Raw genomic sequence first — 230,686 nt, forward strand, 5'->3', positions numbered from 1 at the left:
TATCATCATAAAATATAAATAAATCTTTTTTCTTGCTGCTGTCTAAATCCTCAAGACAAGAAACAGCAAGTAAAGATAAAATAAAAATGATTAATACAATAAATAATTTCTTCATTAAAATAAGTCCTTAAATATTCAAAAAATTAATAGTAAGTAAGCTCCATTTATCATTTAAATAAATAGCCACAAACTCAATGGAGTTTTCAGATATTTTATTAAAAGAAGGATATTCAATCTGAGCCAATATAACATCTTTATATTTTTTATATGTAATGCTGACATCATAATATCCTCCGTCTTTAGGAAGATAATTACATAAAGCATCATCATTATTTGAAAATATCCTCTGATACAAAGCCCCTCTATTTTTTATAGATTCTATAATATTAACAGGAGTAAGTTCATATATTAAAGACATTTCTTTAAGAATATTAGCTATATTATCATCTAAATTAAGGACAAAATTAGAGGTAAACTCAAGCGTATCCTTATTTGATATTAATTTAGATATATACGTTTCATACTCATAAACACTGTACTCACTGTCTGCCTTATATTCTTTTTGGCATGAAACTAAAAATAAAATCATTACTAGAATAAATATAATATTTTTCATCTAATTTTTAACCTCATATATTGTATTAAAAACTCAGCAATATCATAAAGTGATAATACCAAATGAACAGCCTTATTTTCTATAACGCTTCTAGGCATTCCGTAAACTGTGGAACTAGCCCTATCCTGAGCAATAGTAAGATTATTATGATTATGAAGTTTAATCATACCTTCCGTACCGTCATTACCCATACCAGTCATCACTATAGCTATAGCCTTGTCAGTTAAAACATCATCAATAGTATTAAACAAATAATCCACACAAGGAGTATAAATAAACTTTTTTTCAGTATCCGGATAAAATTTAATTTTAAGCCTGCCTGCAGAATCCATATATATACCCATATTTTTATCACCCGGTGAAATATAAACAACAGAAGGCATTAACTCTTCATCAAGACTAGCCTCTTTTATTTTTATAGAGCATATATCTTGCAAACTTGAAATAAGCGAAGAAGAAAAATCTTTAGGTATATGCTGCGATATGAGTATAGGAAGAGGAAAATCAGCAGGTATACTAGGAAGCATTATTCTCAAAGCTCTAGGTCCTCCCGTAGATATACCTATAGCAACTAATTTTGGAGTATTAAATTTAAACTTCAAAACCTTAGTTATAGCAGCTGCAACCTGTTTTTGATTAAATGGTATTATTCTTACATTGTCATCAAATTTATCTATTTCTGTTTTTTCGCTTTCATCAATAACTTTTTTCTTATTAGAAGAATTATTTAAAAGATTGAAGTTATAATCTATATTAGCCTCCGGAACAAACTCTAAACTATTTACTCTATTATTTTTTGATATTTCAATTATTTTATTTAATACATTCTCTTTTAAAAAATCAGCAGATACATTACGCGGCTTATAAATAATATCTAAAGCCCCAAGCTCCAAAGCCCTAGATGATAAATCTTTATTTTTAGTTAAAGATGTCATTACTAATATATTAACTTGTATATTTTCTTTTTTTAGAAGTTTTAAAAGTTCTATTCCTCCCATTAAAGGCAAATCTATTTCTGTAATAACAAAATCCGGCTTTATGGATATTATTGATTTGTATGCATCTATACCATTATTTACCAAACTTACGACATTAATTCTATAATGATTTGCCAGAATATTATTTAACATTCCAGAAATAATCTTAGAATCTTCTGCTATAAGTACTCTAATGGCTCCCAACATATATATCCTTTAATGCTGCTTATTGTCTTTTTTCAGATCATTATTTTTTTTTATCTTTTTATCTTTGTTAAAAGTTTCTTCATTTTCTTCTATAATTGTAGTTAAAGCAGAAGAAATATCAGAGGTAAATTTATTATCATCAAATATGCTGTAATCTTTTGAATCTTCTATTATACTAGTCATTTCCTTTGTATAATCTGTATATTTATCAGAAAACAAATCTATTTTAGTATTATTTTCAGTGTTTATATTAGAGTTTTTTATATTATTATTTTTGGAGTTTTTATTTATTATTTGAGTATTTGTTTTTATTTCTGAAGTTTTTTCTTTTTTCTTAATTACAGCTTCCTCTATATCGTCCAAGCTAGGCAGGTCATCACTTGCTTCATTATTAATATACTCATCTACTTTTTTAGCCGAAGGAATCACAGCAAATACAGCCTCATTTTCTGCCGACTGCTTTAGAAAGAAGCGTTTTTTGATGATTTCTTTTAATTCAATTAAACTTTTAGCAGTAGCAAAAAACAAAAGAACTAAAATACCAATAAAACAAAGAAATACGAACCACTCTCCGAATCTTGTATATATAGTTATATCACTATTTAATGCCGCATTAGCAACCATATAATCGGGTTTCCAAAAAGGAAGGGTTGATATAATTTTACCAGTGCTTGATATATGACCAGTAACCCCGGAATTACCATTATGAACTATATCTCTTCTATTTTCTACCGCCCTAAAAACAGACATATAAAAATGCTGGAGAAGAGATTCATCACTATAAGACCAAGCATCTTCAGTAAGTACAGCCAAAGTCTGAGCCCCATTATATACAAACTTTCTAACAAAATCTCCGAAAGCACTTTCAAAACAGATAATACCAGAAAAAGTATATCCGTTAGGGTGATTGAATACTGTAATACTTCTTCCTCTATCCCATCTATTGGCACCAGCTTTATCAAACTGGGCATACATAAAGTTTATAATATTTTTGAAAGGAAAAGTATTTAAAAGAAACTCATTATCCTGAAAAGGATATGATTCTCCGCCTGGTACAAGTTTTATTTTAGAATACTCTCCTATAACATTACCTCTGTCATTAATAAACTCAATCCCATTATAATATTTATATGGATTATATGCATTTTCATTGGTATCTTCTTTTATTATAGTAGTACCTAAAAGATGATATGTTTGAGTATACCTAATCATATCATAAAGTATATATGTATTATAAATACCCGGATAAATAGAATTGGAAACAAGCCCGTAATCAAAAATTTCTTTGTATTCATTTATATAGTACCCGTATGAATCAAGAGTAACAGATTCCGGATACACTATTAATGAAGGTTTTGAAAGTGCTGCATCTCTAGCTAAGTTTGCCACTCTTCTCACTGAGACTGTACCATTTTGAGTTACTCCGTCAGGTTTTTCTTCATTTTGAAATTTTTCAGGTTTTAGAAGGAATTTTTCTGCAAAGCCCTGTATTCCTTTAGAGTTTCTACGGTAAGGCTCACCTGTATATATATTATTCCAATATATATTTGGGTCAAAAGATTTCTGTATAAGAGCAATTCTAGTTTTAGGCTGAAGCGTTCTTTTTGATTCTTCTATATTAATTTTCACTGCACCATAAATAATAATAACTAAAAATGATAATATAAATACAATAGCTGGTATATATGGTTTTTTGTATTGATACTTTTTTGAAATATTTCTTTCTGAAAAGAAAAGCAAATAATGAGCTATAACAGAGTTGCAGAAATACACAAAAAAGCTAATACCAAGCACTCCAAATATATCAGCAGACTGCAAAAATAAAGAGAAATTCCACTGCGAATATCCTATAATACCCCACGGAAAACCAAGATATCCGACATTTCTCATATATTCCATAAATGTAAATACAAGCGGTACAGTAATAAACCTAAATGCAGGAAGTTTTTTTGATAAGAAACCGCTTAAAAGCATTGCTGGAAAATAAAATAAGAATATTATTAAAAATAATATAGTAAATAATGTCAGAAAAGAAACTATAGCCTCAGTTTCTTTCAGCATAAAAGCAGTTACCCACATAAGCAGATAACCAAAAAACACAAGTACGAATATAGATGCTGATATTACATAGTATCTAAGTTTATCGGATTTATATATTATAATGTCAAGAGGCACAAGTGCAATAAACGAAATAGGAAAAAAATTTAATGGCGGAAAAGCCAAAGACAAAAGTATAGCACTAATAATACTTAATATAATTACACCAACCGTGTATGAATTACCTTTCGACACTTATAAATTTTCCTATTTTTACACAACTCGCTCTATAAAAAAACAATAACATATAAACTTAGAACATTTATCATATATAACAGCGTACTTAAATATTAATTATGACCTTCTTTTTTCTTTAAGGCTTCCTTAATTTCGTTAACAAATTTTTTATCCTGAAAGCCTATATGCTCTAAAAGCCAATCTTTTAGGAATTTGATAAATTTGTTAGCAACAAAAGGCTGACCTTCTTCATATTTTCTAATTTGGTCAACTATTTCCAAATAGAAACTCTTATGCATAGCTTTATGATTTTCTGCATCCGAGTAATTAATAAGATCCATTATTTTTTCTTCTGTTTTGAAATGGTACTGAGTATAGTCAATACATTTCTTTATGGCTTTGATAAAAGCTTCATTAGTGTTTGCACTATTATCAACTGTTGCCAAATAAAGCTCATTAACTATATTTACCAATTCTTTGTGCTGGCTATCTATTAGTTTATGTCTTGTTTCATACAAAGGCACCCATTTAATAAATACCGTAGTTTCTTGTTGTTCATTGTTATCCATCATAAACTCCAATTAATTTTTCTTATACATTATCTATTTTATAAAAAAAAACCAAAAAATCCATACTATACAACAAAATACTGTTACAATATATATCTGCTTATGTCCCTGTTGTCCTCAATGTCTTTCATAGCATCTTTTATATTATCGGCATTAATTTTTATAAATTCACCTTTATGTTCATCTGCACTGAAAGAAATTTCTTCAAAAACCTTTTCCATAATGGTATAAAGTCTTCTAGCTCCTATATTTTCCACATTAGTATTAATATTATAGGCCATATCTGCTATAGCTTCCAAGGCCTCTTCCTCAAACTCTATAGTAACACCTTCTGTTTTTAAAAGTTCCTGATACTGTTTAGTGATAGCATTTTTAGGATTAACCAATATATCTTTAAAATCATCTTTAGATAAAGCCTTTAATTCCACTCTTATAGGAAATCTACCCTGAAGTTCTGGAATTAAATCCGAAGGTTTATTAATATGAAAAGCACCTGCTGCTATAAATAATATATGATCTGTTTTTATGGGACCATATCTTGTATTAACAGTAGTACCCTCTACTATAGGAAGTAAATCTCTTTGCACACCATGACGGGCAACATCGGCACTGTCTGTTTTATTTCCGCTTGCTATTTTATCTATTTCATCTAAAAATATTATACCCATATTTTCAGTAAGACTCAAAGCATCTGAAGTTATTTTTTCCATATCTATAAGAGATTCTGAAGCCTCATTTATAAGATGTTTTTTAGCCTCTTTTACTCTCAAACGTTTATGCTTTTTGCTCTGAGGCATAATACTTCCAACCATAGACTGAATCATATCATTTTCTTCAAACCCCATACCCGGAATTATGCCGAACATTCTATTCTGACTGCCTGTTATCTTTAATTCCACATAACTTTCATCAAAATCACCATTAGCTATACGTTTTTTTATCTGTTCTTTGGCATTTTTCTTTTTTTCCATCTCTTCTTCAGATACATTTTCATTTTCTTCTTTTTTTACAGAAGGAAGAAGAAGTTTTGCCAATTTATCCAAAGCTATATCAGTAGCCTCTTTTTCAACCTCTTTCATCATAGCAGTTTTAAGCTCAAATATGGCAACATTAACTAAATCTCTAACCATACTCTCAACATCACGTCCAACATATCCTACTTCTGTATATTTAGTGGCCTCTACTTTGATAAAAGGAGCATTGACAAGTTTTGCAAGCCTTCTCGCTATTTCTGTCTTTCCCACCCCAGTAGGTCCTATAAGTATAATATTTTTTGGTGCCACTTCATCTTTTAAATCTTCTGGAAGATGACGTCTTCTGTATCTATTTCTCAAAGCTATAGCAACCGAACGCTTAGCCTCTGTTTGTCCTATTATATATTGATCTAGTGCTTCAACTATCTTTCTAGGTGTAAGCTCGCTTTCTAATTTCGCATCAAATGACATAATTTACTCTATAACCTCCAAAGAAATATTGCTGTTAGTGTATATACATATCTGAGAAGCTATTTCAAGTGCCTTTTTAGCTATTTCTTTAGCTGAAAGGTCTGTATTTTCGCATAGAGCCATAGCAGCAGCCTTAGCATACTGTCCGCCGCTTCCAATGGCTAGTATATTATTCTCACTTTCTATAACATCTCCATTACCAGAAAGTAAAAGCATTTTATCTTTGCTGGCTACTATAATAAGTGCCTGCAAATTTCTAAGCATTTTATCGGTTCTCCATTCGCGTGCAAGCTCAACAGCTGCTCTTGTAAGATCACCCGAAAACTCCTGAAGTCTTTTTTCAAATTTTTCAAATAATGTAAATGCATCGGCAGTAGAACCTGCAAAACCAGATATAACTTTACCGCCGTATAATTTTCTTAGTTTAACAGCATTAGGCTTCATTACTGTTTCTCCTAATGTAACCTGTCCGTCGCCTGCTATTGCTGTAATTCCATTTCTGCATACTGCACATATGGTAGTGCCTTTAAACATATTTTTCATTCCTCTCAATTAATATATTGTATCTTATATTGTATTATATATTTGTTTCTATTGCAAATTTATTATATATATTTTTATTACTTATAATATGAATTCAATTATAAAAATCTGCAAAAAAGGAGGCTTATGCCCCCTTATAGTTATTCATATAAAAAATAATTACTAAGCTTTATTAAATACACCTTTATATGTGTTACTTTTTTTATCTGCTTCTACTGTATAACTTACATTTGCTGATGTTGTAGTAGTTGAATCTGAAGTTTCTTCAAAAGTAATAATAACTGTATATTTTCCCAATATTACAGTATCATCATTAGGATCTGTCTCATTATATATAGCAGTATATGTACTTCCTGTTTTTATTATCCAAGTAGATTTATAATTAATTGTCTTATCAAGCTCTCTATCATAAAAATCCATAGAACCATCATCTTTAACAGTGAAATAAGATCCATTTAATTCTGCTGCACTGCTATTTCTATCGGCATTCCAAGTGCCTGCATATGTGCTATCTATTCCTGTTATACCGCCTGTAACATTGCCTGCTGCCTCTTTTAATTTTTCACAGCCTACTGCCAAAAATGATACGAACAATGTTAATATTAATAATTTTTTTAACATTTGCTTCCTCCAAATTAGATTATTAAATTCATATTAATAAGAAAATGATTTTTTGTCAATACTACATTTAAAACTATTTATCAGCATACCTGAAAGTATTAACAGCTAAAAGCAAAGCAATTATCAAACATATAATTAAAACAGATATACCTATAAAATATGCATGAAAATCAAAATAAAAAGCTCCCCTAAATGCATTCAAAAAATACTGAAAAATATTTAATTTGCTTAAAAACTTTACTATATTAGGGGCATTATATAATGAATAATATCCGTCGCTTAAAAACATAGAGGCCATTAAAATAATATTATACAATATACTAGCTGTTTCATTATTTTTTACAAGACTGGAAACAAAAAAACTTATAAATATATAAAGTAAAGAAGCTATTATTATTACAGGCAGAAATAAAAAAACAGATAAAAAATCAAACTCTATCTTAAAAAATAAGACACAGACAAAAAATACAAATAAACTGCTTATAATAGATATTATCACCCAAGCACATGATAAACTTATAATATATTTGTATAAAGGAAGCGGTGTTACTTTAAGCAAGTTATAAACCCCTCTCCTTCTCTGACTTAATACATTAAAACTCGTAGTCATAAAAGAATAGGCAAGTACACTTACACATGTCATAGCTGTGAGTATATGAATAGTGTAGCTTTCCATATTAAAAAAAAGCCCTAGTGATATAACTATTACCAAAGGAAAAAATATTGACCAGAATATAAGAAAAGGATCTCTTATAGCTTTTTTCATTGTAAGTTTAAATATTGTTTTCATAGTTATTCTTTATTTATTATTATTTATTATAAAATTTTTAGTATATACTGAAAATTTTTAAGTTTGTCAACCGCGAGCTCTCCCTCATCTTCGTTCGGTACGCTTCGCGGGCACCTTCCCGCACGGTATTGTTTATTCTTTATCAAATGTCAACTATACGTGCGGCTGATTACCTATTATTATACAAAACAAGTAATTTATCCTACATATAAAACATAATTAGCACTATTTAGCATTATTTTAGACTTGCACTTTTTGCAACTTTTGGCGAAGCCCGCAGAGCGAAGGCGGGAAAAAGTTGAATAAAAAAATTTACAAACTTGAAAATTTTCAGTATATAACCCAAAATTATAATTTAATAATTAGTAATATGCAGATAAAGTTTCTCTAAATTGTCAAAATTATATTTACTTAAAAGTTCATCTTTACTTCCGCTTTCTAATATCTCTCCTTTATATAAAAATACTATTCTATCAGCAATATCTTCCACCTCCTCTAAATCATGAGAAGTAAAAAGAATTGTTTTATTATTGTAAGCAAGCTCTTTTATCATATTTTTTACATTATATCTTTCTCTTGGATCCAAACTTGCTGTAGGCTCATCAAATATGAGTAAATCTGGGTTTTGCATAGTAGCTATCATTATGGCAAGTTTTTTCTGCTCGCCTCCAGAAAGTTTAATAGCTAAAGTCTTGGCATTAAGAGAATATTTATTAAGCATATTATTTATCTCTTCATCTGTAATTTTTATATCATAAAGAGCTGAAAACATTAATATATTATCTCTTACAGTATATCCTTCAAAAAAAGGTGTAGACTGAAGCTGTACTCCTATATGCTTTTTATAATTATCTATATTTATTTTTAATTTGCCCTTGTCTGCTTTTAATATACCTAATAATATATTAATAAGTGTAGTTTTTCCAGAACCATTAGGACCTACAAGTGCTGTAACTTCGCCTTTATTTATATCAAAATCTATTTTTTTTAATATTGTATTTTTATTAAATTTTTTTTCTATATTTCTAGCACTAATCAAACTTTCCATAATTAAGCAGTTACCAAATTTTATCAATTATTATAAAACCCGCTGCATTAATAATAAAACTATCAATACAGCAGGCATTAAAATTTATTATAACAATTATTATAATAAATTAATTGTTTGTTGTAGTTGTTACATTAACACAACAAGAACAACAACAAGAGCAGCAACATCCTCCAGGAGTCAATACAACAGATTGGCTTTTTAGAGAACATGTTGTGCGTACTTTTGAAGAATATTTAATCATATCAACAACTCCTTTTGATGTTTTTTATATTAAACTCTTTATATAAAAATATTCATATAAAGAAATTAATACCAGTAATTTAAGAGTACCTGCGTATATTTTCAAACTGCCCAAAATAATACATTGTAAAAGCTATATTAGCAAATATTGGCGGCATCAAACTTCCGCTGTACTCAAATGCAAGTCCATTAACAAAAGTAACCACCAAGCAGGCTATAGTAAATATAAATGCCTGTTTAATACTTGTTACTCTGAAAATTTCTTCTAAAGAGAATAACATACCTGATATGAAAATAGTAAAAAATAAATTTGATAATTTACTCTTTACAGCCAAATATATTACTCCGTTAAAAAATAAGCATTTTATTATACTTGATAATATTATCAATATCCATTTAGGATTTATTCTCGAAGAGTAAAGCAAATCAACTGAAGGCACTGATAATATATTATTAAATATAACGTTAGCCCTTATATCTTTATTAATCAAACTCAATACTGACATAATTACTTCAAAAGCAGAAATAACAGCAAAAATATTAATAAAAATATAAATTATATATCTTCTTTCTATATATAAATATAACAAAATATTTTGTTTTTTCAAAATGCTTATAAGCAAAGCAAAAACAAACATAAAAATCCAATATATATAAGTACTTACATAAACATGCATCTCGTCATATTCTAATTTATTATGATTCATCAAATTAAAGCATATATTATTTATTATATTGTTATGCTCTAAAAATTTTATTAAAATACCTAGTATAAAAGATACTAATATATACGGAACAATTTCTAAAAATATCAATTTACCCTCTCTTTAATTATATATATTATATTTCTTTAATTTTCTTAATGATAATATATACAAAATAGTGTTTTGAAAAAAGTGGCATAAAGCAGGCAGCGTTATATTAAAAGAAGAGTAAACAAATAATAAAGAATATATAAGTCCCGCAATAAACTTCTGAAACACAGCATTAGCACCAAAATATATATGATTAAGAGCATATATAAAAGATGAAAGTATAATAATAGTAAAAATATTAACAGAAAATATATTATAAGAAATATTAAAAAATACCTGTCTGAAAATAATCTCTTCGCATAAAGCACCTATAAATATAATTATAATATCAATAAATATATTCTTTTTTTCTACTATCTCATGAACTTCTATATTTTTTATCCAAACTCCATACTTAATAAAATGAATAATAATACCTTCAAATAATTCTAACGCTATACATACAAAAGAAAATATAAAAGCTGTAACAATAAAATATATATTAGCATTATAATTAATACTTCCAATATATCCAGTAAAAAATACCATTATCACAAATAATAAATAACTCAAAGCATTAGGAAGCATTCTGCTTATCTTATAAAAATTTAACTTTATAAATATTCCAATCAAAGAAGTAGGGAAAGAAATAGCTACAAGAACAAGCAATGCACTAAGGTAATGGATGCGGGAATTCATTATTTGATATTCCTCCGTTTTGAATTATCCTAGGGTGATTACTATAAGGAAAAGCAGGCATAGACATCTGCACAAGCTCTGGTATATAAACTCTCATAACACAAAAATCTTTATTTTCTATTTCAGAAGGTGTAATATCCAAATAAACAGCATATTTTGAAATATTATAAAGACCTTTTAATAAATATTCCAGATCTTTTTGAGTATTAACTTCAAGATTTTTATATTTCTTTAATTCAATTTTTTCTGAAATTTTACTATTAATAAAGTTAAGTTTTTTATCTTTATTTTCTAAATTAGCCCAATAATTAACATTGCTGTCAAGATTAAGATAATTTTTTTCTGATACAGTTTCCAAATAATCACTAGGCATAGATAATGCTCCGTTAATATTTAATGTAAGTATAGCCAAAGCCTCCATAAAAGCCCTATATATTACCTTTCTAGGATTAAGCCCAGAAGAAGCCCCTACAGCAATATAAGGAGCTTTTTCACTCTTGTTTATAAGCATAACAGTAAAAACATAGCCTAAATTATTATCAGATGTATAATCAAATACCCTTATTTTATAATCAATATCTTTAAGAATCATGTTAATAGCTTCATTAAGTATATCATCATCAATAATGACTTCTTTAACTTTGCTTTTTGTATACCATTTTATCATACAAGAATCACATTCTATTATCTCATTAACAGCAGATTTTAAAGCAAGACAAATATTTTTATGACTGGCACTTCCCTTTGAAAATCCGCCTATAAATACTTTCTCTTTTTTATCTCTTCTTATTATGTGTGATAAAAAGAAATTCTGTGCCGGTACATAATATTCTTTTTTACTATCAAATAAAGACGGAAGTAAAACCCAAGAAAGTACATCATCTTCTGTAATGTTTTCTAAAATGCCTATATTATTTAATTTGTTTATATCATCATCTGTATATATTTTAACATATTCAAAAGGTATAACATTGTCTGGATATTTTTCTTTTAATTGATTATAAGAAGAATATTTAAGTTTATCTTCAAAATATAAATTTGAAGTAAATAAAGCATACCTCTCAATACCCTCACCTAATAATCTTATAATAGCTTCATCTCTATAGATACCATATCCTGAAAGATGATAATTTACCAAAGCATTATCTCCTAACAATATCTTATGATAATTAGGAAGCATTGCAGTACAGGTATTAATATTTTCAGCAATCACAGAATTAGCCTGCATTATAATAAGAGAATCCATTATACCTGTCTGATGTCCGCAAATAGAATTATATTTATTTAAAATATTTTTATGACTTGGGTAATAATTAAGCATATACTTTATCCGTTTTTGTTTAACAATTTATTTTTTTGGCATTTATCTTTTATCATTTCACTATAACCTTGCCTGCAAACTTTTCTATAACCTCTTTTGATGAAGTATACATCTCATTATATTTTGCCTTACTTATATGACCGCAAGCTGGACAGAAAGGCACTCTAAGCAAATCCTGAACTTGAATTTCTATAGAAGGTATATAAACATTAATAACACGTCCTGCTAGTTTGCATTTACCTATTGCCGCAAATAAAAATGCCTCGTATAAAGCAATAGATGTAAAACTTTGCAAAATAGGCGTTATATAAGTTCTTTTATTTTTTATTTTAAACTTCATAGTCTGCTTAACAAATTTATTATAAACTGATAAGCTTTCATTTCTTGCTATTACTCTGTTTTCAAAGCATTCATAACAAGCTGTTTCTTTTCCTTTTATAGTTGTAATATTTAAAAATGGTCCGTCTAATATTGATATAATTATCGGTATTGATTTATCAAGAAGAAGTCTATTAATATTTCTAAGCAAATTAAGTCTTGGTTTCTCTATACTTATAACTACACATGATATATTACAAAATAGCTTTAATAATTCTTTTTTTATTTCTATATTTTCTATAGCATCAGTTGTATCAGTAAGATTAGATTTTTCTATTTTTTTTATATCATCAGCACTCATCATATCAACATTTATATATATATCTTTAGATACTAATAAAGCATAATCTTTTAATCTATCATTATCAGTTATAAACATTATTTTATTTTTCTCTATTTTGCTTTCATCGGCAATATCATAAAAATATTCGCCTATAAGTTCATAAAGAGTATTTTGCATATTATTTTTTTTATCATCATACTCTAAAAATCTGTTTCCAATCAAAGAAGATATAATATCATTTAATAAATTGCTGTCATTTTCATCTAATGAGAATTTTTTTACTATATCATCAAAAGATATAAGTTTATCATCAAAAAGTTCATTTGCAATAAATGTTATAACTTCTTTCATATTATCATTTAAATCATCTAAAGTTAAAGAAGCCTCTTCAAAGTTCCATATGCCCTTCCTAAATCTTATCTCATCATCAGAACTGAAAAAAATGCTTACATTATCATAAAGTTTAATATTCTTTTTAGCCATACCAAATCAACCTGTTATTTATTTTTTTATTTTTTATATAATTTACATAAAATCATTTTGAAAGCAAAGTAAGATGCACAACATGATTAGTTTGTCCGTCAATATTCAAAAACTCTTCAGATAAAGTCTTATTAAATCCTCCAATATCGCATGCTAAAATACCGCTTGCTGCTGCTGTAAGCTGTATATTTTGAGCAATTTCTCCAGTTTCTATCAATGCAAACTGAAGTGCCATATCTCCATACTTCCTAGAGTTTTCATATAAACTATAAACATAATAAATAGATAAAGCCGTTTTTCTTAAATCTATGCCGCCTCCGAAAACATTGCTGTTATAATAATTCTCTAAATCTTTATCACTAAATAATTTAATTTTTTCAAGAGAATGAGTAAAAGGCATGTATTTGTATATTCCTTTATCCAGATTATTTATATTAAGAGCCGCTATATAAAGATATATAGGATAAAGCCCGCCTCCAGACGGAGCTGTACGGAGCTTTGATATATATTTATCACCAAAAGTTATAGTGCTATACTCATCTTTATTTAGTTTAAAATCAAAATCACCAGAAATACCGTCTCCATAGTATAGAAGTGTAGATAAATCACTTAAAGTAAGAGGTTTACCCTTAAAGTCTCTCCTGCTTCTTCTCGATCTTATAACAGATCCTATAGGAGCATTAATATTTTTATAAGGAGGAAGTTTTACAGCATTTCCTTTTTTATGAGCTTCTTCTTCAAGCAGCACTCTATTACTTAAAGAAGCCTCTATAGGAAATGAAGAGTAGCCTGAAACATTATACAAAACCGATAAATCTATTGATGATTTTTTTGAGTTGAGTAGATACTCTTCGCTTATATTTCTATTTGCCTCAGAATGCATAGCCCCCCTGTATGAGGATTCAGCGGTTTTTATTCCTATAGTATCTGCATACATAGAAATTGGAATATTTGAAGAAAAATTTACAACACTAAAAAGTAATGGTATCTCTCTTGCCTCAAGTTCTTCTTTGCTTATTTCTATTTTTTTTATTTTATTATTCTTCTCTTTTTTATCTGTCTTCTTAATAATGCCCATAAAATTTTTTCCGCATATATAAAACTTAATTAAATATAATAACCAAATATAATAAATTTCATAAAAATATCCAGCAATTATTTTTTATTGTATTGAAAACAAAAATAAATTGTATATAATTTTAATAATATCATAAAATTTTTTTCTTTTGAAGGAGAGCAATATGAGAAAACAATTTATATTTGCATTCATATTGATTACAGTTATTTTATTTTCATTTTCTTGTTCATCTTCCAAAAAAACTGGAAATACTGGAACTCTTACTATAATACACATGAATGATACACATGGTAAAGATGAAGAAGAAAGAGTTGTAAACAAAGAAGTAAACCCGCCTGAAACTAATTATATGTACGGAGCTGCAAGAAGAGCTTCTTACATAAAACAAGTAAAATCTACCAATAATAATGTATTAGTTCTTCATGCTGGAGATACTATCACTGGAAGCGTTTATTCTACAGTATTTCAGGGAAGAGATGAAGCAGATATAATGAATATGATTGGTGTAGATGCTGTAACTGTGGGAAATCACTTTATAGATTACGGACTCGATAATTTTACAGAAATAATGAAAGAAAGAAAATTTCCAACACTTTCTATCAACATAAAAAATAAAACTGATAATAGTTATTATGCTAAGCCTTATATAGTTACAAATGTTAATGGTCTTAATGTTGCTGTAATAGGGGTAACAACTACAGAGCCTGTTTATAGTTCTTCAAGTGTAAAAGATTTAGTATTTGAAGAAGAAATACAGGCATTAAAAAACTTTATAAAATCAACCCCTCTTAATACCACTAATGATGTTACAATATTATTAAGTCATATAGGCTATGAAATGGATAAAAAAGTGGCAGAGGCCATGCCTAATACATTTGATATAATAATAGGCGGACACAGTCATACAGAACTTGAGGAAGCTGATATTGTAAATGGTACACCTATAGTGCAGACCGGCTGTTATGGAAAGTATTTAGGAGATATTAATTTAAGCGTTAGTAATGGAACTGTAAATAGTTTTGATTATAAATTGGTATTGATGGATCAGAATATAGAACAGGATAAAGATATGCTTGCATTTATTGATGAGATGAAAGGTACTGTTGATAAAGAGTTTAATGTAAGAATAGGTACTTTGCCTGTTGAACTTCCTCAAGACGGAATAAGAACTAATTCTATGGCTATAGGAAATTTTGCCTGCGATTTGGTGCTTGATTCTTATGATAATATAGATATAGCCATAGTAAACTCAGGGGCATTAAGAACATCTCTTCCTTCAGGAGATATCACATTAGGAAAAATACAAAATGAATTCTTCCCTTTTAATAATCAGGCTGTAACTCTTTCATTAAACGGTAAAGATTTGCTTGATATGATAAAAATATCTGCTAAAAAGATAGGAAGCGGAGGTTTTCTTCAGTATTCAAGGGGTGTTGAAATAGTATATAACGCTCGGGGAGAATTAATATCTGCCAAACTAAACGGAGAGGATATAACAGAAAATAAAGATTATAATATAGTAATGTCTGATTATATTTTAGACGGCGGAGACGGATATATTGACAGCGAAAATAATCCTATAGGAAGAAAAGGAAAAAATATTATCATAACTGGAAATGATATAAGAGATGCTCTAATATCACAGATAAAAAAACTTGATAATATACCAGCAGATTATATAGATGAAAAACCTAGAGTAATATTTGAATAAAAACTTAAATAAAAATAAGAGCCTAATTTTATAATTAGGCTCTTTTTATTAAAAAAAATAAAATTATTTTTTAAATAAATGCATATAAGGAGCATTCATTATCTCGGCAAGCATCATAGCAGAAAAATTAGCCTCTTCTCTGTTATAATCAGCCCCATTATCCAAAAGTATTTTAATAACTTCTTCCGGCTGGTTTTTAATAATTGCCAAATGAAGCGGGCTTACTCCTCTTTCGTTAATAGCATTAACATCGGCTCCTTTAGCAATCAATGCAGATACAACATCAGGACTAGCTATTTGAACCGCCAAATGAAGACAGCTTATTTTATTGTCAGCATAATTAACCTCTTCCTCTGTACTTTTATCTATAATCTCCAATACCTTTTCAACATTTTCCTTCATGTTAAAATTTTCATCGTCTTTCTTCTTTAATATTTTTGAAAGTAAATCATATAGCTTAGATCTTTTGTACAAATTAGCATTAATAGCCATTAAACAAACCCCATCATTTAGTGTTTTATTATTATAATATAAACTTAAAATTCTTGCAATAATAATACAAATAAAGCAAAATAAGAATTTTGCTATTTTAATTTATATATTCTGTAAATATATTATTTTTCTCTCTCTTGTTTTTTATATTCATTCCAAAGATTATCCATCTCATCTAATGACATATCTTCAAGTTTTTTATTCATATCATATGCTTTTCTTTCAACATAATTAAATCTTCTTCTAAATTTTTCATTAACTTTTATTAAAGAGTTCACCGGATTGATTTTATTCATACGAGCAAAATCAAGAACTGTCATAATTAAATCTCCTATTTCCTCTTCCAGATGCTCTTTATCTTTTTCATTATAAGCCTCTTTAACTTCCGAAAGTTCTTCATCTATCTTTGCAAGCGAATCATCAATATTTTTATATTCAAATCCTACACCAGCAGCCTTTTTCATCATCTTATAAGATTTTTCCATTATGGGAAGTGATTTAGGAATACCATCAAGAACGCTTTTAAAACCTGAATTATTTTTCTCTGTTTGTTTTATTTTATCCCATTGTTTAAGTATCCCCTCAACATCTTTAACATCACTGTCCCCAAATACATGAGGGTGTCTTCTTATAAGTTTTTCATTAATATTTTTGCAAACATCATCTATATTAAATTGATTTTCATCTCTTGCAAGCTCAGAAAAAAATACTACATGCAAAAGCACATCTCCAAGCTCTTCTTTTATATTCTCATAATCCTTGTTGTTTATAGCCTCTACAAGCTCATAAGATTCTTCCAAAAAACATGGGATTAAACTTTCAAAAGTCTGTTCTCTATCCCAAGCACAGCCGTTTTCTCCTCGTAATCTTTTTATTATAGATACCAATTCTTCAAATGAATTCATAATTTTAACCCTATATATTTAATTGATTTTCGATCTTTTCATATAATTAATTCTCTTTGGTTCTAATATAGCGTTATATATTACAGCATTCTTTATGTCTAATGAAGAGAGCATATGATTAACATGAGTTTTATTTTCTGATACTTTAAAATCATTATTACTTACATCTTCTTTTATATTATTAATTTTAGATATTTTAGAATTATATTTTTGCTGAAGTTCTAATATTTCTCTGTCATTATTTGAAATTTCATAATTAGTTGTATATACATTTTGATGTTCAGTATTTTTTCTCAAACTATCTTCACTGTAATTTTTTAAAGATTCCATATTTTTTTTAAGTTCTTTGAATATTTCCTCTTCATTATTATTAATTTTTTTATGAGTATAAGTTTTTTTATTATTATTTTTCACTGTATTTTTTGATTTAGGTTTTGTATTTTCTTTATTCTTTTTATTGGCTTTTTGTACAAGAGATACTATAGCCCATATTATACCTATTATTATATATATAACTAATTCTGACATAAAAATCCTTATTATCAAATATCTTTTTCATCATTATTATTTGTATTTTCTTTTTTATCTTTTTCTGCTCTGTTATTAACTATTCTAGTTGTAATAGAATATACAGCAAGAAGCACAAAGCCAATAATTAATAATATATTTATATGCGACATATTAACACTCACTTAATAATATTATTTATAATGCTTTATAGTTTAATATATAATTGCATTAATTTCAAGTTATAAAAAACAAAAAGGCGAAGTACATAATAAATACTCCGCCTTTAATATTCTCATTTGTTATTTAATTATTACCAAGTGTCTAATGGATCATCTTCTTCTCTATAAGTTTCTAAGTACATATCTGTTTTAGCCATTAATTGATCAAAATAGATATAGTATTTACCATAAGAATCTCTAGGATCAACTTTAACATGTATACCCATAAAGCTGATACCTTGTTCTACCTGACCTCTAAAATCTTCTTGTTTTATATTAGCAGGAACTTGAACAGTAATATTTTTCCAACCCATAAAGTTAAGAGCTTCATTACCAACAGCCTGAGGTTTTCCATTTATATCATAAACATAGAAACTCATTTTATTATTGTGGTTACGTCCTGCTACCCAAACGCTAATTTCTTTAGTATAACCCGGAATTTTAACTGGTCTAGGAGGAGTTACAGAGAACCAAGGATAACCAGTTCTGAAGTACTCTACTTTAGCACCCAAAATATATTTATTATTTTCAGCACCTTCAGCTACTACATCAGCAGGACCGCCTTCACGACGAATGATGCTAACTACACCGTAATCTCTAGGCATAGAAGCCTGCCAAGTATTAGCAAATTCAAAATCATCTATTAAGTAATTAGTAATAGCTTCAGTTACAAAATTGTTGCCATCTTCACCTTGCTGATTTTGAGTAGTTTGCTCACCTGTTTGAGCCGCATCTTGGGCAAACAACAAGAATGCAACAGTTAGAATTAACATTGTTATCAAGATACTTAATCTTTTCATATTATTCTTCTCCTTACTTATACCTTATTGTTGCGCTTCTTGTGGCTGTTCTGCAGTAGTATCTGCTTGAGCTGTACCGCCTTCTTCACCTACTACTTGAGCTCCACCTTCTGTATATTGTTCAGAAGATCTTCCGCCAACTTCCTGACCTAATGTAGTTTCAATATCTGAACCGTCATAAGCTTCTCTAAATGTATCTGTTACTGTTTGGAAGTAGTCCAATAAAACTACAAAGTTATCAGCTCTTTCCTCTGGTGATGACCAGAAACGGAAATTCATAAATCTTAAACCTTTTGCTCTAGGAACATAAGGTTCTTCTTGAGGAATGAAAGATGGTACTGCTGTACTCATATTTCTCCAACCGATAAATCTGATTGAGCCTAAAGGTAATGTATAAGTATAACCGCGATAGTCTTCAAATAACATTTCCATAGTATAGTCATAGTTACCACCCCATACCCAAACATCAAAAGTCTGAGCTTTTCCCGGTATGATTTTTTGTACTGTTGGAACTAAGTCAAAGAAGTTATAAGATTTTCTGAAAAAAGAAACACTTACTGATAATGAATTAGTTGAATTATAACTTTGGTTACCCATACCATATGGTTTTGTAGCGAACAATCTCATATTAGGATACTTCATTACAACACCATTTTCATTTGTTCTATCACCTCTAAACATAAAACGGCTAGCATTTGATATAGGCTGCCATTCATCTAATGTTTCAAAGTTGTAAAGTAGTCTAGTCTCCATGTAAACACTAGAAGTTTGTCCATAAACAGCAAATGAACTTATGCTTATGAATAGACAAATGATTATGAGGTAGCGAGAAAAATCTCTCGTACTTCTATAGAATTTCATAGCGCACTCTCCTTAATATTTATAGCTAAGCAATTATATCCAATAACTTAGCACCATTATATTATAATCAACAAAAATTGTCAACTATAAAATATAAAATTCTCATACTATTATATCGATATAATGCCTATATTATTTTAGGAAATAATTATTTAAATTTGATTAAAATTCATATTATGGTAATATTATTTTATAATTTTTTTAAATAATAAAATAAAATAATAAAAAATGAGATTAAACAAATATATAGCATCATTAAATATTGCAAGCAGAAGAGAAGCTGACAAACTTATTCAAAACGGAAACGTTAAAATAAATGGAATAGTAAATACAAATCCCGCATATCAGGTTTCTAATGATGATAAAGTAGAATGCGATATAAATGAATACAAAAAAGATAAAATATATATAAAATTAAATAAGCCTAGAGGATATGTTGTGTCTTCAAATAAAAAAGAAGGAAAACCTATATACAGCCTCATAAAAAATGATTTTAATAATATATATCCTGTAGGAAGACTTGATAAAGACAGCAGCGGACTTATAATACTAACTAATGACGGAGTTTTCAGCAGAAAAATTATAGGTGAAAATACAAACTGTAAAAAAGAATATTTTGTAAAAGTTAATGATAATATTCCGGATGGGGCTCTAAAAAAACTTGAATACGGAATATCTTTAGACGGACAAAAATTAAAACCTGCTGAAGTAAAAAGAATAAATAAAAACTCATTTCATATCATTCTTACAGAAGGAAAAAACAGACAAATCAGAAGAATGTGTCAAAAAATAGGTTTTGAAGTAATAATACTAAAAAGATTAAGAATAGCTGATATATTATTAGATGATTTAAAAGAGGGAACATTCAAGCATCTTACAAAAAATGAAATAAACTCTGTATTAGACAATTAGTATGATTATATATTATATAATAAATTGACAATTTTGTACGCTATATGTATAATTAATTAACATATATAAGTATTTAAATTATTTTTTTAAATATTTTTTTATAAAAATCAAATATATTTTACTATATTCTTATTTTATTAAATATAATTGACACAAAAAATTTTTTTTATATACTTTCTACTTGGAGAATTTATTTTTAAGGCTATTTTTATGAAAAACAACAGAATACTATTATTAAAATTGATTATCCCTTTTGCTGTCTTCTTAATTGCAGCATATATTGTTATGTTTTTTGCTTATAAAACTGTATATACCAATGAATTTATAAAAAATACATTGGTAGAGATGGATAATACTGAATTAGTAATATCAACAGAAATGGAAAAAGTATATGATGTAATGTACACATTAAGAGGATATTTTGGAGCAAACGAAAACTCATTTACAAGTATAAGAAGAACTTTAGAAAGCATATTAAAATCAAATAAAAATATATATGATATACTATACGGAAATGAAATACCATACAGAGATGGAGGACTTTTTGTTAATGGAATAAGTCCTTATCCTGATACTTATGATCAAACTTCAAGACTATGGTATAAAGGGGCTCTTACTAAAAATGGTATATTTATTACAGAGCCGTATGTTGATGCAAATACTGGGGGAATATGTATAACATTGGCATTAGCTGTATACACTAATAATTCACTAAAAGGAGTTATAGGTATAGACTTCTTAGAAATGAATAATATATCAAAAAAAGTTATTAGCGAAAATCAGGTTAATATAATGACTTCAGCAGGACTTTATATGTCGCATCAGAATAAAGACTATATATTTAATGACAATCATAATATATATCAGGAGCCTTTATTTAAAGATGCAAAATCATTAGAAGACCCTAATAAAGCCATAATGCAGATAGTAGGAAATGAATGCTACACCATAAAACCATTAAGAGACACCCCTTATAAAATTGTAATACGAGGAAATATGGATGCTATAAATAATAGAATAAGAAATATCATGCTTGCATATCTTTTAGTTATTATTATTTTAATAGCAATACAAACAGCTTTAGCATTCTTTGTAGTTATACCTATATCTCAAATGCTTGATAAAGCTATGAACAGCATAGAACAAATGTCTAAAGGAAACTTTATTATAGACAGCCGAAATAATGAAAATAAAAATGATAAATCAGTCTCTTTAGTTTCTTATGTCAATAATATGAAAAATGCTATAGGAAATGTTGTATATAAACTTCAGTCAAATCTTAATACAATAAATACTGAAATAGAAAGCATATCATCAAGCAGTGAATACTTATCTGACAGAACTAATACTCAGGCAGCTGCTATAGAAGAGCTTACTGGTTCAATGCAGTCTTTATCAAGTTCTATAAAAGAAATAAGCTCTAATTCATTAAATGCAAAAGATAAAAGCTCTAAAATAATGGAAACTACAACTAATGGTGTAGAAGCTGTTAATGAAATATCTGCTCATATGCATGAGATATCTGAATCCAGTAAAAAAATATCTGAAATAACTAAACTTATACAATCTATTGCATTTCAAACCAACATACTTGCTCTAAATGCTGCTGTTGAGGCGGCAAGAGCTGGAGAACAGGGAAGAGGTTTTGCTATAGTTGCAAGTGAGGTAAGATCTTTAGCTCAGACTGTTAATGAAGCTGCGAATAATATCACTTCTATTGTAGATGAAACTGTTAAAAGAGTAGAAATCGGAAATGAATCGGCAAATAAATCATCTTCTATACTAAATACTATTAATGATTTGGTAAAAGAAATGGAAAATGAACTTCAGGATATATCTCAGTCTATAATGCAGGAAGAGGATGGAATAATACAAATGAATGCTGCTATAAAAGAATTAAATAATATCACTCAGGAAAACTCAAGTTTAGCTGCTCAAAACTCATCTTCAAGTTTGGAGATATCAAATATGAGTAAAGGTATTATTAATGAAATAGAATATTTTAAAGTAAAATAAAAAATGATTATTTTTTATTATTGCTAATAAAAATTATTATTTCTATTTATTATTAAGAAATGGAGATTTGATTTATGTTTGAAATAGCAATCATTATGGCAGCATTGACCATACTAATAGTACTATTATTTATATTTGCATCTAAACAAAATAAAAAACATAATAACATAGAAGAAAAGCATAATAAGATAGAAATAGATGAAACAGAAGATGATGATAATATATTTACAATAAATGAAATCACGCAGCAAAGACTAAAATATATGGAAAGCGGAGAGATAAAAACAAAAAAAATTATGAATATAGAAGAAACTAAAATTTTTTACTCTATGGTTAAAATATTAAATGATTATAGTGTAAATCCTCAAGTGTCTTTTAGAGCTTTTCTGAAAGGAGAAGAAGATACCGATACTTGGAAAACTTTTAGAGATTTTTACTGTGATTTTCTAATAACACATAAAAAAGGAAATAAAATCAATGAACCTATTGCTGTTATAGAATATCATGGCGGCGGACACTTTGGAGATAGCGAAGAAAAAAAATATAAAGTAGAAAATAATGATTATGTTAGAGAAAAACTTTTTAGTAAAATAGGGCTTAAGTATTTTATAATAAAAGATTATTATATAAAAATGAACTCAGGATTGATAGATGAAGAAAAATTAAACGGATATTTAAATGATATAAATAAAGCTTTATCTAATTAAAAATATATAAATAAAAAGAGGAAATTAATGGCTATAATAGGTGCTGTTTTATTTTTGATTATAATACTGTTTGCTATCTCTAAAATGGACAATCGAACAAAAAGCTGCGGATATAAAAAAAATTACTACAGAAGATACAGAAAATATAATAAATATATAAAAAAAGATATAACAGAACTGAGATTAGAAAATATGGATACAGGAAATATAAGCACAAAAAAAATTATGAATATAGAAGAAACTAAAATATTTTTTTCAATGCTTAAAGTATTCAGAGATTATAATATATACAAACAGGTATCATTTAAAGCATTTTTAGATGCTGAAGAAAACACGGACGTTTGGAAAACTTTTAGAGATTTTTACTGTGATTTTCTAATAACACATAAAAAAGGAAATAAAATCAATGAACCTATTGCTGTTATAGAATATGACGGTGCTGGTCATTTTGGGAATAATGAAGATATAAAAGAAAAAATTAAGAATAATGATTTGATAAAAGAAAAGTTAATTCAAAAAGCAGGAATGAAGTATTTTATAATAAAAGAAAAAGATATAAAAATAAATGATAAATTTATAGATGATAAAAAATTAGAAAATTTCTTAAACAGCATAATAATTTCATTAAAAAGCAATAACTAATATAAAATTAATCATTGCTTTTATTATTTATTATAATTTTTCATATCACAAAGAGAAAAATATCTTTCCGTTTTCTACATTAGATTTTGCAGCAAGCACTTTTACTCTATCACCCAATTCATAAGCCTTTATCTTATCTATATAAACGCTCTGCATATCCTGATAAAATCTATAATTAGAGCCTATATAAATAGATTCTATAAAGCCTTCTATATCCAAACCTTCTATCTCTACATAAATACCTTTTGGAGATATAGAACTTATAACTCCGTAATATTCATCGCCTAGTCTGTCTTTCATATATCTGGCTGCCTTTATCTGTCTTGTATATCTCTCTGCTTTCTTTGAAGTCTTATCAAGAAGAGATAAACTATCAATAGAATCTTTGCATACATTTTTTAAGCTCTCTTCTATAACCTCATTACCAGACAAAATAGTATCTTTTACTATTCTATGTATAAGCAAATCAGCATACCTTCTAATAGGAGAAGTAAAATAGGTATAATAATCAAGCCCCAAACCAAAATGACTCTTATTAACTATACTATAAGATGAAGGCGTCATAGAACGAAGCAAAACCGGTATAAGCAAATTCTCTTCCTGTTTACCTTTAACCCTATCAACAAACTCCTTTATATCATAACTTTTATCTGGAAGTTCTTTTAAATCATAGCCTTTATTATGAGCCAGTATTTTAAAATTATTAAATCTGTATTCATCTGGAACACCATGGTAACGATATATCACACCATCATATTTAGAAAGCTTTTTCGCTATTTCGCTGTTTGCTAAAAGCATTAATTCTTCTACTATTGACATAGATTGTTTTTTTTCTTCCGCATAAAACTCTATAGGTATGCCGTCATCATCTAAAACAATTTGTACATTCTGATTATCAAATTCAACGCCCCTGCCCTCTTTTCTTCTATTATATAAAAGATTTTTGATAATTAAAGCATTATCAATTAAAACAATAAGCCAATCTTCTGCTTGGCATTTTTTATCTATAATATCCTCTGCATAATCATAAGATAACTTTTTATCAGAATTAATAACACTTTTAAAAACTTCTGAAGATAATACTTCTCCTTTATTGTTAATATGAACTAATAAAGTCATAGCAAATCTGTCGGCATTTTCATTTAGAGAAATTACATTATTAGATAAAATTTCCGGAAACATATTATACACTTCATCAATCAAATACGTAGAGTTTCCTCTGCTTCTGGCTTCAATATCCAAAGGAGAATTAAGTTCGATAAAATGACTTACATCAGAAATATGAATATAAACTTTATAATGATCATCATCTTCTTTTTCTATACTTAAAGCATCATCTAAATCCTTTGAGCTTTCACTATCTATAGTTATGGTTTTTAAATTTCTTAAATCTATCCTGCCTTCTTCTATATTATTAAAATCAGAAGTATCATTTATTTTTTCAGCATACTTAATTAATTCTTCGCTAAAATCCTGCTTTATATTATAAGCCTTAGCTATAATTTTAGAATCTTCTTTAGCATTTTTTACATCAATATTTACTCTTACCGATTTTACTGTTTTTGGGACATCTTCTTTACCTTCTAATTTATTGATATACTGCTTTCCTTCTTTTGTAACTTTTAGCAAATTTCCATCTGTTTTTTGTATATAACCATCACTTATAGATTTTCTTATCAAATTTGTAAGCGATGTTTTTTCAATTGCTGTTTTTGAATTAAATTTTATAAATATATTATAATCCATTTGATTTTTCATAAGCTTCTTTATTAATTCTTCTGCTGTTTTCATTAATTCACCTTCCAAATTAAATTTCAAATAATATATACTTTTTTCAAAGTTATTTCAATTAAATAGAAAAAAAATTAATATTATATATAAAACCATATAATTTTTTGACTATTCTTCACATCTTACATTTAATGGATATAAAAAAATTTTCAGTATAAACAAAACTTTTAATTATTAATATGATATGGAAAGTTTATAAAAAATAATATATACTAATATAAAATTATAATAAAAAAAATTAATTTCAGGGATGTATTTATGGGAAGCGTATTTGGTAATAATATCAAATTAAGTTTATTTGGAGAATCACATGGCGAAGCTATAGGCTGTGTTATAGACGGTTTTCCTTACGGTATTAATATAGACTATGACTTTGTAGATAGTGAAATGGACAGAAGAAGGGCAAAAAATGCAAAACTTGCAACAGCCAGAACAGAATCTGACAAACCAGAAATATTATCAGGTATTCTTGAAAATAAAAGCACCGGAATGCCTATTGCAGCAATAATTAAAAACGAAAATAAAAGAAGCGGTGATTATTCTAATTTAAAAATAATGCCGAGACCTTCCCATAGTGATTATACTGCTATGCTTAGATATGACGGCTTTAATGATATAAGAGGAGGCGGACATTTTTCTGGAAGATTAACTGCTCCTTTAGTATTTGCCGGAGCTTTAGCAAAATTGGCGTTAAAAGAAAAATTTGATATAGAAATAGCTGCACATATTAAACAAATATACAATATAAAAGATAAATACCCTAATAATACTTTTCCAACTTATGAAGAGTTCATAGCCAATTACAATAAAGAATTAAGCGTTTTTGATGATGAAGCTATGAATAAAATGATAAATATAATAGAAGAAGCTAAAATGAATATGGATTCAGTTGGAGGAATTATAACTGCTGCTGCCTTTAATGTACCTGCTGGTTTCGGAGAGCCTTTTTACGCATCTATAGAAAGCAGAATAGCACAGTCAATGTTTGCTGTTCCTGCTGTAAAAGGAATTGATTTCGGACTCGGATTTGATTTTGTAAACTATAAAGCAAGTGAATGTAATGATCTATACACTATAAAAAGCTATGATAATATAAAGAAAGTAGAAACAAAAACTAACAATAACGGAGGAATACTAGGAGGAATATCCAACGGCATGCCTATAATAGTTAATGCTGTAATAAAGCCTACTCCATCAATATCTAAAGAACAATTAACTCTTAACATAGAAACAAAAGAAGAAGATACTTTGATAATTAAGGGACGTCATGACCCATGCATAGCTGTAAGGGCAGTACCTGTGATAGAGGCGGCACTTGCCATTGCAATACTTGATTTATGCATAGATATGAAAGGGAAATTAATATAATTAAGAAAAGATATTTACCGCACGTTAAACCAAATTCTTAAATATAATGAAATTTGAAATTCTAAATAAAACCTATAATTATTAACTTTATTATACGTGCGGTAATAAACGTTATAAATTTAAAAAAATCTTGGGTGGGCAGCTAAAAATAGCAGATTAAAACTATAAAGAAAAAAATAATACAGAAATTACAAAATAAGATTAAAAAATTTAGAGGGCGGGCAGATATAATGAAATTTTTAAACTTTTATTGATACTCCGCTATTTATTATTTATATTTATTACTTAAATTAGAAATAAAGAGTTAATCAGGTTTAGAATTTATTTAATGAAATATTAGTAAAATTTTAATTATAGATAAACTTATATTTGTTCTGTGTGTGTAAAGAAGGCTATAAATTAAAAAATCATTAGTTGGGTAATCGGTTTAAAATTAAAATCCCAATCACTATTTACTGGAATTGTATGTCCATCACCGTTTTTAAAATAAAATGTTATACAGTTTTCACAATATATGCTTATAGATGTTAAACTTATTGATTTTATGAATTCTTCTTTTTCTGTATTATGAGGCTTAAATATACTCTCTGCTGCACACTCTTTTAATTTCCTATCAATATCTTTTTTATTAGCGAATATTTTTTTGATTATATCAACGCTTCTTTTATTAAACTCTTCATCAATATTGTCAAAGAAGATTAAAATATTACTGCAAGTCCAAGGCATCTCTTTCTTAAAACTGTTTATATCCTTATTAAGTTCAAAATCTCCTAACTCTTCATCTTTATAATAAATAACCTCTGAATATTTTTCTAATATGATATTTAAATCATCATCTTTATAATTATTATCAACTATATCTTCAAGTAAAAAATTAATATAGAAGTCGTCAGGATCTTTTTCTTTTCTCACCTTTAATCTTACTATGCTTTCATCTTTAAGTATTTTTAAATATTCTTGAGCTTTTTCAACTTTTTTATGAATGATAATATGAGTATTTTCTATAATTTCATTAGTAGAAATATTTTTTAAAGCTATAGCATAAACAAATAAAGTATCATATTTTTCACAAGGTATTTTATTATATCTGCAGCATGATCTTTTAAGTATGAATGCTATGTCAAAAATTTCATCATTAAAATTTTTATTAAAGTCTTTAATTTCTTTATCCATTTTTACACCCTATTAATATAGTAATATACTAAATAAAATATCAATAATAAATTTTCAAAGTTTTATTAATACACCGCCATTTATTATATATAAATTTAGTAGTACATTTAATTTTTAAATATGTGCTTTGGAAAAGTTGACATAAAAATAAAATAGAACTTAGATAGCACAATACTTTATTTATATATATTATCACAATATAAAATATAATCATATTAAAAATTTATTTAACGCACGGTAAGTAAAATTTACTATATAATATAATTTGAATTATAAATAAATTAATGTTTTACATTCTATTTATCGTGCGTAGAAGTAATTAAAAATTAATTATCCTTCTATATGAGCATCTGTAAAATTAAAATCACAGTCGCTTTCTACTACTATAGAGTGTCCCCAGAAAATATCGCCGTCATCAAACCAAAATGTTATAATATCTTCACTTATAGTTATAGATGTTAAGGCTATTAATTTTGAGAAATCTTCTTTGCTTATATGAGGCTTTTCTGCATCATCGTTCCATATGTTGGCATCTTCAAGCATATTTTCTGATATATACTCTTTTAGTTTTTTGTCAATATCTTTTTTATTATTAAATATTCTCTTTATTATATCAACACTTTTTTTATTTAGTTCTTCATCAATATCTTCAAATAAGACTGAAATATTATTATCATTCCATAGTATATCTTTACTAAACATGTCTATACTTTTATCAAGCTCAAAATCACCTAACTCCTCATCTTTATAATAAACAGGCTTAGAATATTTTTCTAATATAATATTTAAATCATCATCTTTATAGTCATTATCAACTATATCTTCAAGCAAAAATCTCATATATAAATCATAAGTATTTTTTTCTTTTCTCACCTTTAATCTTGCTATGCTTTTACTTTTAAGTGTTTGAAAATACTCTTTTGTTTCTTTAACTTTTTTCTGAATAAGAATATTATCGTTTTCTATAATTTCATTAGAGGAAATATTTTTTAAAGCTATCGCATGAATGTATAAAGTATAATATTTATCTTTATTAGCTTTACCAGCTCCTAAGCATGATTCTTTAAGCACGAACGCCATGTCTAAAATTTCTTCATAAAAATTGCTATTAAAGTTTTCAATTTCCCTGCTCATTTTATATCCTTTATATTTGTTATTATATTTATTTTATCAACTTTTTCCAACCGCTATGCTCTATGAACTTAATCAAAGTTTTTATCCTTCGGATACACTTCGCGAAAGTGAAAGTATAAAATTAGTACTAAATAATAATAATTTTATAATAAATAATTAAATGCCCCTATTAAGTACTATATAAAATACACAATAGGTGCGTGAATAATTTTTTATTTTATAAAATAAGATTTTACTGTTCCATATATTGATGAAGTAAATCTCTTATTAATCTCTAAAGGATTTATATATTCTTCTTCATTGCAGTTTCCGTTTTCATCTAGTCTATGAAAAGCAATATTTTTAAATGTTACTTTTTCTCCCGCCTCTATTCCAAACCACATATATTCAAAATCTATACGGCATGCAATATTTAATATAGAGTCTTTTAATTCATAATAAGTATAGCTTCCGCCGTCTTCAATATCTCTGCTTCTTTCAAATGACATTTTATTTGCCATTGACATAATCTCGCCTGCTGTTATTTCTCTATCTTCAAAAGAAATTATTTTGTTGTTTTTTATATGCTCTTCTTTCACTTCTTCAAATAATAAATCAAGCTGATTAATAGGCTGTGATATTTCATAGTCGCTTAACTGAGTTTTCCATTTTGATAATTTTTCATCGTCTAATTCTATAGGGTGAACTAAAGTAATATTCTTTTTGTTTTTAAGACTGTCTTCAAATATATATTCTTCTTCATCGAAGGTATTGAAAGAACCGTCTTCCATATATCTGAAACTTTCTATTAAATTATTTTTTTCATCATAAACGCCCCATATAAGTTTTAAAGCAAATATGTTCATTATAGGGTTTTCTACAAAAAGTTCATTAAAAGTTTTATAAGACCATTTACGCCCATTTAATAAAACTTTATTTAATCTTGTTATTTGATTAGAAGTTATCATTTTGATATTTTTCTTTATCAAAGTTAATTCTTTTTTAGCTGCATCCGCTTTTTCTTTATCATCTTTACTGTTTGGTGCAGGAAGTGATTTTAAAACTTTATTGTTTGAATCTGTTACTTCTATAGTGAAATCATTTTTTATTTGAAGTTTAAATACTCTGTCGGCTTCTCCTCCGTAATGAAGTTCTCTCATTCCTTTTTTATCAAAATCCAAATCTGGTATTATTTTATCTATAAGCTCATCTTCTGAAATCTCTAATGCTTTGGCAGTCTTTTTTAATGCATCTTTAGCAGCATTTTTAACCTGATTATTTTTAACTTTTACAGACATAGTGTCAACTAAAACCAATGCAAATTTGCTTGCTTTTAATGCTATAGCATATACTGCATGTGCTGCTAATGCTCCTCTTGAGTTTAATGCCCATTCTTCAATCTGAGCCTTTAACTTTAAGAGTTTATCTTCAGTTTGAAAAAGACAATATGGAATAAGTATATTTTTTAATTTTGTATCTGCTTTATTATCAAGCCAATTTGAATATATATTATCAAGTGCATTTCTAAGTGAATCAATATCAAAAAACTCTGCTATCTTGTTGCAGTCTTTTAATATTGAAGGCTCTTTTAAAGCAATATATTCCATAAACATATACTTAACTATATTTAAAGGAGCTTTAGTTTTTTTATCTTTTAACAAAATATTAGAGAGTATATTTTCGTCTATATCTTTTATTAGAGTTTCATGTCCTTCATTATAGTATTTATTTAAATATTCGTTTATTTCGTCAACACTTTTAAATTTAAAATCATCATCAAACTTTTGTAAATCCCAATATTTAATTATCTCTTTATAAACTGTTCTTGAAGCCTCTTTTCCTTCATTTGCCAATTTTTCTACTTCGCTTCTAACAACGCTTTCATTATTATTTATTACCGATACACAATGCTTTTTTATTTCCTTTGATTTTGCTGTGTCGAGAACTTTGAAAACAAAATCAAATTTATTATCAATAAGTTCGTTTAATTCATCACTGAAAATATAATTAATGAATGATATAGTACCATTAATATTAACTGTTATAGAAGTGATAAATGATTTTTCTTCCATAATAGATTTTGTTTCTTCTACATTATTTTTTATAAGAGTAATAATATCATTTTTTGAGTTTAATAATGATAAATAAATATCTTTTAACGGCACTTTTTTATCATTAACTAATTTTTCTTTAGCTTCTAAAATACCTCTATTATAGAATATTTCCTGAATAGAAACATAAATAGAAATTTTACCATATATTCCGTAATACTTTAATAATTTAGTAGTAATTTCTGATGCTTCATCATTTATACCATCAAGCGACATTATAGCTGATAAATAATGACTATGATTGCTATAAGGGTTTTCTTTTACATATTTAAAGCTTTTAGAAGTTATTTCATCGAAATTTTTAATAGCTCCCATTATTTTTAATAACTCTACGCACATTGTTTTGAGAGTTTCTACAATAGCATTAGTATCAATATTATATTTATTATCACCGCTTGCAAGCATAATTGATGAAAGCATAGCATAATCAAGATATAATTGTTCTAATTTTGATTTTGCTATTATCTCATAAAGCTTATAAAAAGTTTCTTTGTCTTCATCATATAATTTTTTTGCTTCTACTGTTAAATATGAAATAAAAAGAGTGTTATTATTAACTATTGTGTTTAATAAAATACATTCTTTAGGGAAACTGCATAGTTCTAAATATTCAGGTATAAGTTTTTGAGTGTAATAATAATAGCCTTTATCCTCTGAATATCCTTTAAATAATCTTTTATATAATTTTATAGTTCTTGTCATATCTTTGTATATATTCACAAGAAAATAAATCATATTATTATCTTTATTTAAAATATTCATTAATCTTTTATAAACTTCTTCATCTTTATCAGCTATACTAAAAATTAATGATATAGTTTCTTCATCATTAATTTTTAGAGAGTCTATATAATTTAATAATTGTTTGATGAGGATTTTATCATCATCTCTATTTATGAGATATGCCAAAATAGTTAATAATAAATGAGGCTCTTTATTCAATAATGCTTTATTGTCATTTTTTACTTTTTCTAAGTATTTATTAAACTCTTTAGACACATAGGCTTCTAATTCTGAAAACTTATAAAAATTATTAACTTGTATTTTTATATATTTAGATGCTTTATTATTAGCCAAAGTTGCTTTAGAATATTTTGTATCATATATAGTTCTTTCAGTTGTATTATTATAACTTTCTATTAATGCTTTTTCTAAATCTTCACCAGTGGATAATCTTAAAATTATATCAACATTTTCACCCTTGTATATATCTTTAATCACAGCTTCAGCGTATTTTGATATAGCTTTTTTATCTTCTTCTTTAGTATTTTCATCAAAATAAAACTTAAAAATATCTTCAGCATCAACTCCGTAATAATTTTTTAAAGTAGGACAGCTATTTGTTCTTCCGTAAAAATAATCAAGAAATGCATTCTTATTGTTTTCATATTGGAATATTCTTTCAAACTTATTTCTTATTTGTTCTTCATTACTGATATTATTCTCCATAGTTAGCACCTCATCTTTCAATAGTATTTTTATATAGTATAATTAATTTTTTTCATTATGTCAAATTTATTAGTAAGCAATGAAGTTAAAAAACAATTTTTGCTAAAATGCATACATTTTACTATGTACTAAAAATTTTTAAGTTTGTCAAAATTTGCTTTTTAATTTTATTGTTTGTGGAGGCTTTGCCCCCACACCCCCAGTTCTTTTTGTGACCAAAAGAACCAAAAAGACTGCATTTATATGTCCAAATTTTGAAGTTCGTATTTAATAATACAGGTTGTAAAAATATAAAATTTTTATTTTTCCATAAAATGCTCGAATCCTAAATCTTTTGACTTTTGAAGATACTCATCACTTTTATTTTTACATTCTTCTTTTGAATATCCGCTTATTTTTTTACCAAGTTTAGCATATTCATCGTATACAAGATGTAAATAGTAGTAGGTTTCTCCTATTTCATATTTCTGTTTATTATTTTCTACCGATTTATTTAGATATTCCAATGATTCTTTTAAATAGTTTTTATCATTATTTTCTTTATATTGTAAATATGAAAGAATACCTTTATTATTTAAAAGTGCTATATTATTAGGTGATATTTCTAAACCTTTATTTATGTATATTTCTGCCTGTTTTAAACTTTCTTTATTATCATTTATTTCATAATGATTTAAATATAAAAATGATATATTTGCATATAGAGAATAGTAATTTTTATTAATACTTAGCTCTTTATTATAATCTTTCAATGCCTTATTAAAATATTCTTCATCTTTAGTTTCTCTGTATTTATTTGAATATAAAGTTCCTCTATTATTTAAAGTATTTAAAGCTTTAATATAATTTTTATCAATACTTAAAGCATTATTATAATCTTCTAATGATTTCTTGAAATATATTTCTTCTTTAGTTTCTTTATATTTATCAAAATATATATTACCTCTATTATTTAAAGCCATTATATTTTTTGGTTTTATTTTTAATGCTTCAGTATAAAGTTTTATGGCTTCATCATAATTTTTATTCATTTGTTCATTTAATGCACTACTAAGTAATTCGCTTACTTTAGCCATATCAGCATTTGTTTTTGATTGTTTGGTTTGTTCTTCTATTTTATTTAATGTTAATTCTATTTCTTGGGCTTTTTTATTTAATTCTTCTAAGGTTTTATTTGATTCTAATTCTGTTTCTTTTATAATAAGTTCCGACTGCTTTTGATTGCTTTCCATTATTTTATTATTGGCGTATATTCCTAAAATTGTGAATATTATCATTATTAAAGATAAAAATGCGAGCCAGAAAGTCACTGTATTTATTGAAAAGTCTTTACTGTCTTTTAGTGTTTCTCTAAGTAAATCGATATTAGGTTTGAATGCTTCTTCTAATGTATTTTTTATAAACTCTTTATTTTCAAAACTTTCATTTGTAACCGTTTCTTTAAGGAACTCATAATAATTGCTTAATTGTATTTGTGAATTTGTTTCAAACTTTCCAATACTATAATCCATAGACTTTTTTATTGAATAAGAAAATAAAAAATATATTACAATCAATGCTATTAAAAATATTAAACATACAACAATATATAATATAAATGTAGTATTATCTTTATTATTAAAATTATTTGTATTATTAGACATATTTTTACCCTATCATATTTTAAATATATTATATAGCTAAATGCAAAAATATAAACAATATTTAATTAACGATTTAATTTAATAAATTTTATTCTCACTCCCCGCCCTCTAAATTTAATTGTATTATTATGTTACTGATATGCTATTTTTTGTTTTTTGGTTTGATACTGTTATTTTAGCTGCCCACCCAAGAGTTTTTTAAATTTGCTGCGTACTTACCGCACGAATTACGTAATTATAAATAACAGATTTATTTGTAATAACAATATTTATTATATAATGAGATTTATTTACCGTGCGTTAAAACATGTGTAGTATGAAATAAAATATTTTATCAAAACTGGAGATAATGGGGCTCGAACCCACGACCCTCACAATGCCATTGTGATGCTCTCCCAAACTGAGCTATATCCCCTTGAAATGTGTAAATATTCTAAATGATTTTTAATTAAAAGTCAATTATATGAGTATTAAGTATTAGTGTAAATTTAGAATATTATTTATATCTATTATAAGTTTAAGATATTCATTAAATATATTTGATTTATATTTATCCTAAAATATATTAATGTAAAATCTATTATAAGTATCAGTATATCAAAAAAAACATTAAACAATTTTTAATTATACCGAAAATATTTTATAAGAAATACTAAAATTTTTGGAGGAATACGCCTTATGATGCGTTCATTATTTGCCGGCGTGTCTGGTTTACAAAATCATCAAACTCGAATGGATGTAGTAGGAAATAACATAGCAAATGTTAATACATACGGATTTAAAAGAGGAAGAGTTACTTTTAAGGATATGATAAGCCAATCTTTAAGCGGGGCAGCAAAGCCTCAGGAAGATAGAGGCGGTATCAATCCTCAGCAAGTAGGCTTAGGTATGATGGTTGCAACTATAGACACTATACATACACAAGGTGCTTTACAGGTTACAGGAGTAAACACTGATTTAGCTATTCAGGGAGAAGGTTTCTTTATTGAAAAAAGAGGAAACAATTCTTACTATACAAGAAACGGAGCTTTCTCTTTAGACAGAGACGGTTATTTAGTTAATCCTTCTATAGGTTATAAGGTACAAGGCTGGAATGCCGTACTTAACCCAGAAACAGGAGAAATGGAATTAAATACTGCAGCAGGTGTTGAAGATTTAATTATACCAGTAGGTTCAAAAGACCCAGCAAGAGCTACAGCAAATACAAAATATTTCTGTAACTTACAAAAAAGCGGAGAAACACATCAATCAGATTTAACTATATATGACTCTACTGGAATACCTCGCCAGTTAAGAGCAACTTTCACTAGAACAGATGTTAACAGATGGGATATGACAATAGATATACCAGATGCGACAGAAGGAAGTGTAAGCGTATCAGCAGGCGACCCAGTAGAAGGCGGCGGAAACAATACTTTCCAATTAGTATTTAATGATGCTGGTTCATTAATATCAGTAAGCGATGGTACTAATACTCAGACAGAAGGAGTATTAATGCCTAATGTATCTTTCACTTATCAGGGAACAGAAGGCGAAGTAAATCAGACTATTAACCTTACTATGGGAGAAGTTGGTTTATTTAACGGTATTACACAATTTGAATCTCCATCAACTACTAAAGCTATAGAACAAGACGGATATACTATGGGTATGTTAGAAGGTTTCAGCTTTGATGACAGCGGTCAAATAACAGGTGTATTCACTAATGGAAATAGAAAAACTTTAGGACAGGTTGCATTAGCTAAATTTAATAATGCAGGCGGTTTAGAAAAAGCAGGAGACACTTTATTTGTAGCAAGCAATAACTCAGGAGCTGCTAATATTGGTACTGCTGCTGCTGAAGGCAGAGGTTCTTTAAAGGCAGGAGCTTTGGAAATGTCTAACGTAGATTTGAGCGAACAATTTACCGATATGATAGTAACTCAAAGAGGTTTCCAATCTAATGCCAGAACTATCACTACAGCAGATCAAATGCTTCAGGAAGTTATAGCACTTAAGAGATAATTATAATAGTAGTATACTTTTTATAATTTTATAGTATAATATAAATTAGGAGTTTCTGATAGTATGATACATATAACAAGATTTGACGGAAGTATATTGTATGTTAATCCGCATCAAATAGAATTTATGGAGGAGACTCCTGATTTAGTAATAACAATGTTATCTGGAAGGAAGGTAGTAACTAAAGACAGCTTTGAAACTGTACTTAAGAGAATAGTAGAGTATAGAAGCCGAATAGTTTGTGAAAATAGTGTAAAAAAACCGTCATTCTATGGTAATGAGGAATAAAAAAATAATAAAAATAAATTTTAGTTAGAGAGTAAAATATGGATATAATTGTACCTATATGTCTTATAATGCCATTAGCAATTAACTTATTCGGTATTATCGGGGGAGGCGGTTCATTAGGTAACTTCCTTGATATAGCATCAATAATAGTAACAGCAGGAGGCGGTGCTAACTCGCTTATAATGGCAAATGATATCGGAACTGTAATAGGCGTACCTAAAGCTATTAAAGTACTTTTGCAAAAGCCGGCATATTCAGAAGACCAAATAATAATAACATTAATAAGTTTTTCTGAAAAAGCCAGAAGAGAAGGTTTGCTTGTATTAGAAGATGATATACAGGAAGTTTCAGACCCGTTTCTAAAAAAAGGTATGCAGCTTGTAGTAGACGGAACAGACCCGGAACTTGTAAAAAACATTCTTAATACAGAAATAGACAACATAGAAGCAAGACACGACTCAGTAAGAAAAGTATTTGACGATGCTGCTTCGCTTTTCCCTGCTTGGGGTATGATTGGTACATTAATCGGACTTGTAATCATGCTTAGAAGTTTGGGCGGCGGCGGCGGTCTTGAAACAATAGGTTCTGGTATGGCGGTAGCACTTATTACTACATACTATGGTTCCGTTATAGCTAACGGTTTTGCTTTGCCTATATCAGGAAGACTTGCAGCAAGACACTCATCTGAAGCAATGGTAAAAAGCATTATGCTTGAAGGTATTTTATCTATACAGGCAGGTGATAACCCTAGAATAGTAAAAGATAAACTTGTATCATTCTTGCCTCCAGCTCAGCGTCAGAAAGTTAATGAACAAGTTGGAGATAGATAATAATTAGAGGTAAAAAATGGCAAAAATTAAGTTTGGTAAAAAAGCTAAAAAAGTAGGCGATAAGGCAGATACTCCTGGTCCTTCAGCCCCATTATGGCTGCAAACTTACGGAGACTTCGTAACTTTAGTATTAACATTTTTCGTAATGCTTCTTGCTACAATGTCTACTTCTGTTAACGATTCTGCTATACAGCTTATTGCAACAGCATTCCAAGGCTCATTTGGTGTTATGCCGGGAGGTGCCACTCTGTCGCAAAGCAAACTTGTTTACGGAGGAGCTAATGCTGATACACTGCCTTCTACAGACAGGGGATATTCTATGGGAAGAAGTATTGATAAGGCAGTAGCTGTGTTGGAAGCTGAAATAAAAAGCAAAAAAGTTAGAGTAGAAGAAGATGAAAGGGGCTTTGTTATAAGTCTTGGTGCTGACCAATATTTTGAATCGGCTTCTACTAATATAATAGACAGTCAAAATAATGTAGAAACATTTATCAAGTTGGCTTCATTGCTTAGCGGTATTCCAAATGAAATAAGAATAGAAGGTCATACAGACTCAGGTTCTATTATACCCGGAAGTATTACCGAGCAGAAATTTGGTAATAACTGGGGACTTTCTTCAGCAAGAGCTATGGTTATTTTAGAAAAACTTTTTGAAAATGATCAAACAGCTAAATTGGATAGAAATAAATACTCTATTGCCGGATATGCTGATACCAGACCTGTGGCTTCTAATGATTTGCCGGACGGCAGAGCTTTGAATAGAAGAGTGGATATTGTTATAGTAAGAAACGATGTTACTTACTATAATCAAAGATAAAAATATAATTAAGACTAACTAAAAATTATGCTTTTGGCTGATAAATGGCAAGACTATAAAATTATAGACTGCGGAGATGGCGAAAAACTTGAGAATATAGGAGGATTTATAGTATCGCGTCCTGATTCTCAAGTTATTTGGTCTAAACGGTTAAATAAATGGACTAACATGGATGCAATATATCATCGCTCAGATAAAGGCGGAGGTTATTGGCAGTATATTAATAAACCTAAAGATAATTTTATCATCAAATATGAGGATCTATTATTCAAAATAGAGTTTACTAATTTCAAGCATATAGGGCTTTTTCCAGAACAGGCTGTTAATTGGCAGTTTATCATAGATAAAATCAAAGAAAAAAAATCTTCTTCTCATGAAAATAAAGAAATTAAAGCTCTTAATTTGTTTGCATATACTGGAGGAGCAACGGTAGCTTGTGCTTATGCGGGATGTGATGAAGTTGTACATGTTGATGCTTCAAAAAAAATAGTATCACATGCCAAAACAAATATAAAAATTAATAATCTTCATCAAAAAAAAGTAAGATTTATTATAGAAGATGTTATTAAATTTGTACTTAGAGAAGTAAGACGAAAAAGAAAATACGATGTTATAATAATGGATCCTCCGGTATACGGAAGAGGACCTAACGGAGAGCTTTGGCAGATAGAAACAAGTTTAACAAGGTTGGTAGAAGAATGTGTTAAACTTTTATCTGACTGCCCTATTCTATTTTTAATCAACTGCTACACAGCAAGTTTTTCTAATATATCATTAAAAAATATCTTATCCTCATCTATAAAAAATAAAGGCAATTTTGAAAGCGGAGAGATAGGACTTCCAATAGAAAACTCAGATATGATTCTTCCTTGCGGTATATATTCAAGATTTTATACATAAAAAAAGGAGCTTTTCTTATAAAAAAAGCCCCTTTAATCATCTTTCAAACTAATATTAATAGCTTATTGTCTCGCCTTTCTCATGTATTTCTAAAAATCTTAATAATTCTGCCTTTACCTCATCAGCAGTATCCAAAGTAAGAACTCTTTTAGCAAGCATCTGACATTCAGTCTTATCTAAAGATATAATCATTTTCTTAACTTCAGGTATTGATATAGCCGACATAGAAAATACATCTAAACCTAATCCAAACAACAAAGGTACAGCAAGTAAATCCCCTGCTAATTCCCCACACATAGAAATAATAATACCATTAGCATGAGCCCCATCTATAGCCATTTTTATAGCTATAAGTACTGAAGGATTATAAGGATCGCATATACTAGCTATTTTTTCATTTCCTCTGTCTGCTGCCAAAGTATATTGAGTTAAATCATTAGTACCTATGGAGAAGAAATCTGCCTCTCTTGCAAAAGCCTCTGCTCTGAATACAACAGAAGGCGTTTCTATCATCATGCCAAGTTCCAATGCCTCATTAAAAGCAATATTTTCTTTAACCAGCTCAAGTTTGCATTCATTAAATATAGACTTAGCTTTTCTGAGTTCTTCCAAAGAAACTATCATAGGAAGCATTACTTTTATTTTACCAAAAGCAGAAGCTCTAAGCAAAGCTCTGAATTGAGTTCTTATAATAGAAGTTTTATCTAAGCATATTCTTAAAGCTCGCCAGCCTAATGCCGGATTCTCTTCTTTAGGCATTTCTAAATAAGGCAGATACTTATCGCCTCCAATATCCATAGTACGTATAGTAACAGTATGTCCGCTCATAGCAACGGCTACTTCTTTATAAGCCTTAAACTGCTCCTCTTCTGTAGGAAAATCAGTATTTTCCATAAAAAGAAACTCAGTTCTGTAAAGACCTATGCCATCAGCACCATTTTTTAAAACTCCGCCTAAATCTGCAGGTGAACCTATATTAGCATATACTCTTATTTTTGTTCCGTCTTTAGATACAGCATCTTTATGAGCATATTCTTTCAATAAAGCTCTTTTTTTATCAAATTCATCTTTTAATTTTAAACATTCATCTATAGATTCTTTGGAAGGATCTATAATAACAGCTCCTGTATTTCCATTAATGATAATAGTTTGATTGTTTTCTAAATCTTTTAGAATTTCTCCAATACCAACTACAGCAGGAATCTCTAAAGATCTAGCCATTATAGAAGTATGCGAAGTACGTCCGCCTATTTCGGTAATAAAACCTAAAGTATTATCCAAATCCAAATTTGCAGTATCTGAAGGGGTTAAATCTCTGGCAACAACTACCGAGTCCTTTGGAAGATTAGAAACATCAGTAATTTCTTCCCCCTGAATATTTCTTATCCATCTGTCAGAAATATCGGCAAGATCTCCGGCACGCTCTCTTAAATATTCATCTTCAACTTCACTTAAAATTTTAGTGTAAACTTCTATACCTTGAGATAAAGCATACTCAGCACAAACCTTATCATCAGCAATAATATTATTAACTTCTTCAAGTAAATCTTCATCTTCAAGCAAAGTTATATGAGCATCAAAAATTGCTGCCTTTTCCTCTGAAACTTTTTTTGCTGTTGTTTCTCTAATTTTTAGAAGCTGTTCTTTTGTTTTATTTCTAGCTTCTAATAATTTCTTTTGCTCCTCAGCTACATTTGCACAAGGACATTTAGATACTACAATATCCTTCTTAAGAAGCAGATATACTTTTCCTATAGCTATACCGGGGGAAACCCCAATTCCACTAATTCTTTTTTCCATATTATAAGTCCAAAAAAAATTAATCTTTTAAATTAGCAAGAAACTCTTCTATTTTTTTTAGATTTTCTTGTTCATTTTCACCATCGCAATAAATAGTAAGTACTGAATCTTTTTTTACCCCTAAAGACAAAACTTTTAAAAGAGATGAAGCATTTACTCTTTTTCCTGCTTCATTTTCTATTTCTATTTTACAATTTTGTAATGTTTTTATAAATGTAACAAATTCATTACCAGGTCTAGCATGAAGTCCTGTATCATTTTGTATAGTAACTTTACCTGTAGTCATCGGCAAAACTCCTCCGTTCTTTTCTTATATATATTTTAAAGTATATCAGTTTTTTCTCATTTGTCAAATTATATATGTACTAAAAAGTATGTTTTATATACTAAATACATACTTTTTATTTAATTTATATCATGAATATAAAATTTATTACATACTATAATTAATACCATAACCAAAATATAGTATCATATTTTTGAAAACCATTTTAATAATTATTTAAACTATTTTATTTTTTAATATTTTTATACTGTAGAAAGATGAAATAGCATTAGTGCGGTAAGACAACATGCAAATAAAACATTAGACTTGTTTCAAAACTCAATTTATTAATACTCATAGTTTTTTAATTTAATATTTTTTTTAATTATAGTTTGGGCTTCACAGTTGTGCCAACCTCCACACTTCTTTTTGCCTTCCATACAAATTCCGTATCGCTATGAGTGCCATAGGAAGCGTGCAGCATGATTTTTTGATATTACCATACATTTAATACATATAATTAAAATATAAAGTTCTATCAATTCATCTTTATTAAATTTTTTATGCGGCAAAAAACTTAATAATTCTATATAAAGTGCATCAGTTGACAAAATGAAATAGTCCAGTATATACTAAAAATAGATTATTATAAAAAATATTAAAAACATAATCTGTATAATTAATAAATTAGAAAAATTTAATATATAATATTGTAAAGTAATTTTTATACAAAAATATTCAAATAGACTATTTGTTGTATATCATATTAAAATAAATTCCCTGAAGTACTAAAAAAGGATAAACTTTGCATTTTAAAAGTTTTAAATTTGATATACCGCCTGTAAGAAATATTTTTGATTTTATATTGTATTTAGATTTTATATATTTTTTTGCTTCTAATACAGCATAATTAACAGTTCCTATAGTATTATATATAGCTCCGGACATAATAGCATCTTTTACATTATTGTTTATCGGATTTGGTATTGACGATATAGGTCCTATTTCATAATAAGGAAGAGAAGTAATATTTGAAAGTGCCTGATAACTGGTTTTTGTTCCTGCTATTATCATACCGCCTAAGAATGTAAAATCTGAAAGCATAACACTTACTGTTGTTGCTGTACCCATATCTATAACTATAGAAGCATATTTATTATTATCATCATACCCATCAAGACATATAGAAGCATAAGTTGATAAGATTCTATCTATACCTACAGAATCTTTAGGTTCATATAAATTATCTTTAAGTTTTATATCATTGTGAGTAACTCTATAAGGATTAATATCAAAACAATCCTCTACACTGTCCTCAAACAGGTCATTTACTTTTAGCGATACACTGCTGTAAAATACATTTTTTATATTGCTGTAATTATTTTTTATTTCATCTAGTGCATTTACCAAATCCAAAGCATTACTATGCTCTATGGCTTTATAATATATTGGAGCATTATTATTATTTTCAAATATTGCTAACTTAACTCTTGTATTTCCAATATCAGCAAGCAAGTACATTTTCTTCTCAAGCCTCGTCCTTTATATTATTGCTTTCTAAAAAATTTCTAGTTTTTTCAAGTAAAAATTCTCTGTTATTTAATTCAGGCTCATCTAATATTAAATCAAGCAAATAATTTAATATCTTACCTATCAAAGGGCTGGGCTTTAGATGAAATTCATTAATCAAATCATTACCGTCTATTTTTAAATCTTTTACTGTTATAGCATTTTCTTCTTCAATTATCTTATCAATTCTAGCCAAAAGTTTAGGTATAGCCTTACTTTCTTTATCTTTTCTATGTCCGCTTCCAAGTCTGTCAGCTTCTCTCAATCTTAAAAGCGGCTTAATATTTTCAACACCAATAGCCCGCATAAATCTTCTAACTGCTCCGTCTGTCCACTCGTCCTGATAATAAAACATATGCTGCCTAACTAAAAGCGTTACAAAATCTATCTCAGAATTAGAATATTTTAATCTCTTCATTACATTTTTAGCTACTTTTGCACCAACAACCTCATGATTATAATAAACAGGATCATCTTGTTTTGATACTTTTTTCTGAACCATAGGTTTGGCTATATCATGAAAAAGTGCAGCAAGCCTTACTAATAAAGTTAATTCTTCAGTTTCTAAAGGCTCTACAGACTGTATGGTATGAAGTATATGATAATAAACATCGTATTTATGAAATTTATTCTGAGCAACTCCGTATCCTTGCATAAGCTCTGGAAGTATTAATGATAAAACCCCTGTTTTTCTTAAAAGCTCTAAGCCTCTGAAAGGATTTGAAGATAATAATATCCCATTAAACTCTTCACGTATACGTTCAGCTGCAATAGATGCAAGCATACCTGTAGAATGTGTTATAGCCTCAAATGTTTCTTTTTCTATTTCAAAATTTAATTTAGCGGCAAACCTTATAGCACGCATTATCCTAAGACCATCTTCTCTGAATCTCTCATAAGGATCGCCTACAGATTTTACTATTTTACGCTTAATGTCTTTCATACCGTCAAACATATCTATGAGAGTGCCGTCCAAAACATTATATGCCATCGCATTTATAGTTAAATCTCTTCTTGGTAAATCATCTTCTATACTTGAAGCATATTCTACATTGTCTGGGTGCCTTCCATCGCTATAATTACCATCGCTTCTAAAAGTGGTTATTTCAACATGCATATCCTCTATAATAACAAGTATAGTACCATGTTTTATACCAGTAGGAACTGTATATTTAAATATTCTTTGCACATCTTCAGGCTTGGCATCTGTAGTGATATCGTATTCATGCGGAGTAATACCCATTACAGCATCTCTTACAGCACCTCCAACCAAAAAACATTGAAAGCCCTCTATATGCAGTATCCTTGCTATTTCTTTTATCGGATGCGGTATATCTGTAAATATTTTCTTCACTTAATATCCTATTTATTTTATACTCTATATAGTATATACAATTTTTCATTAATTACAAATTATATTTTATATAAAATAAACAATATAATTAGGCTTAATAAAAAAATTATCTACAAACAGTTGTATAAATTTATTAACTATATAAAATTATATAATATTTAAGTTAATACATTATAAAATGATGTATATGTACTATATACTTAAACAACTATAGTTTGTCAAAATTAGTTTTTATATTTTTATTATTTTCGGGAACTAGCCCTGCGTGCCTTCGGCAACCCACACTTCTTTTGTGACGCTGTCCGCCTCGCTCTGCGTGCCGTAGGCAGGTGTGCCACAAAGAAGTAAAAAGGCTACATTTCAGGCTAAATTTAGTAATTTATTCTACATGTAAAACATAAATTAGTACTATTTAGTATTATTTTTAGACTTGCACTTTTTGGTTCTTTTTGCGGCGGGAAAAAGAACAATAAAAAAATTGATAAACTTAAAAATTTTTAGTATATACCTAAACAATTACAATTTGTCAAAATTAATTTTTTAAATTTAAAATATTTGCAGGGCTTTGCCCCGCACCCCAGTTCTTTTATTGGTATAAAAGAACCAAAAGAACTGCATTTTTAGCCTAAATTTATGGATATACACTACATTTAATACGTATATATAAAATATAAAGTTCTAGTAATTGCGTTTTTTGAGAATCGTACCGACGAAGTCCACCTGTGGTGTTGGCAACAACTTTTTACAAAGCCAGACACGCTGTGTGCCGCAGTCAAGCGAAGGCGGGAAAAAGAACAATAAAAAATTGACAAACTTAAGAATTTTCAGTATAAATATAAAAGGCTTTACCTGAAAATACAAGCAAAGCCTTTAACTAAAAATATGATTGATTATTGTTGTTTTTTATTGCAAACTATATCTTTATTTAAGAATTCTGCAGGAGCTCCTGGATTTTCTGTAAATCTAACTGTTACAGAATTATCAGAAAATTTTAAAGTACCTTTAATTGCATTTGGTTGACCATTATATGAACTAGAAATATTATAATCAGTACCATAACCAGTTATACCGCTCATATAATTTCCACTAAAATTTGGAGCTGTTGTATTGTTGTCGTTTGGAAACACTGCAATCATGTCGTTATTCACTGATACCCATACATATGCATTTTTATATTTTTCACCAAAAATCTCAATATTAGATAGGTCAAAAGTTTGTGTAGATACATAAGTATTACCGCTATACTGTTCTATGCCTTGTGAAGTTTTAGTATATGTAATCTCTTGTCCATCAATATTTACAGTTGCATTCTTTGCATCTGATGAAAATGTTATTGTAAACTCTCTACCATAAATTTTTACTTTATAACTAGGATCATTAGCCTCTAATACTTCACCTTTATTTCCACGAGTGCTATTGTATTCATATATATTACCGTTTATATCTATTTCTACAGCATCAGGGTTATTTGATGACGACCATATACCAGAATATTTTGGATCTATAGTTTTTGGTGTACTTGTATCTGGTGCTGTTTTGTCCTTATTAGAACAGCTTACTGATAACACTCCTACTAAAAATAGGGTTAGAAAGATTGTTGAAATTTTTTTACTCATAGTAAAACTCCTTTTAATTAGTTTTTTATATATAAATATCATTAAAGACATTTATTTCTATTTTAATTTAAATATTTTTAAATGTATTATTAAATTTAAATACGAATTTAAATTTATATATAAATTTATTACACTATATATTATTTTAAACAAATAGCAAGTATAATATTCGATTTTTTTACAATTTTATGCTATATTCTCGCGTATAAAAGTTTATCGAGTATAGAAGATTTAATACTAATTTATATAAATACTTACTCCTCAAATACAAGGAATTGAAGCGTTTTGATTATTAGTATTGTTTCATACTATTTTAGAAAAATTATTTCCCTCTAATGATAAGGATTTGAAGCGTTTGAAAATATATAAATAAAATTCTAAATATAATTAATGTTTATATAAGTTTTATATTTTGTAGTTAGAGAGTAAAATATTAAAATTATTAATTACTAATAAATTAAATTGCATGAAGTAAGAATAAGCTACTAAACTTTTATTAATTCTAAACCTTCAAGACCCTAGTCTTTTTTACCGCACACGCTCTGCGGACTTCGTTAAATGCAGTTCTTTCACCACAGGCGGACAGATTTCATAAAAGAACAGGAGTGCTGCGTAGTACACAGAGTATTCACTCTGTGTACTTCGTAAGGGAAAACCATGCAAATATTTTAAATTTAAAAAATTAATTTTAATAAACTGTATTTATTTAGGTATATACTAAAAATTTTTAAATTTATAAAACAGAAAAAAAATTTATTACTAATTTTATTTATTAATTAGATTAAACTCTATTAATTAAAAAATAGGCTTTACTATTATTTTTTTAATAACAGCAAAGCCTTTAAAATTATAAATCACTTACCAGTTGCATTTATAGTATCATAATTTGAAAAATCATCTCTGCTTTCCAAATCTTTCTGCTCATAGTCTTTAAGAGGTATTTTATTTCTTATAGCAGCATAAACTGTAGGCACTATAACAAGGGTAAATGCTGTTGATAATAAAAGCCCTCCAAGTATAGCCAAAGATAAAGGCTGATACATTTCGTTTCCGCTTCCGCCTGATAATGCCATAGGTAAAAGTCCTAATATAGTAGTGAGCGTTGTCATAAGTACTGGTCTTAAACGCCTAGGTCCAGACTCCAATGCAGCTTCATCTCCGCTTATATTTTTTTCATGCATAAGCTGATTCATATAGTCTATAAGCACAATACCATTATTTACTACAATACCTATTAGTACAATAAATCCTATGCCGCTGTATACACTTAAAGTTTGACGTCCTATAAAAAGTGCTATTAAAGAACCTGCAAAGCCAAAAGGAATTGCAAGTGCTATAACAAAAGGTGCTATGAAAGATTCAAACTGACTAGCCATTATAGCATAAACTAATACAAGTGCCAATATCAAAGCCTGAAGAAGCTGTAAGAAAGCATCATTCATATCTTCAAAATCGCCTGTATAATTAATATTAAATCCTGAAGGAATAAATACTTCCTGTTTTATTTTTTCCTGCACATCTGTCATTATTTCACTTAAAGCTCTGTTATATCCAGAGGCTTTTATGGTAGTTATTCTAGTGCTGTCTTTTCTCTCTATTTCTGTAGGTCCGTAACTTTTTTCAACAGTAGCTATAGAAGATATAGGAACTATACCGCTTGTAGTAGGTATCATAAGTCTTGATATATCGTCTATATTTAATCTGTCTGGCTCGCCCAACTGAACATTAACATCTATATCTGTAACATCAGAATTGGCTGGAGTCATAGTTGTAGCAGTAGTACCTGCAAAACTTGTTTTAACAATATTTGCTATAGTGTTTACATTGATACCCATTTTGGCAGCTATTTCTCTATTAACATATATTTTAAGTTCCGGATTGGAATCATCTCTGGTAAGTCTTGGTTCTCTTATACCTTCTATATCCGATATTGCAGCTATTATATTATTGGCTATTTCTGTAGCTTTATCCAAATCATCGCCTACAAGTTCTATCTCTATTTCATTTCCGCCTGTTCCTCCGTCTCTTCCTCCGCTATTTATTGCTGAACTTGTTATAGCTGCTATATTAATCTGTGCAGGATAAGAAACCAAAGCATTTCTTGTAAACTCTATATATTCATCAACCGATTTTTTTCTTCCCTCGCTTTTATCTCTTAACTGTACTCTTATTTCTGCTTTATTTTCATCAGAACCTGATTGTACTCTTGACTGCATTCTGTCAAAATCTTCTCCTATGAGATTTTGTATATCGCTTTCCATTCTAGTAACAAATGATTGTGTCTGCTCTGATTTTGTACCAACCGGCATTTCTACATCTATCTTAAACTGACCTTCATCTGAAGTAGGAAATCCCTCCTTACCTATAAAAGTTAAACCTAATGCTATTATTACAAATACAACAGACAATGAAGAAATTAATACTTTCTTTTTATTTTTTATAGAATAATGAAGCACGCTGGAATATAAATTATTAACTCTATTATGAAAGTTTTTATTAACAAAATTTTCTATAGGTATTAAGAACTTAGTTTTTTTATTCGTTACAAGTCTAGCTCCAAGCATAGGAACTATTGTAAGAGCTACAAATAATGAACCTATCATAGAAACTGTAACTGTAATACATAAATCTCTAAATAATTGTCCAGTCTGTCCTTCAACAAAAAGAAAAGGCAAAAATACCGCTATAGTTGTAAGAGTGGAAGCTGATATTGCAAGTGCCACAGAAGAAGTACCGTTTATAGCTGAAGAATATTTTCCATATCCATTATTTCTATAATAAAATATATTTTCTAAAACTACTATTGAGTTATCAACCATCATACCTATACCCAAAACAAGTCCTGATAATGAAATAATATTTAAAGTAATACCCATAAAATACATTAATGTAAATGTGATTATTATTGATATAGGTATAGAAATCGCTATTATAGAAACTGTTTTTATATTCCATAGATAAAGCATTAATATAATAACGGCAAATAATCCGCCCTGCCAAGCAGTATCAAGAACTCCGTTTATAGATTCATTTACATTGTCTGCATTATTAAAAAGTATCTCATATTCTACGCCCTCTGGAAGAGTAAGATTTGCAAGCTGTTTTTGAACTGCTTTAGATACATTAACAGTATTTCCTCCAGACTCTTTATTGACAGATACGGATATTGCAGGCATACCGTTAATCTTTACTATCTCAGAATCATCACTGTATCCCTGATAAACTCTGCCTATATCTTTTAATTTTATGGGTGTATCATTTGTTTTTAATGCTACAACAGTATTTTCTATATCTTCTACTGTGGTAAACTCTCCCATAGTTCTTAAAGTATATTTATAAACCCCCTCATAAGTTTCTCCTCCTGATAGGTTTTGATTCTCACTTGAAAGAAGAGAGACTATTGTATTAATATCTATTCCGTAGGCATGAAGTCTATTTAAAACCAAGTCTACTTTCATCTCAGTTTGAAGTCCGCCTCTAATCTCTGCCCTTGCTACTCCTGAAGCCTGCTCTATTTTATTTAATATCTGATTATCTATTAAAGTATACAATGCTCCCAAATTATCCGTTCCAAAGAATGCTATTTCCATAACTGGCATCATATCGGTAGAGAATTTAAATACTGTAGGGCTGTCGGCATCATCTGGAAGCGAATTTTTTACTCCGTCTATTGCTTCTCTTATATCTGCAGTAGCAACAGCTAAATCCGTGCCCCAGTTAAACTCTATAAATACGCTTGACTCCCCCTCTTGTGAAGTAGAAGTTATTGTATTAATATCGCTTACTGTAGCCACTGCATTTTCTACAATCCTAGTTACAGATTTCTCCACCTCTTCAGGTCCTGCATTCTCATATTCTGTTCTTACAGTTATATAAGGAAGCTCCATATCTGGTAAAAAATCTACTGCTAATTTACTTAAACTTACAAAGCCTAATATTAATACTGCTATCATACACATAAAAACCGCTACGGGTCTTTTTACTACCAATTCTATAAAATTTCTCATTCGCTTTTCACCCCTAATATTTAATATATAGCATACAATCTATTTTTTTTTATTTTATCTAATCTTTAGACGAATAAAACAAAAAAAAGTTTTAAACATATGTTTTATATGCCTAAATTTGTATCTATATACAGTGTGTAATAAATAATTATAACCTAAACAATTATATTTATCAATTTTTCATACTTGTTTCAAAACTAATTTTACATATTATCACAACAAATAAATAGTCAAAACATAAAAATCAATCTGAAATATTCTTTAATATGCTAATAATCATAGATATAGATAAAATTATAGTTATTATTATAAGAATAATATTAAGAATATTAAAAGCCTCTGTATTAAAAGTTCCTATATACTTTATTATAACGAGAAAAACTCCTACAAAACCTCCAAACATACCGTATAATTTAAGTCTAGTTAAATACTTCTTTGCAAAAGAATTAAATACATCATGTATATTTTTGGCATTCATCTTATCTATCTCTTCTTTTGTAATAGCTGAAAAATCTATTGCATCTATAATTAAATTAATATCATCTTCAGCACAATTAATAATCAAATTAAGAAAATAATATTTTAATTTATCATCTATAATAAAAGGTATATCATTTCTAAGTTTTGAAATTATCTTTTTTATCTCTTCAGATATGCTTGAGTTTATATATTCATTTTTATCTAAATTATCAAGAATATTATAAATTGATATTATAAAATTATTTAAATCAATTAAATTATCATAAAGTAAAAGACGCTCTATATCTGAGTATTTAAAAATATCTTTTAATATATCATCAAAATATTTTTCTATATTCAAACATTCTTTTATAGTAGTAGGATATAATGAGCTTTCTATATAATTTTTAATATCTTCTGTAACTTTATATCTGTTATTATAAATACTAATGCATAATTTTCTAATGAGTTCATAAAAATAAATATCCGTATTTTCTAAAAATGATTGAGTATACTTTTCTATTAATTTATAATCTATATTCTTAACAGAAAAATCAAATAATTTATCAAAAACATTTAATATCAAATACTCATTATTATTTATAGTGTCATTTAAATATTTTCTTAAACTATTTTCTTCATAAAGTTTTTCATTACTATTTTGTCCTATAAAATAAGAAACATTTTTTGATAAAATATTTTCATCTAAAAAATTAAAACTTATATTCATAATATCATATTTCATATCATCAATAAAAATAGGAATCTTTTTATTAATTAAATTTAATATTATTCTGTCTGTCAAATCTATAACCAAATCATTTTTCAAAGGAATATCTTTTATAATGGTCTCTCTTATCTCATACCTATTTTCTAATAATGTTTCATTTAATTTTTTACTCATCATAGAAAATATAAACTCACTGTTAGACCTAACAAGGTTTACAATTTCTCCGCCAAACATCTCCTTTATTTTTTTGCTGCTGTTTTTTGATATCTCATTATCAATAAAATATGCAGCAATATAAAATATTCTATCCCTTACAGAATTTGAATTAATAGCTTTTGTGGCATTTAAAACTATTATATTTTTAAATTTACTTAAATCTTTTATATTATCTATTATTATATTTTTTATAAAGTCTTTTAAGTTTATAATATTAATATTAGAAAGTAATAGTTTTAATACTGAAAATATATTATCATTTATATAATTTATTAATACTTCTTTATTATTTTTTATAATATTATATATATAATTATTTTTGATAATTAGTTTAATAATACCAGTCTTTATAAAATCAATATTATTAATTATAATAGTGTTAATACTTTCTTTTAAATATGAAAATATATTTAATTTATTTATTTTCTCATCTTCAAGCATATAATTAAAAAACTTTTTATAATTATCTTTTATCAAATTATCTTCTATATCTTTTTTATTTTCTAAAATACTAATAATACCTTCTTTTTCCATAAGCCTATCATTAACAAAATCAGACATTGAAGATGCAAATCTGCTTTTCTCACATGCAACAGCCCCCCAAAAAACTTTTTTCTTTATGCCGAATAAAGGCTCATAAGGCTTGAATATAGAATAAATAGCAAGAACATTCGTTATAAATCCTATAAAAGTGTATACCAAAGGCTCTGCTATATAATTTAAATATCCTAAAGAAGGATTAAATGAATTGACTGGAAATAAATACGCTGTTAATAGTCCAAATACAAATCCCAAAAAAGCACCTAATATATTTATAGGCTCTAATTCCTTACCCATAAAATCATTGGCCATTTTTGCTATTTCATCTTTATTTAATTTGCCCATATTGTTTTTTATTGTTTTTATTACAATAGAATCTATTACTGATGAAATAAAATCCTTCTCTTTATTTATAAACTTTATTATTGAACTATAGGCATTATTATTAAAAAAATTATCTATTTGTTTTTCTTTTTTTATAATTATTTCATTTATATTATAATCAGAATATTTATCTATAATTGTTTCAAATAAATTAATTATCTCTTCATAAATAGAATTATTAAATAAATCATTAATAGTTTTTTCTTTATATTTTAAGTATACATTATATAAATAATTTTCTATACTTGATTTATTTTCTTTAATGATAACACTAATATCAAAACTATAAAAAAACTTATTTAATGTTTCTTCATTTATAGAATCTATTTTTTTATATACAAATGCTGAAACCTTATCAAAATTTGAAACAGCATATTTAATAATCTCTTTTTCAACAAAACTATATAATTCTTTTATCATATAAGAATCAGCTAATAAACTTATCTTCATATTCAAAAACTTTTCTATCAAAGAATTAGGAAACTCTTTGATATTGAATATCACAATATCTCTTAAAACATTTTTTAAAGTATCCTCATTAACCTCAATACTTTTTAATATTTTAGATATTTTTGTATTATTAAGATAATTTATTATATCATCACACACTGCCTCAACTAATTTCTCATTATTATCTTTATACTTTTGAGTATATTCTATAATTTTATTAACTATCTTATATTTTGAAGCTATATCATTTAAAAAAACTTTTCTAATAGCTTTTACTATAAACTGCCAAAAAACTCCGTCTATATTTTCTATTTCTTCATCAACAGCCTTTTCTATAATGCATTCTAATTTTGATTTATTTTCATTTATTATAGGAATTATTATATCTATTAATTTGGGAAGTATATCTGATACTATATCTTTAATTCTATCTGATATATTATGATTTAAAAGTTCATATATTGTTTTATCAGTATTTTTTAATTTCATATAGAGTTTATCTATTACATAATCAACTATATTTTCAAATTCTTTTTTATTTGATAATTCTTTGATAATATCTTTTATCTCTAAAATGTCATTTATAGAAAATAATTCCTTTATTTTTTTATCCGATAGGGAAAAGAAAAAATCATAAAAAAGATTTTCTATATTTAAATTATTAATTAAAGATATTAATAAACTCTCTATTTTTTTATTATTATTTGACAAGTTATTAATAATATTATCAGATATTTCTTTTAATATATCTTTATATTTTTCATTATTATTTTTATATATTTTATTTGCTGCATTTAATATAAAATGATTATTCTTCTCATAAGATATGAAAGACTCTGTAATACTTTTTATAATATGTTTGAATTGACTTTCATCTATAATCTGCTCTAGTTTTATATTTTTAGATAATTCATTTAATATTGTTAGTATATTTTCATTAGCATCTGTTTTTATCCAATTTATTATATTTTCTTTAGACTCATTAAACCCTGCTACATTTTTTATTTTTATATCTGTTTTTGATATTAATTGATTTTTTATTTTCTTAAAAAACTCTTTTATATTGTTTTGAAACTTATCTTTTATTATTTCTTTATATATAGAATCATAATTAATAATCTTTTTAGAAATCATAATACTTATTTCATCAATAAATCTGTCTTTTTCTCTTGCTATTATTCCATTATTAGAAAATAACTTTTTTAATGCTATCGTATTAGTATAATAACCAGCAGCAGCTCCGAGAAAAGCTCCTAACATTAATTGAAAAAATAAATCCATTTTTCTATATACTACTCAATCATTTCTCAAAAGATTCTAATTCTTTGCATAGCTTCACAAAATCTTCATAAACAGTTATAGACTGCAGATATCTCAAATCAAGCATATACCCAGAATCAACATGCTTGAAAAATTCTGCATCCCAAAGTTCAGTTTGTATAAATCCTTTTTTATAATCATATTTATAAGGCTCAAATTTAAATGGATAAGCTCTAAAATATTTTACCTTAGCAAAGCATAATTTATATATTCTAAAGAGTATTCCTATAGTATCGTTTCTATTTAAAAATTTATCAGTAAATATTAAAGTTTTATGCGAGTTTTCTTTCTCCTGATACCATCCTCCATCTTCTTTTTTTAATCCGTATTTTTTTATGATATTATCTTTATCTGATGAATAAAGCGAGGTAAAATCATAATCATATCTTACCTCTTCATTTATAAACTCTATGCCTTCGCATACAATATAAAAATATCCTCTCATATCATCAGCCTTAATCTTTACTATAAGAGAAGACTTTTCATCTACAATATTTTTATAATTTTTAATATCATTAAAATCATCAGAAGCATAAAATACATCATACTCATTAGGACATGCACTAAAATATTTTGAACACTCTACAAAAGATGCATTTTTAAAAATTATTTCTATGCTATGATAACAGCTTAAATCATTACTAGCAACAATATGCAAATCTTTATCATAACCAGCAATCATAAAATCAAGCCACATATTATCTTTTATAGCATTATTTATATTTTTTATATTTTCTTTTAAGTTAATAAAATTAATCTCTTCAATATATGCCTGAAACTCTGCTTCCATATACTTAAAATTAGTAAATGCAACTTTGTCATCATGTTCTAATATTTCTATATATACAGCATCATCTATATAAAAAAGATATTTTTTATTATCATTAAATAATAAATATCCGTTTTCAGTTTCTTTCATTTCAGCATTAATTTTAGACTTTATGTATCTTATCAAATAAAACATATCATTTTTAATGTTTTCACTGTCAATGATTTTAATTTTTTTTGATTTTTCATCTAAAGAAATTATTTTATACATTTTATATCCAAATATTTTATATTTATAATTATTATAGTACAAAAAATTAGTTTTTTAAAGATTAAAAATAAAGTTATTTAATAGGAACTTTTATCTTTTTTTATTCGTCTAAAAAAATTAAATAGAAGGATTTTATGTATGAAAAAATTAATACTTATTATTTTATTAATATTCAGCAGTTTATATGCCGATGATACTTTCAATATAAGCGATAATTCATTAAAAGTTCTTCATGATGCAGGAGTTGAAATAAATCAGGAACAGAAAAAAAATATAAATTTGATAGTAAAAAAATATATGCCTTATATAAAACAATTACTATTAGAAATAAAAGATATAGAGTCAAAACTTAATAATGAATACAAAAAAACTGACGTTAATTTAAACATAATAAAGAAATTATTATTTGAAAAAAAGACAAAAGAGGCAGATTTTGACTATATTATAATGTCATGCGATTTGGATATATTAGAATTATTTTCTAATGATGATATAAAAAGAATAAAATACTATATAATTTTTAAAAAATAAGGGAACTTTTAACAAGTTTATATCGTCTAACTAATTAAAGATAATAGATGATATATAATAATAATATGTATACAGATAAGGAGAGTTTATGAAAAAAATATTTTTGGCATTGTCTTTGATATTTGTATTATCTTTATCTATTTTTGCTCAGCCAGGACCGAAAGGACCGGGACCTCATGGACCAAGACATAGGAGAGGAGCTGAATTTGATAAGAGATTAGGCAATGATCCTTTGCAGTATTTTAGAAAAATAGGTATAACACTTACAGATGAACAAGCTGAGATAATGTATGATATAGCAATAAAATTTATCACAGAAGATGAACCTATCAGACTTGAGATAGAAAGAATAAATAATGACATTAGAATGGAGTTAATGAAAGAAAATACTGACAGAAACATATTAAAAGAGCTAATAAAAAGCAAAAAAGAGCAGGAAGCTTTGAGAGATTATTTAAGAATAGTAAGAGATTTAGACATAATAGATGTGCTTACTCCAAGCCAAAAGGCTTTATTAAATAAAAAGATGCAGTAATATAGGTTTATAAGGTATGAGCGGTGCTGGTATTATGGCGTATGAAGATAATATAGAAGCTTTTAAAGCAGGTAATGAAGAAGCTTACAAAGAGCTTGTAGAAATGTATAAAAAACCGCTGTTTAATTTGGTTTATTCTATCATTTCAAACAGCGAAGAAGCAGAAGAAATCGTGCAGGACGTTTTTGTAAGTTTTTATATAAAAAGAGAAAGTTTTGAAGGCAGAAGTAAAATATATACTTGGCTTTACAGAGTATCTTTTAATAGGGCAGTAGATCATATAAGAAAAAGAGAAAGAGAGAAAAAATACAGGATAAAAGAATATAGAAACTCAGAAGTGCAGGAATCTGATAATGATAATAGTATTAATAAGATTATATTAGCAGAGGCATTATCAAAGTTGGAAGATGATTTTCGTATACCGCTTATGATGGCAGAATATGAAAATTATTCTTATAATGAAATATCTGAAACACTGGATCTGCCTGTTAATACGGTAAGAACCAGAATATTCAGAGCTAGAAAAAAACTTTTATCTATTATGCAAAAGATGGGGGTAACTTTATGAAAAATAATCATGAATATTATGAAATGCTTATAAGCAGATATAAAGACAATGATTTAGACAGCAATGAAATATTTGAGATGGAAAAACATCTGTCTTCTTGTAAATCATGTCAGAAGTTTAAAGAAGAACTTGATTCTATGTCATCTATACTATGCGGTAAAAAACTTATAATAGTACATAAAAAGAAAATATTTAATAAAAATAAAGTAATAGCTTCTATAGGATCTCTGGCAGCTGCTTTATTAATATTTGCAGGTGTTAATAGCCTATATAAACAGCAGTCTGACGATAATTCTGCTATAATAGCAAATAACTCTTCTTCAATGAAAACAGTTATAGACTATAATATAAGCGATGAAGACTATACTCCTCTATCAAGTTATTTCAGCTACAGCGATGAAGAAAATACAGATGAAGGAAGCGAAGAAATATCAATAATGTCAGCTTATATTTATTATATGGGCAAATAAACAAGTTAAATAGTTTTAGCTAATTGCTTTACAGTTTCAGGCAGTATTCTATGTTCTTCTAAAAGCACTCTTTTTTGTAAAGTTTCAGGAGTATCATCTTCTTTTACAGCTACTCTAGCCTGCATTATTATATCTCCTCCGTCTATTACTTCAGTTACATAATGCACAGTACAGCCAGACTCTTTTTCTTTATTTGCAATAACTGCCTCATGTACATGAATTCCGTACATTCCCTTTCCTCCGTATTTTGGAAGAAGAGATGGGTGTATATTAATAATTTTTCCTTTCCATTTTTTTATAAAATTAGTATCTACTATTGATAAAAATCCTGCTAACACTACTAAATCTATGTTATTAAGATGTTTGTCTATAGTATTAAACAAATCATTTTTATGCATTTTTTTATCTATAATAACAGAAGATATACCAAATCTTTTAGCTATACTAATACCCTTGCATTGTCTATCAGCTATAACAATATCAATTTGATAATCATCTTTATCTTGCATCTCTATTAGAGAAAGTAAATTACTTCCGCCTCCAGAAATCAAAACAGCTATTCTAAGCATATTCCACTCTTACCCTTATCTTCATTTTTTGTAATATAACCAATATCATAAGCCTCTTCATTCATATCTTTCAAATCTCTTATAATATTATCTTTATCATCTTTGGAAGCTATTATAACGAAGCCTATACCCATATTAAAAGTATTGTACATCTCTTCTTCTTTAATATTTCCAAGATACCTTATATAATTGAATATATTAGGAGTTTGAAAACTGTCTTTTTTAATAACAGCTTTATACCCTTTAGCAATAGCACGCGGAACATTTTCTATTAATCCGCCTCCTGTAATATGAGCCATTCCTTTTATATTATATTTTTCTAATAGAGGAAGAACTTTTTTTACATATATTTTAGTGGGAACTAAAAGAGTCTCGCCTATTTTTTCACCTTCAAATACAGCATTATAATCGCGTACAAGTTTTCTTATAAGAGAAAATCCATTGCTGTGAAAACCAGAAGAAGAAATACCTATAACAGCATCATCTTCAGCAACATTAGCTCCGTCTATAATTTTATCTTTTTCCACAACCCCTACACAGAAACCAGCAATATCATAATCACCCTCTTTATAAAAACCCGGCATTTCAGCAGTCTCTCCGCCTATCAAAGCAGCACCCGCCTCATAACAGCCGTCAGCAATACCTTTTACTATTAAACTAGCAGTTTCTCCGTTTAATTTACCGCAGGCTAAATAATCCAAAAAGAAAATAGGCTTTGCCCCATGACAAAGTACATCATTAACACACATAGCAACAGCATCTATACCTACTGTATCATACTTTTTCATAGAAAATGCTATTTCAAGTTTTGTTCCTACTCCGTCAGTACCAGAAACTAATACCGGATTATTATATTTGCCAAGCTCATACATAGCACCAAAACTTCCTATAGTATTAAGTACATTTGAATGCATAGTTTTGGCAACTACTTCTTTCATAAGAGAAACAGCTTTGTAGCCTTCTTCTCTATTAACTCCGCTGTCTGCATAAGAAATACTCATAAATAATTCCCTTAATTTTTTAGATTATTTTTTTATTGATAAATAAGATAGCTATTAGTATACCAATATTTTTTTTATTTACAAGAATAATTTTTTTATTTATAAAAAATAGTTTAAATAACAAAAAAATAATAAATATCAAACTTCTATAAAATATAATTTTTATAGAAAATGAATAAAAAAGCAATGAATTTATATGAAATTCATTGCTTATATAATTATTAAAACACAAAAAATATATTATAAATCCTGTGCTATCTCTTCAATTTTGAATATTTCAAGTATATCACCTTTTTTGATATCGTTAAAGTTTTCTATAGAAGCACCACATTCATAACCAGTGGCAACTTCTTTAACATCGTCTTTTACACGTCTCAAACTAGAAATCTTACTTGTGTATATAAGTACATTATCACGCATAACTCTTACGCTAGCATTTCTCTCTATTTTACCACTAGTTACATAACAACCAGCAATAGTACCAACTTTAGGAACATGGAATACATCTCTCACTTCAACAGTACCAATATCAACTTCTTTTTTAATTCTTTCAAGAGAACCTTTCATAGCATTTTGAATAGCTTCTATTGCCTCATAAATAATATCATATCTTTCTATAGGTATTCCTAATTTTTCAGCAAGCTCTCTAGCTTTAGCAGAAGGACGTACTCTATAAGCAATAATAATTGCATTAGAAGCATGAGCTAAGTTTACATCGCTTTCAGTAACAGCCCCAGATGCACTGTATATAGAAACAAAACGTATTTTATCACTTTGTATTTTATTAAGAGCATCTCTCAAAGCCTCAGCACTTCCCTGAACATCAGCTTTTATTATAACCTTAAACTCTTTCATAGCATCAGAAGCTATTTTTTCATAAAGGTTTTCTAAAGTAACTTTAACATTAGCTTTCAAAGCCTCCTGCTGTTTTAACTGAACTCTTTTATCAGCTATAGCTTTAGCCTCTTTTTCATCAAGCATAACATTAAATGCTTCTCCAGCTTCAGGAGTTTTTTCAAATCCTAAAACCTCAACAGGAGTAGAAGGCAAAGCCTTTGTAACTCTCTGCCCCAAATCATTAACCATAGCCCTAACTTTACCAACAGAAAGCCCGCATACAAAATAGTCTCCGATTTTTAGAGTACCATTTTGCACAAGCACAGTACCAACCGGTCCTCTTCCTTGGTCAAGCGAGGCTTCTAAAACTATACCTATGGCTTCTCTATTAGGATTAGCCTTTAATTCAAGCATTTCAGCCTGAAGTATAATAGCTTCTAATAATTCATTGATACCCTGTTTAGTTAAAGCACTAACACCTATATACTGGGTATCTCCGCCCCATTCTTCCGGAGTAAGTCCGTATTCTGACAATGAAGCTTTAACTTTATCCATAGAAGCATTAGGCAGATCCATTTTATTAACGGCAACTATTATAGGTACATTAGCTTCTTTAGCATGATTTAAGGCCTCTATTGTCTGCGGCATAACTCCGTCATCAGAAGCAACAACAAGTATTACTATATCTGTACTTTTAGCTCCCCTTGCTCTCATCATAGTAAATGCTGCGTGTCCCGGAGTATCGATAAAAGCTATTTCGCCGCTAGGTATTTTTACTTTATAAGCACCGATATTCTGAGTAATTCCGCCGCTTTCTTTTGAAGTAATATTACTATGTCTTATAGCATCAAGAAGAGAGGTTTTACCATGGTCAACATGCCCCATAATTGTTACTACTGGAGGACGAGGTTTTAAATCTTCTTCTTTATCCGCTTTTACTTCAATAGTAGCCTCTTCCTGTAAAGATACAACATTAACTTTACAGCCGAAATCATCAGCTATAATTGTAGCAGTGTCTGAATCTATTATATCATTAACTCTAGCCATAGTACCCATACCCATAAGTTTGGATATGATGTCGGAGGCTCTTAAATTCATCTTTTTAGCTAAATCGCCTACAGTAATTGTTTCCATTATGCTGATTTCTTTTTCAACACTGGCAAGTCTTTGTTCCTGCTGACGTTTTTTAGCCTGCATTTTATTAAAGATTTTATTTTCCTGTCTTTGAGCTGCTTCTGCTTTAGAATCTTTCTGAGAAGATTTTTTATCGTATTCTTTATCTTTTTTCTCGTAATCTCTTTTCTTATTATCTTTTTTATTATCTTTCTTGAAAGAAGATACATCATCTGCAGGCGGAGTAATTTGCTGTAATTTATTATCTTTAGCTTCTCTGTTATTATTAAAATCTTTATGTTCTCTGCTGCCATGAGAATAATTCTTATTTTTGTTTTCTCTATTATCCCTATTATCTCTGCTGTTAAAGTTTTTAGCAGCATTTTCAGAATTATTATCCTGTTTTTGAACTTCCTGTTTATCAGATTTATTATGTATTATAATTTTCTTTTTAACTATAACTTTTTTAACTTTCTTCACAGCTGCAGTTGCCTGACTGTCATCATTATTACTGCTATTATTATTAGCTTTTTTTATTATAACTTTAGGCTTATTATCAGCTTGTGAGCTTTCCTGATTTAAATTTTTTTCATTATTCTCATTTTTTTGAGACATTATTTTCCTTTCCCATTTATATTAGATTTTAATTATTTGTTCTTGGCAATAAATCATTACTTTGAGGCATTATAGCTGTATTTGTTGCATTAGGATCTCCTATTTGAGGAGGAAGTATGCTTGCTTCACCCAAAACAGCTGTATTTCTTTCTATCACTGCTTTATCTTTTAAATCCTGTATATCTCTTTGAACTAATTGTTCTGCATAAGCATTTTTATATAATTGAGCAACTAAAGGAGCTGTTTCTGTATTATATGCTGTTATACCATACATTTGAGTTAATTGTTGTTTAGCCTGTTCAAAGAAAGCCTGAGCCTGTTCAGGAGTTGGGTCTGGTATATTTTTAGCGGCATCAGAAATAAGTTTAGTTAAATAATACTGAAACTTAACATTTCTTACTGAAAGGTTTATAAAATCTTTAGCTTCCTGAGTTTCAAAGAATTTTTCTTCCTCAGCTTTTTTGAATAATAAAACAGTATTTATTAATTGGTCTGCATACATTTGCTTAGTAGCTGCATCATTAGCATATAGAGCTATTTGATCTGCTGTAGCTCCTTGAAGTACCAAAGCTGCTTCTAAATCTTTATTGAAATTAGTTTGGTTTACAGTGAAGTCATCTATTTTTAATACCCAATCGCCTTCTCCGCCTTTTAAATAAGATATAGAATCAGATGAAGAAGAACTGCTGCTTCCGCTTCCTTGATTTTGAGAGCAGGCTATTATAGGTAATGCTGTTAATATTAATAATAGTTTTTTTAAGTTTTTCAAACTCATAAAATTATACTCCTTAAAAAAATAAAAAACAGTTTATTAGTTTTATAGTGTATCATATATAATTTTTTATGCAAGTAAAAACAAATAATTTTTTACATAGATATTTATAAATTATTTTTATTTATTTCTTTCCAGAATACATACTTATTACTAAATTCGGCAGTTCTTTTTCTAATATTCCATACCAAATGGATTTTCTTCTTTTTAAAGTTTTGCTGCTCATAGCATAATTCATAAGTTTATTATAAGTTTCATTTGCCTTCTGAACATTCTGAAATATAGGTATATGATTAGCTGGAAATATTTCAGATATATTAGCTTCTATATCTTTCTTTATAACAACATCGTATATAGGCAAAACTTTTTCGTATCCTGCACAAATACTTTCGGCATATTCCAAAACCATTTTATCAAAATTCGGTATAGTTTTTAGTAATCTTATTATTAAAGCAAAAGTATCTATAGCCTCTTTATAATTTTCTTTAACTACATATGCTCCATTAGCTTTATCACATAAATCACATATAGTATTATTTGTATAGCTTGATATATATTCATTAACATGTTCATCTATTTGGAAAGGAGGCATTGATTTTGCAACTTTTGATATAAGGTCCAAAACAGCAGTAAACATTCTCTGTTTCCACAAATTACCCTTCACGCTTTTGATAAGCTCTTCCATCTCATTGAAAAATGATTCTTTATATTTTTCATCTGGATTAAATATAGCTTCTACTATTGGTATCTCTGTACCTTTAAATGATATCATACCATTATCATAAAAAGATATAATATTTTTTTCAAATATTTCACTTTTAACTTTGCTGTTTTCTTTTAAGAAGTTGAACTGTAAATTTTTAGTTACTATTACTTTATTTTCTTTAGGTGCTAAAGTATTGGCTCTTGCCTGCATTCTTGCTGCATTGTTAATTAAAAACCCTGATAAATCCCCGTCTTCTGTAATTATTAATGAACTATTAGTGTTGCCGCCTGATATTCCGGCACTTATCTTAAACTCTGGAAGACCTGATGTATCAATGCTAGGATATTCTTTCAATAATCTCTTCTTGCTTAATACTCCTATAATTGCTATAGTAGCACTTAAAGCATCAGTAGCAGTTGGACATACCATAATAATTTCATCACCCTGCTTTCTATGCGATATAACATTATAAAACTTTGTAACCTCACTTACTTTGTTTTGCATAAGATCATCTAAGGCATGAAGTTTGGATAAATTATTTTTATTCTCTTCGCAGAACTTTGTATAACCATGTATATCAAGCATTGCTATATAAACATCAGCTATTGATAAACTTAATTTCAAATCGCCTGCAAAACTATATTTCGGATTTTCAATAACAAACTGAGACCATAATTTGGGATAGGATTCTTTATCAAGATTATTAAAAAATCCCCAATTAATTTTACGTATTATATCAAATAAAGCCCTTAATATTGTTTTATGGTCATGAACTTTTTCAAAATTAATATTTTTAGCATAAGTAAAAATTTCTGAAAAGTTTTTTATCTCTCCTGAAATTATCTTTTCTGTAAGAAATGCGTATAATTCATATTTAGAAGTGGATTGCGTATATTCCTCTATTTTATTCACTTTTTTCCTCTTACCTTATTTTTAAAAAAACCGTAATTATTACTTTAACTTATAAATAAAAAAAATCAATACTAATAACGAATTTATTAACAATCAATAAAACATATTGAAAAAAATATAAACTATATTAAAATAAATATAATTTTTTCAATAATAAAATAAATAAACAAAAATAAATAAACAAATTATGGGTAACAGAGTAATAAAAAATAATTTCAATATAGCTATAGCATTATACAGACCTGAAATACCTGCAAATACTGGAAATATAGGAAGATTATGTGTAGGACTTAATATAGAACTTCATATAGTTTCAAAGCCGTCATTTATAATAAGCTCAAAAGAAGTAAGACGTGCCGGACTTGATTATTGGGAGCATTTAGTATTAATTAAGCATGAAAATGAAAATACATTTTTAGAATACTGCAATAATAATGACAGAAGAATAATACCAATAACAAAATTCGGAAAAAACAGATATGATGAGTTTAACTATTCCAACAATGATATACTTTTGTTCGGCAGAGAATCAACAGGACTTAGAGAATCATTATGGGAAAATGATTTGGATAACTCTATATACATACCTATGAGTGATAATATACGTTCTATTAATTTATCAAACACAGCTGCAATAACTGCATACGAGGCATACAGGCATATTTGTCTCTACTAAAGATTAAACCATAAAAAATAATTTTTTTAACTTGCGGCTTTGTACACATAATACAGCCAATAAATTATTAAAAAATATATTTTTGATAATTTATAATTATTTCAGTATTTTATTATAAAGTCTAAAATAACACTATTGTTGTATGTCAATAAATTCTATCACATAGTGAGTTAATGGTTTATTAGGGGAAATGAATCCTGCTTCTGTTACAGCTGGAGATCCAACCCAAAATCCTTGCAATCCACCCATTTTGGTTGCAACATCATAGAAGTATTGATTAGCTTTATAATTAGCATCAGCTTTTATAGATTCATAGCAGGCTTGTTCTATTTCAGCTTGAGGTTTGTCTGAAGCAACAGCAGCTAATGCTTTTGATAATGCAGTTTCTGCTTCTTTTTTATAAGTATTTATATTTGTTTCCAACATTTTTATAGTATAATAACCTCCGCCAGCACAATGCTCTACAAATCTAATTAAATAATCTTTACCGTCTTTTTTTACAGGCATTAACCATATTTGATGCGGAGATTGTTTTCCTATCCATATATAATTTGTATCATTTTCAATATATTCTACAGGGTTTATTCTATAATCGGCAGTAGTTCCGGTTGAAATATTTATTCCTATATCAAACATATGGTGATTATTAAAATCTTCTTCTTTGAATGTGAATTTGGTTTCTAATCTTTGAGCTAGCTGCTTCATTCTATTATCAAGTCTTTCTATACTGAATTGAAGTCCACCTCCTGTGTAAACGTAAGTATAAGTTATGCCATTATTAGCAGTAATTTGAACTCTATTCATAGTTACTGCTTCTCTTTTCGTAGTACCTGCAGGCGGTGTAGTGCTTAATGTATCAGTCCAGCTTTTGAAGTCGGAAGTTTTAAAATAATTTGCTCCTGCTGAATCTTGTACATATATGTATGTGTCATCTTGATATGCATTGCCGTTTGCTATTTTAGCAATTCTTGTATATTCAGGTACTGTTCTGCCTAAATTAGCTTTAACTTCTTTCATTTTGAAACCATCGTTAACATCTATTTCTAATATATGTCCATTTGGATAATTCATTAAAGTTGTATTACCAATCATTATTACTTCATTCGTATAACCATAAATATACTGGTATGCTGCTGTAAGATAATAATGTCCTTTGAATTCAAAATAATGCTCAAAGTGTCCATAAACCATTTTTCCATATTGACCACTCTTACTATCATAACCATTTATTGAAGCTTCAACAGGTGTAACTTTAATTGTTGCATCTTTAGATGGTATGCTTAAATTAGCTATAGGGTCTTCTATAAATTCTGTTCTTGGCGGTATGTTGGGATTAAATACATTTCTTCTGCAGGAAAATGCAGTTAGCATGATTAATATACAAGATATAATTATTAATATTTTGTTCATTATTTATCTCCTAAGTTAAAATTGTTTGCTATAAAAATTTGATATGTTTTTTTATGAATAAATAGAATATTAAAATTTTTATATTTTATGATATTAATATATATAGAAGCTAATATATACAATTTTGAATATTTTATCGGTTTCAGATTATTTATATATTTTTTTAATATAAGAAAATGATAGTAATATGATGTTTTGAAAAAATAGATATGTTTTTTTAATGAAAATAGAAAGTTTAAAGTATTAGTCTGTTCTGTTCTGTTCTGTTCTGTTCTGTTCTGTTCTGTTCTGTTCTGTTCTGTTCTTCATAATTAAGATAAATAACTCCTAAAATATATACACATTTTCATCATATCATAATTTTAAATATTTTCAAGCATTTTTATAAATTATATATTCAATTCTTTTATTTCTTTATTTCATAAATAAAATGGACTAAAATATCTGATATATGCCTAAACAATTACAATTTATAAAAAATAAAATCATATTTTGTTTTGTGTCTTTGCTACAAAGCACACATCATTCCGAACGCCCGCTTCTTTTGCCGACACCTGCCTACAGCAGGACTTCATCGGCAGACTAGTACCAGAAAATAATAAAAGATTACAAATAAAAAGCCCATTAGTACATGTGTACCAACGGGCTTTATATCTACATTTGTAATAAGTCGCTTAAAGAAAAATTATCCGATAATTCTCATTATAGATTGGTTTTTCATATTAGCATTAGCTAACATAGCAGCACCTGTTTGCTGTAAGATTTGCTCGCGAGTATAAGCAACCATAGCAGAAGCCATATCAGCATCTCTTATAACACTTTCAGAAGCGATAGTGTTTTCAGTAGCTATCATTAAACTTTTTACCATAGATTCCATTCTGTTTTGAACAGCACCTAATTCAGCTCTTTGAGCTACTACAATTTGTATTCCTTCATCTATTCTTCCTAAAGCTTGGTTAGCAGTTTCTACAGAAGAAATAGAAATAGGAGTGTCTCCGCCAACTTGTAAGTTAGCTGCAGTCATAGCACCTATATTAACAGCTACTCTTTGATCCATATTAGCACCAATGTGGAAAGTCATAGGAGTTTGAGCATCAGCAGCGAAACGTCCTGTTAACATGTTCATTTTGTTGAATTCTGCTTGAGAAGCAATTCTATCAACTTCAGCTACTAATTGGTTAACTTCTACTTGAATTAAAGCTCTGTCGCTGTCAGAATAAATACCGTTAGCAGACTGTATAGCTAATTCTCTCATTCTTTGCATAATGTTAGTAGTTTCATTTAAATAACCTTCAGTTGTTTGAATGAAAGAGATACCGTTTTGAGCATTTCTAGTAGCTTGTTGTAAACCACGGTATTGTGAACGCATTTTTTCAGATACAGCTAATCCAGAAGCATCATCTCCGGCAGTGTTAATTCTCATACCGCTAGAAAGCTGTGCTATTGTTTTAGTCATTGAATTTCCTGTTAAATTCAATTGTCTGTTTGCATTTAATGCAGAAATATTATTGTTGATAATCATAACTACCCTCCATGAATAGTGCTTAAAATATTTTTTGTAATTTTTATTTTTCTAAAGCTTTAAAATATTATACTTTTATTTGCTGTTTAGTCATCCCCTACAAAACAGCAGTATAATATTAACTTCATAATATGATGTCATTATAATATCTTTTTAAAAAAAAGTAAAGACTAATTTTTTATAAAAAAATGACGAAAATATAATTTACTGCTTATTAATATAATAACATTGACTTTTTAACACTATTATTTTAAAATCTAACACCATAAATACCATTTTTTGGAAGAAAAAATATGAAATCTATAACAATAGCTATGATTATAACCATTTTTATGCTTACTTCCTGCAGCAGTGCAAAGGCAAATACTGATAATAATTTATATTTTGATTCAGAAAATGCATACAATTATATAAAAGCACAGACTGATTTAGGACCTAGAAACTACGGAAGCGAAGCTCATAAAAAAGTAAGAGAGTTTTTTAAACAAGAAATTTCTAATATGGGTTATGAAGTTTTTAGTCATAATTTTAAAGCACCATATATTAAAGAAAGAAACGGAGAAAATATATATGCATTCCTTAAAGGAAAAACTGATAACTATATAATCATAGCAAGCCATTTCGACAGCCGTTCTGTGGCAGAAAAAGATAAAATGGCATTTAATAGGGATAAACCTATAAGCGGGGCTAATGACGGAGCAAGCAGCAGCGGGGTATTATTAGAGCTTATGAAGGCTTTAAAAAATTATAATGATTTGCCTTACAGTGTATGCTTTGTACTATTCGACTTAGAAGATGACGGAAATTTGTTTGATGTTGAAGGTAATTCCCTTATAGAGACCGACTGGATACAGGGAAGTATTGCATTTGTCAATGAAATTATAATAAGAGATAATATAATCGATAAACAAAAAATAAAATTTGGAATTCTTCTGGATATGGTTGGAAGCAAAAATGCAAAATTCAAATATGAAAGTTTTGCTCATACATATTATTCTACAATATATAATAAAGTTTGGCAGTATGCTTATGATTTAGGATATAGTAATTATTTTTTTGATGAACATTACGGCACTATAATAGATGATCACACCCCATTTTTGAACGAGAAAATACCTTTTATCGATATTATAGATATGGGATACACATTTCATCATACCTCGCAGGATACAATAGACAAATTAGATAAAAAAACTTTAGAAGCTGTAGGAAAAACTGTTGAATATTCTATAATAAATGCTGATAGTATATACTAAAAATTATTAAATTTGTCAAAATAAAAAAACGTATAACATAAAATGCCATACGTTTCATTAAGATATAAATATTCTATATTAAACTTGCTTATTTACTAAAACTGATAATTTCCTATTAACAACATGTTCTTTTCCCTTGTTGTTATATCCAACTTTTTTGCTTTCATTTAGAACTTCTTTCATATTAGCAAACAAGTCTAAAGCTTCATCAAAAAGTTTCGGAGCTAGTTTATTGAGATGTTTTAATCTAGCCATTAAAGTAACCAATTCAAGGCGTAATGCAGATATTCTAGCAGTTTTATTAAGAGGTATTCTTCTAATAATATCTGATAATGTTGCTGTTTCTGATAGATGAGGAAATTTGTTTAGTACTATCAAATCAATAATGCTTTCTCTCAATTTTCTAAGTTCATTAGCTTCAGTCATTTTTTCATTCTGATGATCGCAGTATAGATGTATATCCTGCAGTCTAGTATTGATTATAGAATTAACCTTTTTCTCTTCATCTTCTAAGATTATTTTATAAACTTCTATCTCTTTGGAAAGAAGTATCTCTATTTTTGTAAGCTCTTCATATAAGTTAAACATAAATACCACCTTTAAATTAATAGTTACTTAAAATAACTACAAATTAATTATCGGCAGTTATTATGATTACTTTACATAATTTTTTTATAAATAATAGATTAATTTTCTACTTCGATAGATTTAATAGCTTCTATACATTTATCTCTGTTTTCTTTTCCAGTATATGTAAACCAAGCAAGAAGTGCCAATTTTTTAGCAGCTGCAGCAACAGTGATAATATAATCATCATCTTCAAGCTCTTTTTCATATACTATGCTTTGTATATTGCTGCTTTTTACTTTTATATCCAGTTCTTCACCTTTATCTTCACCTGCAATGTCTATCTGTTTTAATACATATTCCATAATAACATCAGTTTCATCATTAGCAAAAGAGTATACCTGCATAGCTATGTATACATTGATATCTTTAAACTCTATTAAATTTTTATTATTTTTAAAGATATTCATACGCATAGGAAGGCTTATAGTAAAGCCTGCTGCTATAGAATATCTTGCATTTTCTAATCTAAATCCTATTTCAGCAGAAGGCTGATGAGTATTTTTTTTGCTTTCTATAAATCTTGCTAAGTTTTCATCATCTAAATAATGAGCTATATCTATTAATATATCCCAAGGGTATTTTAGGGAAGGATCTTTTTTGTATGATTCTTGGAAAGAATACATAATTTTTTTATACATAGTTCTTTCTTTATCATCAATTATCTCTCTGAAAGGATAATATAGCCATATCAGGCTTATAAAACTTTTAAACCAGAATTTAGCATTCATCTCTTCATTATTCCAAATGAAGAACTCTTCAGACATGCTGAGCCTTACTTCTTCGTTTGCATCTGCAAAGTCAGTAAACCAATTTTTACCCCAATATCCCAAAGCAGAAAGGGCAAAATAGCTTTTTTCTATTAAAGGATAATCATAAGGCATAGATATCATAAAATTACTAAATCCATTATCATGATGTGTTATAAGCATTTGAGCATAGTTTGCTAATGAGTTTATAAAAAATTTTTTTAACTCTTCAAAATTTCTATTTCTGAAATACCCGCTCGGATCTTTATGAGCATCATTTTCTTTAAACTCAATATCAAGTCTTCTAGCTATTCTATCCAAAACCCCTACTATAAATCTATGGTATCCTGCTCCGAAAGTTCCAGTACTTATAGTTATAAACAAAGTGTCAGTTTTAAACTCAAAGTATATAGGATCTGAAGAGGGGTGAAATGAGTATATAAGAGTATTACCGTCTTCTATTATAGAGAACTCTGAAAGCATAACAAGAGGATTAATATTAACTTCATTTAAAGAAGATACTATAGCTTTGAATAATCTGTCTTGGGTAGGGATAACCCTTCTATTATCAAATCTGGCTGAAAGTAAAAACTCTATATTCATAATTTTTAATAATATTCTACTTATTATAATATTTACAGTATAATATAATAACATTTTTTTTTATTTTAGCAATATATATTTGATAAACTTTTTAGATAATAGTAAATAATTATACTATAATTAATTAATTTGTTTAATTTTTAATTAAATTAATTATAAATATACATAAATGTAAAAATTACACTTGTAATGGATTAGATAATTTTGGTATTTAATATTTTTTATAAAAAATAATTTTCAATGAGGTTTTATAATAGTTTATTATTTTTATATTTATTTCACACTTAAAACCATAATGAAGATTAATCAAAAAAAGTAAATACAAACATATAGTTTATTTTTAAGACTTGAATTGGTATAAATATTTTTTAAGGTATATAAATATATTATTTGAAAAATATATATCAAATAAGCATTATATGATTGAGATTTATAATTATTTTGTTATATAACATATTCTTTTTTTAATAATAAATAAAAAAATATTAACAACAAAATAATTTATAAATACCAGAGTATAATTTTAAATTTATTCTCACTCCCCACCCTTTTAAGTTTATAACATCATCTGTTATTTTTGTATAATTTTTCTTTATTCACTTTTATTGTTGCTTTAACACCCACCCAAGTGCTTTTTTTATTTAAAATATTTTTAATCAATTCTTATATATAAACTTATTATTAATTCTAATTTTTATCATTATAAAGATGTTTCGTGCGTGCATAAAGTGCAAATTTAAGTTACGTTTTTTTTGGGGCTTGCTTTTGAAATGCTGGCTTGTATATTTAGTCAAAGTCAATAAAAAAATATGAAGCTTTTAATCTAAAATGGGGGGATTTAACAAAAACTATATTAATACTATACAAACTAGTGTTTTATAAATTATATGATAGAATTCTTATTTATAACCTTTTATATTGTTTAAAAGTTATTGTATTTTTATCGTATTTTTTTATAGAAAGCTTTTAAATTTATATAATTAATAAAAAATATACGCTTTATTGCTTGACTTTTTTTATGTATCATGTTAGTATAAATACATAATTTTGAAACGAAAGGGCGATTAGCTCAGCTGGGAGAGCGGGTGCCTTACAAGCACTAGGTCGGCGGTTCGAGCCCGTCATCGCCCAATTTTTCTTTCTTTCACATTCTGTATTGATAAAACTTCCTATTAAATATAATGTTTTTAACAATAATAAATTTGAATTAATTTTAAAAACATGTTAATATACAGCGTTATGTTAACTATAAATATATTACAGAGTTAGTAGAAAATATTATGACCGTTTTACAATATGTATTAGTAATAGCAGTTATATTGGCTGTATTAGCAGTTATGAGCTTTATCATAAAAGCCAGTTCTAAATATAAGTTTGTTATGATAGCATTTATTATAGTAATTGTCTCTTCTATTTCAGCTGTAGGTATTATATATATTAATAATACAAAAAGTATGATGCCTAATCTCTCTCTCAATTTGAAAGCTCAAGAGAAAGAAGAAGAGAAAAGAAAAATAAGAAAAGATATTATAATAAGACCTGGTGCCTTGGAAACTATAGCTTTACATTTAGCGTATTCAAACAGAATATCGCCTCCTGTTATAAAAAACAGAGAGCTTGGTTTTTATTTAGACGGAATATGGTTTAATTGGGCTAACGGCAAATTATTGACTGATGAGGATATGTCAAATCAGGATGCATATATACCATTCGGATTTTACTCATATACTGTTGATGGAATGCCTGAAGTGCAGAAAGAAACACCAGAAAGAACTAAGGAACTTCAGGACTATTATAAAAAAAGGGTAAATAATACAAAATACATTAATAATAAATTTTTAGACACTCTTTATGATGGTACAAATGAGCGTTCATTGGTAAAACATATAAGCACAGAAAGTATATTAGGTTATAGGGTAAGAGTGCATGATTATGTGTATGAACCTCTTTCTAATGTGAGTATAGAAGTAAAATTAATAGCACAGACTAATCAGGAAGCTAAAGAGTTTTTGGATTCATTAAAAATTGTAAGCGGTTATGTTTGGAAAATTATTTCAAAAAGTGCAAGCAGAAGCTATCACAGCTACGGGGTTGCTTTCGATACTTTGCCTAAAAAAAATAATGGAAAGCAAATTTATTGGGCTTGGACTAGGGTTAATAATAAAGCTTGGTATGCTGTGCCTTATGAAAAAAGATGGCATCCGCCTAAATCTGTAGTGAAAACATTTGAGAAATACGGTTTTATATGGGGCGGGAAATGGCATAATTATGATACTATACATTTTGAGTACAGACCGGAACTTATCATATATAATAATCTTAAAAACGATGAAGATACTGCTTATGAACTTATAGAAAAATACGGTATATTCTAATTCTTAAAGATTTTTAAAGAGTAATTATAACATGACTGACAATATTATATTTAATGAAAATATAGATAAATTAAAAAAAAATAAATATAATTTTAGAGCCGTAACAAAATTAATTAATTATAATTTAAAAGATAATAAATACCAATTAAAACCTGCAAAAAATAATCTTTTCAGTGTCTTATATAATAATAAGCCTCTTACTTCAACTTATGCCCCTATGGAAGAGGCTAAAAGATTGATAAGTCAGTTTATTAAAGATAATAATGAACATATAGGAATATTTTTGTCTATCGCTTCATTTTATCATATAGAACATTTTTTGTCTTTAAATAAAAATAATAAAGCCATAATAATAGAAAAAGACATTGAGATAGTAAAACTTATATTAGAAAATATAGAAGAGAAAAATTTAGAAAATATTATAATAATATTAGATGAAAATATAGAGAGTATATATTCTTTTTTTAATTTTTATATGAATGAAAATGATGCAAAAAAGATTGTATATATAAGACATGTAAGAGCCTCAAATATTAATTCTGAAAGCACTGAGTATTATGATGATGTTAATATATGTTTGGCAAATAGCATAAAAGAAAAATTGATGTCTTTAACTTCTAATTATTATTTTGCCCCTATATGGGCACGCAATATATTATACAACATGCATTTTAACTCTGGATATTCTATAAAAACATATCATAATATTTTAAATAAAGAGACGCCAGTACTGCTTGTATCCGCTGGGGCATCTATAGATAATTATATAGAAAAAATAAGAGAATTATCTGAAACTCATTTTATTATAGTATTGTCTCATGCACTTAATACTTTGATAAAAAATAATATAAAACCCAATGCAGTAGTTTCTACAGACGGCGGTTTTTACTCTTCTATATATCTTACAGAGCTTCTCAAAAAAGAAAATAAAGATATTAATATATTTACCACTCATAGTGCCTATCCTTATCCTCTTACCCATATTGACAATGATAGAATATTTTATTTTTCGCATGATGAAAGTCTTGAGAAAATACTTTATCCTATAAGTGATGATATGGATAATAATATTTATTTTTATATGGAAGGCAGTGTAGTAATGCCTGCTTTGAGAATAGCTTATATGCTTAATCCAAGGTATATACTTCTTGCAGGATGCGATTTTTGTCATGCAGATGATAAAAGTCATTCATTATATTCTAATGCCTCTGCCTTTGATTATTTAAATAGCAGCAAATTAAAAACTTTTGAAACTTATAAATATAAAAGACTTAATGATAATCAGAAAATTAAATGTTATGATAATATTTATAGAAATACATCTTCTTCTCTTTTAAGCTATAAAAATCACTTTGAAAACTTAATTTTGGAAATTTCAGATATGACTGATATTTTTACTTTAACTAAAGAATCGGCTGAAATTAATAATGTAAAAATATATAATGAAAATATTATATTAAAAAATAATAATCTCAAAAATATAAAAAATAGAAAAATAGAAAATTATATAAGGGAAAATATAGATAAAGAGAATCTTATAAAAAAAATAAATGAGTTTATAGATGATGTTCATAATAAAAATAACATATCAGAATTAGGTTATTTAATATCTCCTTGGCATATTGATAAATTTGAAAAGTCTATGATAAGTTATGATGAATTAAAAGATTATATTAATAAATGGTATGATGAAATAAAAAAATTGATTTATTAGAGATTTATTTTATTTCTAATATTTTTTAATAAATTAACGAGAATATTATATATTAGTAAACATAATATATAGCTGAAATAAAAAAACAGGAGAATGTATGAAAAAAATAGTAATTATATTCATATCTTTGCTTATAATCAGTATAGAGCTTTTTCCTAAAGCTGTAACTACATATTATAATAATTGGAAAGTAAGGAAAATAACTTATGATAATACAGATACAAAAACTGTTACAATGACTATGAAAAGTAATAATGATTTTGAAATATATATAGCTTCAAGGGGCAATCAGCTTAGTATAAGTATTAATTGGTATAAAGATGATATAGATGAAAATACTCCTATAGTGGAATATAGTTTTGATAATTCAGCATATAATTCTGTAGAGCCTATTATGAGATCTTCAAGTGAAAATTTTGATATACTATACACAATATCTCCGTCTTTCGGAATTATTCAGGAAAAAGAAATTGTTGATTTTTTTAGAAAATTAATAAAAAGTAAAAGCCTTTCCATAAGACCTAACAACTATGGAGAAAAGTATACTATTAATGTTACAGGCTTAAAAGAAGCTATAGAAAAAACAGATTTTTCAGGTACTTTATTTGATAAATATAAAAATGAAATATTAAAATAATATATTATTGATATTTATTTATATTCATGATAATATTAATATACCTATAAATGGTATTTTAAATAAATAAAGGATAAGTTAAAATGTTGAAATCTATTAATGTTGAAGAAGCTGTAAATTTAATAAAATCAAATGATGATATTCAGTTACTTGATGTAAGAAGCCAAATGGAAATAGATATGGGCGGAACTATAGAGGGAAGCATATTAGTGGATTTGAATGATCCTAAAAGCGAGAAATTAATTAATAGTTTGGATAAAGAAAAAAAATATTTGCTTTACTGTGCAAGCGGAAGCAGATCTATTTTGCTTGGAATATATATGGATAAAAGCGGTTTTTTAAAAGTTTATAATTTGCAAAATGCCGGATACGCTCAGTTGGCTATTGCTTTAAAAAATATATAAAATGATATAAATAAAATTTAAGCTATTTTTTATCAATTTCTTTAAAAAATGTTATATTTAAAAGGCAGTAATTATAATAAAATTACTGACAATATTATAAATATGAAGTCTTTTTGATTCTTTTATCAAAGTCATATTTATCAAAAATTAAACAAATATAATATTTAATTTTATATAATATTTAATTTTATATAATATTTAATTTTAAGGAAGTAAAACAAAAATGGTTTATGAAATATTTTCTAACAGACTCTCTATAGGCATTATATCATATGTAGTGTTTATTATATCAGCAAGTATGCATGAATATTCTCATGCAAAAACAGCATATACTCTAGGCGACAGAACAGCTATGAGACTTGGAAGGCTTACTATTAATCCATTAGCACATCTTGATATATTGGGATCTGTTGTTCTTCCTTTGATTGCAGCGGTTACTGGAATTCCAGTTATAGGCTGGATGAAAGCTGTACCAGTCAATCCTCATAATTTCAATAATTTTGAAAGAGATCAGGCATTAGTTTCATTTGCAGGTCCTTTTGCTAACCTTATTATAGCTACAGTATCATTTATTATAATAAAAATACTCACATTTACAGCCGATGGAACTTTTATAATATATAAAATTATGATGTTTTTAGAAAATCATAATAATATGCTTACTAATATCATGCTTAATGCTTTGCCTATAGTTTTAACTATGTTATTTATGTTTTATATGATTAATATAATGCTTATGTTTTTTAATTTATTGCCTTTCCCCCCATTAGACGGAGGCTGGATACTCAGATTTTTCTTATCACCTAAAGGAAAAAGCACTTATGATAAAATATATCCTTATGGTTTTTTGATTCTTTATGCTTTATTATTTGCTGGAATATTAAGAACTGTACTTGGTTTTATACAAACTATTTCTCAGCATATGCTTGGAAAAAGTATTAATATCATATTTTCTATCTAATAGATAATATATTAATTATACTTATTTTAAAACTAATTTTATTTATGATTTGCAGAAAATATTAAAAACATAAAAAATAATTTTCACTATATTATTTTTGGAATAATATAATTATCAAGGGTACAAATATGTCATCATAAGAAAAATATTATAAAGAAGGTATTAATTATTAAATACGAAGAATCTTTAGAATATTTCAATAAAGCAATAGAACTTGATAATAGCCAATCAAAATATTATAGTGCAAGAGGTATTAGAACAATATGAAGAAGCTATAAAATACTATAACAAAGCAGTAGAATTATACCCTAATGATACAATTATAACAGAGGAGTTTCTGAGGAAAATTTAGGACTATATGATGAAGCTATAAAGTTAAACAATAATGATACTGATGCCTATAATAATAAAGGATTTGATAAATAACAATTAGATAAATATGAAGAGGCATTAAAAAATTATAAAAAGTCTTTAGAATTAAAAACTAATAATAATATAGTTATAGAAAATATAAAAAATATTCAAGATAAATATAATTTGAAATAGATATAACTAAACAATTATATTTTGTCAAAACAGCTCTTTTATTTTTTACCCATAAATTATTGCAATATTACAAAAAACAGTATATAGTATTACTTAAAAAAGTAACATTTAAATTTTATTTATGGGTAAAAATTATGAATAATACAAAAAAAGTAAATTTATCTGGAAGACATTTTATCAATTTAGAAGATTTCACGCCTGAAGAGTTATCAGCATTAATTGATTATACTTTTGAGATTAAAGCAAAAATAAAAAATAATGAAGAAATGAATATAATGAAAAATAAAACTATGGTGATGTATTTTTCAAAACCTAGTTTAAGAACACGTTTAAGTTTTGAAATAGGTATGAAAAAACTAGGCGGCGATGCTTTTGTATTGAAACAAGATGAAATTATACTTGGAGAGAGAGAAAGTATTGAAGACAGTTCAAATGTTATTTCAAGATACTGTGATTTAATTATGATAAGAACATTTGCACATAGCGATGTAGAGGATTTTGCTAAATATTCAAAAGTGCCAGTTATAAATGCATTGACAGACCTTTCACATCCTTGCCAAATTATGGGCGATTTATTCACCATAAAAGAACATTTCGGAAAGCTAAAAGGATTAACTCTTTCATTTATAGGAGACGGTAATAATGTATGTAATAGTCTTTTAATAGGCTGTTCTATGCTTGGACTTAATATAAAAGCAGCAACTCCTAAAGGTTATGAACCAGATTCAAAAATAACAGAATTAGCAAAAAATTATGCAAAAGAAAATGGATGCACTGTTGATATTATTAATGATGTAAAAAAAGCAGTAGAAAGTTCTAATATAGTGTATACTGATGTATGGGCTTCTATGGGAAAAGAAAAAGAAAAGGAAAAGAGATTTAATGATTTTAGAGGCTTTACACTCACTAAAGAATTATTTTCTCTTGCAGATAAAAATGCTATAGCCCTTCATTGTCTTCCTGCTCATAAAGGCGAAGAGATAAATGAAGATATATTTAAGATAAACTCTGAATATATTTATACTGAAGCAGAAAATAGAATGCATGCTCAAATGGCTATAATGAGCAGCATAATAAAAGAATAATAAAAAATAATAATAGAGAATATTATAATTTAAACAATTTTATAAATATTTTATTTAATTAAAAAAAGGAAATTCACTATGAAAAAGAAATTAGTACTAGCCTATTCAGGCGGATTGGACACTACAGTTATTATACCATGGCTTAAAGAAAATTATGACTATGATATCATTGCAGCATGTGTGGATGTAGGTCAGGGAACAGAAACAGACGGACTAGAAGAGAAAGCTATAAAAACCGGGGCTTCAAAATATTATCTAGTAAAATGCGAAGATGAATTTGTTACAGATTATATTTACCCTATACTAAAAGCCGATGCAGTTTATGAGGATAAATATCTTTTAGGTACTTCAGCAGCACGTCCTCTAATAGCAAAAAAACTTGTTGAAATAGCATTAAAAGAAGGGGCTTCTGCCATAGCACATGGAGCTACAGGAAAAGGAAATGATCAAGTAAGATTTGAATTAACAGTAAAAGCATTGGCACCTAATCTTGAAATAATAGCCCCTTGGAGAATATGGGATATATCATCACGCGAAGATGAAATAAAATATTTGGAAGAAAGAAATATACCAGTACCTATGAAAAAAGATGATTCCTATTCCAGAGATAAAAACCTTTGGCATTTATCACATGAGGGTTTAGAGCTCGAAGATCCTGCCAATATGCCTAATTATGAAAAACTTTTGAAATTATCAAATACTATTGAAAATGCTCCTAACGAGGCACAATTTGTGGAATTGGAGTTTGAAAAAGGAATACCTGTTAAAGCAGACGGTAAAGAGTTTGCCCCTGCTGATTTGGTAAAATATTTAAATGAAATAGGCGGAAAACATGCAGTAGGTATAGTTGATTTGGTAGAAAACCGCGTAGTTGGTATAAAATCAAGAGGTGTTTATGAAACTCCGGGCGGAACTATTCTTTATGCTGCACATAGAGAGCTTGAACATCTATGCTTAGACAGAGAAACATTATCATTCAAAGCTATAGTTGCAAACAAATTAACAGACCTTGTATACAGCGGAAGATGGTTTACTCCCCTTCGTGAGGCTTTGAGTGCTTTTGTTGATAAAACTCAGGAAACTGTAACTGGAAAAGTAAAATTAAAACTATATAAAGGCAATATTATACCTGCAGGAGCTTCTTCTCCTTATTCTCTTTATAATCAGAGTTTGGCTAGCTTTACTACAGGCGAATTATACAATCACAAAGATGCTGAAGGCTTTATAACATTATACGGACTTCCTTTGAAAGTTAATGCCTTAATGAAAGAACAAAATAAAAAAACGGGGTTAAATAATTAATTTATGAAAGAAAAATTATGGGGGGGACGCTTTTCAAAAGCTCTTAATAAAGAAGCTAATGATTTTAATTCATCATTACCTTTTGACTGTAAGATGTATAAAGAAGATATTTTAGGAAGCATAGCACATGCAAAAATGCTTGGCGAATGCTCTATTATACCTCTTGATGAAAGCGTAACTATAATAAACGGCTTAAAACAAATTTTAGAAGAAATAGAAAATAATAAACTTCAATTCGATTTTGAACTTGAAGATATACATACTCAAATAGAAAAATGGCTTATAGAAAAAGTAGGCGAAGTTGGTAAAAAGGTACATACTGGAAGAAGCAGAAATGATCAGGTAGCCCTTGACCTTAGAATGTATTTAAAAAACGAAACAGAAAATATAAAATCACTTATACTAAATTTAATTTCTGTTTTAATAAGCATTCAAAAGGAAAATACAAAAACATATATGAGCGGCTATACTCATCTTCAAAGGGCACAGGTTATTACATTTGCACATTATTTAGGGGCTTATGTAGAGATGTTTAAAAGAGATTTTGAAAGATTAAATGACGCTTATAAACGTATAGATGTAATGCCTCTCGGAGCTGGTGCTTTGGCATGCTCCACTTACAATATAGACAATAAAAAAACTGCTGAAACATTAAACTTCAAAAATGTAATGCTCAACTCTTTGGACGCTGTATCTGACAGAGATTTTGTTATTGAAACTGAAGCTGATTTATCAATAATTATGATGCATTTAAGCCGATTTTCTGAAGAGCTTATTTTATATTCCACTTCTGAGTTTAAGTTTATAGAGTTTGATGATGAGTTTACAACAGGTTCTAGCCTTATGCCTCAAAAGAAAAACCCAGATATACTTGAACTTATTCGAGGAAAAACTGGTAGAGTATATGGAAACTTATTTTCTATACTAACAGTAATGAAATCTCTCCCTTTGGCATACAATAAAGATATGCAGGAGGATAAAGAGGGAATATTTGACTCTTTAAAAAATGCTGCAAACTGTTTATCTATACTTCCTAATGTATTAAAAACTATGAAGATTAATAAAGAAAATATGCTTAATTCTGTTAATGAAGGATTTTTGAATGCTACAGAGGTCGCTGACTATCTTGTAAGAAAAGGTATTCCTTTTAGAGATGCTCATGGTATATCTGGAAGGCTTGTTGTATACTGCATTAATAATAACAAAAATCTTTCTTCTCTAAATATAGAAGAGTATAAAAAAGAATGCTCTATATTTGAAGATGATATATATTCTTTTATAACTCCAGAGGCACAGATTGCTAATAAAACTATGTTGGGAAGCCCTAATGAAAATGCTGTTATGGAAGTGATAAAAATTAATGAGAATTGGCTTGATAATAATAAAATGAGCTAAAAAATTAATTATAATATCAAAAAATAAGAGTGCTATTTTTTAGCACTCTTTTTTTATTTATTACAAAATTTATTCTACAAATGTTATTTCTTTATCATAAGGGAAGCTAAATGACATGCCGTATACTGTAAATGTTAAAGTGGTCTTAGCAGTACATTTAAAGCTTTTACTTTTTATTGCACTGAATGCTGTGGTAAATACATCTAAATATTTGGCATTAAAATCAATATTTACTTCTCTAGCCTCATTTGCCGGTATTGTTAAAGTTTCTACAGAATTAGCTGTTGCAAATGTTTTACCAGATGTATTAACTAAATCTATCTGCACTTTATCTATTGGAACTTCAAAAGGAAGATTATTTTTTATTTCTACTAGTGTAGTTAAAGTCATGTCTGTTAATTTAACTTCGGAAATAGAGGATTTTTTTATTTTTATATCGGGCTTATGATCCTCTATATAGCCTCTTGTAATTTCTACAGCCGATTTTTGTAATGTTTCGCAAGATGATGCAAAAAATATTATACTCAATATTAATGCAAAATATAGTGATTTTTTTAACATAGATTATACCTTTTTATATATTATTTTTATAAAACAAATATAAACATAAATAGTAATATTTTTTAAGAATGATATAAATGTTTGATAATATCAAGAATATCTATATTTTTTTTCTTATTTGATAAATTTATTGGTATTAAAGAAAATAGATATAATTTACCGCTAATAAATTGTACTTTAAAAACAGATTTTTTATGATGTATAAAATTATGTATAAATGCTGATGTTTCATTATTATCTATTGTAATATTTAAAACTATATTATCTGAATTCATAGCTTTTATAGAAAAATCTTCGCATTCTATATGTACAAATTTTTTTTCTGTATTGCTTACCAAATCTGCTTTAACATTTTTTACTCTAATTTTTACAGGATAAGTATTTTTTATATTTAATACAGCTTTTAAATATGTATAATCCCATTCAAATTTAATTAATTCTATATTTTTTAAGCTAAATTTCATATACATATCCTAATTATTATTTTAATAAGATTAACATATAATATATTATTTTCAATATAGCTTATTTTTTATATATTAGCTAAACATACATAATTCATTAAAAATAAGACTATATTTTTTTTAATATCTAGTAATTAATAAATTTGATAAATAAAAAAACTTATATTGCAATTATAAAATTTATCATTACACATCATACTAAAAGTATATGCATATTTTCAAAGCTTTATGATAATACAATAAAACTTGAAACAATAAAGTATTTAATTGAAAGGAGTATATTATAAATAATGAGGCTTAATATATGAATACGTACATTATGAACTGATGAAATATTTTTTTTATAAAAAATTATGATTATTAAAAATAATTATACTTTGCTTATAGAGTTATGCAGCAAAATATATTATGATAATCTATAAAATTGGAATTGTAAAAATAATTCTAATTTTTGATTGAAAGAGATGCTAAGAATAGACCCTATTGCTTTAATGTATACGAATATTCTAATAATAAGTAAATAATACTGCTTAAAAATAAATCTGATATTCTTATAAAAAACAATAAAGGAAAAACTGTATTATTATGATAATGATATAAAAAATATTTATCTAATCATTAAATTAAAAAAATAATTTTTTATAAATTATAGTTATTTAGGTATATATAAAAAACCGGCATTAATATAAATGCCGGTTTTATATTATTAATGTATTTTATGCATTGTTGTAAGCAGCTTCCATATTATTATTCTCTTCTTCTAATGCCTTTCTTTTCATCTTCCTGTAAATATAAATATACATAACTGTGGCTAATGCAACACTTACAATATCTGCTATAGGCTGAGACCATATAATACCATTTATACCAAAGAATTTAGTACCTATAAGTATTGTCGGTACAAATGCTATGCCTTGTCTGCTTAATGAAAGTATAAGAGAAGGTATAGATTTTCCTAATGCTTGGAATGTAGACATAAATACAAACTGAAATCCTATTATAGGAGCTATAGCATAACTTGCTACTAAAAATTTCACTCCGTAATCAATAACCTCTTCATTATTGATAAATACTGCTACAGATACTCTTCCAAATATTAATGATAAAGCTAAAAGTAAAAATCCTGTTATTACACTTACAACACATGATAATTTTATAGCAGCATTCATTCTCTTGTAGTTTTTAGAAGCGAAGTTATAACCCACAAAAGGCTGAAGACCTTGAGAAAGCCCTATAAATACAAGTATAACAAGCATAAATATTCTTTGAGCTACACCAAGACCTGCTACTACATTATCACTATATCCTGCAGCAAAGTTATTGATAAGTATATTTGATGCACTCATAAGTATATTATTGATAGAAACAGGTATACCTATAGAAAACACATTGATAAGTATGTCTTTATGCATAGAAAAATCTTTCACATGTATTGATAGGAAAGATTTTTTTCTTAGTATATGATAGATATAATATAAAGTAGAGCAGGCGTTGCCTATTATTGTAGCTAGTGCCGCACCTGCAACACCCATCTCCATATAAAGTATCATAATAGGGTCTAATACTATATTTACTACAGTACCTATCATCATACCAATCATAGCTTCTTTTGAAGAGCCTTCAGCACGTACAATCTGTCCCATAGCCATTTGATTTACTACGAAAGGAGCTCCGAATGCCGCTATTACCAAATAATCTTTAGAAAATTGATATGTATTAGAGCTTGCTCCTGATATTTTTAGTATATCTTTTATAAATATAAGGTATACTGCCATTGAAATAAAGCCAACTATAATGCTCGCATAAAAAGCAAAAGACGATATTTTTTTTACACTATCATAATCTCTTAAGCCTAGTTTTCTCGATATATAAGATCCTCCTCCTATACCAAAAATATTACCAAAAGCCATAAGAAGCAGATATATAGGCATACAAAGCGATACAGCGGCTACCTGATTGGGGTCGCCTGTTTGTCCTACGAAAAAAGTATCTACCATATTATAAAAAACGTTTACTAACATTCCTAGTATAGTCGGAAGTGCTAGCGTCATTAGAGCTTTATGTACAGGATAATTTTCAAACAGTTCGATTTTTTTATCTGTCATATTGTTAGTACCTCCTAATTTTTATTTTAAAATATATAGTATACTATATATTAAAATTTATCAAGCAATATATAAGAAGAAATTTCTAATTTTTTTCAAAAAGTTATTAATTTTTCCTCTTTTTATATAGATTATAAGCTATATTTAGAGTTCATCATGTAAAATATGTTTTAATATATAAATAGAAGTGTTTTAAGCCTATTAACAAATAATTTTTATTAGTTTGGCATTTGGCAGTAAAATATTTTATAGAGAAATACTTGTTTAATATATAAAAATTGTTTTCTGAAGGAAAATAAAAAAATATTAAATTAAAAATTTAGTTTTGATACAATTATAATAATAAAAGATTATTTATTATTTTTTATAAAAAAAGAGGCATTATTAAAAAATAACACCTCTTTATTTTTATTTAATATAAAATTAATCTCTTCTTCTTTGTGCAAGCATTAAAAGTCTTAAAAGTGTAAGTATAGCACTAACAGCAGCAGCAACATAAGTTAAAGCAGCAGCAGACAACACCTTTTTAGCTCCGTCAAGCTCTTCTTGATCTAAAAATCCGCCCTTATCCAATATTTTTATAGCTCTGTTTGAAGCATCAAATTCTACAGGCAATGTAACAAGCGAGAAAAACACAGCAAATGCAAAAAGCAAAATACCCGCCATCATAATGTAGTAGGAGAAACTTCCAGCACCGCCTATGACAATACCTATAAGCACCAAATAAGGACCAAACTGATCCCCTATAGCACATAAAGGATAAAAACCATTTCTTATAGAAAGCGGAGCATATCCTCTGTTATGCTGTATAGCATGTCCTACCTCATGGGCAGCAACTCCCAAAGCAGCAACATCAGTACCGTCATAAACACCAGAAGAAAGTCTTAATACTCTTGAAGAAGGATCATAATGGTCTGTTAAAGTTCCTCCTATTCTTTCTACAGGTATATCAATACCGTATCCTTCAAGTATGTATCTGGCAGTTTGAGCACCAGTAATTCCTCTTTTATTTTCAACTCTGCTGTATTTTGCATAAGTAGATTTTACTTTCATCTGAGCCCAGAACCCTAAAAGTATACCCGGAATTAGTATCCATATATATCCGAAATAATATTCAAAATATCCGCCAAACATATTAAAAAAACCTCCTATTTTATTTTTAGTATTTTTCATTTATTTATTTGTATATATTATAACATTTTTTTATAACTATGTTAATAGCATTTTGTAAAATATAATAAAACTTCGTATGTATATATAGTGATTTATTATACAATATTTATAATTTTAATAATTGATGCTTTGGTTATTTGCAAGTTAAGGAAGTACAGTTTTGTTGTAAGAGTTTATAAAAAATAATTTTAATTTACAGATTTTGCAAACGCTTCAAAGCCTTGTCATTGGAGGGAGATATTCTTCCTAAAATAGTATGAAACAATACTAATATTTTAAACGCTTCAAAGCCTTGTATTTGAGGGGGAATTATTTATATAAATTAGTATGAAACAGTATTAAATCTTCTATAACTCGATAAACTTTTATACACGAAAATACAGCATAAAATTATAAAAAAATTAAATATTATACTTGATATTTGTTTAAAATAATGTATAGTGTAATAAATTTAAATTTAAATTTTAATTCGTATTTAAATTTAATAATACATTTAAAAATATTTAAATTAAAATAGAAATAAATGTCTTTAATGATATTTATATATAAAAAACTAATTAAAAGGAGTTTTACTATGAGTAAAAAAATTTCAACAATCTTTCTAACCCTATTTTTAGTAGGTATCCTATCAGTAAGCTGTTCAAGCAAACAAGATCCGAAAGGTATAGAACAGTATAACGGTAATAGTTATGTGTCAGCTGAAAGTTATACTGTTGAGCAATTAGGTACAGGATATCTATGGATATCTGTAAAAGATAGTAAAGTTGGTATTTCGGCTAGTGCCGACAATGCTAATGAGCCTACATATGAAGGATATTTTTCTGTAACAGGTTCTGGCACTGATTATAGTTTTTCTAATCCTGATACTCAAGGAACACCAAATGCTATTGTTGGTACTTTAAAATTTTCTGATAATTCTGTAACATTGAACTTTACAAAAAATACAGTAATGCCTAGTATTGAAAATACAGATATAGTTTGCAATAAAAAATAATAATCAATCATATTTTTAGTTAAAGGCTTTGCTTGTATTTTCAGGTGAAGCCTTTTATTTTTGTATGGCTTTTTATATTTATACAAAAATAAAATTCTTAAAAATTATGACAGTTTTTGCCGCAAACATATGTATAATTAAAGCATAACAAAATTAAAGGAGGCTTTTTATGGCTCAAAACTTTTACTGCGAATATTGCGGTGCTAAATACTCATCTATAGCTTCACTTACTAGCGGTTATTGTCTCAAACACCCTAATGGTCCTAACAAAGGAAAGCATGCACCTGCTTTATAATTTATAATTAATGAAAAATCAATCATAAAATTATCTCACACAAAATAAAGGCAGATAAAAGATTTATACATCTTCTATCTGCTTTTATTATATTTTAATCAAATATTTTATTTTGTATTTGAAGCATCAGGCTTAGGCTGTATTATAGCAGAAAGAACTAAAAATACTATTAAGCTAGCAGCTATACCAGGTATTATAGGGTCAACTCCAAATAAATTTATATTTTTATTGTATTGGAAGAATATTGTAACAACACTTCCGGCTATCAATGATCCCATACTAGCAGCTGCAGAGAGTTTTTTGTTTGTATAGTTTCCAAATAAATACGGAATGAATACTCCTGCCGCACGCAGACTAAATGAAAACATAAGTATTGTTATTAAGTTTGAAGCCTTAAAAGCTATAAACATAGATATAAGCCCAACGGCAATCATGCATGCTCTTCCAAGAAAAAGTAACTGTTTGTCAGAAGCATTTTTATTAATATATTTTTTATATATGTCATTTGTTGCTATTACTGACACTGCAAGCATATCAGAGTCCGCAGAAGACATAGTAGCAGATATTAAGGCAGAAAACAATAATCCAACTATAACAGGAGGCATTGTATTCATAGCAAGCACTGGAAGTATATATCTAGTACCTTCAGAAGTTAAAAGTTCAGAAGTAAGAAGTCCGTCTTTGACTACACTTGAAGCAATAAGTCCTAAAAAAGCTGGAAACAATGAATACAATATGCATACTAATCCCCCTACTAAAGAACCAATCATAAGTGATTTAGAGTCTCTTGCTGAAAAGAATCTCTGACTTATTTCAGGTCCTACAGAATATGAAGCTATATACATTATAGTAAGTGATATTATAGTAGGCCACCCCATACCAGCAGTTAAAGACTTTTGTGACTGTGTTAAATTAGAAACCACATGCTCAAAACCGCCTGCATAATGCAAAGCAAAAGGTATAGCTGCTAAACTTCCTATAAAAACTAAAGAGCCTTGAATCAAATCAGTGAAAGCAACACCCCAAAGTCCTCCCATAGAAGAATATGCTGTAACTACTATTGTAACTATTACTACTGATAGTTTATAATTCCAACCTGTCATAACAGTCAAAATACTTGCGGAAGCTATTATCTGAGCGGCTGTTATACCTATCATAGGAAGCCCCATTATTATTGAAGTTACCAAAGCATTAGCCTTTCCGTATCTTTTATAAAAATATTCTGATACAGTAGTAACCATTGCATTTCTAAATCTCTGAGCCAAAAAAGCAAGAACTAAATATGCAATAGAAGCAGTTATTACATACCAAACAGCAGAAAGTCCCCATTTACCATAGGCCTGCTCTGCTAAACCTAAAGAAGTACCTCCTCCAATATTTGTAGCAGCTAAAGTTCCTGCTAAAAGTACAGGTCCTAAATTCCTGCCAGCCAATGCAAAATCATTACTATTGTTAACCTTTTTGCTTGAATATACACCTATAAAAAGCATAGCTGCTAGGTATACAATTACTATAATTATTACTATAGTTCCTCCCATACACAAAACTCCTTAAATATTTTTTGTTTTTTATAAAAATATGAATAAGTCATTATAATATTTTTTTGATTTTACAAAGCCATTTTTTTGTAAAAAATACAAAAATTTTTAGATTATTTTAAAAAATCATAATATTTTTATATTAGTTTGTAATATTAGCATTTTTCTGCCATTTATTAGATTTCAAATAGTAAAGACTAAATAAAGTATTTATTATATAACATATACCCATAGAAGCCCATATACCTATAAGTTCAAAATGAGCTGATAATGCATAAGCTAAAATAGTTCTTAATATAAGCGTTGTTGATGTGGTGAAAGCCATTATTACAATAGTTTTTCCTGCTCCGTTTATAACGCCATTACATACAAACATCACAGAATAAAAAATAAATATAGGCATGATAGTATAAATATAGCTTTTAGCATATTCAAATACTGAAACATCTTTTGTAAACATTCTTATAAGCAGATAAGGATTAGTTATTGAAAATATACTCATAACAGAAGATATTATAAGTCCTATTATAATGCCGCTTTTAAATATTTCTTTTACTCTATCTAATTTTTTAGCTCCAATATTTTGTGCCGACATTGTCATAACAGCATTACCCAAAGCACCTATAGGCATGATAAATAATGATTCCACTCTATTAACAATAGCCACAGTTGCACTTGCAGCCTCTCCAAAACTACTTATAAGCCTAGTTATTACAAGCCAGCCGAAAGCTACTATAAATTGATTGAATGAAATTGGAATCCCTAATTTCATTATTTTTTTAGTCATTTTTAAATCGAATGTGAATATAAAAGGATTAATTTTGATGAAGCTGTTTTTCATTCTTAAATATGTTGTGCTTATAAGTACGGAAGTAAACTGAGATATTACTGTAGCAATGGCAGCACCTTCAAGTCCCATAGCAGGTATTATCAAAAAGCCTTTTATAAGTATTGGGTCTAATATTATATTAAGCATAGAAGATATAATTAAAAATATTAAAGGTCTTACAGTGTCTCCTACTGCTCTAAGTATAGAAGATATAAAAAAATAAGCATATGCAAATGGAAGCCCTATTATAGATATTCTCAAATATATAAGTGCCATGTCCATAGCATTTTCTGGAGTATTCATGATTTTTAATATAGTTCTTGAAAATATAAGCATAAGAGAGCCTACAGTAAAAAGTATTATAACTCCCAATGTAGTAGATACTTTTATAACATGGCTTACAGTATCATAATCTCTAGCTCCGTAATACTGTGATACTATAACCCCGTTAGCCATATTAACTCCGAATGCAAAAGATCCTATTAAAAGCATTATTGGAAAACTCACAGCAACTGCAGAAAGCCCAAGCGGTCCTATAATATTACCTATCCAAATACTGTCTGCTATATTATACACAACATTCAGTATATTAGACAATAATATTGGTATAAGAAGTTTTATTAATGTGGGAACGACTTTTGATTCTGTGAGGTCTGTTCCTATATGATTGTTCATTTTTTATTATACCTTCAAATTAAATTGTAATGAATATTATAAACTAAATAATAATTAATTAAATAGAAAAATATTATTTTTATAGAGATGAATTTTAATCTGTAATGGGATTTTTATTATAATGGGCGGTGTATAAGACAGCAAATTAAAAAAACGCTAGGGTGGGCATGCTTTTTTATGTAGATATAAAATAATAGAAGTATAGATTAAAGAGTTTATATTTACTTGCAAAACATAAAGGGTGGGGAGTGAAAATAAAATTCAAAAAAATTATTTACATACCCCGCCCTCTAAAATTTTATTGCGTTGCTATAATTTATTAATGCTTATTTTTTATGATATTATAATTGTAAAAGCAAGCCCGCCCAAGCTTTTATTATTTTTAAGAACGTTGTTTAACGCACGATTAATATTTCATAATTATTAAAGCTTAAAAATAAAAAAGAATATAATTTTATTTTTAAATCTATTTAGCGTGCGTATTAATCAATAAAAAAGCATGCATATTGTTAATTTATGCATGCTATTAAATTCAAATTACATAATCTTTAATCTCTGCTTCTAGTTTTAGCTAAAAGTTTTAATATCTCCAAATAAAGCCATACTAAAGTAACAAGAAGTCCAAAAGCAGCATACCACTCAAAATATTTAGGCATATTATACTCTTCACCTTTCTCCATAAAATCAAAATCCAAAAGAAGATTGAAAGAAGCAATAAGAACTATTACAATACTTATTCCAATACTTAAAGGACTTGAACCATACAAGAAAGGTATTCTAGTACCAAAAAATGACATTATGAAATTAACTAAATATACAAGACCTATACACAAAGTAGATACCATAATCACACTTCTCAATTTTTCTGTTACTCTTATTATTCTAAATCTGTATAAAACTAACATTATAAATAAATCTAAGAATGTAAGAAACACAGCCTGAACAACTATACCATTATAGGCAGCATTAAATACATAAGAAACAGCCCCTATAGCAATACCTTCTAGTATAGCATAAAGTATAGAAAAAACTTTAGACAATTCTTTTTTGAAAGTCATTATCAAAGCTAAAACAAAAGCAGCTATAGACGAACCAAAAGCAGCAGGATAAATCATCTCTGGTCTTTTTGCCAAAACAAAGAATACACTTACCATAGCCGAAAGCATTAATACTAATGTTAGTATTATTGACTTGTTAATTGCCCCATTAAGAGTCATTGTATTTTCATTTTCATAACTTGATGCATAATTAAATGCCTTATCTGATAATACTGGATTTGCCATTATTTTTAAACCTCCAAAATTATTTTTATTTAAGTTACTATTATATAATAAGTTTAATAAAATACTAGTATAAAGTCTAACTTATTATTTTAAATAAAGTAATATTTTTTATATTTTTATGATAAAACTATAAATATAATTCTTATAAGAAAAATTAAATTTATTCATCTTCCTCATATTTTACTATTTTCTTTATAAGAATTGCAGCAATTAAAGTAAAAACAAGTAATATAAGTTTATTAAAAATTACTGATATTAGGTGAATGATTATAAATGCTATTAAAAAAGATACAGCATATTTTGAAAAAGTATTTGGAAGATAAGAAGCATTTTCTAATTTAAGATTATAAATAACTAAAGTAAGCGGTATAACAATTATAATACTAAATATAGAACCAGAAATAACCATAATCTTTTTCTTTTCTTTCTCCATTATTCACAAACCTCCAAAATGATTTTTATTATATAATAAATAAAAATAGCTATATAATGTATATATAACTGATTATTTTGAATAAAGTAATATTTTCAATATATCATAAATATAATCTGTATAAATTAGTATGCATTTATACTAATCTTTCATTCTTCTCTTAATTATCTTAATTATAATAACACATACAAATATAGCAGCAATAAAAGGAATAGCAAAAATAAAAGATACACTAGGAGGAGCGGAAGCCCCGTCAAATTTAACTGCATAGAACATATAACCATAATTGAAGGCAACTACAGTAACCATCATATAAGAAAATAAGTATGCTATAATTTTAATAGTTTTTATAATTCTTTCTTTATTACTCATAATAAACTCATACAATGAATAAAATAAAAAAAATCCCAACAGAAAAAATCTATTGGGATAAATATATAATATATACCCGGCAACGTTCTACTCTCCCGTAAAGCTACCCTTACAGTACCATCGACGATGAAAGGCTTAACTGCCGTGTTCGGAATGGGAACGGGTGTATCACTTTCTCTATGGTCACCGAAATAATATTAACAAATTAAAAGAACAAAGTTTTAAGTATCTTTGTCAGATATATAAGAGCGTAGATTGTCTCATTCTACTCTTTTATTATGATTTCCTTATTTAAGAAGAAAACGATAATATGGTCAAGTCATTGGTCTGATTAGTGCTGCTCAGCTGAACAGGTATTTCTTCCCTGCTTACACTTGCAGTCTATCAACGTCGTAGTCTCCAACGAAACTCATAGGGAAAGTTAATCTTGAAGGAGGCTTCCCACTTAGATGCTTTCAGCGGTTATCCCGTCCGCACATAGCTACTCTGCGATGCTCTTGGCAGAACAACAGATACACCAGCGGTGCGTTCATTCCGGTCCTCTCGTACTAAGAATGACTCTTCTCAACTTTCCAACGCCCACAACGGATAGGGACCAAACTGTCTCACGACGTTCTGAACCCAGCTCGCGTACCGCTTTAATTGGCGAACAGCCAAACCCTTGGGACCTGCTCCAGCCCCAGGATGCGATGAGCCGACATCGAGGTGCCAAACCTCCCCGTCGATATGAACTCTTGGGGGAGATAAGCCTGTTATCCCCGGAGTACCTTTTGTCCGTTTAGCGATGGCCCTTCCACTCGGGACCACCGGATCACTAAGACCTACTTTCGTACCTGCTCGAGATGTCTCTCTCGCAGTCAAGCCACCTTATGCCTTTATACTCTACTACCGATTTCTATTCGGTTTGAGGTGACCTTTGCACGCCTCCGTTACTCTTTAGGAGGCGACCGCCCCAGTCAAACTACCCGCCTGACAATGTCCGACTGCCGGATAACGGCTAATCGTTAGAATCCCATTTTGCGAAGGATGGTATTTCAAAGATGGCTCCATGAAAGCTGGCGCTCCCACTTCAAAGCCTCCCATCTATTCTACACATCACAAAACAAAACTCAATGTCAAGTTATAGTAAAGGTTCACGGGGTCTTACCGTCCTGTTGCGGGTAATCAGCATCTTCACTGATAATTCAATTTCACCGAGTTCTTCCCCGAGACAGTGCCCGGATCGTTACACCATTCGTGCAGGTCGGAACTTACCCGACAAGGAATTTCGCTACCTTAGGACCGTCATAGTTACGGCCGCCGTTTACTGGGGCTTCAATTCGAAGCTTCGCTTACGCTAACCTCTCCTTTTAACCTTCCAGCACTGGGCAGGTGTCAATCCCTATACATCCATTTACATGTTTGCAGAGATCTGTGTTTTTGCTAAACAGTCGGCCAGGCCTTTTCACTGCGACTCTCCTCTCAATATTGCTACCAAGATTCAAGCGTCTCTTTTTCCGAAGTTACAAGACTAATTTGCAGAGTTCCTTAGGGAAGATTATCTCGAGCGCCTTAGAATACTCATCTCACCCACCTGTGTCGGTTTGCGGTACGATTATGACATGCCTAACCTTAGAAATTATTTCTCGACAGCCTAGCTCACGCAACTTCCTGAACCCGAAAGCCCAGTCACTATCCAGCCTCAACCTTAAAGCAACAAGCATTTTACTCATCACAAGTCTAAACTGTTTGACGTTATCTACCAATCTAACGCGTACGTAAACAATCTGTGTCATTCCATCGAAACATATCATAGTACAGGAATATTTACCTGTTTCCCATCGACTACGCTTTTCAGCCTCATCTTAGGGGTCGACTAACCCTAGGCAGATTAGCTTTACCTAGGAAACCTTGGGTTTGCGGCGAACGGGTTTCTCACCCGTTTTCTCGTTACTCATGCCTGCATCCTCACTTCTTATACCTCCAGCCCGCCTTACGGCGAACCTTCAACGGCTTAAAGAACGCTCTCCTACCAATTATAGATTAACTCTATAATTCCCTAGCTTCGGTACTATGTTTGAGCCCCGTTACATTTTCGGCGCAAGAACACTCGACCAGTGAGCTGTTACGCACTCTTTAAAGGAATGGCTGCTTCTAAGCCAACCTCCTGGCTGTTTAAGTATTCTCACATCCTTTCCCACTTAACATAGATTTTGGGACCTTAGCTGAGGATCTGGGCTGTTTCCCTTTTGACAATGACGCTTATCCGCCGCTGTCTAACTGCCATGCTCTTAACTTACGGTATTCGGAGTTTAGTTGGGTTTGGTACTCGGTTAGGAGCCCTAGTCCATTTAGTGCTCTACCCCCGTAAGTAAACACATAACGCTGCCCCTAAAGACATTTCGGAGAGAACCAGCTATCTCCAAGTTTGATTAGCCTTTCACTCCTACCCACAAGTCATCCAAAGCCTTTTCACGGCCACTGGTTCGCACCTCCATTCGATGTTACTCGAGTTTCGCACTGCTCATAGGTAGATCACTTGGCTTCGGGTCGTATAGCACGCAACTAATGTCGCCCTATTAAGGCTCGCTTTCACTACGACTACAAGGCTATTACCTCTTAATCTTGCTACGTACTATAAGTCGCAGGCTCATTCTACAAAAGGCACGCCATCAGGCCTTCTACTATTGCTAGCAGGGTCCCCTCTGACTACTTGTAAGCTTAAGGTTTCAGGTTCTATTTAATAACCCTCAACGGGAGACTTTTCACCTTTCCCTCACGGTACTCTACACTATTGGTCACTGGTTAGTATTTTGCCTTGGATAGTGGTCTACCCAGATTCAAACAGGGTTTCACGTGCCCCGCCCTACTCAGGAACGGTAAAACCTTGTCTATATGATTTCGTGTACGAGACTATCACTCACTATGGTCTGCTTTTCCAAAACAGTTCCACTATCATATAAAGCAAAGTCGATGCATGTAAGTACATCACTCACCGCCCTACAACACCATAATAACAACGCCTTACAACTTGACATTATTATGGTTTAGGCTCTTCCCCTTTCGCTCGCCACTACTTAGGGAATCTCAATTTTGATTACTTTTCCTCCAGGTACTTAGATGTTTCAGTTCCCTGGGTGTCGCCTCATAAACCTATGGATTCAGTTTATGATATAGAAGGTTTACTTCTATAGGTTTTCCCATTCGGTGATCTGCGGATTATAGAATATTTGCTTCTCCCCGCAGCTTATCGCAGCTTGTCACGACCTTCATCGCCTTCCAGTGCCTAGGCATCCACCTTAAGCCCTTACTTACTTGACCATATTATCCTTTTCTTCTTCATTATTTCTAACATCAAAGCTAAGTTTAATACATCAAATTGAATGAGACTTTTAGCTAATTAAAGCTGTTTCTTATCTAATTCTTTAGTAACGCTCCGCTTAATTGTTTCTACTCTAAGACACACAATCTAATTGTGTTTTCTTTATCTAGTGAAGATTTTTATAATTGCTGATTTCCGTATTTATGTTGGAAATTACTTTCTAAAAATCTACGCTCTCATATATCTGTCAAAGAACTTTAAGTTTTTTTTTCATTTTCAGTTGGTGTTTCGTTTCTTTCGTTTTGTTTTTTGTTTCTCATCAACTGTTTTATTATTATAGCATACAGCTCTAAAAACGCAATAGGTTTTAGAGGCGGTTTTTTAAAAAAATCATTATATTTTTGCAATTTATTGATTTTATACTACATTTTATACAAATTTTGGTGTGATTAAAATTCTTAAAGTTAAAAATACTATTTTTGAACCCAAATTTTTTATAAAAAAACACAAATTTGGGCAAATTTTGGCTATTCAAGAGGAAATTTCTAAGCAAAAATTCCAAAAATATACAAAAAACTAGCATATTTTAAAAAAATAATATATAATTTTGGAATATTAATAAATATAAAATTAGAGAGAGTTCAAAATTATGAGTGTAAGTATTGAAGAAAACGGAAATATTAAATTAAAACCAAATTCTATTATTTTTTATGAAGGAGAAAAAGTACAAAATATATCTATAGTTACTAATGGAGAAATAGATGTTTATATATCTTCTAAAGACATATTGGGAATTGAAGATGAAAATGAAATTATGCGTTACAGCTGCAGGCTATTTTCAATACCTAAAAATATTATGATTGGTATTGGAAGCTATAAAACTAATTCTAAATATATGTTTTCTTTCAAATCAAAAGATGATACTGAAATATATGCTGTAAAAACTCCAAATCAGGAATATGTTAAAACATTTTTTAAAGTTAATAAATCATACCTTACTAATTTATATCATTCTATAGCTTATGTTATCTTAAAATCTTATGAAGAATATATTAAAATAAAAAGAATTAATGATGATGTGAAAATAATATCTTCAAATCTTGCTGTTATATATTTTAATTTGCAGCAGACTAAATCAAAAAATATAAAATCTGAAATGCTAAAAAAATACAAGGAAACTTATGAAGATTCTATAAACTCAGGTTTTAACTTCCCTACTTCCTTTGACGTAGATTTTATAAGAGCTGATCACTCTGAAATATACATGCATAATAAAAATCAGTTTGACGAAGAAGAAAATACTGAAAAACTAGAATTTGAAATTGATTATGTTAGAAGATTTTTAACTATGCCTAGAAATATTAAAACTCAATTCTTCTCATACGACACTAATATGAGTTTGGATGCATCGCATATGCTTTATGAAACTCTAAAAAAAATATCATCTTTGCTGAAAACAGAAATAGTTGAAGCTATAGAAAATATTTTATTTTTATCATCAAATGAAAGCGAATCATTGTTTGGAGAATATGTAAAAACAGCTTCTGAATTAGATAAACAAGGCAAGGATAATGATGTATGGGTTAAATATATAAGGTTTATGTCAAGTATCATAAAAGATATTTACAGCAAAATAAAAACTCAATATGATTATGACCTTAATATAGATACTGAGGAAATGGATTCTATATTAAAAAGAATCTCTAAAAATAATTATTCTGCAGATGAAATTAGTCCGGATATAGACGGTATTGATAATATAAAAGTTACTATAGGATTTGAGGAACTTCCTAGTGAAGTAAAAGATCCTGCTAAAAAATTAATAGAAATGTCTGGAATTGATGAAAATAAAGCTAAAAGTTTTATGAAATCTCTAAATGCATTTAGAAAATTGAGAGATAAATTTAGTACAGAAGACGATGTAAGAAAAATAAGAAGAGGTGTTACAACTGTATTCTTTGAAATATATAAAGAAATAGCAAAAAGAGCTATAATAAATGGGGAAAACAGCAGACTTGTAAAAATGTTTCTAAACTTCGGATATATGGACGATCAGCTGCTTACACCAAATCAAATAATGGATTTGTACGAAATTAAAGACAAAAGCAAAACAAAAAAAATAAATGTTTTCTATATAGACGAATGGCTTCAGAAAATATACGATAAAGAAGAACCGCCTTCTGTAAATGGATTTGGTCAGGACTACAGAGAAGCTTTAAGAGAATTAAAAAAACGAGGTACTATAAGCGATAAAGAACTTGAAGAGCATTGGGAAAGTTCTTCTAAAAGACTTGAGTATGAAGTTGAAAATATGATTGAAACTACTCATAGACTATGCTATGGTCAGGTTAGCGTATATTTCCCTATACTTCATAAAGATATGATTACAAAAGATTTTGAAAGAGCATTAATACGAAGAGATGTAATGGAAAAATCTATGAAAGATATTACAGATATAGATTTCTCTGCATTCTATAGAGAGGTATTATATAAAAACAAAGAATTAAATATAGAAAAAGAACTAGTTATGCAGGAAGTACTTCCTAATATAATACTTATGCCTACATTCGGTTCAAGAGCTATAATGTGGGAAGAACTTTCAAGCAGACAAAAAAACAGTACTGGAAGATTCTTATTCCCTATATTTACTTCAGAAGACTTAGAAGCTCTTCTTATACCTACAATCGGGGCATTCAGATGGGAATTATGCAAAACTATGCTTGGACCTGCTTGGAATGATATTACTCAGATGTCTATTACTTCTGAATACAGCGATTATGTTCAGTTCTATAAGAAAAATAGAAATTTGTCAGATGAAGCTAAAGAAAAATTAAAAATACAAATTAAAAAATGCAGAAACAATCTAAGAGAAGTATTTGTTTCAGACTACAACCTATGGATAAAATACGAAAGCAAAGGTATTATGCGTCTTAACAGAGTAGCAAGAGGTATATTATATAGACAAGTTCCTTTTGCTAAAAACATAAGAGAGGAACTAGCTAAACAGCCTATGTTCTCAGAGATAGCAAACAGATTTAAAAATATCAGAAGCAAAAAAGCTACAGAGCTTGAAAACAGATATTTTAAATTTACAAAAACAGGAAATCCTCTGCCTTATGAATTACAGCATCATATAGAGTTCTATAAAGATATGTAATAAGACAGTAAAAAATCGTACTAAATAAAAGGGCTTGAATTAATTTTCAAAGCCCTTTTTTATAAAACTTATATTAAGCATAATAAAAAAATAAATTAAAAATTGTTATATTGTTATACCTAGAAAAATTATACTAACATCATAGTAATTATAACATTTAAGCGAGCCTGACATAAAGGAAGCAGACTTAAAGTATTGCAGTAATTTCTAAAGTCTGGAAAAGCTGAATAAAAAAATTATGAAAAATTAATTATGAATTATGCAAAGAAAAAGAGGGAAATATATTTTTATACTGTTATTTTTACCAAATATATTAAAAATTATTCAAAAACAAATTTTCTTAATACACAAAATTACGGCTTTGGACAATTGATTGAAATTAATAATTTGTAATTATACTTGAAATATTCATAATAATAAAAATTATATAATTAATTCCGGAATTATGTTTGAAGCATTACACACAGAAATGGTATTTTCATAAAAAATATTAAATACATTGCTTATATATTTTTTTAAATTTTTACAGTAATTATAGTATTTATAAATTAATATTTATTATTTTTAATCTATAATAAAAAAACATAAAGATAAAACAATAAGTTTATACACCAATATATAATAATACAGTATATTACATATAAAAATTTAGCTTATATTAATAATATTACAATAATAAAAATATTATTTTCAAGCAAATTATTTTTTTTTCGATATTTAACGCAGGAATTATTAATACTAATATTCATAACTATACTTGCAAAAAAAGTCATAAATTGTTAAAATATATGCAAGTAATTATAGTTTGAAAAAAGAGTATTAAAAAATGAGACTTGACTATATAAGACCATTTACAGATGCCTCCAATGAAATACTTCAGAATTATCTAAAAAATGGTATCAAAACTAGCGATATAACTTTAAAAGGTGATTTTGTCAATGCTTCCGGTATTATAGCAATAGTAGCATTGTCAGAAGATATAGTCGGGCATTTTATAATTGATATGGAAATAGAAACAGCAAAAAAAATAGTTTCTATAATGAATGATAGTGAAGTAAAAGATATTGATAAGTTATCATTATCCACAGTACAGGAGCTTGTTAATTTAATAGCAGGACTTGCTGTAACAAAATTAGAAAAGGACGGATATAACGTTGATATATCGCCGCCTGTTATAATGAAAAGCAAGAATTTAGAAGTTTCGATAAGCGACTCGGAATTTCTTCATATAAAATTAGATACCTCTATTGGCGATTTTAATATATTAGTTGCCGTAGAATCAGAAAAGGAGTAAATAAATATGTCTGACATTAATACAAAAGAAGCTGATGGTATAAATGAATTTGGAAAGCCATACAAAGTTCTAATCGTAGATGACTCTGCATTCGTTGTTAAACAGCTGCAGCAAATTTTTGTATCTGAGCAGTACAATGTAGTAGGAACTGCATAAAACGGAGAGGAAGGCGTACTTATGTATAAAGAATACAAGCCAGACTTAGTAACTATGGATATTACAATGCCAAAAATGGATGGTATTACAGCTTTAACAAAAATAATAGAATATGATAAAAATGCCAAAGTAGTTATGGTTAGTGCTTTAGGTAAAGAAGATATGGTTAAAAAAGCCCTTCTAGCAGGTGCTAAAAACTATATTACAAAACCTTTAGATAGAAAAAAAGTTCTTGAACGTATTAAGATGGTTCTTACAAAAAATAAACAATAGTTTTTTTACTTATTCTGGAATAATTGATTTTGAATGAACTAAAACTAACTGATAAACAATTTGATCTATTTAGGGATTTTGTATATAGAGAAAGCGGTATATGTTTTAATGTTATTAATAAAATTATTTTAGAGTCACGCATTGCATCTTCTATGAAAGAGAGAAATCTTGATAAAGTAGAAGACTATTATAAACTTGTATCTTCTAACAAGGAAGAACTTAGAACTTTTTTAGATAACATTACTACAAACCTTACAAAATTTTTTAGAAATGAACCTAATTTCAAATTACTTAAAAATTATGTTCTGCCTAGAATATTAAAAACAAAAAAAATAGGCGAACAAATAAGAATTTGGAGTGCAGGCTGCTCTACCGGTGAAGAACCATACTCTATAGCTATAACTTGTTTAGAAACTCCGGGAGTTAGAGAGCAAGATATTAAAATATTTGCAAGCGATCTTTCTCTTAATTCTTTGGTTGCCGCCAAAGAAGGAAGATACGAAGCCCATAAAGTGGAAAATGTTCCAGAAGACTATTTAAAAAAGTATTTTGACAAACTGCCGTCCGGAGAATATGCAATAAAAAGTAATATAAAAAAACTTATTACTTTCGATTATCATAATTTAAGACATAGAGGCAGCCAGACAAATATGGACGTTATTTTTTGCAGGAATGTACTTATTTACTTTGATAATGAATCTGTAAAACTTACTGTCAATAGATTTTATGATATATTAAATGAACATGGATATTTATTTATAGGACACAGCGAATCTTTATTTGGGCTTGATACCAAATTTAAATTTAATAATATAGATAATTCCATAGTATACACTAAAAATTAGGAGTTTTTTTGATGTTTATGAAAAGAAATGAAAGTACGGAATCTAATTCTATTATAGGCGAAGGTTCATACTTCAAAGGAGAATTTACATTAAACGGTACTTTGAGAGTTGACGGCTGTTATGAAGGCGAAAAACTAGAAGTTGATAATGTATTTGTAGGTCAAACTGGAAAAATAAAATCTAATATAAAAACTGTATCTGCTGTTATTGAAGGTATAATTATAGGAAATATAGAGGCCAAAAACAGAGTTATGCTTATGCCTACAAGCAGAGTACTTGGAGAAATCAGAACACCTGAACTTATTATACAAAATGGTGTTATACTCGAAGGATTATGTATAGTTGCCCCAGACCCTCTTACTAATCCTAAAGAAACTATACTCTCCTTATATGATAACGGATCTGGAAATAATAACTAACGGATTATGTAAATATAATGCCTTATCTATATAATGTTGAAAAAAGAATTAGCATACATATTATCATAATAACCTTAATTGCTGTCCTAGGCATTATTGCAGTTGCTTATCTGTTTACCTCTAACTATATAGAAAAAAAAAGATTGAAATCTATTTATAATTATATGGCATTAGAGGACTACAATAATGCATCTTTTATATTTAATGAGCTTTATACTAAAAGACCATTAAATAAAAATATACTCATCACTGGAATAGATTTATACTATGATATACTAATAAGATCTGATAAAAATGATATTATTACTTCGGCAAGTCAAAATATTATACGATATGCTAAGCAGCTTTTATTAACTTCCAAATTTATAAAAAATAAAAAAATCATATATCAAAGACTCGGATACAGCTATCAAAGACTTGGACATGCTTATTATATTGATTCTTACAAAGCATATATAAATGCGGTAAATGACGGGGATAATAGAGTATCAACTACTATAGAACTATCAAAAATATGCTATGAAATAGGACTATATAAGGATGCTGTAAAATATTTGGAAGATGCTATTGACAGAGAAATAAGAGAAAACAGCGAAAAGTTTATCAATATGGAATTATACTATGAACTTGCTAATGCATATGAAGGGGATAAAGATTATACTAAAGCTATACAAATATTATCATCTATGGATGGTAAATTTAATAATAATTATATGCTGGAAGCAAGAACTTATTTCAAATTGGGAGAATTATACTACAGACAGGGACTATATAAAGAAAGTGAATTTTTTTACAAAAAGACTTTAGAGATAGATGACAAAAATCCAGATTTATATTATAGTATAGGAACATTATATTTAGAAACTAAAAGAAGAAATGAAGCTATAAAAATGTTTAGAGAAGCTATCAAAATAGATAATTCGTATAAGCCCGCTAGGGATATATTAAGGAGATTGTAATAAAAATGTTTAACTGGTTATATAATATGTTCTCAAGTGATATGGGAATTGATTTAGGTACAGCTAATACTTTAGTATATGTAAAAGGAGAAGGTATTGTTTTGGCTGAACCTTCTGTAGTAGCTATAGAAAAAAGTACGGGAAATGTTATTGCTGTAGGAAATGAAGCAAAAAGAATGTTGGGTAAAGTGCCTAACTCTATAGCAGCAATAAGACCTATGAGAGACGGAGTTATTGCAGATTTTGAAACTGTTGAAAAAATGATAAGATATTTTATAAATAAAGTACATAATAAAAGAACTTTAGTAAAACCAAGAATAGCTATAGGTATTCCTACTGGTATTACTGAAGTTGAAAGACGTGCTGTTAGAGAAAGCTGCGAACAGGCTGGGGCTAGAACTATATTTTTAATAGAACAGGCAAGAGCAGCAGCAATTGGTGCTGATATGCCTATTAATGAGCCGCATGGAAATATGATTATAGAAATAGGAGGCGGTACCACTGAGGTTGCTGTACTTTCGCTTGGAAGTATGGTAAGAAGTGCTTCTATACGTGTGGGAGGCGATGAGCTTGATGATGCCATTATCAAATACATGCAGAGAACTCATAACCTCTATATAGGTGAAAAAACTGCTGAAGAGATAAAAATAAATATTGGTCATGCTTATAAGGGCGATATATCAAAAACTATGGACATAAGAGGCCGCGATTCTGTATCCGGACTTCCTAAAACTCTTACAATTAACAGTGCAGAAATTAAAGATGCCATAGCTGATATATTGATAGAAATATTAGAAGCTGTAAAATCTGTACTTAATCAGACTCCTCCAGAAATTTCTGCTGATATTGTAGAAAGAGGTATTGTTATGAGCGGAGGTACTTCACTTCTTCCGGGTTTTACTGACTTAATATCTATGGAAACCGGAGTTCCAGTAATTCTTGCTGAAAGTCCGCTTACATGCGTCGCTATAGGATGCGGAAAGTTTATAGAAGAGACTAAAAACTTAAAAAACTATAGAAGATACTCTTAAAGTAGGAAAAGTTATAAAACTTTGATTAATATATCCGATACTCATAGGCGTGAAACTTTTTTTAAAACATAAACTTCTTACTTTGTACATTCTGCTAAACCTCATAGCAGCTATGCTTATGGTATTAAATAGAAGTAATTTTGCATTCAATTTACAGTCTATTTATGCACTTGGTGTATATCCTATTCAAAGTGCTACCAAAAGCGTTTCAAGAGCTTTTGTATACCTATATACAAGCATAACAGACATATTTACATTACAAAGTCAAGTACAGGTATTAAAAGACAGAATAGCAGAATTAAGCGGGGCTGCCTTAGAATACGAACAATTAAGTGCTGAAAATGACAGATTAAGAGCATTACTCAATGAAGCTCCTACCGATGAATATGCTTTGGAATATGCTGAAATAGTTTCTAAAGATCCTCAGAACTTCTACACTACTATTGTTATTAATAAAGGAAGTGCACATGGTATAGTGGTAGGAATGCCCGTAATATCATATCAAAATGGATACAAGGGCTTAGTGGGTAAAGTAGTTGAAGTAAGAAGATACAACAGCAGAATACTTTCATTAGTTGATCAAAGATCTCAAATATCTGTAATGCTTGAAAGCTCAAGAACTACTGGTATTATGGTTGGTCAAAGCCCTAAATCCACACAAACTCATCTTCAGTATATAGATTTGCAAATGGACGTTGAAGAAGGAGAGCGTGTAGTTACAAGCGGTATGGGAGGTGTTTTCCCAAAAGGTATATTAGTAGGAACTATATTCAAAGTAGAAAAGAAAAACTACGGACTTTTCCATGATCTCTATGTTGAGCCTGCTGTTAATTTCTCTACTTTGGAAAATGTTTATGTCATAAAAAAAGTGCCGGACCAAGAAATAATTATGCTTGCAAATGAAGAAGATGAAAATAATGGAGAGACAAAATAATGAAAAGGGTTATAACCGTTATTATTACAACATTAATACTTCTTTTAATACAGTCATCTCCAGCCTATGATTTAATAAGAGTAGCACTTGGAGCAAAGCCTGATTTACTTTTAATATTTTTAGTATTCATATCATTTAGGTATGGATCTTTTGACGGTATAATATATGGTTTTATTATAGGGCTTTTGCAAGATATAGTGTCAAGCGGTACATTTGGTTCTTATGCTATAATATTTTTAAACATAGGTTTCTTTGTTGGTTTCTTCAATACTAGAATATTCATCAAACAAATTGCCGCTGGAATATTCGTAACTTTAGTTGGTTATTTAATAAAAATTATAGCCTTATTTTTAGTAACTTCTATATATTCAGATCTTTCAAATGTTGCTGTATTGATAAGAGCTGAACTTTTAGTGGGACTTCCTCTTACTGTTATACTATCCTCACCTGCTTTTATACTATTTGAAAAAGCAGCTCCTATAATATACGATAAACAAGGCATACACGTTGATGACAGCACAACAAAAGAATACAGCGAGTAATAATTATGTCTTCAAACTCTGAAATTGAAATAAAAGCATATGTTAGAGACTTTGACTCTGTATTAAATTTCCTATACAAAAATTCTAAATTCAAAAAAAGATATTTTAAAAAAGATATTTACTATGCAAAAGAAAGTGATATAAAAAATAAAAATATAAAAACTAGCGGCTGCATAAGACTTAGAATAGAACATGGCGGATATACATTTTGTTCTAAAGATAGGGTATTAATTGACGGTGTAGAAGTTAACGAAGAGAGAGAATTAAAAGTAAGCAAAAAAAAAGCAAGATTTATTATTAACTTTTTATTTCAAATTCAAAAATACAAAGAGTATGTTAGAAAAGAAAAAAAAGGCTATGCTTTCATATATAAAAATGCTTTGGTAGAAGTTTCAAAAATAAAAAATTTGGATAATTTTATAGAAATTGAATTCTTAAACTCTGATAATTCCGTAGAAGAACAAGTATCAAAATTGAAATCAATATTAAATGAAATAGGTATAGATGAAAAAGATATAGAAACAGAAGCCTATATTAATTTACTTTCAAAATAAAAATATAATGCTTATTATTTTGAAATAGATAGTATATGATAGTATTTTTATATCAAATACCTATTATATGTGATAAAGTATTATTGCTATATAATAAAAAATCTAATATAATTGTTTATTATACAAATAAAACAAATAAAATTATAAAGATTAACATATGATAAAAATTATTTTTACTTTAGTAGTAATACTATCATTAAATGCTATTATATACTCTCAAGAAAGCAATACTTTAGAAAATAAAATGAATAATTATACACAAAAAGTAAAAATGAAGTGGGAGTTTAATCCATTAAAAAACTATGAAACAGACCGCTATTTTTCAGGCTGGCTGGATCCTGATGCTTACAGCAGCAGATTTTGGCTTGGAGATATATTTAATATAGAGCAAATGTATAATAATAATAATTTTAATTTTGATAAGATGGATTTTTATTATCAGCCTACACTTGCAACTGAACTTACACCAATAGCATTTAAATATAATGAAGTACATAGATTTAAAATAGGTGTAGGATATTTAACTCATTTCTTTTTATCAAAATACAAGAAAGGCTATGATCAATATTACGGACAAAGCCTTATGTACGGCACTTATATGCAGGTAGAAGTTTTTTTTGATTATATATTTAATAATACTTTTAAATTAAGATTTAGTCCGTTAAGACATATATGTGCTCATATAAGCGGGGATATACTTGGAGATGAAAAATTATACAATAGAGAAAAAGAGGATTTTAAAGATTCAGGATTTGAACAAATGCATATATCAGCATACTATAAATACGGCTGGTTTACATTTTACGGAGGCATGAATTTTGCTATAACAGGCTTTGATAAATCAAACATTGTAAACTTATTCACTACATTTGCAGGAACTGATTTTAGAGTACCTATATGGGGAGAAATAAGTTTTATAACAGGTATTTATTTTGGAGTAAACTATGATTTAATAAATAATATTTCAAGATATGCAAATGGAGAAAGATACCATATAAATAAACGTTATACAGAATGGATACCTGAAATAAGCGTAGGAATAGGATTTGAAATTTACAGAATTATCATAGGGCTAAAATATAATTATGCCCGTTCAAAACAGCTATACTCGTACAAAACCATGGAAAATAAAATAGGACTCGATATAAGCATTTATTTGTAAAAATTATAAAAACAGTATAAAATAAAATTATGAAACATATATTAATATTATTTTTTATGATATCATCATATTCATCACTGCATGCTTATGAACTAAGGCTTCATTTTTCCAGAGGATATATTTATAATGATATGCTTTATGCTGATGTAGATACTGGGTTTAATAATGAAGTTTACAGAAATATAAAAAGATATATAGATAATGGTATTATAGTATTTATTAATTTTAGAATAGATTTGGTTAATAAAAACTGGTTTATTGACAGTAATGTAAGAGAAATATATTTATACAGAAAAATATATTATGACTTTTTTACAAGAGAGTATGTTGTATTAAATTCTGAAACTATGCGTGAAATAAGAAATACTAATCTTCAAGTTTTAATGAAAAATGTTTATTCAATTAACAGAATAGAAGTAATTAATATAAATAAATTAAATCAAAAAAATAATTTTTTCTTTAAAACAAGATTGTCGATTCAGTTTCAAAATGCCTATCCGTATTTATCTGTATTTTTTAATATTATAACACCAATACAGTATAGAATAAAATGGCTGAAATCTAAAGAATTTAATATAAAAGAATTATATTATAACAATATGCAGGCTATTATTTATAATTAAAAATCCGATTTATAATAGAAAATTAATTTTTTATATTAGGAGTATTAAAATGCGTTTTTATGCTGGCGTTTTTATAGCTCTCTTTTCATTTTTTACACAATTATTATTTTCTCAAAATAATGAAAGAGACGAAATAGTAAAATGGGCTAATTATTATATGAATAAACATTATAAATATAATCAAAGCGATACTATTACTAATCCTTTTACAAAAGAAAAGAAAAAAGTTAATTTTGACTGTTCCGGATTTGTAGGAGCAGTTTACTTTACAGCTATTGAAAAACCAAGTATAAAATTAAGCGGCTCTACTGCAAATATATTTTATCTCTTATCAAAAGAAAATAAAACTTATAAAAATACTCTTCCAAATATAGGAGATATAATATTTTTTGACGGCACTACATCAACAGATAAAAAACTTACTCATTCTGGTATAGTAATAAATGTTGATGAAGATGAAACAATTACTTATGTACATTCAAGTACAAGCAAAGGTCCTATTTTAGGATATATGAATTTAAAATATCCGGATTTGGCAAGAAAGGACGGAAAAGTAATTAATAGCTATCTTAGAGGAGGCAAAGCACCTTATTCTTTAGCCTCTTATTGTTTTAATAGTTACGGCACTATTTTTGAAAAGCCGAATTAAAATTTAATAATAAATGATAAAATAAGAATATTGTAAACTGTATTGACTTTTTGCTGATATCTTATAAAATAATTTTCTATTATAAGAGTGTGTTTTATGCGTTTTTATATTGCTATATTAATATTATTTATAACGTTATTATCTTCTGTATCATTCGCTCAAACTTACGGCTATGATAAAGAATATCAAAAGCAGCTTAAAGAAAGCGGTGTAGAGATAACAGATAAACAAAAGGAACAAGTTAGGGAAGATATAAAAAAATGGGCTAACTTTTACCTAAATAAACATTATGAATACAATGAAAAAGCTCTGCTCACTCACCCAAATTCAAAAGAGAAAAAAACTTTCAATTTTGATTGTTCAGGTTATGTAGCGGCAGTTTATTGGACTTCAAATATAGCAGTATTTGAAAAGCAGGCTATTTTGGATTCTGGAGGCGTAAAAACTATATATGCCACTTTGTCAAAATACAAAAAAATATACAGCGGAGTGCTGCCTAATGTAGGCGATATAATAATGTTTGACAGAACTACATCAGATACAAAAAAACTCACACATGCAGGTATAGTAATAGATATAGATGAAGATGATACTGTAACTTATATTCATGCCTCAACAAGCAAAGGTCTTGTTTTAGGTTATATGAACTTAAAATATCCAGACCTTGCTAGAAAAGACGGCAAAATAATAAACAGTTATCTTAAAAGAGGCGGAGGAGTTGATGCTTTAGCTTCTCACTGTTTTAATAGTTATGGTACTATATTGGACATACCAAAAAATAATTAGTAAATATTGTTAATTTATTTATAAAACTTTTATAAATAAATACAAAAGATAAATTGGAGAATACATGAACAATAACAGTAAAAAGAACAAAAACAATAGAAGACAATCTATACCGCAGTCTGGCGGAGGCGGAAATCAAATAATCATTATACTGCTTCTTACTATGGTAGTAGTAATGGCTATAATGTATTTCCAAAAATCACCTCAGGTAAAAGCTGAGGAATGGGATTATTCTACTGTAGTACAAAAAGTTAAAGAAGGGGTTGTTAAAGAGGTAACTATAGTAGATCAAAACATAAGAAATGGAAAGGCTATTGAAACTGTTAATGGTAAAATAACAGAGATAAACTTCTACTCATATATACCTTTTACAGCAAGCGGTTTTGTTAATCTGCTCATAGAAAATAATGTAAAAGTAAGAGGTGAAGCTGAAAAACCAAGTTATCTAAGTCTTATACTTGTAAACTTGCTTCCAATACTATTAATAGGATTTTTACTTTGGTTTTTTATGTTCAGGCAGGTTCAGGGTTCTAATAACAGAGCTATGAGCTTTGGTAAAAGCAGAGCAAGACTTCTTACTAAAGAAGATGTAAAAGTAACTTTCAAAGATGTAGAAGGCTGTAAAGAGGCTAAAGAGGAATTACAGGAAGTCGTACAGTTTTTAAAAGATGCAAGCAAGTTTACAAAACTAGGTGCTAAAATACCTAAAGGCGTACTTTTAGTAGGTCCTCCGGGTACTGGTAAAACTTTACTTGCTAAGGCTGTTGCAGGCGAGGCTAATGTTCCTTTCTTTAGTATGTCTGGTTCTGAGTTTGTTGAGATGTTTGTAGGCGTTGGAGCTTCAAGGGTAAGAGACTTATTTGAACAGGGAAAAAGATCTGCTCCTTGTATCATATTTATAGACGAGCTTGATGCTGTAGGAAGAACTAGAGGTGCAGGATATGGCGGCGGTCATGACGAAAGAGAGCAGACATTAAACCAAATGCTTGTTGAAATGGACGGTTTCAATACTGATACTAGAATCATAATATTTGCTGCTACTAACAGACCTGATGTACTTGACCCTGCTTTGCTTCGTCCGGGAAGATTTGACAGACAAGTTGTTGTTGATTTGCCGGACGTTAAAGGAAGAGAAGGAATATTTAAAGTGCATGTTTCAAAAATACAGCATGATCCTTCTATAGACTTGTATCATTTAGCTAGAGCTACTCCGGGTTTTTCTGGGGCTGATATTGCTAATATGGTTAATGAAGCTGCTTTAATTGCTGCTAGAAATGATAAACCAAGAGTGGAGCTTTCTGATTTTGAAGAGGCTAGAGATAAAGTTATGATGGGTCCTGAAAGAAGAAGTATTTTGATAAGCGAGAAAGAAAAATTAAATACAGCCTATCATGAAGCAGGACACACTTTAATGGCAGTTCTTCTTCAAAACACAGACGCTTTACATAAAGTTACTATAGTTCCTAGAGGAAGAAGCTTAGGTGCTACTTGGACTTTGCCTCCAGATGGAAGATATACGCTTCAGAGAAAAAAAGCTATTGATGAAATGTCTTTGCTTCTTGGAGGACGTGTTGCCGAAGAGTTCAAATTTGGAGAAGATTCTGTTACTACTGGTGCTTCTAATGATATAGAAAGAGTTACTGAGCTTGCTAGAAGAATGGTATGCGAATGGGGTATGAGCAGACTTGGACCTATATCGTTCGGACAAAAAGAACAGCCTATATTTTTAGGTAAAGAAATAGCAAGACATAAAGACTACAGCGAAGAGACTGCTCAGAAAATAGATGAAGAAGTTCATAAGTTTGTAATGAAAGCATACGAAAGAACTAAAAAATTAATAGCTGAAAATGCTGATAAGTTTGAGGCTTTATCAAGAGAATTATTTGAAAAAGAATCTCTCGATATAGAAGATATAGAGAGAATATGCGAAGTAAAATTGGATAAAGTTAAAGACAAATTAGTTTATGCCGGTAAAGATCCTAAAAGGGGAACTGATGAGCTTGAAGATCCTTCTGCTTATCAGGAGGGAGAAGTAAAAAGCGTTAAAGAAGAAGTATTTAATTCGCCTCTTAAAGTGAAAGAAGAAAACAAAGAAGAAGTAAAATCAATAAAAAAATCTAGTGTAAAAAAAGTAACTTCTTCTAAAAAGAAAAAAACAACTGAAGAATAAAAACAAATATTTCTAAATATAAAAGCCATAGTATAAAAACTACTATGGCTTTTTTAATTGCTTAAAAACTATTAAAGACTACAGAATAAAAGAATTTAATTTTTTTATTAATCTATTCTACCCGCCCGCCCACCCCCAAATCTATTCTTTTAATAAACAAAATTAAAAAACTAGAAGTACCAATTTAATAAGCACTTCTAGTTTACTTTTACAAAAACAATATTCTAATTTCAATAAGAATTAATTTTTTATTATATCATTATAAGATTTAAAGCCATAAGAAGCCTCAGCATTCTTTACAGCATTGTTAATAGCCCTTCCCATAACTATTGCAGCAAGAGTTCCAACAGAATCCAAACTAGCATTAATATCTCCTACACTCATAGCATAAATACTGTCGCCGTCTACTGTAGTATGCACTGGTTTTATAGCCCTAGCAAAGCCATTATGTGCCATAGAAGCTATTTTTCCCATTTGGGACTTTGTAAACTTGGCATTGGTAATTACAGCTCCTATTGTAGTATTTGTAACTATATTGTTATTAGAAGTAAAAGATAAATTATTATTCTGCGTTATTTTTATAAGCTCCTTTTCAGAACTTCTAAACCCGTCTTTATTTTCATTGAGAAGACCTGCAATCATTTTTCCATTATCATAATCATAAATATCTCCGAAGGCATTAACAGATACTATAGCCCCCACCTTAACATCATCAACTTGAACGGCATAAAAACCAAGTCCAGACTTCATAGCATAATCAGCACCTAGTATTTTTCCAACACTGGCACCTGTACCAGCCCCGTAATTACCCATTTTAGGATTATTTTTTTCAGAATCAATACAAGCCTCATAAGCCATATTTATATCAGGACGCACTTTATAATCCCCAACACGCAAATCAAATATACAAGACTGGCAAACTAAAGGAACCTTTGTAACCCCAACATCAAAACCAATATTTCTCTCTTCTAAATATTTCATAACGCCTCCGGAAGCATCAAGACCGAAAGCACTTCCTCCGCTTAAAAGTACAGCATGTATAACTTCCGCAGAAGCAAATGGTTTTGTTAATTCGCTTTCTCTGGAAGCAGGTCCTCCGCCTCTAACATCTAGTCCAGTAACAGCACCTTTCTCGCATATTATAACTGTACATCCTGTTGCTGCTTCTTTATTTTGAGCATTGCCTATTTTGATATTTTCTATATCTGTTATTTTTATCTCTTTCATAAAATATGTCCTAATTTTATTTAATTGTTTTTATAATATATGGCGATATTATATACTAAATTGATATAATTGCATAATTTTTTTAGTTGACAAAAAAATTAAAAGTTGTATACTTACGCTAAGTAGAAATATTATTGGGCATTTTTATAACTTTATTATATATGCATCAATTTTGGAGTATTTAATAATGAAATATCTAAACATTAAAAAATATTCTTCTTCTATCAATGAAGTATCATACCACACATTAGCTCTATTAAGGTGATAGAGTACCTCTTTATTTTATCAAATAAAAATTAATTATTTTTTCTTTCTTAATAACATAAAAAATAATTGATAATATTCATAAAACTTAAAATAAACAAAACATATTAATAGATTATTACTTTAAGTATTAATTTATCATTAAAGGAGTACATTATGACTGGTTCATGGCTTATGGATTATTTTATTTACGGCTGTATAATACTTATGATAGTGCCTATTGCCGCATGCATCTTAAGAGCTTTAAAAAATAGTAAAAAAAATTAAAAGATAGTTATTTAGGAGATAATAAAAATGATTACAAATTGGATTATATTGATAATTTCTTCTATTGCCCTCATAGCAATAGGTTACTGGTCGCAGTTAAAAATTAAAGAAGGAGCTTCAGAGGGATTTTTATTAGGAGCTAAATCAATAGGTGCTTTTGTTGGGGCAGGCACTTTGATGGCTACAGGCTACAGCGGCTGGGGATTTATAGGCTCTCCGGGTACAACTTATGCATACGGAGCTATAGAAATATTTGCTAATTTCTTCTTTGCCCCTGCTATTACTTTCGGAACTTTATTTTTTGCAGGATTTATGAGAAACAGAGCCGAAGAAAGCGGCGGTTTTACTGTGCCAGAATATATTGCTAAAACTCATCATGGCAGCGATAAACAAAAAAGAATAGTTCATGGTTTCGGAGGAATTGCTACTTTTGTATTTTTATCTGTTTATATAATAGGTCAAATAAGAGCTATAGGTTTGGTTGGATCTCAATGGCTTGGAATATCTGAACATACTGCTTCAATTATATTAATGATTGTAATAATTATATTTACTGTTCAAGGCGGGCTTTTAGCTGTTGCTATAACTGATACTATAATGTGTATAGGAATGTTAATTGCTTCTGTAATAGTTTATTTAACTATTGTAAAAGATATACCTATGCTTGAGCTTATTCAAAAAGTAGGAGAAATAAAACCAGAGTTTATTAATCCGGAAACTTCTGTTCCCTACGGAAATGCTAAATACAGTGTATTTTTAGTTTTTATATATGCATTTTTATTTACTACAACCCTACCCTATATGTCTGTAAGATTTTTATCATTTAAGAAAAATGTTAATATACCTTTAATGTCTTTATATATGGCACCTATGGGTATAATATTAAGTTTAGTACCTATAGCAGGACTTTATATGTTTTATAAAAATCCTAATCTACAAAACCCAGACAGTGCTATGCCAGTATTTTTAACAACATATCTTCACCCTGCAATAGGAGGAATGATAATACTATTTATATTATTTGCCATGCTTTCAACTATAAGTTCTGTTTTGCAGGCTTTAGCCTCTTCGCTTTCGCATGACTTGGTAGTATCTATTACAAATAAGCCAGAAAAAAGCAGTCCTATGACTAACAGACTTGGTGTAATATTTACTGGTATATGGGGACTTATACTTACATATCTTGCCCCTCAGGGAATGCTTAATAAAATAGCGTATATAGGAACAGGAGGACTTATAGCCATGTTTGTAGGTCCTATAATGATGAGAACTATTGTAAAAGCTAATATTACATCTGCCCTTTTATCTATGATTATAGGTTTGATAACAAGCACTATATTTATATTAAAACTTAATATAGGCTGGGTAGAAGCTCCTATATTTGCAGGGCTTATAGGTTCTGGGGTTTATGTAGTATATGGTTTTATAGCTAATGGTATGAAAAGAGTACCTGAAGAAGAAAAAATAAAAGATAGTAAAAATAACATTCAAAATAATAATAAAAAAATAAAAGAAGCTGAAGATACTATATAAAAAACATATTTACGATATATAAAAAATTAAGCAGATGTAAGTTTAATGCCTACTTCTGCTTAATTTTATTTTATAAATGTATTATCAATTTTTTGTCTATACTTATTCAAAGTTTTTATCTTTCGTATATGCTTCTCGAAAGTGAAAGTGTAAAAATAACGCTAAATAGCACCAATTAAATAAATTATTAAATTTTGTCTTATATATATCCTTTGGCAGCGAAAGACTGCATATTTATATACTAAAATAATAGTTTGTACAACATGTAAAACATCATATTTATAATTTTAAACATTAAATAATTTTATATTTAATGTTGTCAAGTAGTTTTGAAACAAGTCTAATAAATAAAAAAATCTTAATTTTTAATTATTTATTATAATTTTCTGTAAATTCTAGGCTTAAAATGATAAAAAAATTTGTTTAACTATAAGCATATAAATAATAATTAATAAATAACGGAGTTTTTACATGCATACAAAAATATATTCAGAAGCTCTTTACGGAATAGAAGGAATACCTATTGTAATAGAAGTTAATATATCAGAAGGACTGCCTAAATTTGATGTTGTAGGGCTTCCAGACCAAGCAGTTAATGAGGCAAAAGAAAGAGTAATAGCTGCAATAAATAACAGCGACAGATTTTTTCCTCCAAAAAGAATAACTATCAACTTAGCACCTGCCGATATAAAAAAGACTGGAAGCATGTATGATTTGGCATTTGCTTTGGGAATACTATCATCAAGTGCTCAGGTATTTTTTTCAGATTCTATGGAAGAGACTATTATATTAGGAGAGCTTGCTTTAGACGGAAGTGTGAGAGAAGTAAAGGGAATATTTTCAATGCTTTTAAATGCTAAAGAACTTGGAATAAAAAATGCCATTATACCATTTAACAATATGGAAGAAGCTAATATAATAGAAGGTCTTAATCTTTATCCAGTAAAAACACTTAAAGAAGCAATAGATGCAGCCGAAGGAAAAAAGGCTTATATAGTTTCAGAAGGAAGATTTAATTTTGATACTTCTGATGATGAAACAATAGACTTTTCAGATGTTAAGGGGCAGGAATATGCAAAAAGAGCCGCAATGATAGCCGCTGCCGGCGGACATAATTTTATAATGATAGGAGCTCCCGGATGCGGAAAAACTTTAATAGCAAAAAGAATACCTACAATACTCCCGCCTCTAACATTTGAAGAAGCATTAGAGGTAACAAAAATATATTCTTCTTACGGACTATTGTCAAAAAATATGCCTATAATAAAAAAACGCCCGTTTAGAATACCTCATCATACTTCCTCTTATGTAAGTCTTGTAGGAGGAGGAAGAAATATAAAGGCTGGAGAAATTACACTAGCACATAATGGAGTTTTATTTCTTGATGAGTTTGTAGAGTTTCAAAGCTCCGCACTTCAAACATTAAGAGAGCCTATGGAAGAAAAAACTATAACTATAAGCAGGGCAAACGGCAGTATTTCTTTTCCTGCCAACTTCACATTAATCGCTGCTATGAATCCATGTCCATGCGGTTATTACGGAGATGAAAAACATACTTGCAGATGCTCTGATATAGCTAGAAAAAAATACATCGCCAAACTTTCAGGACCTATACTAGACAGAATAGACATATCAATAGAGGTGCGTGCTGTTGATTATAATAAAATGACTTCAAAAGCTGATGGGGAAAGTTCTAAATCTATGCGAAAAATAGTTACAAAAGCAAGAAAAATACAGGAAAAACGATTTAAAGAAAACTCACTTAAAATATTTTCAAACTCTTCTATGGGGATAAAAGACACTGAAAAGTTCTGCATATTAGACGATAAAGCAAAAAATTTACTTAATCTCGCTATGGAAAGATTTTCAATGAGTGCAAGAAGCTATAATAAAATATTAAAAGTATCAAGAACTATAGCCGATTTGGAAGAAAAAGAGATTATAGGGGTAGACCATATAACAGAAGCACTACAGTACAGGTTTAACTTGAATTAATTACAATTTATAATAGACTTGTTAAAAAACAATTGAAATATAATTTTTATAAGTATTTTTATTTCTTATAAAAATATATAATAAATGTATTATATGTTTAATACAAATAAGACCGCAGGTAAATACGGCAAAATAAAAATTATATCTATATTTTAAAACTAGTCTATTATATTATTTATTTTAAATACAAAATTAATGTATTTTTCACACACTTTTTAGAAAAAAATATATTATTTGGAAATAATGCTTTAAGAACATACCATATATATGTAATTTTAACCATTTTTAATATATTTAGGTTGATATATATTAAATATATGTTATCATAACATATATAGGACTTTTATATGGATATGGTATGAAAATTGTATCTGGCAGATTCTTCTCTAAATCTGAATTAAGAAATAGAATATTAAGAGATGTTATTATATCAATATTGTTCTTATTTATAGTTTTTTTGGTATATATACAAATGAGAAGCCCTATACCTATTAAATTTATTTTTAAATCCCTATTTCAGGACGTAAAAACTTCTATTGTAGAAGAATATTCCAAAATATTTTACCCTACATACTACTTCTCTATGCAGATGACGCCCATATTTGATATAGTAAATCAAGCTCCAGAAGCATATAAAATACTTATAACCAATTTTTTTCCAAAGCATCAGTTTATAGAAAAAGCTGCTATGAAAGTAGGAAATAATTATATGTCTATAACCAAAGAAGGAAACGGATATAAGGTTGTAGGACATATTGTAACCAACAGTACTGAAAGCAATCAGTATGCTTCTGTACCTTTTGAACAATTAAGTATAGATTCTTTCTATGTAAAAGATGGAAAGCCTTATATACATTTAATATACATAGCAAATGAAAATATAGCATTTGAATATATATCTCAGTTTAACGTTAATTTTAATGATATTGAGCTTAAAAACATAGAAAACATTTATGCATATCTAGTAACTGGAAACAGTAAAATTACTTTCCCAGTATCATACAACAGTACAAACAGCAATACAAATAATAATATAACAGCACTTGATTACAATGCTATAGCCGATATTATGACTAAAGAATTTAACGGTACTAATGAAGACATGATAAAAGTATATTATAAAGATAATGTATATTGGGGATATAAGGGTTCATTCTCTGTAGCGGACAATAATATAGAAATAGGCATCATCATACCAGAAAAAGCACTTATAAATAAAATACAGGTTCCTATCATACTATTCTTAATAGTATTTATTGCTGTTAGTGTAATACTTGTTGTTATATTAGCAATACACTATATTAGAATTATAGAGGACCTTAAAAGAAATCACATGAATATAAAGAAAATTATTGAAGAAGGCGAAAACACTAATGTAGAGTTCAAATCCAGCCTGAGATATGACAGCAATACCGAAAAGATTAATAAAGCATTAGAAGAAGTAATCATGAAATCAATAGCTGCATTCAGCAATACAGAGGGAGGAAGATTATTTATAGGCATATCAAATGACGGTGAAATATTAGGGCTTGAACATGACTATAGTACATTAAAACAGGCAAATAGAGATTTCTTTGAGCTTCATTTAAGAACGCTTATTGAAACCTATTATGGAAATGCTTTCTCTGCTGAGGGAATAAGAATTGATTTTGTTACTGAAGATGAAAAAGATATATGTATAGTTTATATTAGAAAGGGAAGGGAGCCTGTATATACTAAAATTACAAATAAACAAGGGGCAAAAGAAGAGAAATTCTATATACGTGTAGGAAACTCTTCAAGAGAAATAGCTAATGCCAGCGAAATAATAGCTTATGTTAAAAAACATTTTAAATAATTAAGTGTTTTATGTATCTAACTTGACTATTTATAATTAATACCATATAATAATTATTATTATTAATAATAAAGGAGTGTTTATATATGTCTGTATATGATAGTATTATAATAGGCGGAGGTCCTGCTGGTCTTTCTGCTATGCTGTATTTGGGCAGAGCTTTAACAAACTCGCTTCTAATAGAGAAAAAAGGAGCTGGCGGGCAGATGATGAGTACCGACACTGTTGAAAATTACCTAGGCTTTCCAGAAGAGATAAGCTCTTTTGAACTTGTTGCCAAAATGCAGCAGCATGCTGAAAAGTTTTCTAAAAACGAAATAGTTTATGATGAAGTTATAAAAATAGAAAATATAAAAGAAAAGATAAAAAAAGTTATCACAGCTGACGGAAAAACTTATGAAACAAAAACAATAATACTTGCTATGGGAGGCTTTGCTAAAAAATTAGGAACTAAAGGCGAGGATACTTTCTCAGCAAAAGGAGTTTCATACTGTGCTACCTGTGACGGAGCTTTCTACAGAAATAAAACTGTTGCTGTAGTAGGCGGCGGAAACAGTGCTTTTGATGAGGCTTATTTTCTTACAAGATTTGTTAATAAAATATATTTAGTTCATAGAAGAAAAGAGTTTAGAGCTGAACCTATAAACGTAAAACATTTAACAGATACTGGAAAGGTAGAATATGTACTTGATTCTGTTATAGATGAAATTTGCGGAGACAGTAAAGTTACAAGCATAAAAATAAAAAATGTAGCAGACGGAAGTATTCATGAACAGGCTTTAGACGGAGTATTTATATTCGTAGGACAAGAACCTGCTACTCATTTCTTAAAAGATACTGGAATAGAATTAAAAGAAAGCGGTCATATAGTTACAAATATGTCTACAATGGAAACTAATATTGAAGGCGTATTTGCATGCGGAGATTCTGTATTCAAGCCAATACGTCAGGTTGCCAATGCCGTAGGAGAAGGTGCTGTTGCTGCCGTAAGTGCCACAAATTATCTAAACAAAGCATAATTAACATTAAAAAATAATAAACTAATAAATAAATGAGCATAACTTAAAAAATTATGCTCATTTATTTTTTAAAATATCTCTTATAACATTAGCTCTCATTTCATCTATATTTTTATAATAATTGCTTTTTTGGTATAACTGCTTTAAATGTCCGCTTCTTCCAGCCGCTATAATATAATATAAAGTATCAAGCTCTAAATCCTCAAGTATACCATAATCAATACCTACTCTAAGCCATAAACTGTACTTTATAAGCTCTTTATATTTAAGAGTTCTTGCTGATAATAATATTGCTCTGCTTCTGTATATTCTGTCTTCAATTTCTATTCTATCTAATTTTTTTATTCTGCTTCTTATTTTTTTTTCTTTTTCCGATATTTCTTTAACTTTTTCAATAATACCGTCAAGTATAAACTTCTCAGTAACCCCTATCATAATATTATTTTTTATATACATAAGCCCGTTTTTTATACTAGCTTCAAAACCCATTTTGGCACATTCATTAATAAAATAATCTATATTATCAGGAGTTTTCCAAATAAGACAAGGTATAGCCAAACATACATTTACACTCATAGCAGTACCTATTATATCAGGAGAACTTGTTAAAAATCCGAACTTCTTATCATAAGCAAAATCTATTTTTTTATCTAATTCATTTTCTATCTTATACGCCCTATTAAAACAGTCCTCAAGCTCTAATCCCCTTGCTATAGTCTGTATTTCTAAATGTTCATTAGAGTTTATCAGTAAAGATAAAGATTGATTTATATCCGTATATAATGAAGCATTAACCAAATTTTTATTTCTTGGTATAGTAAGATTTTCTATCAGTATTCGTATATTCAAAGGAGGCTCATTAACAAGTTTTATATATTCAAAATTATGATTTAAATCTTCTATATTTGTTCTTAAAATTGTTTCAGTTTTAGTAAAATCATCTTTATCCATATGATAAAAAAATCGGATATTATCCGCATTTCTATAAATTGAAACTTTTGAATATAATACTATATTATCATCATTTCCTTTCTGATATATCCAATTTGCTATGCTGTTATTAACGGACATCTTTTTTTTCGCTCTTAGTTTTTTTAGATATTAGATCATGCTGAAGAGTTTCAAGTTTGTCTCTTATTAAAGCAGCCTCTTCAAAATTTTCTATTTTTATTAACAGTTCTATTTTTTCTTTATACTCTTCTATTTTTAATTCTATATCTCTGAAACTTAAATTTTTATTAGATATTTTACCTATATGTTTATTCTCTCTATGTATTTTTTTAACAGCTTTAGACAAATCAGATTTTAAATATTCATAGCATTTAGGACAGCATACCGCCCCTGTTTTCAAAAAGTCTTCCAAAGAATAACCGCAGACTTTGCATACTTTATTAGAATTAGCAACTTTCTTCTTTTTCTTTTTTGAAGGAAGAGATCTGTAATTAGGAAACACTGTATCAATATTATCAAATTCAAGCTCAAGACATTTTTCCATAATATTGCCGTTAATCTCGCATTCTTTACATATATTTATCTGATGACGCTCATTACCTATAATTTCCTGAATATGTAATACAGCCTTCTCTTTACCGCATATATCGCATTTCAAAATATATAAACCCCTAAATAACTTAGTTGCAAAATTTTATCATTTAATAAAAAAAAAAGCAAATAATTTACATACTTTTACTTCAATTTAATAAAAATATTCAAGTCATCTTTGCTTGTAATCTTTATATTGTTAGATGAACATAAAACTATTTTTACATTTCCAAAATATTTACTGTATATTTCAGCATCATCTGTAGCTAGATTGGCATTTTTATCATTGATGTATTTTTCAATAGCTGTCATATAATTATCAAATTTAAATCCCTGAGGCGTAGCTGCCCTATAAAGGTATGTTCTGTCTATAGTCTCTATTATATTATTATTATCATCAGCTTTTTTTATGGTATCAACAACCTTTGAAGCTAATATTGCAGCATTATGCTCCAATACAGTATCATATAAAGATTTTATTTCTTTTCTGCTTACAAGAGGTCTAACCCCATCATGAATAAATACATAATCAGTCTTTATATTATCTTTTATAAAAACAACAGCATTATATACCGAATATACTCTCTCACTTCCGCCTTCTATGTAGTACATATTTTTTTTTGCTTTTTCTTTTATACTCTCTTCTTTTTCTATATACTTTTTTATATTTTTTATCTCATCTTTAGAACTTACCAATACAATATTATCAAAATTAAATTTAAGCATATTTATTAAAGTATGTATAAATATTGGCTTATTATCTACTTTTATGAACTGCTTTTTTACTTTACCGCCGAAACGTTTGGAATTTCCAGCTATTAATAATACTAAAGTTGTATTCATAAATATTATATCTCTTTATCATTTTCTTTATTTTTATTTTTTAAATTTTTTCTTTCTTCTTTTAACTTTTCTATTTCTGCCTTTCTTTCATCTCTAAGTTTATGTCTTGCTTCTCTCCTAGCCTGAACTTCCTCTTTCATTTTCAATTTTTTCTCTTCTTTTTCTCTTTTTCTATTTTCATTATATTCTTTTCTTTCCTGATTTATCTTATCTCTTTTTTCTTTTATCTCTTCAAGCTGCATCTTCCATTCAGCTCTTTCAAGTCTTCTCATCTCTTCTCGTTTTTTAGCCTTTTCCTCTCTCTCCTGCATCTTTTCTATTTTTTCTATTTCTTTTTCTCTAAATAGTACAAGTTTTACAGGGTCTTTTATTTTGCTCAATTTATTTCTCATCTTCTGAATATAATCTTTTCTTTTACCGATATTTTTAGGAAAAAGCTTAGCACCCAAAGAATCTATAAAAAGCCTTGTCCTTAAAACAACACTATTTTGAGTTTTCAAATTAATAACAGATACCCAAGGAACTTTTGATATAATAATAAGTGCTATAACTCCAGACATAGTATTAGAAAATAAGTTCCCCCAAAATACAGCCCAATATGATAAATACTTTGTAGTTACAATAATAAATATAAACCTTAAAAACCATATCCTAAGTATACTAATTATAAGAGGAACCCTCGTTCTTCCAAGTCCTATTAAAGCACCCTGCACAACCATAGTAATACCAAAACCTAATACACCTAATGCAAATATAGGCAAAGCTCCATTAGCAACATATAAATCTTCAGCCTCCCTAGTAAATAGTATAGTGATATAAGGAGTAAGAGGTATAACAATGGCTATAAGTATAATGGCTGTAACGGCACTTAATAACATACCTGTATAGCATGACTTTTTAGCTTTATCAGCATATTTAGCTCCTATATTCATACTAACCATAGTTGTAACGGCAGAACCAAATGCAGCAGGCAAATTAAAACATACTGTAGTTATATTGTTGGCTATACCCTGACCATTTAATATAGTAGCTCCGTATTTTTCTACTTCGGTATTAATTAAGAAAAAACCTAAATTACTTAAAAAAGTAGTAAGCATTGAAGGAACACCTATTATCATAAGTTCTTTTAAAATGGAGCTGTCAAATTTAAAATCTTTTAATGATAATTTATCATCGCTCTCTTTTACAAATAAATCATAATACATCCAAGCTGTAACTATTAAGTATGTAGAAAATGATGCTAATACACTTCCTACTATCTTTAAATGCATAAAATAGACATATATAAAATTAAATACTATTTTTAGAAGAAGAAGTATAACGCTTCTTATAAAAGTAGCTTCCGGCTTACCATTGGCATTTTTTATACCATTATACAAAGCAGCCAAAAATGTCATAGGCATAACAAAACTGTATAATGATAAATACTGATATACATTTTCTTTAATGCCGGTCTGTAAATTCATAGAAACCAATATACTTACAATATAAAGTGTAGGTCCCATAGCAATGCCGAATAAAACACCAGTAACTACTATTTGAGTTGATATCTTTTTGGCATTTGCAAAATCTCCAAGCCCGTTATACTGCCCCACTATCGCCATAGCAGCAACTCCCAGACCTTGAGATAATGCTGTCATCATATTAACTATAGGCTCAGCAAAGTTTACACTGCTTGCTATAATAGTACCTGTAACATTATTAAGAAAAAGTCCGTCCATAAGCGGTATTAATGACTGAACTAAAGTCATCATCAGTGTTGGTATAGAAAGCATTATTAATGTATTAGTAATAGAGCCATGAAGTATTAAATCACGCCTCGCCTCTGTTGACTGACTTTTAAAAAAATTGACCATACATAATTTCCTCTTACTTATAAAAAGCACTATAAATATTATATACTTAATAAAACAATAAATACATATAATACAAAAAATTATATTGATAAAAAAATTTATATAATGATTTTACCCGCATATAAAGACTATATTATACCAATAATAATAAAACTTTTAAAGATTATTTTAATAATATTTAAAAAATTATTCTAATTTAATAAAAAATACTAAATATACATTCAGCTTCTTATATTGCCCATGCTTGGGTCTTCTATATTATCATTTGGAAGTAAGTATATATTGTTATTATTGTTATTTTGGTTATTATTTTGATTGTCTTGAATATTATTATTATTTTCTTCCGCTTGATAAGTATTAGTACCTTCTTCTAAAGGAGTATAGTAAAAATCATCATCTTCTTCTGCCGCTTCATTAGTAACAGTATCATTTCTTCTAGTACCGCTTCTTATATGGTCTATAGGGCATTGAGTAGATAAATCAACATTTCCTCCAACGGTTAAAGGTGCAACATTTACGCAGGTATGATTTCTAGGAAGTCCTGAATCCTGACAAATTTCTACAACCAATACATCATTAGGTATAGGCCAATGGAATTCTCTTTTAGATGAAGGCGTTATAGCATTAAGATATTGAAAAGTTGCTAAAGCAGTAGTAGCTCCTCCTGTTACATTATTTGGCAGCAAATCATTTCTGTCGCTTCCTATCCAAGTAACCGTAACTATTTCATCATTATATGCTGCAAACCAGTTATCTCTGTGTTCACTTGTTGTACCTGTTTTAGCAGAATATGAAGGGTATGTAAAGCCGTAAGTATTAGCACTTCTATATGCAGTTCCTCCCGGTGCTATAACTTTCTGCAAGGTAGTATTTAAAAAATAATATGATGAAGGAGAAGTAGCACTTATTTTATGAGGAGTTCTGTCTACCAAAGCTGTAACACTAAGCTCATTTCCGTCAATGTCAATAATTTTATCTACTATATAAGGCTTATATTTTATTCCTCCGTTTGCCAAAGCACTATAAGCGGAAGCCAAATCAAGAGGACTCATCTCCATAGTGCCCAAACCTATAGATAAGGCATTTGGTATATAGGCATTTTCCCCAAAAAACTCTCTTGAATGCTCTATAAAATATGAAAGCCCTATATCATTTAATAATTTTACTGCTATTGTATTAATTGATTTTGATAAAGCTGTTTCTAAAGTCATCTCTCCTCTGTATCTTCTGTCAAAGTTTCTAGGAGAATATGCCGGCTTACCAGCACCTTGGGGATAAGTATAATTGGTATCAAGCATAGTAGAAAAAGGCTGTGCCCCGCCTTCAAATGCATACAAATATATAAAAGGCTTTATTACGCTTCCTATCTGTCTTTTAGCCTGTACTGCTCTGTTAAACTGATTTTGAAGAGTGTATCCATCGCCTCCTATCATAACAAGTATGCCGCCTGTTTTAGGGTCTATAGATACCATTGCTCCCTGATAACTTCTATTGGAAGTGCTTGACTGCAAGTCTCTGATTTTTTCTTTCATTACAGAATCGGCTGCTCTGTAGTATCTTTCATTTACTGTTGTGTATATTTTTAAGCCTGATAATGCAAGTTCATCTTTATTAAAATAGTTTAATAACTCCTGTCTTACATATTCATTAACATAGGGAGTTCTATTTACCGTCATTTTCCATTGAGCACCTTTTACCTGTTTATTGATATTGGTATACTCTTTATCAAATAAATCAAGTTCTTCCTGCATTGTCTTTCTGTCTATAATATTATTTTTTACAAGCCTTGATAATATCTGCTCAACTTTTTTTCTGCTGTTGTCTGGATTATTAACTATAGAATAGTATGTAGGGTTAGGAAGCATACCCACTAATATAGCATATTCTAATAATCTGCATTGCCTTAAAGGTTTATTAAAATAATGATTGGCAGCTGCTTCAAATCCGTAATTTCCGTCTCCTAAATAAACAGTATTAAAATACATTGCTAAAATTTCTTTTTTTGTGTATTTCTCTTCTATCTCTCTTGCTGCAAACATTTCAAATAATTTACGCTCTATAGTTCTTTCGCTTTTTGTAAATAATAGTTTTGCTAGCTGCTGAGTAAGTGTAGAACCACCCCCTACTATTCTTCTTGTTAAAATAGTCTGAATACCTAAATATGCTGTTCTGAAATAGTTGATACCTTTATGAGAATAGAATTTCTGATCCTCCATTAAAAGAAGAGTCTGCTCTAAAAGAGGATTAATATCATCTACATTAACAACCTCATAGGCAGGAGGCATATATTCTCCTATAAGTATGTTATTTCTGTCATATATTTTTGTTGGCGGAGAATCCCCAAACGGATTTAACGGATTAAAATATCTTATTCTCTTTTCATTTCCTCTTATAACTATTATATCATAATATTCAGCAAGCATAGCCATACTTTGATCTCTTCTTGATACCCAGTCTTTATATACTCCTCCTACAAAGTACATACCTACTATACCCACTGCAATAAATACAAATAAACATATAATAAAAATAGTTAATATAAATCTTTTTAATTTGGATTTCTTCTTTTTAACACCGTTATTATTTTCTTGATTTTTTTTCTTAAACATTTATTAATAAACACCATATTGACATAATATTTTACTATATCATACTATAATATATATATCTTTGCAAGCAGAATTTATAATTGACTTATGATGTTTTATATATTAAACTAGCAAAATATGATTTTATATAAATAAAGGCTCTATTTATACAAAAAATTCAAAAAAATCATTATTAGCTGTAAGTTTACTATTATTAATAACATGCGGTATATATATGATATATTGGGTATATACTACCTAAAAAATATTAATAGAAATGTAAGAAAAATAGACTTTTTTCAAAACTCAATTTCTTAATATGTACAGTTTTTTAATTTAATATTTTTTTATTATAGTTTGGGCTTTGCCCCAAACCTCAGTTCTTTTATTGGTATAAAAGAAACAAAAGAACTGCATTTTTATAGTTTAAATATATAATTTATACAATATATAAAATATTTATTTACATAATAACTAATATTATATAATATAGCATAAAATAATAAACTTATAAAAATTGTTTGTCAAGTAGTTTTGAAACAAGTCTATTAATATATATCTAAATGGAAGAAGAATATTTAAATCCTTCACTTTCGGCTATTTTATTATTAGCAGCCTGCGGATTATTTACTGTGTATTGGTTTTATAAATATGGTACTATTGTATTTAATGATATGAGCAAAAAAGCTAATTGAGACAGTTATGGAGAGAGTGCTTCAGTTTTGGCTTTACTTCTTCTTGTGCCTTTTGGTTATATTTATTTCAGCTTTACAGCCAAAACTAAATATTATTTATGATAATTACCAGTCATAATGATAAAGAATAACTATCTGTAATACAATTAATAAAATAAAGGTATATAGGGTATTGACAAAAAACTGTATATATAATAAAATATTATCTATACAATAAGAGAGGATATGAAAAAAAGTAAAAAACTGCGGTCTTATATATAATTTATACGGCTGCAGTTTTATTTAAAATACAAAATTACACATATAATATTAGCATCATATAAAATTATATTAATAGATAAATATAGTTTCTGTCTGCAATATATACAATAAAGTTTTAAAACTCAAATTACATACGCCCTCACAATCTATGATTTTGAAATTTATATATTATTTTTCTTTTTTATTTTTATCTGTTATTTTTGCACTCCACCACAATCTTCATTTTATTTTTTACCAGATAACAGCATGACTTTTTAATGTGAATATCAGAAATAATTAACTTTACTATTTTACTGAATATAAAAAAATTTTAAATATATTTTTATAATTTTTAATCTATTGACATTAATATATAATAATGTATATTCTATTAAAAATTTCGCTCATTACAAATTATTAGGAGTAAAGAATATGAAAAAAATATTATTTTTATCTGCTGTTATTCTTATATCAGCATTTCTCGCTATTTCCTGCAGAGGTCAAAAAAGCTCTGAAGAAAGCTCAATAACAGTAATGGTTCCAGACTGGGCAGTACCTTCTGATGAAATGCTCAATGCGTTTAAAGAAGAAACTGGAATAACTGTTAATATGAATATTATAGCATGGGAAAATATAAGAGATAAAATATCAATAGCAGCGGCTGGAGGAACTGCTGCTGCGGATGTTGTGGAAGTAGACTGGTCTTGGGTAGGAGAATTTAATAGTGCAGATTGGCTTGAACCTATAGAATTAAGCCAAGAAGAAATTAACGCTATGCCTTCTATACAGCCTTTTATAATAGACGGTAAAGTTTTAGCTCTTCCTTATGCTAATGATTTCCGTTTAGCTTATTACAATAAAAAACATTTTGAAGAAGCAGGCATTACTGAAGTTCCAAAATCTTGGGACGATGTTTATAATGCTTTAATAGCTATAAAAAATGCAGGTGTAACAAAATATCCTTTTTCTATGCCTTTAAATGCTGATGAATCTTGTACTACTTCATTAATATGGATGGCTTATTCAAAATATGGAATAGTATTTAATGAAGACGGAACTTTAAATAAAGATGCTGTACTTGGAGCATTAGAGTTTATAAACAGAATGGCTAATGTTGATAATTTGATTGATCCTGCTTGTAAAACTTCTACAGGTATGGATGCTTATAGAAGAATTAATTCTGGAGAGGCTAGTTTTATAGTAGGTCCTACTTCTTTTGTAAGCAGAGTGCAAGATCCTAATGAATCTAAAGTGGTAGGAGATGTTATACCTATACTTCTTCCGGGTGCTGATGGACCTTCCACAAAAACTTTTGCTTTGCCTGAAGGTGTAGGAGTAATAAAATTATCAAAAAACAAAGAAGCTGCAATGAAGTTTGTAAAATGGTTTAATTCTCCGGAAATACAAAAACAATTAAACTATGTACAAAATACTATGCCTACAAGAACTTCAGTTATGGAAGAACTTATTAATGAAGGCAAATTAAAAAATACTGGTGCTTTACTTGAAGAATCTACTTTAATATCAAGCCCATTCCCAAAAGGTGTTCCTAGTTATTATTCTGAAATGACTACTGCTATATTTAATGCTGTTAATGAAATGGTTTTAGGTGCAAAAACTCCAGAAGAAGCATTTAATGCTATGGATACTAAAATAAAAGAATTAGTTTCAAGATAATTAAAAATATATATCATAAATAAAAAACGCTTGGGTGGGAAGCAAGAATAACAGTGTAAATAAGGAAAGATTGAAAAAATCAAAAAATAACAGACAATATTAGCAAGTTTAAAGGGTGGGGAGTGAGAGTAAATTTCAAAATTTTATTTTAATCCCCGCCCTTTTAGATTTTAAAGCTTTATTTTTTAGTATTGACTTTAATTAAATTTATAAACCTATACTTTAAAAGCATGCCCGCCCTAGCTTTATTTAAATTTGCATTTACTCCACGCACGTAGAATGCATTTTTTTATACAAATAAATTTAGTATTCTCATTTTACCATATATTAAGAATCGATTAAACGTGCGTTGAGCGACATTATCAAATTAAAGAGGCACTTGGGCGGGCATTAAAAAATAACAGTAAAAGCTAAAAAATTAAAAAACATTTATAAATAATAGATAATATTAAAAAATTTAAAGGGTGGGAAGTGAGAGTAAATTTAAAAATTATTTCAGATAATAATTTATTTGACAAATTTTAGTAATTTAGTTATATTTTAGAGGAAATTACTAAATATTTTTGGATTATGAAAAAAAATAAAGTATTGCCTTATATATTAATACTGCCTGCTGTTGTAATTATGGCAGTTTTTGTATTATATCCTATAATAGTTACATTCTTTTATAGTTTACGAAAAATGAAATTAACAGCCCCGAAAGATACTGCATTTATAGGTTTTGATAATTATATATATACTTTAAAATCATTTGATTTTTGGTATTCGCTTCAAAACAGTATAATAATAATGATTATAGTAGTTATAATATGCGTATTATTAGGACTTTTATTTGCAAGTATACTTAATTTTGAAAGCCGATTGAAAAATATACTCATGGCTATAGCTGTTATACCTTGGGCTTTACCTCCAGTGGTTAATGGAATACTTTGGAAATGGATATTCTATCCGGGATACGGATTTCTTAATAAGATTTTATACAATTTAAATATTATAGATGAACCTATACAATATTTATCTAATAGATATTCATTAATGCTTATTATAGCAATAGTCGTTGCTTGGAGGAATATACCATTTTGTTCTATTGTTCTTCTTTCATCTATGCGTGCTATACCTGATGTGCTTTATGATGCTGCTAGTATTGACGGGGCAAATAAGTTTCAAATGTTTACAAGAGTAACTTTACCTCTTTTAGTACCTGCTTTGGGTATTATTATAACTTTTACATCTATATCAGCAATAAATGTTTTTGATGAGGTTATAACTATTTCAGGCTACAGTAATTTGGGCAAAACTATACTTCTTGAAGACTATATGACAACATTTTCCTTTCTTGATTTCGGAAGAGGAAGTGCCTTGACATATTTAGTTATGATAGTATCAGGTACTTTAGGAATATTATATATAAAATCTATGTCTAAGAAAATTGACTATTTATAAAACATTTTAATAACTGATAATATATTTAATAAAAAATGAGACATAAATATTTATGAACAATAAAAAGAGTAAAAGCAAAAGAATAAGTTTTTTATATTATATATCTGTAATATTTTTTGTATTAATAATTTTGGGTCCTATAGCTTGGGCTTTAATTGTAAGCTTTACACCGGAATATGAGATGTTTAAAAACACTTCTAATTTTTTGCCTAAAGAACCTACAATAGATAATTATATAAAAATTTTCACAGCCTCTTCAAGACAATCTAAAATGTTTTTTATAGGAGTATTTAATTCTATAAAGACAGCTTTTATAACAATATTTTTATGTCTTCCTTTTTCGATTATGTGTGCCTATGCTGTATCGAAGATGAAGTTTAAAGGCAGAAACATAGTAAAAACTTTGATACTTATATCTATGGCAATACCAGCATTTACGACTATAATACCGCTTTATAGAATGTTTTCATTAATGTCAATGCTTGATAATTTATTTGCATTATCTTTAATATATGTAACTTCATTTCTTCCGATTAATACTTGGTTAATATCCAATTATTTTGAAACCATACCATCTGAGATAGAAGAGGCCGCCTATATAGACGGATGCAATGAAATAGATGTTCTTTTTAGAGTAATGATCCCAATATCAGCACCAATTATATTATCAGCATTTCTTCTAGTATTTCTGATGTCTTGGGGTCAGTTTCAAATACCTCTTATTTTAGCAAGCTCAGCTGCTACAAAGCCAATATCAATAGTTGCTTCAGAATTTGTTTCAAAAGACACTATACAGTACGGCATAACAACGGCAGCAGGACTTTTAGCTATATTTCCTCCTGCATTACTCGCTGTAATATTTAGAAAATTCCTAGTAAAAGGCATGACATGCGGAAGCGGTAAATAGTATAAATGTTATGTGAAACTTATTAAGTTTGTAAAAAATATATTTTAATTATACATATGTAATATTTATACTAAAAATGCAGTCTTTCGCGGAAGCGTATCCGAGTTTATTGAGGATATAATGTTCTTTGTGCCAATACCACAGGCACTTCCTACGGTCGCAAAAGAACTGGGGTGTGTGGCAAAGACCCACTTATAAAACAAAAATACTAAAAATTAGAATAGTGTAACTACATATTGATTTAGTTTTGAAACAAGTCTATTATTTTTTTGTTAAAACACTCTAAATATTGACTTTTAAAAAATATTATGTATAATATAGTATTGGAAGTAATATGTTTATTTAAGGTTAATTTTAGTGTTTGATAATTTAACAAAATCTATATCAAATGTATTCTCTAAAATACATGGCAAAAAAGTGCTAACCGATAAAGATATAACCGATAGCCTTCTTACTATAAAAGAAGCCCTGCTATCAGCCGATGTATCTTTAGAAGCAGCAAATAAATTCCTAGAAGAAGCTACAAACAGAGCCATAGGAAAAGAAAAAATAGAAGGTGTAGAGCCCGCCAATCAATTTATAGCCGATGTTCATGATACTTTGGTTAATATGATAGGCGAAGGTGAAAGCGGTCTTAAATTAGAACCTGTAGAAAAAACCACTATCACATTATTGTTCGGTTTGCAGGGTTCTGGTAAAACTACTACAACAGCCAAATTAGCAAAATATTATAAAGATAAAAGACGCGTTATGATGGTTGGTCTTGACGTACACAGACCTGCTGCTATGGAACAGCTTGCAGTACTCGCAAGAGAAGTAGGAGTTCCATACCATATAGACACTAAAGAAAAAAAAGCATATAAAATACTCAAAAAAGCTCTTGCTATAGCCAAAAAAGAACAGTACAACATGATATTAGTTGATACTGCAGGACGTTTGGAAATAGATGAAAATATGATGATGGAGCTTAGACGTGTTGTAAACTCTGCCGATGTTACTGAAAAATTATTGGTTGTGGACTCTACTGCAGGTCAGAGTGTTTATGATGTGGCTAAAAGTTTCCAAAGCAACATAGGTATAAATGGCGTAATACTTACAAAATTTGACTCTGGCGTAAGAGGCGGTGCAGCATTATCATTAAAATATGCTACAGGGTCCCCAGTTAAATTTGTAGGTGTAGGTGAACATATAGATGATATAGATGTATTTGATGCAAAAAGAGTTGCAGGTCAGATACTTGGTATGGGCGATATTGTAAAACTTGTAGAAAAAGCCCGTGCTGCTATAAGCGAAAAAGAAGCTAAAGAAATGCTTCAGAAAGTTATAGAAAATAACTTCGATTATAATGATTTCTTAAAACAAATAGAAGCTACTACTAAAATGGGCGGTATCACTAAAATGACTTCTATGATACCGGGTATGGCTAATATTGACACAGAGCTTTTAAGCCGTGAAGAAGAAAAGTTTAAGAAATACAAAGCTATTATACAGTCAATGACCAAAAAAGAAAGATTAGCCCTATTTCCTTTGAATAATTCAAGAAAAATGAGAATATCCAAAGGAAGCGGTCAAAGTGTTTATGATGTAAATCAGTTAATAAAACAATTTACTATGATGAAAAACATGATGGGCAGCACTAAAAAGATGGATAAGCTCGCAAAGTCCCTAGAGGGTATGGGTATGTCTATAGATGATTTAAACAAATTAATGTAATAAACTTGGAGGAAAATAAAGGTGGTAAAATTAAGATTAAAACGTATAGGTCGCAAACATGAGCCTCATTATCGTATTGTAGCAGCAGATGCTCGTTTCCCACGCGATGGTCGTTTTATTGAAGAGCTAGGTTGGTTTAACCCTAAAGCTAAAGATGTATTGTATAAGTTAAATGTAGAAGGCTTAAAAAAATGGCTTTCTAACGGTGCACAGCCAACTTATGTAGTAAAAAGTATTCTTGTTAAAGAAGGTCTTATGGAAAAAGATAAAGGTGCTCCGCTTGAACGCAAGAAAAAAAGAGCATTAAAAAATCCTGAAAAAAGACGCAAACATCGTAAACAAGCTAAGCCTGAATCTGCTGAGGAGAAAAGCGAAGCTTAATTTACGTCTTATAATATATAAAGGAGTGTGCTATGACGGAAGAAAAAGAGCTTATTGAGTATTTGGCTAAAAAATTGGTGGATGAGCCTGAGGGTGTAAGTGTGAAGGTTATTGAGGGTGAGAAGAGTACGATTCTGGAATTGAAAGTGAACCAAAGCGACATAGGTAAAATTATAGGTAAAAGAGGTCGTATTGCTCATGCATTACGTACTATTCTTTTTGCAGCTTCCATGAAAAGTGGTAAACGTGTAATGCTTGAGATTATTGACAATTGATTATTTTTTACGCAAAAATTACAGGCATACATGGTTTAAAAGGAGAGGTTGAAATGACTTTTTCCGATAAAGGTTATTTCGCCTCTCTTCCTGTTTTAAATAAAAATACATCTATCATTATTAACGGCCAAACTTTTACCGTTACAAATGTCAAGAAAAAAAATAAAGCTTTTGTACTCGCCCTAAAAGATATTGATACTTTAGAAAAAGCTAAAGAGTTAATAGGTCTTGATATATTTATTGATTCTTCAAATCTTCCAGAGCTTGATAATGACACATTTTATGAAGCAGAGTTAATTGGCTATAAAATAATAGACAGTGATAACAACATATACGGTGAAATAACTGATGTATACTCTATCCCTTCTAATTATGTATTTGAAATAAAACTAGCTGAAAACGGAAATATAGTCTCTATTCCTTTTGTTCATGCATATTTCGGAAAAGCTGATAAGGATAATAAATCAATACAAATCATTCAAAAACCAATATTTGATGATGAGTAAAACAAATATATTTTATTTAGTATCTCATTCATTTTTTAAAAGTGCATCTATTATATAAACCGCCTTCTTAAACCTTGACTGATAATCTCCATTTATAGAATGATATCTGATATTAAAGCTGTCAAGTATATCTTTTATTTGACTGCTGTATTTTTCTCTGTTATTTTTTATTACTTCGCTTCTGTCTCCGTCCTGAACAAAATCAACATCAGGCTCTAAAAATAATACCGCATCATATTTATTTATATTAATAATTGCTTTTGCTAATATTTCATTATTAACTATATTTTCATCTTTCAAAAAATGCATATAAAAATTTGTAATTACAGCATCAGTATCTATAAATAATATTTTATTGCTATGTTCTAATGCCTTTATTTCGTTTAGTTTATGAGTCAAAAGTATCTCTGTAAAATCTTCTGAAAGCATAAGCAAGTCCGTTCCAGATTTTTCTGATAATTCTCTGCCTGCCTCTTCTATATAGTTTGTATTATAATAATTAGCCAAATTGATTGTAAGGGTCGACTTTCCTGTACTTTCGCTTCCCAAAAGTAAAACCTTTTTTGTATAATAAGGCTTTACTATATTAGGTAAATAATCCCAATATTTATAAACATTTTCTCTAATCTTTGTAGAACTTATTTCATCTCTATCTATAAATACTAACTTTGACTCTTTATAATACCTTGTATAAAAAGAATCTTTATTTTTATAGTCATCTCCCAAAAATACTGCATCAATCTTTTCACCTATAGCATTTTTAATTTTTATAGAATCCTCTTCCCATAAATCTTCTGTATAATCTTCTTTTGTTTTTGCATTATCTTCTATAAATATAATTTTTACATTTCCTATGTGTTTGGTTAATTGATAAAGCCATCTATATCTTATTTTTCTATCGATTTCATTTCTATTATTTCCAACGCATAAAATTATGAAAAGAGTTTTACATTGATTGGCCGCTTCTATTATGCATCTTACATGTCCAAGATGAATTGGATTAAATGATCCTGCATACATTCCCACATTATACATAAAAAACTCCGAATAATATATTTTATTATTTTTATTAATCTATTTTCACAGCATTTGCTTCTTTGTACCATTTTATGAGCATAAATAAAGCATTAACTAAATAAACACTCCACATAAGCAAAGCTGCTATATTACCTCCGCCGCTTGAGAAGTTGATATACCATATAGAAATATTTAAAATATTTACTAATATCCACATTATCCACTGTTCAGAGCATCTTTTTATGCATAGTATCTGTGCGGTTACAGCAAATACTGTACTTGCACTGTCTACAAAAGGAAGATAGCCTCCTAATTTTTTTAATATAAGCCCATAAATAAATATTGATATAAAAGACAAAGCAAATATTATAATTTTATACTTATTGTTTAATTTTGTTTTTATAACTTCTTTGCTTTCATTATTTAAGTTTCTGCTCCAAAGTATAAATCCAGCTATGTTCATTGGTATATAATAAAAAATATTGAGCATAAACTCACCATAGTATTTGGCATTAAAAGCAATATAAGAATAAAGAATTGTATTAATCATTCCAAATATATATGAAGATAATTTTCCCTTGCCTGTTAGAATTACGCATAATATACCGCTTATTGATGATACTATGCCTATAATATTTTCTTTCCAATATAAAGAAAGAGACAATATTATAGCACTTGCTGTTACAATCCATAATACTTCTGCAGCTTTCCAATTTTTAAGTTCATTTTTTATAAAATTTTTCATTGTAGTGTTTTTAATTAATTATACCTAAACAACTATAATTTGTCAAAATTAATTTTTTAAATTATTATGCATTTTAATATTAAAATAATAAACTTTAAAAAACTATTTATCAATAGGTGTTGAAAATAAATTTAATAATTTTACCTTTGATTATATTCCATAGTTATTAAACTTGAATAAAATTAAAGGATATAAAATGAAACAAATTATAACAATATTTATAGCTTTAATGTCTGCTTTTATAATATCATGCGGACAAAAAATTTCTGATACTTCTGAAAATTCATCAGCAAATACAGCTAATCATTCATCGCATTCTATGAGTAATATGCATAATAATAATAATAAAGGCTCTGAAATTATAGACTTGATGCATGCTCCTATGATGGAACAGCCTTTTGAAAAAACTCAGAATATTGATGCTGACTTTTTAGTAAACATGATACCTCACCATCAAGGTGCTATTCTTTCTTCAAAAAAATTATTAGAAACAACAACTAATGATGCTTTAATAACTTTGGCTAATAATATAATAGCAGAACAAGAAAAAGAAGTATCAGAGTTTACAGCTTTAGTTACTGAATTAAAAAATAAAAATACAAGCTACGCAGATATAGATACTCAGGCTTTAGGAAATGAAATGGAAACAATTATGAATAACATGATGAAGGATATGTCTTCCATTGAAGTTACAGGAGACAATGATATTGATTTTTTAAAAGGTATGATACCTCATCATCAGGCTGCTGTTGATGTTTCTAAAAAGATTTTAGAGTTTACTAAAGATGATAAAATAAAAGAGATTGCTAATAATATTATCGCTTCTCAGGAAAAAGAAATATCAGATATGAATAATATGCTTAAGTAATATTTATTTTTATCATTAAAAAAATAAAAAAAGAGGCTTATAAAAATAGGTCTCTTTTTTAATATATTACTGATAATAAAAAAATAAGGCAGAAGTATAAAAATACCGCTGCCTAAAAACATATTTATGAACAAAAATTTTATAGTGTTTTCATATCTATTACATATCTAAACTTTGCCTGTCCGCTAGTAAGTTTATTGTATGCCTCATCTATTTGGTTTGCTGATATTATTTCAGTTTCCGGATATATTTTATGTTCAAGAGAAAAATCAAGCATCTCCTGAGTTTCTTTAATTCCGCCTATCATAGAGCCGTAAACTTTTTTACCTCCAGCAAATACTAATCTTGCTAAATCTATACTTTGTTTAATTTCTGAAGGAGGAAGTCCTACAATAGCCATCTCACCGCCGTATTTAAGTAAATCAACATAGTTATTAACATCATATCCAGTAGGTATTGTTGATATTATCAAATCAAAACGTACAGAAACATCTTTTGTAGAAGTAAATAAATCTTTTGCCCCCATTTCTAATGCTTCTTTTTTCTTTTTGTCATTTCTTGCAAATACATAAACTTCTGCTCCCATACTAACAGCATATTTCACTGCCATAGAGCCAAGTCCTCCAAAACCAGCAACTCCTACTATATCGCCTTTTTTTACACCAGAAAATTTGAGAGGCGAATAAGTTGTAATTCCAGCACATAGTAACGGAGCTACTTTTTCCATTGGAGCATCTTTTGGTACTGTAATAGCAAATTTTTCACTTACTACTATATTATTAGAATATCCTCCGTAAGTAGGCTCATCATTATGAAAATGATCTTTACAATCATAAGTAAATACAGTTTGTCCTCTTTCGCAGAATTGTTCATGACTTTTTTTGCAGGCTTCGCATTCTCCGCATGAGTTTACCATACAGCCTACTCCTGCATAATCTCCTATCTTAAACTTAGTAACATTCTTACCAACAGCAACAACTTTACCAGCAATCTCATGACCTGGTACCATAGGATATATACCCTCATGCCATTCGCTTCTAGCTGAGTGTATATCGCTATGACAAATACCCGCATACATTATTTCTATAAGTATATCATTATCTCCCATAGAATGTCTTGAAAACTCAAATGGTTTGAATGTATCTGTTTTGCTGTGAACTGCGTATCCTTTTGCATTAATTCTTTTTCCAGAATTAGCTTCTTCCAAATTATTATCTAGCAGCATATTAAATCACTCCTTAAAAATATATGCGTATTATAACATTGAAGTACACTCCAATGTCAATATGTATTTTAATTTTTTTATATTTTTTATTTAATTATTATACTTATAAAAATATCCTATTATGACAGTGCACAAACTATATTATAAAATTTTATACTTGACAATTATAATTATTATTAATATCACAAACATATGAAACTTTAAGCTCCAACAATATCTAAAAGAGTTTATTGTTTGTGACGGCTTTGCTCCCACACTTCTTTTGCGTGCCTTCAGCAGCGAAAGACTGCATGTTTATACATCAAAAATGATAGTTTATACAACATATAAAACATCATATTTGTAATTTAAAAAATTAAATAATTTTATATTTAATATTGTCAAGTAATTTTTGAAACAAGTCTTTTATAAAAAAATACGGATTAAATAATTAATTTATCGAAATAAAAAAGGCGTACACAGTTTTATTTTTCTGTATACGCCTCTTTATTATTATGGATTATATATTATGAATTAAAGTAAGTTAATTTTACTCTCCTTTTACTTCTATTTTTTTCTCATATTTAAGCTCTTCTTTTTTTGGAAGAATCACTATCAATACTCCGTTATTCAAATTAGCCTGAATGTTTTCTACATCAATACCTTTTGTACTAATATTAAAACTTTGTTCATAGCTTGAAACAACTTCTTCTTTTGATTCTCCATTTTCTGCTTTAACCATTTTTTTACGTTTAGCAGAAATAGAAAGTATATTTTCTTTTATACCTATTTCTAAATCTTCTTTTTTCACACCCGGCATATCCATTTCTATAGAGTAGCTTTTTTCATCTTCTTCTATCCTATAATCAGGCAATCTATTTTCATAATCTCTATAGCGGTTTAATGCATTATTATATCTATTATTAGCATTTGAAAAAATTGAATGTAAAGTTGGTACAAATATTCTTCTTGACATATTAACTCCTATTATATATAAAAATTACTCGCTTTAAGGCTCTGTTAGACGCTCGTAATTTTTATTTGGCTTTTTCTTTATATACTAAAAATTTTTAAGTTTGTCAAAAATTAGTTTTTATGTTTTTAATATTTTCGGGGACTAGCCCCCGAACCCCCACTTCTTTTGCCGTCCGCTCTGCGTGCCGTAGGCAAGGCACCTACTCGGTGGTGACCCAAAGAAGCAAAAGGACTGCATTTTTACTAAAATATAGCTATTGTAATACATTTTATTAATACTCAATAATACTTTATATTATTTACATTTATAAATAACTAAAATTTTACAAACTATATTTGTTTAAGTATATATAAAATTACTTTATATAACTATCTATTTTATTTAGTTTTATTACAAAATTATTCACTTATTTACTTTCTTAAACTGTCAGTGATAATTTTTTAGTTTACCACTGAGCAATTTATATTTTTTTTAATTATTCTATATTTATCTTTTTCTCAAATTTAAGTTCTTCTTTCTTTGGAAGAATTACTTTAAGAACACCGTTATTCAAGTTAGCTTCAATATTTTCTACATCAATACCTTTTGTACTGATATTAAAACTTTGTTCATAGCTTGAAACAACTTCTTCTTTTGATTCTCCGTTTTCTGATTTTTTTACTTTTTTACGTTTAGCTGATATAGAAAGTATATTCTCTTTTATTCCTATATCTAAATCTTCTTTTTTTACGCCCGGCATATCCATTTCTATGCAGTAGCTTTTTTCATCTTCTTCTATATTGTAGTGAGGCATCTTTTTTATTTCATCACCAGCATATAAGCTATTAAACGCATTATCAAAACCTCTGAAATCATCTAAAACAGAATGTAAAGCAGGTAAAAATATTCTTCTATCCATAATTAAAACTCCTTTTATATTAATTAACTTTTATATTTCTTAAATCTTATATTAAAGCCTTTATCTTAGCTTTAAGCAGCTTTCATATTTGCTGCACTATTATATATGCAAGAATTGTACCAATTATTTTTTAAATATTGTATATTATTTATACGTTTACTGCAGAGTTTTGTCTGATATAATTGTATACAAACAAATATATGTTTAATTTTTATACTTAATTTATTATAGTTTTGTATATGAATTATACTAATTTTTTGAAGTGATATTATAAATGTATAAATTTATATATAAAAAAATAGGCAGCTAAAACAAAAATGCTCTAACTGCCTAATTATATTTATTTTTTATACTATTTTTATATAAACAAATAATAAAGAGGAGATTCTTCTTTTACAAAAGGTTTTAACTCATTAAAATCAAAACTTATCTCTGTTATTCCAGTAGAATACGGAGCTATATCATAAGCCTGCCATACAAAGTTAATTGAATTAGGAAGTATTCTAAATGTTGAACTTTCTAATGTTATGGCATTAAAATCAAAGTAATCTTCTTTAGTGCTTCCAGTATTTAATATTTTTTCTCTCATTAATGATATTAAATTAGGATTATTAAAATCGCTTATTAAATCTCTTATAGTAATGAGATTAGAACTCTCCAAAGAAAACACTTCCTGAATATTTGCTGTATTGCCATGAGCTCCTCCTGTATACATAGATGAATAGTTATCAAGTGCTATTACTCTGCTGTCTATATAGCCTACGTTAACAGTATTATCTATTTCATAAGTTATATTGCTTAAACCAGAATACAATAAGGATTTCCATTCATTGTAGTAATTATCACATTCTTCTTCTATATATTTGATAGAATTATCAGAATCTGATGCTTCATCTTCATTATTTTTAATAAATGAAAATGAAGTTCTATGATATGAAAATATAGAATTGCTTATACTGTCATTTTTATAATAATCTACTATATCTGCATAATATACAGGGATATTTCTATTAAGCGAAAACTCCATATCCTTAACTTCATTACTTTCATCATATTTTATTTCTGCCCTAAAAACTATATCATCACTTAATACTCCATTTATATTGGCATGCATATTATTATTTTCATCTATTTCCTGCATATTTAATTTATTATTATTAATACTTCCAGTAATTAATGCCTTTTTATTTTTAGTATAATAATATCCGCTTATACTGTTTTTCTTACTATTAACATACAAATACATAGAAGCCTTTTCTCCTGCTATATTCCCGCTAAGCATATAAAACTTTGATTCTTCTATAGAGGAGCCATTTTTACTATCTGAATTATTATTATCTGAAGACATATTTTTAGAACATGAAACAATAATTATTATTAATAAGAAAATATATACAAACCTTTTTAACATAAAAAATTCCTTCTATTTTTTACTATAACTTTAAATATATAAATAAAAGACAAATAATCAATAAAGTTATTAAAATTATTATAAATAATTGACTTTTTATAGGATTAATAATATCATTAAAAAATATAAATTTCTTCTAAAAAAGAGGCTAAAATGGACAAAGAAAGAATAGAAAATGTAGAACTAATACTATCTCACCCAGATAATTTGAATATAAAATGGACAGGTCAAAGCGATTTAGTGAGACAGATAATGGCAGCTTGGCATGTAATCTCAGAAGATGATATACCTCTAAATCCTAGAATAGTAGGCAAACCCGGTGCTGGAAAGACTACACTTTCATACTATGCCGCTAAAGAGCTTCTAAAAAGAGATGTTTATATATTTCAATGTACTGTTGATACAAGACCGGAAGATTTGATAGTAATACCAGTAATATCTGAAAATAATAAAATTAATTATCATGCTTCAAGTTTGGTAACAGCTATGATTAAAGGAGGAGTTGCCATACTAGATGAAGGAAACAGAATGAGCGAAAAGACTTGGGCTTCTCTTGCTCCGCTTCTTGATGACAGAAGATATGTAGAAAGTGTAATAGCTGGTATAAAAATAAAAGCCCACCCTGATTTTAGAATAATAGTTACTATGAATGATGATGCAAGTACATTTGAACTTCCAGAATATATACATTCGCGTCTTCAGCCTACTATAGAACTTCCTTTCCCTGATGTTAAAGAAGAGTATGATATATTAAAAATGAATCTTCCTTTTGCTGATGATGAAATATTAAAAATTACTGTAGGATTTCTTCAAAAATCACATATACATAATGCTTCTTTCTCTGTAAGAGACGGCATTAATATGGCAAGGTATGCTATGAAACTATATAAAAGCAATATTGCATCAAGCCGAGATACAGCATTTTTAATAGCTTTAAAATCTGTACTTGGAACTGAAGGACTTAGAATACTCAGCCTTAATATAGATGATGAAAAATAGTGCAAGCACAAGATAATATTTTATGTTTTTTTTGTTTATCATATAAAATGAATTGAGTATTTATATGCACATTTTTATAATAACTGACATTTACTAAAAAATATAAGATAGAACTTCAATTAATAAAATATTTCTGTATTATAATATATAATTAATATTTATTATACACTATAAAGCTGAATTCTTTTCTTATAGGAAGTATTAATTTGGAGTGTGTTTTGTTGTTTTCATCGTATATTTGTAAATGATTATGCGGTTCTAGGTTTTGATTAAAAAGTCTTAAATCGCATAAAGCAAGACCAAATCCAGCACTTTCGCTGTTATCAAGCTGCTCTGTAAAGAATTTTTCTATTAAATTTTTATTGTAGTATTCTTTGAAAGTTAATCTTTTGGAATCTATTCTAGTTCTGCTTATCATAGTTAGCGGTGCATCATTTACTATTTCAAAGTATATATCATTTTTATTTATTCTTGAGAGTAGTTTAATAGTTAATTTATTTTTTATATCCTGATTGCATAGCAGTAGTTTTGAGTATTTTATTTCATCTATTGGTATATTATTATCAATATCTTTTATAAGTTTATTTTCTAATCTTATATATTCTTTAAGTTCATTTTTAGTATCATCATCTTTTAATATATTAGAATATTCGCTCATTATATCATAATCATCAAAATACTCTCCGCTTTCTATTTTTTTTGTGAAGTGAGGAAATTTCTCTTCCAGTATTTTTATTGTTATGATATGCAGATATCTTGCCTTAATAGTATTAGATATAAGCTCCATTATAATATATACGGCATCACTTGCATATTTTTCTATTTTATATTTTCTTAATATTTCTTCTACTATAAATATTATTTTTTGTTTAGTGATGTTATCAAGCCAAGTAATATAAAATTTAATAGGTTCTTTTTTATGATTTTTTATATACTGCTTTATTTCTTCTATACTAGCTGAAGCATCTATCATGATTTTATAATCTCTTTTGCTATGCGTTCAAGCACATTTTTTTCGCCTAAAGTTTCTCTTACTCTAAGCAGATTGCTGCTTACTTTTTTATAGTATTCTTTATCAGTTAGATATTTTATAATATGACTTGTAATAGCATTAGGATTGCAGTCATTTTGAAGTAATTCCGGAGCAGCTTCTTCATTAAGCAGAACATTAGGCATTCCCACATACTTTATATTTGTAAGCAATTTTCCAAGAATGAATGTAATATATGATATTTTATAGCATATTACCATAGGCTTACCATAACATGCAGCCAAAAGACTTGCAGTACCGCTTGACATTATTAATGCATCAGAGTATGAATATACATAATCTTTATCCTCGCCTGATAATAGAGAGTAGCTTACATCTTTTAATAAGTCTTTATAATTATCAATAATTTTTTTTATAGGTTCTGTATATTCAGGATATGCTATAGGTATTATAAATCTGATATTTGACGAAAGCATATCATTAAGCATTTTCATAGATTTAATAAATACTGGAGCAAGCTCTTTTATTTCCTGATGTCTGCTTCCAAAAAGCACGCCTACAGTATATTCTTTTTTAGGCATATTAAGTTCTGGTACTTCTTTGTCATAATCCAAGTCAGCAAATGGGTGTCCGCTGTACATTACATCGCAGCCGTATTTTTTATACACATCATAATCAAATAAAAAAGGGGTTATTATTTTTTTAGCAGATAGAAGTTTCTTGGCATTCCAAGCTCCCCATATACCGACATGAGGCGGAAAATAATAAATATAATCTATATTATTTGCTTTGCAGTATTTAGCTAAAAGTAAATTAACTCCCTGATTATCAACCAAGAGCATAATATCTACTTTATTTTTTTTAAGATAGTCCTGAAGTATATTGAAAGCACCAAGTTTTTTAAAAGCATATACCGGATTAGCCCCCTCAAATATTCCCATAGTGGATAAAGTTGACATATCAGACAATATATTGACATTTGCCTTTTGCATTTCAACGCCGCCGAATCCGTCTAAGATTATACTAGGGTCTAATTCCTTTATCTTTTTTGCTAATAAAGCTCCCTGAATGTCGCCAGATACTTCGCCTGTAGCTATAAATATTCTCATATTGTTTGTAGTTTTATTTTTAATGAATTATACTGTTTTTTTAGGAGTAATTCCTCTTCTTGCTTTAGAAATAAACTCTACAATACTTCTAGCTATATCATTTAATGAATTGTCATTTAAATATGTATCTAAAAACTCTTGTTTTGTTTTATTCCAATTATACCACATATCATAAGCTGCTTCAGCCTGAGATATCTGCTCAGATGTAAAACCAGCTCTTCTCATACCAACCAAATTTAATTTATAAACAATAGCCTCTCCTGCATGAGCTGTCAAAGCAAAAGGAAGTATATCTCTTCCTACTGCAGACATACCGCTAATCATAGCATACTGTCCAATAGCACAGAACTGATGTATTACACAGTTTCCAGATATAAAAGCACCTTTTTCTATCCTTACATGTCCTGCTGCTAATGCTCCGTTACATATGATAACATTATCCTGTATTTCGCAGTCATGAGCAACATGACCTGTAGCCATTATATAGCAGTTATTTCCTATTGTTGTTTTGGCATTTTCTTTAGAAGCTCTGTGTAAATTAGCAAACTCTCTAATTTCATTTCCGTCCCCTATTTCTAGGAAAGTTACTGTTTTTCTATCAAAGTGTATATCTTGAGGCAGATTACCTATTACAGCATGATCATGAATTATATTATTTTTTCCTATAGTAGTATATTCTTTTATCACTGAATGAGCACCTATAACAGTATTTTCACCAATATTCACTTCTCCTTCTATAACAGCATAAGGACCGATTACAGCACTATCTGATATTTTTGCAGATTCAGATATAATTGCAGTTTTATGTATATTTTCAGACATTTTTATTTCCTATTTTTATTTATCTATTTTCATGGCTTCTTTATCTACTAAAAACAAGCCCAAATCAGCAGAACATGCAAGTTTATCATCTACCTTTACTTCGCCATGAGTTTTAAGTAAAGTACCGTTAAAAGCATCTACTGTAACAAACATATTCATAACATCTCCCGGTATAACAGGATTTTTAAACTTTACATTATCTATTTTAGCAAAGAACATAAACTTTTTGCCGTATTCTTCAGGCTTTAATAACTTTGTATAGCAGTATATTCCAGAAGTCTGTGCCAATGCCTCAACCATTAAAACACCCGGCATAATAGGACTTTCAGGAAAATGCCCTGTAAACTGAGGTTCATTAAAAGTTACATTTTTTACAGAATGTATTTTTCCATCTTCAATACTTTCTACTCTGTCTACAAGCAGAAATGGATATCTATGAGGCAATAACTCCATTATTTTATTTATATTAATTTTTTCCATTTGTCATATTTCCTTTAAACAAATAAATATAAAAAATCGTAATAATATTAAGTAAAATTATACCATATAAATATAAACCTTACAAGTAAAAAATATGTATGATTTTATTATAAATTCTTTTAATTTTTATATTGTTTATTTTTTATGTTTAGTTAAACATTTGCCATCTTAAAAATATTGTAAACATCATCTCTATTTAAAGCTCTAAAATGTTTAAACTCTAATTTTCCATCTTTTATACATCTTCTTGTTAAATCGTTAAGAACATCTTCGCTTTGTACTCCAATTCCTAATTCTGTAAAATTGGTAGGCATGTTTATTTGTTTAAAATATTCTATTGTTTTTTCTATGCCTTTAATTCCAGTATCATCATCATTAATATTCCAAACATTTTTTGAATACTGAATAAACCTTTGTCTTTTATCTTTAAGACAGTATTTAGCCCAAGAACCCCACATAGTAGAAAGACTTGCCCCATGTGCTGCATCAAATTTAGCACTCAATTCATGACCGAATTTATGAACTATAAAATCAAAACTAAGTCCAAGACCAGTTAAAGTATTATGCGATAAACTTCCGCACCACATAAGCTCACTCATAGCGTCATAATTAGTTTTGTCTTTCATAGCTATTAATCCGTTTTTAAATATTGTTCTCAAAACTGCTTCTGCTATAGCATCTGTTGTCTGATTATTATCTCCATTTACTGAACCTTCGCTGTCTCCGAAATATCTGTCGAACGTATGCATAAGCATGTCAGATATACCGCATGCTACCTGATAATAAGGCAGAGTAAATGTAAGACAAGGATTCATTATTGCAAATTTAGGGCGATTAAACTCTGTAGGAAGTCCTCTTTTATCGAGTGTCTCTTCATTTGTAAGAACTGCCGAATTGCTTGTCTCGCTTCCTGCTGCAGATATTGTAAGTATACAGCCTATGGGTATGCTTTTTTCTACATTTTTTACTCTAGTCCAAAAATCCCATATATCAGTTTCTGGATTAGATGCCCCATGTGCTATTGCTTTGGCTGTATCTATAACGCTTCCGCCTCCTACTGCTAGTATAAAATCGGCATCAAAATCTATTGCCTTCTTTACTCCTTCTCTTGCATGAGAAAGTGTAGGATTAGCTCTTACATTACCGAATAGTTCATATTCTATATTTTCGTTTTTTAATATGTTTTCTATTTTGTTAAGAAGTCCGCTTTCTTTTACGCTATTTGTTCCGTAAACTACTAATACTTTTTTGCCTCCCAAATTTTTTATTTCTAGTCCTACTGTATTTTCTGTATCTCTTCCAAATATTACTTTGGTAGGATTGTTGTATATAAAACTTTGCATATAAATACCCTTAAATAATAAATTATATTTTATAGTATTATAATTATTTTTCTTTGTTAATCAAGCATATACAATATAGTTTATTTTTTATAATACATAAAATTTTTAAGTTTATAAAAATATATTTTAAAATTTTATTTATTTCTATTCATTAAGCAAAAACATTATGAACCACTAATTAATACCGAAATAAAAAAGAAATGCTTTTTATATAACTATATATAGCTGCAAGAAAAATATTTATATATTAATCCTATAAATATAATTTTTAATATTTTCATGCATAAAATAATTACACTTTATAAAAAGCTGAAATTACAGTATAAATATTATATAATTTTTTAAATAGATATAATGGTTATGTAATAAAAAAGGGAAGCTGATAAAGCCTCCCTTAAAATTATAATAAATTTTTTATTATCTGTTTCTATAATAAGATTTATTATAATTATATCTTTTATTATTGTTATATCCGCCTTTTCTCTTTGAATAAACTTTCACACTTCTATATGGCGGCTCTCCGTCACTTTTTGTTTCAACATCATTATCATTTTGAAGCTCTAAATGTATAATTCTTCTTTCATAAGGCGACATAGGATCCAAAGCAACTACTCTTCTTGTTTTTTTAGCCTGCTGAGCAGCCTGACGAGCTATATGTTTTAATGTTTCTTCTCTTCTTTCTCTATATCCGTCAACATCTAATATAATATGTCTTTCAGTATCATCATTAAATTTTTTGGAAGCTATTAATGAAATAACAAACTGCAAAGCCTCTAATGTAGCCCCTTTTTTACCTATTAAAACTCCTGAATCTTCTGTTGAAATGTTAATATAAATTCTTTTTTCACTTTCTTCTTTAGCAGTAACTTCAGCTTCAACGCCCATATATTTTAATATATTAGATACTATAGATTGAAACTCGCCTAAATTAGTAGAAATTTCTTCATAATAAACACGTATAATAGTCGGAGATTCTTCTCCAAAACCTAATAAAGGACGTTTGCCTTTATCTATTACCTCTATTCTAACCTGATCTTCTGTAAGATTAAGCTCTTCTAGTGCCTTGCTAACGGCTTCCTTTTCTGATTTACCACTAAACTCTTTTACTAACATAGTATCTCCTCCTTTCTATATGATAAGTAATATTTTGTTATTACTCCTAATTTGATAAATAATTATTACTTCTTTTTCCTTTTTTTCTTTTTTGTAGTTATTTTTGTTTCCTCTTCTTCTATAATATCATTTGATGATTTATCTAATTTTGATGTTATAAACTGCTGAGCTACCCCGAATACGTTTTGTGCTGTCCAATACAAAGCAAGTCCGCTTGCAAAATTATAAAACATAAGAAGCATAATAAGCGGGAAAATAGTAGTCATCATCTTCATTTGTGCGGCGGCCGATGAAGAACCTCCGGCTGAAGAAGAAGGCTGCAGTTTCATGCTTAAATAACTTGTAACTGCCATTAATATAGGGAATAAATTAAAGTTAAATCCTCCTAATATAGGCATACCTGCCGGAAACACAAATAATCTGTCTGGAGATGAGAGGTCTGTTATCCATAAAAAAGGCGTATTTCTAAGCTCTACCATAGACTGCATGAGATAGAAAAATGCTATCAAAAGAGGAAATGGAAGAAGCATAGGAAGACAGCCTCCTAAAGGATTAATCTTCTCTTTTTTGTATATCGCCATTATTTCGGCATTTAATTTATCCGGATTATCTTTATACTGCTCTCTTATACGCTCTATTTTAGGATTTACTAACTGCATCTTTTTCATAGACTTATAAGAAGCATTATTCAATGGGAAAGTAATTATCTTAAATAATAATGTAAATAAAAGTATAGCCCAAGCATAATTTTTGGTTATATTATACAAACCGTTAAGCATAATATCTAATATATAAGTTAAAGGTCTTAAATTAATACCCAAGAAAGATTCCTGAAATATTGATTCGTAAGATTCTTCTGCATAATATTTAGAAAATAATCTTCTCACTTTAGGTCCCATAAATACTGAATATGTATCAGTTATAGAAGAACCGCTTTTAATACTGTGTTTAGAAACCAAATTTGCTAAATGAAAATCGTTTCTATATTCATTAGTTGAAGGTTTAGAGAATGTCATAGTTTCAAAAACTGTATTATCCGGCTGTGCTGATGAAGAAATTATAGCAAAATATCTGTTATTTAAAGCTGCCCATTTATCCAAACCCTCATATACACTATATCTCATCTGATTAGTTTTTATTCCCCTTGAAGAAGAACCGAATAATCTTGAAAATATATTGTCTTTTACTATATCGCCTGTTAATAATATTTTTGATTTACCATTTCCTTTTATTAAGTACTGTGCTTTTGTAGCATCTTCTCTCACAGAATTTTTATCTGTTCTGTAAGGTCCTATTCCAGTACCTAAAAAATAAGAATAAAATAGAGACAAATCTTTTTCTCCGATATTTTCTATAGTTACAGAGTTTTTTAACTGATAAGGGTCTTCTCCGAAACTGAAAGTCTTTGTAATTCTTACCGGAACATTATCTATAAGAGCCAATGCACTGTAGCTTACCAAATCATTATTATCATTTGAAATTAACTGATAGTTTAAATTTTCAGGCATCGCAATAGAATTGGAAAGATTCTGAAAAGTTACAGTAAAAGGGTAAATTCCTTCATAAACCTGTTCTACCATATCAATAATTTCATTAGTAGCATCTTTTCCCAAATCCTGAGGATAATAATTTTTTAATTTATAAGAAAATAAAGAGCCGTTTTTGAAAGCGGCTATAACATATTCATTTTCTAATATTTTTTCATTATTTAAAGATAATGTATTAGTATCTTCTATTACTGCAAAATTTTGCATTTGAGCGGTATCTAATAAATAATTAGCAGTATTATTATTATTTTCTATATTATTATTTGAAGCTGCTGCTGAATTAGTACTTGTATTTGAACTATAAACAGGCTTCATTACTTTAGACTGATAGAACATATATATGAATAATATTATAGCTGTAAGTGCGAATGCTATAACCATTCTTTTATTATTGCTCATAAAATATCAAAGCTCCTTAAATCAATTATATACAACAAACAAGATTTATTTAAGCAATTAAAAAAGGAAGATGGTCTTTGCAAAAAATATTTATGGTACAGGATCATATATTTTTTTTGCTAGAGGATTACATCTCAGTACTCTGGCAATCGCAAGGAAACTGCCCTTTACAGCCCCATATTTAATAACTGCCTGTTTAGCATATTCCGAGCATGAAGGTATATATCTGCATGAAGGTCTAAGATAAGGGGAGACAGCCTTTTGATAGAAAAAAATTAAAAGTAAAAGAATGTGTTTCATAATTTTATAAAACCTTCTGAAATAACTTTATCAAATCTCTTTTACAATCGCTAAAAGAAGGGGAATAATAACTATCAAATTTATTAACAATAATAAAATAATCATATCCGGCAGGGATCTTGTCTTTTTGGCTTCTAAATATTTCTCTTACTATTCTTTTTACCCTATTTCTGCCGACAGAATTAGTTTTATTTTTCTTGATAGCTACAGCAAACCTGCAATACAAACGGTTATTTTTTAAGACAAGAAGAGTATACCTAAAATTACTTATTCTTTTGACAATATTATTCCTATTAAAGAATGATGATATATCATTTCTATGTTTTAACCGCTCTTTACTATATAATTTCAACTATATATTCCCTATCACAGTTTCCATAAGTACTGTTTTTAATAATTGCTTAACAGCATTATTCATCTGCTGCAGTTAAGCGGTATCTGCCTTTTCTTCTTCTGCGTTTCAACACATCGCGTCCATGTTTTGTTGCCATACGTTTAAAAAAGCCAAATTTTCTAGCACGACGCAGTTTACTTGGCTGATAAGTTCGTTTCATTTATTTTCTCCTTAAAAAAGATTATATTTCTTAATTAGATTTTTATCAAAAAAATTATACAAATGTACTGAAGTATTCTACTATAGAAAAAACATTTTGTCAAGTACATAATATATAATCAAAAAAATAACAAAATCATAATATTACCAAACAATTAAAATTTGATATAATATTGTTATGGTGATATAATATTACCATGAAAAAGTACATTCTAAAAAATAACCTAGAAGATATTACTCCGCTAATAGAAGAAATATGCTTAGAAGTAAAAAAGTATATAGGAAATAATGAATTGGATCTGTTCGCTTCAGCTCTGTATGAAGTAATTATGAATGCTATAGAACATGGAAATTTAAATGTACTTTATGAAACAAAAAAAGAATGGCTTAAAAAAAATATTTACAATAAAAAGTTAAAAGAACTCCTTAAAACAGATAAAGCAAAAAATACTCATGTTGAAATTATATTAAAAATTGAAAATGAAAATATTACTATTAATGTAAAAGATCAGGGGCTTGGATTTAAACCTAAACAGGAAGCGAAAAAAATCAATAATGACGGTTTCGCTCGTGAAAGCGGAAGAGGTATGATGATGATCAAATCATATTTTGACGAAGTAAAATTCAATAAAAAGGGCAACTCCATCACTCTAATAAAATTTATTCAAAAAGAACAATAAAAAACTATTTTAAGAAAAAAGAGTTTCTGCTTATGAACAATAATAACAATAAAAAAAAAGTTAAAAAAGTTAAAGATACAAAATTCTTTAAAAAATCTCCTCCTATACAATTAGATACAGGATTCGTTAATTTAGAGAGATTTATTGCTATAAATGAATATGATGACGGATCTTTTTCTAAAGAATATAACTGTGATATAATAAACAGAAAAGGAAGAGATGCAGTTATTATAGTACCTTACTTATATATAGATAATCAGATACATGTACTTATGATAAATACTTTCAGACCCGTTGTTTATTACAGAGAAAAAGTCATGACTGGTAAAAAAACTGAGGATATTGATGAACATATAATGAACTTCTTAGAGTTTCCAGCAGGAATGCTTGAAGAAGATGAAATGAATGATAAAAATACCAATCAGGGTATAAAAAAATGTGCTCAAAGAGAGCTTGAAGAAGAAACAGGATATTCTGTACCTCTAAAAACTATAAATGTATTAGGACATAGATATTACAGCTCATCTGGTATTATTACTGAAAGAATAAATATTGCTACTTGTGATATTACTGGAATTACTCCTAAAAAAGAAATAAAGACTGACGGATCTGTTATGGAAGAGAGTATAGAGACTTTTTTTGTACCTTTTGATAAAGCTATGAGATGGTGCAAGGAAGGAGTTATAAAAAATGCTGGTACTGAAATAGGTCTTCACAGGCTTTATTTTTCAATTATGTATGAACATCAAAAAAATCATAATTTGATACTTCAGAAAAGGCTTCATACTCTTTTAAATGAAATTAGCTCGCTTAAAAAAAGTGCAGAACACTACAACAGACTCATAAGGGAGTTTAAAGCTACTGTTTCGCATGAGTTAAGACACCCTTTTACTGAAATTATGGGATATATTAATTTACTTAAAAAAAATAATATGCCTGAAGAAAAAAGAGAGGAGTTTTTTAATATAGTTTCAAGAAGCATTAAAAAACTTTATGATACTAATAATAATCTTATACAAATAGCGTTAAAAGATGATGAGGCTTCTAAATATGTATCTGAGTTTGATGCAGAAGAAGAGCTTAATATCATAATAGACGGATACAAATTTATTTATCCTAAAGATATAAAAATAGAAATAAATATAGAAAAAAACTGCCGTATATTAATAGGATACCATGAAAGATTTAGGCTTATTATGGAAGGAATTATATCAAATGCTTTTAAATTTACAAAATCTGGTACTATATCTATAAATATAAGAACATTAGACACAATAGAAAAAAAAGAACTTGATTTTTCTCCAGACTTATTTAATTATCACACTATGAAAAATATAATACCTAATGAAATAGAAATAACTGTTAAAGATACCGGAAAAGGAATTAAGCCTAGTAAATTAAAAAAGATATTTATACCTTTTTATCAGGCTGATTCAAGATTTGAAAGAGAATACGGAGGAATGGGAATAGGATTATCAGTTGTAAAAGATCTGCTTGATACTATGCAGGGAACTATTACTATAGACAGCTCTGAAGGGGCTGGAACTATAGTAAAATTAAGAATGCCTTTTGGCATACCAAGTAAGAACTAATAACACAAATATCGAACAGATAATATTATTATATATATAATTTTACTTTTAGAAAAAATAAATTTTTTAAAAATTTCCTTTTGAAATATAGTTAACAGCATACTTATATAAAAACTAACTAAAATATATAAACAAAATTATAATTTCAATACCTCTTCTACACTAAGCCCTGTATTCTCACTGATTATCTTTATATCTATACCAGCTTTCTTTAAACTTCTCGCTATATTAATCTGCTCTTTTCTTATACCCTCCTGCATACCTTCTCTCCTTCCTTCTTCTAAACCTCTCTCTATACCTTCCTGTATACCTTCTCTCCTTCCTTCTTCTAAACCCTCTTCACGCTCTCTTCTTAACATTAAAGTCTGTCCGTATAAAAAAGCATCTCTAGCATTGTAAACTTCCATCTCATCTTCACTGGATATAAAACGTTCATATTTATTTATTACTTTAGGCATGATATTATTTACCTCCTTTAATTTATCTTTAACTTTATCAAAATCTTTAGCCGTAAAAAACTCTATCCAAGATAATATTTTCTTTCTCTTAATATCTTCTGTGTTACTATTATATAATACTTTCTTAAACCTTGGAACTTCCACTATATGCATCTGCACCATATCCAAAACAATATCAGGATTTTCTGTATCTATCAGCTTAAAACATCTGTGAGGCTTACCATCATCATTAAAATCCATATAAAAGTCTACAAAGTTAATACTTATTACCTCGCTTATTATATCATAAGGCTCTTTTTCTTCTACTTCGCTTACTATATTCTTAGATATATAATAGTATATTCTCTTCAAAAAGTCTATATTACCGGATAATTGTATCTCTATAATAACTTTTCTGCTGTCTTTGGTAACTGCTTTTACATCAAGTACGGATTCTTTTAGATTAATATTTTCTGGTAAGTTGTGAGGGTTAATTATCTGCAGGTTGTGCACTGTTTCAAAGCCCAAATCTTCAAGCACAGCATTTACTATGTTCTCAAGTATATCCTCATTACCCAAAGAGCCTAAAAGATAGCGTACAAAATAATCGTTCATTCTATTTATACTACGCATTTATATTATACTCCAAAATTATGATAAGTAAATAAAATATATAAATATTAGTTAAACAAATTTTTTGAGCAAAATAAGCCAAGAATTTATAATTTTTTTTATAAAAAAGAAAAGCTAACAGCTAGTAAGCATGCTAAATAAAAATAGAATATATAGTTTTTTACAATATAATTACCCCGCCCGCCCGCCCCATTTATAGTAAGCATTAAAAATAATTTTTTAAGAATTACTTATAATATCAGGTGAGTTTAACAATAAACAATTATAATTTGTAATTGCTATATTTTTGAAAATTTATTATCAGCTTTTTTAGAGAATACTATTTATTTACGGTAAATTTTATTTTTATATAAAAAACACTATATTAAATCGCATACAGAGTTTATAATATTAACCTTCTTTCTTTCTCTTTCGCTTAAAGGAGCATATTTCGATTTATACATCAAATCATTTGCAAGCACTATAAACTGCTCTTTAAGCATTTCTGCGGCCTCTTTAGGTGTTTTCCCAGTAGCTCTTATAGCTAAATCATCATTATTAATAACATAATGATCATCTGCTATTTTTGTAATATATCCTTTTAATGACTTTTTAAAATGAAAATCATCTACATCGCTGAAATTTAATTCTATTTTTTGTCTTTGTGCCATTAATATATACCTGCCTTTTTTGCATAGTCTTCATTGGTTAAACTAAAAGTTTTCTGTGTAAATATTATATCATTAGTATTAAATGCATAAGGAGCTTTTCCCTTTAATCCATTAACACCATTTGATATAGCTTGATCAATAACAACATAAAGCTCTTCTGCATGAAGCTTCTGATATTTCATAACATCAGCAATTACTATTTCATAAGCAGTCTGCCTAGTAGGAGCCCCAGTATCACCTATAATATGATATGAAACCCCATTCAAAGTGTCTATCCACAAATAATCACCTGTAATATCATAAATCTCAAAATCTATACTAACCTTCTGCGACCAAAAAGACATAGCAGAGTTTGCATACATTACCCCATCAGCTTTACCAGAAAGTAAGGATAATGTTTCTTCACTTAATCTATTTGTAGCAAGAGTACCAGTTGCAGCCACATAATCAGCTCCTAATATAGAATGATTAGGTAATTTGGCAAACTCTTCATTTCCTATAGCTTCCTGCAAGGTTATAAGTTTAACCATTTCGTTTTGAGAATTAAAATTACTTATAAAACTATTTAATACAAAATCTGTATATATTTCTGTGTTTAAATATTTTAATTTATCCAAGTACTGATTAGTCATGCTTTTCGGAAAAGTAAAAGAAGCTATTGCAATGGTTCTCTTTTTTTCTATAATATCATCAACTCTTACATAAGAATATTTTGAAGCACATGATATAGTAATAAATAAAGATATTATTATCAATACAAACAGTTTAATACTTCTTTTAATCATCAATAATGCCCCTATTCTTCCTCTATTATTTCTACAGCCTCTATATTTTCTGTATTTTTGTTTTCTCTATATTCTATAACCTGTTTAATAATAGATCTTACAGCAAAATCACTGTCGCTTGAAGCAAGCAAATTCAAAGATCTGTCAACTCTGCCGTCATCATAGTCTTTCAAAGCCTCAACAGCAGCCATTCTCACCCATTTATTTTTACTTGATAAACTTTCAAGTATAGGGTTTAAAAGCTCTTTAGCATTCATTCTTCCAGCAACTTTTAATCCCTCTATCTGTACCTGCAAATCAGTATCAGAAATAGCTCTTTTTACCCTATCAATAGCTTCCGGATTATTTGCCTCAAGCCTTCCAAGCCCCAAAACAGCCAAACACCTCACATTAAAATCAGGGTCTTCAACACTAGCACGCAAAAAATCACTGTATGCAATATCCGCTTCTATCTTTCCTAAAAGCCAAACAGCCTCAGCACGTACTTCCCTGCCGCCATTTTGAGCCGCATTTAATACTTCTAATATAACCTCTTCATCATTCGGGTCTTTTGCTAATTTTTTTTCGGCTTTATGAACATCTTCAAGCCTTCTTAAAGTAACATCTTTCTCAGAACAAGATATTATAAAAATAATAAAAAAAGCATATATAAAAAGTATTGTAATTTTCTTCATATTAAAAGTTATAACCATGTACTCTTTAATTTATTAATTTCTTCTTTTGCCTTATCTATATTTTCTATAGAGCCTTGTGCGAAGGTATCTTTTCCGCCGCCTCTTCCGCCTGCAGTTTTAATAATATCTTTTATAATATTATTTGCAGATAATTTCTTTTCTTTTACAGCACTTCCTGTAAGCTGAACAAGTATAGAGTTTGAAGAGTCAGTTTTACTTATCATAACAGCAATACTGTCTTTTACTCTCTCTTTTATAGTATCAGCATAAAGCCTTACTTCTTTTATATCTTCATTAAACTCTAAATTATAGAATCTAATACCGCCTAAATCTTCATAATTATCCATAAATGAAGTAACTGAAGCTCCAGAAGTCTTTAACTGCTTAATATCTTTCTGCAGTTTTTTCACTTCATTTTGAAGATTTTCAGCTCTTATAGTAATTTCTTCTATTTTTGAAGCATTAAGTATATGTGCCAAGTTTTTTACTTTACTAAAGAGTTTTGTAGCCTCATTAGCAGCTTTTAAACCTGTAATAGCCTCTATACGTCTTACTCCGCTTGCAGCAGAACCTTCACTTACTATATGGAAATAACCAACTTCCGATGTATTTGTCAAATGACTTCCTCCGCAAAGCTCTACTGAAAATCCGTCTCCTATATCAAGTATTCTAACAGTATCAGGGTATTTCTCACCAAACAATGCCTTAGCTCCAGATGATATAGCCTCTTCTTTAGACATGTATTTAATTACAGCCGGCATCGATTTGAAAACTACTTCATTAACCTTATTTTCTATATTAAGCAAAGTTTCTTCGGATATAGAATCTGGGTGAGTAAAGTCAAATCTCAAATAGTCTTCGCATACATAGCTTCCAGCCTGATTTACATGATTGCCAAGTGTAAGCTCTAATACCCTTTGAAGTATATGCGTAGCCGTATGATTTTTTCTTATAGCCATTCTTCTATCAGCATTAACAAATAATGTTATCTCTTCGCCTTCTTTAAATGAATGATTATTATTTTCAAGTATATGTATAATAGTATTTTCTTTTTTCTGAGTATCTGTTACTTTGATAGTTTGCTTATCTGAAGTCTCTATATATCCGTTATCTCCAACCTGTCCGCCCATCTCTCCATAAAAAGGAGAAACATCTGTTACAATAACTGTATTATCATTGTATACTGATATTACTTTTGCTTTTACACCGTTTGTCAAATTGTTTAAATCTTCACCCACATATTTAGTGTCAAAGTTTGCTACATATCCGAATTTTGACTTTTTATCTTCTCCAGTTCCTCTGCTTCTTTTTTTCTGCTCTTCCATAGCCTCTTCAAATCCAGCTCTGTCAACTGTAAAGCCATGATCATTAGCTTCTTCTTCTGTTATATCAAAAGGAAGTCCGTAAGTATCAAAAAGCATAAATGCATCAGAACCTTTTATCACTTTACTATCTTTATTATCTTCCATTACACTGTAAAGTTTATTCATACCAGCAGATATTGTATTTAAAAACTTATTCTCTTCATCTTTTAAAATTCTTTTTATATTCTCTTCTTCTTTAGGAAGATAATCATATATATCTTTATAAACATCTATAACAGCACCAGTAAGCTCATTTAAGAAAGCCCCTTTATGTCCCAAATCGCTTGAAGTTTTCAAAGCTCTTCTTAAAAGTCTTCTTAAAACATATCCTCTTCCCTCATTTGAAGGTACGCATCCTTCTGCCAAAACAAATACCAATGCTCTTAAATGATCTGCTATTAAATTTATTTTTGTTTTATTTTTATCTTCATATTTAACATTAAGTTTTTTTATAATAGCATCAACTATAGGCTTCATAACATCAGTTTGATAATTACTCTCAACACCCTGCATAATATAGCAAAGTCTTTCAAGCCCCATTCCAGTATCTATACCCACATTCTGAAGCGGTGATAAATTGCCGTCAGTATCCTGAAAAAACTCATTAAATACTAAATTCCAAAACTCCAAATATCTCTCACAGTCGCAGCCCACAAAACAGTCCGGCTTACCGCAGCCTTTCTCTTCTCCCATATCAATATAAAGCTCACTGCAAGGTCCGCAAGCCCCAGAATCTCCAGCAGGTCCCCAGAAATTATCCTTTTTTCCTAGTCTTACTATCTTTTCTTTTGGTATTCCTATATGCTCATTCCAAATCTTAAAAGCATCATCATCTTTCTCATAAATAGAAACGTATATTCTTTCAATAGGAAGTTTTATTACCTGAGTAGAAAACTCCCAAGCAAATTCAATAGCCTCTTTCTTAAAATAATCTCCCATAAAGCAGAAATTACCAAACATCTCAAAAAAAGTATGATGTCTTGCCGTCTTTCCTATATTTTCCAAATCTGAAAGTCTAAAGCATTTTTGTATAGTAGCTACCCTTGAATAAGGTGCTTTTTTTATTCCTGCATAATATGGTTTGAACTGAAGCATACCCGCTGTTGTGAAAAGAAGTGTAGGATCATCTATTGGTATAAGTGATGATGATTTTTCTATTACATGTTTTTTGCTTTTAAAAAACTCTTTGAATTTTTCTCTCAATTCTAAATGTGTCATCTTCAGCTCCTGTTTTTAAGAAGATTATTCTTTATATATAAAACTTTATTAACCAAATTAATAGTTTATTAATAATATATTAAATTAGTTATGAATGCAAGTAAAAAGCCAAAAAATAGTTAACATAATTTATTAGATTATAATTAAAAAGAGCTTCACAAAATATTATTGCAAAGCTCCTTTATATTCTATTAATATTTAAGCACTATTCTATTATTATAACATAAGTCATTCTTGCACGTTTTATAGTGATTGTAAATGACTTATCATTTCCATAAGATGCAACAAATTTATCATAATCATCTGTACTTGAAATAGTGATACCATTAATAGCTTTAATAACGTCTCCCGGTCTAAGTCCAGCCTGATATGCTTTAGAGTTCTGAGTCATATTAAGAACTACAACGCCTCTTTCATTGCTTCTTATCTGAAGTCTTTGAGATATTTCAGGTGTAATATTTGAAACATCTAATCCCATCCAAGAACGAGTACTTCCCTGAGAGTTATTTTGAGACTGTCTGCTAGGAACAACATTCTCATCTTCAACTCTTGCTTCTATAACTATTTTAGTACTTCTTTCTCTTCCGTTTCTTAAATATTTAACTGTAACTTCTTTACCTACTTTTGTAGTAGCTACTTTATTAAATAAATCTCCAGACCTAGTCATTCTCTCGCCGTCAAACTCTATGATAATATCACCGTCCTGCAAACCGCCTTTAGAAGCAGGAGAGTCTGGTATAACTTCGCTTACATAAACTCCGCTGTTTTGTTTAACATTAAGACCTCTTGATAAGTTCTCATCAATATCCTGTAAGTATATACCTAAATATCCTCTTGTAACTCTTCCATTTTCTTTTAAATCTGTCATAACAGAAGTAGCTAAATTAATAGGAGTGGCAAAACCTATACCAATGCTTCCGCCTGAAGTAGAATATATTAATGTGTTTATACCTATTACCTGACCATGAATATTAAATAAAGGACCTCCGGAATTACCAGGGTTTATAGCAACGTCTGTTTGTATATATCTTTGATATTTATTAGCTCCGACATCGCTTCTTCCTTTAGCACTAACAATACCGAAAGTAACAGTATTATTAAGTCCGTAAGGGTTTCCTATAGCAATGGCAAACTCACCCGGCTCTATAGCATCGCTGTCTCCCAAAGCAACATAAGGGAAAACTCTGTCATTACCTTCTATTTTTAATAAAGCCAAATCATAAGCCTCATCATATCCTATTAACTGAGCAGGCAATTCTCCGTCTTCTCCGTAAAGAGTTATCATTATTTTTGTAGCACCTTTAACGACATGGTAATTTGAAAGTACGTAACCATCTTCATTAATAATAAAACCGCTTCCTAATGATTTTTGACTTCTTCTTTGTCTAGGAACTTGGTCTCCAAAGAAAAATCTAAAAAACTCATCAGCATATCTGTCTTCTTGAGTTTGACCTGCTTCAATTTCTGTAGATATATTAACTACAGCCGGCATGTTCTTATCAACAACCTCTCTTATAGCTCCTTCAACCTCTAAAGCACCGTCTAATGACCCAGTAAAAGCAGTCTTTTCAGGTGCTGACTGTGCATGAACTAAAAACTCATCTTTTTTATAGTTTTTCTCATATGAAAATATAAAGAAAGAAATAATTATACCTACCAAAGTGAATGTAAGCCCAAGATTTAAAAAGAACATAAATGAACGTTTTTTTTGCTCCATATATGCATAACCTCCGATTAAAATTGATTTTCATAAACTAAAGTTATTAACTTGCCATGAACATTATAAGACATTATATAAAAAAATAAAATCGAATATTATATGAAGATATTACCTCATTAACTAAAAATAAGAATGTTTATATGTAATTATAATAAAAATATTGTTCTGACAATCATAACAGTTTTAGTATATAATATAAACCTACAAAAAAAAAGCAAAGTAAAAAATTATTTATAATTATTATGTTTATAAAATACCTCAGGCTCTCCCTTAGGTCTGGTATTCCATCTAGGATGCACCCAAAGCCAATTCTCCGGATATTTAGCAATTATCTCTTCAAGTTTTTTTGTATATCTTTGAGTATTATGCCTAATTGTTTCTTCTTTTGTTTCTTTCTCTTCTATATACATTATCTCAGACACCACTATTTTATGATGCCCATATCTGTCTGGAACACTGTATACGATAGCAATAGGACTTCCAGTTTTCATAGCTATAGCAATAGGACCTGTAGCTGTAGCACATGGACAGCCAAAAAAATCAACAAATATACCGTCTAAATAATTTTGGTCTGATAGAAATGCAACAGGACTATTGTCATTTAAAGCATAGAATATTTCCCTTAAATCTCCCCACCTTGATATACATTTCATGCCTCTTTTTTCTCTCCAAGACTTCATATACACATCTAATTTAGGATTATCTAAAGGTCTTACTATAACGCTAGGGTGATAGCCTTTAATAGCAAAATAAAAAGCTATATACTCCCAGTTTCCTATATGTCCTGTAATAGCTATAATACCTCTGTCTTTTTTATGCATTGCCTCATCAAAGATATCCTGCCCTTCTATTTTTATCCTTTTTAATATTTCTTCATTAGACATTCTTGAAGATTTTATAAACTCGGCAAAAGTCATAATCATAGACTTCATAGAACGCTTGGCTATCTTTTTTCGTTCATGAAAACTTTTATTTGGAAAAGCCTGCTTCAAATTAATTAAAGCTATACGCCTAGCACTTGGAGCAAAATAATACATCAAAGTACCAACTAATTTCGCAAATAATATAATAACAATATATGGCATAATAGCCATTATTTCCATTAATATTCTTAATGGAATATACTCAAGCATTATAGTTCTATGTGATTTATAAGCCAAAACTTACACCTCTTTATCTAATTTATTATCTTCTTCAGTGTTAACAGTATCAACAGAATTATCATTATTAGAAGGTGCTGAAAATAAATCTTCATCTTTAGTAGATTCATTAAATCCGTCAGAGTTAATTTCTATTTCAGAACTTGAAGAATTTTCTTCATTTTCTTCATTTTCTTCGGCTTCTGAACTATTTTGATTATCAGGAGTTTCAGTATTATCAGAAATATTATTTTCTTCTGTATTATTTGAAGAAGTTTCATTAACATTTGTATCTGCTGTTTCAGACATCATAGCATCATCATCATCATCACCTTCTACTAATATTCCAGCTCCGGACAATTCACCCTGAGTGATTAAATAATTAAATCCTGATATAAAGTAATAAGCTTCAGTTAAAGCTTTCATTACATTATAGCCCTGTATTCTCTTTTTACCCTTTCCTACTTCTGATGAAAAAGTTAATATATCGTTTGGATTTTCTATTATTCTCTCTCTCTCTTCTTTATCTAACAATAATTTGTCTAATTTTCTTTTAAAAGGAGTTATTATAGAAACAAAAGTATTTCTCAAATTCTTTGCCAAATAAGAACGCTGTCCGTTTTTATCAGAAAGCATAGAAACTCTCTGTTCAAAACGCATAGTTTTATCAGCTTCTACTTTCATTATAGTATTACAAAGCTCACTGTATTCATTTAATCTTGAATGAGTATCTGATAATGACAAAAATATATTGTTAAAATCATTTTTATAATCTGTTCTTACCTGATTATCATAAACTAAATTATATCTTACTTTATTTGAAACAAATACAGCTGAATATTCTCTGTCTAAAAAATCAATTAAAACTTTTATTCTGTATATTTTATCTTTCGTAGACACAAAAAAGAAGGGGTCGGCTTCGTACTCTATACCGTTATCCGATTTTTTGTAGGATACGCATTTATTTATAAGTTTTACCCCTATAGATTCTACTTTTCCAAGTTTTTCCTCTTCTGTATCCTTTTTCTTACCTATATTCTCTTTTGCCTGTTCTATTTTTGTTTCCTGAATTTTTTCTTTATCTTTTCTCAATTTTGTATAATATCCTAAAATATCCTCATCTGTAATATTAAGATATTTATTAAAATCATTAATAGTTTCAAGTTTTTCTTTGGAAGCATACTGTAAAAGAGTAAATAATTTAGGATAATACTTTGTATATACCAAATCCACTGCCCTTTTAAAAGCTGATATTCTTGAATTAACTATTCCCTTACTTATATTATCAACAATAGCATAAGCAAGCATAGCTTTCTCGCCTGCTACCTTAATTCTAGAAGAATAAGTATGAAGTACATATAAAGGTCTGAACATTGCTTTTATTTCTTTAACATAGCTTTCAGCCATTACATTGGTATTAAGTTCTTTATAGGGTCTTAAAAAATCTTTGTATGTTTTTTCATTGTATTGATCTTTTATTCTCTCTAAAAGCTCCAAATCATCAAGGTCTTTAGCAAACTGAGATATTATTTTCTGATGTTTGGCTTTAGCATCTATATTAGAGGCTTCTGTAGGATTTAGTGCATTAAAGATAAGCGTATCCATCTCCAAAAATGCCGCTATAATGTTTTTATCTATAAAGTTCAAAAATTTCGGATTAACATTACCGCCCATAAAAGTTATAACGCCTGCACTTACAGCATCAAACCATAATTTTAATCCGAAAAAAAATCCGTTTCCTTTTTGCTTTTCAGAAGAAGAAGAACTGCCTGAACCTTTAGAATCAGAAGATTTTCCTCCGCTATTATAATTACCAGCACCTTTAGAATTACCGCCTACTAAAGTATTAGCATTTTTCTTTGATGAGCTTCCAACAATTACTGAAGATGTACGCTTTTTATCAGATACAACTTCACCGCCTGCATCAACAAATTTATTAAACAAATCTTTTCTTGCATCTTTATTAAGTTCATCTAACTTTAATCTATCTCTAGTATTATCTATATCACCCATAGAAAAAAATAACTCCCTTATTTAAAAAGTAAAAGTAAAAAAATAAATTATTTATTATCTCTATGTATTATTGTAGCACTGCCTTGATTTTCTGCCATAATAGTCATGCTTGATATTTGAACATGGCTTCTGCGTGTTAATACATACTCTATATTATCGGCTATATCTTCAGCATATAAAGGAATAAATCCTTTATATACATTATCTGCCTTTTCTTTGTCGCCTTTAAATCTCACAGTAGAAAACTCTGTATTAACTGCACCCGGCTTAATATTTGTTACTTTAACAGGCTTATCTATTAATTCTACTCTTATGCTGTCTCCGAACATCTCTACAAATGATTTTGTGGCACAGTAAATAGCACCTCCGCTATAGGCTTCATCGGCAGCAGTAGAAGATAAATTTACTATATGACCGTATTTACTTTTTAATATATAAGGCATTAAAAGTCTGGTTAATACTATTAAACCCTCACAGTTTACCCTTACCATCTGCAAAGCATCTTCCAAACTATTATTATAATACAAATCCTTACCTAAAGCCAAACCGGCATTATTTATAAGTATATCTATATTTTTATTTTCAATACTATCAACTGCCTTTACAATATCTTCGGTTTTAGAGAAGTCTAACTTTATAATATTTATTTTTACATCATATTCCTTTTCAAGCTGATTTTTCAAACTTTCAAGTCTTTCTATTCTTCTGGCTGCAAGTATAAGATTAACCCCATTAGAAGCAAGCATTCTAGCTGCAGCCTCTCCAATACCAGCACTAGCCCCAGAAACAAATGCCAATCTTCCGCTTATATCTTCTCTATACATTAAATAACTCCTAATATCTATAAAATTTTATAAATAAAAATAAGATTTATTATATTATTTTGAATAGTATATTGCAATAGCATAAAAAAATATTTTCAAGATTTTTGCTATGTTGCTATACACAAAATAAAAGAGGGCTATTAACAATAGCCCCCTTATTTTTTTACACAAAAAACTATTTTTATTTGTATGTTCTAACCATTCCGGCTACGTCCTGAGCTGTATACTGCATACCTACTTCATTAAGATATTTTGTAACTAAAGCGTCCATTTGGTTTTTTAACCCCTTAGAATATAGTTCCATTACAACAGTACAGTTTTGCTGAGAATCCCATTTAGTTTCTACAACAGAAGCCCCTCTTATTCTTCCAGCTACTCTCTCCTGTATAACATACTCATCTATCATACCTTTTTCTGTAGAGCTTAATGATTCTATGTAAGAACCCACTATTTTAGCTACTATTTTATTTTTTCCGTCTAGTTCAGCTGCCTGTTTTGAAGTAAGCTCTCTTCTAAACTTATCTGTAGCATCTATATCATCAGAAGGCACTCCCATACCCATTACTCTGAATGTATCATTATCAATCCAGCCTTCTGGTCTGCTCATGCTTACACCTGTGCTGTTACATGAAACTGCAAATAAAACAGATAAAATTGTTAAAATAATCAATATTTTTCTCATAAATTACCTCCTTTTTGTATATTATACTATTTTAACATGTCAATTGCAATAAAAATAATAATGAAAAATATTATTACTATACTATTAATATAACAAAATATATATATTTTTAGTTATCGATTAATAATAATTTTTTTTAATTAATTTTTCAAAAATCACAAAAAAATACGGCTAATAATAATATTTATTTCAAAACTGCTATTAATAATTATTTATAAGTTCTAACCATTCCAGCCACGTCCTGAGCTGTATACTGCATACCTACTTCATTAAGATATTTTGCAACTAAATCATCAATCTGACTTTTAAGACCTTTGGAATATAATTCCATTACAACAGTACAGTTTTGCTTTGAATCCCATTTGCTCTCTACAACAGAAAGCCCTCTTACTCTTCCAGCCACTCTCTCCTGTATAACGTATTCATCTATCATACCTTTTTCTGTAGAACTTAATGATTCTATGTAAGAACCCACTATTTTAGCTGCTATTTTATTTTTTCCGTCTAATTCAGCTGCCTGTTTTGCTTCTACTTCTCTTCTGAATTTATCTGTTTCATCATCAGAAGGAATACCCATGCCCATTACTCTGAAAGTATTATCATTAATCCAGCCCTCCGGATTGGTTTTACTTACTCCACTACCGCAGGAAAGTATAGAAAATAGCAATACAGAATATAATACACATATTAATATTTGTTTCATTATAAAACCTCCTATAAATTATTGTGATATCATCATACATTTTCTGTAAAAAAAATCAATACCATATTTTTATTACCTAGTATAATTGACATAAAATAAACATTATATATAATTATTACTTGAATGTTATCTTTAAATCAAGGATCCGACAAATGAAACTCAAACATACAATTAATTTTATAAAAAAACATACAGTAGCAATTTTTGTAAAAGTTGAAAAAGAAGAGCCTAAAGTGTGCACATTTAATGAAGAGTATATAAAGTTATTTAATGGCCTAGTAAAAGACAAATATTACAGCACTTCTACTCCTTTCGCATTTGCTTTTGCAAGCAGTACTAGAGTTATTTTTATTACATATAAGGAAGTAAAAAATTATATGTACGAAACTTGGAAAAATGCAGGTGCTTCTCTTATAAAAATTATGAAAGACTTGCATATTGATGATATAGAAGTAGATATGGCAGAATTATTTTCTGAAATAGCTTCAGAAGAATCATATATACAGTTCTGTTTGGGAATAATGCTTGCTTCATACAGCTTTGATAATTATTTGGGAGATAAAAGATTAAAAGAACAGCCTTCTATAAAAAATATACTTCTAGTTTCTGAACACAAAAAAGATACAGAAAATGCTATATCAAAAGCATCTCAAATAGCAAATAACATATTTTGGGCAAGAGATATTATTAATGAACCTAGTAATATTATCAACTCTTTAACATTTACAGACAGAGCCAAAAAACAGGCTGAAAGCAGAAAAATAACTACTACTGTATTAACAGAAAAAGAATTAAAACAATTAAATATGAACGGAATACTCGGAGTTAATGCAGGAAGTAAAAATCCTCCTAGAGTATTTATTGCTCAGTACAAAAAAGCAAAAGCTAAAAAACATATACTATTAGTAGGAAAAGGAATAACATTTGATACCGGCGGAATGTCATTAAAACCGGCTGACAGTATGCTTGGAATGAAAGATGATATGTCCGGAGCTGCGGCTGTTTGCGGAGCTTTATTTTTAATATCTGATATGAACTTAGACGCTAATGTTACAGTGATATGTCCTTTAACAGATAATAAAACTGGAAGCGGTGCAATTAATCCAGGAGATATATTAAAAATGTATAACGGCGTTACTGTAGAAGTTGTTAATACAGATGCTGAAGGAAGACTAATACTTGCTGATGCCCTAGCTTACGGAATAAAAAAATATAATCCAGACTTTGTAATAGATATTGCTACTTTAACAGGTGCATGTTCTATAGCTTTGGGAAGAAATGCTACTGGATTAATGTCTAATGACAGGGCTTTGGCTTCTGCTCTTAAAGATGCTGGCGATGATACTTATGAAAGAGTATGGGAGCTTCCTATGTTTGAAGAGTATAAAGAACAGATTAAATCTGATATAGCCGATATAAAAAATACTGGCGGAAGATATGCAGGTACTATAACAGCAGCTCAGTTCCTATCATACTTTACAGAAGGGGCTAAATGGGCTCATTTGGATATAGCATGCACTTCTATAAGCGATAGTAATTCAAAATATCTTTCAAAAGGTGCTACTGGCGTAGGAGTTTATCTTTTAGCAAAAACTGTAGAAAAACTCACAGATATAGAGAGATTTTAATATTTAAGTAAATAGAAAATTTATTTAATATTTTTTAGTTTATACATTAATAATCATAGTATAATAATATATGCTATGATTATTTTTTTTATATTCTAATTTTATATATTTTTATTATTTAATATCGCTCCAATTTAAGCTCTTTTTTCTATCATCATCAGTTATTTCTCTAATCACTTTGCATGGATTCCCAAAAGCAAGAACATTATCAGGTATATCTTTTACAACAACGCTTCCAGCACCTATTACTACACCGCTTCCTATTTTTACACCACCCACAACAACAGTATTAGCCCCAATCCATACATTGTCTCCAATGGTTATAGGATATGCATACTCTATATAGCTGTTTCTTCTCTCTATATCCAAAGGGTGTCCCGCCGTATAAAAACCGCAGTTTGGAGCTATAAAAACATTATCCCCAAATTTTACTTTTGCACAGTCGAGTATCACGCAGTTATGATTAACATAAAAATTATTTCCAGCTTCTATATTAAATCCATAGTCGCAGTAAAAAGGTGCTGTAATAAAAAAGTCATTTCCTATTTTTGAGAATAATCTTTTTATAATATCTTCTTTTTCCTTTAGCTGATTGGATTTCAACATATTATAGTCAATACATAAATCCTTAGCCTTATCTCTCATCAAAGCTAAATCTCTATCCGAACTATTATACTCCATTCCCATAATCATCTTTTCTAATTCACTCATTTTTAATACTCCTATATTTAGTGTACAAATTATAAAATAAATAAAAAAAATAAAAAGATGTTTTTGAAGTTTAAACTTGAAATTATTTACATAACATGTTATAATGAACGTTCAAAATAGATAAAAATGGGAGTGTATATGCCTTCAGGAAGAAAAAGACTTCGTCAAAAGATGGCTACGCATAAACGTAAAAAACGTTTACGCAAAAATAGGCATAAAAAGAAATAATATAAATTAACATTATACATATTAATGTTTTTTTCATCTCTTATGAATGTAAAAGTTATTTAATGGGATATTAATAAGTATGGCATCTGATATTAAAACAGTCATAGAGGTTTGCGTCGGACTTCACTGCTCTATGAAAGGTTCTTATGCCCTATTAGAGGCTATACGTTCGCATTATGACTTGCAAATAGGCGTACCGTCTTCTGATGGTATGCTCCTCAAAGAGATGGAGTGTATGCATAATTGCCATAATGCCGTGCCAGTACTCATCAATGGTACGGAATGTACAAAATCGTCTTTTAAAAGTGTTGTTAAATATATAGAAGCTATACATCTAAGAAAAAGATGAAAAAATTTGTACTGCATAGTGAATATAATATTGTTAATATCCAATCATACAAGGATCATTTCGGAGATTACCTAATTACAAAACCTTTAGAAGAAAGTTTTATAAATAATCTTCATAACTTCTCCGTTATGTCCAAAGATGCATTTCAAAATTCACTATACAAAATCCTTATAGACAAAAACATTAAAGAAGATTCTATAATCGTAAATGCCGCCTCTTTTGATTATTTGGTATTCAAAGACAGATTCTTAATAAAAAATAATCCGCACCTCATATTAGACGGAGCATTATATTTAGCTAAAATTCTTAACATTAAAATAATTAATATAGTGCTTAAAGATTACTACAGCGAAGAAAAAAAGATTCTAATAAAAGCCATAGCAGAAGCTGAAGATGCAGGATTTGCATACGATATAAAAATTAATATATACGATGAGCAAACATACTACAGCGAAAATCATGAAAGAATAACTCCTCTATCCTTTGAAAATAAAAAATATATATTTGATTTGGAAACTATAACTCAGATTACATACTTAGCACATATAGGAGAGTTCAGCTTTAAAAATTACGGTGCTTATGAAAACAAAGGAACTTATATACTTTCTATGTCTGGAGATATTATAAATACAAATATATATGAGTTTGAAATGTATACTCCTATCAAAAATATTATAAGAGCATGCGGTACTATCAAAGACTACAGTATAAAATGCGTATTTACAAACGGTTTTTTAAATCCTCCTATAGACTTTATATCTTTTCAAAATATGACATTAGACTATGAATGTTTTAATAGCTTTAATATGAATATTGGAAACGGCGGAATATGCTTTATAAGAGAAGACAGATGTATGGTGAGAGTAATATTAAAAATAGTGCAGTTTGCCAAAAGCGTATCATGCGGTAAATGTATGCCTTGTCATTATGGATTTGATTTATGCGAATATTATATCAATAAAATGCTTTTAGGAAACTCTGATAATGAAGATTATACAAATCTTAAAGAAGCCATTGAAATGATAAACACCGGAAGCATATGCCTATATATAAAAAAACTATCCCACTGCATACTCTCTTCTATAGATATGTTTAGAGATGAGTTTTTATATTTGATAGAAAATAAGGTTGCATTATACAGTTTTATAAAAGATTAAAAAGTTTATGAGGTTTTATTTATAATGATAGTAAAATTTAATTTTGACGGCAAGACAGTATCAGCCCAAAAAGGATATACTATACTTCAGGCTATGTCATATATTAATACAGATATACCTCATTTATGCTCATATAAAACAAATAGTACCAATACATACGAAGAAAAAAACAGCATTTTAATGTGCAGATTATGCCTAGTGAAAGTAAAAAGGAAAAATGAAAACAGCTATTCATTTAAATATGCCTGTAATGAAATAGTAGAAAATGGCATGAGCGTATTAAATGATGATGAAGATATTATCAAATACAGAACTTCCCTTCTTAAATCTATACTATACATGCATAAACCTATATGCGAAAGCTGCAAAGCAGATTATATATGCCAATTAAAAAAATATTTGGATATTTATAATATTTCAATGCCCGCATCAGAAAACGCTTCAGATGAAAATGATATTAATATCAAAGAGATAAAAGAAATAATAAACAAAATAAAACTTCCAAGCTATATAAAAGCAAACTATGAAAGATGTATAAACTGCGGAATATGTCAAGATTATAAAGTTATAGACGGATATAATTCTATGATAACGGATCTATGCCCTACTCATGTATTTGAGCCTCAAAGAAACATAGACAAAAAACTTGATGAAGATATAAGCGATATAAAGAATATAAGTAGTTTTTGTATAGGCTGCAATCATCTTTGCGATGTCAATTACAGCTATGTTGATTACAGTATAAAAGATATATCTTCTCCAAAGGGCAAAAAATACGGACTATGCGACTATGGAAGAAAATTAGATTACTATTCCAACAATATACTTGAAAATCCTTTTTATAATGGTATGGCTTATGAGTTTGACAAAGCTAAAGAATTATATCATAAGTTTATTAATGAGCTTGATATTAACTCTTCAGCTGCTTTAATTTCAACAATGTACCCTCTTGAAGATATTAAAGCATTTGATGACTTTATTTATTCTTTAGGTATAAAAAAAGCCTATTTTATAAAAAATAAAATGGCTACTAACTCCTACAATGTCAGAGATAATTATACCAATATTAATAATTATTCTATTAAAGATTTAAAAAAACTAGATAACGATATTAATAACTCTAATAAGTTTATAGTATTAGGCGATGGATTGGACGATAATGATGATAGAATAGATTTTGCTAAGAAAAATAAGGGTAATTACATAGTATTCACTCCATATTTTTCTGTACTAGCATACAATGCATATATAGCTTTTCCTATACAATATTTAGGTGAGTTTGAAGGTCATTATATAGACAGTCATGGCAAAACAAAAAAAATGATATCATTTTTAGATAAAAATAAAAACAGATTAAGTTTAAGAGATTTGCTAAAATATTTGTATTTATGAAGATTTTGTTATATACTATATATATAGAGTTTTATTATGTTCTTATTAAATATTAAAAAGATTAATAGGAGATGTATTTATGGCAAGAAGTAGAGCTGAGATACTGCAAAGTAATAAAAATTATGATATCATCATTATAGGCGGCGGTGTTATAGGGGCTACTATAGCTTTAAAAACTTCAAGAATAGGGCTTTCTACACTTGTACTTGAAAAGCATGATTTTTCTTATGGTTCTTCTTCGCGTACTTCCAAAATGCTTACCGGCAGTTTTAATGATATGAAAAGCGGAAATATTATATCAACAGTGCGTCAGGTAAGAGAAAGAAATAACTTAATATATAAAAGCTCTTCCCCGTATTTTGGTATTATAAACCCAATATATGAACATAATTCTGCAAGACTTATACGTGAGGAGTTTAAAGCATCATTATATGATTTATTCTCATTATTCGGACATACAAAAAGACATGTATCGCATAGCAGAAACTCAGCATTGGAAGCTTTACCAGATTTAATTAATAATGATGTAATAGCTGCTATAGAATATTATGAAGGTTTATTAGATGATTCAAGATATGTAATAGAGCTTCTATTAAAAGCAGAAAGCTATGGTGCTGATATATTAAACTATGCTGAAGTTAAGGCATTTGAATATAATGAGAAAGAGATAAAAAGCGTTGTATTTACTGATAATATTCAAAGAAAAGTTTATGAAGCTTCTGCAAAAAATATATTAATTGCTGCTGGAGCTTGGGGACACAGCATAAGTTCTCTTCTTCCTAACAGCAATTTTGAAGATAGAGTTAATTATGTAAAAGGAACTCATCTTGTTATAGACAGTGATTTGATACATATAAATAAATCTGTTGTTCTACCTAAAATAAAATCAAGACCTAATGTATTTTTAATGCGTTGGAAAAACTCCACTATTATAGGACCTGCCATCAAAAAATATAATAATGATTTAGACTGTATATATGCCTCAAGCGATGAAGCTGAATATTTGCTTGATATATATAATACTTATTTCAGTTCAATAGTAAATAAAAATCATATAATAACCACACAGTCTGGAATGATGCCTTTAAATCCTGCAGATGTAAAAATACATTCTCACCCTAAGTATAAATTATTTTTAGTTGAAGGCGGAAACTTTACAACTTCTTCAAATACTGCAGTTAAAACACTCATAAAAATGTACGGAAAACCTTATAAATGGTTCAGCAGTGAAAAAGTAATAAATAATAAATTTGATAAAAATACAGAATTAGTTTTAAATGAAAAAATGTTTAATTTCCTTATGGATTATTTCGGCTCTATAAACTTAATTCTCAAGTTAAATGAACTTTGTAAAAATGATTCTTCTCTTTTGGTAGAAGTAGGGCTTGATTACAGAATAAATAGAGGTCTAATAAAATATTTTATAGAAACAGAGCATGCTTTGCATTTAGATGATATAATGATGCGAAGATTAAGATTTATGCTTACGGAAAATGACTGCGGAACATTAATAGCAGAGCATATAGCTGAAGAGATGGCTAATGTATTAAATTGGAGCAAAGAGCATATTGAATGGGAAATAAAAAGATACCGAACAGAAATAAAGCGTGCTAGAGTTTCATTGTTTTAGTGTATTAATAATTAACATATGCTTTTTGTTAATTTATAAAACTTTACTATAATCATTTTTTGTATAGAATGAAAATTCTTAAGTTTGTCAAAAATTAGTTTTTATATTTTTAATATATTCGGGGACTATCCACACCGTTCTGCGTGCTTTCGGCAGCGAAAGGCTAATATTTCAGCTAAATTTAATAATTTATTTTACATGTAAAACATAGTTAGTACTATTTAGTATTATTTTTATGCTTGTACTTTTGCAAAGTGTATCCGAAGTATAAAAAGTTTTGGCGAAGTACCCAGAGCAAAAAACGCAATTACTAGAACTTTATATTTTAAATATTGTAATACATAAAATTTTATCTACCACTTGCCAAAAGCACGCAGAACGGTACTCTGTGTGATTCGCAGGGCAAAGCCACAGATATTAAAAACAAAATATGATTTTATTTTTGACAAATTACATTTGTTTAGGTATAATAATATTATGAGATATATTAATGTTTTAAATGACTACTTTATGCGTTATCTGTTTGCTAAAGAAGGACATGAACAAATTTTGAAAAACTTAATCAATTCTGTAAGAGCTGACTATAATCAGGAGACTTTTGAAGAGATTAAAGTTCTTAATACATTTAATCTTAAAGAAACTGTTAATGATAAGCAATCGATAGTAGATGTGCGTGCTATAACTAAAAGCGGTGAAACTGTTTTAATAGAGATACAAAGAGTAGGAAATCAGTCTTTTGTATATAGAAGTTTATATTACTGGGCTAAAGGCTATGTTGCTAATTTAAGAAACAATGAGAAATATAATGATTTAAAACAGGTTATAGTTATTAATATTTTGGATTTTAACTTATTAAAAGGCATTGATAAAGAGCACAGCTGTTATTTGATAAAAGAACTAGAAACCAATCATATACTTACAAATCACTTTGAGATGCATTTTCTTGAGCTGCCTAAATATTTATCAAGTAATTCTAGTCTTAAAGATGAATTAGATGCTTGGTTTTACTTTTTAACATTTAAAGAAAGACAAGGAAAAATGGAGGAAATTATGGAAATATTAGTGAAAAAAAATCCTATAATGAAAGAAGTTTATGATGAATATAATAAATTTGTAAACACTAAAGATTTATTTGATAATTATTCTGAGTATGAAAAAAATTATTTTGATATATTAGCATTAAGTGAAGAGAGAAGATTAGGAATAGAAGAAGGAATTAAAAAAGGTATAGAACAGGGTATTAAAGAAGGTATAGAACAGGGTATAGAACAAGAAAAAATTTCATTGGCAAAAAATATGAAGAAAGAAAATATAGATATTAATGTTATAAGCAAAGTTACAGGTTTAAGTATAGAAGAAATAAAAAACTTGTGAGTTCCTGACAGAAAATAGAAAAACTATAATAAAAAATTATAAAAAAACTTTTAATTTAAACTTATTTTTTTATTATATAAGGTTTAGCCATATACTCAATTATATTAAATCTTTAAAACCTCTTAATATATTAAGACCAGTGTTTCCGCTTTTTTCTGGGTGAAACTGTATACCATAAACATTGTCATTTTTTACAACAGCTGGTATTCTCACATCATATTCACTATCAGCTATTATACTCTCATCGCAATATTTACCATAATATGAATGCACAAAATATACATACTCCATATTATTAATGTATTTAAATATTTTATCCTCTTTTTTTATATTAAGATTATTCCAGCCCATATGAGGTACTTTCAAATCTTTGTTTGTCAAATCTTTATCTATAGGACAAATACTTCCCTTAATAAGACCAAGACCATTATATTCTCCATATTCATAACTCTTATCAAAAAACATCTGCATACCCAAACATATGCCTAAAATTAATTTTCCTTTTTTAGCCTCTTCTATTATGGTATGCTTTAATACTCCGCCGTTCTTTTTTTCTAGCTTATCTATTGCATCTCTGAAAGCCCCTACTCCCGGAAGTATAATTGCATCAGCATTTTTTATAACATTCTCATCATCTGTAAGTTTATTATCTATATCTGTATAATTAAGAGATGACATAAGTGAAAATAAATTACCCACTCCATAATCTATTATAGCTACCATAATATTATCCTAAATTACTATACCAATATTTTTTAAAATATTATACTAAAATAAAATATAAAAGTCAAAACTTATTTATAGTTTATTTATTATTTTCAAGCATACCCTTTGTAGAAAGAACTTCATTTTTATATCTTTCATCTATTTCACAGGCTTGAGACAAAGCACGTGCTGCACCTTTAAAAATGGATTCTATTATATGATGAGTATTCTCCCCATAAAAGGTTTTTATATGCAAAGTAATATTCATAGAGTTAATGAAAGCTGTAAAAAACTCTTTGACAAGCTCTGTATCAAAATCACCCACTTTTTCATGTTTTAAATCGCTATCAAAAACTAAATGGCTTCTTCCGCATATATCAACAGCAATTAGAGTTAAAGCCTCACACATTGGCATAGAGAAATTTCCATATCTTTTTATTCCCTTCATATCGCCTAATGCTTCAGAAAAACATTTACCCAAAACTATTCCAACATCTTCAACTGAATGATGGTAGTCTACATCCACATCACCATCGCATATCACTTCCAAATCAAATCTGCCATGACGGGCAAATAAATCAAGCATATGATTAAAAAAACCTATTTTAGTATCATTTTTATATTTGCCTGTGCCATCAATATTAAGTTTTATTTTTATTTTAGTTTCATTAGTATTTCTTTCTATTTCAGAAACTCTCATAATTAAATACTCTCCATTTTATAATTGAAAATAATTATTAATACTTGATATTTATATCATTTTTAATATATTATTGCAATAATATAATTTAGGGTACTAAAAATTATGACTAAAGAAGAAGTTAGAGAAAAAATTTATAGAGATGACAATATAGAAACAATAATAAAAGATAATACCGAAAGCTATTTAGATTTTGCCGTATTAAAAAAATGCTCTGAAAACGCAGTTTCTGAATATGAATATACAAATAAATACTCGATTATAACAACAGAAATATTTGAAAACGGATATGTTATTTCGGATATTCATATAAATGTTAATATGAAAGTATATGATTATATCAGCACAGATAATAATAAAAGAGAACGCTGCATTGCTTCAGATAAAAATTATTTTGTAGGATTAAAATTAAAGTTTGTATTAAAAAATATAGATGATGATATAGAAGATATAGAAACAGGATATTTTAATGTATATGCTATTGAAGACAATTTATAAATAGTTTTTTAACATAAATATCTTCTAAATAAATTTTTTTAAAATAAAAAAGAACATAATAAAAAATATTATGCTCTCTTTTTTATTTAATAATAATTTATAAATTAATGCTCATAAATCGCAAGGCTCTTTCTGCTGCATCTTCGATTAACATTTTTGAGTTTTTTATAGCTTCATCAAGAGGCATAGCCCTTTTTAAAGCAGGCATAATTGAAGTAATACCCAAATCATAAACAGTCTCAGCACCATCTCTTATATCTCCTACTATAGCAATTACTGGTATATTATTAGCCCTTCTTGCTACACCAACAGGAACTTTTCCTTTCTTTGTCTGTCCGTCAATAGCTCCTTCCCCAGTTATAATAAGAGAAGCATCTTTTATATGATCCTCAAAATCTATAATATCAAGCACAGCATCTATTCCGCTTTTTAACTCAGCATTGCAGAAAGCTAAAAGTCCGCCTCCAAGTCCTCCTGCAGCACCAGCCCCTTCAATATAATCTATTTCTTTATTAAACTTTTCTTTTACAACGCTAGCTATATTTTTAAGCCCATTATCTAGTATATCAAAACTCTCTTTTGTAACTCCTTTTTGCTTTCCATATACAGCAGTAGCTCCGTTCTCTCCGTAAAGGGGATTTTTTACATCGCATGCAGCACTTATTTTTATATCAAATATTCTTTTATCAACATTGCTGTCATCTATATATTTAACTTTTATCATATTCTCTGCATAAGCTTCAAGCTCATTATTATTCTTATCCAAAAATCTATATCCCAAAGCATTAGCCATACCTATGCCGCAGTCATTGGTAGCACTTCCGCCTATTCCTATTAATATTTCTTTTATATTATTATTTAAAGCATCTTTTATAAGCTCTCCGGTTCCGTAAGTAGAATATTTTAAAGGATTTCTATTTTTATCATCAACTAATGTAATACCCGATGCTTCAGCCATTTCTATAACTGCCTTATCTTTGTTAATAATACCGTATTTAGCTTCTATAATTTTTCCTTCAGGATTTCTTACTTTTATTTTTCTTATATTTCCTCCCGCCGCATAAAGTATAGAGTCTACAGTACCTTCTCCGCCGTCAGCGACTGGTATTTTTTTTATTTCGGCATTTTTAAATACTTTTAATATCCCCTTCTCTATACAATTGCAAACCTCCATACTGCTTGCACTTCCCTTAAATGAATCTGGTATTATTACTATTTTCATAACAATTTCCTTAAAATATTATTTTTATACATTGCTTATTTTTTATTATGTTTTTTTATTATTATTAATTAATAATATTGATATTATATGAAATTTAATTCTATCTATATTATTATTAATAGGATCTAAATTTAGTATATCCTTTATCTTTTTCATTCTATATACTATGGTATTTCTATGCACTGATAATTTACTGCTTGTTTTTGCTATACTCATATTGTATTTGCTCATAGTAATAATTGTTTCTTTAAAATTGGAATTGTTTTTAATTATTTTTAATACATTTCTTAATATCATCTTTAATGAAGACTGATCATTAACAGATATATAAAACTCTAATATATAATCTTCTATAAAAAATACTTCTCTGCTATTTGAATATTGATTCCAATTAAGTACAAATTTAGCCTGTTCATAACTGCTTGAAATTTCATTTATATTTTTTGATACAGCTCCGCATGAAGCCTTAAAATTTAATCCCAATTTATTATCAAAAGAGTTTTTTAAATTAAGAAAAAATTTATTTAAAATACTTCTCTCTGAACCGTACTGCTTCTTATCAAAACTCTTTATCAGTATAAATTCATTATCACCAAAATATGATATTATATCCTGAGAATTAAAATCGGCAGGATATTTTATTTTGGAGATAATATAATCATTAAGTCTGTTTTTATCCAAATAATCATTATTATCAAACTTTATAAGACATACTATCCTACTGATATTTTCAATCTGATAATTATTTTTTTCAAGCCATATAAGTATTGATGGAATATAATGCTCATTGTTTTTAGATATCATCATATTAATATAATTATTAATAGAAGTCTGCTTTAATATTTTTTTATCAGTATCCAATTCTTTTTCTATGAGTATTTCAGCAGTGAGTTTAACAATAGCAGCAATTTTACCTACTTCTTTGGGATTGCCAGTAACACCCAATACTCCTATTATTTCATTATTGATAAATAATGGTATGTTTACGCCGGGCTTTGCACTCTCTATATTATTGTCAATAAAATCAAAATACTCCATATCTTTGCCTTCTTTCAATACCTCCAAAGCACCAGAATGTATTTTCCCTATTCTTGATTCATCACCGCTTGCTATAATCTCCCCGTATTCATTCATAATATTGATATTATAACCCAATTTATCCATTATCTTTTTTAATAATTTTTGTGCTGTTATAGTATTTAAAGGCATATCTATTTCCCAATATTTTTATAATAATAATTAGAATAATATATATAATAAATATGTCAAACCTATATATAATATATAAAAATGAATCTCTCTTTTCATTATATGCAGCATATAAATATATAGATAATAATTGTGCTTGATACATAAATAAATATGATAATAGCTTTTATTGTGTCATATATACAAAATACATATAAGATATTGTTGAACATAAATAAAGACAATCATAATTATTTAAATACACTTTAAAATAAAAAGTAAGGAGTATAACAATGAACGGCATTTACATATTTGGATTAATAATCGTTTCTGTTATAGTAATGATTATTGCTATAAGTAAATTTAAACAGCACCCTTTTGTGGTATTAATAACAATTTCTATATTAGTTGGTGTTTTATCTGGTATGAAAGTTGGAGATGTTGTAACAAAAGTACAAACAGGTTTTGGAAGTATATTAAGCAGTATAGGAATAGTTATTATATCTGGAACCATTATAGGTACAATATTAGAAAAAACAGGTGCTGCTTTAACTATGGCAAACACTATATTAAAGATAGTAGGAAAAGACAGATCTGTATTAACTATGGGTATTACTGGATATATAACAGGCATACCAGTATTCTGTGATTCTGGTTTTGTAATTTTATCACCTATATCAAAAGCACTAGCAGCAAGATCCAAAATATCATTATCAGTTATGGGTACTGCTTTAAGCGGCGGACTATATGCCACACACTGTTTAGTACCTCCAACTCCCGGACCTATAGCTATGGCTGGAACTTTGGGAGCTAATTTGGGTTTAGTAATTTTAGTAGGGCTTCTTATATCAATTCCTTCTGTAGCAGCTTCTATTATATATGCTAAAAAAGCGGCTAGCAAAATATATATAGAATCTAATTCTGAAGATAATGTTGATGATTTAATGAATAAATACGGAAAACTCCCGGGAGCTTTGCATTCATTTTCTCCTATACTTCTTCCTATAGTATTAATAGCATTAAAATCAATAGCCGACTTTCCTTCCGCACCTTTAGGAGACGGAGCTTTAAAAACATTCTTCTCATTTATAGGAACACCAGTTATTGCACTCTTGCTTGGAATATTTTTATCTATGACGCTTCTAACTAAAGTAAGTAAAGATGACAGATTATCTATCATGTCTGAAGGTATACTAAACTCTGCATCTATATTGGCAATTACAGGAGCAGGCGGTTCTTTTGGGGAAATATTAAAATCACTGCCTATAGCTGAAATATTAAGCAGTTCTTTACTTCAATTTAATATAGGAGTATTTCTTCCTTTTATAATCGCTATGCTTCTAAAAACTGCTATGGGAGCTTCTACTGTATCTATGATAGTAACTTCTTCTATGATGCTTCCTTTAATGGCTACTTTGGGCTTTACTTCAGAAATACAAAAAGTACTAGTAATAATGGCTATAGGAGCTGGTGCTATGACAGTGTCTCATGCTAATGACTCATATTTCTGGGTAGTTTCTCAGTTTTCAAATATGACTCCTCAGCAGGCATACAAATGTCAGACTGGCGTAACATTAGTTCAGGGTTTGACAACTATAATAATAGTGTTTATACTCTCTTTAATATTTAAATAATTTTAGGAGTTTAATATGGTATCTGTAACAGTATTAATGGAAAATAATCCAGCTGTAAATAAATCGCTTAAATATGAACATGGACTCTCGCTATTCATAAAAACACCTCAAAGTAAAATATTATTTGACTTTGGAGCAAGCTCTGCATTTATTTATAATGCTCAAAGAATGGATATAGATTTAAGTAAAATAGATACTGTTGTATGCAGTCATGGGCATTATGATCATAGCGGAGGATTTGCTGATTTTGTACAGAAATATAAAATAAAAAAACTTATCACAGGAGAAGGTTTTTTTGAATCAAAATATAGAGCTGATGATTTTAAATATGCTTATATAGGAAATCCTTTCGATGAAAAACTTATATCAGAAAACAATATAGAACATATAGTATGCAAAGACATATACAAAATAGATGATTATTGCTATGTATTCAGCGGTTTTGTAAGAGACACCAGCTATGAACAACCTTCAAATCATTTTATATATGGGGACTTAAATAACGATATAAAAACTGATAATTTCAATGATGAAATTTGCTTGGTTATAAAAACTGATAATGAAATTACACTATTAACAGCATGCTCTCACCCCGGAATTGTTAATATGATAAAATCCGTAGGAGAGTATTTTCATTCTAATGTAGCAAGCATATACGGCGGTATACATTTAGCAGAGGCTGATGATGATAGAATAAATAATACAATTTCTGACTTAAAAAAATTAGGCTTAAAAAAAGCAGGTTTTTGTCATTGCTCCGGAAGCAGAGTAAAAGAGGCTGTAAAAAATGATGCCTCTATAAAATCATGCGATTTCGCTACTGGAGATTCTATTATAATAAAATAATACTCAAACATTAAATACTCATAAATATTTTTTAAAGGGCTGCTTATATAGGCGGCTCTTTTTATAATTATAAAACATCAGTTATTGAAAAACTTTATTGTTTATTTACCGCAATTATATATAATATTTTATACCAAAAATTTACAAGGATATAATAAATGGATACTAATAAATTAAATGAATATATAATAAAAATACGCAGAGATTTGCATAAAATACCTGAAGTAGGAACATATCTTCCTCAAACAAAAAGTTATGTTTTAAGCAGATTAAAAGAACTAGGAATTTCTCCTATTGAGGCATCAAAAGATTCGGCAATAATATGCGATATAGAAGGCACAACAAAATCATCAAATATTGCTGCTATAAGGGCAGATATGGACGCTCTTCCTATAAAAGAAGAAACTGGATTTGATTATGCTTCAACAAACGGTAACATGCATGCCTGCGGACATGATGCACATACCGCTTGTTTAATTGGGGCAGCATCATATTTACTTGAAAATAAAAATAGAGTTAAAGGAAAAGTAAGACTGTTATTTCAAACAGGAGAAGAAACAGCAAAAGGAGCTAAAAATCTTATAGAAGAAGGATTTTTAAATGGGGTTAATGCTATAGTAGGTACGCATTTAGGTATTATAGCACAAGGAGTACCTAACGGAGAGTTTGTTATACAAGAGGGGGCATTAATGTCTTCGTATGATAAGTTTATTATTAATGTTAAAGGCAAAGGTACACATGGTGCTAATCCTCAAAATGGTATAGACTGCGTACTTACAGCTAGTCAGATAGCTCAGGCACTATACAATATAAAAAGCAGAGAAATTACAGCAACAGATCCTACTGTTATTTCAGTTTGTGTAATCAAAGGAGGAACATTATACAATATACTTCCCGATGAGGCAGTTATAGAAGGAACTTTCAGAGCTTTCAGCGAAGAAAACAGACAGTTCATAGCCAAAAGAATAAAAGAAATATCACAATATACAGCTTTGGCAAACAGAGCAAATGCTGAAGTTAATATTGAATGGGGCTCTTCTGCTGTAGTTAATGATAAACAAATAGCATTGCAGTTATCCGAAGCATGTTCTGCTTTGGGATATAAAAAAGCTGATAAATTCACCCCTACAATGATAGGAGAAGATTTTTCCGAATATCTTCAAAAAGTTAAAGGAGCTTACATATTATATGCAACAGGTACAGAAAAAAATATACCGCATCATAATAGTAAATTTGAAATAGATGAATCAAAACTATATAAATCTTCTATATTAATGAGCGAATGGGCAATTAAATTTTTAGAAGATAATAAATAAATATTTTGGATAAAAATACTTTATACTTATAAATATTTTAATATTAAATTCATAAGTATAAAGTAAAGTTCTATATCATATCTTTGATAATAATATTCCATAAACTGAAGTACAGAGAGAGAAGTATAATTAAATAGGCTCTCTATATTATCTATAGCCATAATAATAGTATCATAATTATCAATTATCTTTAAATACTGTACTACTTCTTTATCTTTATTAAAATCAAGCCTAACAGCCTTTCCTACTATGTCTTTATAGTATAGAAAATTATCTATATTAAAATTATCAAAATCTATATAATGTTTTTTTTCTATACTTGAGGAGTATAAATGATACAGATCCGATTTCTCTATATCTTCAAATAAATATTTGAGAAAATTATTAATATCTGTTTTCACTGTATGATAGTAATTATCATAAAATGTAATATCCTCATCATTCTGAATTAATTTCATTTCAGCAGTTCTATTAAATATTTTTTGTTTTAATACCAAGTCATTAGTACGGCTCTCTGATGAATAATAAAAAGATTTAAAATGATTATTATAATCTTCCTGCATCTTTTTTAGCTGATTATCTGAATTATTTTTTCTATTATTATGATGTTTATCTTTTCTTGATAGTATTTTATACTGGGTAATATATTCATTATATTTATCCTTATCTCCAAGCTCAAGATATGTTTTTGCTATTAATTTATATGTTTCTATTTCATCTTCTTTGAGATCTAAAGATTTTTGTAAATTAAATAATGCTTTTTTATAATTACTAAGCCTAAAATAAGAATCCCCAAGCCAAAATAATATCAAATAATTCTCTTCATCATCATTAAGTTTAATAGATCTCTCTAAATATTTTACAGCCTCTTCATATTCGCTGTCTATATAATTAATATATCCTATCCAATAATAAGCTAGATAATTATTTTCGCTGCAATACTTTTCATTTATTTCTATGGATTGAAGCAAATATTGAAGAGCATTTTTATAGCTTTCTAACTTTGCATAACAAATACCAAGATAAAGATAGTTTAAATATTCATTTTCCTCAGCCTCAGTAAGTTTAATAAAACACTCAAGCTGATAATCTATATTATCACTATAATTCAAAGCTATATTCCTAGCCTTCTCCAAACATTCCTCCGATAAAGCCTCTTCATCTATTATCCTATAAAGAATGCCTATAGAAAGCCAGCTGTTAAACTCATCATCTTTTAATTTTAAAGATTCGCTCAAATTCTCAAGTGCCTTATCATATATCTGAACAGAAAAATAACTGTAGCCTAAATAATATCTGCTAAGATAATCATCATCTTTCAAAAGTATAGACTTCTCTAAAAACTCTATAGCCTTATCATAACTTTTCAGCTGCATATGACAATATCCGGCATACCTGTATAATAAACTATCCTCTATGCCAAAAGCCTTATACAGATAAAGCAAAGACAAATTATAATTGTAATCATTAGCCCCTATCTTAGCATAGGTGATGCCAAGCCATAAAGCATAGTAATGATTTGATTTATCTAATTTATAGGCACCCTTAAAACATTCTAAAGAATCTTCTAATGAATTAAATATATCATAGCATCTTCCCATATAATACTTATACATAGCTTTATTAATATTTGACTTGTCTAATGATAACGCCTTTAAAAAATTAATCATCGCTATATCATATCTTTCTAATTTATAAGCACAGTATCCTGCTTTAAATATAGCTTCTGTATTATTAATATCAATATTATCTAAAATATTATTGCATAGCGAAAATGCATCCTCATAATTACTGCTTTGTATATAATTGTCTATATCTTGGAAGTATTTATCTATATTTTTCATAATCTCACTTTTTATGATATTAATGTTATATTATAAATGATTATTAAGAAATTTAAACCTATTAACTTTTGCAATTCATAAAAAATAACATGTATAATCATACAGCATATTTCAATATAACTTGTTTCAAAATATCATAAAGGTATAAATATTAACTTTTTGTATACATAATATTTTTATTTTCTATAAGTATATTTATATATAAAAGCAGCTTTGAAAAAGCGGAGGAAAAAGAATTGATAATTCTATATAAAGTACATCAGATGACAAAATAAAATAGTTCCAGTATATCATAGCAAAGAAATCAATTTTTAATTATTATAAAATATTATTAAACATGCATTTTTTTACACAAAACTAATACTGCTAAACTATTTTTTAATTTTTGCTGTACTTGAAAAAAAATACAAATTCATATAAAATAAACATAATATTTTTATAATTAGGATTAATTAATATGGAATATGAAGCAGTCATAGGATTAGAAGTGCATGTTCAGCTTAATACTAAAACAAAAGCATTCTGTTCATGCCCAAATACTTTCGGTGCCCCTGCAAATACACTAACTTGTCCAAGATGTCAGGCTCACCCGGGTACTTTGCCTATAGTTAATAAAGAAATGGTGCATAAAACTATTAAAGCAGGACTTGCTACTAACTGCACTATTCAAAAGAAAAGCAGATTCGCTAGAAAACATTATTTCTACCCGGATTTGCCTTCATACTATCAGATTACTCAAATGGACGAACCTATTTGTACAGAAGGGCATCTTGATATAACTGTACTTAATGATGACGGCTCCTCTTACAATAAAAGCATAAGAATAAACAGAATACATATGGAAGAAGATGCAGGAAAACTTGTACATGATGATACTGGAAGACCTTTAAGCTATGTAGATTTAAACCGTGCAGGCTGCTGTTTGATAGAATGTGTAAGTGAGCCAGATATTTCTACAGGTGAAGAAGCATATCAATATTTAACAGAGCTTAAAAAAATATTCAAATACATTGATGTTTCTGACTGTAATATGGAAGAAGGTTCTTTAAGATGCGATGCCAATGTTTCAATACGCCCTAAAGGAAGTAAAGAACTTGGAGTTAAAACTGAAGTAAAAAACATGAACAGTTTTAGAAATGTAAGACTAGCTATTGATTATGAAATCAAAAGACAAATAAAAGCTCTAAATAATGGAGAGAAAATCTTACAGGAAACAAGACTTTATGATGCTAAAGAAAACACTACTAAAGGTATGCGTTCAAAAGAGGGTGCTGCAGATTACAGATATTTCCCAGACCCAGATATACCTCTTTTAGTGCTTCAAGATGAAGAGATTGAAAATGCTAAAAAAGAACTCCCAGAACTTCCTCAGCAAAAACGTGAAAGACTTAAAAAAGATTATGATTTACCAGATCAGGATATAGTAGTGCTTACAGAAGATGCTGCTTTAGCGGACTACTATGAAGATGCAGTTAAGGCATATCCTAAACAGCCTAAAAAAATAAGCAACTGGATTATGGTAGAAGTTAATGCATACTTAAACAAAAAACTTCAAACTATAAAAGATTTCAAACCAAAACCAGAACATATTGCTGAAATCTTCAAACTTATAGATGAAGGCGTTATAAGCGGTAAAATAGCTAAAGAAATTTTTGAAGATATGTGCGAAACAGGAGAAGCTCCTTCTGCTATAGTAGAGAAAAAAGGAATCAAACAAGTAAGCGATACTGGAGAGCTTGAAACAATCATAAGAAAAGTTTTAGAAGAAAATCCTAAATCAGTAGCAGACTTCAAAGCGGGTAAAGAAAAATCATTCGGTTTCTTAGTAGGTCAGACTATGAAAGCTACTAAAGGACAGGGCAATCCTAAACTTGTTAATGAAGTATTAAGAAAAGTTTTAAGCGAATAATTAAATTACTATATATAGTCTATATTATTAATAAGAGTTTTATATTAATTTATGAAACTCTTATTAATTTATTAAAAAATTATTTTTATAATAAGCATATACTCATTTATTTTCTATAATATTATTTGCTGCCTCAAATCCGCTATTTATAGTTTGATCTGTCCAATAATATTCCCATTTTCCATATCTACCTGCTGTATATATGTTATTTTCTTTTAACCAGTCTAAAACTATTTTTTTATTGATTTCTGTATCGAGTGTAAATAATATATTAGCATACTTATGGTAATCTAATTGAGCAAACTCTAGCTGCTTATAATCGAATATTTTCATTTCTAAAAGTTTATTAATAGTATGCTCCACTATTTCATTATTACTTAAATTTATTTGTTTGAATTTAGAACAAGGTATTTCAGTCTGCAATGAAGTATAACCTTCAGGTGCATTATATGGAGATTTTAAGCTAGCAATGTAAACTCTAGGAAATAAAATTTCTTCATCATATACATAAAACCATAAATAAGGTAAATTCACTTTTCCTTTTAATCCTATCGATACAGTATAACCTGATGTATAACAAAGCTTTGAGGCTGCTTCTTTTACATTATTTGGAATATCTTCAATGATGTTAGTAATATAGGTTAATGGTAAAGTAGATATAATTTTATCATAATTAGTTTTATATCCATTATCAAATAATAGTTCCTTTTTCTTAATATTCCATCTAATCAAATTATGATTTAATCTAATATTTTCTTTTGGGGTCCAAGAATCAAAGAAACTTTGAAATCCACCATGTTGTGGATATCTCATTTCACTAGCATAATATTTAGATTTACTGTCTTTATTCCAAGCACCATACTCTATTTCCTTCAAATCACTTTTAATCACTCTATAACCAATCCAATTAACACTCATATTTTCTGCTTCTGTAGTCCAATATTTTCTGGTATACTTATCTGAAAATTCTTTGGCAAAATAATATCCAAAAGAAGCATCAAGCCATTCTCTATAATTTTTAGGATTTTCTATATTCGGTCTATTTTTAAAACCTTCTATTATTTTTATTTTTTGTTCTTTATCTAAAGGATATAAATTACTTTGAGTAGGATTTCCAAGCCATAAACCTTTATAATAATTAGCTACATTTGGAATATGGCTGTAATATTCATTAGAAGCAATATTAAATAATTCCATAATTTGATTGTCTTTTGTAAAAGAGAAATGCGGAAATCTATCAAAAATAAATTTACCTATTTTTAATCTTCTGCATAATCCGCCATATTCATTTTCTTTTTCGAATATTTCAAAATTAATATTTTTTTGCTTTAATTTATAACCTGCAGATATACCAGATATTCCAGCACCTAATATTATAACTTTATTCATCAAAATTTATTCTTTCCTCTTCTATAACTAATGGTTTTTTAACCATTCTAAGATTAATATTTAGAATATACTCACCTAAAAGTCCTATAAAAAATAATTGTACTGAACCTATAAAAAATACACCAACCATTAATGTCGCCATACCTATTGGATATGTATTCCAATGTACGATCTTTTGTATAAATGTTATTAATCCTATAAAAAAAGTTATTATAGAAAATGTAAATCCAATAAAAGTTGAAACTCTCAATATAACTTTAGAATAACTTATTATAGACAACATTGCTATGTCATATGATTTATAAAAACTAAGTTTAGATTTACCTGTTTTTCTTTTTTCATGTATATATGGTATTTCTTTTATTTTAAAACCAAATTCTCCAACTACATTTTTAAAATATGGTTCAGGATCTTCTATTTTTCTCAATATATCAATAAAATCTTTATCATAAAGGCCAAAACCATTGAAATTAGATATTATTTTGGCACTGTCTATTTTAGATAAAATAGATATTATTTTATAATAAATACCTCTTAAAATGGAAACAATACCTTCATTACTTTTTGTTTTTTTAGCTATAACTACTTTATATCCATTTTCCCATTCTTTAATAAAATCAGATATTAATTTAGGAGGATCTTGAAAATCTGCAAATATAAGTATTGCACAATCTCCTGTTATTTGAGTTAATCCATAATAAAAATTCTTTAATGGACCAAAATTTCTGGAATTAAAAATAGCTTTAACATTTTTATTTTTTTTGCATAAATCTCTTATTATATATCTCGTATTATCTGTAGAACAATTATCTATAAAAATAATTTCATAATCATAATTAAAATTAGATATAATTTTTATAATTTCTTTTGAAATAGGTTCTATATTTTTTTCTTCATTATATGTTGGAACTAGTATACTAATTTTTTTCATTCTACTCTCCTATACTAAATTATTTAAAATAAAAAGCCTGTTGCTAAAATTTTAGCAACAGGCTTGCAATAAACTATATTTCTTATATAATTGTATCTAGGAAATACTATCTGTTCTGTTCTGTTCTGTTCTGTTCTGTTCTGTTCTGTTCTGTTCTGTTCTGTTCTGTTCTGTTCTGTTCTGTTAAAGTTAATTCTTTTTTCTTCAACGACTAAAGGTCTTTTCATAACCCTCAAATTAATATTAAGTATATATTCACCTAAAAGACCTATAAAAAATATTTGTACAGTACCTATAAAAAATACTCCAACCATTAATGCTGCTATACCTATTGGATAGGTATTCCAGTTAATCAACTTATAAATTAAAGTTATAAAACCAATAATAAATGTAATAACTGAAAATAAAAAACCAAACATAGTAGCAAATCTAAGTACAATTTTAGAATAACTAGTAATACCAAGCATGGCTAAATCATACATTCTATAAAAATTAAAACTAGATTTCCCTTTTTCTCTTTTTTTATGCTCATAATATAATTCTTTGATTTTGTATCCAAGTTCTGCTACTATTCCTCTCAAATAAGGTTCTGAATCTTCCAAGTTTTTAAGTATATTTATAAAATCTTTATCATATAATCCAAATCCATGAAAATTTTCTATCTGTTCTACATCAGATATAGATTTAATTAATTTATAATAAAACTTTCTTATGATAGACATAAATATATTTTCGTTACTTTTTAATTTTTTACCTATTACTATTTTATACCCATTTTCCCATTCTTTAATAAATTCTGGTATTAACTCTGGTGGTTCTTGAAAATCTGCATAGATTAGTATGGTACAATCTCCTGTAGTTTGCGTAAGACCATAAAATATAGATCTACTAAATCCAAAATTTTTTGCATTAAAAATTGCTTTAACATGTTTATTTTCTTTGCATAAATTAATTATAATGTTTCTTGTATTGTCCTTAGAATAATTATCTATAAATACTATTTCATAATCATAATTTTCTAAACTCTTTAATATTTCTTCTAATTTTGTAACCACATTAATAATATTATCTTCTTCATTATATGTAGGAACTAATATACTAATTTTTTTCATTTTGTATACTCCAAAATAAGTTGATCTAAAATATCATTGATATTAGAATACTTATTGAAACCTATTTCATTAATAAGTTTTGAATTATCTCCAATTATAATATTAGGTTCATTAGTATTTAATTCTTTTAACTCTAATAAATTTTCTTTATTCATTTTTTTAGCTATTATTAATGCAAAATCTTTTAATGATATCGCTTTACCAGAACAAATATTTATACTTCCTTTAAAATCTGAATCTGTAATGAAGGCTATAGCTTTTGCCACATCCCCAGCAAACATATAATCTTTTTTTAATTGTGAATGATTTATAGAAACTTTTTTATCATTTTTTAAATTATTAATTATATATGGAAATAATCTATTTTGATCTTCATTTTTACCGTACATATAAAATATTCTACACCAACATAAGTCAATATCATATTTTTTACAATATAATTCAGATACTTCTCTTAAATAATTTTTACATTTAGTATATATACTAATAGGATTTAATTCATCATATTCTTTTATTTTACTATCTTTGAATTTATATTCAAAACAAGTACCTGTATAAATTACCCTTTTACCTCCATTTTCTTTAAAATATTTAAGCATATTTATAGATGAAGCAAGTAAATCAAAATTGGAATCTGAATCTAAATATCCTTGTTTTGTATCCCAAGCTAAATGTATTAAATATTCAGGTTTTATTTCTTTAAATTTATTTTCTAATTGAGTTGTATTATTAATATTAAGTTTTATATAATACAGTTTATCAGTTTCTATATTCCTAGTACCTATTCCATACACTTCAAAACCTAATTCTTTTAATGGTTCTGATATATATTGTCCTATTAGTCCATTAATTCCAGTAACTAGTACTTTCTTCATAAATTAAATCCTAAAAAATAAAATCTGGTATATTTTTATCTTTTTCATTCATTATTCTATTTTCACATTCAGGCCATTTAATATTAAATGCCAGATCATTCCATCTTAAATAACCATAAGCATCAGGTACAAAATATGTACTTAAGAAATAAGCAACTATAGTATCATCTTCTAATGTCTGAAAACCATGGGCAACATAAGGAGGAATATAAACCATTTTTCCATTTTCTTCTGATAATTCAATAGAGGAATATTTACCATAAGTAGGAGAATCTTTACGTATATCTGCTATTACATCAAATATTTTCCCTTTTAAACATCTAACAATCTTTATTTCTGGATAAGGATATTTTTGATAATGCATACCTCTTAATGTACCTACTTTTTTATTATAGTTTATATTAGATTGTATTAAATTAAAATTTAAATTATATTTTTCGAGTTCTTTATTATCAAACATTCTTAAAAAATAGCCTCTTTCATCTTCTATATAATTATTTTGCAATATATATGAACCTTCTATAATATTTTTTCTTATAATCATTCAACACTCCCATATTTAAATAAATATAGGAATGTATTGACATTTAATTTTTGATAAAGTACAATAAAGCAGGATTTATATTTTACTGCTCTGCTCTGCTCTGCTCTGCTCTGCTCTGCTCTGCTATTAACTTACAAATAATATCTTCCATATTACTATAATTATTAAAATTTAATTCATTAATAAGTTTTGAATTGTCTCCAATTATAATATTAGGTTCATTAGTATTTAATTCTTTTAACTCTAATAAATTTTCTTTATTCATTTTTTTAGCTATTATTAATGCAAAATCTTTTAATGATATCGCTTTACCAGAACAAATATTTATACTTCCTTTAAAATCTGAATCTGTAATTAAAGCTATAGCTTCTGCTACATCTCCAGCAAACATATAATCTTTTTTTAAGTGGGAATGATTAATAACAACTTTTTTATTTTCTTTTAAATTATTAATGATATATGGAAATATCCTTTTAGGATTTTCATTTTTTCCATAAGTATAAAAAACCCTGGCCCAACAAAAATCAATGTTATTTTTAATACAATAGTATTCTGATATTGCTCTCAAATAATTTTTACATTTAGCATATGTACTAATAGGATCAATTTCATCATATTCCTTTAATTTATTATCAGTAAATTTATACTCAAAACAAGTGCCTAAATAAACTGCTCTTCTACCATTGTTTTTTTTAAAATACTTTAACATCTCAATAGAAGAAGTTAATAAATCAAACTGATAATTTGAATTTAAATCTTGTGTACTCCAAGCTAAATTTATCAAATATTCTGCCTTTATATCATCAAAAATATTTTCAACTGATTTATAATCAGAAATATCTAACTTTATATATTTAAATTCTTCAGATATAATATCTCTGGTACCTATTCCATAAACATCAAATCCAAATTTCTTTAGAGGGGATGCTATATACTGACCAATTAAACCAGTAATTCCTGTTACTATAATTTTTTTCATAAAATATCCAAACTAATATACTTATTATCATCAAATATTATCAACAATACTAATTTCATTTATATATTTTTTGTAGCAAAAATACACATTATATACATAGTATTTTCTGCTATTACTATTTTATTACTATCAGTTTTAAACAATTTCCATTTTTATACTATTTTTATATTTTTAATTAATATATTTGTTCTAGTTAATATAGTTTCAATAAGTACTACTAGCCATATTGAACCTGATAAAAAAGTTCCTAAAGTTGCTGAAACAGGAATAGAAGTTTGAAAAGGCATTAAAAGTAAAACAAATAATATTAAAAATATATAATCTATTTTATAGAATTTATCTTTAATTAAAAATAATATGAGCACAGGATACATAAATAATTCAGAATAATAAGCAGTTGTAGGAGTTTGTATAGATATTATTATTAATAACAGTACTTTTTTCCAATATTCATTTGCTACAAAAGAATATATTATTGATATTATAAAAAGTATAAATAGTATCATTTTTGATAAAGTAATACTAATTCCAAATTTAGATATAAATAATGCTAAACCATCTCTAATAGGAAATAATTCAGAAAACAACTTTCCATTCGATATAAATTGAACAAAATTTTCTAAAAAACTATGTTTGTTAAAAAAGAAAAATGGCAGAAATACTAAACCTAATGTTATTGAAGCCCCTATAACTATATCTTTATATCTTTTTTCTTGTAAAAGTAAAAAACCTAATAACACAGGGTAAACTTTCAATGCTGAAGCAATACCTAAACATATTAATGCTATAATTTGTTCATATTTTTTTTCTGATTTATATAAACATAAAAACATTACTACGAATGCTGCAGTGTGAAACATTATATTTGCCCTTTCTATTGTAAATATAACAGGTGTTGTTATAAATAATAATAAAGGAATTATATAATTATAATCCTTTTTACTATATAGTTTTTTTAAAAACAAAATAAAAAGTAATACAGCAATAAACATAAATATTACCAAAGACATATTAGATACAGGATCAACTTGAACGTCATACAAGCTCATATTAGCATAATTTCTTATAATAGAGAAAGGATATATTAATAAATATGATAATGGCAAATAAGATTGATATGCCTGACCCAAAACATAGTCAAAGTAAGGATCTTTTCTAGCAATAAATCTTAATACATTATAAAAGTCAGCAAATAAATCCCAACCACCTAATACAATATTCAATTGTCTTCCACCTTTATCTTTTATAAAGAAAATAATAAAAAGCAAAATAGTAAAAGACAATAGTAATACAAAAAGTAAAGGAACATTTTTTATAATCTTATTATCCGCATATTTAATAAATAAACTTATAAGTATTATGCTTCCTAATGCTATTAAAATTATATCTATATTTAGTTTAAATGCTAATACATATATTATATTATCTATTTTTTCATTATATTCCAATATTTTCTCAGAAATTAAATTACCGAAAGGACTTCCTCCTTCATCCATTTTAATTTCTTTAATAAAACTATTATTCTCTAATATCTTGTTAACATTAGGATAAACCATATATAAATCACTATGTTTAAAAATCTTACTATAATACCCCATTTTTAAACCATAACTATAATTTGTAATAGCTTCATTTGTAAATATATAATTAGTAATAGCATTATTATCTAATTTGTCATCTGTAGTAAAAATTTTTTTAGTTTCTTCTATATCAAATCCATTTAATTGTAAAGTTCTATTTATATGATTATCATCAAAAATAAAGTTAGACAAATAACCAACTCTTTCTTTACCTGCTGATGTATATAGAATTATAAAAGTTATAAAACAAATTATTAGTAATGAAAGACATATTTTAAAAAATAAATTATTATTATTCATAAATTACTCCATAAAATACAAAGATTGTATTTAGTTTAATAAATATATTTTTGGTAATAAAGATAAAATTTATTTGATAGTGTTTATTTTTATTTGATAGTGTTTGTTTGTTTGTTTGTTTGTTTGTTTGTTTGTTTGTTTGTTTCATAACATTTCCAATATATGATGCATTATCATACATCATTATAAAAAATAGTCAACTATAAAATTCATTAAACATTGTTTAAAAGCCATAGATATTTCACACTTTTAGTTTAAAAAAAGAAAGTATTCCTTATAATTTAAATTATCACAACAAATAAAAAGGAATACCTATGAAACAATATAATAGAAATCAGAAAAAAAAGATAGTATTAATTATTAATAAAGCTAAAAATAAAAGAGTGCAGGCTCTCAAATTTAATATCAGCATTAGAACTTATTATTATTGGAAGAAGAAATTATAAGAAACAGGTACTATAGAAAATAAGACTATGAAACCAAAAAATAGACCCAATAAAGTTAAAAAGAAAAAGATTATTAATAAAGTAATAGAAATCCGTAAGAAATATAAATATGGTAAGCTGAAAATTAAAAAACTCTTAGAAAAAGAAAATATCATAATAGGCACTACTGCTATTGAAACAATATTAAAAACTCATAATCTCTATCAAAATAGAAAGAATAAAGTAAGAAAAAAAACACAGCGGAAAGCATGCTATTTATATAAAAGAAGAGGGTAAAAGGTTCAAATAGATGTAAAATATTCATTTTTTGGTGAAATACGCTATTATAAGTTTACTGCTGTAGATATTGCTACTAAAATAAGTTTTAGATATTTATATGCTGAAAAATGCCAGAAAGCACTATTGATTTTCTTGAACGTATGCTTGAAGATTTCACATTTCGCATTCATTGTATTCAAACAGATAACAGTATGGAATTTACTTCCCAAAAACTTTTATTTGAGAAAAAACACCCATTAGATATATTTTGTAAGAAGAAGAATATTAAGAGAGAGTTTATAGTCCGCTACAAAGTGCCTATGGGTCTCATCCCATTGGTATGCAGTATGACGCAGAGCGATAGAGTAGTTGAAAGTACACATCATATCACTGCGAACAAAAAATAATTTTATGACTTTTGTAACAGTGAATTAACTTTAGAGAAAGCTAATCAAAAATTAAGAAAATATAATAATTTTTGGAACCATAACCGCATACATTCTACTTTAAATTATGGTACTCCTATGTTATACTTTAAGAAATTAAGTAATACATAAATGCAATATCTATGGCTACCATGCAAAATTCATTAAGTATAAATGAAACTTATAACTAAATACTAATACATTAAAATATAAATTTTTTCATATTAAAACACTTTATTCACCGAAAATAGAATTTATAATATTTATTTTATTATCACTTTCATCTTCAGAAACAAAATCTTCTATACCGAAAAATATTAAACTTGATAAAGCGTCAGGAAAATCTAAATAGCTGAATATATCACCTTTAATATTATTTTGAGAAAGTGAATCATCAAAATTTAAAAGCTGCCTTAAAGCAATATATCCTCTTCCTTCATTTGTATTAAGCCATTTATCAGTATCCGAACTATCTGGAACTTCCTGCCAGCTTTTAGGGAAATAAACTTTGTCATATATCAAATAACTTGCATTAACTATTCTCTCTATTTTATTTTTATGCACGTAGAATGGTGTTACTTCAAAATGTTTTTCTAATCTTTTTACCAATTCTTTCTGAGCAAAATTACTTTCACATAATACCTTTTTAATTTTTTTATTTATCAAAAAATTAATGATACTCTCATCTGTGGTGGAGTTTTCATCATTACGCATAAGTCCAGAATCTATTAAATATATACTCTCTCCTATTTGTGTATAAATTATAACAGAAGTAAAACAATTATATTCTCCAAATGCAGGGTCTATTACAGCTTTATGTTCAGATGAATTAATTTCAATATTAGATATATTTTTGTCATCATAAAACTTTAATTTTGAATATAAAAAAACTTTTCCCTGTTTATTTTTTATTTTACCAAGCCAAATATGATCATACATTTTTGGAAGAAGCCTTAAAGTAGAAATCCTCGATTTATTTAATATATCGCTGAAATAATAATTGCCGTCATAATTTATAAATGTTATTAAAATATTATTATCTTCATATTCTTTATAATTGTATTTTTTATTATTTTTATCAGTATAGAATAAACTCTCTAAATTAAACTTACTTGTCATTTTATAAATAAAGTCAGTTTCAAATCTAGGATTGAATGCTATCCATATTTCACTTTTTAAAGCACGTATGGAAGGCTCTAATATCTCATAGCTTCTTTGTGTAAGAGTCTGACCTTCTTCTATAAAGCATATTCTCACATTGTAAATAGATTTTATCTCTTCAATAGAGCATTCCCTTATACCTAAAAATATAAATTTACTGTTGGTTATTTTATTAGTAATTTCATTTCTTTTTATATTAAAAAAACTTTCAAGTTTTAATTCTTTAATAATGCTCACAAGAAGAGGATAAGTAGAATATGCTATTGATTTTTGAATCTCTCTTGAACATAATATAACACCTTTAATCTCAAAACTTTTAGCTATAAGTATCCTAGCAATAGATTCGCTTTTTCCGCCGCCTCTGCCTCCAAATGCTATTTTTAAACGCTTATCAGTATTTACCCATTTCTCAAATGGTTTTAATATATTAAACTTTATTTCCATAGTATTTTTTATTACCCATTATAAAAATATTATATATATCCTAATAAATATTAAAAATTATTAGTGATTATTAATAAAAACTATTGCTATAAATAATAATTACTATATAATAAAAAATATAAATTAGGATAATATTATGATAAAGAAATATGCAGCCATTATACTATTTAATATACTTTTAATTTCATGCAATGCATCTAATGACGGCACTACATCAGCTTCTTCCAAATACATAGAGCCTAAAAGAGAAAGTAAAGGTATTACAAATTATATAGGAAATTGGAAAGCTAAATTTGCAAATAACAGCAGTTTTAATATTGTAGTAGAAAACGCAGAAAATATATTATATAATAATCTCAAATCTTCGTCTATAAAAGATTTAGGTAATGACAGATATAAAATAGATATAATTTCAGATAAAGCATTTTCAGTTACAATGAAATTCAAATCCGATACTGAAGGCACTATTGAAGATGACAATTTAGGTATAGGAATTTTAACAAAAGATTAATACTAAATTCATTTTTAATATTATTTCCATTCAATGCTCTTTATAATTTATTACTTCAATAATATATAACCCAAGTTTCTAGTATATTTGGCATGTATACAACCGCACGTTTAGAGTATTTTTATTTGTTAATAAAGTTTAAATTTATGAGCAAACCATTATATTTTTATGCTGCTCTTCGTGCGGAGGCTAGTCCCAGCAGCTATAAATAAAAATAGTTCTGAAAAAAGTCTAATATAAATAATTATATAAAAAGCATGTTTTTTTAAAAAATTTACAAAAATTAATAGCGTCTTTCGGAAGACATAGCAAATTATTTTTAATAACTCTGTTATAATAAAACAAGTATCTATATGCAAGAATAACTAAGGATAATATTATATGAGAAAAGAAAGCATTAATACAGCCGACAGAAAATATAATATAAAATATTATAGTAATTCAGATAAAAATGCAAGATACAATTACGTACTTCCTTCGCTTAGAACATTAATATCAGAAAACAGAGAATGCTTTATAGTTTCCAAAATATCAGGGGATAAACCGTACAGTGTAGAGAAAGCATTAATTTTAGAAGATGATAGTATATTCACATACGAATTTAATGATTTTCAGGCAGTAAAGGAAGATATAAAAGGCATAATGACTAATTATAAAGATAAAATACTATTCTTTGAAATAGGAGTATTTGCCGATTTATATAGCTATTTAAGAAGTCATTTTGAGCTTGATATAATAAACTATCTTTCAGATGACGGAAAAATAGATATTTCTAATATTGAAGATAATGTATTTGATAAACTTCCTATTAAGAAGGATAAACTTATAAAAAGAATGCAGAACTATTATGATGATAATAAAAACTGCATACTTCCTTCATATAAGGTTCGGGATAGTATAATAAAAGAAGATAGGAAAACTTCTAATAAGGTGCTTTACTCTGTATATCATCTTCCAGTGCTTGAAAAAATATATTATTTTGAAAATTGTAAATTAAATTTAAAATATATAGCAGATATTTTTTTCAGCGATGATAATAATGAAAATATCGATAAATCTTTATTAAAAAAAATTCTTTCTAATAAAATAAAGCTAATAGAAGAAAGTATTAAGCATTTGAATTATACTGAATTAGTAAGAGGAATAGATAATTTTAAATATATTGAAGAGATCTCTTTATCTAAAATAATAGAGCATATATTCTCTTTATATTATGTTTTTCAGCATGATAGTGTATTAAGAGACAATTATATTAGTTCTATAGATACAGAAATTAAAGAGTATTTATCACTATCACAATATTTCTCAAGCGATGCTATATATTTTGATAAGATGTTTTATCATTTTGCAGAAAAAATAAAATATTTATATCTTGAAGGGTATACAGATATTTTTTCTATAGGATTAGATTTTTCAGAAGAAGAATTAATAAAATATCAGTATGATGAGGTTATTAAATTATGTATAGATAAGTACAATGAAATGAAAAATGAATTAAAAGAATTATTTTCTGAACTATATTCAAATAATACTCTTAAAACATACGTAATGCATAATTTAAATCATGAAAATTATTTTGAAAATGAAAATAAATTTAAATCCATTTTAAATTACGGACATCATTATGTTAGTTTAATTCTAAAAAATTATGATTTTCTAAAGTTTTTATGCTCATTTATAAGGTTTAGAATTGATTATGATATTGTTGAAAGCGGAGAGGATATTGTATTTTCTAATATAGAAAGTAAAGAACAATTCAGCAGTAAAATAGATAATATAGATTCTATTATAGAGGATATAAATACATTTTTCTATATAGCAGAGAGTGTATACTTTTTTAATCCTTATATGGCAAAAAGCTACAAAGATATACTTGATTCTTTGCATTCATCTTTAACATATTTATACAGCTCATCAGAAGAGAATAAAAAAGATTATAACTTTTTGAACGAATTAAAAAATATTGATTTGAAAGATGTAAAAAAATATGAAGATATATTCATTAATAATGCTTTATTTTTTTATAATCAGGAAAATATTTACAATGAAGAAGATGAAAAAAGCCTTGAAGATAAAGTAAAAGAAATTGAATATGAAGAGATAAAATTCAAAGAAGAAGAGAATAGGGAGAGAAAAATATTTTTTGATGCTAATTATAAAACCATATATAAAGCAGTTATGTATGATATCAGACTAAAAGAATATGGAGACTATGATAAAAAATATATAGAAGCGTCTTTTATAAATGCTCTTGAGTATATGTATAGAGTGTCATACTACAAAGAATATTTGATAATTAATAATGCTCGCTTAACTAATCAATATAAAGAAAATACAATACTTTTAGATGAAGAATTAAAAACTGCTGACTTATCAAAAGAGATAAAAGACATAAAAAATGTATAAAAATAATAACTAACTGAAGAATAAAAAACTTCATTTGTTATAAATAAAAAATATAAGGGGTTTATTATGAAACACTTAAAAAAAATAATTTTGGCTTCTTTTATGATAATGTCATTAAGCACTTCGGCATTTGCAGCAAGCGGATTTGAGTTTATATTTAATGTGCCTTTCGGACTTAATATAAATTTGCTTCCTCAATATCACATGTATACAACTCAAGAAGCAAAAGATAAAATCTACTATTATTCAGGCAATAAAGTGGGTTTTGATATTGGAGCCTCTGCTCAAATAGGTTATATGTGGCAGGTAACAGATAATTTTGGTATAAGTCTTTTAGGCGAATTAGGATACAGTTTTGACAGCTTTAATGCTAATTTTGACACAGCAAAAGTAGAAAATCCAAATGATATCACAGGACAAATTGACGCCCCAGAGGGTACCCAAAAATTAGGAAGTGCTTCATTCTATACTCATAATCTAAAAATAGGGATACTTCCAAAGTTTAATATAAAAGCATTTTCTATAGGTATTGGACTTGGTATTATAGTGCCTATGGCTATAACACAAAATTGGAAGGATGAAGCTGCAAAAACTTTATTTAAAGATGCGAGTACAAAGTTTATGAGTTCTGTAGGTTTTTATGGTAAATTAACTTTTGATTATTCAATATTCTTCACAGAAAAAATAGCAATGAATATAGGTTTATACACAGGAGTTGATGCTATTGGTTCTATAAATACAACTATTAATAATACATCATTAAATCAGGGAGCTCATAGCGAAGCACCATTACTTAGCTATGATATAGGCTTGCAATTAGGATTCAGATTCGGACCAAAGGCTTTTAATTAAAATAACTTTCTTTTAATTAAAGATTAATCATATAATAAAACCTCATGTTTTTTTAAGCATGAGGTTTTTTTATAATATCAAAATATTATTTGAGTTTATTAATTATCTCTTTAGCAAAATAAGGCAAATCATCTGGGCATCTTGAAGTTACAATATTACCGCATACCACTACTTTTTCATCTTTATAATTGGCTTTGGCATTCATCAAGTCATCTCTTATGCCTATATAGCAGGTAGCATCTTTGCCTTCCAAAACTTTAGCTGATATCAAAGTCTGCTGTCCATGGCATATTGCTCCTATAGTAAGATTATTATCGACGAAATATTTTATTATTCTTTTTACATCGTCATTACCTCTTATAGCTTCAGGTGCTCTTCCTCCCGGTATTATTAATGCTTTATAATTTGAAGGATCAACCTCTGAGAAATTTAATTTTGCTTCTGCTTTGAAAAAATATTCTCCTTTAATCTCACCTTTATTTAGAGCTGCTATATCAACATCAATGCCCTCTTCTATAAGTCTGAAATATGGATAAAACAATTCTGAATCTTCAAAAAAATTGTCTGTAATAATTAATGCTTTCATTTTTATAATTCCTTTATAATTTTTAGTGTGCGTATAATAATATAACATTTTATTAATTATTACCAGAAGTAAAAATATAATCTAATTATCAAATCCCACTTTGATATTTATTCTATTTTCTTCTTCCTGAACCTTTCTTTTTAATTCTTCTCTCTCAAGTTTTTTATTTTTCCTATTTTTTAATATCTCAAAAAATACTATAACCGCCCTCTCGCTTGGAGGATTATATTTATAAACTATTTTTTTAGTTTTGGATTCTTTGCCTTCTTTATCGGTTTTTATTTCTCTTACAATATCTCTGCTGTAATAGCCCAATGCTTTTTTTATTACAGCATTTTCTATTTTTATTTTAGTGTCATTAAAATATTCTCTTCTTGCCTTTCTTATTTTTTTAACCAAACTCTTTTTATACTTCTTACTCGATTTATTAATATATTCTTTTAAATCATCATAATTAATATTTAGTTTTTTACTAATATCATCAAATGTGAGATTCTCTTTTCTTATAAGTTCGTATATTTGATTTTCTGTTTTTATATTATATTTATTCATAATGCCTCTGTAATTTTTTTAAAATAAAATTTATAATATAAGATAATCAAAAAATATAAGTGAATATAAGTTAATTATGAAAGAATTAAGAATATATGTAAACGGTAAAACAAAAAAAATATCTTATACAAGTGAAGAAGATATAAAAAAAGAAAATGTATATGTGATTAAAAAAACTAGAGGAATAAAAAAGAAAGAACAACCGTTTACTATATCAAAATTGATTTATGATAATAATAAGTTTGATAAAAAAGAAGAAAAATACATTACAGAAATTAAACTTGACAGTAAAAATATTTATCTTTTTGAAATAGGTTTATTCATAGATATATATAACAGTATTTTTAAAAAATTAGAAAACAAAGATTTAAAATACAGAACTTTAGTAAAACTAATAAATGATAAAGAAAAACTTCTTCATAATAAAAATTCTGTAAAAAAAGAAGTAAGAAGGTATGGAGAGTATCATAAGAATAAACTTTTTGAAGGCTATAAACTTTTTAAAGATACAATATATTATAAATTAGAAATGCTTATCATAGCAGACAATATAAATTATTATTATGAAAATAAATTAAAATTTGATGAGATAAAAACTATATTACATGGTAAAGATGATAAAGCAAAAATACATTTGGAGTATATAAAAAATATTGAAAGAAATAGGGAAGCGAGTAAACAATTAGAAAAAGTTTCGATTGAAAAAGATAATATTGAAAAAGAATTGAATAAAATTTTAATAGAGAAAAAAGAAGCAGAAAAAGAATTAGAAGAAACTAAAAAACAATTAAAATTACATGCTGATTTACTTCCAATATTAAAAAAAGAATCAATTAACACTGATGAATACTATATAAAAAATATGAGTTTTGAAGAATTAAAAATAAGTATAGAAAATATAAATATGCTTATAAGCTCATCTAAAGAACTTAATTATATAAACTATTACACAATAAAAAAATATATACTTTGTCTTTATTATATATTTGAAAGAGAAGAAATTAATAATTTATTTGATAATATTTATTTAGATAAAAATATTATATACTATGATTTGCATTTTTATTATTTTATATTCATAATATACACTCTTAATAATAAAAACAAGCTTGATAATAAAGAGTATGAAGAAATTATTAATTTATATATAGAAAAATATAATACTCTTAAAAAAGAAAAATCTTATTTATTTGACAAAGCATATAATTTAGATATAGCAAAGAGATATGAACTAAAAAATCTAAATCATGATAATTATTTAAAAAACGACAGCTATTTGCATCTTACTGATAAATATAATGATTATAGAGATTTATTTTTTGAAGATGATAAAGATTATTATAATTTTATTTTATTTTTATGCAATAAAATAAAGTTTGGAATATATTTTAATTTAGCAGATTATCAGGAAAATATATTTATTAATGAATACAAGGAAATGAATTTTGAAAAATCAGATAATACAATTAATAATATTACTATTCAAATAGAAGATACAAAAATAGCTAGAAAAATAGCAGAGAGATTTTATTTTCTTAAATTAATAACTTTAGAAGAATACGGAATGATAAATACTTTATTAAATGATTTGCTTATAGAATTAGCATATACTCATAAACAAACTATTAAAAATTATATTAAAGATAAAAATAGAATATTAAAAAGCTATGATAATATTTTTAATTATATTATATATTTTTATGATAGTATGAAAACAGATAAATTATTATCTCCTGTAGACTATTATTTTTATAAAAAGATTATAAAAGAACAAAAAATTATTGACGATTATACTTCTAATTTCTCATTAAATGAATCAGAAATAATTGAGGAAGCTAAAGAAAGATTTATTAATGGTAATGAAGAAAATATTTCAGATGATAATTTGGATATATTTACTAAAAAAATGTTTGATGAATTAGAGAAGGATTTTAATGGATATAATTATAGATACAAAAGAGATTCTCAATTTAAAATAGAAGCATTTTTCAAAATGAATCATTCTATGGTTATAATGATAACAAAATATTTTTATAAAGATGATATTAAAGAAAATTTCATAAAAAATATTGAGTATTTATACAAATTACAGTCTTATACATCTTATTTGGTTCATAATAAAATGATGGATTATAATAATATTTTTATATACACATATCATTACGTATTTATGTTTGATGATATAGAATTAGCCAAAGTACTTTTTTCTTCAGTAGAATAAAAGCTAAAAATTTTCTAAAAAAATTCACTTTTTTATTAGGTACATTGATGTACCAATAAGGCAAAAACTCCATTATTGCCTATAATAAATTTATAAATAATTACCTATGGGTAAGTATTTAATTTTTGTTTGTATTATTTTTTTATAAAAGTTAATGTTAAAAATTACTTTATTTATAGGGAAAATAATAAATGTTAAACGATAAGCCTGTATCATATTTTATAAAAAATAAAAGATATATTCTTGAAAGCAGAAAAAATAAAAACAAAAATGAATTAATTGCTATAGGAAATTTTTTAGAAATTTTAAAAGACGAAGAAATCAATAATGTAACATTAAAAAATTTAAGAGAATGGGATAATAAAAATGTACTTCCAGCATACAGAATTACTCATGGACCTATAAGAGAAAAGGTAAGATACTACAGCAAAGAGCATATTGATATTGTAAGAGAGATACTTCGTTTAAAGGCATTGGGCTTTGAGATACCTGATATTAAAAAGATAATATTTGATAATATACCGGAGTGCTTAATATTTGTAAGTAAGGATATACTAAAAAAAGAGGAAATAAAAAAAATGAAGGGCTTAATTGAAAACATCAATAAAAAAGAGGCTGATATAATAAAGGCTATAATAAAAAACTCTAAAAAAGAATTTTATAATAATTTTAATATAGATAATTTAAATGATGAATATATAAAAAATCTTATAAGTCAGTATAAAGATTCTAATTTAGAAAATAAAGAAGATTCAAATATTATTAGTTTTATACTTATTTTGATTAGTGCATTTAATTGCTATGATGAAAATAATAATATCTTTGATAGAGAGAAGTTTTCAAATTACATTAATGATATAGCAGGCAGGTATTAAAGTTATAAGCTTTAATAAAAAAAATATAAAAATAATTTTTAAGGAGGCTCAATATGAGTGAAAAAAAGAAGCACCCAAATAATGAAGCTGATATGGTTAATCCTAATAAAGGTTTTGACGGTAATAATATCAGATTCGATAAAAATCAGGGTAACATAGGCTGGCAGAAAAATCCATTAAACCCAGCAAGTCAAAAAAATAACGATGATAAAAAATAAAAAGTCAATTAAAAATATTAAAAAAGGAGTAAAATTATGTCAGATAAAATAAAACGTCCTAACAATGAAGCAGATATGCAAAACCCTAATAAAGGAAATAACGGAAACAATATACGATATGACCAGAATCAGGGTAATAGGGGTAAACAGCTTAATCCAAATCAGAATAAAAATAAATAGCAGATATTAAATCTTTTAAAACTTTAATACTTGCTTTATATTTTTACTATCAAAAATAAAAAGTTAATAATTACCCTAGGGTAGTTATTAACTTTTATCAATATAATCATTGTTCAAAAAATAAAAAACTTTATATTTAATAGTTCAATAATAATAAAAAAATTATAAGGAGAAAACAAAATGAAAAAAATTATCAGTATCATAATAATATTAATGTTTATGTTATTAATGACAGCTTGTTCTACAGTAGCAACTGCAGACAATATTCCTCAAAGTCTTCAGCTTAGCGGAAGCGATATTACAGTAGGAGAAGTGCTTACCGCAGAACTTCCATACGATGCAAAAGATACTACATTAAAAGAACAGTTAATAGCAGAGGCTTTGAAAGGAACTAATTATGATTTTTTAATTATGCCTAGATACGAAATTGTACAATCAGGATTCTCTAAAAAAATAAAAATAAGAGGAAGAGGAGCTAGAGTAAAATAAATAATTATTAATTCCCCTAGGGTAAATATTAACTATTATAATTATAAATATTGAATAATTAATTAGTAAGATTTATATTTTATTTATAATTTATAATAAAAACTTTAAGGGGAAAACAAAATGAAAAAAATTATCACTACTATTTTAGCTTTAACTTTACTATCAGCTTTTAGTATGTCCTGCAGCAAGGGTTTTAATTTTTATGATTTGGGAGGTACTTGGGTAGGCAATGGCGGAAGTTTTTCAATAGATACTTCAGCTAAAACTATAAACAAAGATAATAAAATATATACAATAAGCGGAGATCTTCCAGAAACAAAAGCTCAAATGCTAACTATAACTTTTCAAAATGTAGATATGGGAACTACATTAGTTTTTACAAGCAAAACAGAAGCTAATGGTACAGGAGATTTTAACGGCTCTTGGACTAAACAATAATAAATATTATTATAGATAATATTATAAGCTGTTTGATAAATATAAATTATCAGGCAGCTTTTTTATATTCTTGATATAATATATTTTTATATTATACTATTTACGAAATTAAATAAAATTTAATATAAGGATATTTATATATGATAAAAAAAATTATAACAATAACATCTATTTTATATTTATCTTCTTTATTTGCTGTAAGCTGTAATAATACAGATAAAACAGGCAGTAGTAATAGTAATAATAATGGTATAGAAAAATATGCAGGAACTTGGGAGCTTGTAGAAATATCTGATACAGTTACAATAGATGATAAAGGAAATGTAGTTTTCGACAGCAATAAAATGAATAATATCAAATATGAAGGAACAGAAACATATTTGATAGAGTTTATCGATACAATTTCCGGGGATATATTTTTAAGATTAAATTTCAGCTCTCAGACTTTCGGTATAGGAGAAATAGGCGGAGAAGAATTAGATAAAGGCACTATAAAAAAAATAAAATAATATTTATTACAGTTGACAATAATAAAATATGATGTAACTTTATTTAGTTATATTTAAAAAAAATTGTTTATGGGAAAAATGAATGGATAATATTAGTCAGTCTAAAAAGCCCAAATGGTATACTATGTTTTTTTCTTTCTTTTATATAGGGCTTGTTACTATAGGAGGAGGACTTGCTATGCTTCCTATTATGGAAGAAGAGTTTGTAAGTAAAAGAAAGTTCTTAACTAAAGATGAAATAATAGATATATTTGCTCTAGCTCAAAGTATACCGGGTGTAATTGCTGTAAACTCATCGCTTCTTACAGGTTTTAAAGTAGCTGGAATATTCGGAGGTATAATGGCAGGTATAGGTGTTATGGCTCCTTCATTTATTATTATACTTATGATAGCTCCAATATTTGAAAGATTTCAGGACACAGAGTATGTACATAAGGCATTTTTAGGAATACGCGGTGCTATAGCAGGGCTTATACTTCTTTCTGCTTTCGGAATGGGTAAACAAGTAATGAAGGATAAGTTTACTGTTATTCTTTTCATACTTAGTTTTATTTTGGTTGTATTTTTGAACTTTAATGTAATATATGCTCTGCTTTTATCAGCATTGATAGGCTGGCTCTATTACCTATTTAATAAATATGTTATAAAAAATAATAATAAATAACGGAAATTAATAACATGATATATTTGAGACTTTTTTATGTATTTGCAAAACTCGGACTTTTTACTTACGGAGGCGGATACGCTATTATAGCCTTGCTTTTAGGAATATTAGAAGATTACGGCTGGGTAACTTCTGCCGAGTTCTCCAATCTTGTAGCAATATCGCAGATAACACCCGGACCTATTGCTATTAACTCAGCAACATTTGTAGGATATAAAGTTGCCGGAGTATTAGGTTCAGCAGTTGCTACTTTTGGAATATTTCTTCCGGCATTTGTTATTACTATGATAGTATCAAAGTTTTTTTATGCTGTAAAAAATAATGAACAGTTTAATAGTATAATGAATGCTCTTCGAGTATGTGCTGTGGCATTAATAGCTTCAGCTGTTGTAACTTTTACAAAAGATGCCTTTTTCGTTCAGCTTACAGAAACTTCAATATTAAGAAATATTGTTTTTATTCAAAATATATTCAAATACATTAGCCCAATAGGAGTATTTATATTTGCTTTATCAATATTTTTAAAGATAAAAAAAGTACCGATACTTGCTATAATTGCTATTTCTGCCGTTTTGGGAATAATTTTATATTAATGTAGTTATTATTTATCTCACCTTTGTAAGATTGCCGCTTCCTCTTGTACCGTCATTACGGTCAAAATAAAAATTGAGAGCATAATCAGAAAAAGTAAATGTAAAATAATATCTGTATCCGCTTGAACTTATAGAAGCTGAATATGAATTATCTGAGAGTTTTACCATATTCTCTTTATATATATTATTTAAAAAAGATATATATCCGCCAGAAATATTCACTGTTACAACACCGCCTGAAGAAACTGTAACAGATACATAAGACTGAGATGTAATATTATAACTGTCAGTTGTTGTTATACCCGCTTCATACAAACCTATATATTTTTTGTCTATTTCATTACTATTTAATAATGAAGATGATGAAGAAGTATAAAAATTAAGACATCCGCATATAAAAAATGCTGAAAATATAGTAATAATTTTTAATATACTATTCATAATTTTTAAAAATAAAATTAATTATCAATATTTTTCTTTTTCTCTAAATACACTGTTAATAATTTTTTTATTCTATCATATTTAAAGCCCTTTCTCATTAATGCCTTTATGATATAATCTTCTTTATTTTCTTTATGTTCATACACTCTATAATATTTTTTTATAGCTTCTTTTAATGCTTTATTTTCGCTTTTATCGCTTATAGAATTAGATGCTTTCTCTATTAATGAGCTTTTTACTTTGCATTTTTTAAGATAGTCTATAATATGCCTTTTACTTTTTCCTTTGAGTTTTAAACTGCTCACAGCTATTTTTACAAATCTTTTATCATCTATAAGGTCGTATTCTTTGCAGTATGAAACGGCATAGTTGATAAATCTTTTTTTATGTCCTTTTTTTATTAATTTATCTCTAAGCATACCCTCGCTTATAAATCCGCGTTTTAAAACTGACACAGCCGACTTTCTTGCTGAAGCTTCATATGCTTTATTTCTTATATGGGGAATCTCATCATATTCAAGCTCCATTCCTTCATACAAATCAAGCTCATAAAGACCGTTTTTAGGTATGCTAAATACTTCTCCGCCTGATATCTTTATATATATTTTATCGCCTTTTAATTTCATTTTTATAATAACCATAAAAAAATAGTATAATAATATTAAAAGTTTTTCAAGTATTATTTTTTATAAGACAAAAGAAAATATGAATCGTCTGAACTTAAATAAGACTTAGGTATAATAATAGCAGACATCTCATCTACATAGAAAAATATGCATCTATTAGTACAATCTATTTTTTGTATATCTTCTTTATTAAACTTACTCACACCGCTGCTTTCTTTAAACACAACTTTATCATCATAAACAGTTAACTCTTTATCTCCAAAAACTTTATCTAGCTTTCCGCTTCTTGAATAGTCTTTAACTTTTTTTACTATCTTTTTTTCTATACGTTTTCTATATGTTAATATCTGTATAATAGAAAAAGCAGAAACTAATACTGCTATTATAATTATTAAAAATGCATTATCTCTAAAATATATGGCCATTGCTTCAAATACGATTAAATACAAACCTACTAATATTGCTATAGTTCTTTTTATTGTTTTGTTCATTGAGCTGTTCATCTTCAAATAATGAAGCTGAAAATCTATAAAATCATCTTCTGTAAGTTTGTACTTATATTCTTTTTTCATTAACTGCACCTATATTTGTATTATATTAAGTATAGTATAAGTATATTTTTTTTCAAGTATTAATAGACAATTTATAAAGTTGTTTTTCTTTAAACTAAAATAATATAAAAAATTATTTCTTTTATAGTTAATAACTTATTATTACAATTTTCGGGGCGGGCGGGCGGGGTAAGTAGATTTCCAATAAAATTTGTATTCTATTTTTTATAAGGTTTACAGGAAGGAAGAAGAGAAGAACAAATTAATATAGCTAGAAGTTTTAAAAACGATAGAATATATATAAAAATCATAAGCGAGAACACAGGTCTTAGTATAGAAGAAGTATTAAAACTATAGTATTACACATTAAATTAGATGCAGCTTTTATTGTATTATTTAAAGTAATATTTTATATCTGTATTTTACTTTATTATAACTGTGTTAAAATTTAATAAAAAAATAAAATGCAAAACAATTAATATATGGTTCAATTAAAAAAACTCTGATAATAATTAAACTAAAAAAAGAAAAAAATTTTTATTCATATTTACTTATAATTTTTATTATGGTAGTCTTTGCATAATCTTTAATGCTTTACTTATTAATTAAATAAACGAGGCTATAACATGTATCATTCAAGATTTTCTAAAACACATTATAATGCAGGATTAAAATATGGAAAAATACTTGCAAAGAACAATATAAATCCTTTAGATAAAATAAAAATATCAGAAGATAGAAAACATTTTGCTTCTAAATGCATGCCTATATATGAGGATTTTTTCCCAGAGATAATAGAAGAGATAAAGGCAATGGCTGAAGGACTTTCTATTGATTATAAAGATATATGTTCTTTTTTATTCAGCATATACGCTTTCACATTTGACAATAAATGCTCTGCCTTTGCTTTTAAAACTGATAAAGATATAATACTTGCTAAAAACAGCGACTTTTTAACAGACATAGAAAAATATTCAGACAGTGTATATTATAATCTTGATAATTCATACTCTTTTATTGGAAATACAACTGCATTTATAGAAATGGAAGACGGTATTAATCAAAAATGTTTAAGTATTGCTTTAACTTTTGTATATCCTGTAAAAATTGATTATGGATTTAATGCTGGAATGATAGTACGATATATTTTAGAGAAGTGCCGCACTTTAAAAGAGGCTTTATATTTTTTAAAAGAAGTTCCTATATCATCAGCACAAAATATTATAATAGCAGACTATAAAGGAAATATTGCTTTAATAGAATCAAACTGTGAAAAAATAGAAATAATAGAAAATGATTATGTATTTACTTCAAATCATTTTACAAGCGAAAGCATGAAAAAATATAATACAAATATGCATGATGATGTTTACTCTCATGAAAGATACAATACTTTGGAAAAAGCATTTAAAAATTATGAGTATGACTTTGATTTTGCTAAAAATCTACTATCAGGTAAATACGGATTTTTGTGCCAATATGACAGAAAAAATTTAAGTATTGATACTATCTGGTCAAGCATATATTCCATTAAAAATAAAACAGTATATAGAACAGAGGGAAATCCTTCAAGAAAAAAATTTAAGGAAGACAAAAGACTTATATTTGATTAATAGTTTTAATATCTATTTTTCAATTTTTTCTAAATAATCTTTAGCTTCATTATTACCCAAATTATCAGATAATATTCTTAAAAAAGAAACAGCCTCTTCATAATAAGGAAGAAACACTGAACTATTATTATACTGATGCTCTAATTTTTTTATTGTTTCTATAAGTAATTTTATATAATGAAGTGTCAAATCAAAATGCTTTAATGTAAAACAAATATTTATTAATCTTAATATATTATCAGGTATAGCTTCCAAATCAAAACTTTTATTATAATATAATAAAGTATTATCAAAATCTTTTTTGTGAAAAGAGCATTCTGCTATTTGAGCAAAGCATTTTATATTATCATATTTATCTTTGCTTATATCCAATATAGATAAATAAATATCTTTAGCCTCAGAATAATTTTTATTTTGAAAAAGTTTATCAGCCTGATGAAACATGTCTTTTATATTATCTATACTATTATTCATTTTTAACCTCTAAATGATTTTTTATAAATGATTAAAATATATAAAATTATATCATCTATAAAATAAATATCTAGTTAATATTTTTATAAAGTTATTATCAAAGTACCCGCGAGTATAAAAACAGCCCCTATTATAACCTTTAATGTTAAAGCCTCTTTCAAAAATATAGAAGCTAATATAATTGTAAATACTATAGAGAGTTTATCTATTACAGCTGCTTTATTTACATTTCCAATCTGCAAAGCCTTAAAGTAAAATATCCAAGAAAGACCAGTTGCTATGCCAGAAAGTATTATAAATATTAATGTTTTGCTGTTTATATTTTTTATAGTTTCAATTATAGAGGTGTTTTTATTTGTATAAAAAACTATAATCCAAGACATTATTAATATTATAATAGTTCTTATAGCAGTTGCCAAATTGGAATTAATATCAGAAAGCCCTATTTTTATTAATATAGCGGTTAGTGCTGCAAATATTGAAGAGAGCAGTGCAAATAAAATATACATAAATAAAAAATCCTTAAATAAAACTTATAAGTATTCTATATTAAAAAATATTATAAAAATATCAATATACTATAATTTTTTATGATTTTTCTTGATTTTTTGCCTAAAATATTATAGCCTATTAGTATGATAAAGAAAACTTGGGGGCTATTCTTATGGGTAAAAAACTTCCTTTAATTATTTTAACTACTACTATCATTACAGCCTCAGCAGCAGTAATGATATTTAAAAGAAAAAATAATAAAGGATTGTTTCATATAAAAAGTTATGACGGAAAATTTGATATAGCTTTTTCTAATGAATGGAAATTAAGCAAAGTAAAAAATGAGCTTAATGAAAACTCCAATTTAGAAGCAATAAATACTAAAAATGGAATATGCTTTATAATGTTTTCTAAAAGTAAAGAAGAATTAAATAATATTACTTTAGAAGAGTATAATGAAAATATTTTAAGTGGTATAAAAGGCGAAAATATAATATCAAGCAAAAGCGTAAAAGCTAATGATAAAGATTTATATATTACAGAATTTGATTCATATTATGAAAATGTTTTGGTTCATTATCTGCTTTATACTTTAGAAACAGAAAATTATTATCATCAGGTAATGATTGCTTTAATTAATAATAATATAAAAAATAATTACAGCAAAAAAATTAAAGATATTAATAATATATTATCTACAATAAGAGAGATATGAAACAGTTTATACTAGTATTTTTTTTGATAATCAATACCCTTCTTTTAGCAGAACAAAAGATATTCGTATCTACAAAATTAAAAGGAAGCGATTTAAGAAAAGAGATACTTAAATGGGTAAAACAAAAGGCACAAAATAATAAATTCAGCAGCTATGATAATGGGCTTGTATATTTATTTTTTGTATCAAATAATATTATAGATGATAACTCTTTATGTTTTGATATAAGTTTTCATTTGGAATATGACAAGTTTATAGTAAACTTTTCAAATACAAAGTTATTAGACAATACTACTGGAGATACTAAAGATTTAAAATTCAGCATTTGGTCTACTCTTACAAACAGCGGCTGGTTCAAAGAATATAATGATACTATAAGTATTATAATAGACGAATTAGAAAATATAGTAAATAATTAAATATCTATTCCCAAAAACTGCTTAACTAAAAGCCCAACTAAAAAACTTATACCAGCAACAGTTAAACTTATTCCAGCCATCTCTAAAAATCTTTTCTTAAAAGGCAAACTCTTAGCAACTGATATATAGTATGTGAAGAAAAATATTATAAATACCACTATACAAAGCATAGTAATTAATGCATACAAATAATGATTATTAGGGTATATTAGATAAGGCAGTATAAGAAGACTAACAGTTATTAAATACATTATTCCAGTATATGATGAAGACTTAAAAGCATTTTTATCTCCGTCAGCTTTGGCAGATAAATACTCTGATGAAGCCATAGAAAGTGTAGCTGATATTCCAGTAATAATTCCAGATAAAGCGACAAGACGGTTATTTTGCAATGCGAAACTAAGACCTGCCAATGTACCGCTTATCTCTACTAATGCATCGCTTAATCCCAAAACCATAGAGCCTACATATTTTAGTCTTTCTTCATCTAAAATATCAATAAGGCTTTTTTCATGCTCATCTTCTTCAAATGCTATTTTTTTGGCATCAGGAACTTCTTCTACTATCTTTGAATATATATACTCAGCGTCTTTTTCACCGCCTTCCATAATCTTTATAACAAAAGTATATCCGAATATAAAACTTAATATAAAAAATTTTAATACTTTAAACTTCTGAGGATTTAATTTTTTATTTGTATATTTCTCTAGTATTTTTGAATGTGCATATTCTTCTTTTGCTATTCTAATAAGCACTTTTTTATCATCTTCTTTTTTTACAAACTTTGCTAAATTTAAATATACTGCATGCTCTGTAACTTCATTTTGCTGCATTTCAAGTAAGAGTTTTAATGTTTCTTTTGAAATATTTGTTTCCATAGTAATATTCCTAAATATATTATATAAATAATACTATAAAAATCGATTAATTTCCAGCATAATAATTATTTATTTTTATTAAAAAAAATTACTTTTTATATAGTCTCTTACTTCTATTAAATCATTAAATTTTTTGTACGATAATTCTTTTTCATCTTCTTCTGACAATAAAAGCAAATCTGGTATATAAAATCTTTTTTCTATATTAGCATTTTTAGCAGATAATAAACCGTTTTTAGAATCTTCTAATATTATTACATTATTTTTATCAGTATTAAAATAGCTGCATACATTATTATACAAATCAGGATAAGGCTTTGGACGCTTGGCTTCATCACCGCATAATATATAATCAAATTCTTTTTTTAAATTAGTTTTCTCTAAATATAAATCAACTTTTTTTCTTATGCTTGAACTTGCTATAGCTTTTTTTATTTCTTTATCATTTAAAAAATTAATAAGTTCAGTGGCACCTTTTTTTATATTTATGCCGTCTTCTCTTACTATATTAAAAGCCTCTTCAATTTGATTATCTATAATATCATAAAATGTTTTTTCATCGATTTTTGATATTTCCATCATTGTATTTTTTATAGAAGTTTCATTTGAGCCTAATATCTTGCTAAAAAAAAGTTTTTCAACGTCAATATCAATATTATAATTTTTAAAAGTTTTTTTCCAAGCAGCTAAACTTATAGTTTCAGTATCAAGTAAAAGTCCGTCCATATCGAATATTACCAAATCTAATTTATTCATAATATGTTATATACCTCTAATGTTTTAATTTAATGATAATAATATAACAATCTTTTTTTCAAGATGATAAATTAATATTTTATTATAAAATAAAAAATTGGCAGTTTTTATACTACGAAAACTGTAAGATATATGAAGCAAAAAATATGATAATATAATTTACTTTATATAGAACCTTCGTCCACTTCTGTGGCCTGAAGACGGCTTTTTAATTTATCTATCATATTACCTTCAACAGCTCTCTGAAACTGTATAGCCACATCCTTATTCTTTGTAAACTTAGGTATAGCCTTTGATATCAAATCATTTATTCTCTTATCAGACTGCGTCATCTCGAATATATTGTCTGGAAGTGCTACTATTAATGTTGCACCTTTGCTTTCTATAGGATTGCCCTGCGATAAGAGTGAATATATAGTAGGGCTTTCTGTTTCTATAAAAGAAAGTATTTTATTGTAGAATATGCGTCTTTTATCGGTTGGATTTAGAGGTACATCATACTGAGGTTTAGGCTGATTTGATTGTGAAACTGCATTATTATTAGCACTTTCAAATCCGTAATCTTCATTAACAGAAGCAGAAACTGCCTGCATATTAGAAGCTATTATATCAACAGGACGAATCAAATTGTCAGTATTAAGTAAAAGAAGCATACGCATTTCAAATATAGTTCTAGGATTAGAGGCACTTCTTATACGCTCTTCTGTAAGCAGTATATAATCGAGTATTCTCTCTATCTCATCATCGCTGTAATGATTAGCAAATACTTTTAAATCATCTCTCTCATTTTCAGTAATCTCTAATAATTTTATATCATCAATACCGCTTTTTATCATAAGAACTACACGCATATACTCTATTACGCTGTTTGTAAATGTTCTAGGGTCTACCGCATCCTCAAATAATTTCTTCACAAACTCAAAATAAGATTTTTTATTTTCAGACATTATAATATCAAAAAACTCTTTAACAAAAGAAAAATTATTTCCTCCCACAACAGCATTAACATCAGCACTCGTTATATACTTTTTATCGGTAGTGTAAGCTATCATCTTTTCAAGTATAGTTTCACTATCTCTCACCGAGCCTCTTGCCTGCTTTGCTATTAAAAATATCGCCTCTTCATCATACTTAATATTTTCTTTATCAAGTATGCCTTTTAATATTTTCTCCAAATCTTCTATGCCTAAAGATTTAAAAGTATACTGCTGACATCGGCTTCTTATAGTAGGAAGTACCCTATCTGCTTCAGTAGTAGCAAGTATAAAAACTACATGAGCAGGAGGCTCTTCTAAAGTTTTAAGAAGTGCATTAAAAGCCTCATTCGTTATCTGATGCACCTCATCTATAATATATACTTTGTATTTTCCAGCTACTGGAGATATACGCACATTTTCTATAATACTTCTAATATTTTCTATACCTCTATTGCTGGCACCGTCAATTTCTATAACATCAAGAGGAGTTCCGTTTTCTATTTGAGTACATGACGGGCAAACTCCGCAAGGCTTATCAGTAGGACCATTAACACAGTTTAAGGCTTTGGCTATAATTCTAGCAAGAGAAGTTTTACCCACACCATGAGCTCCTGAAAAAAGATATGCATGTGCTATCTTTTTTTGGGCTATACTTTTTGATATAGTCTTTGTGATATGCTCCTGACCTATAACCTCTTCAAAAGTTTGAGGACGGTATTTTCTTGCTATTACTTTATAGTTTTCTGCCATATTTATAGTGTTCCATTATATTTATTTTTTGTATTATTTTTAATTAATTTATTTTAACAGACTATATTTATTTGTCAATTTTTATTTATGCTCATGCCATTTACACTCTGTTACATACATATCAGTAAATACTGCCTTAAAAGATGAATCTTCTGGGCTGCAGGCATATATTCCGAAACTTATTTCATCATCAGCTTTAAATAAATGAAATATTCTCATCTGTTTAAAATTTTCTCCGTCTTCGCTGTACTCTATTAAAAAATCGCTTTCTCTTCTGCTTAGCCTATAATACATCTCTTTTATAGAAGCGGATATATCCTGAGTAGCCCAGTCAGAATATCCGTTATTTGTAACAACACTTCCTAAACGCTGATAATTTTCATTTTCGTATTCTATAGAAGCCTTAAACCAATTTTCACTGTCTATATATATTATAACTCCGCACTGATCAAAACGGCGTTTGCTTTCAAATATTGTTTTTACTGTGAAAGAAAAATATTTATCTTTAGTTTTTGTCTGAAGTATAGGGGCATTATCATTTCTAAAGCCATAATATGTTCTCTGCCATAAGTCAGTATTAGCTTCTGTATATATTTCTATTTTTTTGTCATCAATTAATATATTCTTTGGTTCTCTAATACAAAATAATTTCTCTTTTAAAAATTCTTTATGCATAATTTATCCCCGTAATAAAAATAAAATACAAAAAGATTATATATCTTATTGTACTACAATTCAATAATTAATAATAATCAAATATTTTTTATTTTTACTATTGACTAAATATACATAAATTTATATAATACATACGGATTAGTTTTATTATTATATAATCGGCTTTTCATATAAAAAATCGGCAAAGGCGGTATTTAACAGTATGGAAAACTCATATAAAGATATGTACGACAATATCTTAAACAACTACGAAGAATACCTTAAAGTTGTTGATATATGTCATAATTTGTCTATGATAAGAATTAATAAGCTTATTAAAACTTTTGGCGGAAATAATTATGAAAACGAATGTTTCTATAAAGAAATAAAAAATGATAATATATCATATGCACTTGATATATACTGTGATAAAATAGATTCTACTTCTTTAATCCTTCATTCAAGCAAAGGCTCTGACGATTTGGAGAGAATACTTTCTGAAAATGAATGTATGTATGGTTTTTCCAAATCTGAAGATGAGGATACATTATACAGAAAATTTGTATTCCCAAAAGATGAAAAAAAACTGCTGTATATAACAGGAAAAATAATAGATTTACTAAAAAAAGAAATTGAATAATATTCAAGGTCTTAGCTGCAAATTTTCACAATCAATTTTCTAACTTATAAAGAGAAGTATTTATCTTTAATTTTATAGTATAATTTTGAATAATTATATAATGCACTTTTTAAAAGGTTATTTTACTCATCATTTATAATTCTAATACTTCTTCCACACTAAGCCCAGTATTTTCACTGATTATCTTTATATCTATACCAGCATTTTTTAAACTTCTAGCTATAGTAATTTGCTCTTTTCTTATACCCTCCTGTATACCTTTCTCTATACCCTCCTGCATACCTTCTCTCCTTCCTTCCTGTAAACCTCTCTCCATTCCTTTTTCTATACCTTCCTGTAAACCCTCTTCACGCTCTCTTCTTAACATTAAAGTCTGTCCGTATAAAAAAGCGTCTCTAGCATTGTAAACCTCAATCTCATCTTCACTGGATATAAAACGTTCATATTTATTTATTACTTTAGGCATAATATTATTTACCTCCTTTAATTTATCTTTAACTTTATCAAAATCTTTTGCTGTAAAAAACTCTATCCAAGATAATATTTTCTTTCTCTTAATATCTTCTGTGTTACTATTATATAATACTTTCTTAAACCTTGGAACTTCCACTATATGCATCTGAACCATATCTAAAACAATCTCTGGATTTTCAGTATCTATCAGCTTAAAACATCTGTGTGGCTTACCATCATCATTAAAATCCATATAAAAGTCTACAAAGTTAATGCTTATTACCTCGCTTATTATATCATAAGGCTCTTTTTCTTCTACTTCGCTTACTATATTCTTAGATATATAATAGTATATTCTCTTCAAAAAGTCTATATTTCCAGAAAGCTGTATTTCTATAATAACTTTTCTTTTATCTTTTGTAACTGCTTTTACATCAAGTACGGACTCTTTTAGATTAATATTCTCTGGTAAGTTATGTGGGTTAATTATCTGCAGGTTATGCACCGTTTCAAAGCCCAAATCTTCAAGTACGGCGTTTACTATGTTCTCTAGTATATCCTCACTTCCAACAGAGCCTAAAAGATAGCGTACAAAATAGTCGTTCATTCTGTTTATACTACGCATTATTATTATACTCCAAAATTGTTATAAGTAAATAAAATATATAAATATTAGTTAAACAAATTTTTTGAGCAAAATAAGCCAAGAATTTATAATTTTTTTATAAAAAAGAAAAGCTAACAGCTAGTAAGCATGCTAAATAAAAATAGAATATATAGTTTTTTTTACAATCTAATTACCCCGCCCGCCCACCCCATTTATAGTCAAATAAATTTTTTAAGAATGGGTATAAAAATGATAATTTTTTTAGTATCAAAATACGGCTTTCATAGCTATATAATATCTTCCATCTGTAGAACCTTGAAATCCGAAGTATATGGGGTTAAATTTTATATAAGCACTGTACTCTAAACAAAATAAGTCTTTTTTACTATTAAACTTTTCATCTTTATTTACAGGTATATAAAACATTGGTCTTAAAGCAAGATTAAGCATTTTCCATTCAGCCACTATTTCAAATCTTAAATAATGGGCATCATTGTCTCTCCAAGTGTATTCTCCAAGCATATTAATCCATAATTGTCTGTCAAGCAGAGGGAGTTTTCCCATAGCAGAGAGCTGCACGAGATGATGTGTTTTATCATCATTATTATTAATATTGTTATAAAGTGTTTCAAATCTTTCTGGAGATAATGAATTTTTTTTGTTGTACTGATATAAAAACTGAGCTTTAAAATAATCACCATGAACTTTTAAAAGTACAGCTAAAGGATTTGAGTCTTTTGAATATCCTTGAGAGTATGATATTTCATAATAATATCCTATAAGCCCTGCTCTAAACCCCATTTCATTATTCACTCTAGGCAGATACCAATGAGGCTGAGAAGAAGCAGATTCACTATCATAAACAGAAGGAAGCAGCATAAATGTGGAGCCGTTAATATCATTGACAGCCTTCATTCTAAAAGAAAGAAGTATTCTAGTTAATGTAACAGTCTCTATTCCAGCATCATATAATCCTATACTTCCTGAAACATTGTCTTTATCAAATACATCAAATTTGGCAGTCATAGTTGCAAAAGGAGTTGCCGAAAAGTACCAATCAAAATTAAATGTTTTTCCAACTGATAAGTACATATTAGGCATACTGAAATGACCGTCTTTTAAGTTTACTCCGATTATCGTATCCATATGAAGTTCTATAGTAGAAAGTTCATATAAAAGTCTTGAAGAAAAAGAAGTTTTTAAAGCAGTCTCTCTTTTATAGCTTTCATGTATATAATCAATGGGCATATAACTTTCTGTAGGTCTTATAGGTTCTATCCCTATATAAGGCCAAACTGTTATTATGCCTTTTAATAATCTCTGATCTTTTTCTGTATATGGAGATTGTGCATATACTTCTGAATAACTTATAATAATTAAGTTAAAAATTATAAATCTTAAAATATTTTTCATATATTTGTTTTTATTTGTTTTAATATTATAATATAATTTTATCATATAAATAAAAAATTGACAATTGAATTTATATGTGATATAATTTTTTAATAGTTTTTTGGGGAGTTTAAAATTGAAAGAGTTTAATATTTTAGAAGAAAAATTAAAGGATTTTTTAGACGATTATCAGCTAATTTCATTTGATAATAAAGAATTATTGCAAACTATAGATCAGTTAAAAAAAGAAAAAGAAGATTTAACTAATTCATTAAATCAGCTTAAAGATAATTTTAATTCTCTTAAAGAGGAAAAAACTATACTGGAAGCCGATAAAAGAAATGCAAATGATAATTATAATTCTATAAGAGAAGAAAGAGAAAATCTTATAAAACAGCTTGAAGCGGCAAGAATAGAATTAGAAACTACTAAAAGAGAAAGAGATACATTAAAATCAAACTTGGAAAATACAGAAAAAGATTCGGTAACACTCATAGAAGAAAATGACAGCGTAAAAAAATTACTAGAAACAGCAAACAGAACTATAGAAACTCTTACAAAAGAAAATAAAGAATTAGAAGAAAAACTAGGTATATTAATAGATAGAATAGACAGTGTAAGAAATGCCGGATTAAAAAAAGTGCATCATGCTTCTGCTGTAAATACTACTCCTAATAAAGAAGCAGTTAAAGAAGTTAAAGAAGTTAAAGAAATAAAAAAAGAAGAAGCAGTGCCTCCAAAAACAGAAGAAATAAAAAAAGAGGAAGTTAAAGAGATTAAGGCAGAGCATACTGGAGAATTAAATAATAACGAAGAAGAAGATCCTTTCAGCAGCAATGACTCAGATTATTATGAAGAGTATAAAGAAAGCGAAGTAACTAATAATTCAAAAGATACTATTAAAGAAGAGGCAAAAGAAGTAGTTAAAGAAAAGATTGAAGTATCTGTTTCTAATGTAAAAGTTACAGAGGAGGAAGACCCTTTTTCAAATGCTTCTGATGCGAGCTGGGACGAAGAGATAGAGAATGTAAAAGAAGAAAGCAAAGAAGAGGCAGATAATAGCAGCGATAATAATAATGCAGATAATAATGACAGTAATGAAAATAAAGAAGATAATTATGAGTTTGATATAAATGAAGATGATCAGTATATGTTCGGTGATGATGATGAGGAAGAGTTTTTCTTTGATAATGAATCAAAATAATTCTGTAAAAATGGGTAAATAAAATGGATAATAATACTTTAGAGGTTACAATATACGGCAGAACTCTTAATATAAAATCAAGCGAAGAGAATGCTGAGTATCTAAAAGAAGTTGCTGATTTTGTTGATGAAAGTATGAATGATATAGCAGAGCATTATGGTTCAAATTATCCTAGAGATACTATAGCAATATTAGCTTGTCTTAATATAGCAGACCTTCTTAAAAGAGAAATAGCTAATAGTAAGGCTGGAAAAGATACTTTATTAGCTTTAAAAGAAAGTATAGCTTCAAGGTCTAGTAAATTAATAAAACTTATAGATGAAACTAAAGAAAATTCTAAAGAATAATTTTATAATAATATGCAAATTAAAAAAGACCTGCATGAAAATTTGCAAGTCTTTTTTTATTTTAAAAACAATGAAAAATATTTTATTTAAATTTAGATTACTTACTTTTAATTCACTTTAAAGAAACTCATAGCATTAACCAATTCTACAGCCTGATTAAGCAATGATGTAGAAGAAGCAGAAGCCTGTTCTACTAAAGCAGCATTTTGCTGAGTTACAGTATCCATATCTGTAACCGCTTTATTAACCTGCTCTACACCTTCATGCTGCTCTACTGCTGTAGAACTTATATCCTGCATGATTTTAGCTGTATTTTCTATTTTTATTTGAAGATCGCTGAATATTTCCTGAGATATTCTTGCTGATTCTGTAGCTTTATTAATTTTGTCATAAGCATTATCAACTAAATCAGTAATATCTTTAACAGATGACTGAGTAGTTTGAGCCAAGTTTCTAACCTCGCTTGCTACAACAGCAAATCCTTTTCCCTGTTCTCCTGCTCTTGCCGCCTCTACTGCAGCATTCAAAGCAAGGATATTAGTTTGAAAAGCAATGTCTTCTATTATCTTGGTAATATCTTTTATTTTTGTACTGGCATCATAAACTTCTTCTATATTTTTTGTTGTATCGAGTATTATCTCGCCTGCATTCTGAATGGAAGTTCTTGAATCTATCATCATTTTATTTCCTTCAACAGACTGATCTGCTGATGATTTTATTGTAGAAGCCATTTGCTCCATAGATGAAGCAGTTTCTTCCAAACTTGCTGCCTGTGCTTCTGTACGTTTTGATAAGTCTGCACTTCCTTGTGAAAGCTCTTTTGCATTCATTCTTATTTCATCTGCTGAGTTTCTTACCTTTACTATTATATCAGATAGTCTGTCTCTCATATCAAAGAATGAGTTAGCTAAAACTCCGAGTTCATCTTTACGGTTGATATTTCTATGTGTTGAAGTTAAATTTCCATCTGAAATTTCTCTTGAAATAAATACAAGCTCATTCAAAGGTTTTGTTATGCTTTTTATGTATAATGCTATTATTAAAGTACATACTATTATAAATAAAGTACCTATAATTGCTGTGCGTATAATAGTATATTTTATTTCTTTATATATTTCGCTGTCTGCTTTAGCAAATATCACAGACCAAGGCATAGTATGAATATTTTCATAAGCGGCAGAACGTTTTCCTTGATGATCTTCACTATTATAGGACTCTATAATTCCAGTATGGCTAGTTTTTATTACACTATAAACATCTGGAAGTTTATCCCCTATTCTTTCTTTATCAGATGATAATATTACATTTCCATCATTATTTGCAACTGTAATACGTCCGTTTATATTAAGATTGCCTATAAAGTCATTATTTACTTTAGCCAAATCTAAATTTATATATATAATTCCTATGAGCTCTTTTGCTGAGTTTCTTAATCCGCCGCAAAGTAAAAGTGCCTGTCCGCCTGTTGTAGAAGATATACTTGTTGCATTATCATAAGTATAATTATAGTTATTAGCTTTCATTCTATTAAATAATTCAGGGTGAACATTTGCTATAGATACACCCTCTAGTTTTGGATTAGAATTATCAAATATAATATTACCGTTAATATCTGCTGCTCCTATATTGATAGAGTATGTATTAACAGATCCGAAATCTTTTAATCTTTTTACTGCTTCATTTTTTAATGCTTCATTTGAAGGATTTAATACAGCATTGATTACAGCCCCGGATTGTGCATACGTAGATATTACAAGAAGCTGTTCATGCATAACCATATCTATCATAGAGGAATATCCTGATACTGTAGCACTAAATCCTTCTAAAGCAGATTTTCTTATAGCTCTTGAAGAAGACCATATTGAAATTATAGCTAAAGTAGATATAGTTATAAAAATAATAAAACTTATTATAATTGGTACTTTAAATGATAAACTGTGAATTTTTTTCATAGTGAAAAACCTCGGTATATACAATATTTTTATTTTCTAACGAAATCGATTAGACTTGTATAAAAGAAATACAAACTTAATTTAACAATAAAATTATCAAAGTCAATAAAAATTATAATTTTTTTTTAATTTTAGGTATATAATTAGGTATATAATAAAGTTTTATGCTAATTATTTTACAAAATGCTTAATATTTATAAAAAAATAATAAAATATTATTCTATAATAAAAATTCTAAAAAATTATCAAATGTGTCTTAAAACATTAATTAATTTTAAAAAATACATATAAACAAATTATAATAACATATTTATTTCTATAAAATTTGAACTGCAATATTATTTGTAATAGTTCTTTGTATAATATTTTCTTTAGCAATACAGTATTTTGGCACAGCAATAGATACTATGCTTTTAACGGTTTATAAAATAGTAATACTGCTATGTTTTATAATGTCCTATATTTTTATTTAAAATTATTCTATTTTTGAGAGTGTTCCCTCACTTAATGTATTATCTGTATTTTCTATTTTTAATATTATATAGGTATCATGAAAAATAAAAGTGTAATTATTTCCGTATTTAGATGCCTGATATGATATATCATCTGTTTTTACTAATTCTTCTTTTGATATTGTAAGCATTTTATCATAGGCATTTCCGCCTTCAATAGTAATTTCTATTGAACTGTCTTCATTAACTATTAATATGCATTTATTAATAGTAAGATCTCTGACATAGGCTTTAGTAGTTATACTACCTTCATATCTTGCTGCATATTTATTTAATTTTACTATAGAATCATTATTAAAACAGCTCAATATAAAAAGATTAATAAAATATAATAAAATTATAATTTTCTTTTTCATAAACACATTCCAAATTTAAAATATGATATATCATACACTCTATTTATCTTATTATCAATTAATTTTATTCTTACTAAATAAAAATAATATACTTTTTTAAAACTATTTAAATAAGTATTCAGCTGTAAATATACATAAATATTGTAATACGAGACAGCTTAAAAAAAATGATAATATACATTCATAAAAAATAAAGAAAATAAAAAGCTATTATAATCGTTTTTTATATGTTTAATAATTTAATATATAAGGCAAGCAGCATAAATATATAACAAATCATCATAAAGTTTTCTATAACTGTTAATATTATATTTTTTTTATTTTATAATAAAATTATTGATAATAAACTAAATAAAGTGTATGATATATAATATTTTATTTTCCTCATACGTATTCAATACGTAAAATATACTTATAGCTAGTTTGAGGATAAAATTTTCAAATTGATATATAGGAATTAATACAAAAATTATATAAACTATAGTAAGTAATTTCTATATACAAATAATTTTTTAATATGCACTTTTTGCAGCTTTTTGCGTCTGAAAAAAGCTGAAAAATATAATTAAGGAATTAATACAATTATGAAAACTTTTGAAGGAAAACTCGTTAGTGAAAAACCAGTTAAAATTGGTATAGTATGTGCCAGATTCAATGAATTTATTGTTTCTAAACTTTTAGGCGGTGCTTTAGATGCTTTATCCCGTCATAATATTAAAGACGATGATATTACTGTAGCTTGGGTACCTGGTGCTTTTGAAATACCTCTAATAGCTTCTAAAATGGCTAAATCAAAAAAATATGATGCTGTTATATGTCTTGGTGCTGTTATAAGAGGTTCTACTACTCATTATGATTATGTTTGTGCCGAAGTATCTAAAGGTATTGCTAATGTATCTCTTAATTCTGATGTACCTGTAATGTTCGGGGTTTTAACTACCGAAAACATTGAGCAGGCTATTGAAAGAGCTGGAACTAAAGCTGGAAACAAAGGTTTTGATTCTGCTATGGGAGCTATTGAAATGGTAAACCTTATAAGAGAAATAGAAAAATAATATCAGATTACATATAAATACTATATCGTTAAAAACAAGGGCTTAAATTGTTTTTATGCTCTTGTTTTTTTTATTGTCATTATTGTTATTATTTGTTATATTTAATATAAATTCAAATTATAGACATAGATTTTTTATTATAGTTAGTATATAATATTTATTAATAACAATTATCAATAACGGGAGCTAGCATGAAATTAAAAGGATCTAAAACAGAGATTAATTTGAGAAACGCATTTATAGGTGAGGCTATGGCAAGATGCAGATATATGTTCTATGCACAAAAGGCAAGAGAAGAGGGAAAAGAGGATGTGGCTTTAATGTATGAAAGAGCTGCTAGAAATGAGCAGGAACATGCAAAAATATGGTTTGAAAATTTTCATGGTATACCTTCTACTGAAGATAATTTAAAAGAATCTATAACAAATGAAAATTATGAATCAATAGACATGTATTTATCATATGCTAAAACAGCTCAGGAAGAAGGATTTGATGATTTGGCTATGGCTTTTATGAATGTAGCAAGAATAGAAGACGGACATAAAAAACAATTTCAAAGTTTCTTGGAAGATAAAACATTTGATATAAAAAATTGGCAGTGTGATATATGCGGATATATTGATTTAGATGATGAAAATCCGCCTGTATGCCCTGTATGTAAGAACCGTAAGGCTAAAAAACAATAATGCATTTTATATTATTGTTAAGAATTAGAGTGTGCTTTCAATACTAAGATTTTTAAGTTTGTCAGACGTGAGAGTTTATTCTTACTTATTAAATGGCAAACAGTATAATAAAGTGCGGTGAGTGTATGCTTTATTATAATAAATAAATATTATAAAAGAAATTTATTTTATGTTTAAAAAGCAAAATTGATAAAATAAAATCCATTTATGTATAAAGAATTTTTATTATAATAACAAGTTTCAAACACCGCCTTTTATGAATTTATTGACTACTTTTTTAAATCTTATTCCAAACTTTTTTCAAAAATACTGCTAAAAATACTACAAAAGCCGCAGTAAATGCTAATTTAAATATTCCCTCAAAAATATCTTCTAAGTTATGAAGTATATAATATACACCAAAAAATCTTCCGGAAAATATAAACAAAAAAGCAGCTAATAATAATAATGCAAAAGCTGATAAAGCAATAATTAAAACTTTTTTATTCTTTTCATTATTTTTATTAATTGTTTTTATATTTTCATCGTTCTCTCTATTTTCATCTTTATTATTTTTATCATAAACATTTTTTATAAAGTATATTAAAAAAGCAAATGCTGATATTGTTATTGATAACAGCAATAATATTTCAGCTATATTCTCTAAATTATGTAATAAATAAAAAACATTATAAGGTATGCCGAAAAATCCTAAAGCAATTATTATTGATATAATAGCTAAAGCACCTAATGATAATGCAATTACAGCAGGCTTTAATATTACATTATTTTTCATATACTACTCCTTTAAATAATTAAAAAAATCACTATAAACAATTATTTCTTTTTACTGTTTGATTTTAATTTGTACTCAGGCTTTAGTTCATATACTTTTTCATATCTAGGGTCATCATCAATTTTGTTTGGAAGTCTTTTCTCTCTTCTGTCATAATCTCTTAAATCATATTCATACTGACCATCTGAAGTTTTTTTTCTTACATCTCTATCACAATTGTCATACCTTCTTATTCTTCTATCGTCTTCATCATCATATCGTCTCGTTCTTCTATCGTCTTCATCATCATATCGTCTCGTTCTTCTATCATCATAATCTTCATAATCATCATCATAGTAGCCGCGTCTTCTTCTATAATTTCTCTCATCATCATTTCTTTTTATACTTCCGGAGGTTCTGTCATCTTTGAGAAATTTCTTTATAAAATACATCACAGCAGCTATCATGAATATTATTCCTACTAGCTTTCCAATATCTTCTATAAAATCAAAAGCATCATCTATCAAATCAAAACAGTACAGATTATTTTGCATAATGATAAAAGCATATACTAAGCCCGAAATTGATAACTTTTTCATTAATTACTTTCTCCAATTTATTTTCTTATTCTCTTATACTTTTATTCTTTGTTGTTGGAACTATTATCTTTTTTTATATACTTTTTAAAGAAATAAACACCAGCAGCTATTATTACAACTATGCCTATTATTTTGGCTAAATCATCAAATATGAAATCAAATGTATCTTCTATTAAGTCAAAACAGTATAAATTAATGCTTACTATAAACATAGTTATTAATGTTATAAAACCTAATTTTTTCATTCTGTTTCCTCCTTATATTAATTTTTATATTATCTCTATATAATATAGTATAGCATAATATTATTATTTTGTAAATATTATATAAACAAATTTTACAAAAAATGTATTAATGTAAATAAAATGTAAATTAATATTTTGTACATTTTATACGTTTTTAGAGCCTTTTTATAATTATTTTATTAACAATTAATAAAACTTATAATAAAATAAAATCGTTAAGGTTTTTTTTATATTACCGTTAATACAAGTAACTAAAGTACTAAATAAGGAGTATTGGTATGACAGTTAATAAAATTAATAATGCTCAGTCTTTGCAGCAGATTCAGGCTAATCCGCAGAAATCAGATGCAGCACCTCAAAATGCTGTTAATACACAAAAACTAAGTCAGCAGATGAGCGGAATATCACCTCTATCAAGCAGATATACCTATGCTATAGGACAGGACGGTAAAAGATACATACTTCAGCTTAGAATAGACATTTCTTCAGTCAGAGCTTTTAGTTCTCTTGCTTAAATGTATTTTTATATAAAAATAAGCTGGAAATTAAACATTTTTCCAGCTTATTTTTTATGTATTGCATAATAATCAATTATTTATTTTCTTTACTACTATTTTACTGCCTTCTGTGAGTATCACTTTTAATTTACTGCCTTTATCTATAAACTCTCCGTCGCTTACAGCATCATACTTTTTATCATCTATTATAATAAATCCGGACGGTCTTAAATAAGTATCGGCAATACCTTCTTTATTAAGCAAATCTTTATAAGAAATGCTTGTATTATATCCAGATGTATCATCTGTAAGTATAACAGTTCTTTTCATATCTTTTGATTTTACTACAAATTTAGCTATTAAAAATATAAGTACAATATCAATTATCAAAGATGCAAAGATAACTATAACAGATACTGCTATATTATGAATGCCGAATGATATAAATATACTTGAAAATATACCGATTATACCAAGTATTCCAGTAATTCCAAACCCCGGTATAAGAAATATTTCTACACCAAGAAGTATTAATCCCAATACAAATACTGCAGGTGCAAGAAAATTACTGTCGCCTGATAAAAACTGAGCAAAGAAAAATACGGAAAAAGCGATTATTGCTGTTACGCCGCCAATACCAAAACCCGGAGTTTTTATCTCTAAATATACTCCAGCTATACCTATTGATATTAATATACTTAGTACAAAAGGATTTAATAAAAACTTTAATACAGTATCATACTTTTCTTCTTCAACTGTAATTATCTCATAATTATCATTCATATTTTTTAATTTTATAATCTCTTCTATAGAATTAGCCTTATTATCAGCAATATTTATCCTTACAGCTTCATCAGCACTTAAAGTGAGAAGTGTTTTATTATCCAAATCAATACCGTCATTTTCTTTTGTTAAAACAATAGTTTCATCAACCATAGCTTCAGCTGCTTTTATATTTTTTTTTGTAGTTTCTGCAGAAGCTCTCATAGCAGCACGCATAGCACTTATTTCTTTTTCAGATGCTTTTTTGCTTTCATTTCCATTTAAATATACTGGAGTAGCTGCTCCTATTACACTGCCGTCAGACATATAAATTTCTTTTGCACTTAATGATATTAAAGCACCGGCAGATAAAGCATTTTTATTTATATATACTGCTACAGGAACTTTGCTTTCTATAATATAGTTTTTTATTGATAAGGCAGAAGATAGAAGTCCTCCTGGTGTATCAAGCTCTAATATTATTAACTTGGCATTATCTTCACTGGCTTTGTCTATTGCTTTTTTTATGTATCCTGCATACCATCGGTTAACCTCTTGAAAATCCTGTTTTTTTATTACATATATCTTATTATTTTCTGCGTAGGCAATACCTGAAAATATTAAAATAATAAAAATATTAAGTAAAAGTATTTTTGTTAAATTTTTTATCATTATCCATTCTCCGTATTATAATTAGCATTGCTTCAAAAAGTAATTAAACTATTTTGATAATCGGAACTCTGAACGGCTTAATTAAACCCGTTTATTTTACAAATTATAGAAATAAGGTTAAAACAACTCTATTATAAAATCACATATTTATTTTAGTATAAGTAAAAAAAATTTCAACTTAATTAATTATTAAAAAGACTTTTTTAATTAATATATTAAAATACTGTTTTTTGATTTTTAATATACTTTATAGATTTATTTAGATTAGCATTTACTAAACGCACGCAGAACGCATTTTTCATATCAATCAATTTAGTATTCTCATTTTATTTTATATAAGAATTTCATTAAACGTGCGTTCAAGAAAATTATAAATTAAAAAAACGCTTGGGTGGGGCTAAAATAACAGATAAAGCAAAAAATAAAAACTATGCAGAAATAAAAGGTAATATTATAAATTTTAAAGGGTGGGGAGTTTAAAAAAAATTTCAGAACTTTATTTTAATCCCCGCCCTCTTAGATTTTAAAGCTTTATTTTTTTAATCGGTTTTAATTAAATTATAAGATAAGTAGTTCAAAAGCAAACCCGCCCTAGTATTATTTAAATTTAATACTTTGCTGCACGCACGCAGAACGCATTTCTTTATATCAGTCAATTTAGTATGCTAATTTTATTTTATATGAGAATTTCATTAAACGTGCGTTCAAGAAAATTATAAATTAAAAAAACGCTTGGGTGCGGCTAAAATAACAGTTAAAGCAAAAAAGAAACAGCTCATAAACAAAGTAACAAATATTAAAAAAATTTTTTATTTATCTTTTCTGTATTCTTTATATTTTTCCATTAACTCATCAAATATTTTGGCCGCTTCAAATATTAGATAATCGCATCCGTTTTCTGGGTGTCTGTATTTTTCTACTAATGGGTCGCAGTTTGTACTTTTCATCTTATCATTAAATTTAGTTATATATTCGGCTTCTATTTCTTTTACTAGAGTTCCTTCATGTCCCCTTTCTTCTATAAATGCCTTAGAGAAAGCCATTATACCGCCAGTTAATATTCCACAGGTAAGCCCCATGGCCATACCGCCACCAAAACCAGCAGCTAATTTTAAATCATTTTTATCTATATTCAAATCATATACTTTATTTGCACCGTAAAGCATTTTTTCAGCACAATTTAAATCTTCTTCT

212 protein-coding genes, 2 tRNA genes, 2 rRNA genes and 5 pseudogenes (2 of these 221 only partly in view) are annotated in these 230,686 nt (G+C 27.9%); 98 read left to right on the forward strand and 123 right to left on the reverse strand.

Annotated features, from left to right (window positions below):
- From BMUR_RS04965 to BMUR_RS05035, 16 genes are all read right to left on the reverse strand, one after another.
- On the reverse strand, window positions 1-115 hold the 5' portion of the coding sequence (locus BMUR_RS04965) for a hypothetical protein (protein ID WP_013113505.1). It extends 302 nt beyond the left edge of the window; the window shows 115 of its 417 coding nt (coding positions 1-115); its start codon is at window positions 113-115; the stop codon falls past the left edge of the window.
- 12 nt (window positions 116-127) lie between these two features.
- Window positions 128-616, reverse strand: coding sequence for a hypothetical protein (locus BMUR_RS04970; protein ID WP_013113506.1), 489 nt, complete (start codon window positions 614-616; stop codon window positions 128-130).
- A complete protein-coding gene (gene cheB, locus BMUR_RS04975; protein WP_013113507.1) occupies window positions 613-1,800 on the reverse strand; it encodes a chemotaxis-specific protein-glutamate methyltransferase CheB in 1,188 nt (395 codons plus the stop codon). Before cheB ends, BMUR_RS04970 begins: the two co-directional genes overlap by 4 nt.
- A gap of 9 nt (window positions 1,801-1,809) precedes the next feature.
- A complete protein-coding gene (gene lnt / locus BMUR_RS04980) occupies window positions 1,810-4,092 on the reverse strand; it encodes an apolipoprotein N-acyltransferase (RefSeq protein ID WP_013113508.1) in 2,283 nt (760 codons plus the stop codon).
- 95 nt (window positions 4,093-4,187) lie between these two features.
- Window positions 4,188-4,643, reverse strand: coding sequence for a bacteriohemerythrin (locus BMUR_RS04985; protein WP_013113509.1), 456 nt, complete (start codon window positions 4,641-4,643; stop codon window positions 4,188-4,190).
- An 83-nt stretch (window positions 4,644-4,726) separates the two neighbouring features.
- A complete protein-coding gene (hslU, locus tag BMUR_RS04990) occupies window positions 4,727-6,088 on the reverse strand; it encodes an ATP-dependent protease ATPase subunit HslU (protein ID WP_013113510.1) in 1,362 nt (453 codons plus the stop codon).
- A gap of 3 nt (window positions 6,089-6,091) precedes the next feature.
- The gene (gene hslV, locus BMUR_RS04995; RefSeq protein WP_013113511.1) at window positions 6,092-6,622 is read right to left on the reverse strand and encodes an ATP-dependent protease subunit HslV; all 531 of its coding nucleotides are present in this window, start codon (window positions 6,620-6,622) and stop codon (window positions 6,092-6,094) included.
- Between the two features lie 171 nt (window positions 6,623-6,793).
- Window positions 6,794-7,252, reverse strand: coding sequence for a hypothetical protein (locus tag BMUR_RS05000; RefSeq protein ID WP_013113512.1), 459 nt, complete (start codon window positions 7,250-7,252; stop codon window positions 6,794-6,796).
- Between the two features lie 73 nt (window positions 7,253-7,325).
- A complete protein-coding gene (locus BMUR_RS05005) occupies window positions 7,326-8,042 on the reverse strand; it encodes an ABC transporter permease (protein ID WP_013113513.1) in 717 nt (238 codons plus the stop codon).
- Between the two features lie 355 nt (window positions 8,043-8,397).
- Complete coding sequence (locus BMUR_RS05010) at window positions 8,398-9,090, reverse strand: ABC transporter ATP-binding protein (protein ID WP_013113514.1); 693 nt, start codon at window positions 9,088-9,090, stop codon at window positions 8,398-8,400.
- A gap of 109 nt (window positions 9,091-9,199) precedes the next feature.
- Complete coding sequence (locus BMUR_RS15260; protein ID WP_104618768.1) at window positions 9,200-9,334, reverse strand: streptolysin S family TOMM toxin; 135 nt, start codon at window positions 9,332-9,334, stop codon at window positions 9,200-9,202.
- Window positions 9,335-9,413: 79 nt separating this feature from the next.
- Window positions 9,414-10,148 (reverse strand): hypothetical protein, encoded by a 735-nt coding sequence (locus tag BMUR_RS05015; RefSeq protein ID WP_013113515.1) that lies wholly within the window; start codon window positions 10,146-10,148, stop codon window positions 9,414-9,416.
- A gap of 12 nt (window positions 10,149-10,160) precedes the next feature.
- Window positions 10,161-10,826: a CPBP family intramembrane glutamic endopeptidase gene (locus BMUR_RS05020; protein WP_013113516.1), complete on the reverse strand. Its 666-nt coding sequence runs from the start codon at window positions 10,824-10,826 to the stop codon at window positions 10,161-10,163.
- The gene (locus BMUR_RS05025) at window positions 10,801-12,147 is read right to left on the reverse strand and encodes a YcaO-like family protein (protein ID WP_013113517.1); all 1,347 of its coding nucleotides are present in this window, start codon (window positions 12,145-12,147) and stop codon (window positions 10,801-10,803) included. The genes BMUR_RS05020 and BMUR_RS05025 overlap by 26 nt, the downstream gene beginning before the upstream one ends.
- A 52-nt stretch (window positions 12,148-12,199) precedes the next feature.
- The gene (locus tag BMUR_RS05030) at window positions 12,200-13,291 is read right to left on the reverse strand and encodes a streptolysin associated protein SagC (RefSeq protein WP_013113518.1); all 1,092 of its coding nucleotides are present in this window, start codon (window positions 13,289-13,291) and stop codon (window positions 12,200-12,202) included.
- A 52-nt stretch (window positions 13,292-13,343) separates the two neighbouring features.
- Window positions 13,344-14,369 (reverse strand): SagB/ThcOx family dehydrogenase, encoded by a 1,026-nt coding sequence (locus tag BMUR_RS05035; RefSeq protein ID WP_013113519.1) that lies wholly within the window; start codon window positions 14,367-14,369, stop codon window positions 13,344-13,346.
- 163 nt (window positions 14,370-14,532) lie between these two features.
- On the opposite strand from BMUR_RS05035, the gene BMUR_RS05040 reads away from it, so the two are divergent.
- Window positions 14,533-16,080: a bifunctional metallophosphatase/5'-nucleotidase gene (locus BMUR_RS05040; RefSeq protein WP_013113520.1), complete on the forward strand. Its 1,548-nt coding sequence runs from the start codon at window positions 14,533-14,535 to the stop codon at window positions 16,078-16,080.
- 63 nt (window positions 16,081-16,143) lie between these two features.
- Here the strand turns inward: BMUR_RS05040 and BMUR_RS05045 are convergent, their stop codons facing one another.
- The 6 genes from BMUR_RS05045 to BMUR_RS05065 all read right to left on the reverse strand — a co-directional run bounded on the left by BMUR_RS05045 (window position 16,144) and on the right by BMUR_RS05065 (window position 19,758).
- Complete coding sequence (locus tag BMUR_RS05045) at window positions 16,144-16,572, reverse strand: ankyrin repeat domain-containing protein (RefSeq protein WP_013113521.1); 429 nt, start codon at window positions 16,570-16,572, stop codon at window positions 16,144-16,146.
- Window positions 16,573-16,694: 122 nt separating this feature from the next.
- Entirely contained in the window at window positions 16,695-17,477 is a 783-nt protein-coding gene (gene mazG / locus BMUR_RS05050; RefSeq protein ID WP_013113522.1) for a nucleoside triphosphate pyrophosphohydrolase, read from the reverse strand.
- An 18-nt stretch (window positions 17,478-17,495) separates the two neighbouring features.
- Window positions 17,496-18,005 (reverse strand): hypothetical protein, encoded by a 510-nt coding sequence (locus BMUR_RS05055; protein ID WP_013113523.1) that lies wholly within the window; start codon window positions 18,003-18,005, stop codon window positions 17,496-17,498.
- A gap of 14 nt (window positions 18,006-18,019) precedes the next feature.
- Window positions 18,020-18,157: a hypothetical protein gene (locus BMUR_RS14725; RefSeq protein ID WP_013113524.1), complete on the reverse strand. Its 138-nt coding sequence runs from the start codon at window positions 18,155-18,157 to the stop codon at window positions 18,020-18,022.
- A gap of 140 nt (window positions 18,158-18,297) precedes the next feature.
- Window positions 18,298-19,005, reverse strand: coding sequence for a flagellar filament outer layer protein FlaA (locus tag BMUR_RS05060; protein WP_013113525.1), 708 nt, complete (start codon window positions 19,003-19,005; stop codon window positions 18,298-18,300).
- A gap of 24 nt (window positions 19,006-19,029) precedes the next feature.
- Window positions 19,030-19,758 carry a flagellar filament outer layer protein FlaA gene (locus tag BMUR_RS05065; RefSeq protein ID WP_083771105.1) on the reverse strand — a complete coding sequence of 243 codons (729 nt, stop codon included), beginning with the start codon at window positions 19,756-19,758 and terminating at the stop codon, window positions 19,030-19,032.
- A gap of 336 nt (window positions 19,759-20,094) precedes the next feature.
- Here BMUR_RS05065 and BMUR_RS05070 point away from each other — a divergent pair, with 336 nt between their 5' ends.
- From BMUR_RS05070 to BMUR_RS05085, 4 genes are all read left to right on the forward strand, one after another.
- Window positions 20,095-20,778, forward strand: a complete 684-nt coding sequence (locus tag BMUR_RS05070; RefSeq protein WP_013113527.1) for a pseudouridine synthase — start codon at window positions 20,095-20,097, stop codon at window positions 20,776-20,778.
- Window positions 20,779-20,988: 210 nt separating this feature from the next.
- A complete protein-coding gene (locus BMUR_RS05075; RefSeq protein ID WP_013113528.1) occupies window positions 20,989-22,794 on the forward strand; it encodes a methyl-accepting chemotaxis protein in 1,806 nt (601 codons plus the stop codon).
- Window positions 22,795-22,868: 74 nt separating this feature from the next.
- Complete coding sequence (locus tag BMUR_RS05080; protein ID WP_013113529.1) at window positions 22,869-23,501, forward strand: DUF2726 domain-containing protein; 633 nt, start codon at window positions 22,869-22,871, stop codon at window positions 23,499-23,501.
- 27 nt (window positions 23,502-23,528) lie between these two features.
- Entirely contained in the window at window positions 23,529-24,143 is a 615-nt protein-coding gene (locus BMUR_RS05085) for a DUF2726 domain-containing protein (protein ID WP_013113530.1), read from the forward strand.
- A gap of 45 nt (window positions 24,144-24,188) precedes the next feature.
- On the opposite strand, the gene BMUR_RS05090 is transcribed toward BMUR_RS05085, so the two are convergent.
- Window positions 24,189-25,934: an RNB domain-containing ribonuclease gene (locus BMUR_RS05090; RefSeq protein WP_013113531.1), complete on the reverse strand. Its 1,746-nt coding sequence runs from the start codon at window positions 25,932-25,934 to the stop codon at window positions 24,189-24,191.
- Between the two features lie 258 nt (window positions 25,935-26,192).
- On the opposite strand from BMUR_RS05090, the gene aroC reads away from it, so the two are divergent.
- Window positions 26,193-27,302: a chorismate synthase gene (aroC, locus tag BMUR_RS05095; RefSeq protein ID WP_013113532.1), complete on the forward strand. Its 1,110-nt coding sequence runs from the start codon at window positions 26,193-26,195 to the stop codon at window positions 27,300-27,302.
- 399 nt (window positions 27,303-27,701) lie between these two features.
- Here the strand turns inward: aroC and BMUR_RS05100 are convergent, their stop codons facing one another.
- From BMUR_RS05100 to BMUR_RS05120, 5 genes are all read right to left on the reverse strand, one after another.
- Window positions 27,702-28,475 carry a DUF7021 domain-containing protein gene (locus tag BMUR_RS05100; protein WP_013113533.1) on the reverse strand — a complete coding sequence of 258 codons (774 nt, stop codon included), beginning with the start codon at window positions 28,473-28,475 and terminating at the stop codon, window positions 27,702-27,704.
- Window positions 28,476-28,805: 330 nt separating this feature from the next.
- Window positions 28,806-29,609, reverse strand: coding sequence for a DUF2262 domain-containing protein (locus tag BMUR_RS05105; RefSeq protein WP_013113534.1), 804 nt, complete (start codon window positions 29,607-29,609; stop codon window positions 28,806-28,808).
- Window positions 29,610-29,821: 212 nt separating this feature from the next.
- Window positions 29,822-33,148 carry a DUF4132 domain-containing protein gene (locus tag BMUR_RS05110; protein WP_013113535.1) on the reverse strand — a complete coding sequence of 1,109 codons (3,327 nt, stop codon included), beginning with the start codon at window positions 33,146-33,148 and terminating at the stop codon, window positions 29,822-29,824.
- 299 nt (window positions 33,149-33,447) lie between these two features.
- Complete coding sequence (locus BMUR_RS05115; protein WP_013113536.1) at window positions 33,448-34,791, reverse strand: tetratricopeptide repeat protein; 1,344 nt, start codon at window positions 34,789-34,791, stop codon at window positions 33,448-33,450.
- Window positions 34,792-35,132: 341 nt separating this feature from the next.
- Window positions 35,133-35,206: transfer RNA gene (locus BMUR_RS05120), tRNA-Ala, on the reverse strand.
- Between the two features lie 263 nt (window positions 35,207-35,469).
- Between BMUR_RS05120 and flgE the strand changes: the two genes are divergently transcribed.
- The 5 genes from flgE to BMUR_RS05145 all read left to right on the forward strand — a co-directional run bounded on the left by flgE (window position 35,470) and on the right by BMUR_RS05145 (window position 39,630).
- Window positions 35,470-36,795: a flagellar hook protein FlgE gene (gene flgE, locus BMUR_RS05125; RefSeq protein ID WP_013113537.1), complete on the forward strand. Its 1,326-nt coding sequence runs from the start codon at window positions 35,470-35,472 to the stop codon at window positions 36,793-36,795.
- A gap of 63 nt (window positions 36,796-36,858) precedes the next feature.
- Window positions 36,859-37,083, forward strand: a complete 225-nt coding sequence (locus BMUR_RS05130) for a flagellar FlbD family protein (RefSeq protein ID WP_013113538.1) — start codon at window positions 36,859-36,861, stop codon at window positions 37,081-37,083.
- A 38-nt stretch (window positions 37,084-37,121) separates the two neighbouring features.
- Window positions 37,122-37,913: a motility protein A gene (locus BMUR_RS05135; protein ID WP_013113539.1), complete on the forward strand. Its 792-nt coding sequence runs from the start codon at window positions 37,122-37,124 to the stop codon at window positions 37,911-37,913.
- A gap of 16 nt (window positions 37,914-37,929) precedes the next feature.
- Window positions 37,930-38,730 carry a flagellar motor protein MotB gene (locus BMUR_RS05140; RefSeq protein ID WP_013113540.1) on the forward strand — a complete coding sequence of 267 codons (801 nt, stop codon included), beginning with the start codon at window positions 37,930-37,932 and terminating at the stop codon, window positions 38,728-38,730.
- A 27-nt stretch (window positions 38,731-38,757) separates the two neighbouring features.
- Window positions 38,758-39,630 (forward strand): class I SAM-dependent methyltransferase, encoded by an 873-nt coding sequence (locus tag BMUR_RS05145; protein ID WP_013113541.1) that lies wholly within the window; start codon window positions 38,758-38,760, stop codon window positions 39,628-39,630.
- Between the two features lie 54 nt (window positions 39,631-39,684).
- Here BMUR_RS05145 and ptsP read toward each other — a convergent pair whose 3' ends face one another.
- The 8 genes from ptsP to BMUR_RS05185 all read right to left on the reverse strand — a co-directional run bounded on the left by ptsP (window position 39,685) and on the right by BMUR_RS05185 (window position 55,379).
- Window positions 39,685-41,430 carry a phosphoenolpyruvate--protein phosphotransferase gene (gene ptsP, locus BMUR_RS05150; protein ID WP_013113542.1) on the reverse strand — a complete coding sequence of 582 codons (1,746 nt, stop codon included), beginning with the start codon at window positions 41,428-41,430 and terminating at the stop codon, window positions 39,685-39,687.
- A gap of 19 nt (window positions 41,431-41,449) precedes the next feature.
- Window positions 41,450-41,716: an HPr family phosphocarrier protein gene (locus BMUR_RS05155; protein ID WP_013113543.1), complete on the reverse strand. Its 267-nt coding sequence runs from the start codon at window positions 41,714-41,716 to the stop codon at window positions 41,450-41,452.
- A 726-nt stretch (window positions 41,717-42,442) separates the two neighbouring features.
- Entirely contained in the window at window positions 42,443-43,216 is a 774-nt protein-coding gene (locus BMUR_RS05160; RefSeq protein WP_013113544.1) for a type III pantothenate kinase, read from the reverse strand.
- 7 nt (window positions 43,217-43,223) lie between these two features.
- Window positions 43,224-44,618: a CCA tRNA nucleotidyltransferase gene (locus BMUR_RS05165; protein WP_013113545.1), complete on the reverse strand. Its 1,395-nt coding sequence runs from the start codon at window positions 44,616-44,618 to the stop codon at window positions 43,224-43,226.
- Between the two features lie 890 nt (window positions 44,619-45,508).
- On the reverse strand, window positions 45,509-46,234 hold the full coding sequence (locus BMUR_RS05170) for a hypothetical protein (protein ID WP_013113546.1): 726 nt from the start codon (window positions 46,232-46,234) through the stop codon (window positions 45,509-45,511).
- Window positions 46,235-47,088: 854 nt separating this feature from the next.
- Window positions 47,089-50,241: an efflux RND transporter permease subunit gene (locus BMUR_RS05175; protein ID WP_013113547.1), complete on the reverse strand. Its 3,153-nt coding sequence runs from the start codon at window positions 50,239-50,241 to the stop codon at window positions 47,089-47,091.
- 244 nt (window positions 50,242-50,485) lie between these two features.
- Window positions 50,486-54,301 (reverse strand): transcriptional regulator, encoded by a 3,816-nt coding sequence (locus BMUR_RS05180; RefSeq protein ID WP_013113548.1) that lies wholly within the window; start codon window positions 54,299-54,301, stop codon window positions 50,486-50,488.
- 19 nt (window positions 54,302-54,320) lie between these two features.
- Window positions 54,321-55,379 carry a hypothetical protein gene (locus BMUR_RS05185; RefSeq protein ID WP_013113549.1) on the reverse strand — a complete coding sequence of 353 codons (1,059 nt, stop codon included), beginning with the start codon at window positions 55,377-55,379 and terminating at the stop codon, window positions 54,321-54,323.
- Between the two features lie 138 nt (window positions 55,380-55,517).
- Here BMUR_RS05185 and BMUR_RS05190 point away from each other — a divergent pair, with 138 nt between their 5' ends.
- The 4 genes from BMUR_RS05190 (at window position 55,518) to BMUR_RS05205 (ending at window position 57,483) form a co-directional block, all read left to right on the forward strand.
- The gene (locus tag BMUR_RS05190) at window positions 55,518-55,910 is read left to right on the forward strand and encodes a hypothetical protein (RefSeq protein ID WP_013113550.1); all 393 of its coding nucleotides are present in this window, start codon (window positions 55,518-55,520) and stop codon (window positions 55,908-55,910) included.
- Between the two features lie 88 nt (window positions 55,911-55,998).
- Complete coding sequence (locus BMUR_RS05195) at window positions 55,999-56,445, forward strand: Spy/CpxP family protein refolding chaperone (protein ID WP_013113551.1); 447 nt, start codon at window positions 55,999-56,001, stop codon at window positions 56,443-56,445.
- A 16-nt stretch (window positions 56,446-56,461) separates the two neighbouring features.
- Window positions 56,462-57,013 carry an RNA polymerase sigma factor gene (locus BMUR_RS05200; protein WP_013113552.1) on the forward strand — a complete coding sequence of 184 codons (552 nt, stop codon included), beginning with the start codon at window positions 56,462-56,464 and terminating at the stop codon, window positions 57,011-57,013.
- Window positions 57,010-57,483, forward strand: coding sequence for a zf-HC2 domain-containing protein (locus BMUR_RS05205; protein WP_013113553.1), 474 nt, complete (start codon window positions 57,010-57,012; stop codon window positions 57,481-57,483). Before BMUR_RS05200 ends, BMUR_RS05205 begins: the two co-directional genes overlap by 4 nt.
- Before the next feature lie 5 nt (window positions 57,484-57,488).
- Here BMUR_RS05205 and purN read toward each other — a convergent pair whose 3' ends face one another.
- The 5 genes from purN to BMUR_RS05230 form a co-directional block, all read right to left on the reverse strand.
- A complete protein-coding gene (gene purN / locus BMUR_RS05210) occupies window positions 57,489-58,052 on the reverse strand; it encodes a phosphoribosylglycinamide formyltransferase (RefSeq protein WP_013113554.1) in 564 nt (187 codons plus the stop codon).
- Complete coding sequence (gene purM, locus BMUR_RS05215) at window positions 58,040-59,053, reverse strand: phosphoribosylformylglycinamidine cyclo-ligase (RefSeq protein WP_013113555.1); 1,014 nt, start codon at window positions 59,051-59,053, stop codon at window positions 58,040-58,042. The genes purN and purM overlap by 13 nt, the downstream gene beginning before the upstream one ends.
- A gap of 240 nt (window positions 59,054-59,293) precedes the next feature.
- Window positions 59,294-61,618, reverse strand: coding sequence for a translation initiation factor IF-2 (infB, locus tag BMUR_RS05220; protein WP_013113556.1), 2,325 nt, complete (start codon window positions 61,616-61,618; stop codon window positions 59,294-59,296).
- Window positions 61,619-61,646: 28 nt separating this feature from the next.
- Complete coding sequence (locus BMUR_RS05225; RefSeq protein ID WP_013113557.1) at window positions 61,647-62,393, reverse strand: hypothetical protein; 747 nt, start codon at window positions 62,391-62,393, stop codon at window positions 61,647-61,649.
- A gap of 121 nt (window positions 62,394-62,514) precedes the next feature.
- Window positions 62,515-64,008 carry a hypothetical protein gene (locus tag BMUR_RS05230; protein WP_013113558.1) on the reverse strand — a complete coding sequence of 498 codons (1,494 nt, stop codon included), beginning with the start codon at window positions 64,006-64,008 and terminating at the stop codon, window positions 62,515-62,517.
- A 187-nt stretch (window positions 64,009-64,195) separates the two neighbouring features.
- Between BMUR_RS05230 and BMUR_RS05235 the strand changes: the two genes are divergently transcribed.
- Window positions 64,196-64,684 (forward strand): tRNA (cytidine(34)-2'-O)-methyltransferase, encoded by a 489-nt coding sequence (locus BMUR_RS05235; protein ID WP_013113559.1) that lies wholly within the window; start codon window positions 64,196-64,198, stop codon window positions 64,682-64,684.
- Window positions 64,685-64,816: 132 nt separating this feature from the next.
- On the opposite strand, the gene BMUR_RS05240 is transcribed toward BMUR_RS05235, so the two are convergent.
- Window positions 64,817-66,094 carry a hypothetical protein gene (locus tag BMUR_RS05240; protein WP_013113560.1) on the reverse strand — a complete coding sequence of 426 codons (1,278 nt, stop codon included), beginning with the start codon at window positions 66,092-66,094 and terminating at the stop codon, window positions 64,817-64,819.
- 685 nt (window positions 66,095-66,779) lie between these two features.
- Complete coding sequence (locus BMUR_RS05245) at window positions 66,780-67,616, reverse strand: flagellin N-terminal helical domain-containing protein (RefSeq protein ID WP_013113561.1); 837 nt, start codon at window positions 67,614-67,616, stop codon at window positions 66,780-66,782.
- Window positions 67,617-67,909: 293 nt separating this feature from the next.
- On the opposite strand from BMUR_RS05245, the gene BMUR_RS05250 reads away from it, so the two are divergent.
- Entirely contained in the window at window positions 67,910-68,872 is a 963-nt protein-coding gene (locus BMUR_RS05250; RefSeq protein ID WP_013113562.1) for a M28 family peptidase, read from the forward strand.
- Between the two features lie 78 nt (window positions 68,873-68,950).
- On the opposite strand, the gene flgN is transcribed toward BMUR_RS05250, so the two are convergent.
- Window positions 68,951-69,460 carry a flagellar export chaperone FlgN gene (gene flgN, locus BMUR_RS05255; protein ID WP_013113563.1) on the reverse strand — a complete coding sequence of 170 codons (510 nt, stop codon included), beginning with the start codon at window positions 69,458-69,460 and terminating at the stop codon, window positions 68,951-68,953.
- Between the two features lie 98 nt (window positions 69,461-69,558).
- Entirely contained in the window at window positions 69,559-70,851 is a 1,293-nt protein-coding gene (locus tag BMUR_RS05260; protein WP_041750068.1) for a hypothetical protein, read from the reverse strand.
- Between the two features lie 1,058 nt (window positions 70,852-71,909).
- Here BMUR_RS05260 and BMUR_RS05265 point away from each other — a divergent pair.
- The 11 genes and pseudogenes from BMUR_RS05265 to argH all read left to right on the forward strand — a co-directional run bounded on the left by BMUR_RS05265 (window position 71,910) and on the right by argH (window position 81,270).
- Window positions 71,910-71,982, forward strand: a tRNA-Val gene (locus BMUR_RS05265).
- A 149-nt stretch (window positions 71,983-72,131) separates the two neighbouring features.
- Window positions 72,132-73,226, forward strand: a complete 1,095-nt coding sequence (locus tag BMUR_RS05270; protein ID WP_013113565.1) for a M15 family metallopeptidase — start codon at window positions 72,132-72,134, stop codon at window positions 73,224-73,226.
- A gap of 31 nt (window positions 73,227-73,257) precedes the next feature.
- On the forward strand, window positions 73,258-74,940 hold the full coding sequence (locus BMUR_RS05275) for a motility associated factor glycosyltransferase family protein (RefSeq protein WP_013113566.1): 1,683 nt from the start codon (window positions 73,258-73,260) through the stop codon (window positions 74,938-74,940).
- Between the two features lie 97 nt (window positions 74,941-75,037).
- Entirely contained in the window at window positions 75,038-75,577 is a 540-nt protein-coding gene (locus tag BMUR_RS05280; RefSeq protein ID WP_013113567.1) for a hypothetical protein, read from the forward strand.
- Window positions 75,578-75,660: 83 nt separating this feature from the next.
- Window positions 75,661-75,981 (forward strand): rhodanese-like domain-containing protein, encoded by a 321-nt coding sequence (locus BMUR_RS05285; protein WP_013113568.1) that lies wholly within the window; start codon window positions 75,661-75,663, stop codon window positions 75,979-75,981.
- A gap of 223 nt (window positions 75,982-76,204) precedes the next feature.
- Entirely contained in the window at window positions 76,205-76,942 is a 738-nt protein-coding gene (locus tag BMUR_RS05290) for a site-2 protease family protein (protein WP_013113569.1), read from the forward strand.
- A gap of 241 nt (window positions 76,943-77,183) precedes the next feature.
- On the forward strand, window positions 77,184-77,294 hold the full coding sequence (locus BMUR_RS15225; protein WP_407636423.1) for a tetratricopeptide repeat protein: 111 nt from the start codon (window positions 77,184-77,186) through the stop codon (window positions 77,292-77,294).
- 83 nt (window positions 77,295-77,377) lie between these two features.
- Window positions 77,378-77,488 (forward strand): annotated as a pseudogene (locus BMUR_RS15230) (tetratricopeptide repeat protein); the annotation flags it as partial.
- Between the two features lie 134 nt (window positions 77,489-77,622).
- Window positions 77,623-78,573, forward strand: coding sequence for an ornithine carbamoyltransferase (argF, locus tag BMUR_RS05295; protein WP_013113570.1), 951 nt, complete (start codon window positions 77,623-77,625; stop codon window positions 78,571-78,573).
- A 78-nt stretch (window positions 78,574-78,651) separates the two neighbouring features.
- Window positions 78,652-79,875, forward strand: a complete 1,224-nt coding sequence (locus BMUR_RS05300; protein WP_013113571.1) for an argininosuccinate synthase — start codon at window positions 78,652-78,654, stop codon at window positions 79,873-79,875.
- A 3-nt stretch (window positions 79,876-79,878) separates the two neighbouring features.
- Window positions 79,879-81,270, forward strand: a complete 1,392-nt coding sequence (gene argH / locus BMUR_RS05305; RefSeq protein WP_013113572.1) for an argininosuccinate lyase — start codon at window positions 79,879-79,881, stop codon at window positions 81,268-81,270.
- Between the two features lie 69 nt (window positions 81,271-81,339).
- Here argH and BMUR_RS05310 read toward each other — a convergent pair whose 3' ends face one another.
- The 4 genes from BMUR_RS05310 to BMUR_RS05325 form a co-directional block, all read right to left on the reverse strand.
- Window positions 81,340-81,831, reverse strand: a complete 492-nt coding sequence (locus BMUR_RS05310; protein ID WP_013113573.1) for an LEA type 2 family protein — start codon at window positions 81,829-81,831, stop codon at window positions 81,340-81,342.
- Between the two features lie 62 nt (window positions 81,832-81,893).
- Window positions 81,894-82,295: a hypothetical protein gene (locus BMUR_RS05315; RefSeq protein ID WP_013113574.1), complete on the reverse strand. Its 402-nt coding sequence runs from the start codon at window positions 82,293-82,295 to the stop codon at window positions 81,894-81,896.
- A gap of 716 nt (window positions 82,296-83,011) precedes the next feature.
- The gene (locus tag BMUR_RS05320; RefSeq protein ID WP_013113575.1) at window positions 83,012-84,400 is read right to left on the reverse strand and encodes an MATE family efflux transporter; all 1,389 of its coding nucleotides are present in this window, start codon (window positions 84,398-84,400) and stop codon (window positions 83,012-83,014) included.
- Window positions 84,401-84,823: 423 nt separating this feature from the next.
- Complete coding sequence (locus BMUR_RS05325) at window positions 84,824-85,534, reverse strand: zinc metallopeptidase (RefSeq protein WP_013113576.1); 711 nt, start codon at window positions 85,532-85,534, stop codon at window positions 84,824-84,826.
- Window positions 85,535-86,147: 613 nt separating this feature from the next.
- On the opposite strand from BMUR_RS05325, the gene BMUR_RS05330 reads away from it, so the two are divergent.
- Together BMUR_RS05330 and BMUR_RS15155 are read left to right on the forward strand one after the other, a co-directional pair.
- Window positions 86,148-86,567 (forward strand): hypothetical protein, encoded by a 420-nt coding sequence (locus tag BMUR_RS05330; RefSeq protein WP_013113577.1) that lies wholly within the window; start codon window positions 86,148-86,150, stop codon window positions 86,565-86,567.
- A gap of 169 nt (window positions 86,568-86,736) precedes the next feature.
- The gene (locus tag BMUR_RS15155) at window positions 86,737-86,862 is read left to right on the forward strand and encodes a hypothetical protein (RefSeq protein ID WP_008730922.1); all 126 of its coding nucleotides are present in this window, start codon (window positions 86,737-86,739) and stop codon (window positions 86,860-86,862) included.
- Window positions 86,863-86,969: 107 nt separating this feature from the next.
- Here BMUR_RS15155 and BMUR_RS05335 read toward each other — a convergent pair whose 3' ends face one another.
- The 7 genes from BMUR_RS05335 to BMUR_RS05365 all read right to left on the reverse strand — a co-directional run bounded on the left by BMUR_RS05335 (window position 86,970) and on the right by BMUR_RS05365 (window position 95,292).
- A complete protein-coding gene (locus BMUR_RS05335; protein WP_013113578.1) occupies window positions 86,970-88,400 on the reverse strand; it encodes a sodium:solute symporter family protein in 1,431 nt (476 codons plus the stop codon).
- A 142-nt stretch (window positions 88,401-88,542) separates the two neighbouring features.
- The gene (locus BMUR_RS05340; RefSeq protein WP_013113579.1) at window positions 88,543-89,904 is read right to left on the reverse strand and encodes an MATE family efflux transporter; all 1,362 of its coding nucleotides are present in this window, start codon (window positions 89,902-89,904) and stop codon (window positions 88,543-88,545) included.
- Between the two features lie 548 nt (window positions 89,905-90,452).
- The gene (locus BMUR_RS05345) at window positions 90,453-91,187 is read right to left on the reverse strand and encodes a Bax inhibitor-1/YccA family protein (RefSeq protein WP_013113580.1); all 735 of its coding nucleotides are present in this window, start codon (window positions 91,185-91,187) and stop codon (window positions 90,453-90,455) included.
- A gap of 160 nt (window positions 91,188-91,347) precedes the next feature.
- Window positions 91,348-91,620: a hypothetical protein gene (locus tag BMUR_RS05350; protein ID WP_013113581.1), complete on the reverse strand. Its 273-nt coding sequence runs from the start codon at window positions 91,618-91,620 to the stop codon at window positions 91,348-91,350.
- A 141-nt stretch (window positions 91,621-91,761) separates the two neighbouring features.
- Window positions 91,762-91,992 (reverse strand): hypothetical protein, encoded by a 231-nt coding sequence (locus BMUR_RS05355; protein WP_013113582.1) that lies wholly within the window; start codon window positions 91,990-91,992, stop codon window positions 91,762-91,764.
- Window positions 91,993-92,066: 74 nt separating this feature from the next.
- Window positions 92,067-92,183: ribosomal RNA gene (gene rrf / locus BMUR_RS05360) — 5S ribosomal RNA — on the reverse strand.
- A gap of 119 nt (window positions 92,184-92,302) precedes the next feature.
- Window positions 92,303-95,292 (reverse strand): 23S ribosomal RNA (locus BMUR_RS05365).
- 650 nt (window positions 95,293-95,942) lie between these two features.
- Here BMUR_RS05365 and BMUR_RS05370 point away from each other — a divergent pair.
- From BMUR_RS05370 to ftsH, 16 genes and pseudogenes are all read left to right on the forward strand, one after another.
- Window positions 95,943-98,450 carry a cyclic nucleotide-binding domain-containing protein gene (locus BMUR_RS05370; RefSeq protein WP_013113583.1) on the forward strand — a complete coding sequence of 836 codons (2,508 nt, stop codon included), beginning with the start codon at window positions 95,943-95,945 and terminating at the stop codon, window positions 98,448-98,450.
- An 826-nt stretch (window positions 98,451-99,276) separates the two neighbouring features.
- A complete protein-coding gene (locus tag BMUR_RS05375; protein ID WP_013113584.1) occupies window positions 99,277-99,744 on the forward strand; it encodes a chemotaxis protein CheX in 468 nt (155 codons plus the stop codon).
- Window positions 99,745-99,750: 6 nt separating this feature from the next.
- Window positions 99,751-99,900, forward strand: a complete 150-nt coding sequence (locus tag BMUR_RS15265; protein WP_280513015.1) for a response regulator — start codon at window positions 99,751-99,753, stop codon at window positions 99,898-99,900.
- Window positions 99,901-99,912: 12 nt separating this feature from the next.
- Window positions 99,913-100,173 (forward strand): annotated as a pseudogene (locus BMUR_RS15270) (response regulator); the annotation flags it as partial.
- A gap of 29 nt (window positions 100,174-100,202) precedes the next feature.
- The gene (locus tag BMUR_RS05385; protein ID WP_013113585.1) at window positions 100,203-101,018 is read left to right on the forward strand and encodes a CheR family methyltransferase; all 816 of its coding nucleotides are present in this window, start codon (window positions 100,203-100,205) and stop codon (window positions 101,016-101,018) included.
- 11 nt (window positions 101,019-101,029) lie between these two features.
- On the forward strand, window positions 101,030-101,437 hold the full coding sequence (locus BMUR_RS05390) for a bactofilin family protein (protein ID WP_013113586.1): 408 nt from the start codon (window positions 101,030-101,032) through the stop codon (window positions 101,435-101,437).
- A 17-nt stretch (window positions 101,438-101,454) separates the two neighbouring features.
- The gene (locus BMUR_RS05395) at window positions 101,455-102,396 is read left to right on the forward strand and encodes a tetratricopeptide repeat protein (protein WP_041749983.1); all 942 of its coding nucleotides are present in this window, start codon (window positions 101,455-101,457) and stop codon (window positions 102,394-102,396) included.
- Window positions 102,397-102,401: 5 nt separating this feature from the next.
- Window positions 102,402-103,427, forward strand: a complete 1,026-nt coding sequence (locus BMUR_RS05400; RefSeq protein WP_013113588.1) for a rod shape-determining protein — start codon at window positions 102,402-102,404, stop codon at window positions 103,425-103,427.
- 49 nt (window positions 103,428-103,476) lie between these two features.
- The gene (gene mreC, locus BMUR_RS05405) at window positions 103,477-104,361 is read left to right on the forward strand and encodes a rod shape-determining protein MreC (protein WP_083771107.1); all 885 of its coding nucleotides are present in this window, start codon (window positions 103,477-103,479) and stop codon (window positions 104,359-104,361) included.
- On the forward strand, window positions 104,361-104,903 hold the full coding sequence (gene mreD / locus BMUR_RS05410) for a rod shape-determining protein MreD (protein WP_013113590.1): 543 nt from the start codon (window positions 104,361-104,363) through the stop codon (window positions 104,901-104,903). The genes mreC and mreD overlap by 1 nt, the downstream gene beginning before the upstream one ends.
- A 5-nt stretch (window positions 104,904-104,908) precedes the next feature.
- Complete coding sequence (locus BMUR_RS05415) at window positions 104,909-105,457, forward strand: class IV adenylate cyclase (protein ID WP_013113591.1); 549 nt, start codon at window positions 104,909-104,911, stop codon at window positions 105,455-105,457.
- Window positions 105,458-105,614: 157 nt separating this feature from the next.
- Window positions 105,615-106,619: a hypothetical protein gene (locus BMUR_RS05420; RefSeq protein ID WP_013113592.1), complete on the forward strand. Its 1,005-nt coding sequence runs from the start codon at window positions 105,615-105,617 to the stop codon at window positions 106,617-106,619.
- A gap of 29 nt (window positions 106,620-106,648) precedes the next feature.
- A complete protein-coding gene (locus tag BMUR_RS05425; RefSeq protein ID WP_013113593.1) occupies window positions 106,649-107,242 on the forward strand; it encodes a DUF4390 domain-containing protein in 594 nt (197 codons plus the stop codon).
- Window positions 107,243-107,291: 49 nt separating this feature from the next.
- Entirely contained in the window at window positions 107,292-107,891 is a 600-nt protein-coding gene (locus tag BMUR_RS05430) for an NlpC/P60 family protein (RefSeq protein WP_013113594.1), read from the forward strand.
- Window positions 107,892-107,987: 96 nt separating this feature from the next.
- Window positions 107,988-108,677, forward strand: coding sequence for an NlpC/P60 family protein (locus tag BMUR_RS05435; protein WP_013113595.1), 690 nt, complete (start codon window positions 107,988-107,990; stop codon window positions 108,675-108,677).
- A 64-nt stretch (window positions 108,678-108,741) separates the two neighbouring features.
- The gene (ftsH, locus tag BMUR_RS05440; protein WP_013113596.1) at window positions 108,742-110,847 is read left to right on the forward strand and encodes an ATP-dependent zinc metalloprotease FtsH; all 2,106 of its coding nucleotides are present in this window, start codon (window positions 108,742-108,744) and stop codon (window positions 110,845-110,847) included.
- A gap of 240 nt (window positions 110,848-111,087) precedes the next feature.
- On the opposite strand, the gene BMUR_RS05445 is transcribed toward ftsH, so the two are convergent.
- Complete coding sequence (locus tag BMUR_RS05445; RefSeq protein WP_013113597.1) at window positions 111,088-112,074, reverse strand: P1 family peptidase; 987 nt, start codon at window positions 112,072-112,074, stop codon at window positions 111,088-111,090.
- A gap of 558 nt (window positions 112,075-112,632) precedes the next feature.
- Here BMUR_RS05445 and BMUR_RS05450 point away from each other — a divergent pair.
- The 4 genes from BMUR_RS05450 to trxB all read left to right on the forward strand — a co-directional run bounded on the left by BMUR_RS05450 (window position 112,633) and on the right by trxB (window position 118,989).
- A complete protein-coding gene (locus tag BMUR_RS05450) occupies window positions 112,633-114,138 on the forward strand; it encodes a sodium:solute symporter family protein (RefSeq protein ID WP_013113599.1) in 1,506 nt (501 codons plus the stop codon).
- Between the two features lie 471 nt (window positions 114,139-114,609).
- Complete coding sequence (locus tag BMUR_RS05455; RefSeq protein ID WP_013113600.1) at window positions 114,610-116,133, forward strand: YifB family Mg chelatase-like AAA ATPase; 1,524 nt, start codon at window positions 114,610-114,612, stop codon at window positions 116,131-116,133.
- Between the two features lie 358 nt (window positions 116,134-116,491).
- Window positions 116,492-117,970: an AlbA family DNA-binding domain-containing protein gene (locus tag BMUR_RS05460; RefSeq protein ID WP_013113601.1), complete on the forward strand. Its 1,479-nt coding sequence runs from the start codon at window positions 116,492-116,494 to the stop codon at window positions 117,968-117,970.
- Window positions 117,971-118,056: 86 nt separating this feature from the next.
- Window positions 118,057-118,989, forward strand: coding sequence for a thioredoxin-disulfide reductase (gene trxB / locus BMUR_RS05465; RefSeq protein ID WP_013113602.1), 933 nt, complete (start codon window positions 118,057-118,059; stop codon window positions 118,987-118,989).
- Window positions 118,990-119,046: 57 nt separating this feature from the next.
- Here the strand turns inward: trxB and BMUR_RS05470 are convergent, their stop codons facing one another.
- From BMUR_RS05470 to BMUR_RS05490, 5 genes are all read right to left on the reverse strand, one after another.
- Window positions 119,047-120,060 carry a guanido phosphotransferase gene (locus tag BMUR_RS05470; protein ID WP_013113603.1) on the reverse strand — a complete coding sequence of 338 codons (1,014 nt, stop codon included), beginning with the start codon at window positions 120,058-120,060 and terminating at the stop codon, window positions 119,047-119,049.
- Window positions 120,050-120,598: a UvrB/UvrC motif-containing protein gene (locus BMUR_RS05475; protein ID WP_013113604.1), complete on the reverse strand. Its 549-nt coding sequence runs from the start codon at window positions 120,596-120,598 to the stop codon at window positions 120,050-120,052. Before BMUR_RS05475 ends, BMUR_RS05470 begins: the two co-directional genes overlap by 11 nt.
- 77 nt (window positions 120,599-120,675) lie before the next feature.
- Window positions 120,676-121,374: an IspD/TarI family cytidylyltransferase gene (locus tag BMUR_RS05480; protein WP_013113605.1), complete on the reverse strand. Its 699-nt coding sequence runs from the start codon at window positions 121,372-121,374 to the stop codon at window positions 120,676-120,678.
- Between the two features lie 5 nt (window positions 121,375-121,379).
- Window positions 121,380-123,230, reverse strand: coding sequence for an MATE family efflux transporter (locus BMUR_RS05485; RefSeq protein ID WP_013113606.1), 1,851 nt, complete (start codon window positions 123,228-123,230; stop codon window positions 121,380-121,382).
- A 221-nt stretch (window positions 123,231-123,451) separates the two neighbouring features.
- Complete coding sequence (locus BMUR_RS05490) at window positions 123,452-125,839, reverse strand: transglycosylase domain-containing protein (protein WP_013113607.1); 2,388 nt, start codon at window positions 125,837-125,839, stop codon at window positions 123,452-123,454.
- 142 nt (window positions 125,840-125,981) lie between these two features.
- Here BMUR_RS05490 and BMUR_RS15240 point away from each other — a divergent pair, with 142 nt between their 5' ends.
- From BMUR_RS15240 to rimM, 9 genes are all read left to right on the forward strand, one after another.
- The gene (locus BMUR_RS15240; protein ID WP_407636424.1) at window positions 125,982-126,080 is read left to right on the forward strand and encodes a DUF4234 domain-containing protein; all 99 of its coding nucleotides are present in this window, start codon (window positions 125,982-125,984) and stop codon (window positions 126,078-126,080) included.
- Between the two features lie 301 nt (window positions 126,081-126,381).
- Window positions 126,382-126,513, forward strand: coding sequence for a hypothetical protein (locus BMUR_RS15215; RefSeq protein WP_322785247.1), 132 nt, complete (start codon window positions 126,382-126,384; stop codon window positions 126,511-126,513).
- A 672-nt stretch (window positions 126,514-127,185) separates the two neighbouring features.
- Window positions 127,186-128,430 carry an extracellular solute-binding protein gene (locus BMUR_RS05500; RefSeq protein ID WP_013113608.1) on the forward strand — a complete coding sequence of 415 codons (1,245 nt, stop codon included), beginning with the start codon at window positions 127,186-127,188 and terminating at the stop codon, window positions 128,428-128,430.
- Between the two features lie 570 nt (window positions 128,431-129,000).
- The gene (locus BMUR_RS05505; protein ID WP_013113609.1) at window positions 129,001-129,873 is read left to right on the forward strand and encodes a carbohydrate ABC transporter permease; all 873 of its coding nucleotides are present in this window, start codon (window positions 129,001-129,003) and stop codon (window positions 129,871-129,873) included.
- A gap of 52 nt (window positions 129,874-129,925) precedes the next feature.
- Complete coding sequence (locus BMUR_RS05510; protein ID WP_013113610.1) at window positions 129,926-130,780, forward strand: carbohydrate ABC transporter permease; 855 nt, start codon at window positions 129,926-129,928, stop codon at window positions 130,778-130,780.
- A 357-nt stretch (window positions 130,781-131,137) separates the two neighbouring features.
- Complete coding sequence (locus BMUR_RS05515) at window positions 131,138-132,493, forward strand: signal recognition particle protein (protein ID WP_013113611.1); 1,356 nt, start codon at window positions 131,138-131,140, stop codon at window positions 132,491-132,493.
- 21 nt (window positions 132,494-132,514) lie between these two features.
- Complete coding sequence (rpsP, locus tag BMUR_RS05520; protein ID WP_013113612.1) at window positions 132,515-132,874, forward strand: 30S ribosomal protein S16; 360 nt, start codon at window positions 132,515-132,517, stop codon at window positions 132,872-132,874.
- A 32-nt stretch (window positions 132,875-132,906) separates the two neighbouring features.
- On the forward strand, window positions 132,907-133,149 hold the full coding sequence (locus BMUR_RS05525; protein ID WP_008726607.1) for a KH domain-containing protein: 243 nt from the start codon (window positions 132,907-132,909) through the stop codon (window positions 133,147-133,149).
- Window positions 133,146-133,655 carry a ribosome maturation factor RimM gene (gene rimM / locus BMUR_RS05530; protein ID WP_013113613.1) on the forward strand — a complete coding sequence of 170 codons (510 nt, stop codon included), beginning with the start codon at window positions 133,146-133,148 and terminating at the stop codon, window positions 133,653-133,655. The genes BMUR_RS05525 and rimM overlap by 4 nt, the downstream gene beginning before the upstream one ends.
- 24 nt (window positions 133,656-133,679) lie before the next feature.
- On the opposite strand, the gene BMUR_RS05535 is transcribed toward rimM, so the two are convergent.
- Together BMUR_RS05535 and pnuC are read right to left on the reverse strand one after the other, a co-directional pair.
- Entirely contained in the window at window positions 133,680-134,690 is a 1,011-nt protein-coding gene (locus BMUR_RS05535) for an AAA family ATPase (protein WP_013113614.1), read from the reverse strand.
- Window positions 134,691-134,724: 34 nt separating this feature from the next.
- Complete coding sequence (pnuC, locus tag BMUR_RS05540) at window positions 134,725-135,417, reverse strand: nicotinamide riboside transporter PnuC (RefSeq protein WP_013113615.1); 693 nt, start codon at window positions 135,415-135,417, stop codon at window positions 134,725-134,727.
- Window positions 135,418-135,613: 196 nt separating this feature from the next.
- Between pnuC and BMUR_RS05545 the strand changes: the two genes are divergently transcribed.
- On the forward strand, window positions 135,614-136,285 hold the full coding sequence (locus tag BMUR_RS05545) for a DUF305 domain-containing protein (protein ID WP_013113616.1): 672 nt from the start codon (window positions 135,614-135,616) through the stop codon (window positions 136,283-136,285).
- A 139-nt stretch (window positions 136,286-136,424) separates the two neighbouring features.
- Here the strand turns inward: BMUR_RS05545 and BMUR_RS05550 are convergent, their stop codons facing one another.
- The 4 genes from BMUR_RS05550 to BMUR_RS05565 form a co-directional block, all read right to left on the reverse strand.
- Window positions 136,425-137,510: an NAD(P)-dependent alcohol dehydrogenase gene (locus BMUR_RS05550; RefSeq protein WP_013113617.1), complete on the reverse strand. Its 1,086-nt coding sequence runs from the start codon at window positions 137,508-137,510 to the stop codon at window positions 136,425-136,427.
- A 529-nt stretch (window positions 137,511-138,039) separates the two neighbouring features.
- On the reverse strand, window positions 138,040-138,465 hold the full coding sequence (locus tag BMUR_RS05555) for an Hsp20/alpha crystallin family protein (protein ID WP_013113618.1): 426 nt from the start codon (window positions 138,463-138,465) through the stop codon (window positions 138,040-138,042).
- 475 nt (window positions 138,466-138,940) lie between these two features.
- Window positions 138,941-139,363, reverse strand: coding sequence for an Hsp20/alpha crystallin family protein (locus tag BMUR_RS05560; RefSeq protein ID WP_013113619.1), 423 nt, complete (start codon window positions 139,361-139,363; stop codon window positions 138,941-138,943).
- A gap of 358 nt (window positions 139,364-139,721) precedes the next feature.
- Complete coding sequence (locus BMUR_RS05565; RefSeq protein ID WP_013113620.1) at window positions 139,722-140,774, reverse strand: DUF3298 domain-containing protein; 1,053 nt, start codon at window positions 140,772-140,774, stop codon at window positions 139,722-139,724.
- Between the two features lie 153 nt (window positions 140,775-140,927).
- On the opposite strand from BMUR_RS05565, the gene BMUR_RS05570 reads away from it, so the two are divergent.
- Window positions 140,928-141,773 carry an AAA family ATPase gene (locus BMUR_RS05570; protein ID WP_013113621.1) on the forward strand — a complete coding sequence of 282 codons (846 nt, stop codon included), beginning with the start codon at window positions 140,928-140,930 and terminating at the stop codon, window positions 141,771-141,773.
- A 151-nt stretch (window positions 141,774-141,924) separates the two neighbouring features.
- On the opposite strand, the gene BMUR_RS05575 is transcribed toward BMUR_RS05570, so the two are convergent.
- The 10 genes from BMUR_RS05575 to rpmH form a co-directional block, all read right to left on the reverse strand.
- Window positions 141,925-142,746 (reverse strand): hypothetical protein, encoded by an 822-nt coding sequence (locus BMUR_RS05575; protein WP_013113622.1) that lies wholly within the window; start codon window positions 142,744-142,746, stop codon window positions 141,925-141,927.
- Window positions 142,743-143,873 (reverse strand): lipid-A-disaccharide synthase, encoded by a 1,131-nt coding sequence (gene lpxB, locus BMUR_RS05580; RefSeq protein WP_013113623.1) that lies wholly within the window; start codon window positions 143,871-143,873, stop codon window positions 142,743-142,745. The genes BMUR_RS05575 and lpxB overlap by 4 nt, the downstream gene beginning before the upstream one ends.
- 27 nt (window positions 143,874-143,900) lie before the next feature.
- The gene (gene lpxA / locus BMUR_RS05585; protein ID WP_013113624.1) at window positions 143,901-144,695 is read right to left on the reverse strand and encodes an acyl-ACP--UDP-N-acetylglucosamine O-acyltransferase; all 795 of its coding nucleotides are present in this window, start codon (window positions 144,693-144,695) and stop codon (window positions 143,901-143,903) included.
- Window positions 144,696-144,710: 15 nt separating this feature from the next.
- Window positions 144,711-145,175, reverse strand: a complete 465-nt coding sequence (gene fabZ, locus BMUR_RS05590) for a 3-hydroxyacyl-ACP dehydratase FabZ (RefSeq protein ID WP_013113625.1) — start codon at window positions 145,173-145,175, stop codon at window positions 144,711-144,713.
- A 152-nt stretch (window positions 145,176-145,327) separates the two neighbouring features.
- Entirely contained in the window at window positions 145,328-146,518 is a 1,191-nt protein-coding gene (locus BMUR_RS05595) for an iron-containing alcohol dehydrogenase (RefSeq protein WP_013113626.1), read from the reverse strand.
- Window positions 146,519-146,935: 417 nt separating this feature from the next.
- Complete coding sequence (gene jag / locus BMUR_RS05600; protein WP_013113627.1) at window positions 146,936-147,631, reverse strand: RNA-binding cell elongation regulator Jag/EloR; 696 nt, start codon at window positions 147,629-147,631, stop codon at window positions 146,936-146,938.
- Between the two features lie 65 nt (window positions 147,632-147,696).
- A complete protein-coding gene (locus BMUR_RS05605) occupies window positions 147,697-149,577 on the reverse strand; it encodes a YidC/Oxa1 family insertase periplasmic-domain containing protein (RefSeq protein WP_013113628.1) in 1,881 nt (626 codons plus the stop codon).
- A 90-nt stretch (window positions 149,578-149,667) separates the two neighbouring features.
- Window positions 149,668-149,877: a membrane protein insertion efficiency factor YidD gene (gene yidD / locus BMUR_RS14435; RefSeq protein ID WP_013113629.1), complete on the reverse strand. Its 210-nt coding sequence runs from the start codon at window positions 149,875-149,877 to the stop codon at window positions 149,668-149,670.
- Between the two features lie 4 nt (window positions 149,878-149,881).
- Window positions 149,882-150,229, reverse strand: coding sequence for a ribonuclease P protein component (rnpA, locus tag BMUR_RS05610; RefSeq protein WP_041749984.1), 348 nt, complete (start codon window positions 150,227-150,229; stop codon window positions 149,882-149,884).
- Between the two features lie 58 nt (window positions 150,230-150,287).
- Window positions 150,288-150,431 carry a 50S ribosomal protein L34 gene (rpmH, locus tag BMUR_RS05615; RefSeq protein ID WP_008723263.1) on the reverse strand — a complete coding sequence of 48 codons (144 nt, stop codon included), beginning with the start codon at window positions 150,429-150,431 and terminating at the stop codon, window positions 150,288-150,290.
- Between the two features lie 196 nt (window positions 150,432-150,627).
- On the opposite strand from rpmH, the gene BMUR_RS05620 reads away from it, so the two are divergent.
- Together BMUR_RS05620 and BMUR_RS05625 are read left to right on the forward strand one after the other, a co-directional pair.
- Window positions 150,628-151,110 (forward strand): ATP-binding protein, encoded by a 483-nt coding sequence (locus tag BMUR_RS05620; RefSeq protein WP_013113630.1) that lies wholly within the window; start codon window positions 150,628-150,630, stop codon window positions 151,108-151,110.
- Between the two features lie 32 nt (window positions 151,111-151,142).
- Window positions 151,143-152,702 carry an ATP-binding protein gene (locus BMUR_RS05625; protein WP_013113631.1) on the forward strand — a complete coding sequence of 520 codons (1,560 nt, stop codon included), beginning with the start codon at window positions 151,143-151,145 and terminating at the stop codon, window positions 152,700-152,702.
- 137 nt (window positions 152,703-152,839) lie between these two features.
- Here BMUR_RS05625 and BMUR_RS05630 read toward each other — a convergent pair whose 3' ends face one another.
- The 11 genes from BMUR_RS05630 to BMUR_RS05680 form a co-directional block, all read right to left on the reverse strand.
- Window positions 152,840-153,772, reverse strand: coding sequence for an Rpn family recombination-promoting nuclease/putative transposase (locus BMUR_RS05630; protein ID WP_013113632.1), 933 nt, complete (start codon window positions 153,770-153,772; stop codon window positions 152,840-152,842).
- A gap of 359 nt (window positions 153,773-154,131) precedes the next feature.
- Window positions 154,132-154,422 carry a hypothetical protein gene (locus BMUR_RS05635; RefSeq protein WP_013113633.1) on the reverse strand — a complete coding sequence of 97 codons (291 nt, stop codon included), beginning with the start codon at window positions 154,420-154,422 and terminating at the stop codon, window positions 154,132-154,134.
- Window positions 154,422-155,207 carry a hypothetical protein gene (locus tag BMUR_RS05640; RefSeq protein ID WP_013113634.1) on the reverse strand — a complete coding sequence of 262 codons (786 nt, stop codon included), beginning with the start codon at window positions 155,205-155,207 and terminating at the stop codon, window positions 154,422-154,424. The genes BMUR_RS05635 and BMUR_RS05640 overlap by 1 nt, the downstream gene beginning before the upstream one ends.
- An 11-nt stretch (window positions 155,208-155,218) precedes the next feature.
- Window positions 155,219-155,881 (reverse strand): HEAT repeat domain-containing protein, encoded by a 663-nt coding sequence (locus tag BMUR_RS05645; RefSeq protein WP_041750070.1) that lies wholly within the window; start codon window positions 155,879-155,881, stop codon window positions 155,219-155,221.
- Between the two features lie 8 nt (window positions 155,882-155,889).
- On the reverse strand, window positions 155,890-158,463 hold the full coding sequence (gene alaS / locus BMUR_RS05650) for an alanine--tRNA ligase (protein WP_013113636.1): 2,574 nt from the start codon (window positions 158,461-158,463) through the stop codon (window positions 155,890-155,892).
- Window positions 158,464-158,668: 205 nt separating this feature from the next.
- Window positions 158,669-160,180, reverse strand: coding sequence for a Do family serine endopeptidase (locus BMUR_RS05655; protein WP_013113637.1), 1,512 nt, complete (start codon window positions 160,178-160,180; stop codon window positions 158,669-158,671).
- 230 nt (window positions 160,181-160,410) lie between these two features.
- Entirely contained in the window at window positions 160,411-161,343 is a 933-nt protein-coding gene (locus BMUR_RS05660; protein ID WP_013113638.1) for a lysophospholipid acyltransferase family protein, read from the reverse strand.
- Between the two features lie 3 nt (window positions 161,344-161,346).
- Complete coding sequence (locus BMUR_RS05665; protein ID WP_013113639.1) at window positions 161,347-163,335, reverse strand: hypothetical protein; 1,989 nt, start codon at window positions 163,333-163,335, stop codon at window positions 161,347-161,349.
- 47 nt (window positions 163,336-163,382) lie between these two features.
- Window positions 163,383-164,159, reverse strand: coding sequence for an SDR family NAD(P)-dependent oxidoreductase (locus tag BMUR_RS05670; RefSeq protein ID WP_013113640.1), 777 nt, complete (start codon window positions 164,157-164,159; stop codon window positions 163,383-163,385).
- A gap of 181 nt (window positions 164,160-164,340) precedes the next feature.
- Window positions 164,341-164,841, reverse strand: coding sequence for a hypothetical protein (locus BMUR_RS05675; protein WP_013113641.1), 501 nt, complete (start codon window positions 164,839-164,841; stop codon window positions 164,341-164,343).
- Window positions 164,842-165,049: 208 nt separating this feature from the next.
- On the reverse strand, window positions 165,050-165,544 hold the full coding sequence (locus BMUR_RS05680) for a hypothetical protein (protein WP_013113642.1): 495 nt from the start codon (window positions 165,542-165,544) through the stop codon (window positions 165,050-165,052).
- A gap of 152 nt (window positions 165,545-165,696) precedes the next feature.
- Here BMUR_RS05680 and BMUR_RS05685 point away from each other — a divergent pair, with 152 nt between their 5' ends.
- Window positions 165,697-167,172, forward strand: coding sequence for a leucyl aminopeptidase family protein (locus BMUR_RS05685; protein WP_013113643.1), 1,476 nt, complete (start codon window positions 165,697-165,699; stop codon window positions 167,170-167,172).
- A 114-nt stretch (window positions 167,173-167,286) separates the two neighbouring features.
- Here the strand turns inward: BMUR_RS05685 and BMUR_RS05690 are convergent, their stop codons facing one another.
- Entirely contained in the window at window positions 167,287-167,883 is a 597-nt protein-coding gene (locus BMUR_RS05690; RefSeq protein ID WP_013113644.1) for a sugar O-acetyltransferase, read from the reverse strand.
- A 307-nt stretch (window positions 167,884-168,190) separates the two neighbouring features.
- Here BMUR_RS05690 and BMUR_RS05695 point away from each other — a divergent pair, with 307 nt between their 5' ends.
- The 5 genes from BMUR_RS05695 to BMUR_RS05715 all read left to right on the forward strand — a co-directional run bounded on the left by BMUR_RS05695 (window position 168,191) and on the right by BMUR_RS05715 (window position 174,013).
- Entirely contained in the window at window positions 168,191-168,460 is a 270-nt protein-coding gene (locus BMUR_RS05695; RefSeq protein WP_013113645.1) for an NAD(P)H-dependent oxidoreductase subunit E, read from the forward strand.
- Complete coding sequence (locus BMUR_RS05700; protein ID WP_013113646.1) at window positions 168,457-169,617, forward strand: NADH-ubiquinone oxidoreductase-F iron-sulfur binding region domain-containing protein; 1,161 nt, start codon at window positions 168,457-168,459, stop codon at window positions 169,615-169,617. The genes BMUR_RS05695 and BMUR_RS05700 overlap by 4 nt, the downstream gene beginning before the upstream one ends.
- A gap of 24 nt (window positions 169,618-169,641) precedes the next feature.
- Entirely contained in the window at window positions 169,642-171,009 is a 1,368-nt protein-coding gene (locus tag BMUR_RS05705) for a 2Fe-2S iron-sulfur cluster-binding protein (protein WP_013113647.1), read from the forward strand.
- Window positions 171,010-171,088: 79 nt separating this feature from the next.
- Window positions 171,089-172,639 (forward strand): FAD-dependent oxidoreductase, encoded by a 1,551-nt coding sequence (locus BMUR_RS05710; protein WP_013113648.1) that lies wholly within the window; start codon window positions 171,089-171,091, stop codon window positions 172,637-172,639.
- A 477-nt stretch (window positions 172,640-173,116) separates the two neighbouring features.
- Window positions 173,117-174,013, forward strand: a complete 897-nt coding sequence (locus tag BMUR_RS05715; RefSeq protein ID WP_013113649.1) for an Rpn family recombination-promoting nuclease/putative transposase — start codon at window positions 173,117-173,119, stop codon at window positions 174,011-174,013.
- Between the two features lie 99 nt (window positions 174,014-174,112).
- Here BMUR_RS05715 and hisH read toward each other — a convergent pair whose 3' ends face one another.
- Together hisH and hisB are read right to left on the reverse strand one after the other, a co-directional pair.
- Window positions 174,113-174,736 carry an imidazole glycerol phosphate synthase subunit HisH gene (hisH, locus tag BMUR_RS05720; RefSeq protein WP_013113650.1) on the reverse strand — a complete coding sequence of 208 codons (624 nt, stop codon included), beginning with the start codon at window positions 174,734-174,736 and terminating at the stop codon, window positions 174,113-174,115.
- Between the two features lie 82 nt (window positions 174,737-174,818).
- Entirely contained in the window at window positions 174,819-175,418 is a 600-nt protein-coding gene (hisB, locus tag BMUR_RS05725; RefSeq protein WP_013113651.1) for an imidazoleglycerol-phosphate dehydratase HisB, read from the reverse strand.
- A 105-nt stretch (window positions 175,419-175,523) separates the two neighbouring features.
- Between hisB and BMUR_RS05730 the strand changes: the two genes are divergently transcribed.
- On the forward strand, window positions 175,524-175,916 hold the full coding sequence (locus BMUR_RS05730; protein ID WP_013113652.1) for a hypothetical protein: 393 nt from the start codon (window positions 175,524-175,526) through the stop codon (window positions 175,914-175,916).
- Window positions 175,917-176,013: 97 nt separating this feature from the next.
- Here BMUR_RS05730 and BMUR_RS05735 read toward each other — a convergent pair whose 3' ends face one another.
- Window positions 176,014-177,138 carry a glycerate kinase family protein gene (locus BMUR_RS05735; RefSeq protein WP_013113653.1) on the reverse strand — a complete coding sequence of 375 codons (1,125 nt, stop codon included), beginning with the start codon at window positions 177,136-177,138 and terminating at the stop codon, window positions 176,014-176,016.
- A gap of 45 nt (window positions 177,139-177,183) precedes the next feature.
- Window positions 177,184-178,347 (reverse strand): CdaR family transcriptional regulator, encoded by a 1,164-nt coding sequence (locus tag BMUR_RS05740; protein ID WP_013113654.1) that lies wholly within the window; start codon window positions 178,345-178,347, stop codon window positions 177,184-177,186.
- A gap of 272 nt (window positions 178,348-178,619) precedes the next feature.
- Here BMUR_RS05740 and BMUR_RS05745 point away from each other — a divergent pair, with 272 nt between their 5' ends.
- The 3 genes from BMUR_RS05745 (at window position 178,620) to BMUR_RS05755 (ending at window position 182,122) form a co-directional block, all read left to right on the forward strand.
- Entirely contained in the window at window positions 178,620-179,960 is a 1,341-nt protein-coding gene (locus BMUR_RS05745) for a GntP family permease (protein WP_013113655.1), read from the forward strand.
- A 15-nt stretch (window positions 179,961-179,975) separates the two neighbouring features.
- On the forward strand, window positions 179,976-180,806 hold the full coding sequence (locus BMUR_RS05750; protein WP_013113656.1) for an MBL fold metallo-hydrolase: 831 nt from the start codon (window positions 179,976-179,978) through the stop codon (window positions 180,804-180,806).
- A 158-nt stretch (window positions 180,807-180,964) separates the two neighbouring features.
- The gene (locus tag BMUR_RS05755; protein WP_013113657.1) at window positions 180,965-182,122 is read left to right on the forward strand and encodes a M20 metallopeptidase family protein; all 1,158 of its coding nucleotides are present in this window, start codon (window positions 180,965-180,967) and stop codon (window positions 182,120-182,122) included.
- A 26-nt stretch (window positions 182,123-182,148) separates the two neighbouring features.
- Here the strand turns inward: BMUR_RS05755 and BMUR_RS05760 are convergent, their stop codons facing one another.
- Window positions 182,149-183,966, reverse strand: coding sequence for a tetratricopeptide repeat protein (locus tag BMUR_RS05760; RefSeq protein ID WP_013113658.1), 1,818 nt, complete (start codon window positions 183,964-183,966; stop codon window positions 182,149-182,151).
- A 457-nt stretch (window positions 183,967-184,423) separates the two neighbouring features.
- Here BMUR_RS05760 and gatB point away from each other — a divergent pair, with 457 nt between their 5' ends.
- A complete protein-coding gene (gene gatB, locus BMUR_RS05765; RefSeq protein WP_013113659.1) occupies window positions 184,424-185,875 on the forward strand; it encodes an Asp-tRNA(Asn)/Glu-tRNA(Gln) amidotransferase subunit GatB in 1,452 nt (483 codons plus the stop codon).
- A gap of 102 nt (window positions 185,876-185,977) precedes the next feature.
- Here the strand turns inward: gatB and BMUR_RS05770 are convergent, their stop codons facing one another.
- From BMUR_RS05770 to BMUR_RS05800, 7 genes are all read right to left on the reverse strand, one after another.
- On the reverse strand, window positions 185,978-187,264 hold the full coding sequence (locus BMUR_RS05770) for a protoporphyrinogen/coproporphyrinogen oxidase (protein WP_013113660.1): 1,287 nt from the start codon (window positions 187,262-187,264) through the stop codon (window positions 185,978-185,980).
- Window positions 187,257-188,195, reverse strand: a complete 939-nt coding sequence (locus tag BMUR_RS05775) for a glycosyltransferase family 2 protein (RefSeq protein WP_013113661.1) — start codon at window positions 188,193-188,195, stop codon at window positions 187,257-187,259. Before BMUR_RS05775 ends, BMUR_RS05770 begins: the two co-directional genes overlap by 8 nt.
- Before the next feature lie 23 nt (window positions 188,196-188,218).
- On the reverse strand, window positions 188,219-189,307 hold the full coding sequence (locus BMUR_RS05780) for a glycosyltransferase family 2 protein (RefSeq protein WP_013113662.1): 1,089 nt from the start codon (window positions 189,305-189,307) through the stop codon (window positions 188,219-188,221).
- Entirely contained in the window at window positions 189,304-190,182 is an 879-nt protein-coding gene (locus BMUR_RS05785; protein WP_013113663.1) for an NAD-dependent epimerase/dehydratase family protein, read from the reverse strand. Before BMUR_RS05785 ends, BMUR_RS05780 begins: the two co-directional genes overlap by 4 nt.
- Window positions 190,183-190,192: 10 nt before the next feature.
- Window positions 190,193-190,726: a dTDP-4-dehydrorhamnose 3,5-epimerase gene (gene rfbC / locus BMUR_RS05790; protein ID WP_013113664.1), complete on the reverse strand. Its 534-nt coding sequence runs from the start codon at window positions 190,724-190,726 to the stop codon at window positions 190,193-190,195.
- Between the two features lie 82 nt (window positions 190,727-190,808).
- On the reverse strand, window positions 190,809-191,705 hold the full coding sequence (locus BMUR_RS05795) for an NAD-dependent epimerase/dehydratase family protein (protein WP_013113665.1): 897 nt from the start codon (window positions 191,703-191,705) through the stop codon (window positions 190,809-190,811).
- 152 nt (window positions 191,706-191,857) lie between these two features.
- The gene (locus BMUR_RS05800) at window positions 191,858-193,585 is read right to left on the reverse strand and encodes a glycosyltransferase family 87 protein (RefSeq protein WP_013113666.1); all 1,728 of its coding nucleotides are present in this window, start codon (window positions 193,583-193,585) and stop codon (window positions 191,858-191,860) included.
- Between the two features lie 314 nt (window positions 193,586-193,899).
- On the opposite strand from BMUR_RS05800, the pseudogene BMUR_RS15275 reads away from it, so the two are divergent.
- Window positions 193,900-194,586, forward strand: a pseudogene (locus BMUR_RS15275) (DDE-type integrase/transposase/recombinase); the annotation flags it as partial.
- Between the two features lie 68 nt (window positions 194,587-194,654).
- Window positions 194,655-194,846: pseudogene (locus BMUR_RS15245) on the forward strand (IS3 family transposase); the annotation flags it as partial.
- A 102-nt stretch (window positions 194,847-194,948) separates the two neighbouring features.
- On the opposite strand, the gene BMUR_RS05815 reads toward BMUR_RS15245, so the two are convergent.
- Window positions 194,949-196,319: a phage terminase large subunit gene (locus tag BMUR_RS05815; protein WP_013113667.1), complete on the reverse strand. Its 1,371-nt coding sequence runs from the start codon at window positions 196,317-196,319 to the stop codon at window positions 194,949-194,951.
- 136 nt (window positions 196,320-196,455) lie between these two features.
- Here BMUR_RS05815 and BMUR_RS05820 point away from each other — a divergent pair, with 136 nt between their 5' ends.
- The 3 genes from BMUR_RS05820 (at window position 196,456) to BMUR_RS05830 (ending at window position 200,088) form a co-directional block, all read left to right on the forward strand.
- A complete protein-coding gene (locus tag BMUR_RS05820) occupies window positions 196,456-196,830 on the forward strand; it encodes a hypothetical protein (protein ID WP_013113668.1) in 375 nt (124 codons plus the stop codon).
- A 381-nt stretch (window positions 196,831-197,211) separates the two neighbouring features.
- Window positions 197,212-199,236, forward strand: a complete 2,025-nt coding sequence (locus BMUR_RS05825) for a hypothetical protein (RefSeq protein WP_013113669.1) — start codon at window positions 197,212-197,214, stop codon at window positions 199,234-199,236.
- A 66-nt stretch (window positions 199,237-199,302) separates the two neighbouring features.
- Window positions 199,303-200,088 (forward strand): hypothetical protein, encoded by a 786-nt coding sequence (locus BMUR_RS05830; protein ID WP_013113670.1) that lies wholly within the window; start codon window positions 199,303-199,305, stop codon window positions 200,086-200,088.
- 85 nt (window positions 200,089-200,173) lie between these two features.
- Here the strand turns inward: BMUR_RS05830 and BMUR_RS05835 are convergent, their stop codons facing one another.
- A complete protein-coding gene (locus BMUR_RS05835) occupies window positions 200,174-200,674 on the reverse strand; it encodes a type 1 glutamine amidotransferase domain-containing protein (RefSeq protein ID WP_013113671.1) in 501 nt (166 codons plus the stop codon).
- An 81-nt stretch (window positions 200,675-200,755) separates the two neighbouring features.
- Window positions 200,756-201,226, reverse strand: a complete 471-nt coding sequence (locus BMUR_RS05840) for a hypothetical protein (RefSeq protein WP_013113672.1) — start codon at window positions 201,224-201,226, stop codon at window positions 200,756-200,758.
- Window positions 201,227-201,302: 76 nt separating this feature from the next.
- On the opposite strand from BMUR_RS05840, the gene BMUR_RS05845 reads away from it, so the two are divergent.
- The 9 genes from BMUR_RS05845 to BMUR_RS05875 all read left to right on the forward strand — a co-directional run bounded on the left by BMUR_RS05845 (window position 201,303) and on the right by BMUR_RS05875 (window position 207,413).
- Window positions 201,303-203,447, forward strand: coding sequence for a hypothetical protein (locus BMUR_RS05845; RefSeq protein ID WP_013113673.1), 2,145 nt, complete (start codon window positions 201,303-201,305; stop codon window positions 203,445-203,447).
- Between the two features lie 191 nt (window positions 203,448-203,638).
- Complete coding sequence (locus BMUR_RS05850; RefSeq protein WP_013113674.1) at window positions 203,639-204,322, forward strand: helix-turn-helix domain-containing protein; 684 nt, start codon at window positions 203,639-203,641, stop codon at window positions 204,320-204,322.
- A 53-nt stretch (window positions 204,323-204,375) separates the two neighbouring features.
- Window positions 204,376-204,540 (forward strand): hypothetical protein, encoded by a 165-nt coding sequence (locus tag BMUR_RS14735; RefSeq protein ID WP_013113675.1) that lies wholly within the window; start codon window positions 204,376-204,378, stop codon window positions 204,538-204,540.
- 36 nt (window positions 204,541-204,576) lie between these two features.
- Window positions 204,577-204,720 (forward strand): hypothetical protein, encoded by a 144-nt coding sequence (locus BMUR_RS14740; RefSeq protein WP_013113676.1) that lies wholly within the window; start codon window positions 204,577-204,579, stop codon window positions 204,718-204,720.
- A 180-nt stretch (window positions 204,721-204,900) separates the two neighbouring features.
- The gene (locus tag BMUR_RS05855; RefSeq protein ID WP_013113677.1) at window positions 204,901-205,209 is read left to right on the forward strand and encodes a hypothetical protein; all 309 of its coding nucleotides are present in this window, start codon (window positions 204,901-204,903) and stop codon (window positions 205,207-205,209) included.
- Between the two features lie 120 nt (window positions 205,210-205,329).
- Window positions 205,330-205,647 carry a hypothetical protein gene (locus BMUR_RS05860; protein WP_013113678.1) on the forward strand — a complete coding sequence of 106 codons (318 nt, stop codon included), beginning with the start codon at window positions 205,330-205,332 and terminating at the stop codon, window positions 205,645-205,647.
- A 140-nt stretch (window positions 205,648-205,787) separates the two neighbouring features.
- Window positions 205,788-206,156, forward strand: coding sequence for a hypothetical protein (locus tag BMUR_RS05865; protein ID WP_013113679.1), 369 nt, complete (start codon window positions 205,788-205,790; stop codon window positions 206,154-206,156).
- An 82-nt stretch (window positions 206,157-206,238) separates the two neighbouring features.
- The gene (locus BMUR_RS05870; RefSeq protein WP_013113680.1) at window positions 206,239-206,820 is read left to right on the forward strand and encodes a chromate transporter; all 582 of its coding nucleotides are present in this window, start codon (window positions 206,239-206,241) and stop codon (window positions 206,818-206,820) included.
- Window positions 206,821-206,834: 14 nt separating this feature from the next.
- The gene (locus BMUR_RS05875) at window positions 206,835-207,413 is read left to right on the forward strand and encodes a chromate transporter (protein ID WP_013113681.1); all 579 of its coding nucleotides are present in this window, start codon (window positions 206,835-206,837) and stop codon (window positions 207,411-207,413) included.
- A 12-nt stretch (window positions 207,414-207,425) separates the two neighbouring features.
- Here the strand turns inward: BMUR_RS05875 and BMUR_RS05880 are convergent, their stop codons facing one another.
- From BMUR_RS05880 to BMUR_RS05890, 3 genes are read right to left on the reverse strand one after another with little or no spacing between them, the layout of a single operon-like run.
- The gene (locus BMUR_RS05880) at window positions 207,426-207,854 is read right to left on the reverse strand and encodes a hypothetical protein (protein ID WP_013113682.1); all 429 of its coding nucleotides are present in this window, start codon (window positions 207,852-207,854) and stop codon (window positions 207,426-207,428) included.
- A gap of 17 nt (window positions 207,855-207,871) precedes the next feature.
- Window positions 207,872-208,480 (reverse strand): regulatory protein RecX, encoded by a 609-nt coding sequence (locus BMUR_RS05885; RefSeq protein ID WP_041749987.1) that lies wholly within the window; start codon window positions 208,478-208,480, stop codon window positions 207,872-207,874.
- 53 nt (window positions 208,481-208,533) lie between these two features.
- A complete protein-coding gene (locus BMUR_RS05890; RefSeq protein WP_013113684.1) occupies window positions 208,534-209,052 on the reverse strand; it encodes a YcxB family protein in 519 nt (172 codons plus the stop codon).
- Between the two features lie 210 nt (window positions 209,053-209,262).
- Here BMUR_RS05890 and BMUR_RS14935 point away from each other — a divergent pair.
- Together BMUR_RS14935 and BMUR_RS05895 are read left to right on the forward strand one after the other, a co-directional pair.
- Window positions 209,263-209,388: pseudogene (locus BMUR_RS14935) on the forward strand (Rpn family recombination-promoting nuclease/putative transposase); the annotation flags it as partial.
- Window positions 209,389-209,657: 269 nt separating this feature from the next.
- Window positions 209,658-210,644, forward strand: a complete 987-nt coding sequence (locus tag BMUR_RS05895) for a C45 family autoproteolytic acyltransferase/hydolase (protein WP_013113685.1) — start codon at window positions 209,658-209,660, stop codon at window positions 210,642-210,644.
- Window positions 210,645-210,656: 12 nt separating this feature from the next.
- Here the strand turns inward: BMUR_RS05895 and BMUR_RS05900 are convergent, their stop codons facing one another.
- The gene (locus BMUR_RS05900; RefSeq protein ID WP_013113686.1) at window positions 210,657-211,118 is read right to left on the reverse strand and encodes a hypothetical protein; all 462 of its coding nucleotides are present in this window, start codon (window positions 211,116-211,118) and stop codon (window positions 210,657-210,659) included.
- Window positions 211,119-211,201: 83 nt separating this feature from the next.
- The gene (locus tag BMUR_RS05905) at window positions 211,202-211,627 is read right to left on the reverse strand and encodes an EamA family transporter (protein WP_013113687.1); all 426 of its coding nucleotides are present in this window, start codon (window positions 211,625-211,627) and stop codon (window positions 211,202-211,204) included.
- 155 nt (window positions 211,628-211,782) lie between these two features.
- On the opposite strand from BMUR_RS05905, the gene BMUR_RS05910 reads away from it, so the two are divergent.
- Both BMUR_RS05910 and BMUR_RS05915 read left to right on the forward strand, forming a co-directional pair.
- Window positions 211,783-212,325 carry a hypothetical protein gene (locus BMUR_RS05910; RefSeq protein WP_013113688.1) on the forward strand — a complete coding sequence of 181 codons (543 nt, stop codon included), beginning with the start codon at window positions 211,783-211,785 and terminating at the stop codon, window positions 212,323-212,325.
- The gene (locus BMUR_RS05915; RefSeq protein ID WP_013113689.1) at window positions 212,322-212,744 is read left to right on the forward strand and encodes a hypothetical protein; all 423 of its coding nucleotides are present in this window, start codon (window positions 212,322-212,324) and stop codon (window positions 212,742-212,744) included. The genes BMUR_RS05910 and BMUR_RS05915 overlap by 4 nt, the downstream gene beginning before the upstream one ends.
- On the opposite strand, the gene BMUR_RS05920 is transcribed toward BMUR_RS05915, so the two are convergent.
- The 4 genes from BMUR_RS05920 to BMUR_RS05935 all read right to left on the reverse strand — a co-directional run bounded on the left by BMUR_RS05920 (window position 212,741) and on the right by BMUR_RS05935 (window position 216,780).
- The gene (locus BMUR_RS05920; RefSeq protein WP_013113690.1) at window positions 212,741-213,622 is read right to left on the reverse strand and encodes a VIT1/CCC1 transporter family protein; all 882 of its coding nucleotides are present in this window, start codon (window positions 213,620-213,622) and stop codon (window positions 212,741-212,743) included. The two genes, BMUR_RS05915 and BMUR_RS05920, sit on opposite strands and share 4 nt — an antisense overlap.
- 78 nt (window positions 213,623-213,700) lie before the next feature.
- A complete protein-coding gene (locus BMUR_RS05925) occupies window positions 213,701-214,378 on the reverse strand; it encodes an HAD family hydrolase (protein WP_013113691.1) in 678 nt (225 codons plus the stop codon).
- Window positions 214,379-214,542: 164 nt separating this feature from the next.
- Window positions 214,543-216,105 carry a DNA polymerase III subunit gamma/tau gene (gene dnaX / locus BMUR_RS05930; RefSeq protein ID WP_013113692.1) on the reverse strand — a complete coding sequence of 521 codons (1,563 nt, stop codon included), beginning with the start codon at window positions 216,103-216,105 and terminating at the stop codon, window positions 214,543-214,545.
- Between the two features lie 81 nt (window positions 216,106-216,186).
- Window positions 216,187-216,780, reverse strand: a complete 594-nt coding sequence (locus tag BMUR_RS05935) for a DUF1349 domain-containing protein (RefSeq protein WP_013113693.1) — start codon at window positions 216,778-216,780, stop codon at window positions 216,187-216,189.
- Between the two features lie 202 nt (window positions 216,781-216,982).
- Between BMUR_RS05935 and BMUR_RS05940 the strand changes: the two genes are divergently transcribed.
- Window positions 216,983-217,399 carry a hypothetical protein gene (locus tag BMUR_RS05940; protein ID WP_013113694.1) on the forward strand — a complete coding sequence of 139 codons (417 nt, stop codon included), beginning with the start codon at window positions 216,983-216,985 and terminating at the stop codon, window positions 217,397-217,399.
- Window positions 217,400-217,532: 133 nt separating this feature from the next.
- On the opposite strand, the gene BMUR_RS05945 is transcribed toward BMUR_RS05940, so the two are convergent.
- Window positions 217,533-218,477, reverse strand: coding sequence for an Rpn family recombination-promoting nuclease/putative transposase (locus BMUR_RS05945; RefSeq protein WP_013113695.1), 945 nt, complete (start codon window positions 218,475-218,477; stop codon window positions 217,533-217,535).
- Window positions 218,478-218,726: 249 nt separating this feature from the next.
- On the reverse strand, window positions 218,727-219,872 hold the full coding sequence (locus BMUR_RS05950) for a hypothetical protein (RefSeq protein WP_041750074.1): 1,146 nt from the start codon (window positions 219,870-219,872) through the stop codon (window positions 218,727-218,729).
- Between the two features lie 115 nt (window positions 219,873-219,987).
- Here BMUR_RS05950 and BMUR_RS05955 point away from each other — a divergent pair, with 115 nt between their 5' ends.
- Window positions 219,988-221,055 (forward strand): hypothetical protein, encoded by a 1,068-nt coding sequence (locus BMUR_RS05955; protein ID WP_013113697.1) that lies wholly within the window; start codon window positions 219,988-219,990, stop codon window positions 221,053-221,055.
- A gap of 23 nt (window positions 221,056-221,078) precedes the next feature.
- Complete coding sequence (locus tag BMUR_RS05960) at window positions 221,079-221,402, forward strand: cell division protein ZapA (protein ID WP_013113698.1); 324 nt, start codon at window positions 221,079-221,081, stop codon at window positions 221,400-221,402.
- Window positions 221,403-221,509: 107 nt separating this feature from the next.
- On the opposite strand, the gene BMUR_RS05965 is transcribed toward BMUR_RS05960, so the two are convergent.
- Window positions 221,510-223,354: a methyl-accepting chemotaxis protein gene (locus BMUR_RS05965; protein WP_013113699.1), complete on the reverse strand. Its 1,845-nt coding sequence runs from the start codon at window positions 223,352-223,354 to the stop codon at window positions 221,510-221,512.
- 475 nt (window positions 223,355-223,829) lie between these two features.
- Window positions 223,830-224,222: a hypothetical protein gene (locus BMUR_RS05970; RefSeq protein ID WP_013113700.1), complete on the reverse strand. Its 393-nt coding sequence runs from the start codon at window positions 224,220-224,222 to the stop codon at window positions 223,830-223,832.
- Window positions 224,223-224,806: 584 nt separating this feature from the next.
- On the opposite strand from BMUR_RS05970, the gene ribH reads away from it, so the two are divergent.
- The gene (ribH, locus tag BMUR_RS05975; protein ID WP_013113701.1) at window positions 224,807-225,277 is read left to right on the forward strand and encodes a 6,7-dimethyl-8-ribityllumazine synthase; all 471 of its coding nucleotides are present in this window, start codon (window positions 224,807-224,809) and stop codon (window positions 225,275-225,277) included.
- A gap of 191 nt (window positions 225,278-225,468) precedes the next feature.
- Window positions 225,469-225,963, forward strand: a complete 495-nt coding sequence (locus BMUR_RS05980) for a rubrerythrin family protein (RefSeq protein WP_013113702.1) — start codon at window positions 225,469-225,471, stop codon at window positions 225,961-225,963.
- Between the two features lie 277 nt (window positions 225,964-226,240).
- Here the strand turns inward: BMUR_RS05980 and BMUR_RS14325 are convergent, their stop codons facing one another.
- From BMUR_RS14325 to BMUR_RS05995, 3 genes are read right to left on the reverse strand one after another with little or no spacing between them, the layout of a single operon-like run.
- Window positions 226,241-226,738 carry a hypothetical protein gene (locus BMUR_RS14325; protein WP_013113703.1) on the reverse strand — a complete coding sequence of 166 codons (498 nt, stop codon included), beginning with the start codon at window positions 226,736-226,738 and terminating at the stop codon, window positions 226,241-226,243.
- Window positions 226,739-226,779: 41 nt separating this feature from the next.
- On the reverse strand, window positions 226,780-227,316 hold the full coding sequence (locus BMUR_RS05990; RefSeq protein ID WP_013113704.1) for a hypothetical protein: 537 nt from the start codon (window positions 227,314-227,316) through the stop codon (window positions 226,780-226,782).
- Between the two features lie 41 nt (window positions 227,317-227,357).
- Entirely contained in the window at window positions 227,358-227,561 is a 204-nt protein-coding gene (locus BMUR_RS05995; protein ID WP_013113705.1) for a hypothetical protein, read from the reverse strand.
- Window positions 227,562-227,839: 278 nt separating this feature from the next.
- Here BMUR_RS05995 and BMUR_RS06000 point away from each other — a divergent pair, with 278 nt between their 5' ends.
- Window positions 227,840-228,076: a hypothetical protein gene (locus tag BMUR_RS06000; protein ID WP_013113706.1), complete on the forward strand. Its 237-nt coding sequence runs from the start codon at window positions 227,840-227,842 to the stop codon at window positions 228,074-228,076.
- 72 nt (window positions 228,077-228,148) lie between these two features.
- Here the strand turns inward: BMUR_RS06000 and BMUR_RS06005 are convergent, their stop codons facing one another.
- Both BMUR_RS06005 and BMUR_RS06010 read right to left on the reverse strand, forming a co-directional pair.
- Window positions 228,149-229,492, reverse strand: a complete 1,344-nt coding sequence (locus BMUR_RS06005; RefSeq protein WP_013113707.1) for an NfeD family protein — start codon at window positions 229,490-229,492, stop codon at window positions 228,149-228,151.
- An 809-nt stretch (window positions 229,493-230,301) separates the two neighbouring features.
- Window positions 230,302-230,686: the 3' portion of a C-GCAxxG-C-C family (seleno)protein gene (locus BMUR_RS06010; RefSeq protein ID WP_013113708.1), read on the reverse strand. 38 nt of this gene lie beyond the right edge of the window; 385 of the gene's 423 nt are visible here — the last part of the coding sequence; its start codon lies beyond the right edge, outside the window; it ends in the stop codon at window positions 230,302-230,304.

The organism is Brachyspira murdochii DSM 12563 (assembly GCF_000092845.1).
Classification (GTDB): domain Bacteria; phylum Spirochaetota; class Brachyspiria; order Brachyspirales; family Brachyspiraceae; genus Brachyspira; species Brachyspira murdochii.

Excerpts from the sequence above, each read along its gene's own strand:
- BMUR_RS05860 (WP_013113678.1), top strand. The coding sequence starts at position 205,330 with ATGAAAAAAATTATCACTACTATTTTAGCTTTAACTTTACTATCAGCT.
- BMUR_RS05110 (WP_013113535.1), bottom strand. The coding sequence starts at position 33,148 with ATGGAGAATAATATCAGTAATGAAGAACAAATAAGAAATAAGTTTGAA.
- BMUR_RS05550 (WP_013113617.1), bottom strand. The coding sequence starts at position 137,510 with ATGCTGCTAGATAATAATTTGGAAGAAGCTAATTCTGGAAAAAGAATT.
- BMUR_RS05235 (WP_013113559.1), top strand. The coding sequence starts at position 64,196 with ATGGGTAACAGAGTAATAAAAAATAATTTCAATATAGCTATAGCATTA.
- BMUR_RS05855 (WP_013113677.1), top strand. The coding sequence starts at position 204,901 with ATGAAAAAAATTATCAGTATCATAATAATATTAATGTTTATGTTATTA.
- BMUR_RS05740 (WP_013113654.1), bottom strand. The coding sequence starts at position 178,347 with ATGCCTTTAAATACTATAACAGCACAAAAATTATTAAAAAAGATAATG.
- hisH (WP_013113650.1), bottom strand. The coding sequence starts at position 174,736 with ATGGTAGCTATAATAGATTATGGAGTGGGTAATTTATTTTCACTTATG.
- BMUR_RS05190 (WP_013113550.1), top strand. The coding sequence starts at position 55,518 with ATGAAAAAATTAATACTTATTATTTTATTAATATTCAGCAGTTTATAT.
- BMUR_RS05575 (WP_013113622.1), bottom strand. The coding sequence starts at position 142,746 with ATGATAGATGCTTCAGCTAGTATAGAAGAAATAAAGCAGTATATAAAA.
- BMUR_RS14735 (WP_013113675.1), top strand. The coding sequence starts at position 204,376 with ATGAGTGAAAAAAAGAAGCACCCAAATAATGAAGCTGATATGGTTAAT.
- BMUR_RS05510 (WP_013113610.1), top strand. The coding sequence starts at position 129,926 with ATGAACAATAAAAAGAGTAAAAGCAAAAGAATAAGTTTTTTATATTAT.
- BMUR_RS15215 (WP_322785247.1), top strand. The coding sequence starts at position 126,382 with ATGGAAGAAGAATATTTAAATCCTTCACTTTCGGCTATTTTATTATTA.
- hisB (WP_013113651.1), bottom strand. The coding sequence starts at position 175,418 with ATGAGAGTTTCTGAAATAGAAAGAAATACTAATGAAACTAAAATAAAA.
- BMUR_RS05335 (WP_013113578.1), bottom strand. The coding sequence starts at position 88,400 with ATGGGAGGAACTATAGTAATAATTATAGTAATTGTATACCTAGCAGCT.
- BMUR_RS05825 (WP_013113669.1), top strand. The coding sequence starts at position 197,212 with ATGAGAAAAGAAAGCATTAATACAGCCGACAGAAAATATAATATAAAA.
- BMUR_RS05045 (WP_013113521.1), bottom strand. The coding sequence starts at position 16,572 with ATGGCTATTAATGCTAATTTGTACAAAAGATCTAAGCTATATGATTTA.
- BMUR_RS05505 (WP_013113609.1), top strand. The coding sequence starts at position 129,001 with ATGAAAAAAAATAAAGTATTGCCTTATATATTAATACTGCCTGCTGTT.
- BMUR_RS14740 (WP_013113676.1), top strand. The coding sequence starts at position 204,577 with ATGTCAGATAAAATAAAACGTCCTAACAATGAAGCAGATATGCAAAAC.
- BMUR_RS05965 (WP_013113699.1), bottom strand. The coding sequence starts at position 223,354 with ATGAAAAAAATTCACAGTTTATCATTTAAAGTACCAATTATAATAAGT.
- BMUR_RS05430 (WP_013113594.1), top strand. The coding sequence starts at position 107,292 with ATGCGTTTTTATGCTGGCGTTTTTATAGCTCTCTTTTCATTTTTTACA.
- BMUR_RS05715 (WP_013113649.1), top strand. The coding sequence starts at position 173,117 with ATGAGATATATTAATGTTTTAAATGACTACTTTATGCGTTATCTGTTT.
- BMUR_RS05670 (WP_013113640.1), bottom strand. The coding sequence starts at position 164,159 with ATGTATAGAGAAGATATAAGCGGAAGATTGGCATTTGTTTCTGGGGCT.
- dnaX (WP_013113692.1), bottom strand. The coding sequence starts at position 216,105 with ATGGCAGAAAACTATAAAGTAATAGCAAGAAAATACCGTCCTCAAACT.
- BMUR_RS05135 (WP_013113539.1), top strand. The coding sequence starts at position 37,122 with ATGGATATAATTGTACCTATATGTCTTATAATGCCATTAGCAATTAAC.
- BMUR_RS14725 (WP_013113524.1), bottom strand. The coding sequence starts at position 18,157 with ATGTCGCATATAAATATATTATTAATTATTGGCTTTGTGCTTCTTGCT.
- yidD (WP_013113629.1), bottom strand. The coding sequence starts at position 149,877 with ATGAAACACATTCTTTTACTTTTAATTTTTTTCTATCAAAAGGCTGTC.
- BMUR_RS05240 (WP_013113560.1), bottom strand. The coding sequence starts at position 66,094 with ATGAACAAAATATTAATAATTATATCTTGTATATTAATCATGCTAACT.
- BMUR_RS05635 (WP_013113633.1), bottom strand. The coding sequence starts at position 154,422 with ATGGCACAAAGACAAAAAATAGAATTAAATTTCAGCGATGTAGATGAT.
- BMUR_RS05875 (WP_013113681.1), top strand. The coding sequence starts at position 206,835 with ATGATATATTTGAGACTTTTTTATGTATTTGCAAAACTCGGACTTTTT.
- BMUR_RS05655 (WP_013113637.1), bottom strand. The coding sequence starts at position 160,180 with ATGGAGCAAAAAAAACGTTCATTTATGTTCTTTTTAAATCTTGGGCTT.
- BMUR_RS05560 (WP_013113619.1), bottom strand. The coding sequence starts at position 139,363 with ATGGATAGAAGAATATTTTTACCTGCTTTACATTCTGTTTTAGATGAT.
- BMUR_RS05415 (WP_013113591.1), top strand. The coding sequence starts at position 104,909 with ATGTCTTCAAACTCTGAAATTGAAATAAAAGCATATGTTAGAGACTTT.
- BMUR_RS05055 (WP_013113523.1), bottom strand. The coding sequence starts at position 18,005 with ATGTCAGAATTAGTTATATATATAATAATAGGTATAATATGGGCTATA.
- BMUR_RS05470 (WP_013113603.1), bottom strand. The coding sequence starts at position 120,060 with ATGTCCGTTAATAACAGCATAGCAAATTGGATATATCAGAAAGGAAAT.
- BMUR_RS05275 (WP_013113566.1), top strand. The coding sequence starts at position 73,258 with ATGACTGACAATATTATATTTAATGAAAATATAGATAAATTAAAAAAA.
- BMUR_RS05325 (WP_013113576.1), bottom strand. The coding sequence starts at position 85,534 with ATGTTTGGCGGATATTTTGAATATTATTTCGGATATATATGGATACTA.
- BMUR_RS05865 (WP_013113679.1), top strand. The coding sequence starts at position 205,788 with ATGATAAAAAAAATTATAACAATAACATCTATTTTATATTTATCTTCT.
- BMUR_RS05375 (WP_013113584.1), top strand. The coding sequence starts at position 99,277 with ATGAGACTTGACTATATAAGACCATTTACAGATGCCTCCAATGAAATA.
- BMUR_RS05555 (WP_013113618.1), bottom strand. The coding sequence starts at position 138,465 with ATGTCAAGAAGAATATTTGTACCAACTTTACATTCAATTTTTTCAAAT.
- ftsH (WP_013113596.1), top strand. The coding sequence starts at position 108,742 with ATGAACAATAACAGTAAAAAGAACAAAAACAATAGAAGACAATCTATA.
- BMUR_RS05640 (WP_013113634.1), bottom strand. The coding sequence starts at position 155,207 with ATGATTAAAAGAAGTATTAAACTGTTTGTATTGATAATAATATCTTTA.
- BMUR_RS05830 (WP_013113670.1), top strand. The coding sequence starts at position 199,303 with ATGAAACACTTAAAAAAAATAATTTTGGCTTCTTTTATGATAATGTCA.
- BMUR_RS05905 (WP_013113687.1), bottom strand. The coding sequence starts at position 211,627 with ATGTATATTTTATTTGCACTGCTCTCTTCAATATTTGCAGCACTAACC.
- BMUR_RS05450 (WP_013113599.1), top strand. The coding sequence starts at position 112,633 with ATGATTACAAATTGGATTATATTGATAATTTCTTCTATTGCCCTCATA.
- BMUR_RS05180 (WP_013113548.1), bottom strand. The coding sequence starts at position 54,301 with ATGGATTTATTTTTTCAATTAATGTTAGGAGCTTTTCTCGGAGCTGCT.
- BMUR_RS14325 (WP_013113703.1), bottom strand. The coding sequence starts at position 226,738 with ATGAAAAATAATGTAATATTAAAGCCTGCTGTAATTGCATTATCATTA.
- lpxB (WP_013113623.1), bottom strand. The coding sequence starts at position 143,873 with ATGAGAATATTTATAGCTACAGGCGAAGTATCTGGCGACATTCAGGGA.
- BMUR_RS05080 (WP_013113529.1), top strand. The coding sequence starts at position 22,869 with ATGTTTGAAATAGCAATCATTATGGCAGCATTGACCATACTAATAGTA.
- BMUR_RS05945 (WP_013113695.1), bottom strand. The coding sequence starts at position 218,477 with ATGCGTAGTATAAACAGAATGAACGACTATTTTGTACGCTATCTTTTA.
- BMUR_RS05730 (WP_013113652.1), top strand. The coding sequence starts at position 175,524 with ATGACTAAAGAAGAAGTTAGAGAAAAAATTTATAGAGATGACAATATA.
- hslV (WP_013113511.1), bottom strand. The coding sequence starts at position 6,622 with ATGTTTAAAGGCACTACCATATGTGCAGTATGCAGAAATGGAATTACA.
- BMUR_RS05425 (WP_013113593.1), top strand. The coding sequence starts at position 106,649 with ATGAAACATATATTAATATTATTTTTTATGATATCATCATATTCATCA.
- BMUR_RS05685 (WP_013113643.1), top strand. The coding sequence starts at position 165,697 with ATGAAACTCAAACATACAATTAATTTTATAAAAAAACATACAGTAGCA.
- BMUR_RS05310 (WP_013113573.1), bottom strand. The coding sequence starts at position 81,831 with ATGTTAAAAAAATCACTATATTTTGCATTAATATTGAGTATAATATTT.
- BMUR_RS05880 (WP_013113682.1), bottom strand. The coding sequence starts at position 207,854 with ATGAATAGTATATTAAAAATTATTACTATATTTTCAGCATTTTTTATA.
- BMUR_RS05760 (WP_013113658.1), bottom strand. The coding sequence starts at position 183,966 with ATGAAAAATATAGATAAATACTTCCAAGATATAGACAATTATATACAA.
- BMUR_RS05065 (WP_083771105.1), bottom strand. The coding sequence starts at position 19,758 with ATGGAGACTAGACTACTTTACAACTTTGAAACATTAGATGAATGGCAG.
- BMUR_RS05130 (WP_013113538.1), top strand. The coding sequence starts at position 36,859 with ATGATACATATAACAAGATTTGACGGAAGTATATTGTATGTTAATCCG.
- BMUR_RS05320 (WP_013113575.1), bottom strand. The coding sequence starts at position 84,400 with ATGACAGATAAAAAAATCGAACTGTTTGAAAATTATCCTGTACATAAA.
- BMUR_RS05750 (WP_013113656.1), top strand. The coding sequence starts at position 179,976 with ATGGTATCTGTAACAGTATTAATGGAAAATAATCCAGCTGTAAATAAA.
- BMUR_RS05545 (WP_013113616.1), top strand. The coding sequence starts at position 135,614 with ATGAAACAAATTATAACAATATTTATAGCTTTAATGTCTGCTTTTATA.
- BMUR_RS15265 (WP_280513015.1), top strand. The coding sequence starts at position 99,751 with ATGTCTGACATTAATACAAAAGAAGCTGATGGTATAAATGAATTTGGA.
- BMUR_RS05935 (WP_013113693.1), bottom strand. The coding sequence starts at position 216,780 with ATGCATAAAGAATTTTTAAAAGAGAAATTATTTTGTATTAGAGAACCA.
- BMUR_RS05820 (WP_013113668.1), top strand. The coding sequence starts at position 196,456 with ATGATAAAGAAATATGCAGCCATTATACTATTTAATATACTTTTAATT.
- BMUR_RS05885 (WP_041749987.1), bottom strand. The coding sequence starts at position 208,480 with ATGAAATTAAAAGGCGATAAAATATATATAAAGATATCAGGCGGAGAA.
- BMUR_RS05665 (WP_013113639.1), bottom strand. The coding sequence starts at position 163,335 with ATGGGTGATATAGATAATACTAGAGATAGATTAAAGTTAGATGAACTT.
- aroC (WP_013113532.1), top strand. The coding sequence starts at position 26,193 with ATGGGAAGCGTATTTGGTAATAATATCAAATTAAGTTTATTTGGAGAA.
- BMUR_RS05175 (WP_013113547.1), bottom strand. The coding sequence starts at position 50,241 with ATGAGAAATTTTATAGAATTGGTAGTAAAAAGACCCGTAGCGGTTTTT.
- BMUR_RS05675 (WP_013113641.1), bottom strand. The coding sequence starts at position 164,841 with ATGAGAAAAATATTGATTATTTTAACAATTTTATCTGTTTTATTTGCA.
- BMUR_RS05800 (WP_013113666.1), bottom strand. The coding sequence starts at position 193,585 with ATGAATAATAATAATTTATTTTTTAAAATATGTCTTTCATTACTAATA.
- BMUR_RS05000 (WP_013113512.1), bottom strand. The coding sequence starts at position 7,252 with ATGTTAAAAAAATTATTAATATTAACATTGTTCGTATCATTTTTGGCA.
- flgN (WP_013113563.1), bottom strand. The coding sequence starts at position 69,460 with ATGTTTAACTTATATGAAGAGCTTACAAAAATAGAGATACTTCTTTCC.
- BMUR_RS05355 (WP_013113582.1), bottom strand. The coding sequence starts at position 91,992 with ATGAGTAATAAAGAAAGAATTATAAAAACTATTAAAATTATAGCATAC.
- alaS (WP_013113636.1), bottom strand. The coding sequence starts at position 158,463 with ATGACACATTTAGAATTGAGAGAAAAATTCAAAGAGTTTTTTAAAAGC.
- rfbC (WP_013113664.1), bottom strand. The coding sequence starts at position 190,726 with ATGATTATAAGAAAAAATATTATAGAAGGTTCATATATATTGCAAAAT.
- argF (WP_013113570.1), top strand. The coding sequence starts at position 77,623 with ATGAATAATACAAAAAAAGTAAATTTATCTGGAAGACATTTTATCAAT.
- BMUR_RS05990 (WP_013113704.1), bottom strand. The coding sequence starts at position 227,316 with ATGAAAAAGTTATCAATTTCGGGCTTAGTATATGCTTTTATCATTATG.
- BMUR_RS05345 (WP_013113580.1), bottom strand. The coding sequence starts at position 91,187 with ATGGCAAATCCAGTATTATCAGATAAGGCATTTAATTATGCATCAAGT.
- BMUR_RS05100 (WP_013113533.1), bottom strand. The coding sequence starts at position 28,475 with ATGGATAAAGAAATTAAAGACTTTAATAAAAATTTTAATGATGAAATT.
- BMUR_RS05995 (WP_013113705.1), bottom strand. The coding sequence starts at position 227,561 with ATGAAAAAATTAGGTTTTATAACATTAATAACTATGTTTATAGTAAGC.
- BMUR_RS05020 (WP_013113516.1), bottom strand. The coding sequence starts at position 10,826 with ATGAATTCCCGCATCCATTACCTTAGTGCATTGCTTGTTCTTGTAGCT.
- ptsP (WP_013113542.1), bottom strand. The coding sequence starts at position 41,430 with ATGGAAAAAAGAATTAGTGGAATTGGGGTTTCCCCCGGTATAGCTATA.
- BMUR_RS05500 (WP_013113608.1), top strand. The coding sequence starts at position 127,186 with ATGAAAAAAATATTATTTTTATCTGCTGTTATTCTTATATCAGCATTT.
- BMUR_RS05205 (WP_013113553.1), top strand. The coding sequence starts at position 57,010 with ATGAAAAATAATCATGAATATTATGAAATGCTTATAAGCAGATATAAA.
- BMUR_RS05480 (WP_013113605.1), bottom strand. The coding sequence starts at position 121,374 with ATGAATACAACTTTAGTATTATTAATAGCTGGAAATTCCAAACGTTTC.
- BMUR_RS05260 (WP_041750068.1), bottom strand. The coding sequence starts at position 70,851 with ATGAATATAGAGTTTTTACTTTCAGCCAGATTTGATAATAGAAGGGTT.
- BMUR_RS05370 (WP_013113583.1), top strand. The coding sequence starts at position 95,943 with ATGAGTGTAAGTATTGAAGAAAACGGAAATATTAAATTAAAACCAAAT.
- BMUR_RS15260 (WP_104618768.1), bottom strand. The coding sequence starts at position 9,334 with ATGATTAAATATTCTTCAAAAGTACGCACAACATGTTCTCTAAAAAGC.
- BMUR_RS06000 (WP_013113706.1), top strand. The coding sequence starts at position 227,840 with ATGACAGTTAATAAAATTAATAATGCTCAGTCTTTGCAGCAGATTCAG.
- BMUR_RS05040 (WP_013113520.1), top strand. The coding sequence starts at position 14,533 with ATGAGAAAACAATTTATATTTGCATTCATATTGATTACAGTTATTTTA.
- BMUR_RS05090 (WP_013113531.1), bottom strand. The coding sequence starts at position 25,934 with ATGAAAACAGCAGAAGAATTAATAAAGAAGCTTATGAAAAATCAAATG.
- BMUR_RS05030 (WP_013113518.1), bottom strand. The coding sequence starts at position 13,291 with ATGGCTAAAAAGAATATTAAACTTTATGATAATGTAAGCATTTTTTTC.
- BMUR_RS15155 (WP_008730922.1), top strand. The coding sequence starts at position 86,737 with ATGGCTCAAAACTTTTACTGCGAATATTGCGGTGCTAAATACTCATCT.
- BMUR_RS05075 (WP_013113528.1), top strand. The coding sequence starts at position 20,989 with ATGAAAAACAACAGAATACTATTATTAAAATTGATTATCCCTTTTGCT.
- BMUR_RS04985 (WP_013113509.1), bottom strand. The coding sequence starts at position 4,643 with ATGGATAACAATGAACAACAAGAAACTACGGTATTTATTAAATGGGTG.
- BMUR_RS05460 (WP_013113601.1), top strand. The coding sequence starts at position 116,492 with ATGAAAATTGTATCTGGCAGATTCTTCTCTAAATCTGAATTAAGAAAT.
- BMUR_RS05490 (WP_013113607.1), bottom strand. The coding sequence starts at position 125,839 with ATGTTTAAGAAAAAAAATCAAGAAAATAATAACGGTGTTAAAAAGAAG.
- BMUR_RS05645 (WP_041750070.1), bottom strand. The coding sequence starts at position 155,881 with ATGAAGAAAATTACAATACTTTTTATATATGCTTTTTTTATTATTTTT.
- BMUR_RS05835 (WP_013113671.1), bottom strand. The coding sequence starts at position 200,674 with ATGAAAGCATTAATTATTACAGACAATTTTTTTGAAGATTCAGAATTG.
- BMUR_RS05770 (WP_013113660.1), bottom strand. The coding sequence starts at position 187,264 with ATGAATAAAGTTATAATATTAGGTGCTGGAATATCTGGTATATCTGCA.
- jag (WP_013113627.1), bottom strand. The coding sequence starts at position 147,631 with ATGTTAGTAAAAGAGTTTAGTGGTAAATCAGAAAAGGAAGCCGTTAGC.
- BMUR_RS05680 (WP_013113642.1), bottom strand. The coding sequence starts at position 165,544 with ATGAAACAAATATTAATATGTGTATTATATTCTGTATTGCTATTTTCT.
- lpxA (WP_013113624.1), bottom strand. The coding sequence starts at position 144,695 with ATGTCTGAAAATATACATAAAACTGCAATTATATCTGAATCTGCAAAA.
- BMUR_RS05970 (WP_013113700.1), bottom strand. The coding sequence starts at position 224,222 with ATGAAAAAGAAAATTATAATTTTATTATATTTTATTAATCTTTTTATA.
- BMUR_RS05870 (WP_013113680.1), top strand. The coding sequence starts at position 206,239 with ATGGATAATATTAGTCAGTCTAAAAAGCCCAAATGGTATACTATGTTT.
- BMUR_RS05395 (WP_041749983.1), top strand. The coding sequence starts at position 101,455 with ATGCCTTATCTATATAATGTTGAAAAAAGAATTAGCATACATATTATC.
- BMUR_RS05745 (WP_013113655.1), top strand. The coding sequence starts at position 178,620 with ATGAACGGCATTTACATATTTGGATTAATAATCGTTTCTGTTATAGTA.
- BMUR_RS05115 (WP_013113536.1), bottom strand. The coding sequence starts at position 34,791 with ATGTCTAATAATACAAATAATTTTAATAATAAAGATAATACTACATTT.
- BMUR_RS05025 (WP_013113517.1), bottom strand. The coding sequence starts at position 12,147 with ATGCTTAATTATTACCCAAGTCATAAAAATATTTTAAATAAATATAAT.
- BMUR_RS05850 (WP_013113674.1), top strand. The coding sequence starts at position 203,639 with ATGTTAAACGATAAGCCTGTATCATATTTTATAAAAAATAAAAGATAT.
- BMUR_RS05710 (WP_013113648.1), top strand. The coding sequence starts at position 171,089 with ATGGCAAGAAGTAGAGCTGAGATACTGCAAAGTAATAAAAATTATGAT.
- BMUR_RS05315 (WP_013113574.1), bottom strand. The coding sequence starts at position 82,295 with ATGAAATTTAGCTTAAAAAATATAGAATTAATTAAATTTGAATGGGAT.
- BMUR_RS05400 (WP_013113588.1), top strand. The coding sequence starts at position 102,402 with ATGTTTAACTGGTTATATAATATGTTCTCAAGTGATATGGGAATTGAT.
- BMUR_RS05595 (WP_013113626.1), bottom strand. The coding sequence starts at position 146,518 with ATGCAAAGTTTTATATACAACAATCCTACCAAAGTAATATTTGGAAGA.
- BMUR_RS05780 (WP_013113662.1), bottom strand. The coding sequence starts at position 189,307 with ATGAAAAAAATTAGTATATTAGTTCCTACATATAATGAAGAAGATAAT.
- BMUR_RS05895 (WP_013113685.1), top strand. The coding sequence starts at position 209,658 with ATGTATCATTCAAGATTTTCTAAAACACATTATAATGCAGGATTAAAA.
- BMUR_RS05960 (WP_013113698.1), top strand. The coding sequence starts at position 221,079 with ATGGATAATAATACTTTAGAGGTTACAATATACGGCAGAACTCTTAAT.
- BMUR_RS05845 (WP_013113673.1), top strand. The coding sequence starts at position 201,303 with ATGAAAGAATTAAGAATATATGTAAACGGTAAAACAAAAAAAATATCT.
- BMUR_RS05565 (WP_013113620.1), bottom strand. The coding sequence starts at position 140,774 with ATGTTAAAAAGGTTTGTATATATTTTCTTATTAATAATAATTATTGTT.
- BMUR_RS05350 (WP_013113581.1), bottom strand. The coding sequence starts at position 91,620 with ATGGAGAAAGAAAAGAAAAAGATTATGGTTATTTCTGGTTCTATATTT.
- purM (WP_013113555.1), bottom strand. The coding sequence starts at position 59,053 with ATGAGTATTTCTTATGCAGACAGCGGAGTTAATAGAGAAGAAGGCTAC.
- BMUR_RS05010 (WP_013113514.1), bottom strand. The coding sequence starts at position 9,090 with ATGGAAAGTTTGATTAGTGCTAGAAATATAGAAAAAAAATTTAATAAA.
- BMUR_RS05535 (WP_013113614.1), bottom strand. The coding sequence starts at position 134,690 with ATGTATAATGTGGGAATGTATGCAGGATCATTTAATCCAATTCATCTT.
- BMUR_RS05605 (WP_013113628.1), bottom strand. The coding sequence starts at position 149,577 with ATGAGCAATAATAAAAGAATGGTTATAGCATTCGCACTTACAGCTATA.
- BMUR_RS05900 (WP_013113686.1), bottom strand. The coding sequence starts at position 211,118 with ATGAATAATAGTATAGATAATATAAAAGACATGTTTCATCAGGCTGAT.
- BMUR_RS05060 (WP_013113525.1), bottom strand. The coding sequence starts at position 19,005 with ATGAAAAGATTAAGTATCTTGATAACAATGTTAATTCTAACTGTTGCA.
- BMUR_RS05435 (WP_013113595.1), top strand. The coding sequence starts at position 107,988 with ATGCGTTTTTATATTGCTATATTAATATTATTTATAACGTTATTATCT.
- BMUR_RS05775 (WP_013113661.1), bottom strand. The coding sequence starts at position 188,195 with ATGAAAAAAATTAGTATACTAGTTCCAACATATAATGAAGAAAAAAAT.
- mazG (WP_013113522.1), bottom strand. The coding sequence starts at position 17,477 with ATGAATTCATTTGAAGAATTGGTATCTATAATAAAAAGATTACGAGGA.
- BMUR_RS05755 (WP_013113657.1), top strand. The coding sequence starts at position 180,965 with ATGGATACTAATAAATTAAATGAATATATAATAAAAATACGCAGAGAT.
- BMUR_RS05700 (WP_013113646.1), top strand. The coding sequence starts at position 168,457 with ATGAAAAAATTTGTACTGCATAGTGAATATAATATTGTTAATATCCAA.
- flgE (WP_013113537.1), top strand. The coding sequence starts at position 35,470 with ATGATGCGTTCATTATTTGCCGGCGTGTCTGGTTTACAAAATCATCAA.
- ribH (WP_013113701.1), top strand. The coding sequence starts at position 224,807 with ATGAAAACTTTTGAAGGAAAACTCGTTAGTGAAAAACCAGTTAAAATT.
- BMUR_RS05250 (WP_013113562.1), top strand. The coding sequence starts at position 67,910 with ATGAAATCTATAACAATAGCTATGATTATAACCATTTTTATGCTTACT.
- BMUR_RS05795 (WP_013113665.1), bottom strand. The coding sequence starts at position 191,705 with ATGAAAAAAATTATAGTAACAGGAATTACTGGTTTAATTGGTCAGTAT.
- BMUR_RS05445 (WP_013113597.1), bottom strand. The coding sequence starts at position 112,074 with ATGAAAGAGATAAAAATAACAGATATAGAAAATATCAAAATAGGCAAT.
- BMUR_RS05225 (WP_013113557.1), bottom strand. The coding sequence starts at position 62,393 with ATGAGTTTGAAAAACTTAAAAAAACTATTATTAATATTAACAGCATTA.
- BMUR_RS04970 (WP_013113506.1), bottom strand. The coding sequence starts at position 616 with ATGAAAAATATTATATTTATTCTAGTAATGATTTTATTTTTAGTTTCA.
- BMUR_RS05200 (WP_013113552.1), top strand. The coding sequence starts at position 56,462 with ATGAGCGGTGCTGGTATTATGGCGTATGAAGATAATATAGAAGCTTTT.
- BMUR_RS05625 (WP_013113631.1), top strand. The coding sequence starts at position 151,143 with ATGAACAATAATAACAATAAAAAAAAAGTTAAAAAAGTTAAAGATACA.
- BMUR_RS05330 (WP_013113577.1), top strand. The coding sequence starts at position 86,148 with ATGAGTAAAAAAATTTCAACAATCTTTCTAACCCTATTTTTAGTAGGT.
- BMUR_RS05840 (WP_013113672.1), bottom strand. The coding sequence starts at position 201,226 with ATGAATAAATATAATATAAAAACAGAAAATCAAATATACGAACTTATA.
- BMUR_RS05105 (WP_013113534.1), bottom strand. The coding sequence starts at position 29,609 with ATGAGCAGGGAAATTGAAAACTTTAATAGCAATTTTTATGAAGAAATT.
- BMUR_RS05690 (WP_013113644.1), bottom strand. The coding sequence starts at position 167,883 with ATGAGTGAATTAGAAAAGATGATTATGGGAATGGAGTATAATAGTTCG.
- pnuC (WP_013113615.1), bottom strand. The coding sequence starts at position 135,417 with ATGAAAAATTTTATAAAAAATGAACTTAAAAATTGGAAAGCTGCAGAA.
- BMUR_RS05270 (WP_013113565.1), top strand. The coding sequence starts at position 72,132 with ATGACCGTTTTACAATATGTATTAGTAATAGCAGTTATATTGGCTGTA.
- BMUR_RS05280 (WP_013113567.1), top strand. The coding sequence starts at position 75,038 with ATGAAAAAAATAGTAATTATATTCATATCTTTGCTTATAATCAGTATA.
- BMUR_RS05140 (WP_013113540.1), top strand. The coding sequence starts at position 37,930 with ATGGCAAAAATTAAGTTTGGTAAAAAAGCTAAAAAAGTAGGCGATAAG.
- BMUR_RS05940 (WP_013113694.1), top strand. The coding sequence starts at position 216,983 with ATGGAAAACTCATATAAAGATATGTACGACAATATCTTAAACAACTAC.
- argH (WP_013113572.1), top strand. The coding sequence starts at position 79,879 with ATGAAAGAAAAATTATGGGGGGGACGCTTTTCAAAAGCTCTTAATAAA.
- BMUR_RS05980 (WP_013113702.1), top strand. The coding sequence starts at position 225,469 with ATGAAATTAAAAGGATCTAAAACAGAGATTAATTTGAGAAACGCATTT.
- trxB (WP_013113602.1), top strand. The coding sequence starts at position 118,057 with ATGTCTGTATATGATAGTATTATAATAGGCGGAGGTCCTGCTGGTCTT.
- BMUR_RS05705 (WP_013113647.1), top strand. The coding sequence starts at position 169,642 with ATGATAGTAAAATTTAATTTTGACGGCAAGACAGTATCAGCCCAAAAA.
- BMUR_RS05890 (WP_013113684.1), bottom strand. The coding sequence starts at position 209,052 with ATGAAAAAAGAATATAAGTACAAACTTACAGAAGATGATTTTATAGAT.
- BMUR_RS05630 (WP_013113632.1), bottom strand. The coding sequence starts at position 153,772 with ATGCGTAGTATAAATAGAATGAACGATTATTTTGTACGCTATCTTTTA.
- BMUR_RS05005 (WP_013113513.1), bottom strand. The coding sequence starts at position 8,042 with ATGAAAACAATATTTAAACTTACAATGAAAAAAGCTATAAGAGATCCT.
- BMUR_RS05170 (WP_013113546.1), bottom strand. The coding sequence starts at position 46,234 with ATGAGTAAAAAAATTTCAACAATCTTTCTAACCCTATTTTTAGTAGGA.
- BMUR_RS05950 (WP_041750074.1), bottom strand. The coding sequence starts at position 219,872 with ATGAAAAATATTTTAAGATTTATAATTTTTAACTTAATTATTATAAGT.
- BMUR_RS05815 (WP_013113667.1), bottom strand. The coding sequence starts at position 196,319 with ATGGAAATAAAGTTTAATATATTAAAACCATTTGAGAAATGGGTAAAT.
- BMUR_RS05735 (WP_013113653.1), bottom strand. The coding sequence starts at position 177,138 with ATGAAAATAGTAATAATACCAGATTCATTTAAGGGAAGTGCAAGCAGT.
- BMUR_RS05925 (WP_013113691.1), bottom strand. The coding sequence starts at position 214,378 with ATGAATAAATTAGATTTGGTAATATTCGATATGGACGGACTTTTACTT.
- mreD (WP_013113590.1), top strand. The coding sequence starts at position 104,361 with ATGAAAAGGGTTATAACCGTTATTATTACAACATTAATACTTCTTTTA.
- BMUR_RS05910 (WP_013113688.1), top strand. The coding sequence starts at position 211,783 with ATGGGTAAAAAACTTCCTTTAATTATTTTAACTACTACTATCATTACA.
- BMUR_RS05160 (WP_013113544.1), bottom strand. The coding sequence starts at position 43,216 with ATGTACTTGCTTGCTGATATTGGAAATACAAGAGTTAAGTTAGCAATA.
- BMUR_RS05785 (WP_013113663.1), bottom strand. The coding sequence starts at position 190,182 with ATGAAGAAAGTACTAGTTACTGGAATTAATGGACTAATAGGACAATAT.
- BMUR_RS05035 (WP_013113519.1), bottom strand. The coding sequence starts at position 14,369 with ATGGGCATTATTAAGAAGACAGATAAAAAAGAGAAGAATAATAAAATA.
- BMUR_RS05525 (WP_008726607.1), top strand. The coding sequence starts at position 132,907 with ATGACGGAAGAAAAAGAGCTTATTGAGTATTTGGCTAAAAAATTGGTG.
- BMUR_RS05145 (WP_013113541.1), top strand. The coding sequence starts at position 38,758 with ATGCTTTTGGCTGATAAATGGCAAGACTATAAAATTATAGACTGCGGA.
- BMUR_RS05420 (WP_013113592.1), top strand. The coding sequence starts at position 105,615 with ATGATAAAAATTATTTTTACTTTAGTAGTAATACTATCATTAAATGCT.
- rpmH (WP_008723263.1), bottom strand. The coding sequence starts at position 150,431 with ATGAAACGAACTTATCAGCCAAGTAAACTGCGTCGTGCTAGAAAATTT.
- BMUR_RS05155 (WP_013113543.1), bottom strand. The coding sequence starts at position 41,716 with ATGACTACAGGTAAAGTTACTATACAAAATGATACAGGACTTCATGCT.
- BMUR_RS05245 (WP_013113561.1), bottom strand. The coding sequence starts at position 67,616 with ATGATTATCAACAATAATATTTCTGCATTAAATGCAAACAGACAATTG.
- BMUR_RS05300 (WP_013113571.1), top strand. The coding sequence starts at position 78,652 with ATGAAAAAGAAATTAGTACTAGCCTATTCAGGCGGATTGGACACTACA.
- BMUR_RS05285 (WP_013113568.1), top strand. The coding sequence starts at position 75,661 with ATGTTGAAATCTATTAATGTTGAAGAAGCTGTAAATTTAATAAAATCA.
- BMUR_RS05915 (WP_013113689.1), top strand. The coding sequence starts at position 212,322 with ATGAAACAGTTTATACTAGTATTTTTTTTGATAATCAATACCCTTCTT.
- gatB (WP_013113659.1), top strand. The coding sequence starts at position 184,424 with ATGGAATATGAAGCAGTCATAGGATTAGAAGTGCATGTTCAGCTTAAT.
- BMUR_RS05070 (WP_013113527.1), top strand. The coding sequence starts at position 20,095 with ATGAGATTAAACAAATATATAGCATCATTAAATATTGCAAGCAGAAGA.
- BMUR_RS05340 (WP_013113579.1), bottom strand. The coding sequence starts at position 89,904 with ATGAACAATCATATAGGAACAGACCTCACAGAATCAAAAGTCGTTCCC.
- BMUR_RS05620 (WP_013113630.1), top strand. The coding sequence starts at position 150,628 with ATGAAAAAGTACATTCTAAAAAATAACCTAGAAGATATTACTCCGCTA.
- BMUR_RS06005 (WP_013113707.1), bottom strand. The coding sequence starts at position 229,492 with ATGATAAAAAATTTAACAAAAATACTTTTACTTAATATTTTTATTATT.
- fabZ (WP_013113625.1), bottom strand. The coding sequence starts at position 145,175 with ATGGAAAAAATTAATATAAATAAAATAATGGAGTTATTGCCTCATAGA.
- BMUR_RS05570 (WP_013113621.1), top strand. The coding sequence starts at position 140,928 with ATGGACAAAGAAAGAATAGAAAATGTAGAACTAATACTATCTCACCCA.
- cheB (WP_013113507.1), bottom strand. The coding sequence starts at position 1,800 with ATGTTGGGAGCCATTAGAGTACTTATAGCAGAAGATTCTAAGATTATT.
- hslU (WP_013113510.1), bottom strand. The coding sequence starts at position 6,088 with ATGTCATTTGATGCGAAATTAGAAAGCGAGCTTACACCTAGAAAGATA.
- BMUR_RS05390 (WP_013113586.1), top strand. The coding sequence starts at position 101,030 with ATGTTTATGAAAAGAAATGAAAGTACGGAATCTAATTCTATTATAGGC.
- BMUR_RS05085 (WP_013113530.1), top strand. The coding sequence starts at position 23,529 with ATGGCTATAATAGGTGCTGTTTTATTTTTGATTATAATACTGTTTGCT.
- BMUR_RS05195 (WP_013113551.1), top strand. The coding sequence starts at position 55,999 with ATGAAAAAAATATTTTTGGCATTGTCTTTGATATTTGTATTATCTTTA.
- BMUR_RS05485 (WP_013113606.1), bottom strand. The coding sequence starts at position 123,230 with ATGGTCAATTTTTTTAAAAGTCAGTCAACAGAGGCGAGGCGTGATTTA.
- infB (WP_013113556.1), bottom strand. The coding sequence starts at position 61,618 with ATGTCTCAAAAAAATGAGAATAATGAAAAAAATTTAAATCAGGAAAGC.
- BMUR_RS05290 (WP_013113569.1), top strand. The coding sequence starts at position 76,205 with ATGGTTTATGAAATATTTTCTAACAGACTCTCTATAGGCATTATATCA.
- BMUR_RS05695 (WP_013113645.1), top strand. The coding sequence starts at position 168,191 with ATGGCATCTGATATTAAAACAGTCATAGAGGTTTGCGTCGGACTTCAC.
- BMUR_RS05455 (WP_013113600.1), top strand. The coding sequence starts at position 114,610 with ATGCATACAAAAATATATTCAGAAGCTCTTTACGGAATAGAAGGAATA.
- purN (WP_013113554.1), bottom strand. The coding sequence starts at position 58,052 with ATGCTTAGAATAGCTGTTTTGATTTCTGGAGGCGGAAGTAATTTACTT.
- BMUR_RS05185 (WP_013113549.1), bottom strand. The coding sequence starts at position 55,379 with ATGTATAAAATAATTTCTTTAGATGAAAAATCAAAAAAAATTAAAATC.
- BMUR_RS05920 (WP_013113690.1), bottom strand. The coding sequence starts at position 213,622 with ATGGAAACAAATATTTCAAAAGAAACATTAAAACTCTTACTTGAAATG.